Source organism: Pseudovibrio flavus (genome assembly GCF_009711345.1).
Lineage (GTDB): Bacteria > Pseudomonadota > Alphaproteobacteria > Rhizobiales > Stappiaceae > Pseudovibrio > Pseudovibrio flavus.
On the sequence record NZ_SMMA01000061.1, the window covers coordinates 1 to 186,360 of the forward strand.

Annotated in this window: 157 protein-coding genes, 4 tRNA genes and 1 pseudogene; 73 read left to right on the forward strand and 89 right to left on the reverse strand. The window is 51.9% G+C overall.

Going from position 1 to position 186,360, the window contains the following annotated elements:
• The first annotated feature begins 165 nt into the window (after window positions 1-165).
• Complete coding sequence (locus tag E1162_RS09250; RefSeq protein WP_155129880.1) at window positions 166-471, forward strand: ETC complex I subunit; 306 nt, start codon at window positions 166-168, stop codon at window positions 469-471.
• An 80-nt stretch (window positions 472-551) separates the two neighbouring features.
• A tRNA-Arg gene (locus tag E1162_RS09255) sits at window positions 552-628 on the forward strand.
• Between the two features lie 177 nt (window positions 629-805).
• Here E1162_RS09255 and E1162_RS19780 read toward each other — a convergent pair.
• From E1162_RS19780 to E1162_RS09270, 3 genes are all read right to left on the reverse strand, one after another.
• Entirely contained in the window at window positions 806-1,285 is a 480-nt protein-coding gene (locus E1162_RS19780; protein ID WP_155129883.1) for an RNase H family protein, read from the reverse strand.
• Window positions 1,286-1,316: 31 nt separating this feature from the next.
• On the reverse strand, window positions 1,317-2,591 hold the full coding sequence (locus E1162_RS09265; RefSeq protein WP_155129886.1) for a YonV family putative phage-derived protein: 1,275 nt from the start codon (window positions 2,589-2,591) through the stop codon (window positions 1,317-1,319).
• Between the two features lie 310 nt (window positions 2,592-2,901).
• Window positions 2,902-3,471 carry a recombinase family protein gene (locus tag E1162_RS09270; protein WP_155129889.1) on the reverse strand — a complete coding sequence of 190 codons (570 nt, stop codon included), beginning with the start codon at window positions 3,469-3,471 and terminating at the stop codon, window positions 2,902-2,904.
• A 425-nt stretch (window positions 3,472-3,896) separates the two neighbouring features.
• On the opposite strand from E1162_RS09270, the gene E1162_RS09275 reads away from it, so the two are divergent.
• The 7 genes from E1162_RS09275 to E1162_RS09305 all read left to right on the forward strand — a co-directional run bounded on the left by E1162_RS09275 (window position 3,897) and on the right by E1162_RS09305 (window position 12,625).
• A complete protein-coding gene (locus E1162_RS09275; RefSeq protein ID WP_155129892.1) occupies window positions 3,897-5,402 on the forward strand; it encodes a type I restriction-modification system subunit M in 1,506 nt (501 codons plus the stop codon).
• Window positions 5,392-6,585, forward strand: a complete 1,194-nt coding sequence (locus E1162_RS09280; protein ID WP_155129895.1) for a restriction endonuclease subunit S — start codon at window positions 5,392-5,394, stop codon at window positions 6,583-6,585. Before E1162_RS09275 ends, E1162_RS09280 begins: the two co-directional genes overlap by 11 nt.
• Window positions 6,585-6,848, forward strand: coding sequence for a hypothetical protein (locus tag E1162_RS09285; protein ID WP_155129898.1), 264 nt, complete (start codon window positions 6,585-6,587; stop codon window positions 6,846-6,848). The genes E1162_RS09280 and E1162_RS09285 overlap by 1 nt, the downstream gene beginning before the upstream one ends.
• Window positions 6,849-7,021: 173 nt before the next feature.
• Complete coding sequence (locus E1162_RS09290; RefSeq protein WP_155129901.1) at window positions 7,022-7,603, forward strand: hypothetical protein; 582 nt, start codon at window positions 7,022-7,024, stop codon at window positions 7,601-7,603.
• Between the two features lie 64 nt (window positions 7,604-7,667).
• A complete protein-coding gene (locus E1162_RS09295; RefSeq protein WP_155129904.1) occupies window positions 7,668-10,955 on the forward strand; it encodes a type I restriction endonuclease subunit R in 3,288 nt (1,095 codons plus the stop codon).
• Window positions 10,942-11,685 (forward strand): M48 family metallopeptidase, encoded by a 744-nt coding sequence (locus E1162_RS09300; RefSeq protein ID WP_371311876.1) that lies wholly within the window; start codon window positions 10,942-10,944, stop codon window positions 11,683-11,685. The genes E1162_RS09295 and E1162_RS09300 overlap by 14 nt, the downstream gene beginning before the upstream one ends.
• On the forward strand, window positions 11,678-12,625 hold the full coding sequence (locus E1162_RS09305) for a restriction endonuclease (protein WP_155129907.1): 948 nt from the start codon (window positions 11,678-11,680) through the stop codon (window positions 12,623-12,625). The genes E1162_RS09300 and E1162_RS09305 overlap by 8 nt, the downstream gene beginning before the upstream one ends.
• A 7-nt stretch (window positions 12,626-12,632) precedes the next feature.
• Here E1162_RS09305 and E1162_RS09310 read toward each other — a convergent pair whose 3' ends face one another.
• On the reverse strand, window positions 12,633-13,931 hold the full coding sequence (locus tag E1162_RS09310) for a DUF6538 domain-containing protein (protein WP_155129910.1): 1,299 nt from the start codon (window positions 13,929-13,931) through the stop codon (window positions 12,633-12,635).
• Between the two features lie 621 nt (window positions 13,932-14,552).
• Here E1162_RS09310 and E1162_RS09315 point away from each other — a divergent pair.
• Window positions 14,553-15,545 carry a linear amide C-N hydrolase gene (locus E1162_RS09315; RefSeq protein ID WP_155129913.1) on the forward strand — a complete coding sequence of 331 codons (993 nt, stop codon included), beginning with the start codon at window positions 14,553-14,555 and terminating at the stop codon, window positions 15,543-15,545.
• Between the two features lie 129 nt (window positions 15,546-15,674).
• Window positions 15,675-16,886 (forward strand): MFS transporter, encoded by a 1,212-nt coding sequence (locus tag E1162_RS09320; protein WP_155129916.1) that lies wholly within the window; start codon window positions 15,675-15,677, stop codon window positions 16,884-16,886.
• A 182-nt stretch (window positions 16,887-17,068) separates the two neighbouring features.
• Here the strand turns inward: E1162_RS09320 and E1162_RS09325 are convergent, their stop codons facing one another.
• Complete coding sequence (locus E1162_RS09325) at window positions 17,069-18,352, reverse strand: amino acid permease (protein WP_371311877.1); 1,284 nt, start codon at window positions 18,350-18,352, stop codon at window positions 17,069-17,071.
• Between the two features lie 456 nt (window positions 18,353-18,808).
• Between E1162_RS09325 and E1162_RS09330 the strand changes: the two genes are divergently transcribed.
• From E1162_RS09330 to E1162_RS09365, 8 genes and pseudogenes are all read left to right on the forward strand, one after another.
• Window positions 18,809-19,756, forward strand: a complete 948-nt coding sequence (locus E1162_RS09330) for a LysR family transcriptional regulator (RefSeq protein WP_155129922.1) — start codon at window positions 18,809-18,811, stop codon at window positions 19,754-19,756.
• Window positions 19,757-19,831: 75 nt separating this feature from the next.
• The gene (locus E1162_RS09335; protein WP_155129925.1) at window positions 19,832-21,442 is read left to right on the forward strand and encodes an ABC transporter substrate-binding protein; all 1,611 of its coding nucleotides are present in this window, start codon (window positions 19,832-19,834) and stop codon (window positions 21,440-21,442) included.
• Window positions 21,443-21,503: 61 nt separating this feature from the next.
• Window positions 21,504-22,481, forward strand: coding sequence for an ABC transporter permease (locus E1162_RS09340; RefSeq protein WP_155129928.1), 978 nt, complete (start codon window positions 21,504-21,506; stop codon window positions 22,479-22,481).
• Window positions 22,478-23,362, forward strand: a complete 885-nt coding sequence (locus tag E1162_RS09345) for an ABC transporter permease (RefSeq protein ID WP_155129931.1) — start codon at window positions 22,478-22,480, stop codon at window positions 23,360-23,362. Before E1162_RS09340 ends, E1162_RS09345 begins: the two co-directional genes overlap by 4 nt.
• Window positions 23,359-24,333, forward strand: a complete 975-nt coding sequence (locus E1162_RS09350) for an ABC transporter ATP-binding protein (protein ID WP_155129934.1) — start codon at window positions 23,359-23,361, stop codon at window positions 24,331-24,333. The genes E1162_RS09345 and E1162_RS09350 overlap by 4 nt, the downstream gene beginning before the upstream one ends.
• Window positions 24,333-25,356 (forward strand): annotated as a pseudogene (locus tag E1162_RS19785) (ABC transporter ATP-binding protein). Before E1162_RS09350 ends, E1162_RS19785 begins: the two are co-directional and overlap by 1 nt.
• 89 nt (window positions 25,357-25,445) lie before the next feature.
• A complete protein-coding gene (locus E1162_RS09360; protein ID WP_257098885.1) occupies window positions 25,446-27,080 on the forward strand; it encodes a gamma-glutamyltransferase in 1,635 nt (544 codons plus the stop codon).
• A gap of 26 nt (window positions 27,081-27,106) precedes the next feature.
• A complete protein-coding gene (locus E1162_RS09365; protein WP_155129940.1) occupies window positions 27,107-28,519 on the forward strand; it encodes a M20 family metallopeptidase in 1,413 nt (470 codons plus the stop codon).
• Between the two features lie 211 nt (window positions 28,520-28,730).
• On the opposite strand, the gene E1162_RS09370 is transcribed toward E1162_RS09365, so the two are convergent.
• The 8 genes from E1162_RS09370 to E1162_RS09405 form a co-directional block, all read right to left on the reverse strand.
• Window positions 28,731-29,552: a hormone-sensitive lipase gene (locus E1162_RS09370; protein ID WP_155129943.1), complete on the reverse strand. Its 822-nt coding sequence runs from the start codon at window positions 29,550-29,552 to the stop codon at window positions 28,731-28,733.
• 20 nt (window positions 29,553-29,572) lie between these two features.
• Complete coding sequence (locus tag E1162_RS09375; RefSeq protein ID WP_155129946.1) at window positions 29,573-30,373, reverse strand: MBL fold metallo-hydrolase; 801 nt, start codon at window positions 30,371-30,373, stop codon at window positions 29,573-29,575.
• A 9-nt stretch (window positions 30,374-30,382) separates the two neighbouring features.
• Window positions 30,383-31,180: a TatD family hydrolase gene (locus E1162_RS09380; protein ID WP_371311878.1), complete on the reverse strand. Its 798-nt coding sequence runs from the start codon at window positions 31,178-31,180 to the stop codon at window positions 30,383-30,385.
• Between the two features lie 150 nt (window positions 31,181-31,330).
• Window positions 31,331-32,881, reverse strand: a complete 1,551-nt coding sequence (gene metG / locus E1162_RS09385; RefSeq protein ID WP_155129952.1) for a methionine--tRNA ligase — start codon at window positions 32,879-32,881, stop codon at window positions 31,331-31,333.
• 65 nt (window positions 32,882-32,946) lie between these two features.
• Entirely contained in the window at window positions 32,947-34,032 is a 1,086-nt protein-coding gene (locus E1162_RS09390; protein ID WP_155129955.1) for a DNA polymerase III subunit delta', read from the reverse strand.
• A 3-nt stretch (window positions 34,033-34,035) separates the two neighbouring features.
• Window positions 34,036-34,704, reverse strand: coding sequence for a dTMP kinase (tmk, locus tag E1162_RS09395; RefSeq protein ID WP_371311879.1), 669 nt, complete (start codon window positions 34,702-34,704; stop codon window positions 34,036-34,038).
• A 43-nt stretch (window positions 34,705-34,747) separates the two neighbouring features.
• Window positions 34,748-35,899 (reverse strand): D-alanyl-D-alanine carboxypeptidase family protein, encoded by a 1,152-nt coding sequence (locus E1162_RS09400; protein ID WP_155129958.1) that lies wholly within the window; start codon window positions 35,897-35,899, stop codon window positions 34,748-34,750.
• 47 nt (window positions 35,900-35,946) lie between these two features.
• Entirely contained in the window at window positions 35,947-37,113 is a 1,167-nt protein-coding gene (locus E1162_RS09405) for a septal ring lytic transglycosylase RlpA family protein (protein WP_257098886.1), read from the reverse strand.
• Between the two features lie 287 nt (window positions 37,114-37,400).
• On the opposite strand from E1162_RS09405, the gene E1162_RS09410 reads away from it, so the two are divergent.
• Window positions 37,401-37,490, forward strand: a tRNA-Ser gene (locus tag E1162_RS09410).
• Between the two features lie 168 nt (window positions 37,491-37,658).
• Here E1162_RS09410 and E1162_RS09415 read toward each other — a convergent pair.
• Together E1162_RS09415 and E1162_RS09420 are read right to left on the reverse strand one after the other, a co-directional pair.
• Window positions 37,659-38,324, reverse strand: a complete 666-nt coding sequence (locus tag E1162_RS09415) for a HEPN domain-containing protein (RefSeq protein WP_257098887.1) — start codon at window positions 38,322-38,324, stop codon at window positions 37,659-37,661.
• 25 nt (window positions 38,325-38,349) lie between these two features.
• Window positions 38,350-39,333: a helix-turn-helix transcriptional regulator gene (locus tag E1162_RS09420; RefSeq protein ID WP_155129961.1), complete on the reverse strand. Its 984-nt coding sequence runs from the start codon at window positions 39,331-39,333 to the stop codon at window positions 38,350-38,352.
• 102 nt (window positions 39,334-39,435) lie between these two features.
• Between E1162_RS09420 and E1162_RS09425 the strand changes: the two genes are divergently transcribed.
• Genes E1162_RS09425 through E1162_RS09440 form a run of 4 tightly spaced genes read left to right on the forward strand, consistent with a single transcriptional unit; the run spans window position 39,436 to window position 46,801 of the window.
• A complete protein-coding gene (locus tag E1162_RS09425; protein WP_155129964.1) occupies window positions 39,436-39,696 on the forward strand; it encodes a hypothetical protein in 261 nt (86 codons plus the stop codon).
• 38 nt (window positions 39,697-39,734) lie between these two features.
• Window positions 39,735-43,010, forward strand: a complete 3,276-nt coding sequence (locus tag E1162_RS09430) for a TM0106 family RecB-like putative nuclease (RefSeq protein WP_371311880.1) — start codon at window positions 39,735-39,737, stop codon at window positions 43,008-43,010.
• A 3-nt stretch (window positions 43,011-43,013) separates the two neighbouring features.
• On the forward strand, window positions 43,014-45,500 hold the full coding sequence (locus tag E1162_RS09435; RefSeq protein WP_257098888.1) for a DUF4357 domain-containing protein: 2,487 nt from the start codon (window positions 43,014-43,016) through the stop codon (window positions 45,498-45,500).
• Window positions 45,500-46,801 (forward strand): McrC family protein, encoded by a 1,302-nt coding sequence (locus E1162_RS09440; protein ID WP_155129967.1) that lies wholly within the window; start codon window positions 45,500-45,502, stop codon window positions 46,799-46,801. Before E1162_RS09435 ends, E1162_RS09440 begins: the two co-directional genes overlap by 1 nt.
• 252 nt (window positions 46,802-47,053) lie before the next feature.
• On the opposite strand, the gene E1162_RS09445 is transcribed toward E1162_RS09440, so the two are convergent.
• From E1162_RS09445 to E1162_RS09460, 4 genes are read right to left on the reverse strand one after another with little or no spacing between them, the layout of a single operon-like run.
• Complete coding sequence (locus tag E1162_RS09445; RefSeq protein WP_155129970.1) at window positions 47,054-50,323, reverse strand: type I restriction endonuclease subunit R; 3,270 nt, start codon at window positions 50,321-50,323, stop codon at window positions 47,054-47,056.
• A 40-nt stretch (window positions 50,324-50,363) separates the two neighbouring features.
• Window positions 50,364-51,281 (reverse strand): GIY-YIG nuclease family protein, encoded by a 918-nt coding sequence (locus E1162_RS09450; protein WP_155129973.1) that lies wholly within the window; start codon window positions 51,279-51,281, stop codon window positions 50,364-50,366.
• Window positions 51,282-51,307: 26 nt separating this feature from the next.
• Complete coding sequence (locus tag E1162_RS09455) at window positions 51,308-52,687, reverse strand: restriction endonuclease subunit S (protein ID WP_155129976.1); 1,380 nt, start codon at window positions 52,685-52,687, stop codon at window positions 51,308-51,310.
• A complete protein-coding gene (locus tag E1162_RS09460; protein ID WP_371311881.1) occupies window positions 52,687-54,996 on the reverse strand; it encodes a type I restriction-modification system subunit M in 2,310 nt (769 codons plus the stop codon). The genes E1162_RS09455 and E1162_RS09460 overlap by 1 nt, the downstream gene beginning before the upstream one ends.
• Window positions 54,997-56,486: 1,490 nt before the next feature.
• Between E1162_RS09460 and E1162_RS09465 the strand changes: the two genes are divergently transcribed.
• Window positions 56,487-56,813: a hypothetical protein gene (locus E1162_RS09465; RefSeq protein ID WP_155129979.1), complete on the forward strand. Its 327-nt coding sequence runs from the start codon at window positions 56,487-56,489 to the stop codon at window positions 56,811-56,813.
• Window positions 56,814-57,635: 822 nt separating this feature from the next.
• Here the strand turns inward: E1162_RS09465 and E1162_RS19710 are convergent.
• The 7 genes from E1162_RS19710 to E1162_RS09500 all read right to left on the reverse strand — a co-directional run bounded on the left by E1162_RS19710 (window position 57,636) and on the right by E1162_RS09500 (window position 65,538).
• Entirely contained in the window at window positions 57,636-57,833 is a 198-nt protein-coding gene (locus E1162_RS19710; RefSeq protein WP_371311882.1) for a helix-turn-helix transcriptional regulator, read from the reverse strand.
• Window positions 57,834-58,021: 188 nt separating this feature from the next.
• Complete coding sequence (locus E1162_RS09475) at window positions 58,022-59,317, reverse strand: tyrosine-type recombinase/integrase (protein ID WP_155129985.1); 1,296 nt, start codon at window positions 59,315-59,317, stop codon at window positions 58,022-58,024.
• Window positions 59,318-59,670: 353 nt separating this feature from the next.
• The gene (locus E1162_RS09480) at window positions 59,671-60,933 is read right to left on the reverse strand and encodes a DUF4857 domain-containing protein (protein ID WP_155129988.1); all 1,263 of its coding nucleotides are present in this window, start codon (window positions 60,931-60,933) and stop codon (window positions 59,671-59,673) included.
• A 6-nt stretch (window positions 60,934-60,939) separates the two neighbouring features.
• Complete coding sequence (locus E1162_RS09485; RefSeq protein ID WP_155129991.1) at window positions 60,940-61,605, reverse strand: hypothetical protein; 666 nt, start codon at window positions 61,603-61,605, stop codon at window positions 60,940-60,942.
• 2 nt (window positions 61,606-61,607) lie between these two features.
• A complete protein-coding gene (locus E1162_RS09490) occupies window positions 61,608-62,546 on the reverse strand; it encodes an ABC transporter ATP-binding protein (protein WP_155129994.1) in 939 nt (312 codons plus the stop codon).
• A 208-nt stretch (window positions 62,547-62,754) separates the two neighbouring features.
• Window positions 62,755-65,271: a ferrous iron transport protein B gene (gene feoB, locus E1162_RS09495; RefSeq protein ID WP_155129997.1), complete on the reverse strand. Its 2,517-nt coding sequence runs from the start codon at window positions 65,269-65,271 to the stop codon at window positions 62,755-62,757.
• The gene (locus E1162_RS09500; RefSeq protein ID WP_155130000.1) at window positions 65,272-65,538 is read right to left on the reverse strand and encodes a FeoA family protein; all 267 of its coding nucleotides are present in this window, start codon (window positions 65,536-65,538) and stop codon (window positions 65,272-65,274) included.
• A 242-nt stretch (window positions 65,539-65,780) separates the two neighbouring features.
• Between E1162_RS09500 and E1162_RS09505 the strand changes: the two genes are divergently transcribed.
• The 3 genes from E1162_RS09505 to E1162_RS09515 all read left to right on the forward strand — a co-directional run bounded on the left by E1162_RS09505 (window position 65,781) and on the right by E1162_RS09515 (window position 67,382).
• Window positions 65,781-66,095 carry a hypothetical protein gene (locus E1162_RS09505; RefSeq protein ID WP_155130003.1) on the forward strand — a complete coding sequence of 105 codons (315 nt, stop codon included), beginning with the start codon at window positions 65,781-65,783 and terminating at the stop codon, window positions 66,093-66,095.
• 114 nt (window positions 66,096-66,209) lie between these two features.
• Window positions 66,210-66,995, forward strand: a complete 786-nt coding sequence (locus E1162_RS09510; protein ID WP_155130006.1) for a DUF4198 domain-containing protein — start codon at window positions 66,210-66,212, stop codon at window positions 66,993-66,995.
• A 93-nt stretch (window positions 66,996-67,088) separates the two neighbouring features.
• Window positions 67,089-67,382, forward strand: a complete 294-nt coding sequence (locus E1162_RS09515) for a HigA family addiction module antitoxin (RefSeq protein WP_155130009.1) — start codon at window positions 67,089-67,091, stop codon at window positions 67,380-67,382.
• Between the two features lie 9 nt (window positions 67,383-67,391).
• Here the strand turns inward: E1162_RS09515 and E1162_RS09520 are convergent, their stop codons facing one another.
• Window positions 67,392-68,096: a TetR/AcrR family transcriptional regulator gene (locus E1162_RS09520; protein ID WP_155130013.1), complete on the reverse strand. Its 705-nt coding sequence runs from the start codon at window positions 68,094-68,096 to the stop codon at window positions 67,392-67,394.
• A gap of 76 nt (window positions 68,097-68,172) precedes the next feature.
• Between E1162_RS09520 and E1162_RS09525 the strand changes: the two genes are divergently transcribed.
• From E1162_RS09525 to E1162_RS09550, 6 genes are all read left to right on the forward strand, one after another.
• On the forward strand, window positions 68,173-69,231 hold the full coding sequence (locus tag E1162_RS09525) for an ABC transporter ATP-binding protein (protein ID WP_371311883.1): 1,059 nt from the start codon (window positions 68,173-68,175) through the stop codon (window positions 69,229-69,231).
• 28 nt (window positions 69,232-69,259) lie between these two features.
• Complete coding sequence (locus tag E1162_RS09530) at window positions 69,260-70,312, forward strand: ABC transporter substrate-binding protein (RefSeq protein ID WP_155130016.1); 1,053 nt, start codon at window positions 69,260-69,262, stop codon at window positions 70,310-70,312.
• 71 nt (window positions 70,313-70,383) lie between these two features.
• The gene (locus tag E1162_RS09535; RefSeq protein WP_155130019.1) at window positions 70,384-71,205 is read left to right on the forward strand and encodes an ABC transporter permease; all 822 of its coding nucleotides are present in this window, start codon (window positions 70,384-70,386) and stop codon (window positions 71,203-71,205) included.
• Window positions 71,202-72,002 (forward strand): ABC transporter permease, encoded by an 801-nt coding sequence (locus E1162_RS09540; RefSeq protein ID WP_155130022.1) that lies wholly within the window; start codon window positions 71,202-71,204, stop codon window positions 72,000-72,002. The genes E1162_RS09535 and E1162_RS09540 overlap by 4 nt, the downstream gene beginning before the upstream one ends.
• 13 nt (window positions 72,003-72,015) lie before the next feature.
• Window positions 72,016-72,798, forward strand: coding sequence for an enoyl-CoA hydratase/isomerase family protein (locus tag E1162_RS09545; protein WP_155130025.1), 783 nt, complete (start codon window positions 72,016-72,018; stop codon window positions 72,796-72,798).
• Window positions 72,795-74,429, forward strand: a complete 1,635-nt coding sequence (locus tag E1162_RS09550) for a class I adenylate-forming enzyme family protein (protein ID WP_155130028.1) — start codon at window positions 72,795-72,797, stop codon at window positions 74,427-74,429. Before E1162_RS09545 ends, E1162_RS09550 begins: the two co-directional genes overlap by 4 nt.
• A 128-nt stretch (window positions 74,430-74,557) precedes the next feature.
• On the opposite strand, the gene E1162_RS09555 is transcribed toward E1162_RS09550, so the two are convergent.
• Window positions 74,558-77,218 carry an AsmA family protein gene (locus E1162_RS09555; protein ID WP_155130031.1) on the reverse strand — a complete coding sequence of 887 codons (2,661 nt, stop codon included), beginning with the start codon at window positions 77,216-77,218 and terminating at the stop codon, window positions 74,558-74,560.
• Window positions 77,219-77,394: 176 nt separating this feature from the next.
• On the opposite strand from E1162_RS09555, the gene E1162_RS09560 reads away from it, so the two are divergent.
• Window positions 77,395-79,035: an alkaline phosphatase family protein gene (locus E1162_RS09560; RefSeq protein WP_155130034.1), complete on the forward strand. Its 1,641-nt coding sequence runs from the start codon at window positions 77,395-77,397 to the stop codon at window positions 79,033-79,035.
• 81 nt (window positions 79,036-79,116) lie between these two features.
• On the opposite strand, the gene E1162_RS09565 is transcribed toward E1162_RS09560, so the two are convergent.
• The 5 genes from E1162_RS09565 to E1162_RS09585 form a co-directional block, all read right to left on the reverse strand.
• A complete protein-coding gene (locus E1162_RS09565; RefSeq protein WP_155130037.1) occupies window positions 79,117-79,857 on the reverse strand; it encodes an amino acid ABC transporter ATP-binding protein in 741 nt (246 codons plus the stop codon).
• Window positions 79,854-80,528, reverse strand: coding sequence for an amino acid ABC transporter permease (locus E1162_RS09570; protein ID WP_155130040.1), 675 nt, complete (start codon window positions 80,526-80,528; stop codon window positions 79,854-79,856). Before E1162_RS09570 ends, E1162_RS09565 begins: the two co-directional genes overlap by 4 nt.
• A 24-nt stretch (window positions 80,529-80,552) precedes the next feature.
• The gene (locus E1162_RS09575) at window positions 80,553-81,296 is read right to left on the reverse strand and encodes an amino acid ABC transporter substrate-binding protein (protein ID WP_155130043.1); all 744 of its coding nucleotides are present in this window, start codon (window positions 81,294-81,296) and stop codon (window positions 80,553-80,555) included.
• Between the two features lie 319 nt (window positions 81,297-81,615).
• Window positions 81,616-82,623: a helix-turn-helix domain-containing protein gene (locus tag E1162_RS09580; RefSeq protein WP_257098889.1), complete on the reverse strand. Its 1,008-nt coding sequence runs from the start codon at window positions 82,621-82,623 to the stop codon at window positions 81,616-81,618.
• A 111-nt stretch (window positions 82,624-82,734) separates the two neighbouring features.
• Entirely contained in the window at window positions 82,735-82,896 is a 162-nt protein-coding gene (locus E1162_RS09585; protein WP_155130046.1) for a hypothetical protein, read from the reverse strand.
• Between E1162_RS09585 and E1162_RS09590 the strand changes: the two genes are divergently transcribed.
• Window positions 82,895-83,197 carry a hypothetical protein gene (locus tag E1162_RS09590; RefSeq protein ID WP_155130049.1) on the forward strand — a complete coding sequence of 101 codons (303 nt, stop codon included), beginning with the start codon at window positions 82,895-82,897 and terminating at the stop codon, window positions 83,195-83,197. The genes E1162_RS09585 and E1162_RS09590 overlap by 2 nt on opposite strands.
• Window positions 83,194-84,408 (forward strand): HlyD family secretion protein, encoded by a 1,215-nt coding sequence (locus tag E1162_RS09595; protein WP_155130052.1) that lies wholly within the window; start codon window positions 83,194-83,196, stop codon window positions 84,406-84,408. Before E1162_RS09590 ends, E1162_RS09595 begins: the two co-directional genes overlap by 4 nt.
• A gap of 91 nt (window positions 84,409-84,499) precedes the next feature.
• Here the strand turns inward: E1162_RS09595 and E1162_RS09600 are convergent, their stop codons facing one another.
• From E1162_RS09600 to E1162_RS09655, 12 genes are all read right to left on the reverse strand, one after another.
• Window positions 84,500-85,882 (reverse strand): aspartate aminotransferase family protein, encoded by a 1,383-nt coding sequence (locus tag E1162_RS09600; RefSeq protein ID WP_155130055.1) that lies wholly within the window; start codon window positions 85,880-85,882, stop codon window positions 84,500-84,502.
• A gap of 33 nt (window positions 85,883-85,915) precedes the next feature.
• Window positions 85,916-87,403 (reverse strand): NAD-dependent succinate-semialdehyde dehydrogenase, encoded by a 1,488-nt coding sequence (locus E1162_RS09605; protein WP_155130058.1) that lies wholly within the window; start codon window positions 87,401-87,403, stop codon window positions 85,916-85,918.
• A 128-nt stretch (window positions 87,404-87,531) separates the two neighbouring features.
• Window positions 87,532-88,014, reverse strand: coding sequence for an Lrp/AsnC family transcriptional regulator (locus E1162_RS09610; protein ID WP_155130061.1), 483 nt, complete (start codon window positions 88,012-88,014; stop codon window positions 87,532-87,534).
• Between the two features lie 14 nt (window positions 88,015-88,028).
• The gene (argE, locus tag E1162_RS09615; RefSeq protein WP_155130064.1) at window positions 88,029-89,192 is read right to left on the reverse strand and encodes an acetylornithine deacetylase; all 1,164 of its coding nucleotides are present in this window, start codon (window positions 89,190-89,192) and stop codon (window positions 88,029-88,031) included.
• Window positions 89,193-89,212: 20 nt separating this feature from the next.
• Window positions 89,213-90,403, reverse strand: coding sequence for an ectoine hydrolase DoeA (gene doeA / locus E1162_RS09620; protein ID WP_155130067.1), 1,191 nt, complete (start codon window positions 90,401-90,403; stop codon window positions 89,213-89,215).
• A 113-nt stretch (window positions 90,404-90,516) separates the two neighbouring features.
• Window positions 90,517-91,299: an aspartate racemase/maleate isomerase family protein gene (locus E1162_RS09625; protein ID WP_155130070.1), complete on the reverse strand. Its 783-nt coding sequence runs from the start codon at window positions 91,297-91,299 to the stop codon at window positions 90,517-90,519.
• Between the two features lie 6 nt (window positions 91,300-91,305).
• Window positions 91,306-91,965, reverse strand: a complete 660-nt coding sequence (gene ehuD / locus E1162_RS09630; RefSeq protein ID WP_155130073.1) for an ectoine/hydroxyectoine ABC transporter permease subunit EhuD — start codon at window positions 91,963-91,965, stop codon at window positions 91,306-91,308.
• Between the two features lie 9 nt (window positions 91,966-91,974).
• Window positions 91,975-92,631: an ectoine/hydroxyectoine ABC transporter permease subunit EhuC gene (gene ehuC, locus E1162_RS09635; protein ID WP_155130076.1), complete on the reverse strand. Its 657-nt coding sequence runs from the start codon at window positions 92,629-92,631 to the stop codon at window positions 91,975-91,977.
• 82 nt (window positions 92,632-92,713) lie between these two features.
• Window positions 92,714-93,580 carry an ectoine/hydroxyectoine ABC transporter substrate-binding protein EhuB gene (ehuB, locus tag E1162_RS09640; protein WP_155130079.1) on the reverse strand — a complete coding sequence of 289 codons (867 nt, stop codon included), beginning with the start codon at window positions 93,578-93,580 and terminating at the stop codon, window positions 92,714-92,716.
• Window positions 93,581-93,601: 21 nt separating this feature from the next.
• On the reverse strand, window positions 93,602-94,411 hold the full coding sequence (ehuA, locus tag E1162_RS09645; RefSeq protein ID WP_155130083.1) for an ectoine/hydroxyectoine ABC transporter ATP-binding protein EhuA: 810 nt from the start codon (window positions 94,409-94,411) through the stop codon (window positions 93,602-93,604).
• 156 nt (window positions 94,412-94,567) lie between these two features.
• Window positions 94,568-95,971: a MocR-like ectoine utilization transcription factor EhuR gene (gene ehuR / locus E1162_RS09650; RefSeq protein WP_155130086.1), complete on the reverse strand. Its 1,404-nt coding sequence runs from the start codon at window positions 95,969-95,971 to the stop codon at window positions 94,568-94,570.
• Window positions 95,972-96,105: 134 nt separating this feature from the next.
• A complete protein-coding gene (locus tag E1162_RS09655) occupies window positions 96,106-96,699 on the reverse strand; it encodes a LuxR C-terminal-related transcriptional regulator (protein ID WP_371311884.1) in 594 nt (197 codons plus the stop codon).
• Window positions 96,700-96,812: 113 nt separating this feature from the next.
• Here E1162_RS09655 and E1162_RS09660 point away from each other — a divergent pair, with 113 nt between their 5' ends.
• The 7 genes from E1162_RS09660 (at window position 96,813) to E1162_RS09690 (ending at window position 103,808) form a co-directional block, all read left to right on the forward strand.
• On the forward strand, window positions 96,813-98,009 hold the full coding sequence (locus tag E1162_RS09660; RefSeq protein ID WP_155130093.1) for a substrate-binding domain-containing protein: 1,197 nt from the start codon (window positions 96,813-96,815) through the stop codon (window positions 98,007-98,009).
• A gap of 90 nt (window positions 98,010-98,099) precedes the next feature.
• Window positions 98,100-98,864, forward strand: coding sequence for an ABC transporter ATP-binding protein (locus E1162_RS09665; RefSeq protein ID WP_155130096.1), 765 nt, complete (start codon window positions 98,100-98,102; stop codon window positions 98,862-98,864).
• Window positions 98,861-99,562, forward strand: a complete 702-nt coding sequence (locus E1162_RS09670; protein ID WP_155130099.1) for an ABC transporter ATP-binding protein — start codon at window positions 98,861-98,863, stop codon at window positions 99,560-99,562. The genes E1162_RS09665 and E1162_RS09670 overlap by 4 nt, the downstream gene beginning before the upstream one ends.
• 24 nt (window positions 99,563-99,586) lie before the next feature.
• Window positions 99,587-100,573, forward strand: coding sequence for a branched-chain amino acid ABC transporter permease (locus E1162_RS09675; protein ID WP_155130102.1), 987 nt, complete (start codon window positions 99,587-99,589; stop codon window positions 100,571-100,573).
• A gap of 9 nt (window positions 100,574-100,582) precedes the next feature.
• Window positions 100,583-101,650, forward strand: a complete 1,068-nt coding sequence (locus tag E1162_RS09680) for a branched-chain amino acid ABC transporter permease (protein ID WP_155130105.1) — start codon at window positions 100,583-100,585, stop codon at window positions 101,648-101,650.
• Window positions 101,647-102,510, forward strand: coding sequence for an alpha/beta fold hydrolase (locus tag E1162_RS09685; protein WP_155130107.1), 864 nt, complete (start codon window positions 101,647-101,649; stop codon window positions 102,508-102,510). The genes E1162_RS09680 and E1162_RS09685 overlap by 4 nt, the downstream gene beginning before the upstream one ends.
• A 272-nt stretch (window positions 102,511-102,782) precedes the next feature.
• Entirely contained in the window at window positions 102,783-103,808 is a 1,026-nt protein-coding gene (locus E1162_RS09690) for a PQQ-dependent sugar dehydrogenase (protein ID WP_257098890.1), read from the forward strand.
• A gap of 90 nt (window positions 103,809-103,898) precedes the next feature.
• On the opposite strand, the gene E1162_RS09695 is transcribed toward E1162_RS09690, so the two are convergent.
• Entirely contained in the window at window positions 103,899-106,961 is a 3,063-nt protein-coding gene (locus tag E1162_RS09695) for an aminotransferase class III-fold pyridoxal phosphate-dependent enzyme (protein ID WP_155130400.1), read from the reverse strand.
• A 123-nt stretch (window positions 106,962-107,084) separates the two neighbouring features.
• On the opposite strand from E1162_RS09695, the gene E1162_RS09700 reads away from it, so the two are divergent.
• Complete coding sequence (locus E1162_RS09700) at window positions 107,085-107,516, forward strand: Lrp/AsnC family transcriptional regulator (protein ID WP_371311885.1); 432 nt, start codon at window positions 107,085-107,087, stop codon at window positions 107,514-107,516.
• A gap of 365 nt (window positions 107,517-107,881) precedes the next feature.
• On the opposite strand, the gene E1162_RS09705 is transcribed toward E1162_RS09700, so the two are convergent.
• Complete coding sequence (locus E1162_RS09705) at window positions 107,882-108,886, reverse strand: purine-nucleoside phosphorylase (RefSeq protein ID WP_155130117.1); 1,005 nt, start codon at window positions 108,884-108,886, stop codon at window positions 107,882-107,884.
• A 363-nt stretch (window positions 108,887-109,249) separates the two neighbouring features.
• Here E1162_RS09705 and E1162_RS09710 point away from each other — a divergent pair, with 363 nt between their 5' ends.
• Complete coding sequence (locus E1162_RS09710) at window positions 109,250-109,600, forward strand: NirD/YgiW/YdeI family stress tolerance protein (RefSeq protein ID WP_155130120.1); 351 nt, start codon at window positions 109,250-109,252, stop codon at window positions 109,598-109,600.
• Window positions 109,601-109,665: 65 nt separating this feature from the next.
• Here the strand turns inward: E1162_RS09710 and E1162_RS09715 are convergent, their stop codons facing one another.
• On the reverse strand, window positions 109,666-110,496 hold the full coding sequence (locus tag E1162_RS09715) for an MIP/aquaporin family protein (RefSeq protein WP_371311886.1): 831 nt from the start codon (window positions 110,494-110,496) through the stop codon (window positions 109,666-109,668).
• Window positions 110,497-110,752: 256 nt separating this feature from the next.
• Window positions 110,753-111,988 carry an MFS transporter gene (locus E1162_RS09720; RefSeq protein ID WP_155130123.1) on the reverse strand — a complete coding sequence of 412 codons (1,236 nt, stop codon included), beginning with the start codon at window positions 111,986-111,988 and terminating at the stop codon, window positions 110,753-110,755.
• Window positions 111,989-112,258: 270 nt separating this feature from the next.
• Here E1162_RS09720 and E1162_RS09725 point away from each other — a divergent pair, with 270 nt between their 5' ends.
• Complete coding sequence (locus E1162_RS09725) at window positions 112,259-113,944, forward strand: ATP-binding protein (protein ID WP_155130127.1); 1,686 nt, start codon at window positions 112,259-112,261, stop codon at window positions 113,942-113,944.
• 9 nt (window positions 113,945-113,953) lie between these two features.
• On the opposite strand, the gene E1162_RS09730 is transcribed toward E1162_RS09725, so the two are convergent.
• On the reverse strand, window positions 113,954-114,637 hold the full coding sequence (locus E1162_RS09730; RefSeq protein ID WP_155130131.1) for an IclR family transcriptional regulator: 684 nt from the start codon (window positions 114,635-114,637) through the stop codon (window positions 113,954-113,956).
• A 136-nt stretch (window positions 114,638-114,773) separates the two neighbouring features.
• Between E1162_RS09730 and acnA the strand changes: the two genes are divergently transcribed.
• From acnA to E1162_RS09780, 10 genes are all read left to right on the forward strand, one after another.
• Window positions 114,774-117,359: an aconitate hydratase AcnA gene (gene acnA, locus E1162_RS09735; RefSeq protein ID WP_155130134.1), complete on the forward strand. Its 2,586-nt coding sequence runs from the start codon at window positions 114,774-114,776 to the stop codon at window positions 117,357-117,359.
• Window positions 117,359-118,504, forward strand: coding sequence for a 2-methylaconitate cis-trans isomerase PrpF family protein (locus tag E1162_RS09740; protein ID WP_155130137.1), 1,146 nt, complete (start codon window positions 117,359-117,361; stop codon window positions 118,502-118,504). The genes acnA and E1162_RS09740 overlap by 1 nt, the downstream gene beginning before the upstream one ends.
• The gene (gene rraA, locus E1162_RS09745; RefSeq protein ID WP_155130140.1) at window positions 118,501-119,001 is read left to right on the forward strand and encodes a ribonuclease E activity regulator RraA; all 501 of its coding nucleotides are present in this window, start codon (window positions 118,501-118,503) and stop codon (window positions 118,999-119,001) included. The genes E1162_RS09740 and rraA overlap by 4 nt, the downstream gene beginning before the upstream one ends.
• 43 nt (window positions 119,002-119,044) lie before the next feature.
• The gene (locus E1162_RS09750; RefSeq protein WP_155130143.1) at window positions 119,045-120,028 is read left to right on the forward strand and encodes a tripartite tricarboxylate transporter substrate binding protein; all 984 of its coding nucleotides are present in this window, start codon (window positions 119,045-119,047) and stop codon (window positions 120,026-120,028) included.
• Window positions 120,029-120,131: 103 nt separating this feature from the next.
• Window positions 120,132-121,040 carry a methylisocitrate lyase gene (gene prpB / locus E1162_RS09755; protein ID WP_155130145.1) on the forward strand — a complete coding sequence of 303 codons (909 nt, stop codon included), beginning with the start codon at window positions 120,132-120,134 and terminating at the stop codon, window positions 121,038-121,040.
• Window positions 121,041-121,043: 3 nt separating this feature from the next.
• Window positions 121,044-121,523 carry a tripartite tricarboxylate transporter TctB family protein gene (locus E1162_RS09760; protein ID WP_155130149.1) on the forward strand — a complete coding sequence of 160 codons (480 nt, stop codon included), beginning with the start codon at window positions 121,044-121,046 and terminating at the stop codon, window positions 121,521-121,523.
• Between the two features lie 11 nt (window positions 121,524-121,534).
• Window positions 121,535-123,055: a tripartite tricarboxylate transporter permease gene (locus E1162_RS09765; protein WP_155130152.1), complete on the forward strand. Its 1,521-nt coding sequence runs from the start codon at window positions 121,535-121,537 to the stop codon at window positions 123,053-123,055.
• A gap of 66 nt (window positions 123,056-123,121) precedes the next feature.
• Complete coding sequence (locus E1162_RS09770) at window positions 123,122-124,162, forward strand: AbrB family transcriptional regulator (RefSeq protein ID WP_155130157.1); 1,041 nt, start codon at window positions 123,122-123,124, stop codon at window positions 124,160-124,162.
• Entirely contained in the window at window positions 124,159-125,349 is a 1,191-nt protein-coding gene (locus E1162_RS09775; protein WP_155130160.1) for a CaiB/BaiF CoA transferase family protein, read from the forward strand. The genes E1162_RS09770 and E1162_RS09775 overlap by 4 nt, the downstream gene beginning before the upstream one ends.
• Window positions 125,346-126,149 (forward strand): citryl-CoA lyase, encoded by an 804-nt coding sequence (locus E1162_RS09780; RefSeq protein ID WP_155130163.1) that lies wholly within the window; start codon window positions 125,346-125,348, stop codon window positions 126,147-126,149. Before E1162_RS09775 ends, E1162_RS09780 begins: the two co-directional genes overlap by 4 nt.
• Here E1162_RS09780 and E1162_RS09785 read toward each other — a convergent pair.
• The 17 genes from E1162_RS09785 to E1162_RS09865 all read right to left on the reverse strand — a co-directional run bounded on the left by E1162_RS09785 (window position 126,146) and on the right by E1162_RS09865 (window position 145,341).
• A complete protein-coding gene (locus tag E1162_RS09785; RefSeq protein ID WP_155130166.1) occupies window positions 126,146-126,931 on the reverse strand; it encodes a glycosyltransferase family 25 protein in 786 nt (261 codons plus the stop codon). The two genes, E1162_RS09780 and E1162_RS09785, sit on opposite strands and share 4 nt — an antisense overlap.
• Window positions 126,932-127,020: 89 nt before the next feature.
• Window positions 127,021-128,295, reverse strand: coding sequence for a Zn-dependent hydrolase (locus E1162_RS09790; protein ID WP_371311887.1), 1,275 nt, complete (start codon window positions 128,293-128,295; stop codon window positions 127,021-127,023).
• A 10-nt stretch (window positions 128,296-128,305) separates the two neighbouring features.
• Window positions 128,306-128,824 (reverse strand): 2-oxo-4-hydroxy-4-carboxy-5-ureidoimidazoline decarboxylase, encoded by a 519-nt coding sequence (uraD, locus tag E1162_RS09795; protein ID WP_371311888.1) that lies wholly within the window; start codon window positions 128,822-128,824, stop codon window positions 128,306-128,308.
• Window positions 128,825-128,837: 13 nt separating this feature from the next.
• Window positions 128,838-130,016, reverse strand: a complete 1,179-nt coding sequence (locus E1162_RS09800) for a urate hydroxylase PuuD (RefSeq protein WP_155130172.1) — start codon at window positions 130,014-130,016, stop codon at window positions 128,838-128,840.
• A 209-nt stretch (window positions 130,017-130,225) separates the two neighbouring features.
• Window positions 130,226-131,299, reverse strand: coding sequence for a BMP family ABC transporter substrate-binding protein (locus tag E1162_RS09805; protein ID WP_155130175.1), 1,074 nt, complete (start codon window positions 131,297-131,299; stop codon window positions 130,226-130,228).
• Between the two features lie 238 nt (window positions 131,300-131,537).
• A complete protein-coding gene (locus tag E1162_RS09810) occupies window positions 131,538-132,611 on the reverse strand; it encodes a BMP family ABC transporter substrate-binding protein (protein WP_155130178.1) in 1,074 nt (357 codons plus the stop codon).
• A 92-nt stretch (window positions 132,612-132,703) separates the two neighbouring features.
• Window positions 132,704-133,624 carry an ABC transporter permease gene (locus tag E1162_RS09815; protein ID WP_155130181.1) on the reverse strand — a complete coding sequence of 307 codons (921 nt, stop codon included), beginning with the start codon at window positions 133,622-133,624 and terminating at the stop codon, window positions 132,704-132,706.
• Window positions 133,611-134,702, reverse strand: a complete 1,092-nt coding sequence (locus E1162_RS09820; protein ID WP_155130184.1) for an ABC transporter permease — start codon at window positions 134,700-134,702, stop codon at window positions 133,611-133,613. The genes E1162_RS09815 and E1162_RS09820 overlap by 14 nt, the downstream gene beginning before the upstream one ends.
• Window positions 134,686-136,275 carry an ABC transporter ATP-binding protein gene (locus tag E1162_RS09825; protein ID WP_371311889.1) on the reverse strand — a complete coding sequence of 530 codons (1,590 nt, stop codon included), beginning with the start codon at window positions 136,273-136,275 and terminating at the stop codon, window positions 134,686-134,688. Before E1162_RS09825 ends, E1162_RS09820 begins: the two co-directional genes overlap by 17 nt.
• A gap of 31 nt (window positions 136,276-136,306) precedes the next feature.
• The gene (gene xdhC / locus E1162_RS09830) at window positions 136,307-137,293 is read right to left on the reverse strand and encodes a xanthine dehydrogenase accessory protein XdhC (protein ID WP_155130187.1); all 987 of its coding nucleotides are present in this window, start codon (window positions 137,291-137,293) and stop codon (window positions 136,307-136,309) included.
• Window positions 137,293-139,638, reverse strand: coding sequence for a xanthine dehydrogenase molybdopterin binding subunit (xdhB, locus tag E1162_RS09835; protein WP_155130408.1), 2,346 nt, complete (start codon window positions 139,636-139,638; stop codon window positions 137,293-137,295). Before xdhB ends, xdhC begins: the two co-directional genes overlap by 1 nt.
• Window positions 139,639-139,648: 10 nt before the next feature.
• Entirely contained in the window at window positions 139,649-141,130 is a 1,482-nt protein-coding gene (gene xdhA / locus E1162_RS09840; protein WP_155130190.1) for a xanthine dehydrogenase small subunit, read from the reverse strand.
• Window positions 141,131-141,133: 3 nt separating this feature from the next.
• Complete coding sequence (uraH, locus tag E1162_RS09845; protein WP_155130193.1) at window positions 141,134-141,487, reverse strand: hydroxyisourate hydrolase; 354 nt, start codon at window positions 141,485-141,487, stop codon at window positions 141,134-141,136.
• Window positions 141,488-141,597: 110 nt separating this feature from the next.
• A complete protein-coding gene (locus E1162_RS09850) occupies window positions 141,598-142,539 on the reverse strand; it encodes a LysR family transcriptional regulator (RefSeq protein WP_155130196.1) in 942 nt (313 codons plus the stop codon).
• 24 nt (window positions 142,540-142,563) lie between these two features.
• On the reverse strand, window positions 142,564-143,541 hold the full coding sequence (locus E1162_RS09855) for a quinone oxidoreductase family protein (RefSeq protein WP_155130199.1): 978 nt from the start codon (window positions 143,539-143,541) through the stop codon (window positions 142,564-142,566).
• A 157-nt stretch (window positions 143,542-143,698) separates the two neighbouring features.
• Window positions 143,699-144,385, reverse strand: coding sequence for a CDP-alcohol phosphatidyltransferase family protein (locus E1162_RS09860; RefSeq protein ID WP_155130410.1), 687 nt, complete (start codon window positions 144,383-144,385; stop codon window positions 143,699-143,701).
• 41 nt (window positions 144,386-144,426) lie between these two features.
• On the reverse strand, window positions 144,427-145,341 hold the full coding sequence (locus E1162_RS09865) for a DUF2182 domain-containing protein (RefSeq protein ID WP_155130201.1): 915 nt from the start codon (window positions 145,339-145,341) through the stop codon (window positions 144,427-144,429).
• A gap of 162 nt (window positions 145,342-145,503) precedes the next feature.
• Here E1162_RS09865 and E1162_RS09870 point away from each other — a divergent pair, with 162 nt between their 5' ends.
• Window positions 145,504-146,721 (forward strand): UbiH/UbiF family hydroxylase, encoded by a 1,218-nt coding sequence (locus tag E1162_RS09870; RefSeq protein WP_155130203.1) that lies wholly within the window; start codon window positions 145,504-145,506, stop codon window positions 146,719-146,721.
• Between the two features lie 11 nt (window positions 146,722-146,732).
• Here the strand turns inward: E1162_RS09870 and E1162_RS09875 are convergent, their stop codons facing one another.
• The gene (locus E1162_RS09875) at window positions 146,733-147,680 is read right to left on the reverse strand and encodes an AEC family transporter (protein ID WP_155130205.1); all 948 of its coding nucleotides are present in this window, start codon (window positions 147,678-147,680) and stop codon (window positions 146,733-146,735) included.
• A gap of 194 nt (window positions 147,681-147,874) precedes the next feature.
• Here E1162_RS09875 and E1162_RS09880 point away from each other — a divergent pair, with 194 nt between their 5' ends.
• The 3 genes from E1162_RS09880 to hspQ all read left to right on the forward strand — a co-directional run bounded on the left by E1162_RS09880 (window position 147,875) and on the right by hspQ (window position 150,339).
• Window positions 147,875-148,744: a lysophospholipid acyltransferase family protein gene (locus E1162_RS09880; protein WP_155130207.1), complete on the forward strand. Its 870-nt coding sequence runs from the start codon at window positions 147,875-147,877 to the stop codon at window positions 148,742-148,744.
• A 123-nt stretch (window positions 148,745-148,867) separates the two neighbouring features.
• Window positions 148,868-149,908 (forward strand): HpcH/HpaI aldolase/citrate lyase family protein, encoded by a 1,041-nt coding sequence (locus tag E1162_RS09885; protein WP_155130209.1) that lies wholly within the window; start codon window positions 148,868-148,870, stop codon window positions 149,906-149,908.
• A gap of 98 nt (window positions 149,909-150,006) precedes the next feature.
• Entirely contained in the window at window positions 150,007-150,339 is a 333-nt protein-coding gene (hspQ, locus tag E1162_RS09890) for a heat shock protein HspQ (RefSeq protein ID WP_155130211.1), read from the forward strand.
• Between the two features lie 111 nt (window positions 150,340-150,450).
• Here hspQ and E1162_RS09895 read toward each other — a convergent pair whose 3' ends face one another.
• Window positions 150,451-151,059 carry an invasion associated locus B family protein gene (locus E1162_RS09895; protein WP_155130213.1) on the reverse strand — a complete coding sequence of 203 codons (609 nt, stop codon included), beginning with the start codon at window positions 151,057-151,059 and terminating at the stop codon, window positions 150,451-150,453.
• A gap of 318 nt (window positions 151,060-151,377) precedes the next feature.
• Here E1162_RS09895 and E1162_RS09900 point away from each other — a divergent pair, with 318 nt between their 5' ends.
• The 3 genes from E1162_RS09900 to E1162_RS09910 all read left to right on the forward strand — a co-directional run bounded on the left by E1162_RS09900 (window position 151,378) and on the right by E1162_RS09910 (window position 155,681).
• Window positions 151,378-153,243 (forward strand): extracellular solute-binding protein, encoded by a 1,866-nt coding sequence (locus E1162_RS09900; protein ID WP_155130215.1) that lies wholly within the window; start codon window positions 151,378-151,380, stop codon window positions 153,241-153,243.
• Window positions 153,244-153,681: 438 nt separating this feature from the next.
• Window positions 153,682-154,920: a PleD family two-component system response regulator gene (locus E1162_RS09905; RefSeq protein WP_155130217.1), complete on the forward strand. Its 1,239-nt coding sequence runs from the start codon at window positions 153,682-153,684 to the stop codon at window positions 154,918-154,920.
• A gap of 104 nt (window positions 154,921-155,024) precedes the next feature.
• The gene (locus E1162_RS09910; protein WP_155130219.1) at window positions 155,025-155,681 is read left to right on the forward strand and encodes a DsbA family oxidoreductase; all 657 of its coding nucleotides are present in this window, start codon (window positions 155,025-155,027) and stop codon (window positions 155,679-155,681) included.
• Between the two features lie 85 nt (window positions 155,682-155,766).
• Here E1162_RS09910 and eno read toward each other — a convergent pair whose 3' ends face one another.
• The 5 genes from eno to cysQ form a co-directional block, all read right to left on the reverse strand.
• Window positions 155,767-157,044 carry a phosphopyruvate hydratase gene (eno, locus tag E1162_RS09915; protein WP_155130221.1) on the reverse strand — a complete coding sequence of 426 codons (1,278 nt, stop codon included), beginning with the start codon at window positions 157,042-157,044 and terminating at the stop codon, window positions 155,767-155,769.
• 187 nt (window positions 157,045-157,231) lie between these two features.
• The gene (gene kdsA / locus E1162_RS09920) at window positions 157,232-158,077 is read right to left on the reverse strand and encodes a 3-deoxy-8-phosphooctulonate synthase (protein WP_155130223.1); all 846 of its coding nucleotides are present in this window, start codon (window positions 158,075-158,077) and stop codon (window positions 157,232-157,234) included.
• A gap of 123 nt (window positions 158,078-158,200) precedes the next feature.
• Window positions 158,201-160,111: a sulfate adenylyltransferase subunit CysN gene (gene cysN, locus E1162_RS09925; protein ID WP_155130225.1), complete on the reverse strand. Its 1,911-nt coding sequence runs from the start codon at window positions 160,109-160,111 to the stop codon at window positions 158,201-158,203.
• The gene (cysD, locus tag E1162_RS09930) at window positions 160,111-161,019 is read right to left on the reverse strand and encodes a sulfate adenylyltransferase subunit CysD (protein WP_155130227.1); all 909 of its coding nucleotides are present in this window, start codon (window positions 161,017-161,019) and stop codon (window positions 160,111-160,113) included. Before cysD ends, cysN begins: the two co-directional genes overlap by 1 nt.
• A 71-nt stretch (window positions 161,020-161,090) precedes the next feature.
• Window positions 161,091-161,900, reverse strand: a complete 810-nt coding sequence (gene cysQ, locus E1162_RS09935) for a 3'(2'),5'-bisphosphate nucleotidase CysQ (RefSeq protein WP_155130229.1) — start codon at window positions 161,898-161,900, stop codon at window positions 161,091-161,093.
• Between the two features lie 224 nt (window positions 161,901-162,124).
• On the opposite strand from cysQ, the gene galU reads away from it, so the two are divergent.
• Both galU and E1162_RS09945 read left to right on the forward strand, forming a co-directional pair.
• Window positions 162,125-163,000 carry a UTP--glucose-1-phosphate uridylyltransferase GalU gene (galU, locus tag E1162_RS09940; RefSeq protein WP_155130231.1) on the forward strand — a complete coding sequence of 292 codons (876 nt, stop codon included), beginning with the start codon at window positions 162,125-162,127 and terminating at the stop codon, window positions 162,998-163,000.
• Between the two features lie 152 nt (window positions 163,001-163,152).
• Entirely contained in the window at window positions 163,153-164,445 is a 1,293-nt protein-coding gene (locus E1162_RS09945; RefSeq protein ID WP_155130233.1) for a nucleotide sugar dehydrogenase, read from the forward strand.
• 21 nt (window positions 164,446-164,466) lie between these two features.
• Here E1162_RS09945 and tgt read toward each other — a convergent pair whose 3' ends face one another.
• The 6 genes from tgt to gyrA all read right to left on the reverse strand — a co-directional run bounded on the left by tgt (window position 164,467) and on the right by gyrA (window position 171,610).
• Window positions 164,467-165,624, reverse strand: a complete 1,158-nt coding sequence (tgt, locus tag E1162_RS09950; RefSeq protein WP_155130235.1) for a tRNA guanosine(34) transglycosylase Tgt — start codon at window positions 165,622-165,624, stop codon at window positions 164,467-164,469.
• Window positions 165,624-166,709 (reverse strand): tRNA preQ1(34) S-adenosylmethionine ribosyltransferase-isomerase QueA, encoded by a 1,086-nt coding sequence (queA, locus tag E1162_RS09955; protein ID WP_155130237.1) that lies wholly within the window; start codon window positions 166,707-166,709, stop codon window positions 165,624-165,626. Before queA ends, tgt begins: the two co-directional genes overlap by 1 nt.
• Window positions 166,710-166,996: 287 nt before the next feature.
• A complete protein-coding gene (locus tag E1162_RS09960; RefSeq protein WP_371311890.1) occupies window positions 166,997-167,467 on the reverse strand; it encodes a peptidylprolyl isomerase in 471 nt (156 codons plus the stop codon).
• Between the two features lie 63 nt (window positions 167,468-167,530).
• Complete coding sequence (locus E1162_RS09965; RefSeq protein ID WP_155130414.1) at window positions 167,531-167,998, reverse strand: peptidylprolyl isomerase; 468 nt, start codon at window positions 167,996-167,998, stop codon at window positions 167,531-167,533.
• 204 nt (window positions 167,999-168,202) lie between these two features.
• Window positions 168,203-168,703 carry a pantetheine-phosphate adenylyltransferase gene (gene coaD / locus E1162_RS09970; RefSeq protein ID WP_155130239.1) on the reverse strand — a complete coding sequence of 167 codons (501 nt, stop codon included), beginning with the start codon at window positions 168,701-168,703 and terminating at the stop codon, window positions 168,203-168,205.
• Window positions 168,704-168,892: 189 nt separating this feature from the next.
• A complete protein-coding gene (gene gyrA / locus E1162_RS09975; RefSeq protein ID WP_371311895.1) occupies window positions 168,893-171,610 on the reverse strand; it encodes a DNA gyrase subunit A in 2,718 nt (905 codons plus the stop codon).
• Between the two features lie 335 nt (window positions 171,611-171,945).
• Here gyrA and E1162_RS09980 point away from each other — a divergent pair, with 335 nt between their 5' ends.
• From E1162_RS09980 to galE, 3 genes are all read left to right on the forward strand, one after another.
• A complete protein-coding gene (locus E1162_RS09980) occupies window positions 171,946-172,584 on the forward strand; it encodes a MarC family protein (RefSeq protein WP_155130243.1) in 639 nt (212 codons plus the stop codon).
• A 129-nt stretch (window positions 172,585-172,713) separates the two neighbouring features.
• Window positions 172,714-173,652 (forward strand): cation diffusion facilitator family transporter, encoded by a 939-nt coding sequence (locus E1162_RS09985; protein ID WP_155130245.1) that lies wholly within the window; start codon window positions 172,714-172,716, stop codon window positions 173,650-173,652.
• Window positions 173,653-173,690: 38 nt separating this feature from the next.
• A complete protein-coding gene (gene galE, locus E1162_RS09990) occupies window positions 173,691-174,680 on the forward strand; it encodes a UDP-glucose 4-epimerase GalE (RefSeq protein WP_155130247.1) in 990 nt (329 codons plus the stop codon).
• A 56-nt stretch (window positions 174,681-174,736) separates the two neighbouring features.
• Here the strand turns inward: galE and E1162_RS09995 are convergent, their stop codons facing one another.
• Together E1162_RS09995 and E1162_RS10000 are read right to left on the reverse strand one after the other, a co-directional pair.
• Window positions 174,737-175,183: a DUF192 domain-containing protein gene (locus E1162_RS09995; protein ID WP_155130249.1), complete on the reverse strand. Its 447-nt coding sequence runs from the start codon at window positions 175,181-175,183 to the stop codon at window positions 174,737-174,739.
• Window positions 175,184-175,264: 81 nt separating this feature from the next.
• Window positions 175,265-175,846, reverse strand: a complete 582-nt coding sequence (locus E1162_RS10000; protein ID WP_155130251.1) for a cold-shock protein — start codon at window positions 175,844-175,846, stop codon at window positions 175,265-175,267.
• A 417-nt stretch (window positions 175,847-176,263) separates the two neighbouring features.
• Here E1162_RS10000 and E1162_RS10005 point away from each other — a divergent pair, with 417 nt between their 5' ends.
• The 3 genes from E1162_RS10005 to E1162_RS10015 all read left to right on the forward strand — a co-directional run bounded on the left by E1162_RS10005 (window position 176,264) and on the right by E1162_RS10015 (window position 177,378).
• Window positions 176,264-176,704, forward strand: a complete 441-nt coding sequence (locus E1162_RS10005; protein WP_155130253.1) for a VOC family protein — start codon at window positions 176,264-176,266, stop codon at window positions 176,702-176,704.
• A gap of 185 nt (window positions 176,705-176,889) precedes the next feature.
• Window positions 176,890-176,964: transfer RNA gene (locus E1162_RS10010), tRNA-Glu, on the forward strand.
• A gap of 339 nt (window positions 176,965-177,303) precedes the next feature.
• Window positions 177,304-177,378: transfer RNA gene (locus E1162_RS10015), tRNA-Glu, on the forward strand.
• 150 nt (window positions 177,379-177,528) lie between these two features.
• Here the strand turns inward: E1162_RS10015 and E1162_RS10020 are convergent.
• From E1162_RS10020 to E1162_RS10050, 7 genes are all read right to left on the reverse strand, one after another.
• A complete protein-coding gene (locus E1162_RS10020) occupies window positions 177,529-178,674 on the reverse strand; it encodes an iron-containing alcohol dehydrogenase (RefSeq protein WP_155130255.1) in 1,146 nt (381 codons plus the stop codon).
• A 3-nt stretch (window positions 178,675-178,677) separates the two neighbouring features.
• Window positions 178,678-180,060, reverse strand: coding sequence for an aldehyde dehydrogenase family protein (locus tag E1162_RS10025; RefSeq protein WP_155130257.1), 1,383 nt, complete (start codon window positions 180,058-180,060; stop codon window positions 178,678-178,680).
• 63 nt (window positions 180,061-180,123) lie between these two features.
• On the reverse strand, window positions 180,124-181,491 hold the full coding sequence (locus tag E1162_RS10030) for a glutamine synthetase family protein (RefSeq protein WP_155130259.1): 1,368 nt from the start codon (window positions 181,489-181,491) through the stop codon (window positions 180,124-180,126).
• Window positions 181,492-181,645: 154 nt separating this feature from the next.
• Window positions 181,646-182,704 (reverse strand): TRAP transporter substrate-binding protein, encoded by a 1,059-nt coding sequence (locus tag E1162_RS10035; protein ID WP_155130261.1) that lies wholly within the window; start codon window positions 182,702-182,704, stop codon window positions 181,646-181,648.
• Between the two features lie 109 nt (window positions 182,705-182,813).
• A complete protein-coding gene (locus E1162_RS10040; RefSeq protein ID WP_155130263.1) occupies window positions 182,814-184,139 on the reverse strand; it encodes a TRAP transporter large permease in 1,326 nt (441 codons plus the stop codon).
• The gene (locus tag E1162_RS10045) at window positions 184,129-184,644 is read right to left on the reverse strand and encodes a TRAP transporter small permease subunit (RefSeq protein WP_155130265.1); all 516 of its coding nucleotides are present in this window, start codon (window positions 184,642-184,644) and stop codon (window positions 184,129-184,131) included. Before E1162_RS10045 ends, E1162_RS10040 begins: the two co-directional genes overlap by 11 nt.
• Before the next feature lie 3 nt (window positions 184,645-184,647).
• Window positions 184,648-185,406 (reverse strand): N-formylglutamate amidohydrolase, encoded by a 759-nt coding sequence (locus tag E1162_RS10050; protein ID WP_155130267.1) that lies wholly within the window; start codon window positions 185,404-185,406, stop codon window positions 184,648-184,650.
• 142 nt (window positions 185,407-185,548) lie between these two features.
• Between E1162_RS10050 and E1162_RS10055 the strand changes: the two genes are divergently transcribed.
• The coding region (locus E1162_RS10055) for a MurR/RpiR family transcriptional regulator (RefSeq protein WP_155130416.1) at window positions 185,549-186,360 on the forward strand (812 nt) is incomplete at its 3' end.

A 186,360-nucleotide genomic window follows, 5' to 3' on the forward strand; every position in this document is an offset into this window, starting at 1 on the left:
TCGCAGGTTCGAATCCTGCTGCTCCGACCACTCTCTTCAAAAACCTTAGATGTCTTTCACCAGTTCAGAGCTTTCTTGTTTGCTCGGCATTGACAGGTTCCTTCTCTTCCCCGAAAACATCAGCAGGAATTCTAAGGTTCAACCGCGTATTGAGGCGACCTATTCATGCTTGCAAAGATTTTTCGGCCTTCCAAAACCGCTATGCAATCTGGCAAAGCCAAGACCCAGAATTGGGTTCTGGAATATGAGCCGTCCGTCGCTAAGACCATCGACCCGTTGATGGGCTACACATCCTCCTCAGACATGCGTCAGCAGATCCGCCTCACGTTCGATACCAAGGAATTGGCAATCGATTACGCGCAGCGCCAGAAGATCCCTTTCCGCGTTGTAGAAGAGAAGGTGCGCACCAAGCCACGCCAGTCTTATGCGGATAACTTTCGCTTTGAGCGCACAACTCCGTGGACTCATTAAGATTTCGGATTGAGATTGATCCGTTCCTGCCTTAAGAAGGCACATGTTTTCGCCGCGCCATCAAGCCGCGCGGTTGATGCGGCCCCTTAGCTCAGCTGGATAGAGCACCGGCCTTCTAAGCCGACGGTCGCAGGTTCGAATCCTGCAGGGGTCGCCACTACTTTTTTGTCCCATTAAGCTATTGAAATATAAAGACTTTCTATTTTTCATGTAGAAGGTTTCGTAGCAGTACTTCGTAGCAGTAATTTGCTGTTGAAAAGGGTGCGTCCAAAAAAGAGGGTAGAACACACAGAAGGTGGATCCCTCAGAATGTTTCCTGAGAGATCCATGCCCGTTACTGGCGCGCCTTTCGTTCCCGATTGACTACTTTCTTTGCCATCTCATTTGCTTGCAGGAGCAATTTGCAAGGCTCACTTTTGTAGGGCTTACACCAGAAGATGTCTCTACGTTCCCCCATCCCATATAGGAGCTGCCACTCCTTTGGGTTTTTGACGTTTTTCCAGTGCCTCTGTGGCCAAGGACCTTTGCAGCTTTCGATACCTTCAACCACATAGCCGCTAGAGGTTAGGATGAGTGCAGGTTTGCCGTCGTCGGGCAGGTGTTTAGTAGCCTTTATCACTCCAATCAGTGCTGTGTGAGGCGCATTACTGTCTATGATGTGCCCTCCATAGAACTCCTGTTGCCCTTCAAAGTCAAAGATAGCGACATGACCACCTATGGAAGGTTTAGAATGAGTATCGCAAGAGTGTCCGCAATAGACTGTGTAGTAGGGCACGAACTTAAGATGAGCGGGATCGTTTGCACAGTGGTGCATTAATGTAGTCCTTAGAATGTTGAAGAGGTTTTTAGGCGGCTAAAGCCAATGAAGAGGCGTTGGAGGCAGAGAGCCAATCCTTGAAAAGACCTCGCATACGCTGAGAAGGAATGTAGACCTTGATGTCTTCCCCTTTGCGAATACGAGATCGCCAAATCCACTGTAGCATCTCCGAGAGTGCCCATTGGTCTGCATCAATGGAAACACCCTTGTCACTCCAGTAAGTTGCGATGACCGGATTTGGCAGCAGGTTAATCAGATAACAAACGAGACTGCGATCCGAGTAGTCGTTGGTTCCCTTGGCGTTGCACGCAACGAACCCCTTCGTGTAACCACGCCCTTTAAACGCGCTCTTGTACGGCTGGTAGCAAGTCCACATTAAATCTTGGGAGCGCACTTTTGCCCAATATGAACAAATCTGCGTCATGCTCTTTTTGAGTTCAGGAGCTAACGCTTTATGATTTTTCTTCAGCCAATTGCCAGACAGCGGATTACTGTTCTTTCTGGTAGCTACCGCAATGTTGTTATGCGGGCCTTCATAGACATCGATATGACGTTGCAGCCTGCGAATTCCCTCAGCATCACACCCCAGAAACCACGGTAACAATGCGCCTTGCGACAAAGACATATGCCTGTAGCCAATCCCTGATGCATTCATGTGCGCACATAACCATGAAGCATTGAACATATAGGTCATGATAAAGACCTCTTTGAAGGCCTCTAGGAACTCGGCAGGCCAACGCCAGAGTAAGGTATTGCGATGCCGGACGATGTTTCCATTGAGGCCCAAAGCTTTGAATTCATTAAATTTTCCGTTGTATGGAGCATCTTCAGGATCCTGCCAGAGGACATTTTTGGTTTCTGGGTCTACAGACACCAATCCATCATCCTGCAGCAAACGCCAATCACTTTTCTTTAGATCCTTGTAAATATCTACGCAGCTTAAGACCTCATCCAAGATCAAGGTGTACCCCTGCTGCTTCAATGTCTCCACGACATCTTTGGTGAGACGCAGGAAAAGCGAGTGTGTTGTTACAATGTTCCGTCCTTCTTCAATCAACTTAAGAAGGTGAAGACCCTTTCTTCCCTCAATAGGCTGAGGGTCTACAAAACGTAGGTTGGGGCATTGTGCTTTGTAGCGCTTCACTTCCTCAAGTAAGGGAACAACGACTAGGAATTTATGGTCTTCCAAAGAACCATGGAACCGACTGAGCAGATCGTCTTTGTAGGCTTTATTGATGTGGTTGATGGCATAGGTGGACTTTCCCTCTCCCATGAGGGCGTCAATGATTGTGATGTGAGACAAAATAGGTCTTTCGTGATACGCAAAGCCAAAGCGGAACTATAGTCTTCTTTTAAGGATCTAGTCCAAAAAGCCTTGATTTTGCTGGGTTTTAGGATGGTTTCGGACTTTTCTATGGTGATTAAGTCCGAACAGAATTCACCAAACACGATGCAGCTGCATTCCGGTTGGTGGTTAAGCACCACCGAGAACCTCCTAGGCGCATTTCACGCCCCCTAAGACCAGAACGTTAGACGTTCGGGTCCAATGAGCATTCCGTATGGTCCGACTGAGCTGCCGAGAAGTACCTATATGAAAACCCAATCACTTCCTCCTACGCCTTGCCTTCCTCCAGCTCCTTGGCAATGCGGATCACACTTGCTCTGTTAACCCCTAGCTCCCTCGCTACATGTGTCTTGTTCATGCCGCCTAAGAGCAACTCCTTGACCTTCTCGCGATCTATAGAAGGCTTTCGGCCCGTGTAGACACCTCTGGCCTTGGCTGCACTGATACCTTCCGCTTGTCTTTGTCTGATGATCGCTCGTTCAAACTGAGCCACAGCACCGAGGACACCCAACATCAGGCTGGCGAGAGGATCAGACTGCGGACCAAACGTCTGGCTTTCCTTCAGAAACCGAATGGTGACACCTTTGGATGTCATCTCGTCCACTAGTGAATGAAGGTCCGGCAGCGAGCGGGCCAAGCGGTCCATGGAGTGGACAGTCACGTCATCGCCATCCCTGAGCTTGATCAGCAGCTCCTTTAGCTTTGGTCTTTCCATCGTAGCGCCAGAACACTTGTCGATGAGTATGGCACTCGGTGGGATACCTGAGCCAACCAAGGCCTCTATCTGTCTGGCTTCATTCTGTTCTTTGGACGAGACACGGGCGTAACCGAACTTCATTGTAGTCTCCGCAAAGTGGTGCAATTGGGTCGTTGCTCAACAGTAGTGTTACAATTGAATCAAAGATCACCCAAATGCAACATGATTTTCGGCGGATCCTGCGAAGTTGCGGTTGTTACTTATGAGTATACTCAATTGCACCAGACAGGAGCGGGGTAGCCTATAGGAGAACAGCGCCACACGAGGGGCGCGGGGGATTCTTGATAGTCTCTCTATAGGAATACGCCCGCACAGTTTTTGCGAAAATCACCCCTGTGATAAGGGACTTAAGTGCTCATCGGTTGCACGGGCGCTTTTGCCTCTCGGGTCTGCCATCGTTATCCCCGTGAATACCTACAGAGCCACGCAGTAGCGCCTTTACAGCCCAGACACTTGCACTAAAGTTGGCCACCAGTTTCTAATCCTGAAGGGTTCCATTTTCAGCCATGCGCGTTTCACAAGCAGAGATCAACAAGGCCGCTTGGGGTGCCTGCGATACCTTCCGTGGTGTCGTGGACCCGTCCATTTATAAAGACTACGTCCTCACCATGCTGTTCCTCAAATACATCTCAGATGTGTGGAAGGACCACTATGACAAGTTCGTGGCGGAGCATGGCGACGAGCCGGACCTCATTGCAGCCCTCATGGAGAACGAGGCCTTTGTCCTTCCCGACGGAGCCAGCTTCTACGCCCTATATGAACAGCGCCACCAGCCAGCCAATGGCGAGCGTATCGACAAAGCCTTGAGCGCCATTGAAGAGGCGAACGGCGCCAAGCTACGCGATGTGTTCCAAGACATTTCTTTCAACTCTAACAAGCTGGGCGATGAGCAGCAGAAGAACGATATCCTGCGCCACCTGCTGGAGGACTTTGCCAAGGATGCCTTGAATCTGCGCCCATCTCGCGTGGGCAATCTGGATGTGATCGGCGGAGCCTACGAATACCTGATCTCCCGCTTTGCAGCCACCGCAGGCAAGAAGGCAGGCGAGTTCTATACCCCTGCAGAAGTTTCCGAACTCATGGCAGAACTGGTGGACCCGCAAGAGGGCGACGAGATCTGTGATCCCACCTGTGGCTCAGGCTCTTTGCTTATGAAGTGTGGTCGCCAGATCAGCCAGAAGATCGGCAAGAAGGCCTACGCCCTCTATGGTCAGGAGGCCATCGGCTCCACTTGGGCGCTTGCCAAGATGAACATGTTCCTGCACGGCGAAACCAACCACCAGATCGAATGGGGCGATACCATCCGCAACCCGAAACTGCGCACCAAGGAAGACACCTTGCGCAAGTTTGACGTGGTCGTCGCCAACCCGCCGTTCTCGCTGGAAAAGTGGGGCATTGAGCAGGCCGAGAAAGACCCGTTCAAACGCTTCAGTCGTGGTCTGCCACCAAAGACAAAGGGCGACTACGCCTTCATCACTCATATGGTTGAAACCCTGAAGGAAAACACTGGCCGCATGGCTGTAGTCGTGCCCCACGGCGTTCTCTTCCGTGGGTCTTCTGAAGGCAAGATCCGCACTGCACTGATTGAAGAGAACCTGCTGGATGCCGTCATAGGCCTACCGGAAAAGCTGTTCTTCGGAACGGGCATTCCTGCGGCAGTCCTCGTTTTCAAAAAGAACAAGGCAGATGATACGGTTCTGTTCATTGATGCCTCCCGCGAATACGTTGAGGGCACCAACCAGAACCAGCTCAGCGAAGCCCACATCGCCAAGATCGTGGCAGCCTACAAGGCACGAGAAACAGCAGACAAATACGCCTATGTTGCCAGCTTGGACGAAGTGAAGGAAAACGACTACAACCTCAACATCCCACGTTATGTGGACACCTTCGAGGAAGAAGAAGAGATCGACCTTATGACTGTTCGTCAGGAACGCGAGGAGCTGAAGGCCGAAATGTCAGAGCTGGAAGCCAAGATGGACGCATACCTGAAGGAGCTGGGCTATGGTTCCTGATGGGTGGGAGTTAGTGAAGTTAGGGCAAGTAGCTAAAGTGTCCTCTGGTGGTACACCAAGCAGGGCAAAGCCGGAATACTGGGGCGGCACCATTCCATGGGTCACAACCGCAGAAATTGATTACAAGGGCATCACGAACACATCTGAGTTCATCACTGAAGCTGGGCTAACGAACTCCTCGGCAAAGCTATTCCCGACTGGAACACTGCTCGTTGCGATGTATGGTCAGGGCAAAACGCGAGGGAAGGTTGGGTACCTCCAGATCAAGGCGACAACAAATCAAGCATGTGCAGCATTCCTTCCATCGAGCGGGTACAGCTCTCACTACCTTTTTCACGTGCTTAGCTCTAAGTATGGAGAACTTCGCAACCTCTCAAACGATGGTTCTCAAAAGAACTTAAGTGCATCCCTGCTAAAGGCATACGAAATTGCTCTCCCACCCCTCGCAGAACAGAAGAAGATCGCGGAGATTTTGGGGACTTGGGATCGGGCCATTGAGGTCGCCGAGAAGCAGCTGAAGAACGCGCAGTCCCAAAAACGCGCCCTCATGCAGCAACTCCTCACCGGCAAACGCCGCCTCAAGGGCTTCGAAAGCAGCGAGTGGACGGAACCTTGTATCGATGACTGCATAAAGTTCGAGGGTGGAAGCCAACCACCTAAGCAGGTGTTTTCGCCTATAAAACTAGATGGATATGTGCGTCTAATCCAAATCCGCGATTTCAAGACTGACAAATTTGCAACCTACATACCTAAAGAGTATGCAAAGAACAGTTTCTGTCCTGATGACATCATGATTGGACGCTATGGGCCACCTGTTTTTCAGGTCTTTAGAGGTCTCGCTGGTGCTTACAATGTTGCATTAATTAAGGCGATCCCAAAACCTCATGTTGATAAAGACTACGCTTACTACTTTCTCTGCACTGAGAACCTCTTTAGGCAGATTGATGCTTTGTCTAGAAGGTCTGCAGGGCAAACCGGCATTGAGATGGATTTTTTAAAAAACTACCCGATGCCATTGCCAAGCCTACCGGAACAGAAAGCAAACGCAGAGGTGCTAGTTCAAGCTGATCGTTCATTAGCATTGAGCAACGCTAACCTTGAAAATCTGAAAGCGCAAAAACGCGCCCTCATGCAGCAACTCTTGACGGGCAAGAAGCGGGTTAAGGTGGATGAGGCAGCGTAATGGTTAAGCCCAATGATCCGTGTTCCCAGTACCAACAGGTTCCTGTAGAAACCTACACAAGCGGCTCTGCGAGGAAGATCCACGTACGTCCAATTGAGGGCCAACCCTATCCGGTCACCATGAAGGTTGAGTGTTGCAAGGGGATGCGCCAGTCGTTTCCCCTCGGCACTAAGTTCCGCATCTACGCTAAAGAAACCAACCGCCTCGGAGGCAAACCCTTCCTCTACAGCCACCACAGCTGGCCCTATGAGGTGGTCCGTTAAACGTTAGTAGGCCCAAAAGTTCGCGTAATTCAAGTAAAGTCTCAGGGTGAAAACTAAGGGAGTGTAAGAGGTTAGGCCAGCCTAATAAGGTATAGACCTCAATATGATCGACAGTAGGAACGTTGATCTATTTGAGCTGAAAAGCACTTTATACCGAGGAGGCGAGTGTCACCATGGATGACGGTGGAGATGGCGTAGGTATATTTTTCGTGATCATCATCATCGCGTTAGCGATTTGGTTCTTCAGACATCACGAAAGGGTGCAACAACGGCAACGACAGGAAGAACAGGAACGGGTTCGTAAGAGGTCTGAGGCCTATGAGGAATATGACCAGTACGTATCCCAGAAAATACCAGCTTCCGTTGCTCGCTCTAACGGTGAGTTTCTGAGGGATAACCCGTTACCCTACGGCGAAGATTGGTATGGTGAAGATGTTTCCCCTCTGACCTTCTATGGGTACCGTGTCGGCAAAACCCGAGGGTTAAGACCCAACGAGCGCAGAGCAATCATTAGCTACGTGATGCGTGCTCGCCTCACTGAACCTTTGGCTCCAAGCTATCAGCGTGGTTGGGGTGCGCCTCTCAGTTTTCGACGCCGAGAAGCCATTGTCTCACATATTGACAGGCTTGCCGCTCAACGCGTTACACGGCCGGGCTACGAGGTTGCCGTCTCTGATTGGGAGGAAGATAGTCTGTGGGCAATTGATGCATTGGACGAAGAGATTTCCAAATGGGGACGCTACGACTTTGAGTAGCTGCTTCCTATGTGGGAATTTAGTTAGACAGCTGGCATTTTTATTTTGATTCGAGTGATTTACCATGACTACGGCAACAGCCACCCGCCCAGATACCCGTGAAGACGCAGCCTCCAAAATTCCAGCGCTGGCCTTGATGATAAACATGGGGTGGTCCTATGTCGGCCCAGAAGACTGCACTCGTCGCCGTGGTAGCCTTCGGGGTGTCCTCTTGGAAGATACGCTTCGCAATCGCTTGAATGCCTACCGTACAGACGACGGTCATGCTTTAAGTGATGGCGCAAAGGCGCAGGTACTGAAGGCCCTCAAGTCTCTTGGTCTCACCGAAGGCTTACTATCAGCCAACAAAGCACTCTATAACCACCTGATCTATGGCATCACGGTCAACGAGGTGCGAGAAGGCAAGAAGCTCAGCCTCACAGTTCCTCTGGTAAACTGGAGTGATACCACCGCCAATACCTTTGAAGTAACCACAGAGATGTCTGTGGAACGCGAAGCGTCCAGCGAGACCTATCGCCCTGACATTGTCGCGTTTCTCAATGGTATCCCTGTTGTTCTCATCGAGGCCAAGCGACCAATCGGTGCAAAAGAAGATAAGATGGTGGACGAGGGGATTAGTCAGCACCTGCGCAACCAGCAGCAGGACGGCATCCTGTCCCTCTACGCCTACAGCCAGCTGCTCCTGTCTATTTCAGATACCGCAGGCCGCTACGCTACCACCGGCACCCCAAAGAAGTTCTGGAGCGCATGGCGTGAAGACGGTTTTTCCGATGAGCAAATCTACCGCATCAAGAACGCTCCACTGCCAGAAGCAGACCGCGCTCGTCTTTTGAAAGACGCAGATACCAGAATGAAGCAGCACTTTGCCAATCTCTGGTCTGCTGATGTTTGCGTGAGCGAGCAAGATCGCCTACTCATGGGGCTTCTGGACAAAACCCGACTTTTGGACTTCCTGCGCTACTATATTCTGTTCGACAGCAAAGCGGGTAAGATTGCCGCCCGTTACCAGCAGGTGTTCGGCGTCAAAGCCATGTTGGACACGGTCAAGAGCCGCAAGCCGGAGGGCGGTCGTGAAGGTGGTGTCATCTGGCACACAACAGGCTCTGGCAAGTCCTATACAATGGTGCTTTTGTGCCGCGCCCTTCTGCTTAACCCTGAGACAGCGAACTGCCGTGTCATCGTAGTGACAGACCGAACAGACTTGGAAAAGCAGCTCTCCGCCACTTTCCTATCTGGCGGCGCTTTCGGCTCCGCTGTCGGGGCAAAAAAAGATGGAGCAAGGGCGGTGGCAGGATCTGGAAGAGAGCTTGCTCAGAAGATCGGCAAGGGAAACGAGCGTATCATGTTCACCCTGCTGCAAAAGTTCAACTCCGCCACCAAGCTCCCTGAGTGTAAGAACACCAGCGAAGATCTCATTGTTCTCGTGGATGAGGGGCACCGCAGTCAAGGTGGCGAGAATCACGAACGTATGCGTCAAGCATTGCCCAACGCTTCCTATATCGCCTTCACCGGAACACCGCTGCTCAAAGAGGACAAGACCCGCAACAAGTTCGGCAAGATCCTCCATGCCTACACAATGCAACGCGCCGTAGAGGACGAAACCGTCACCCCGCTGCTTTACGAAGAGCGTATGCCAGAGCTGGACATTAACGACGACGCCGTCGATAACCAGTTTGATGATGCCACCGAAGATATGACCGATGCCCAGAAGGCGGACTTCAAGCGCAAGTACGCCAGTAAAGGGCTGATCTATGGTTCCGAGCGGCGCATCGCGATGATCGCTAGGGACATCTCCAAGCACTTCACGCAGGGCTTCAAGGACATGGGTCTCAAGGCCCAGTTGGCAACCGACAGCAAGCTCTCAGCAATCCGCTACAAGAAGGAGCTGGACAAGATCGGAAAGGTGACCTCGGCAATCGTCATCTCCGCGCCGGACACCCGCGAGGGCCATGAAGACACCAACAGCGCAAACGCCCCAGAGGTACAGCAGTGGTGGAAAGAGAACGTGGGCAACGACGCAGAGGCCTATGAGAACAAGGTCATCGAGGACTTTGGCACCGAAGGCGCTCCAGACATCCTTATCGTTGTAGACAAGCTTCTGACAGGCTTTGATGAGCCGAAGAACACCGTGCTCTATATCGATAAAAACATCAAGGAACACAACCTTCTACAGGCAATTGCTCGCGTAAACCGTCTACACGAAGACAAGCAATTCGGCTATCTCGTCGACTACCGTGGTATCCTTGCTGAACTCGACACCTCGCTGAAGGACTACCAGAAGCTGGAGGCAGCTACTGTCAAGGGCTATGACCCTGAGGATCTGGAAGGCACCTACACTCGTGTAGACAACGAGTACAAGCGTTTACCTGAGCTTCATAAGGCCATCTGGGCAATCTTCTCCAGCGTCAAGAACAAGCAGGACCGACAAGCATTCCGGCAAATCCTCGTTCCGCGCATGGCGGATGATGAGGCAGGTGTCCCATATGACCAAGCCCAGAAGGTGCGGGAGGACTTCTATGAAGCCTTGGCAAACTTCGGCATGTGCCTGAAGGTGGCACTTTCCACGTCCTCCTTCTTCAAAGATCCGGCGTTCACCGAAGCGATGATCGACACCTACAAGAAGGACCTGAAGTTCTTCATGGAGATCCGCAAACAGGCAAAGCTGGATGCTCAGGAGACGGTGGACTTTTCGGTCTATGAAAAGCAGATCCGTGATCTAGTAGATCGTGAGGTCACTGGCGTGAAAGTCCATGATCCTGACGGCATCATCGATGTAAACAAGGTCGGCAAGACGGGCGACGACTCTGACGATCCGAAGGACTGGAGCGACGAGAAAGCCAAGAACGAGGCAGACACGATCCGCAGCCGTATACGCAAGAGCATTGAAGTCGATCTTGCAGAGGATCCTTACGCGCAGGCGGTATTCTCCGAGTTACTTAGGAAGGCCATTGAAGAGGCAGAGGCCAACTTCGATCACGGCCACCTACAATACGATTTGTTTGCAGACCTTGAAGGCACAGTGAGTACAGGTGCTGCACCAGACATCCCTGAGGCCATCAAAGACAACAAGCACCAACGAGCTTACTACGGTATCTTCAAGCTAGCCGTATCGGATGGAGGGCTTGAGGATCTGGGGGATGACCACTTTGTATCCGAAGCTCAACATGTGGACACGGTTGTCAATGAAGCTGTTGCCGCAAACACGCTATCGCAGGAAGCGATCTACCAGCAGATCAAACAACGGCTCCTGCCGCATTTCTTCAAGCAGTACGGCGGTCTCGATATGGCGAACAAGTTGATCGACTTGGTGAGTGAGAAAACACGCAAAGGGATCGCCCGTGACAGCTTCTGATGGTGCCCAGCGGATCCTAGTCTATGGCTCAGAGCGAATTCCCTATATCTTGCAGTCCGCTAAGAAGGGAAAGAGGAAACTTTCGATCCATGTGGAACCTGATGGTCGGGTGATTGTTGAAGTGCCTTCAGAGGCCTCTATTGAGTCCGCAGAGAGAGCCGTAAAAGCTAAAGCACGTTGGGTATACGAACACGTAAAAGCCTCCCAGCAGCGCCGAGAACACGTTACAGAGCGTGAGTACGTTAGCGGGGAGACTGCGTTCTATCTAGGGCGGCGCTACAAGCTAAAGATATCCGAAGTTCCGAAGGCAGAGTCAGGTGTAAAGCTCTCTGGCGGTGCCATTGAGGTGAAGGTGGCAACTAAGGATCCGCAGATCGTTAGAGGGAGACTTAGAGGCTGGTACAAAGAACGAGCACGAGTTTACTTAGGTAAGCGCTTAGAGGCGGTGGCTAGCGGATTGCCATGGGTTACACAGCGCCCGAAGTTTCACCTCATGGAGACCGAAAAGCGCTGGGGTGGCTGCGCTGCCGATGGAACTATCCAGCTCAATCCGTTCCTCGTGAAGGCTCCAAGGGACTGCATAGACTACGTTCTGCTGCATGAACTGTGTCACCATAAAGAACACAACCACAGCCCTGAGTTTTATGCTCTGCTGGACCAGTATGATCCGAAGTGGAAACTCACAAAGCGTAAACTGGATGATATGGCGGAGCTATTGCTGAATGAGTGAGACCTTGCGAGATACAATACCTTCTTATCAGGAACTGATGCTCCCCGTTCTTCAGCTTGCCTCTGAAGGGTGCAACCGGATGTCTGATCTCATCGCGCCGATTGCCGAAAAATATGGATTGTCCGATGAGGCTCTTGAAGAGGTTGTTGGAGATGGACGTACACGCTTGATCTACAATCGCCTGCAATGGGCCAAAACATATCTTTCAAAAGCTGGATTGCTTGCCTCTCCAGCGAGGGGGAGCTTTAAAATCACGGAAGAGGGGCAACGTATTTTGGCGACAAGCCCTACTAGCCTCACAAACGCAGATCTCAAGCGGTATGCTCAGTTTAGGGAGTTTACAGCCATAGGTAAGGGCAGTCTCACAACCGACGAGGAAACTGGGTCATTAAACCTTCCAGCTGAAGACGAAAGAACACCTGAAGAGCAAATCGAGGCGGCTTGGCGGCAGATACAATCCACGCTTCAAACTAGTGTGCTTGAACGGATCCAGCAGAACACCCCCTTGTTCTTTGAAAGGCTCATCATAGAGCTGGTTGTGGCAATGGGGTATGGCGGTTCGCACTCAGGTGCAGCACGACAGTTAGGTAGGTCAGGTGATGGTGGGATTGATGGGGTCATTGACGAAGATCGCCTTGGTCTAGATCGTATTTACCTTCAGGCAAAGCGCTATGCGCAAGAAAATACTGTTGGCCGCCCAGAGGTTCAGGGCTTTGTTGGTAGTCTTGTAGGTCTCGGGGCAACCAAAGGTATCTTCGTGACAACCTCTAGCTTCTCAAAGCAGGCCAGAGATTTCGTGGCCGGACTAAATCAGCGAGTTGTACTCATCGATGGGCAAACACTCACAAAATTGATGCTGGAGCATGGTGTTGGTGTCCGCACAAGTCGGATCATTGAGTTCCAAAGGCTCGATGAGGACTTCTTTTCGGAAGAGGGGTAAGGAGCGACTACTCGTCTACTTGGAGTGTAGGTAGTTGGATGGCTTGGGCACATGCAAGGAGTTGCTCATCACTCGATCTTTTTGAGTATCTGCCGAGACCTTCGCCTTCTCGTTTGTGACCAAAGTAGCTATCAGCAACCCAAGGCTCTATTCCGCCATGTTCCGCGAGCGTTCTAGCGCGGTGTCTCCAAGAGTGAGCAGCTACCACTTCCTTATCTTCGCATATCTGTCGAAGTTTTAGGTTCAACCGCTTTGAAAGGGCAGGCGACTGTTCACCCAAAGTGGGAAAGATGAACAGTTCAGGGTCTTTGCTAACCAGACGGTTATGGATCTCGGTGGAAACTTCTGCAGGTACGACTGGAATACTGCGAATGCCCGCTTTTGTTTTTGCCTCAGTGATGCTGACCCAAAGCACCCCATTCTTATCGACGCAGTCCTTAACCTTTAAGTTTGCAGCTTCGCTAAGGCGTAGTCCGGTTGCCGCCATTAACAATGATACGGCGAAGTCGTCAGGGTTTTTGTTGGTTACCTTTTTCAGGCTTAAAAGCAGTGCTGAGGCCTCTGCTTCAGACAAAGGTCGGCGTTCAACAGATACTACCTTGTTTCTCCCCGTACTCGGGCGCTGGTTTGTCCATGGATTGATTACATTTTCATTGATTAGGCCAAGGCGTTCTAGCCATTTCCAAAAACCCAAATACGCAGAAAGCTTTTTGTTGACGGTTTGGGCGCTTCTACCTACCTGAAGGACAGTGCGGACAAAATTGGCAGCTGATTTTCTATCAACTTGCTCTACAAAATCGAAATGCGATGTAAGGTCCTTTATTGCACGCTGGTATTCTGCAAGTGTCTTGGGTTTGACATCGATTTCTTCCAACCAAGTGGTAGCGTAGTCCGATATAGGAGTATAGGCACCTGTGGCGACCTTGTAATACCGCTGTGCTTCTTCAGTTGTTGTTGTCCGGTAGTCTCCATCTGGCATAGGCACGACCTTACCGCTATCTTCAATTTGAGACGCCCGATCTGCTGCGTATTCTTTACAGGCATCTACCAGTGCATAGTCTTCGGAGTTTTGTATTTTAGTCCGTAACCAACGGGCCTCAAACAATGCTGAGCTACTTCCTCGAGCTGCCTCTATTTCTAGCTTCCACTCACCTAACAATTGATAGGCACGAATTTCAGCAATCCGTTTATCTCGTGTTTTTAGAGATTGAATAAAGCTAGTTTTGCCGAGATGTTCCCGTAAGTTTTTCGGGATATCTAAGCGTGCATAGTAAACAGGGCCACGTAGGAAAATATGCTTTGTCATACCTGCTTCGTAGCAGTTTTTCGTAGCAGTTCCAGTTGTTAAACTACTGAAATAGCGGACTTTTCCTGTTTTTGGAGCCTCTACATTCCCTTCCTGTAGGGATCGCCATTTACTTTTATCTCTTTGAAATCTTTATTTTATTTTCGTGACCTTCCCCTAACAGTTGCGTTGTTAGGGGGGGGTGGCGTGTTGAGGGCGCATCGCGGCCACTCGATTAAAATTTCCTCCGCTCAAAGCCGAAATTTAACTTCTCACTACTATTGGGACTCACCCAAGAGCTAAGTCGACCGATAGCTCGGGAGGCTGCGCGTGCTCTTGCGCCCTAACCAGAGAGTACTGTCCGGCTACCGTGGCCGCGATCAAAATAATATATTATTTTGCATCTGTGGGATATCACATAGGCGTGTGCAGCAAATCGCACATGTGAAAAATGCCCAATATGTAGGCATTTTATGTAGCATTAGCAGTGAAAATTGAAATATGCACGCAATTATTCGTATAATGAGGGCGAATTTTATCCAAAAATGCCCTCAAGCCTAATTTAAGCTACGAATATACTGCGAAAGATAAGAATATATGATCCTCAACACGCGATAAGAAATATCAGCGTTGGAGGCAATTATGTGTACTAGAATTTTCCTGAACCATAAAGATGGTTCTATGCTCTGCTCCCGCAGCCTGGACTTTTTTTCCCCAGTAAACCCAAGCATTATGAAGCGCGTAAGAGGCGTTAAAGAAACCAGCTCCGAGGTGAATGGTTTTGAATGGACGTCCAAGTACGGCAGCGTGGTGGTATACGCTAACGGCGTGTTCCCAATGGACGGCATGAACGAAGTGGGCCTTGGCTGCCACACTTTGTACTACGACAACGGCTCTCAGATTACCAACAAGCCCGACCTGCCGATGCTCGACAGCTGCAAGTGGCTTGTTTACATCCTCGATAATTTTGAAACCGTCGCTGATGCAGTCTCCGACATTTCTGCAAAAATCAACCTTCGCGCAGCGCCGCTAGAGGTTGAATATGCAACTGATACAAAACACATCGCGATTGAAGATAAGACCGGCGATTCAGCGATCATCCAGATCGATGACGGTGAGATGAAAATCTATCATTGCCGCGAAAAAACGCGCATCCTTACAAACCCACCTGCTTACAGCAAGCATATGGAAGTGTTCGCCGCGATTGAAGAACCGTCTCTCAAAACCATTCCTTGGTCTTTGTCTTCAACCGACCGCTTCGTGCGTTCCAACATGCTGATTGATAATCTGCCTCCAGCAGAAAACAACGAGCAGCTTCGCGCATTCCTTATGTCCATCGCGTATCAGGTAGCCTATCCATTTGGCATGTTCACCGATCCGTTGGCAGCTGCGGTGACAGAGCGCTACATCAAGTACAATACAACGCCGGAACATATCAAAGGCCCAGGCACCTACTGGTACACGATGATCGATTTCGTAACCAACGAATACATCTTCAAATCAACCTTCAATTTCGACACATTGGTTGTGAAGCTCTCCGACCTTGATTTCGACGCTCCTGAGTGCAAGGTCCTCGATAATTCTCACGTTTATAGTGAAGATCGAGCCATCGATATCTCCCCAATCCTCAACTGATCTTGTTCCCCCGAGAAATCCTCCGGCGCTGCTGGTGCCGGAGGAACCCTCGCATTTTTCACTCGTCCTCGCCTGAGTACTACCAGTTAAATTCGTGGAAGCACACAGGCCAAATTTCTGGATACTATGATGAGTAACAAGAAGTGGATTATTGGCTTCATCGTCTGGCTTACATACGCGCTGTTTGGCGCATCGTGGATTGCCAGCACGATGATGACGATGAATATTCTCGATACATACAATGTTGAAGGGTATGCCGCTGCAAGCTGGATTACCAACGCGATCACCATTTCCAAGATCATTGGTAACCTTATGGCAGCATGGTTCCTTGTGAAGCTTGGTCCAAAGTGGGCCTTTGGTATCGCATCTGCATTGATTGTTTGCGGTGGTGCCGCAGCCTTTGCCAACAGCTACCCAATGTACTTCGTCTTCCGCCTGATTATGGGTTTCGGCGGCGCATTCATTATCGTTTACTTCAACCCGATCGTTGTTAATTACTTCACCCCAGCAGAACGTCCGATCATCAACGGCATCAACATGACGTCCTTCAACACAGGTAACCTTGTTGGCCTCGTGTTTACCGGTTCGCTGTTGTCCATGATGGGTACATGGCAAAACGTGCTTCTGCTGGTGTCGGCAGTTAGCGGTATTGCCCTAGTGCTGTGGTTCCTGTTTGCCGATGACTTTGAAGTGCAGGGCAAAACGCAAAGCGGCACAGTAGAAACCTATGGCCTATCTGATGGTCTGAAAGAGCCGGTGAATTGGTATCTGCCAATCTGTTTCTCCGGTATCTTGTTCTGCTACATCGCAGCAGCTTCCTTGTTCCCGCTTATCCCGACATTCGCAGTAAAAGCAAACTACCTGTCTGCAATGCTGCTGGGCTTTGGCGTTATCGGGTCGCTTGCTGGTATTCCGGTTGCTCTCAAGTTCCCACTACGCAAGCCGGTCATCCAAGTTTGCGGCATCCTGGCAACGTCGTTCGTCGCTCTCATGGTCTTCACACAGAATCCGGTTCTGGCATCCGTTTCCGCGTGCCTTGCTGGTCTGTTCATGTTCCTGCCATCAGCAGCAATCTTCTCCATGCCACACGAATATCCAAAAGTGTCTCCAGCGCGTGTGACTGTTGCTTTTGGTATGTTCTGGTCCATCTCCTACGCTGTTGTAGCAGTGATGATGTATGTAGCTGGCGCATTGGCAGACTACACCGGTGACATTGCCAATGCTGCAAAACTTGCAGTGGCAGCATCATCCTCACTGTTTATCTTGAGCTTTATCCTGCCAGAAACAGGCAAGCGTAAGCCAAATCTGGATATTGCAAAGGTGGCAGAGCCAGCAGAGTAAACGGGCAAACCATACATACAAAAAAGGATCGCTTTGGGGTTCCTCCAGAGCGATCCTATGCTGTTTTAGGAATACTTAATTCGAATACTTATCAGGATTGAAAATGCGAGGAAAAGCGTTGGCCCAGTGCCAACGCTTTTTTTAATTGCGCTGTGGGTGATGTTAAGCCCACCCCCAGAGCATTATCGGAAGATAGGCAGATTGCCGGTGATCTCGAAGATCGAGATAATGAAGATCAGAATACCGAAACCGAACACCATTGCCTGTCTGAGGTTTCCGCCAGCAACCTGATAGAGGTTCGGATTGCGTTTACGGCAGATGCGCACCATCACAATTGGGCTGAGAAGCGAAAAGATAACCAGCACTACGCCCGCATAACCAATCGCAGCGATAAAGCCGTGAGGGAACAAAATTGCAAGAATGATGGTTGGAACGAAGGCGATACAGACGGTCTTCGCCTTACCAATCACCGTGGTGGTGTCAAAGCTGAACAAATCAGCGATGTAATCGAACAGGCTTAGCGAAACACCCAGGAAGGATGTTGCCACTGCCATGTTCCCAAAGAGCTGCAGAGCAAGGGAAATGTGGGTTGAAACACCAGAGTTGCCGAGTGCAGCAAGGATGTCGCCAATGTTACCGCCCTTGGCAATAATTGCCGGAAAATCGGAGCGCGGCAGATTTCCAAATACAGCCAGCATCCAAAGGAAGTAGAAGGCACCAGCTAGCAGGATGGCTATTACAAGTGCCTTACCTGTGCGTTTTGGATCAAGACCAAGATAGTTCGTCACTGTAGGGACAACGATCTGCAGGCCAAAGCTGGCGACAAGAAAGCTGATTGTATAGAAGGCAAACGGCATACGCTCGCCAAGGGTGAGGGGCGGAAACAGGTTCTCTGGAGACGCATTGCCGATCAGTGCACTCAAACCCACCAAGAAGGTAATCAGCATACCGCCTGTAAAAACAGTGGTGACACGGTCTACCGTCTTCGTGCCGCACAGTACGATGGCTAGTAGAACGACAGCGAACACCAAGCTGGCAGTGCACGGCGACAAGCTGGCATCCCCAAACAACGAAAGAGAGTTTGTGATAATCGAGCTGCCGCCTGAAATGTAAGCATAGGTTAGAACGTAGCAAAGAAAAGCGACGGACAAGCCGTTAATAAGACGCCCGAAATTGCCAATCGTGCCCTTTGCAAGGCTGTCATAGTTAGAGCCTTCCGGAAAATGGAGCGTGACCTCCATAATGTACATAGAGGCGCTATGCATGATGTAGCCCACTACAATCATCAGCAGTAAGCACACGGTGAACCAAACGCCGCTATTTGCGACAGGCAAAGAAAACATGCCTGCACCTACGGCAGTGCCTGCTGCAATGACGCTGGCACCAAGAATGGTTCCCGTCTTTTTCGTGCCATGAGGGGTTGCGGGTTTCTCTGTCCCGACTTTTGCTTCCGCTGAAACGGTCACTCTTGGGCCTCCCAACTTATAACTTCTTATTACCGAGACCAATCTGGAGTGTGCATCGCTAAGCGAATGCGAGGCACCTGCGCACGAACTCCCATGAACGTGTCTCAAGGACTTCGCCTTCAATGCGACTTGGAGAAAGAGGATGAACGGTTTTCCATCCTCATTGGTCGGCTTGAATGTGCCGATGTAGCTGGTAGGCCAAAGAGAATCTACCAGTGAAGAAACGTAGTTCCTCTGTCCCAGTTTCGGTTTTGTGCCATGATTTAGGTAAGGAAACCCAGTCGCATGCCAGCATCTTGGTACCACTGAGCAAAGCATTAGTAAGCGATGGAATTAAATGCCATAAACCATGCAGCATTTGGCACATGATCCATTCAACTAACTATTTATACGGGCGTTTTTTCTTGTAGTTGAGAAAGATTGGGCTCATCTTCGCTAACAGGAGAGGGGCACACAATGCAAATTAAACGACTGGAAGTATTCGACGCGATTATGCGCTCGGGCACAGTTTCTGCCGCGGCCAGAGAGCTGGGCATGACGCAATCTGCTGTCAGCCGCATTCTTGCGCGTCTTGAGGAAGAGCTTGGTTTTCCATTGTTCTACCGCGAACGGGGCACACTCATACCAGCACCGCGTTCCTCTGATATGCTTTCCAGAGTTAGGTCTGTTCTCGATGCTGTATCTTCCATCCGCGAGCTACAGAACGAAAGCAACAACCCAATTCGCGGCAAACTGAATTTCGTAACAGTGCCAAGCCTTTCCTTTTCGTTTGTGCCGGAAGTGCTGAAAGCCTTCTACGAGCAAAAACCGGAAACACGCGTTCGCTATGATGTACGCACCACAAGCGCTTCCATTAACGCGGTGATCTCACAGGAGGCAGACTTTGCCCTGCTGACGCTTCCAGCCTCGCACCCGACGCTTATCGTTACGCCGCTGTTTAGAACCAAAAGCAGTGCGGTCATGCATAAAGATCATCCCCTTGCCAAAAAGGAAAGGATCACCGCAGCAGACCTTGCAGACGAGAATCTCATAGTCCTATCTGTCCGCCAGCCAACAAGAATTCAGCTTGATGAAGCGTTCAACAGAGCGGGGGTAAAACAGAAAATTGCCATTGAGACAGCAAGCGTTGTTTCCGCCTGCAAATGCGCTGAACAGCGAATAGGAGTCGCGGTCGTTAACTCTTTGATGGCCTGTTACGCTGAGGCAGATGATCTTTGCATTCGCCCGTTTGATAGTCTTATCCACCACACTCTTGCTCTGGTTGAACCTGCCGGAAAAAAACGAACGCCAGAAATGGATGTCTTTTTCTCTTGTTTTGTCAATAACATAGAAGAGGTATCCCAACGGCATGGTATTGAGATTGAGGTGTTGCATCCGGGGTATTCCGTATCGGAATACAACTAGATGATAATCTCATAATATTGCGCTTCGCGGTATCCATCTGTGTAACTACGTAAAAACAGCAGAGGGGGTATTCCATTGAAGCATATCTTTAGCGCGGCAGTTGCCGCATCCGTACTGGCAACTGCACCTGTTGCAGCCAATGCCAAAACCCTGACAGCGGGTTTTGCATCGGAGCCAACATCCATTGACCCGCTTTACCACAACCTTGGCCCTAACAATGCGCTTCGCAAGCACATGTTCGAGTCTCTCGTTGGTGAAGACGAAAACCTGAAGATCATTCCTGAGCTTGCTGAAAGCTGGGGCACAACTGATCCAACCACTTGGGTATTTAACCTTCGCAAGGGCGTTAAGTTCCACGATGGTTCCGAGTTTACCGTTCGCGACTTCCTTTACACCGCGTGCCGTATTCCAAACGTACCAAACAGCCCATCTTCCATGAACAGCTTCATCAAACGCGCTGAAACCATGGAAGCAGTAGATGACTACACCTTGAAGGTGACCACTGCATCTGCATACCCGCTGCTTCTGTCTGACTTTGCAAGCTTCGGTATTGTATCTGCAAGCGCGTCTGGTCACGACGGTCCTGTGACCTACAAGAAGGACGGCTGTGAAGGCATCGCAAGCTACCCAGCTTCCGAAGCTTACAACTCTGGCGAAGCTGCAATTGGTACCGGTCCATACAAGCTGGGCAACTACACCAAAGGTGAGCGCATTGTTCTGACCAAGAATGATGACTACTGGGGTGAAGCTGCACACTGGGATGAGATCCTCATCCGTCCGATCACCAACGATGGCGCACGCGTTGCAGCTCTGCTTGCAGGTGACGTAGACATCATCGAAAAGCCTCCGGTACAGGACCTTGACCGTCTGCGTGCAGACGACAAGACCAACGTAGTGCAGGGCGCTTCTTCCCGCGTGATCTACATCCACTTCGATCATGAATCCGAGCCATCCCCGGGCATTTCCGGTACTGACGGCAAGAACCCGCTTAAGGACCTTCGCGTTCGTAAGGCAATGTCTCTTGCAATCAACCGTGACCTGATCACCGACAAGATCATGGGCGGCCTTGCAGTACCGGCTCGCCAGCTGGTTCCAAGCTTCATGCGTGGCTACAACCACGACATTCCGATGGAAAAGTCCAACGTAGAAGAAGCAAAGCGTCTTCTTGCTGAAGCAGGTTACCCGAACGGCTTTAACCTCGTTCTCGGTACCCCGAACGATCGTTACATCAACGATGCAAAGATCGCTCAGGCTGTAGCACAGATGCTCTCCCGCGTTGGTATCAAAACCGAAGTTGATGCGATGACCAAGAGCGTCTTCTTCTCCCGTCGTAACAAGTACGAGTTCTCTGCATACCTTGCAGGCTGGGGCGCATCCGGTGCAGGCATGGCATCTCCACTGCGTGCTCTTGTAGCATCCCAGAACAAAGATAAGGGTCTGGGCGGCACCAACCGTGGCCGTTACTCCAACCCTGAACTCGATGCGATTGTTGAAGAAGCACTGGCAACTGTTGATACAGAAGCCCACGACGACCTGCTGCGCAAGGGCAGTGAAATCGCAGTGAACGACATGGCAATCATGCCGCTTCACTACGAAGTAACCCCTTGGGCTACCCGCGCTGGCCTCACCATTACGCCGCGCGCTGACCAGCAAACCGTGCTGACTACTGTTCGTCCTACCAACTAAGGCATCTAGAGTCCGGCGCGGAAAACACCTCCGCGCCGGAACCGCCTAGGATCTTTTCACTATGCTCGCATATCTCATTCGCCGACTGGGGCAGTCCGTCCTCGTCATGAGCGTTATGGCTACTATTGTCTTTTTCGGCCTGTATATGGTCGGAAACCCGGTCGATCTCCTGATCAACCCTGAAGACGATCTGGCTGCTCAAGAAGCCGCTATTGCCCGTCTTGGCCTCGACCAGCCAATCCTTGTCCAGTTCTGGCACTTCCTACAAGGTGTTGTGCAGGGCGACCTTGGCACATCCTTCGTTCATAACCAGCCTGCGCTTGAGCTTATTCTAAGCCGCCTTCCTGCAACGTTAGAACTTGCAGCCTTTGCAATGCTTCTTGCGGTCATCATTGGTATTCCGCTTGGCATGTTTGCAGGCCTTTACCCGAAGTCTCCGGTCAGTAAAGGTATTATGGCAGGCTCGATTTTGGGCTTTTCAACGCCAAACTTCTGGCAGGGCCTGATGCTCATCATGCTGTTTGCTGTGTTCTGGCGTGTCTTGCCAGCCGGTGGACGCGGTGAAACCGCCGAACTGTTCGGCATCCCATTCAGTTTCCTAACGCTTGATGGTCTGCAGCACTTGTTCCTGCCTGCATTGAACATCGCTATCTATAAAATTTCGCTTGTTATCCGCCTCTCCCAAGCCGGTACAGCCGAAGTTTCCCTTCAAGACTATGTGAAGTATGCCCGTGCACGCGGTCTTTCGACCCGCCGCATCGTTGGCACCCACATTCTGAAAAACATCCTTATTCCGATTGTTACGGTTCTTGGCCTTGAGCTGGGTAGCGTGTTGGCCTTTGCGGTTGTTACAGAAACCGTCTTCTCCTGGCCTGGTATGGGTAAGCTCCTCATCGACAGTATCGGTCTTCTCGATCGTCCGGTTGTTGTTGCCTACCTCATGCTCACCGTCTTCCTGTTCGTCGTCATCAACCTTGTAGTGGATCTGGTCTACTCGCTTCTTGATCCGCGTATCCGCACGAAAGGAAAAAATGCATGAGTGCGGCTGTTGAAACTCCTTTCCGCAGGCTCGTCTCCGAGTTCTCTACCAGTCCGGTAGCAGTAGGAGCGGGCATCGCTGTGGTACTTATTATTCTGGCAGCAACGTTTGCCGAATTCGTAGTGCCGCAAAATCCATATGACCTTGCAAGCCTAAACATTCTGGATGGCAGCTTGCCGCCAATGTCTGAAGGTTTTGAAGGCAACTACTATTTGCTGGGAACAGACGAGCAGGGCAGAGACATGTTCTCTGCCATGATCTACGGCCTTAGAACCTCTTTGCTGGTGAGTTTTATCGCTGTTACCTCTGCTGTGCTTATCGGCATGACCCTTGGTATGTTCGCTGCATGGCGCGGTGGTTGGGTTGAAAGCCTGATCATGCGTATCGTAGACATCCAGCTGTCTTTTCCGGCACTTCTTGTTGCGCTTATCCTACTGGCTATTCTTGGTAAGGGCGTTGATAAGGTGATCATCGCGCTCATCATGATCCAGTGGGCATACTTTGCCCGCACGACCCGCGGTGCAGCGCTTTCTGAAATCCGCAAAGACTATGTGATGGCAGCTCGCTGTACGGCCCTTGGCCAGATGCGCATCCTGTTCCGTCACGTTCTGCCAAACTGCTTGCCACCGGTTATCGTGATCGCCACCGTGCAGATCGCAAACGCAATTGCAATCGAAGCATCTCTTTCCTTCCTCGGGGTTGGTGTTCCTATCACCGAGCCATCACTGGGCCTGCTTATCTCTAACGGCTTTGGCTACCTGCTTTCCGGCCGTTACTGGATCAGCTTCTATCCGGGTATTGCTCTGCTTTTGACCCTGACCTGCATCAACCTTGTTGGTGACCAGATGCGCGATGTGCTTAACCCAAGGCTTCACAAATGACCCAGCCAGTCCTTTCCGTTCGCAATCTTACAACCGAGTTTCATACCAAAGCCGGTATTGTTCGGGCGGTTGACGGCATCTCTTTTGATGTCGGCCCGGGCGAGGTTATGGCGCTGGTGGGCGAATCCGGTTCCGGTAAAACCATCACCGGTTTCTCCATCATGGGCCTTATCGATGAGCCGGGAAAAGTCGTTGACGGTGAAATCCTGCTCAACGGCCAGAACCTGCGCGGTATGAGCGAGAAGAAACTTCAGGGCCTGCGCGGTGATCGCATTGCGATGATCTTTCAGGACCCGATGATGACGCTTAATCCGCTGCTGCGCATTGAAGAGCAGATGGTGGAAACCGTTCTCGCACACCGCGACGTTTCAAAGGCTCGTGCTCGTGAAATGGCAACCGAGGCGCTTGCTTTGGTTGGTATTCCTTCTCCTGCCGAGCGTCTTCGCAACTACCCGCATGAAATGTCGGGCGGTATGCGTCAGCGTGTGGTGATCGCCATCGCCCTGATGCTGGAGCCGGACCTCATCATTGCTGATGAGCCGACAACAGCTCTTGACGTGACCATCCAGTCCCAGATCCTTTCCGAAATGCAGAAGCTTATGGCGGAACGCAACACGGCGCTCATCTGGGTAACCCACGATTTGACCGTTGTGGCAGGCTTGGCGCACAAAGTGGCCGTTATGTATGCGGGCCGCATTGTTGAGTATGCCGACGTTGATCCATTGCTTGATCAGCCAATCCATCCTTACACAAGCGGGCTTATTTCCTCCATTCCATCCTCCGTTCCACGCGGTCAAACCTTGCGGCAAATTCCGGGCATGGCACCAAGCCTGCTTAACCTGCCAAAGGGCTGCTCGTTCCAGCCACGCTGCTTCGCTGCAAGCGAACAGTGCGGTGTAAGCCGGCCGGATGAAACCAATGTTGATGGTGTGCGTCGTTACCGCTGCCACAACCCGTTGGAGGTGGCGTAATGTCTGCACTTTTGAAGCTTGAAGACTTCTACAAAATCTACCGCAGCGAGCCGGACTTTGCCGAGAAAATCGCAAACGTTTTTGGCTCCAAATACGCAGCAACAGAAGTGCGCGCTGTAAACGGGGTGAACCTTGAGGTTCGTCCGGGCGAGGTGCTTGGCCTAGTTTGGTGAAAGTGGTTGCGGTAAATCTACCCTCGGCCGCATTGTGGCTGGGGTTGAAAACCCTTCCAAAGGCACGCTTTCCTACGACGGCGTTGCTCTAGATGAGATGACATCTGCGCAAAAGAAGGCCTACCAGCTGGAAGTGCAGATGATCTTTCAGGACCCGTTTGCCTCGCTAAACCCGCGCCTGCGTGTAGAGCAGATTGTAGGTGAAGCACCCGTTGCCCACGGCATTATCAAGCGCAGCCAGCGTGCAGAATATGTCGGCAACTTGCTGAACAAGGTTGGCCTTGATGCCCAGTATATGAGCCGCTATCCGCACCAGTTTTCTGGTGGTCAGCGTCAGCGTATTGGTATCGCACGCGCTCTTGCTTTGAAGCCAAAGCTCATTGTGTGTGACGAGGCAACATCTGCTCTGGACGTTTCCATTCAAGCACAGGTTCTGAACCTCTTCATGGAGCTGCGCAAAGAGCTGGACCTCACATATGTGTTCATCTCTCACGACCTTGGCGCGGTAGAGCACATCTCCGACCGCATCGCGATTATGTATCTGGGGCAGGTGGTTGAAATCGGCACGACCGAGGAAATCTTCAACAACCCTCGTCACCCATACACCAAAGCATTGCTTGAAGAAGCACCGCGGCTTGATAAGCGTGGACAGGATTTCCAGCCGATCACTGGCGAAATCCCGTCTCCGCTGAACCCACCGTCCGGTTGTACCTTCCATCCGCGTTGTCAGTTTGCAAAGGACATTTGTAAGGCTGACATTCCGGCTTTGAGATTGGGTAATGCTGATCGCCTTACTTCTTGCCATCTTGAGCATATGCCTCAGACAGAGGACCAGCTGGTAAGCGCATGATCACGCAAACAGAGAAATTGGCCGGTCTCCTGCTTAGCGGAGAATGCGCATCTGAGCTTCGGCCAATTCTCCTGAAAGAAATGCAAAGCATGAGTGAACCGCAACAATTGCAGGCGGTCCACTCGGCGCTCCAATCCAAACGCTCTCCAGATAATAAATTTGTCGATGAAGGGGAAGGGAACCTCGGTGCGGTTTCCAGTGGTAGCCCTTTTGCGAGTGATCTGGCTATGCAAGTTCTGGAGCAAGGTGGTAACGCTATTGATGCAGCGTTCACCTGCGCGCTCACCATGATGCTGACGGACCCTGCCAACTGCTCGTTAGCGGGGCGTTGTCAAATCCTCTTCCAGATGGAAGGTGAGGATGCAGCAGCCATAGATGGCGCAACAAAAGCACCAAAGACCTTTGCGCAGGAGGGGCGCGGGCCGGCGCGCGCAGTGCCAATCCCCGGCGCCCTAAGGGCTCTCTTGAAAATGCAAGGTGAGGCGGGCACCCTGCCCATAGAGGTGCTCGTTCGTCCTGTCATCAAATTGGCACGAGATGGATTTGCTGTACCCGCCGCTCTTGCGGAAGTTTGGCAGTGGCGAGAAGGCTCTTTTGCGGACGAGGATTTGAAACGTTTCTATCTTCCGCAAGGCCGCGCACCGAAGGAAGGCGAGATCTTTAAACATGAGGGAATCGCAACATTTCTGGAAGACCTTCTTGCACTGAAAAGTGACCCGTTTTCCGATAGCAAAACAGCGAATAACTTCGTTTCCACTCTGAAGACCAAAGGCTTACGGTGGACTGAACAGGACTTGTTATCCGCTGAACCTTTGGTGGGTGAGATAGTCTCTACAGGCGGCGAACACTGGAAGTTGACAACCATTGGCCAGCAGGGCTGGGGGCATACTCTATGCCAGATAGTCTCGTTTTATCAGCAAGTTAAACCACACATTGATACTGCAGATAAGCGCCAGCTTGCGCTCCTGCACGCAATCGCCCAAGGGTTTGAGGATAGGCCGCAGCATCTCAAAACGCTCGCTATGAAGGAAGATCCGATTGCATGGGATGAGCTAATCTCACGGGTCGAAGATGAAAACTGCGGTGCATGGAAGAAGCGTACAGAGGCTTTCCAAGAGGGTTCTTTAGCTGACATTCTTAAAGCCCTTCCACCAAAGAAAGGCGCATGGACAACAAAGGAAGTCGTCTCCGAGGAGCGGGATACAACGCATCTAGCTGTCATCGATCGACATGGGAATAAGGTATCCATCACCATGTCTATCGGTCCTCACTTCGGCGCCCGTATTGCCGACCCGACCTACGGTCTGCTTCTGGCACACTCCTATACAATGGAGTCGGAACCCATTGAAGGCGCTCGTGATGTTACCGAGCAATGCCCAAGTCTATTCTCGCTTGATGATATGCATTACGCGATTGGTGGAGCAGGGAGCGAGCGCATCCCCGGAGCTATTGCAGCGGTGATAACCGCTCTCATCGACGGGCATGATCTGGGTGCTGCAATGGCATATCCACGCGCTAACTGGGCTGGACAGGAAATCAGAATTCACTGTGACGCTACAAACAGTCTCGAGCTTCTTTTGGAAGAAGAGGGGCTGGGCGTAACGATCACAGACCGCGGTCCGAAGGACCATTTGGGTATCGTCCATGCTGTCGGGAGAGCCAGATCCGGCTCATCAATCGCAGCAGCGGACTATGCCTATGCTGGCGCTGCAATGGCGCGTTAGTTGAGTAATTTGAAAGAAAAGAGATCATGAGTAAGAATTCAGAGATAATTTGGGACCTGGTTGAGAAAAGAACGCAGCGGTACATCAAGCTCTCTGATGACGTGTTTGATAATCCGGAAATTGCATATACGGAGAAAGAATCCGCACGCCTTCACAAAGAAGCCCTTGAAGAAGAAGGCTTTCGCGTAACGACCGACCTTGCAGGCATTCCAACTGCTGTTATGGGCGAAGCTGGAAGTGAAGGTCCGGTGATCGCAATTCTGGGTGAATTCGATGCGCTGCCAGAACTCGGTCAGGCGTCAGGTTCTGCCGATTTCGCGCCGCTGGTAGAAGGTGGAGCAGGGCATGGATGCGGGCATAACCTTCTTGGTTCAGCAGCACTTTTGGCAGCTTCCGCTCTCAAGGATTATATTGAGGAAAACGGAATTAAAGCGCGCGTTCGCTACTACGGCTGCCCGGCAGAAGAAGGCGGCGCTGCGAAGGTATTCATGGTTCGTGAAGGCTGGTTTGACGACGTAGATGCCGCAATATCTTGGCATCCATCAACGTTCAATGCGGTAAATGAAGCGCGTTCGCTCGCAAACATGCGCATCGATTTCACGTTCCACGGTAAAGCCGCTCACGCAGCTGGTTCACCTGATCTTGGCAGAAGCGCTCTTGATGCAGTTGAACTTATGAACGTTGGCGTTAACTACATGCGTGAGCATATGCCTGATAGTGCACGTGTTCACTATGCATACCTCAATGCCGGTGGTGCAGCGCCAAACGTTGTGCAAGCGAAAGCTACTGTGCGCCAACTTATCCGCGCGACCAACTTGCAAGACCTTTTCCCACTTATCGAACGCGTGAAAAAGGTTGCTGAAGGCGCAGCGCTCATGACCGAAACCAGAGTTGAGCACAAAATCGTCAGTGCGGTGTCTAACTTGATGCCAAACCGTCCACTGGAAGAAATCATGCAGGCTAACTTAGAACGCCTCGATGTGCCTTCCTACGACGAAGATGATTTCGACTTTGCTCGCAAAATCCGTGAGACCTACACACGCGGCGACATTGATGGAACGTTCCGCCGAATTGGAAAAACAGTCGATCCAGAAATGCTTCTTTGCGATTTCGTAGCTCCGCTAGATCGTAACGCTGAAGGCGGTTGGGGTTCGACCGATGTTGGCGACGTAAGCTGGGCTGTACCAACCGTACAGGCTCGGATCGCGACTTGCGCCGTAGGTACGCCTTTTCACACATGGCAGTTGACCGCCCATGGCAAGACGGCAATCGCTCACAAAGGTATGATTTACGCTGCCAAAGTAATGGCAGGGACGGCGCTAGATGTTATCCGATCACCTGAGGTTCTATCCGCGGCAAAGAAAGTACATCAGCAGCAATTAGAAACAAGTCCATACACTTGTCCGATGCCGCCTGAAGTTAGTCCTCCAATTCCATAATCTACATTCTGTCACGACAAAATCCGCAGTGTTTGGCACTGCGGATTTTTTAATGAAACGACGATCAAAAGACTAACAAGACATACAGTCAGTATTCGTAGAATACGGGTAACTGATTGATACCACAAAACAATCGAGCATGCGCATGATTGACGGGGTTCTGGGTCAAAAAATCAATTTATCGGATAATGTAGATTATGGAACCTTTATACTAGCAGTGTAGAAGGCTACGTATAAGTGCTGACTGATTGTCTTCTAAATCCTCAATCACTGTGAAATGGTTCTTACCATTCGCTTCATGATACGAGATCGCGCAATCAAAACCCGCCCACACTGTGTACAGCGTTTTGTTCTGACGCCGGAACTCTGAGAGCTCATCAGCGCCAACCCAGCAAACTATCTCGGCGCCATCTCGTGGTTTTGAGAAAATCGGACTTTCCAGTTCGGCTTCTTTTTCTGTTAGCCGCAATGTGTCGTTCATTTCAGTTCGCAGCAACGGCCTAAGATCTACCAATGCGCTGATTGGAACACATCTCGTAATCCGACCAGAAACTGCAGCACTAAGAAGATCATCATCACACATCAAACGCGCTACCAAATGACCGCCAGCTGAATGACCAGTCAGATAGATCGGACCAGCAACCTTGGATGCAGCAACTTCAAGTGATTTCGCAATTTGCTTGGTAATGTCAGCTATGGATACATTTGGGCAAAGATCGTAGCTAGGCATAGCAACAGCATAACCAGCATCGACGGCTCCCTTAGCCAAGTGGCTAAAGTCTTTGCGATCAAATGCCTTCCAGTATCCACCATGTACAATCAGCACCAGGCCCTTTGGCGCTCTATCTGGAAAGAATAAATCGAGCTTTTGCTTATCGCTATCGCCATAGGTTATGTCTAGTTCGGAATTAGTATCCTCTCTAAATGCAGTTGCAGCACTTGGCCACCGTGAAAAGATGCTTTCAGCATTGGCAACAGAGCCTTGATTACTATAGGCTTTATCCCAATCTTTAATGCGAAGTGCAGTCTGCATGAGAGTAATTCCTCCCTAATCTATACAATTACTTTCATTTGATCATGCGCAGGTATGATACCAGCAGGCAACGATGCGGCAAGTTCATTATAATCGAGGTCGCTATGCATATTGGTCAATATGACTTTCGCTGGCTGCAACTTGTCAGCCCAACGCAATGCATCATCTAAACAAAAATGGCTTTGGTGCGGAGCGCGCCTTAAGGAATCTACAATCCAGACGTCTAGTCCTTTGAGCGCTTCTTCAGCTTGCGGCGGAATACCGTTTAAATCAGGCGTGTAAGCCAAATTGCCAAAACGGAAACCAAGCGCATCAATATCACCGTGGTTTAGCGTAAAGGGCAGCGCCTCAATTGCACCGCCCTCGCCGTCAATTGAGAACCAAACATCAGGCAGAATTCGATGTTCGTCCATGATCGGCGGATACTTGGATCCTTCAGGCGTTCTAAAGCAATAATCAAAAGCATGACGAACACGCGCTGATGTCGGTTCGTCCATGTATACCGGAATACGGCGACGTTCGATCATCGCGAAAAAACGAAGATCATCAATGCCATGGATGTGGTCTGCATGGGCATGCGTATAGAGGACGGCATCAATCGTCTTAACGCCTGCGCTCAAAAATTGCTCGCGAATATCCGGACCAGTATCAACGACAATGGTTGTCTTACCGGACTCAGATTTCTTTTCTACCAGAAGAGCGCAGCGCCGACGTCTATTCTTCGGTTCGTTGGGATCACAAGCACCCCAGTCGCCATTGATCCGAGGCACACCGGTTGAAGAACCGCACCCCAAAATCGTGAACTCCGTTTGAGACCCCATGCCCCCTCCTTAAAGACCTGCAGCGGACTTCGGTACTTTTTTGAATAGTCTAAAGAAGTTCTCGGTCGTCTGCTTTGCCATTTCCTCTTCGGAAACACCAAACACATCAGCCAGAACCTTGTTGGTTGCGGCAACGTAAGACGGTTCGTTGCGTTTACCGCGCCATGGCTGCGGAGCAAGGTAAGGCGCATCGGTTTCAACGAGCAGACGATCAATTGGAATACGCGCTGCAATCTGGCGCAGTTCTTCAGAGCGTTTGAAAGTCAAAATACCAGAGAAGGAAACATAAAGGCCCAGCTCAAGGCCAGCCATCGCCAGTTCCTCTCCGGAGGAAAAACAATGGAGCAACGCCGGAAACTCGCCCTTCTCCATTTCTTCACGAAGGATAGCGATCATATCCTCATCAGCATCGCGGGAGTGGATTGCGAGTGGAAGTCCTGTCTCGCGAGCAGCGGCAATATGCTCTCTAAAAGCTGCGCGCTGTTTTTCACGCGGGGACTTATCGTAGAAATAATCCAGCCCGCTTTCACCAATAGCAACAACCTTCGGATGCTTGGCAAGCTCAATGATTTCAGAAGCGAGGATCCCCTCCTCTTCCTCCGCATTGTGCGGATGAGTACCAACACTGCAGTAAACGCTTGGATAGTTTTCAGCAATTTCAAGAATTGTCGGAAAGCGGCGAATGCGCGTGCCAATCGTGACCATCAGCTTGACGCCAGCATCATGAGCGCGCTCGATAATCTGGTCTCTTTCCTCGGCAAAATCCGGAAACTCCAGATGGCAGTGGCTATCGACAAGTGTAATCACGGGGGGCAGACTTTCTTCAGTACTCTGGAATGCATTAGTGCTTTTATTGCAGGCACGTATCTATACTTATCATTAGCGTGCAAGCAAGGGGAATGAGCAAAAAGAATGGGGGCATGAGCCCCCACACTTAAATCACAACTGTAGCCGAGCTTATTCAGCTTCTGGTTCTACAAAGCGTGGGAACACGCCTTCCGGCTTGGAGATTTCAGTGCCGGAAGCAAGGCGATGTTCACCGCCAACAAAGGCAAAGCTACGTTCTTCCGCAGGAACTTCAAGCAGGTTGAGCAGTTTTTCAGCAGACGCCGGCATAACCGGCTGCGCCAGAATACCAACCTGACGAATGATTTCCGCAGTGTTGTAAAGCACAGTGTTCATGCGCTCCGGGTCGGTTTTCTTGAGAGCCCATGGCTCCTGCGTTGCAAAATACTGGTTTGCCTTGCCAACAACGTTCCAGATGGTGTTGAGAGCGTGGTGGATTTCCTGCTTTTCCATGAAACCGCGGCATGCTTCCAGCATTGCATCGGCCTGATCAAGGATCGCCTTATCCGCTTCGCTCAGTTCACCACAGGTTGGAATCTTAGCATCGCAGTTCTTGAAGATCATGGAGATCGAACGCTGTGCAAGGTTACCAAGGTCGTTTGCAAGGTCCGCGTTGATGCGGTTTACAACCTGATCGTGGCTGTAGTTGCCGTCCTGACCGAATGGAACTTCACGAAGGAAGAAGTAGCGGATCTGGTCCAGGCCATATGCATCGATAAGGTCTTTCGGCGCGATAACGTTGCCAAGAGACTTGGACATTTTCTCGCCGCTGTTGAACAGGAAGCCGTGTGCGTAAACGCGTTTTGGCAGAGGAACGCCAGCAGACATCAAGAACGCAGGCCAGTACACCGCGTGGAAACGGATAATATCCTTACCGATAACGTGAACGTTCGCAGGCCAGAACTTGGCCATGTCGCCGTCCATATCAGGGTAACCCAGAGCGGTGATGTAGTTGGTCAGCGCATCAACCCACACGTACATGACGTGCTTTTCATCACCAGGAACCGGAATGCCCCAGTCAAAGGTGGTGCGGGATACGGAAAGGTCACGCAGACCGCCCTTTACGAAGGATACAACTTCGTTGCGGCGGGTGTTTGGACCGATGAACTCAGGGTGGGACTCGTAGTGGTCCAGCAGCTTCTGCTCATAAGCGGAAAGGCGGAAGAAGTAGCTTTCCTCTTCAACCCACTCAACAGGCGTACCCTGCGGGCCATAACGAACGCCGTCTTCACGAACTTCGGTTTCGCCTTCCTGATAGTAGGCTTCATCGCGAACGGAGTACCAACCGGAGTAGCTGTCTTTGTAGATGTCGCCTGCAGCAACCATCTTTTCCCAGATCGCCTGACACGCCTTGTAGTGGCGCTCTTCATTGGTCTGGATGAAGTCATCGTTAGAACAGCCAAGCATCTCAACCATTTCACGGAAGTGCTGGGAGTTCATGTTTGCAAGATCAGACGGGGACATGCCTTCCTTGACGGCTGTCTGTAGCATCTTCTGGCCGTGTACGTCGGTACCGGTTAGAAAATGTACTTCACGGCCATCCAAACGTTGGAAGCGCGCCAGCACGTCAGTCGCGATTGCCTCGTAGGCGTGGCCGATGTGCGGACGCCCATTAGGATAGGAAATCGCGGTCGTAATAAAGAAAGGCGACTTGTCGGTCATAGTCTTAAAGTGACCTCGTGGGGTATCAGTTAATTCGGTTTGTCGGGAGACTACAAAGCTTTATCTCAGCTCTGTGCGGGAAACTGGCGGAACGCGTCTCTTATCTCAAAGAGAAACGTAAGAACGGCCTGCTTCCTATCCAGATTAAGAGCATCCGTCAGTGCAGCTGTTTGGCCAACCTTTTCCCACAAGTCAGCCCACCTGACAAGGTGCCCTGCATGGAGCGTTTTGTCTTTCCGTAGTTGTCCGCTGATATAGTTGCGCACAAGCTCAAGAAAACATGCCCAGTTATCATCAGCGCCGCGCATTGCAACGCGGTCAGCAAAGTCGTGGGCTGTGCGCATATCAATGTCAGCCGGGTTGCGGAGCATGGAAAAGAAGTCGCGTGACAGCGCCAGAGCCGGACCATCAGCTGTCAAAATAGCCTGCCGCAAGCTGCCGTCTGCCATCGCCATGAGTGCATCAACTTCTGCGCTATCGTGAGGCACTTGCACGTTGTAAGCGCCAAGCCCGCGCGTAATTTGTTGGTCGCTCAGTTTCCTTAGCTCCAAACGGCGGCAGCGAGAGCGAATGGTAGGTAACAAACGGCCCGGATTATGGGAAAGTACTAGGAAGCAGGAGTTCTGTGGAGGCTCTTCCAGCACCTTCAAAAGCGCATTCGCGGCACTAGCGTTCATGTCATCTGCAGCATCTACAATGCAGATACGCCAAGAACCACCTGCAGCGGTGGACCCAAAGAAGCTAACCGTGCGGCGCACCTCATCAACGGGAAGGTCGCGTTTGAAACGCTTGCCTTTTTCGTCCCAAGGACGACGTAAATGAAGAAGGTCAGCGTGGGAACCAGCCGCAACCATGCGGGCACTATGGCTCTCCATAGGCACGGATAGATCACGCGCACTCATGACCTGCGCGCCAAAACGGTCAGGATTGGCCAGCGCAAAACGGGCAAACCGAAACGCGAGGGTGGCTTTGCCAACGCCCTTGGGTCCGCCGATCAACCAAGCGTGATGGAAACGTTGAGAGCGATAGGCATTCAGCAGCTCCTGCTCTGCCTCTTCATGACCAAACAGTTCGCTTCGTTCTCGTGGCAAAGCAATATCATCAAGAGCGTCAACTTCCGGCGTAAACTCGATTTCCGTTGCCCGTGCCATCGCTTAGCTCAGCTCCTGTTGCTTACTAAATTCAAATTCGGGGAACTGCTCTCTAACCGCTGCAAAAATTTGCTCTGTAACGCCAGACTGGTCTTGCGAACCATCAATAACTTTAAAGCGCCAAGGCTCGTTCTTCGCCATCTCAAGAAAGAGTTCACGGCGCTTTCGATGGGTCTCTAAAGTGTCTTTTTCAAAGCGGTCCGGACCTTCATCACCATTGAAAACAGAGCGGCTACCAACGCGAGCCAAGCCAATTTCCGGTGGAACATCGATAAGAAGAGTAAGGTCTGGAATATGGCCGTTTACGGCAAGATCCTGAAGGTTATCTATCAGCCCCTTGCTGACACCAGCTTCGCCTTGATAGACGCGCGAGGAATCTGCAAACCGGTCACAAAGAACCCATTTTCCTTCAGCAAGAGCTGGGGCAATCAGGCTGTCAACGTGGTCTTGTCGGGCAGCGGCAAACAGCATCGCCTCCACAGCGGGGCCGTATTTTTGCGCCGCGCCGCTAAGCAACACCTCACGCAGGACTTCAGCACCTTTAGAGCCGCCGGGTTCGCGGGTGACGATTGCAGAAATTCCGCTGTTTTTGAGAAAGTCGAGTAATGCGCGGATCTGGGTAGATTTGCCAGCGCCCTCGCCGCCTTCAAAGGTTATGAACTTACCGCGCACGTGTCTTGCAGCCTTTTGGTTTAGGATGAAGCATCACCCTATCTTAAAACACTTTCCAGACCAGTTCACCAAGCGCATCCCACGAACGCTGCTTAAGCGAACCAGTTCCGACTGCCTCTCCTGTAACCAGCGGAGCGCGATAAATCACGTCATTTTTTGAAACAACTTCTAATTCGCCAACTTTTAAACCGGGTTTTACCGGCGCGTTGAGAGGGCCACGGTAGTTGATGCGAAGGCTGTAGTTCTTCTTTTCCGCCGGATTGAGCAAGGCGGAAATGGTATCAGGAGCAACAAGCGCGATTTGCTGTTCGTCGCCTCCATAAACTGCGGCGTAGCCAACTCTTTCGCCTTTTTCATAGAGCGGTACCACAGCATGAGTGGTAAATGCCTGAACGAGAAGAGTTTTCATATCCGCTTCCCGCTCTTCTATTGTCTGGGCCCCTGCGATTGCCGCGATGTAGCGCTTGTTACCGTGAATGAGCGTCGCGATAGCAGAAAAGCCATGTTCATCTGAATAACCAGCACCAAAACCATCAAGCCCCTCGATCTTGCGTAGAAGTGGGTTCTTGTTGCGCTGGGTGATTTTATTCCATTTGAACTTTTCTTCACCAAACAAAGCGAAAAGACCGGGTTCTTTGCGATAAATGTGGTTGGCGAGCAAAACCATATCCGCAACTGTGGTTCTGTTATACTTGTGCGGATAGCCTGTCGCATTGGCAAAGGTGGTATTATCCATCCCAATACGCTGCGCTGCTTGTGTCATGCGCGTAGCATAATTTGGCTCATCACCAGCAATACCTTCTGCCAGAGCGATAGCTGCATCATTAGCGCTATGCACCACCAAACCACGCACGAGATGCTGAACTTCTACATTGCTGCGAGGGTTTGCAAACATTGTCGTAACACGGGCAGGTGCGCCGCCCGTGCGCCACGCATGCTCACTAATTTTGAATGGAGTTGTTAAAGCGATCTCTTCATTGCGGATAGCTTCAACCGCAACCAGCGCGCTCATGAGTTTGGTAAGATTTGCAGGTGCAATAGGTGCCTCGGAATTCTTGGAATAGAGTACCCGATCCCCCTCCAGTTCATAAAGTACAGCGGAGGAGGAGTGCAGTTCGATAGCACCTGCTGGGAGCGACAGTAAGCCGAGCACCATGAAGCTGATTACGCGCTTAAATACTGATACTCGTTTCATGCCACAAACCCGTCATTCTTGAACTTGGGGCGTAAACCGCAAAGCAGTTAAAGGTCTCGCGACCGCTGCTTGGAATATGCCTCCAGAATTGTCTTCAGGCCCAAACCGCCTGAAATCGCCGCAAACGCACTATGGCCCTGCTCTACACGCTCAACCGGTGCGTATGAAAGTTCCGCATTGCCGCTAATCAGATTAGGCGTGTTTGCACTTGCTGGCAAATACCCAAGGGTACCTGGAGGCAATATACCTGACGGAGCGTTTACAGGCTGTTGAACATTTGCAGGTGCAGCAGCGGGTTGAGCAGACAGAACAGAGTTGATCTGGCTGTTAAAGTCTTGGTTTGAAGCCAGACGAACCGGATTTCTCTGCGGTGTGTAAACTGTTGCCGGATCGAGACTACCGGCGGCATCAGCCATCATACGGTAGTTGTCATAGGCATAAGGGCGCTTTGTAGGCACAGGCACATTGCCAAATCCGATAGGCGCGGGAGATTTCTGCGGTGCGTTATAGGCAAGCATTGTGCCCGGCTGCGTAGCTCCCGGAACAATCGCGTCTTTGTTATTCAGCGATGCTAGAAGGTACTTCTCATCCTTGCCATGCAAAGGCGCGCGGCCAACGTACTCCACTTTTACCTTTGCAACACCGGCCTGCTTGGTACCAAGCATGTCTGCAACACGCTCGGAAAGGTCAATTACACGGTTATCGTGGAAAGGACCGCGATCATTCACACGTACGATCATCGAGCGACCGTTATTGACGTTTGTTACACGCGCATAACTCGGTAGCGGGAATGTAGTATGTGCGGCTGTGAGCGCATAGCGATCGAAAATCTCGCCGTTTGCAGTCATACGGCCATGGAACGTAGGACCATACCAAGAAGCGTATCCGGTCTTTTTGTAGTTCGGATCATCCTTGGGATAGTACCACTTACCTGCAACCTTATAAGGCTTACCGACGACAGAGCGTCCACCACCTTTCGGCACAGATGCTGAAGACTTCACCATCCGAGGGCTTGCCTTCACGCCGTAGTCTTTCTCGCTGAACTTTACCTTTTTGCTATCTCCTCCGCAGGCAGCCAATAGCAGGCAAAGAGCAAGACCAGCGCCAATTTTCACAGCACGCCCAGTCTTGTTATCTTTCATGTTTGCGCCGGAATACGCGCAATCAGAGCTGATTGCATCATAAGAGCGGACGTTCCATGTGTCAGACGTCATTACGGTTTACTCAATACTAAAAACACCGAATTCCCGAAGGAGTTGAGAGCAAAAAGGGATATCTGGCAGCCCGTTTCGCGCAGCAAAGCCCACCTCGCTCGCGCTGGAGGATACAACACAAATCATTAAGCAATCACAAATCAGCGTTAATCAATTCGCATATCTGCAGGGTAATTTTGGAGCAATCTAGAAACTTCTCCATAGGCCTAACTGCAAATTGTGGACTGCGACATCAATGGCTTGACTTTAATACGCAATTCGCTGAAAAGGTCTCCACCACAAAGGCCGGAGAGGTGGCAGAGTGGTTGAATGCAGCGGTCTTGAAAACCGCCGGGCGTGGAAGCGTCTCGTGGGTTCGAATCCCACCCTCTCCGCCACTTTACCTTATAAGGTATTGTGATTTATGAACTTTATTTCATATACTGCCACCTACCCATCATTAGACCCATCAAAAAGAAATGTTCTTAGGTCAGTTCGTTTCCTGACAATCAAGACTACGGATCCCTTACATAGGGACATAATGCTGGTTTGGTGATTTTACTCAATTAATCGACAACGGGATAAAACGGCTTACCCCAGTTTTCATCTGGGTTATTCATCATAATGTCGATGAATACAGGCATCAGAAAGCCGAGAATTGCAGCGCCGTCCCGAACCTGAGAACGATTTACACCACTGTTCCATGTCGCCCCGCCGTGAATGAGTTGATTGCGCAGGACGTACAACCGGTCAAACACAAAGCTCAAAACGCGGGCGCTGTCACCTTCTTGGAAAGATCGTGCAAAAGAGCGAGAAGAGGCTTGGAAGCGCACTTCCCAGTTCTCGAACCCATCTATTCCATTGTGATATTGCCAGAATGGTTTGTAAACATAACGGTTTTCCATGAGTAGCCTGACCGGCCCGGAAAACCGCAGCCACAAGGCATTGTAAATGCGCTGGTCTCCATCTAAAGCCACGAGCCGATCGAAGTAGTCGGAAAATGCAGTTCGCTCGCGTGGGATCACCACTTGAAATTCCTGTTCACCTGCATAGGCAGCGTTGAAAGCGACCCAGAGGAAAATGAAACGTGCATCCTCATCCTTACCGCAATCCTCAGCGCGGCCGACCCAACTGATCGCGCGGTGGGCGCGTAGTCCCATGGTTTCGGGGAAGCTATCGCGAACGGCACGTTGTTTTGTTTTCAATGCTGTATGGTCGAGAGCATCTTTCATCGTTAAATCCCCTTCAAAAATGTCGTCACGGCAGAGAGTTGAAATCTGACCGCCGGTGCCCTGCAATAAGTTTCCGTAAGCCTGCAGGTTCCAAAACTTGAACCTTGTCACCCCATTGATAAAGGTGCCATGCCATTTCCAGCCAGCCTGCTGCCTTGAATCTGACGATTAGGCTTCCATCGTCCTGAGGCTCGATAACCTGAGTTGGGTGAAACCGAAATTCGGCGGCGCGCTCCGCGGCTTCAGGTGAAAATCGCCAAACAACTTCACCGTATTGTTCTGGATCTTGATAGACGCCAAACGCCATCGCTGCATAGCTTTCCAGGTTGAACCCCTCGGCCAGCTGAAAACTCTCGTTCAGAACCTGCGCATCGTAAATCCGATCCATACGGAAGTTAAGAATTTCGTTTCCACGCGCGGGCTGCCTTGCCACAAGATAGCTGCGATAGCCCAATAGTAGACCATGTGGCTCGATCACACGTGGAGCAGAGCCCAGAGCCCCGTAGTAAAGGTTTAACCGGAACGGGCCACGTAGCGCTTCAATGATAGAGTCAGTTATCGCTGGCTTCAGCGATACGGTGGGACCGGGTCTCGTGATCTGGCCCAATCCAGCCAAAACTGCCTCCGCATCGGCTTCCGACCGACGGGCGTCCCCTGGTTTCAAACGCGCTAACAACCCGTCGAGAAGATCTTCCAATGCACGATAGTGCCGGAGCCGCCCTTCATCGCGCGCTGTACGAGCGGCAAATTCAAGAGCCTCGATTGCCGTCTCCTGCCTTGGTTGAAGTTGGCTCGCCAACGGCGTATCTAACCGCCAGAACCGTCGTCTATCCGCATCGTCTCTAGTTGAAACACTTGCGAAAGCTGTTTCGAGTGCCTCTGTCATTCGCTGAGAGGTGCGGCGCGATACCCCAAATTCGGTACAGATGTCATCAAGGCTGACACCGCCCCGACGTGATGCAGCCATCTGGGCCAGTCGAAGCAGGTCCTGTGCTTTGGCAAAAGACATCAGACCTCCATGTCAGAAATTGACACCCTTGCAAGGTATAGTTGTAGTTACAGTAAATCTAAGTGATTCTTAAAGAGTAATTTGAACTGGAAGGATAAATGTATGACCGAAACGGTAATTCGGATTGAGCGTATTGAGCCTCGTGGCGATGTCTCCGAGGAACCGACCTATGGAACGAAAGGCTACTGTCTTGGGAATCCAAAATTCGGTCCAACTAAGCATCATGTCAAAAATGCAGTATATGTAAAAACCTTTGAGGAGGTGGCAGAACTTGTTTCTGCAGGATTCTCTCTGCGAATGACCGGCAAGGGCAAACGGCCATCATTGGTGTCGCCGAAAGGTCTACGCATCGTTCGCGGTTAGTTCAGAAAATTTCAATTCAATAGTTTTGGTTTACAATTGTGAAGGCCATAGGCACAAATTTTTTATTGTCTGCGTCCGACCTTATGCGCTTCATGGGGTGCGCACATGCGACCACCCTTGATCTGGCACATATGCGCGGAACGGGCCCGACGCCGGGTGAAGACACAGAGGACGCAGCGCTTTTGCAAAAGCAGGGCGATGCGCACGAGACAGCGCATCTGGTCTGCCTGAAAGACTCTGGGCGTGAGGTAATCGAAATCGAGCCTGGCAAGCTTGATGAAAACGCCGGGGCCACGGGCGCGGCGCTCGCCGCTGGTCCGGATGTTGTGTTTCAGGGCGCGTTTCTGTCGGGGAACTGGGGTGGCTGGTCCGACTTCCTGGAGCGTGTTGAGACCCCCTCGGCGCTTGGACCGTTCAGCTACGAGGTGGCCGACACCAAGCTGAAACGTCGGGCCGATCCCAAACATGTGCTTCAACTGGTGCTGTATTCCGATCTGTTGGCGGAAATTCAGGGGGTGGAGCCCGAGTTCGCGCATGTCGAATTGGGGGACGGCACCCGAGCGACGCTGCGCCTGGCGGACTACTCTGCCTATGCACGGATGGCGCGCGCGCGGCTGCAAGCCTTCGTCGCTGATCCGCAGCCGACACGCCCGGTGCCATGTCCGGATTGCAGTCTTTGCCGCTGGGCTGATCATTGCAACAGTGTCTGGCAGGTCGAAGACAGCTTGTTCAATGTCGCCAACATCAGTCGCGGTCAGGTGAAAAAGCTAGAAGCCGCGGGTGTTCACACATTGGAGGCTCTCTCGACGTTGGATCAACCAGTGCGCGGAATGGCCGAAAACACCCAGGCCCGTTTAGTCACGCAGGCCCGCCTGCAGCAGGCCCGCAAAACCGGAGAGCCAGATTTCGAACTGCGTGCACTGGAGCCCGGCAAAGGATTCGACCTCCTGCCGGAACCCCAGCCCGGCGACCTGTTCTACGACATTGAAGGCGATCCACACTACGAGGGCGGCCTCGAATACCTGCACGGCATCTGGTTCGACGGGGCGTTCAAGGCGTTCTGGGCCCATGACCACGACGCAGAAGCGCGGGCATTGTCCGAATTGCTGGCGTTTTTTCGCGCGCGGATTTCACTGTACCCCTCTGCCCGCATTTATCACTACGCGCCCTACGAGATCACAGCGCTCAAACGCCTTACCACGAAATATGGGATCGGAGAGGCTTTCCTTGACCGGTTGCTACGGGAACGGCGCTTCGTCGATCTGTTTGCCGTGGTCCGCGGCGGGCTGATCGGATCGGAACCGAACTATTCCATCAAATCGATGGAGGCTTTTTACGACCGCAAGCGCGACGGTGAGGTCAAGACGGCCGGTGGCTCGGTCGTGGCCTATGAGCGCTGGCGCGAAGCGCAGGACCAGCAGATTCTGGACGAGATCGAGGATTACAACCGCGTCGACTGTATCTCGATCGAGGAATTGCGCGACTGGCTGGTCGGAATCCGGCCTGCTGGCCCTTGGCCGACACTTGCCCCGGATGCAGGTGATAAAGAGGTCGAAGAGGACGCCGATACGCAAGCTCTGCGCAACCTGCTGGCAGCATCAGGTTTGCCAGAGGTGCGGCAGGATATGTTGTTCAACCTCGGCGTTTTTCACAGCCGCGAGGTGAAGCCCGCGCAATGGGCCGTATTCGATAGCGCTGCGAAGGACGAAGATGATCTGCTCGACGATCTCGATGCGCTTGGCGGGCTTGAGGCAGCGGGCCCTGTCGAACCCGTCAAGCGATCCTTTGCGCGCCGATACACCTATCCCGAACAGGAAACGAAACTGCGGAGCGGTAAGAAGGCGACGGTTCCGGTGTTCGACAGTCCCCCGACAACGGTCGGAATCGAGACCATGGATCGCCGCGCCCGCCAGATCACGGTCAAAGCAGGCCCGGGCAAGGCCGACCTACTGACGGAACAGCTGACGCTGCATCCGGACTGGCCGATCCAGACAGGTGTCATTGCCGGTGCTCTGCGCGATGTGATCGCCGATCAGTGCGGTGCGCGCCGGTACACGGCGGTGGTTGACTTGCTGTCGCGCTCAGCGCCACGCCTCCGCTCCGGCCCAAGGGGTGATCTTTTGGGCGGGGCAGACCCCGTAGCGGGCACCATTTCCGCAGTGAATGATATGGATGGAACGGTCCTGCCGATCCAGGGGCCACCCGGCACCGGCAAGACCTATGTCAGCGCCCGCGCGATCCTGTCCCTTGTCCGCCAAGGGTTCCGCGTTGGAGTCGCTTCGAATAGTCACGAGGCGATCAGGAATGTGCTGATGGGCTGTCTTTCAGCATTGGAAGACGAAGACCAGCCGATTAATCTCGAACTCATCCACAAAGTTTCTGGCAGCGAGGATGGTTATCCCGAAGGCTGCGCTGTTCATCGTACGACCGACAACGCAGAGGCCGCCAATGGCGGGCATGTCGTGGGCGGCACCGCGTGGTTCTTCTCGCGCAACGAAAATGTTCAGGCCTTTGATTGGTTGTTCGTGGACGAGGCAGGTCAGGTCGGACTTGCCAACATGGCTGCCATGGGTCGTGCCGCGCGAAACATCGTACTTGTGGGCGACCCACGCCAGTTGCCTCAGGTTATCCAGGGTGCACATCCCGAGCCTGCGAACCTGTCGTGCCTGGATTGGATGCTCGGTGAGCATGCGACGGTTCCAACCGACCGTGGCATCTTCCTTCCCACATCCCGGCGCATGCACCCGAAGGTCTCTCGGTTCATCTCGGAGCAGGTCTATGAAGGTCGATTGAGCAGTCATCCTGATACGGCTCACCAGTGCGTGACAGGCACTGCCCTCCCCGAAGTCGGAGCTTTCTGGGTGCCGGTCCCCCATGAGGGGAATGCACAGATCGCACAGGAAGAAGTCGCCGCTATTGGCAAAACCGTCACTGACCTTCTTGACGGCAGCTGGACGGAGAAGGACGGCAGCACGCGGCCGATGCGCGAGACCGACATCATTGTCGTCGCCCCGTATAACGCTCAGGTAAACGCTCTGCGAGATGTCCTTCCGTTGGGTGTTCGTGTCGGAACCGTGGACAAGTTTCAGGGACAAGAGGCACCGGTCTGCCTGGTTTCCATGACAGCTTCGTCTGCCGAAGAAACCTCGCGCGGGATGGAGTTTCTGTTTTCGCTGAACCGCATCAATGTCGCGGTGTCACGCGCCAAGGGCCTCGCATTGGTGTTTGGAGCGCCACGATTGCGTGAGGCGAAGTGCAATACTGTTGAGCAAATGCAGCTGGTCAATACGCTCTGCGCATTGTCGGCAATTTGATATATGGAATTAGCAAGTATGGATAATATGGCAGACGAAAGCGGCTGGCTTGTCATCCGCAAAGAGCAGGCGGAAGCCTACGGAAAGAAATTGTCCGAGGCGGAATTCTTGGTCAGGGCTGGCTCAACCGCAATGCGGGTAGGATCCCCAAATAAGAAACGCAACAGGCCCGAACGAGACCATTTGGTTGAACAGGGTATTCTCGTCCCCGATGAGAATACGGCACTTTTTCGTTTCAGCGTCGATCATATTTTCAACAGTCCGAGCCGTGCAGCGGGAGTAGTTATCGACGGAAATAGCAATGGTAGTCATTGGCGACCTGCAACGATGAACCTTCCCACACAGGTCGAAACGCCAGCCCCTTTTACGAGGCGAGAGATCGAAGAGGCGATTGATGCCTTTGATCGCTACAGTAAGAACGGCGAGGAAAGCGAAATATTCCGCCACTTCGATGATCCGCGGGACTACTGGGTGCGATCGAGCCGCGACCGCGAGAATAGCGTCTTCCCCAGCAAGCCGATCGTGGGATACCTTCTGAACAAGACAGAGCTAAACGGCGCTTGGGGACAGAAGTCGGATGCTACCGCGCGTCTTCACAACGCTGGTTTCATTATCGTTGACCAAAACGATCAGCCGATCGAGCGACCAGAACGCTACCAGCACCTGATGGAAGGCGCTGATCGGATCAGACTCTGCGCCCTGAACTATTTCATCGAACCTGCCCGGGAAAATGCAGCCAGGCAGGTCTCCATCCGCGCGGGCGACCTTGCAGCAGCTATGGGGCTCAAGGACGCCTTTCCGAACATCTGTCGGGCCCTTGGCGGTGAAAAGTTCCAGAATCTTGCGCAAGTACCGCCGCCCACGAGTACCGAACCGAACCCAAGCAGCTCGACCGTTTTCACATACACGCTCAATTCCCAACCGGAGGCGGACACCGTGACCGACACAAACAATGCGCCCTCTCCATCCGCCGTAAACTTGATCCTCTATGGCCCTCCGGGCACCGGCAAGACGTATCAGACGGCATGGGAAGCCGTGCGGCTCTGTGTCGGAGCCGAGGCCGCTGCGGAGCTCAAAGATGATAGAGACGCATTAACTGCTGAGTATCGGCGTCTCGCAAATGAGGGGCGGATTGAATTCGTGACCTTTCACCAATCCATGTCCTACGAAGAATTCATCGAAGGCTTACAGCCGAGTACGGGTGAAGATCACACTGAGGGGGGGCCGGAGACGGAGAGAACTGCAGGATTCAGTTTAAAGTGCCACCAAGGCATCTTTAAACAGATAAGCGAACGGGCAAGACTGGACCCAGGCAAAAACAGCAGTACGAAGCGACTTGACCGCAATCAGGGGCTCTTCAAGCTCAGCCTGATTGGCGAAGATTGGAAGGATCAGCTTTCTGCGGCAATTCGTAATAATAAGATTTCGTGGGGATTAGGCTCAGGGATCGATTGGTCTGGGCCAGAGTATATAGATTTTCAAGCAGTCAAATCTCGGTGGCTCGAACGCAACCCTGGCATTGACGGACGTGCAGCGGATATAACTGGCACATGGTACTTCCGAAGTGCTGTTGAGCCAGAAAGTTACGTTTTACTGACTGTAGGCAAAAACGTGTTAGTCGCTTTGGGGCGGGTCGTTGGGGACTATGAATTCGACCCGACGTCGACCGGCGCACAGCACAGTCGCAGCGTAGAATGGATTTGGAGCAACGAACAAGGAGCAAGACGCTCCGACTTTTATCCCAATACTTTTAGCGCCTTCCAGCCGATGTACCAACTAGCAGCAGACAAGGTCGACTGGGACGCACTTGAAAAGATCACTTTCGACGAAGGCACACCGCACGTCGGAGGTACGGGGCGGAACCACGTCCTGATAATCGATGAAATCAACCGTGCCAATATTTCAAAGGTCTTCGGCGAATTAATCACTCTTCTTGAACAAGACAAGCGTTTAGGGGCACAGAACGAGCTCTATATCACGCTCCCTTACTCCAAGAAGCGTTTCGGTGTGCCATCCAACTTGCACATCGTGGGTACGATGAACACAGCGGATCGCTCCATCGCACTGCTCGACACAGCGTTGCGCCGCCGTTTCACGTTTCAGGAGTTGATGCCCGACCCGACAGTTCTTTCTGAGGATGTCGGCGGCATCAACCTTCGCGCCCTTCTGTCAACGATCAATGAGCGCATCGAATATCTGTTTGATCGCGAACATCAGATAGGACATGCCTATTTTACCAGCTGCCACAGTCGGGCGGACGTAGAAGACGTAATGCGCCACAAGGTAATCCCTTTGTTGGCTGAGTACTTCTATGAGGATTGGGCCAAGGTCGCTGCGGTGTTGGGTGACGGACCGGGAATGGCCACGGAGCATTTCCTTCAAGCTGTCAGGATTGCGCCTCCGAAGGGAATGCCCGAAGATGATATTAACGGTGACAAATTCCGTTGGAATGTGAAGAAAAACTTCGACTTTTCGGAGTTTGAGGCCTGATGCAATCCTATACCATTCGCGAATGGGAGAATCTCGCCTACGGTGATGGTGAAGGGCAAATCCCCGCACACTACGCGGATAAACTTGCGGCTTTGGCTGTGCGCTCACCCTTCGCTGGAAAGGGTGGCAGCGGGGTTCTCGAGCATGGACGGCATGCTTTGCGCGCAAGAGGCGTCGTCGGAATTCTAGCCGCTGCGGATTGTAGTCTCGAGATCCTGCCTAAGATTGACGTGGGGACGACAGGAAATGTTGAACAGCAGAATGCGGCGATTAGGAAGCGGCTGATCCACATGCTTGCCGTCGCTCTGAAGCTGAAACTCGATCTTGGATCGATAACAGATTTGGCGTGGCAACGAGAAACCTTGCTTGAAATTCTGATCCGGGTCTTTTGTGACAAACTCACCGAGGCCGTCCGGAAAGGAATGCCTCGCCGCTATGTCGAGCAAGAGGACGATCTTTCTGCCTTGCGCGGCAGACTGGACGTAGCACGACAGTGTACCCGACATGCAGTTAATCCGTCCCGTCTCGCATGCCGATTTGATATCTTGTCGGAAGATACGTCGTTGAACCGGATCATGAAAGCCGCCTTGGTACACCTTTCTCGGATGTCTCGGAGTTCGGGAAATCAACAACGGCTGCGAGAACTGGCTTTTGTATATGCGGAGATCGCGGATATTTCGCCCTCGGCATTGCGGTGGGATGACGTGGTGATTGACCGCACCAATCGCCGCTGGCGGGAGCTTCTGAGCATGGCCCGTCTCTTCCTGGAGGGCCGATATCAGACGACGACTGGTGGCGTGGGTCAGGGAACAGCGCTGCTGTTTGAGATGAACACACTGTTCGAGGAGTATGTCGGGCGTCTGATTTCTCGGACGCTGGCTGGGACGGACCTGACGGTTTCCCTTCAGGGCGGGCGTCTGTTCTGCCTGTCCGCAGAATCGACCGAGCGAGGGCTTTTCCAAACTAAGCCAGATATCCTGATCCGCCGTGCTGGCACCGTAACTCATGTAATTGACACCAAGTGGAAGAGGATCTCTTCCCGGATCGACGATCCAAAACAGGGCGTCTCACAAGGCGATGTCTACCAGATGATGGCCTATGCGCAGCTTTACCGCGCGCCGCGTCTTACCCTTCTGTATCCGCATCATCCGGGGCTGGGTGCAACAGAGCTTGTTCACGCTCGACACCGAATAACCGGTCACGAGACAATCCTGGAGACTGCAAGCATTGATGTGGCAAATGGTGTAAGCGTACTTGACCGACTGCGAAGTCTACTTCTCGGGGATGAGACTGCACCCTAGCTATTGAGGAAATAGAACGGCTAGCGTGCGCAATGCCTTAAATGGCAGAGGAGGATCTAAACGAGCGCCCGCCCCACCACGTTACGTACTAAGGAATTGTGAAATGTGAAACCAATTTCATAGTTTGCAGTCTACCTATCATCGAACCTATTAAAATCTTACGCCTTAGAAATCGCTGAGGATGACTTTGTGGTTGCGAGCGTATACGTAATTGCTGACCAACAATCCACCCGAAGACGTTAACCCCCTCACCTACTCTACTTGGCTGACACTCTTCTCCTCGTAGAGCATATCAAGAAGCAAGTGGGTGATCTGCTCCATCTTTTTCGGATTGGACAATAAGTGCAGCATCATCTTCTGGTGAACCTCGCTGCTTGTCAGGATTGCGTCATCAACCGCGTTCTTGAAGCCGCCCAGTATTGCCTGCTCTTTGGTGTTGTTCTCGATCTGCGTCATGACCTCTTGGTTCTCGGAGATCTTGTCTTTTAGAACCTTGACGTAGTTGACCTTGTCCTGCTCGGTTAAGCCATCTTCGGCAAACAGGTCATTCACCCGTTCAATGATGCGGGAGAGCAGCTCTTCCTTTCGGTCTTTTGCCTTACCACTGCCCATGTCTGCTGCCGGATCGAGTCCCTCGGCGCCATCATCGACAAGAATTATGCTCTGCTGTTTGATCTTCGACAGGCGGTAGTGACTAAGCTCCACATTCTCAAGATCAACAATATCGTCTTCGATAGCTGCCTCCCGCAGCATGGGGCGAAGGTTGCGAGCGTAAAGAGACAGCTTTTCCAGATCCTTGTTGTCATAGTCCACGATCTGGGAAATGAACTCATAGAACCGCACATAACTGCCCAGATCCTTCTTGAACAGCTCCAGCCCATCCTTCTCTTGTTTGCACTCTTTGAAGGTCATATCAGCGTTGGCAATGAGCACGGCATCGCCTGTCTTTTTGGCTCGTGCAAGCATGTCCTGTGCTTGCTTGTAGGCGGCGACAGCGCTCTTGTAGCGGTTCGTCCAGCGCTCCACTGCGGGCTTGCAGATATTGGCGATAGCCGCGCTGCTCTTGTTCTTCTGGAGGTATGCTTTGCAGAACTGCTCCACCTCGGCCCAAAGGAAAATCTGCGCCGCACAGAGCTTGTCAAACAGCTCGAAAACAAGATTGGGGTTGGAAACGTCCGTAAGGGCTGCTGTCTGGTAATACTGCTGGAACGGGGCGAGGATTTCTTCCGGTTCATTAAAGAAGTCCAGAACGAATGTGCCGGACTGCGCCTTGCCCGGATAGGTGCGGTTTAGCCGTGAAAGAGTCTGTACGCACTCAACGCCCGCCAGTTTCTTATCCACGTACATGGCGCAGAGCTTGGGTTGGTCGAACCCGGTCTGGAACTTGTTTGCTACGATCATCACCTGATACTCATCTGTATCAAAGGCCTTGCGCATGTCCCGCCCCTTGAGGCCGGGGTTCATGTTGATCTCGGTGAACTTCTCGCCAATCAAGCCATCGGAGTTCGGGTCTTTGTCCGTAAACTCCACCTCACCGGAAAACGCTGCCATAGCATGGATCTTGTCGTACTTCTTGGCGCGGATGTATTTGTCAAAAGCAAGCTTGAAGCGTACCGCCTCCTTGCGTGAACTGGTGACAACCATCGCCTTGGCTTGCCCGCCAAGCAGGCCCATCACGTTGTCCTTGAAGTGCTCGACAATCACCTGAACCTTTTGGGAGATGTTGTAGTCGTGCAGGCGAACCCACTGGTTCAATTTTACCTTTGCCTTCTTGCTTTCGACCTCGTCGTCTTTCTCCTGCATTTTCAGAGCAAGGTTATAGGCGACCCTGTAGTTGGTGTAGTTCTTCAGGACATCGAGAATGAAGCCCTCCTCGATGGCCTGCCGCATGGAGTAAATATGGTAAGCCATCGGCTTGTTTCGCACAGACGGGACTTCATCCGGCTTTGGTAAACGCCCGAACAGCTCTAGTGTCTTTGCCTTGGGGGTTGCCGTGAAGGCGAAGTAACTGAGGTTCTGTGAGGCACGGCGCGAAGCGACAGCCGCATCCAGAATGTCTTCGGAGGACAGCTCTTCATCGCCCTCTGAAGCGTCCTTCATCAGAACCTCTTTCATCTGCCGAGCTGTGGAGCCGGTCTGCGATGAATGTGCCTCATCGGCGATAATGGCGTAGCTACGTTCTTTCAGGCTAGTGCTGTTCTCAATGGCCTTGAGTACGAACGGGAAGGTCTGAATGGTTACGATGATAATCGGCTGGGAGGCTTCCAGCGCCTTTGCCAGTTTTTCCGATTTTGAGCCGTCGCCCTCGGCGTTGTTGATACGACCGACTACCCCATCAACATGTTCGAACTGGTAGATGGTGTCCTGAAGCTGGGCATCCAGAACCGTTCTATCGGTCACGATGATAACGGAGTTGAACAGCTTCTCGCCTCTATCATCATAGAGAGAGGATAGCTGGTGGGCTGTCCATGCGATGGAATTGGATTTTCCAGAGCCTGCACTGTGCTGGATGAGGTACTTCTGCCCTGCCCCTTCAACCTTTGCCGCGCCAACCAGTTTGGTTACCACGTCCCACTGGTGATATCGCGGGAAGATCATGGTTTCTTTTTTGGAGCGCTTGCCCTGCCAGTCTTCCTTGTCTTCAATCTGTAAGTGAATGAAACGGGCAAGGATATTTAGCAGGTTATCGGGCTGCAGCACCTCACGCCACAGATAGGCAGTGGCGTATTCACCCACATCTTCCGGCACATCATTGCCCGCTGCGCCTTCCTTGGTGCCCTTGTTGAACGGCAGGAAGAACGTGTCCTTGCCCGCCAGTTTCGTGGCCATATAGACCTCATACTGACTCACGGCAAAGTGCACCAAAGCCCCGCGCTTGAAGGTAAGCAGCGGCTCTTCTTTCTTGGTTGCAGGGTCAACTGGTAGACGGGTGGTCTTGTATTGATAGATGGCGCTTTCTACTGCCTGCTTGAACTCTGATTTCAGCTCAAGGGTGGCGATGGGCAGACCGTTTACAAACAGCACAAGATCGATACGCCAGCTCTTGGCCTTCGCGCCCGTCTGCACCATGTGCTCTGCTGTTGCCCAAGGGCTGTAGACCAGTTCCGGCACCACGCGCAGGCGGTTCAGTTCATAGCGCGCCAACGTGTCCGGATTCAGGTCATGATCCGGTCTGAACTGGCAGAGAGAGAAGCGGGCGTTCCTATCACGCAGGCCGTGGCGTAAAATACCAAGGGTGCCGTACTGGCGCATCTGGGTGTTAGCCGCACGCGGGTCAGCCTTGGCGAGCTGAGCGGCTACGCGCTCCAGAAACTTTGAGTCCGTATCATGCGGGTAGTTCTTGGCAAACTTCTGCCACTCTGCGTCCTGCGTGTCTTTGATGAAGCCGAGCAGGTCTTCCTCGTAAATAGCAAGAGAGCGGTTATAGCCCTGCGGAGAGCCAAGCTTCCAACCGGAGGAAACAAGCTCTGCAATAATATCATTTTGGAACTGCAGCTCCGCTGCCTTGTCGCTCCCCGCCATAATCAAATTCCTAAATAATAAAAAATAAATCAGAGCGCCATTACGCTGGCTCGAGCTCGTTGGCGCCTTCGGCTAGTTGTTCGGACTCCCAATCTTTATAGGTCTTGCTAGTACCCTCCAGTTGCCATTCAAGTGGGCCTGCTGCAGGGCGACCACGCACTACTGCAGCAGCTGGGCTAGGACTGGAGAACGCGTAGTCCGCAGTGAACTTACAGACACCGTCCTCGCTTCGAATGATGCCAGACCGAAACAGCTCCTCTCGTAGACTTGCGTAGCTATGGTTAACAGTCTTCGCTCCAACCCATTTATCCCTCACTTGCGAGCCCGAGAGGATAATGAACTCGCCATCTTCTAACCGTGCTTGCGCTTTCAGCCTGTCTTTTCGCTCAACCAGTTCAAATATGGTTGGAACCTGCAAATCCCTCGTTTTGGTAGGGAGCTTATCTTTAGTCTTGCGCACGCTCTCAACGAATAGATCAATCCCAATTGCTGGCAAGATCATACGGAGGTTTTCTAAGAACCCCTCCATATTCGCCGCAATAGCTTCCGAAACTTGAGGAATTTGCGGAGCCTGTGAATTCTCAAGAATAACACGGCCGACAGAGTTGGCCCTCTCGTAGCTACGCGCCTCCAAATAACGAACGTGTGCCTTGTTGAGCTTGTTGTCAGCGGTGGTGACGAACACAGCCTTGGTCCACCAATCTCGCTGACTGTCATGCGTCCGGATTCTCTTGCCGATGTCTTCGCTCTCTCCTATGTATGAAGTAGGCTCTCCATCTTTATCTCCCAGAAGGATATATATGCCAGTGCGTGAAGTTTCTTCACGTTCCAGCGCATTCTTTAACTGGGTGCGTGGAACAAGCAATACATGGCCCGTCCAGTTAAACAGCTCTGCCACCAGCAGGCCGTCCGGCCTGCCATCAACAAAAAACAACTCCAGAGAGCGCCCTTTGGTCATTTGTCTTTTCTCCCCGCACCGCGCGTCTACGCGACTTCCTGCGCCAGACTTTCAGATTCGTCAGGGGCATGCCAATCACGCACATCAATCTTGCCTGTCACAGCCGCTGAAATCAGCGCGGTACGGCGTTCTTTGAGAAGGACTTTTGCCTGCAACGCATTCGCGGTCAGCTTCCGGAATTTTGAATGCATGCCGGTGAGGTGGTCCAGTATTGATTGTTGCTCGTCGATGGGCGGCACTAAACAAGGAAGGTTTCCTACTTCACCGACTCTCAAATGCCCAACCGTACTACCCTTGCTTTTCTGTTCGATCTGATCCCGGACTAATGGCCCATAAATCGTATAGAGCAAGAATTTTGATGTCATAATTTGTGAATCTGGACGCAGTGCCATAGTCCTCTGCCCAAGGCAGAAGTCCAAATTGGCCGGAGCCAGACAAGCCTCCCCGGTTGGGGCCTCCCTAGTGAATAGGATATCACCTATCTTAGGAACCCCCCGCTGTGTCCATTCTTCAAAGCTGGCGTAATCGGTTTGATAGCCACCCTCTTTGTGAAACTCACCATCTCTAATGGAAGACGTTCTCACGACATAGTAAGCGCCGTTTGGTACCTCGTCTGGAGTTCTGTTCTTACAATCTATAATCTTAGAGCAAATATTTTTGATCTTATTCACCTCCCAATGCGCGGGGATGTCACCAAGCCAGTCGATGCCAGAGTGGCGCATGGGGGCGCCTGGGTTGAGGCCCTTGGTGACGGCGTGGGAGATGACCGCCTGCCGCTTTTCCTCCAGCAACGCAATCAGCTTTTCCTGCCGCTCAATCAACCGATCAATCTTCGCGGTCTCATGATCCAGAAACTTGGCGATCTGGCGTTGTTCTGGGAGCGGTGGTGCCGCGAAGTGATAGTTTGCAACAAAGGAGTCCGCTACCCGCTTTTGTCCTCCTGCACCATACATCGAGCCTTCTGCTTGTTCTTTAAAAGGTGAGCAGGTAATCAGGTAGTATAGGAACTCTGCGGTGCTCGTGGTTCGGCACCGGAGTGGAATAACTTCTGTGGTGGCAAAAGCGATTCCATTTACCAGCCCCCGCATGATCGCGGCTTTTCCGTTTTCAAAGCAGGGTGTTATCTTGGCGAGGCACACATCTCCTTCGCCAAGATAAGTGTATCCATTGATGACTTCACGAATTGGTTTAATTCGTGAACAGTCTATAGAGCCTGTTTCACCAATGGCCTCCATCGGAAGAAATGTGATATCGGTATGCGCGGCAATACTTTGAAGCTCCGACTTTGAAGGATTCAGTTCCGCAGTATTTTTAATTCTCTTGACTTCCCATCCACTCGGAACTTCCCCCAGCCATTCAACATCGCTCGGCTTGTATTCTGGATACGCCCTGTACTTACCAACCATCAGGAATGCACCTCCTGCAGCAGGGCCATAATCTCGGCGCTTACAGCGTCCAGTTCTGCGTCAATCTCTTCTAGTGCCCTCGGCGGCTGATAGACATAGAAATGGCGGTTGAATGGAATTTCATAGCCGACGATGCCGACCTCTCCATCCAGCGCGTCTCGCTTGCTGCCATCAATCCAAGCGTCTGGCACATGGGGTGCAACTTCGCGGGCGAAATAGGCTTCGTTCACCGCGTTTACCGTCTGGCTTGGGTCTAGCGGCACATTCTCATTATCGCGCAGGTCTCCATCAGGTGAATATTCCACAGTCTGGCCGTTCACATCAAACAGGCCGTAGGTGGGGTTCGGCGCGGTGCTTTTATGCACCTTCTTGATGACCTTTTCAGCATCAGGGTTCTTCCAGCTTACCGCCGCTACAATCTGCTTTTTACTGGTGGCGTCCAGCTTGGCTCCGCTGCCTTTTATAATGGCGTCGTACTGGTTCATATCATCATGTTGCTCTACCCCGATGACCGCTTGCAGGCCCTTTGCTGTGCGCAGGATCTCCTTTTGCTCTGCCCATACCTTCGCGGAGAGCGCGTCTTTGATGGTCTTCTCTTTCAGTTCAGGGAAGTTTGTTTTGATGTGGGCGCGGATCTCTGCCTCATAGTCTCCCAAAACGCCATAGAGCGGGCAAGACGGCGCGTCTGACCAGTTCTTCCCGTAGGTCTCATAAATCCACTGCATGACGCCTGTAAGCGGCTTAGGCGCAAAGCGTAACGACTCCAGCCGTTCATCGGAGAACTGGAAGCTTTCACGCAGCGGGCGTTCAATCGTCAAGCGGCGGTAGCCGAATTCATGACTCTCAAAGATTTTCGAGGCGAAGGTTTTGGGCGTTTCCTTCTTGCCGTTCTCTGCTTTGCGCCCGCGTGTACTGGCGGCTTCCTGTGGCTTGTCCTGCTCCCGTGCATCTACCACCTCAAACGCGCCAAAGCATTGGGTGATGGTGCGGATATCAGCATCACTCATCATGTTGCGCTTGGAGCCAAGGGACTTGCGCATCTTGGAAGAGAGGTTCGCGCCGTTGATGAGCTGAACCTTGCCGCGCCGCTCCTCGCTCTTCTTGTTGCTCAGCACCCACACATAGGTTGCTATGCCTGTGTTGTAGAACATATCCGTAGGCAGTGCGATGATGGCTTCCAGCAGGTCCGCTTCCAAGATGTAACGGCGGATCTCGCTTTCGCCAGAGCCTGCGCCACCTGTAAACAGGGGCGAGCCGTTGAGGATGATGCCGATGCGTCCGCCGCCTTCCTGCGCGTCCCGCAGTTTGGAAATGAGGTGCATGAGGAACAGAAGCGAGCCATCTGACACACGCGGAAGGCCGGGACCGAAGCGTCCGTCATGGCCCTTCAAGGTGTGCTCGTCCTTGATGGTGGTTTCGATCTTCTTCCAGTCCACACCGAAGGGCGGGTTGGAGAGCATGTAGTCGAACCTGTCAGCATAGAGCTGGTCATCACTCAGGGTGTTGCCTTGCTTGATGTTGTCTACTTCCTGCCCCTTGATGAGCATATCCGCCTTACAGATGGCGTAGCTTTCCGGGTTCAGCTCCTGCCCGAAGGCACGCATGACAGCACGTGGGTTCAGCTCGTGTACATACTCCATGCCCGATGAAAGAAAGCCGCCTGTACCTGCTGTCGGGTCGTAGATGGTGCGGATAATGCCTTCCTTGGTGAGGGCTTCATCATCTTCAAGAAACACAAGCGCAGTGGTGAGGCGCACTATATCGCGCGGAGTGAAGTGTTCACCCGCTGTCTCGTTAGAGCTTTCCGCAAAGCGGCGGATCAACTCTTCAAACACAAGGCCCATCTCACGGTTTGAAATCTTGGTTGGCGAAAGGTCTGCCTCTCGGACCCTCTGTACAATCTTGTAGAGCAGGTTTGCATCTGCCAACTGGGCGATGAACTCACCAAAGTTGAAATACTCGAAGATCTCGCGTGCGTTCGTTGAAAAGCCCTGAATATAGCTTTCTAGATTGTCTTTGATACCGTTCTCACCCAGCTTCGCCATATCCATCTTGGATGTATTGTAGAACGACAGGCCGCAGGCGCGCAGCAGCATCTTTTCCCGCGCTTCTTCTGGCAGGTTCATGGGGTGGAGCTTTTCCGCCTGTTCCAACACGGTTGCCTTGCTCGGGGCCAGCACACACTCAAGACGGCGCAGAAGCGTAAACGGTAGGATGATGCGGCCATACTGGCTTTGCTTGAAGTCTCCACGCAGCAAGTCGGCAAGAGACCAGATGTAGGCGGCAAGGTTATTGGTTTGTTGAGACACGGGAGGCTTCCGAAATGGTTTGAACTCGAATTAGCCAAGCTTAGTAGCAGACCCAGTTCCTTTGCAAAGGTGGAATCCCGTCTATCCAATGATGAGAAGTCGCGGAGGTATGGGTTTGTGGGGAGGTGCTTTGGGGAAGAATTTGACAACTTCAAGTTGGTTGCAATTGATCCTTTAAGCCAGGGAGTAAAACTCTGTGCCGGTTGATGGTGAATTAATGGTGAAAATAAGCTAATAAAAACAGTTTTCTACAGGAAGGGCGTTGCCCGCCCGTACGGGGTGAACAGGAGAGAGTGGTTGAAAAAGCATTGTAGCAGAGGCCGTCGTAGGGCCTCTAGGTAAAGTCCGCCGGACTCTTAAATCGAAGAGATATTCCGGCTAAAAAGACATGCTAAAGCTACAAAGAGCTAGAGATTGCTGGCCTAACATCGAACTCGAGAACACCCATAGTCAGTAATCTTTGATCCAGCCTCTTCGTAATATGCTTGCCACAGGTGACCAATCCCGAGTTGCGCTGCATCTTGCGAAATGTCCCACCCCGGGAATTCGACCCATCTGTAACGATCAGGCAGTGCTCCCTCGTCATCTTCGAAAGCACCATTGGAAAGATGCTTCGACCAAGCACGAAGACACCACTTCCACCCTCACCCGTACTGTCGCGACGATAGAAAAAGACATCTATATGAGGGACTTCCTTCAATGCGTCGCGAATATCCTTCCGCCAAAATATCCTGGTCGGACCTACATTACCTATTGCCGGGTCGTCACAAAGAGCTGGGCTCTTGTCACAAAAAATGATCTCATCGACCAAACCCGCAAGAGCTGTCGATGGATCACGAATATCGTGTGCGCAGCAAGGATAAAAGCCAATCCGCCTCAAATCAGGCAACCCGGTCGAGCTGCTGAAGCGCCCTGTTACTTGATTTCAGCAGAAGCTCGCACCAATCGTTCCAGAAAGCACCCAGAGCGTCGAGCCCGAATTCCATCACGATCCACCCAAGAACAACTTCGCCACGGGCACCTGTCGTCCACTTCGAAACGAAGTAAACCCTGTCGATTTGATCTGAATGTTTCGCGAGACTTAGGCCTACGGGATCCGATTTGCAGCGTCTTTGCCCAGCTTGACCAGGTGACATGGGCAGTCCCCCTCCGTGAGCGAACGAGTTTCGGAGCGCCCTCATGACCCCATCGAGGCTCAAGTCGTCAATCGGTCTTACCTCGGCTCTTTTTAGCGAGGAGACAATGTTTCGTTCAGAGAGTCGACCTCTGAGGCTATCCTTTGGTACGCATAAATAGGTCCAATCGTTGTACGTGCGGAACTCCTCGAAGAAAACCTTACCATCAATTTGTACAGGGTTTGCGAGCTTGCTCGTGCAAGCTTTCCGCACCTTTTTCCAAGGGTCTTCTATTCTGAGCCCTTTGTCATTAGAGACGTCCCAGTCTCGTATACGATCCCGCACCAAAGCAAACCCGGTATTTATGAGAAGCAGGTGCCGCGTGACATTCAGATCATCGTGCGCTTCATTCTTGAGAAGATCTTGACTTCGTTTGATAAGTGTCGAGACGAATCCATTATATTCCATGAAGCAGAAGTCTCCACCTATTCAGATATAGCCATTCCGTTTTTCTGGAATGGCATCTATGTGGAGGTTATCCGTTTTAAAATTGGCTTTGCATCACCAAAAAAGCACGGTGTCTGTCATCAGCACCTGGCGAACAAGTTTACGGATTTGAAGAGCGGAGTGTTTGGGCCCATGATCAGGACGATAGGGGGAAGTAATGGAGCAAAACACAAGGACCGCCAACACTGCAGTTGAGAAGACGGGCAAGGATATTCCATTTTGATGGGCTTGATGATGGATATTTACTCGCAAACAAAATCCATATTTTACAACACCTACTAAGCAAAGGCTGTGCTCGGGTTGATGTCGGTATTGCTGTGATGATGAGTAGTGATTGGGTTGCTTCTTATGTCTAAGGAACCTCCGCGTAGCGGGGGTGGCAGTCTTGATTGGAAGTTGCGGGAAACACTGTTAGTCGTTCCATTAAAACGCGAATCAGAATTGCCAAAATTAGTCTTCGAAAAACAGTCATATTCTGCGCTGCGCCACACCCGCGGCGGGGTGCTTCACAAGGAACCTAAGCCGGGGAGAGTAGAGCATGCGTCCCTAGCTCATCAGTTAATGGCCCACTCCTCAGTCCCATGTGAGTCTGTGCCATGTCCCTTGAGGCAGGCTCTGCCTAAACTCTCTACCTCTGCTCTTGTCTGTTGGTGAAGGGTTGTTGTTTTTGGGTATAGAACGACTTAGCCCCGTGTCCGGGGATCAGTCTCCATACCCTTGGTGGTCTTGTCCGATGGAGCCGGGCCGCCGCCTAGGGTCCCAACGGTCAATACCAGTGCCGAGGGTTGCTCCCTACTTTAACATGAGAACTGGTTTTCTCATGGCCGCACCCCTCGGAGCTTTAGAACCGGGGTTTCTGTTTGCGGCGCCCCACAGTACAGAAGGACGTGTCAAGCACGCGAACAGCGCTGCCGTCATTGTACGTTTCGTACAAGCCTTAACCGACCACTGTTCTAGAGTTGGTAGGTTCTCGCACTAGATTGCGCGAGGAACCAATCCAGATACTATTTTCTAAAATTAATAAAGATCCGCGCCGCGGGCCTTCTCCCATTCCTCCACTTCAGGGAGGCGCCAGCGCGTGCAGCGTGGCGAGAGTTTAACTGGTTTAGGAAAAGTAGGGTCGCTTTCAATCCAGCGCCAAATGGTTTGCCGGGAGACGGACCAACGTTCGGCCAATTGTTTGTCGGAAACGTACACATTGCTCAAATTTATCACCCTTAATGTCGATGGGAGAAAACAGGGTGACCGCAATGTTACGTAGTGTCTACTGCAGCAAAGACTGCGTTCCTGTACAATGTTTATCAGGGATGAAAGAAACGTAGTTCGATAAAATTATTCCTTGAATTGCCATACTATGATGGCGTCTAGCAAAATAATTCGCTGAAGACGGGATTTTCTAGAAACTAATTTTCACAAATAGTTATGGGGATAACGTTTCCTGCACGTAATCCAGAGAGGTGCAGAGCCCAGTCAGATATCATATGGCGACGACGCTCCAAGAGATCTGTTCGCATGTATGCCCGCTCTACCTCGGTTCCAACTTTGTGCGCTAACGCAATCTCTGCCATCTCCCATGGGTAACCAGTCTCGGCAGCCCAGTTTCTGAATGTGGAGCGTAAACCGTGCGGCACCGCTGGGCGTTTACTTTGTGGATCTAGCCATCCCTCTCCGCCAGTCTCAGTCGAACGAGCATGCATTCGTCTCATTACGCCGCTGATGCTCATATCAGACAGGACCTTGCCCCGTGGCCCGGCGAAGAGAAATGGAGAGCTCAGCTGTTTCGGCAGGGACTCTACAAGTGCAACAGCAGCTTGCGAAAGAGGGACACGATGCTTCCTCTTCATCTTGGTTCTCTGTGCTGGAACGGTCCAGATACCAGACTTAAGGTCTAGCTCATCCCAAGTTGCAAACCTCACCTCGCCAGAGCGAGAGGCGCATAGCACAGCAAACTCAAGCGCTCGAGCGGCTATACCCGGTTGCGATTTCAGGCAATCGAACCAGTCCGCAACCTCATCAACGGCAACTGCTGGCCAATTGCGCTTCTGTGCTAATTTGTTTGGCGCTGGCAGTAGCTCTTTAAGATTACCTTTCCACCGAGCTGGATTTTCACCTGACCTTCGGCCGCTGACCGTCGCCCAGGAAAGGACAGCCTCAATCCTTCCCCGTAGGCGTGAGGCCGTCTCAGTTTTCTCCTGCCATATCGGTTGTAGCACACGTAGAATATCTTGAGTTGTAATCTCGTGGACGTAAAGACTGCCAATGTGAGGGACTGCATAAGTGCGTAGGGTACTTGTCCATTGCGCCTTGTGTTTCGGATTGGAGAGTTCCTGCTCCTTGATATCCATATATAATTCGATGGCTTTCTCGAACGTCAACCCTCGCCGTTGCACAGCGGCAAGTTCAGCCTTTTGTCTTTTTCGTGTTTCGACCGGATCATTGCCTGACGCGATCAGCTCTTTCTGGTCACGAGCGATTTGACGAGCTTGCGCCAGGGGCACGTCTGGATATCCCCCTAGTCCGATGTCACGGCGCTTCTCTCCGATTTTAACACGAAGTATCCAAGACTTCGCACCAGTCTTCGATACTTGCAATGCCAACCCAGATACACCACCCACGAAATAGAGCGTATTGTGTTGATTGCCCTTATATTGAAGCCGTTTGACCTCTAATGCTGATAGCTCTTTAGCTTTGCGCGGCATACCCTACCCATCATCCTACCCATCATAAATAAAGTGATATCATGTTACGCTATATTACGTAGCTGAACAATGGATTATAATAAGCCTATGATAAGTATAGGTTTAATGTACGTCCTGTGACGCTACATGACGAGATGATGGCGGCCACCCTCTCCGCCATTTGTTATCTTATTGATAACAAAGAAAAACAACTCGCTGCAAGGCGGGTTTTTCTTTGCCCAATGGCCTAGTTGGCAATTAAAAAACACCTAATGGGTGGAGCTGCTTCTTGCTGCAGGACCAACCACTTTGGCATTAAAAAAGACCCTGAATTACTTCAGGGCCTCAGATCTGTTTTCATACATATTGAAAGTTCACAGGACCTTTTGCTCTCTATTCAAGCTTGGCCACAACCAGCAGGCGACCAGTCCATAGACGCCGCCAAGGGCGATAAATAGCAGCTCCCCATAGCTCGGTGCGAAATCTCGAACGCGCCACTTTTTCATTGCAAGAACGAAGCCCAAGACCAGAAGGTTACCGACTAGAAAAGCTTGCATATTGATGACGGGATTTAGCTGAATGTAACGGGTATTATCCGCAGACATCTGAAGCTCAAAGGGAACCAGAAAGTGCCAAACCTCGTCCACAAGGCGTGGCTCCGCTATTGCCATCGTCCGCTGATAAGTGGCAATGCTAGTGAAATCGCGGTCCATTGCTACTGAGTAAATGCGCTCATTGTCTGAGTAAATTGCGGTTCTGTAGAGTGGATCAAAAATAACCTTTAGTTCCATGCTGTCAGCATCAAAATCAGGAAGCTGCAGCGGAATAAGGTCAAAGTTCCCTTCTGTCAGCAGATACACTTCATCTTCAGTACCAATCACGATTCCGAGAATTTCTCTCTGTTTGCTTTCGGTGATGGCTACGTGCCGCACTTCAAGGCCCGATGGTAGCTCGATGCGATTAATAACAGCCTCTCCATCACGCTTTTTAAGCTTAAACAGTGCTCCGTTGCTGTCTTGAAGCAAGAACCCAGAATCGTAAGCCTTCAAAATCGATACGCGGCCAAAGACTTGGCTAACAGGGAACTCGAAGCCGGCACCGGCCAGTGCCTGTGTGAACTGATCGGTCAATGCCGGGTCGAAGGCATTAAGATCACTGTCTACGAATTCCAATTGATCAGATGGCCTGAAGACATTCGTTGGGAAGCTTAAGCGAACACGCCCGGGATTAGATTCCAGCAAGGGAAAGAGTTGTACACGCGGCGAGTTGCCAGCGAGGTCTCGAGGTTTGATTTCTACCACCATTCGCTCGCTGCGGATCGCCTGCTTGTCATAGGTATTCCCATCTATCACCAATGGAAGATGGCCCCACATCTCCATATTTTTGTAATAGATGAACGGGTTGAGGAACTCGAATTCCTTGCGCGAGTAATCGTTTCCTTTGGCGTCACGGTAAGCCAACTGGTGCCCCTCGCCCACTAGCTCTTTGTAGACAAACTCTTTGATCGTAGGGCTGTAAAACAAATGGGTTTTCCCGAACCGCTCTTCAAAGAGCATGGTGTGGAGCATCGGAAGCCAAATAGCCAAAAGCAAGGTGGTAAGCATCATCAAGCTGATGCGTGCAATACGGGTAGACATCGCGGCTCAGCTCCGATGACGGTATCGATAGGCGGGATAAATGACGCTTGCAGGAAACAGCATAGCGGCGGCAATAAGCACAGGCAGGATCTGATCATATTCCTGATAACCCCGCTCATTATAAAGCAGGCCAAGAAATGCACATCCCAGAAGCGCATAGGCTACTCTTTTAACAGGCTGCGGTTCGAGCATCACAAGCGCAACCGAGAAATAAGCAACCCAACCTGCAAGTAACCATGGAGCAGCAGTAAGTACCGCACTTACACCAGCCTCAAACGGAAACCACAGGGTGACGATGCAAAACAGACCAATCGCGATGATAAAAGCGATTACAGCACCCAGTGCCGCCCCAATACCAACCCAAGACCAAACCTGAATATCGGCACGAACGGGCAAATGGAACGACAGCCGGAAACGATTGTTGACCATCTCAGGCAAAAACTGTGCCGCAGCAATTGCGCCGCCACTAAGCACCGCGAGATATTTGACATCGCCATATAAAATACGCCGAAGTTCGAAGCTCCAGTACCAGATCATCTCCGAATGCTCGTTATGAAACTGGTGGCGCATGCCCAAATAGAGATAGAGGAGAGCTGCAAGATTAAGGGCAAGAATGAGAAACCAGACTTTGCGAACCTTAATCCACTCTTTTAGAAACAACGCTTGCAACATGCCTAGTATTTCCCGGTCAGGCCAATGAAGGCATCTTCTAGGCTCATATCAATCTGCTCACCGATGGCCACATTAGGGTAAAGGTGGGCCATATGCGCGCGCACCTGCTCGCGGTCACCGAAGCTAAAGAGCTTTGGAGATTGTCCAACCAGATCGACATTCCTGATAACATTGTCTTTTTGAAACTGAACGCCTGCGACATTCTTTATTTCAAAACATCTGAAGTTCGAAGAAAAACAGGAGAGCGGCATCTGGATCAATTCACCACCTCGCTGCAAGAAAATCACATCATCAACGAGCTTTTCCATGTCCTGAATGACATGGGATGTAACGAAGACAGTCTTGTTTCCTTCAGCCAGAAAGTCTCGCAGAAAATCCAAAAAGAGATGACGGTAGCCGGGGTCAAGACCCATAGAGTAGTCATCAAGGATCATCAACTCTGGATCTTGAGCAAAGATCAGGCCCAAAACCACCTGAGATCGCTGGCCGCAAGACATGTTTCCAATGACATGGCTGTGGGGCAAGCCCAGTCGGTCAACCAGATCATAAAAAATTTCACGTCGCCACTTTGGGTAAAATGGCGCATAAAACTTCTCGATTTGGCTGATTGTCATGAACTCGTAGGCAAGATGTCCTTCAAACAGCAGCCCAATTCGTGCCCTCGTAGCAGCACTAAGCAAATGAGACTGTTCGCCCAGAACCTCGCACCGACCACCTACCGGTTTCAAGAACCCCATTAGGATCTTGATCAGGGTCGTTTTGCCAACACCATTCTTACCAAGAAGAGCAACAACGCGCCCTTTCGGGACACTGAAATTTAGGTTTTCGTAGATTGTTCTCTTGCCATACCGATGGGTTAATCCCTTCACCGAGATAGCCGCCTCGTGGGAGCAGCAGCAGGATTTAACCTGCTGCGCCTTACCGGTATTTTGCGAAACCATCAGTGATCTCGCATTTCAGGCTTACCATCGCTGCTTGCCTCAGGCGCGCATCCGGAACAGCAGGATTTCTCTTGCGAACAAGAGCCGCAGGACCCGCGCTTAAGCCATAGCTTTCTATAGAGATAGACAATCGCGATTAGAGTAATACCAATGAAGACAAGGTAGTCTGTCCACGCATTGGCACTCGAGGCTAAAAGGCTTGTTTCACTCATAAGGAAACCTCGCTGGAGTGCCTATTGTTGATTAGTGTTCCTGAATTCGTCCGCTCACTCTTGAGGCCAATCGCGATTACAAGCGCCAAAGCGGCAAAGTAGACTATAGACATGGCCTCGATACCTGTAAGGGAGAAGTACGTACCAGCAGTGAACACGATGCTGGACACGGTGAGCCCGAGGAACGTCGGGAACAGGATAGAAAAGACCATCCATAGGTAAGAGCCGGTCTGTACGCGCACCATGACCGTTGTTGCCAGACACGGAGGGTAAAGCGCAAAGAACAGGATCATCGAAACTGCCAAAAGCGCGGTAGCACCACCTGCCTTTGTTTCATCGCCCATACGTTCCTCAAGAGAGGCATTTTCGCTATCGCTTTGCTGGAACAAAACACCGAGGGTCGCTACGCTGCTTTCGCGAGCAGCGAAGGAAGACAGGAGCGCAATATTAATTTTCCAGTCGAAACCGGCATACTGCGTGACCGGCTCCATAGAGCGTCCAATAGCACCAAGGAGCGAGCTGGAAAGACGCTCTTCTTTGAGGTCTCGGCGCAAAGAGTTACGCTCTTTGATTAGCTTACGCAGTGCGCGGCTAGCAGCCTTCGCATCCTTGTCGCCTTTAGGAGGCTTAACAACGGCATAAAACTCCGCATTACGAGCCTTAAAGTCCTTCGCCACTTTGCGGGATGCTGCAGCGCCTTTGGCGTTTAGCTTGGCACGGCGGTAATCGTTGTAGAAGTTTACCAGCCCGACAACCTCGGCTTCGCTTGCGAGATTTTCATAGGCACTGCCTGCGACTTTGCTCTGGAACTTATCGAGAGCAACAACTGCCTGCGCCTCATAGTGCTGCATTCTGTCCTCTGGCAACCCCGGAAACTGGAGCAGCGTGAACACAACGACGGCGACAGCAACGACGATGGTACCAACCTTCTTGATATAAACCCATGTGCGCTCAATTGAGCGACGCAGAACGCCGCCAATCGTCGGCACGTGGTAACTAGGCAGCTCCATCACGAATGGAGAAGTCTCCTGCCCCTTCAAAACCGTTTTGGTCAAAAGTTTGGAAACCAGCAGCGCGAAAATGACCGTCATCGTTGAGATGTAGAAGGTCATCAAGGATTTATCTTCAACGAAGAAAATACCCAGCAACAGTGTGTAGAGCGGAACCTTCGCAAGGCAGTTCATGAACGGCACGGCGAAAATGGTTGCCATTCTGGCGCGGTTATCTGGAATGCCTTTTGTCGCCATAATCGCTGGCACAGCGCAACCACCGGCAAACACACCACCCAAGATAAGAGGTAGGGTACTTTGCCCATGTAGACCGAAGCGATTGAGAATGCGGTCAAGAATGAAGGCGATACGCGCCATATATCCGGAGTCTTCCAAGATTGCGATAAGCGCGAACAAAATCAGAAAGATCGGCACATAGTTCAAAAGCGTATTTGCAGAATCGATAAGCCATAGACCCAGTGCACGGGTGTAAGGGTCTTCGATAAAACCGGCAGCAGGCAAGAAGCCAGACAAAATTTCACGGGTCTTGGCCAAGTACGGCCATGTGTAATTTGTTAGTTCGTAGCCCCAGACAATCGATGCCTGATAGATAAGATAAACCGTCAGGATCAGGAAGATTGGCGCACCGATACGATTGAGGACAACGCTGTCGATTTTCTTGGAAACAGATCCGCGCCCCGTGCCTTTTGTGGTCAATGCATCGGAAATAATTGAGCGAATAATAGCGTTGCGAACATTAATGACGTGGTCGCTTATGTCTGCTCCGTACTGATCGAAGAAACAACGATTTGCCTCAGAAACCTTCTGCTCCAACTCTGTGACTACCGAGGCCTCGCAAAGTTTGGTGATCAACTGTGTTGCGTACTGGTCTTGCTCCAAAAGCTTGATTGCAAACCAACGAGAAGAGGCAGGAAGGCTAACATTCGTGCCAACAAGCATTGCCTCAATATCTTTAATCGAACCTTCAAGTGGCCCGTAGTCGATTTCATAGGCAGAGGAATTTGTAAGTTGCTCGACTGCTGAAATCTCTTCCTTAAGGTTTTTACAGCCCTGCCCTTTACTGCCTACTGTCTCCACAACCGGAATACCGAGCCTGCTCGACAATTGATCTACCGATATCGTAATGCCGCGGCGGGTTGCAACGTCTAGCATGTTGAGCGCCAGAACCACGTTCTGACCCATCTCCAACAACTGCATTGTCAGGTTCAAGGACCGGCGCAAGTTTGCGGCATCGACAACGTTCACACAAACCTGCGGCTTTTGCGTCAAAAGAAACTCTTGAGTTACACGTTCTTCTGGCGAAAACGACGTCAGGCTGTAAGTACCGGGAAGATCGACAACAAGGGTACTTTGGCCATTGAAAGAGTAGCGACCGGACTTTTTCTCGACAGTGACACCCGGATAGTTCGCAACATACTGCCGCGCTCCGGTTAGAGCATTGAAAAGCGTTGTTTTGCCAGCATTCTGCTGACCCAGCAGCGCAATGGTTGCCTCTTGTCTCATCTAGTTGATCTCCACGACTTCAATTGTCGCGGCTTCAGCGCGGCGCAATGCAACGTTGTAGGTGTCTAGCTGGATCTGGATAGGATCTTTCAGCGGCGCGGTACGAACCACGTCCACAGGCGTGTCTGCAAGCAATCCAAGATCCATAAGCCGCTGACGGATTGCCCCGGCTGAATGGTGCTTTTTCACCAACACTCGTTGACCGGGCAACACATCGTTGAGGAACAACGCCACTCCGGCGGAGCGTTGTTTTCGATCGTCTGACATAGAATATTCCGAAGTTATACTTATCGCGTATTTATTGGCTGGAAATAATTCATATACGTATGCTTACAACTTGAAAATGCGAATGATTACTATTTACAACATTACCATCTTAAATGGCGAAGCGGCTCATGCAATTTTTGCAACCAGAAAAGCAAAACTAAACATATTACTTAGTAATCAGCACCTACACGTGCAGTTTGCTAGAGGCTTTTTGGTAAGAGCCCAATTGGGTGGAAAGAAAAATGAAACTACTCGGCATTGCTGCTGTACTGGGTTTTGCGGTGGCCTCAACCTCTGCGTTTGCTCACACACCTCTTTGTTCCTGCTATGACAACGGCGATGGTACCGTTCTGTGCGAAGGCGGTTTTTCTGACGGTTCTTCTGCTTCTGGCGTGGGCGTGCTCGTTATGGATGCCAACGGCAACACCTTGCTTGAAGGCAAGATGAGCGAAGACAGCGAATTCGAATTCGACAAGCCGGATGGGGACTACAAAGTTGTATTTGACGCAGGCCCAGGCCACGCAGTTGAAATCAACGGCTCCGACATCGTCGAATAAATAGAATTTGGCGCACTAGCGCCGCCAAATACAAACAAGTTGAAGTTTAACGCAGATTGCAACGCATTCTGTGAGCGATCTTCTATTACCTAACTTACAAAGCTTGGTTCACAAATGAAAAAGATCCTCTTGGGCGCAGCCCTCATCTCCGCAGTTGCTATGGGCTCTGCACAGGCACACTTCCAGCTTCTCTACACTCCAGAAGTTATGCTAGACGCACCTGCAGAAATCGATCTGAAGCTCGTATTCGGTCACCCAATGGAAAACGGTCACGTTATGGACATGGGCGAGCCAGAAGCATTCAACGTGTTCTTCAAAGGCAAGTCCAAAGACCTACTTTCCACCCTGAAGCCGATCACCTGGAAAGGCCCACACAACGACGCGAAAGCTTATGAAGCAAGCTACAAAGTGAAGCGCAACGGCGACTACATCTTCACATTCACCCCTGCTCCATACCTTGAAGAAGGTGAAGGCGTTTACATCCAGCAGATCACCAAGAGCTTTGTAAACAAGGCTGGCCTTCCAACCGGTTGGAATGAGCCTGTTGGCCTCGTCACCGAAATCGTTCCACTGAACAAGCCATACCAGAACTATGTTGGCGGCACCTTCACCGGTCAGGTTCTGAGCGAAGGCAAACCAGCAGCTGGCGTTGAATGTGAAATCGAGTACATCAACCCACTCGTTGAAATGGACGCAAACGCATTCGGTAAAGAAGCAGGTCCAAAGCCAGCTACCGCAATGGTCGCGATCACAGATGCAAACGGCATGTTCACTTTCGGTATTCCACGCGCAGGCAACTGGGGCTTCGCATGCCTTGGTTCCGGCCCAGCTAAAGAATTCAACGGCAAAGAACTCTCTCAGGATGCAGTTCTCTGGATCAACGCAACCGAATTCAAATAAGCTACTTACGTAAGTGGTAACAGGTTCCCGAGCACCCGTTCGGGAACCTTTTTCTTAGCCTGACTGTAATCGATAAGGCCGAGGCAACCGAATATGATCGCACATAGCCCCTTGTGCCCCGGAAACATCATCAAAGAGCAGTATCTACAACCGCTCAAGCTGACGCCCTATACCCTCGCCAAGCGAATGGGTATTTCACGCCGTAGACTCGAACGTGTTCTAAGAGGCGAAAGCAGAATTACCGTCGACACTGCAGCGCGCCTTGCAAAGTACTTCGGTACAAGCGTAGAGCACTGGCTCCATTTGCAGCTGAACTTTGATGCGATGAAAGCAACCAGCATTCCTAACGACGAGCTAAGCTACATTCGCCCGCACTGTGATTGGTAAAAAGCTGGATTAGCTGGTTTTCATAAAAAGCGACCGAAACCAGAGATCGTCCATTACACGGATAACAAGATCAAGGTTGGGTGGCTGTTCACTTGCATCCCATTTTGCCATTCGGTGAACGTCGGCAAGAAGAGCGTCCGACATATGGATGACTGCACGTACCTTCATTCGCAGGAAGGCCAGATCAGCCTCGTCATCATGCACCCGTTCCCGCCTAGCTAAATCACGCACAATTCGCTCTGCCCATACCCTATTAATGGACTCCATACGCTGAAAGATCTGCTGGTCTTCTCGCAGTAAAATCTCACGCGCTTCAAGCAGTCCGGGATTAAGCGCAGCGAGCATAACCGTATAAGAATTGGCGCGGTGTATGGATTCTCTGAGGCCAAGCCCGCCGCCTCGTGGACGATGAATGCGCATCAAGGCCCAGTATTTCCAAAGAACAGCTTTTATGATGTCAGCACGGCTGTTGAAGTAGAGATAAAAAGTCCCTCTCACCATGCCTGCGGCAGAGACCAGATGGTCAATAGTCAGCGAATCGTACCCTACCTTTTCAATCTCACGCGCTGCCACGGCGAGTAATTTCGCCCGCGTACGCACTCGTTTCTTGCGCTTGGATAGCGAATTTGCCCGCGCCTCCAAAAGTTCGGCAACGTTAAAACCCTCTGAAGGGGGACTTTTTTCGAGATACGGACTAATACTCACAAAATGCATGAATAATTATTGACAGAGTGTCTAATTTTGGTCAACGTTTAAAAAATAGATACAGCGTCTAAAAATGGAGTAAGTGGTGCGAGGGTCCCGCATTCGTTTCGAAAACGTCAGCAAATCATTCGGTGCTACCGTGGCCCTGAGCGAATTCAATCTGGATATAGAGCCGGGTGAATTTGTTACGCTTCTGGGCGCATCTGGCTCTGGTAAGTCCACAGCCCTCAATATTCTCGCAGGGTTCTCGGAGGCAACTTCAGGCGACGTTTACATCGACAACCGGCCGTTAAATGGGGTGGCTCCAGAGCACCGTAACATCGGCATGGTGTTTCAAAACTTTGCCCTTTTTCCGCATAAGACCGTTGCTGAAAATGTTGCGTTTCCATTGCGTATGAGAAAAGTTCCAAAGGAAGAGATTGCCCGCAAAGTCAAAGAGGCTTTGGCCATGGTGCGTCTTGAGGGATACGCTGAACGCAAACCTCAAGAGCTCTCGGGCGGTCAGCGTCAAAGGGTTGCCCTAGCCCGCGCCGTTGTGTTTGAGCCTCCGGTGCTGCTGATGGATGAATGTCTGTCAGCATTGGACCCGAAACTTCGTGAAGAGCTACAAGAGGAAATCCGCAGCATTCACAAAAGCATCAACACAACGGTTCTGTTCGTAACCCATGACCAGTCCGAGGCGCTTACTCTTTCCGACCGTATCGCGATCCTGCAAGGCGGAAAGATTGTGCAAGTCGATACTCCGGTATCCCTTTACGACCGGCCAAAGACCCGTTTTGTGGCGGATTTTATAGGACAGTCAAATATCTTCGATCTCTCCGTTATCACGAATGGACGGGCCGACATTCCTGAAATGTCGCTTGATATTCCTATGGCAAACCCGGAGGCCACAGCAATTAGCTTGAGGCCGGAATGCATATCCTTTGCGAAGGGGCATGAAGGTGACGATCAAACAACATTTGAAGGAACAGTGCACGACGAAGTGTTCTTCGGGCCAGTGCTTTCACAATCAGTGCGCCTGAATACCGGTCGCATTATCGAGGTTCGTTGTCCGCGGTCTACCCGCGAAGAACGCCCTCGCGTTGGAGAGACGGTGAAACTTGCATTCAATAACGAAGATGCAGTGCCGCTGCTCGCAGATTAACCAGCTCAACGTTCTTGGGGAGGGAACTATGGTTATAAGACAACTATTCGTTGGATTCACTTGTGCAATTGCAGTTGGAACGAGTTCGGCTGCTGCAAATGAGTCTATTACATATGCAGGTGCTGGTGGCGGACTAGCACAGGTGATGAAGACCGTCTTTGACGACCCGTTTGCAGAACAGACCGGCGTTGCGGTCAATGCCTTGGCAACGAGCGATCGCGTATCCGCGCTTAAAGCCATGCAGGTAGCTGGCCGAGTTACTTGGGATGTAAGTGAACTCAACCCCATAGAATATGCAACTGCGTCGCTTTCCGGTTGGCTTCAGCCACTTGACTGGGCAGTTATCGATCCGCTTGGCGTGCTTCCACCTGAAGCAAAACTGCCAGATGCCGGAATTGCAGCTACATTTTCTACCGTTCTGGCCATTCGTACGGATAAGCTTCCAGAAGGCAAGACAATGAATTCGTGGGCCGACTTTTGGGATGTAGAGACATTCCCAGGTGGCCGGGCACTTCAAAATCAGCCAATTGATAACCTTGAGTTTGCCCTTATCGCAGACGGCGTCGCGCCCGCAGACGTCTACTCGGTGCTTTCAACCGAGGAGGGGCAAGACCGGGCATTCGCCAAACTTGATGAGATCAAGCCCCATATCACGGCATGGTGGACCGCTGGTGCACAACCCGTTCAGCTGCTCTCTGACGGCGAAGTAGATTATTCGTCAGCGTGGAACGGGCGCATAACCAAGTTGGCTGAACAGGGTATCCCTGTCGAAATCAACTGGAATGGCGGCGGCATCAAAGGGTCTTATGTTGCGATCATCAAAGGCTCCCAAAAGATAAAAGCCAGTCAGGACTACATTTCATTCTTGATGACTGATGCGCGCCGATCTGCAAAGTTTGCATCCATGGTGCCTTATCCGGGCATGGTCAACGGCCTCTATGAGCATTTGGAGGCCGATACGGGCTCAAATCTACCTACCCACCCAGACAACGTTACCGCACAGTTCGTGACCGACGCGGTTTTCTGGGGCAAGAACCTCAGCGCACTCAAAGAGCGTTGGGAAGACTGGATTTTGGAATAACCCTACCCTTCACTATTTCTGGCCGCCGGAAGTATCCGGTGGCCTAATCCCTAACGCTATGGAGTTACCGGATGAGCAAGCGTATTGCGCTGCTGCCAGGCCTCGCCATTATTTGCGTGATGTTTCTGGTGCCTGTGGGGTTTGTTTTCCAGCACGGCCTTTTTGATCCTTCATTTACGACAGAGCACTTCACCCGATTTATTAATCGAGGTGCCTATATGCGGATCTTTTGGACTACCTTGCAGGTCTCCTCGGTCGTAGCTCTTGCATGTTTGATAATCGGGTATCCGATAGCCTATTTCATCGTCCGTCAACCTAGTCGCCGTCGGCCAATGTTAATTTTCCTTGTGCTGGTTCCAATGTGGATGTCCATCCTTTCAAGAACCTACGCTTGGATGGTTGTGCTGGGCAAAGAAGGCATCATCAATCAAACTCTCCTTTGGGTCGGATTGATTGACGAACCCTTGAAGCTCCTCTTCACGACCGGAGCGGTCTACGTCAGCATGATCCAGATCATGCTTCCGATATTGATCGTAACTTGTTTTTCTTCCATGACAGAAATTGATCAATCGCTTATGCGCTCGGCCCGAATTTTCGGAGCATCCCCCTTCAAAGCATTTAGGGAAGTGTTTCTCCCGCTTTCTCTTGAGGGTGCCATTACAGGAACACTCATCGTCTTCATTTTGTCTATGGGGTTCTTCATCGTGCCCGCGCTGGTGGGCGGGCGTAAGGACACTATGCTGGCGAATATCATAAGCAGTCAGGTTTCTACCGGAAACTGGGGTTTTGCAGCTGCTCTTTCAATTGTTCTGCTAACGGCAACGCTACTTGTAATGTTTGCTGTGCGGCTCTTTTCATCCCGCTTTGTCCATCACCAAGGAGAAACGTCATGATGGATAAAGCAATGCGCCCACTCACGCTCTTCTACATTCTGATCGTGTTGTTTCTATTCTTTCCGATTTTGATCGTTGTTCCGATTTCGTTTTCTAACGGTCGTTTTTTAAGCTTTCCACCCGAAGAGTTCGGTCTTCGGTGGTACCGAGAGTACTTTCAGGACCCGATCTGGATATCGGCAACACTGCGCTCGGTACGCGTTGCGATTAGCTCCAGTCTTGCGGCCGTCTTTGTTGGTACACTTGTTGTGATTGGCTTGGGGCGTCGCAGAACCCGTAAATCCGGCGCGCTCACATCCTTGTTTTTGGCGCCTGCAATCGTGCCCAACATCATTGTTGCTCTAGGCGTTTTTATTCTGGCGATTAAAGTGGGGCTACCTGATAACGAGCTAACTCTGATTGCAGCCCATACAGCCATTTGCCTGCCATTCGTTATTCTGATCGTCGGATCTGCTTACAGACAAATCGACCCCACCTTGGAAAAAGCGGCGAGAATTATGGGTGCAGGGCCAGTACGCGCATTCATGGCAGCAACGTTCCCTGCCCTAGCTCCCTCATTCATTGCCGCATCGATCTTTGCGTTCTTCATTAGCTTTGACGAGCTGATCATTTCACTGTTCGTCATGTCCAGTGCAGAGACCTTGCCCATGCGCATCTGGAACGATTTGCGCTTTGAAATTAACCCGACAATTGCAGCGATCAGCGTCTTTTTCGTGGTGATCACCACTGCGACTATGACGTTTGCCGAACTGCTTCGCCGCAAGGCGGAGCGCCGAAACAGAGTACCATCTACTTGATGGCGGAGAGACCATGCTGAACTATGAAAAAATCGATGACATTGCGATCATCACCATCGACAATCCGCCAGTGAACGTGTTTACACCTGCGATGCATCGCCAGCTTTTCGACATCCTGCAGGACTTCAACGCGGATCGAAATATCAGGTGCGGAGTCCTCACAGGAGCTGGATCGCGTTCTTTCTGTGCCGGCGACGACATCAAGTCGGAAAGACCGGCAAGAACACGGGAAGAAGTGGTCGAACGTCATCTTCAACCATCCCGCTCCTTCGATAGCGAGGAGTACCCGGGATGGGAACATGAAGTAATGACAATGGCGCGTTATAAACCCATCGTTTCAGCGGTAAACGGGCACTGCTTTGGTCAGGGTTTCATTTACTTCTGCCTACTGTCGGATATCCGCTACGCAAGCCCTAACGCTCAGTTTGGTATGCCTGAAATTGCCTATGGAATGGCAGGTGCAGGTGCAGGCCTGTCGTTGGGTAAGGCGATACCGCACACGGCCGCAATGGAACTCTTGCTTTTGGGCGAGAAAATTGATGCGAACAAGGCTCAGCGCCTCTTTTTGATCAATGACATTGTTGAGGCCGATGCTCTCATGGACACTGCGATGGCCGCAGCCCGTAAAATCGCTTCTCATCCACCTCTCGGTGTACGGATAGAGATGGAAAGTTATCAGCGCAGCCTCGATATGAGCCGCAGCGACAGCATGGCGATGGCAGGGCATATGTACCGTCTGGCCCGCTCCGTTCAGTCTACGACCCCACCTCTTGCCAAAAGTGAGAGCAAAGCATGACACAGCACCCCGGCCAAATTGAAATTGAAGCTTTAAAAGAAGCCCTTGAGCAAAAGGGCTTTCCAGAGAGTATTCCCTCATTTTGCGCCGAGCAGGCAGCGCGCTATGGTGATGCGATTGCAGCTGACTATTTTCAGGACGGAATTCGGCTGACTTATAAAGCCCTGCACGAGCGTTCAAATAGAATTGCCCAGAACTTATTGGATAGAGGTCTCCGCAAAGGCGCACATATCGCCGTCATGTTGCCTAACGGTTCTGGTTCAACGCTTCTATGGTTTGCCATTATGAAGCTGGGCGCGGTTATCGTTCCAATTAATACCGCTTACCGCGGCAAGGAACTTGATTACATCGTAAACCAGTCCGATGCGCAGGCGCTTATTATCGCAGAACAGTTTCTAAGTGCCGTAGGCGAGATGGAACATCTCCCAGAGGAGATTATGAGCCCTATCGTTGTTCAGGATAACGACTTGGGCCTGCTGGAAACAGGCGGCAACCTGGAAGAATTTGACCCGGGGTATCCCGTGGTCGCCACCGACTTGGCCAGCTTACAATACACCAGTGGAACCACCGGCTTTCCAAAGGGCTGTATGCTAAGTCAGGACTATTGGCTTGTGCTTTCCCACTCGATTGCGCAGGTGCATCGCCACTACGGCAATAGCAGGCTCTTTTTCTGGGCTCCCTTTTTCTACATGGATGGTCAATGGTCGTTTCTCTCATCCATGGCGATTGGCGGAACCGCTATAATCGCGAAAAAAATGAGCCTTACCAAATTTCTAGACTGGATACGGGAAAACAACGCCCATTACTGCGTGCTGCCTGAACCGTTGTTAAAGGCTGTTCCTCCGTCTGAAGGCGATAGGGATATACCTCTGAAGTTCGTCCACTGCTTCGGCTGGCGTCCAGCAACCCGAGCAGCTGCAGAAGAGCGCTTCAACCTTGTTGCGCGCGATAGCTTCGGCATGACGGAGGTTGGTCCGGCAATTATTTGCCCACACAATTCAGCTGAAAAACTGGAGCTCAACACCTGCGGGATCGCAGCCCCTTACAGGCAAACGCGAGTAGTCAACGATGCTGGTATTGAATGCGCCAGCGGCGAAGTAGGCGAACTACAAATACGCGGGCGTGCGATCATGCAGGGCTACTACAAAAAGCCAGAGGCAAACGCTTCAGCATTCGATGGCGACTGGTTCAATACGGGCGACCTTTTTACCAAAGATGCTGATGGCTATCACAGGATCGTTGGGCGCAAGAAAGAGATGATCAAGCGGGCCGGAGAAAACATTTCGGCTAAGGAAGTAGAGGCCACGATAGCTCAAGCTGCCGAAATAGCGGAGGTAGCAGCGATCGCTGTTCCCGATGAGATGCGACGGGAAGAAGTTATGGTTCTGGTGAAAATGACCGATGGCAACGGACCGGACCAGTTACCGCCGGAGCAGGTAAAAGCGCAGGCAGAGAGCTTGGCGCCTTTTAAAAGGCCGCGATACATTGCTTACGTGGACGAATTTCCCCGCACTGCGACGAACAAGATTGCCAAGGCCAAGATAACTCAAGACGACCTTTCAGGCCCTGCATTTGACTGTCAATCAATGCAACCGGTTACAGATAGCGAACTAGAAAAACTGCTAAGCTAACTTACGAGGCATCTATCGTTTAAAATCCAGCGTGTCGGAAAATACAGTTTCAGGTCACGCCGGAATAACGCTCCGCTAAATCGATCTATGTCATGACCAGACGGATCTGCTTCCAGTTAGATACATTTTCACTTCGCGCCGCGTGACTTTATGATGGAGCAAGGCCGGTGTTTGTTTGCGCCGCCCTTCTCTTTGCTACCAAAGATAACTCCCAGCAGATTGAGCGGTGTCGTCAAAACTTCGCCAACAACACGCCCTGCACTGCTGTCTTTCGTTTTAAAGCGCGGGTGTTTGATCGGACCAACAACTGTAAAGTCCGACGCCATATCAACCACATCAGGCGCCAAAGCACGGGGGGCAAATTTCAGCTCCAACTTATCGTCTCTCAGATCAACCTTCCCACCACCGACCACTTGGACGTTTTCTGTCTCGACAACAGCGTTTTTGAGTTGCCCTCGCCCAGCCTTAAGCGTGAGCGGAAAAACTGCACAGACTAGCTTGGCTTGATCCTCCTTCGATGTGTTGGAGAACATCCATCGCACCAAACTTTGCCCGGCAAGATCAATCAGTCTCGTACCAATGGTGCCGCCCCAAAGGGAAGCGACAAGCTTGCCACTTGCTGAACGTCGGAAGCTTTCAAAGTTTGAACCAGTACCGGTAAGGTTATAGCTCATGCTTAAAGAGCCACTGACAAGACGCGGAATGCCCAGTTCCTTTAAAACTGTTCCCATCTTTAATTTATCAATGCGTCCGTCTGCGGTTATCTTGGCGGGCTTGGAATGAGTATCGACATGAACCGTAGCGTTGGCTTTACCGCCAAGGTAAGTCAAGCGGATTGGATTGAACTTAAGCACCTTGCGGGCATACAAAAGCTTCGCGCTCATATTGCTTGCTGTCTTACCGCCGCCAGCAATACTCTTTGCAGCAAAATCAACGGACGCGGTGAAAGGCGCGGTAAACACCTCTTCAATTGCAACGGCTTTGTTCCGCTCCCCTTCGATAAAGCGGTAAACCTTAATGAGGCTCTCCACATCAGCGAGATAAAGCTTGGGCGTATTGAGGTCTCCCGTCAGCTTCAGGCTATCTTCCAAAACAGCCAAACTCAGATTTCCCGCTAGATTGGTCTGCCCAACCAGACCGGCGCCTTTCAGCGCAACACTGTTTTCCTGATAGGTTGCCGTCCCTTTGTAAGCGACCTTTTTCACCGTGCTGCCTTTGAGACCCAGCCTTTTCTGAAGCGCGTTGAAATCAGGCACCTTCACGTCAATCTCAAAGACTGGAAACCGGCCCGTCTCCGGTTTGGCGTTATCACTTGGTCCGATCTTAGAAACGGATAAATCAACGAGCTTGGAATTTCGGGTTCGCCCGTCAAATTGCTCCAACTCCAGAATTCCGGAGGCATCGGAGATGAAGAGAGTTCCTGCAAAACTTCCCGCATCAATTTTTGCTTTTGGAGCATTTGGCGCAATGAACTGGCCAAGACCAAAGTCAAAAGAGCCCCCAATACGAATGCCGGAAAACTTGAGAAGATTGGTGATGGAGCCTTTCAGATCCAGAACAGGATCATCGGCTGGACCGCTCAAGATATTCAGCCCAAGAAAACCGACATTGCCCTTTGTATCTCTAACGATCCGGTCCACCCAGATAGGGCCAATCTCTTTTAGTTCGCCCTCTATTGCGTTTGTAAGCAGCTTGAAGTTTTTCAGATAGAGGCGACGCTCATCACCCAATATCTGACCAGTAAGCCCAGTCAAGGTAATCTCGGAGGGGTCCTTGGGTTTGGCAGGGTCACGCCCTTCGGGAAAACGGCGACTATCAAACAAAAGATCGATGCCAGTGCCTTTGGGCAGGTTTCCTACAGTTCCCGTGAGCTTCATGCTGGATCCACTAACCAGCTTTACGTCCAGCTTAATGTTATCGAGCCCCAACGCGTTTAAGGGGCCAGCAAGAGCCATTTCTAAACGCCCGTCGCCCTCAACCACGCGGTTGATATCAAACAAGCTCTGAATATCCCCCAGGCTTGAAATAGGAGCGTTGAGTTTTGCAGTTATCTCAGCGGTAGGCTCTTTCAAGTCTAAGCTGCCAGAAACGTAAATTGCGAGACCTTCAGTAGTCACTGCAATGTTTAGCGGACCCTTTGGCTTGCGGTTGGGATCAGGAAATGTCGCCTGCACAGCAAAAGGTTTCTGGTTCAAGCTGCCTTGGACAGCCATCACAATGGTATTCTCATCAGACTTGGCCTCAGAAGACCATCGCTCGATTTCAAAAACCGCCTCCCAGCCGTTTCCCCTGTCAGGATAGGAGAGTGTCAGGTCCTCCAAAACAAAATCGCGAGCAAGTGGGTCTTTTAGGAAATTTCCAGTGAACTCGGCAACGTCGCTATAGTCCCAATGCCGTTGCTTCAGTGGTTCATCTTTTCCTCGTTGCTCAATAAAGGCCTTAGCACCCTTTAGGCGAACACGGCTTATATGCGGCTCTCCAAACAGCAACGAGGTGTAGGGCAGCGAAAGCGACCCGCTACCAACACTATGCCAGCGGGTTTCCTGCCGCGTGTCACTAACACGGGCAAGCCGAATAGAACTCGCAGTGATCGTAAGTTCATCGCCAAACTGCAGCTTCGCGTCACCGTCAATCTCAACATGACGGTCCAGTACGCGGCTAAGCACCCGTTCAAGCAGCACAGTTCGTGTCGCCTGCGAATAGGGCGAAACGAGATAGGCGATGCTCAGGCCAAACAACAAAACAAGGGCCATTAGAACACCGGCAAGAAGTCGCTTTATCTTGCGCAAACGGGGCCTCTTTTTGGGCTAGTATAGCCGACTTTAATCCGCAACCACGCGGTAATTGTCTAATGGTTACCGGCGGCCCCTCAAGCGACAAAGAGCTCATCAATCCAATTGCTAGTGCACGTACCCTTGCGTTTGCCAGTCATGTCTATTGTTATTCCCCCAACGGAGGAATCGGGATGGCTCAAGAAAAACGCAATGTACTTTGGATCATGTGTGACCAGCTAAGGTTTGATTATCTGAGTTGCTACGGCCACCCGCACCTTCACACGCCAAACATCGGCCGGCTTGCTTCAAGGGGCGTTAAGTTCAATAGAGCTTACGTGCAGTCTCCAATCTGCGGGCCATCACGAATGAGCTTCTATACCGGCAGATACGTTCGCTCTCACGGCAGTACATGGAACGGAATTCCGCTTAGAGTTGGTGAACCGACACTGGGCGACCACTTGCAGGAAATCGGCGTTAGGAACGTCCTGATCGGCAAGACACATATGAGGGCCGATAGCGAAGGAATGGAGCGTCTAGGCATCCAGATGGATAGCTACATTGGCGCCCGCGTTTCCGAATGCGGCTTTGAAGTATTTGAAAGGGATGACGGCCTTCATCCAGACGGCCCTTACTCGCCAAACCCTGTCTATGACAGCTATCTGGAAGAACAGGGATATGAAGGCCCCAACCAATGGGAACGCTGGGCGAACTCTGCTGAAGGAGAGGATGGAGAAATCCTTTCTGGCTGGCTGCTAGGCCATGCGGATAAACCTGCTCGTGTGAAGGCGGAACACTCTGAAACGCCCTACATGATCAAGCGTTTCAAAGACTTCGTTGAAACCGCCGACGAACGGCCTTGGTGCGTGCATCTGTCACTCATCAAGCCGCACTGGCCCTATATAGTTCCAGCGCCCTATCACAACATGTACGGGCCAGAACACGTTGCAGCCCCTGTTAGAAGTGAAGCAGAGCGCCAAGCTCCCCACCCAGTTTTTTCGGCATTTATGAACGAGCGCGTAAGCAAGGCGTTTAGTAATGATGAAACGCGGGAAAAGGTTATTCCTGCTTACATGGGGCTAATCAAACAGATCGATGATGAAATCGGCGACCTTTTAGCCTTTATGGAAGAAAAACAACTGCTCGGTAATACGATGATCGTGTTTACTTCCGACCATGGCGACTATCTGGGCGACCATTGGCTTGGAGAAAAAGAGCTGTTCCATGAGCCATCGGTCAAGGTTCCGCTAATTATTGTAGACCCACGCAGCGAAGCTGATGCATCACGCGGTAGCTCTTGTGACGAGCTCATAGAAGGTATCGACCTTGCCCCAACCTTCGTGGAGTTTTTTGGCGGCACGGTTAAACCAAATGTGCTGGAAGGGCGCTCACTACTTCCGCTTTTGGAAGCGTCCGAACAGGTAAAGTGGCGTGAGTTCGTTATCAGCGAGTACGACTATTCCATGCGCCGCGCCCGCTTGGACCTTGATCTACCTGTCAGCGATTGCCGCCTAGCCATGATCATGGACAAGCGCTGGAAATACGTTCACGCGGAAGGGTTCCGCCCAATGCTCTTCGATCTTCAAGAGGATCCGGATGAGCTGACAGACCTTGGTGACCATCCAGATTATGCAGGCGAAAGAGAGCGGATGAACAACGCGTTGTTTGCATGGTATCGCCGCCACCATACCCGCGTAACCATGACGGATGAACAGATCATAGCGGCATCAGGCAAAGAGCTACACGCCGGTGTTTTGATCGGCTACACGGATGAGGAAGAAGTGGCTCAGGCACGACGAGAAGTCGGCCTTGATAGAGATACAGAGCCAGCCTAACGCGACTTTGGAGCAGCGGGGTGCTCTATCTATGCAGCGACCCGCTATTACTCTTTTCGAACGAAACGATTTCGCCTCGTTTCACATTGTTCCGAGTGTTTTTCGCAGGAAATGACGCGTGCGCGGGTCTACGGGGCTCGTAAACATCTGCTCTGGTGGCCCCTGCTCTACAATCTTCCCGCCTTCCATAAAAACAACTTTATCGGCGATCTGACGGGCAAATGACATCTCGTGGGTCACGACCAGCATGGTTCGGTTTTCATCTGCTATGCGCTTGAGCAGTTGGAGAACTTCATCCACCCATTCAGGGTCCAAAGCAGAGGTTGGCTCGTCAATAAGCATAAGCTGCGTGTCAGCCGCAATAGCCCGCCCGATACCAACGCGTTGCTGCTGCCCGCCGGACAGAGAAACCGGATAGGCGTCACCTTTGTCGCCTAGGCCAATCATCTGCAAAAGGTCATCTGCACGCTTGTTCGCTTCCGCTTTCGACCACCCACGAACAACCATAAGCCCTTCAGCAATGTTTGCACGTGCAGTTTTGTTGGCAAACAAGGCGTAGTTCTGGAAAATGAAGCTGGTTGCAAGGCGTAGAGCCTTAATCTGCTTCGGCGTTGCTGTTGAAACATCAACGCTTAAAGACCCTATGGAAATAGTCCCTTCATCTGCATGATCAAGGAAGTTGATGCAGCGAAGCAAGGTCGATTTTCCTGTGCCGGATGGCCCAATGATTACGACATGCTGTCCGGCCTCAATATCCAGATCAATTCCGTCGAGAACGGGCACCCCGCCATAGAACTTTCTAAGCCCGCGAATTTTGATCATCGTGCAACAGCTTTCGATAAGCGGGCTTCCAGCGCCTGCTGAACAAAGGAAAGAACCTCGACAATCACCCAGTAGAAGATGGCAACGACGATAAAGGTCTCGAAATAGAGAAAGCTGCTCGCAGCTTCTTTCTGGGCTGCCCCCATAAGCTCGGTAACACCAAGAGTGAAGGCAAGAGAGGTGCTTTTGATAAGGTCGATGAAGTAGTTGACCAGCGTAGGCGCGGCCACTCTAGCAGCTTGCGGTAGAATAATACGGCGCATCATCTGGGCCGTTGTCATGCCGATAGACTGAGCAGCTTCCCATTGGCTTCGATCAACCCCTATTATTGCAGCACGGATGCTCTCTGCCATATAGGCTGAGAAATGCAGCGTAAGGCCGATGATTGCGGCAGTAACACCTGTCATTGCCGTGAGTGATGGAAAGAGCTGCGGCAGGCCGTAGTAAAACAAGAACAGTTGTACCAGCAGCGGCGTGCCGCGAAAGAAGCTGATGAACAGCTTGGTGAACTGGTTCAATACCGGTACACGAACAACACGAACCACAGCAAGCAAGCACGCAAGGACCAGAGCCAGTGCCATTGAGACACTGGCCATACCCAAGGTTAAAGGCACGTACTTAAGAAGGACAGGAACAAGCCCGACCATATATCCCAGATCGAAGACGCTCATAGGTCTAGCTTATCGCCCGCTACGTTAGTTTTTCGTTGTAATGTCGGTTCCGAACCACTTTTGGGAAATTTCAGCAAGCTTTCCGCTCTCTTTGAGTTCCGTCAAAGCTGTATCGACCTTCGCGGCCATCGCTTTTCCCTCAGCATCAGAACGAAACGGTAGTGCATTGCGAATTTCCGAAAACGGCTTACCGGACAAGGCAAGTGGTAGCGGCGTTTCTTTAATCAACTGCGCTGCACTCACACGGTCCATCACAAACGCATCGGCACGGCCAAGGGCGGTTTCCTGTTCAATATTGCTGTCATAGGTCTTGATTGTAATCTCGTCCGCAAATGGAAGCTCGCGCAGCAATTGCTCAAAGTTGGAACCAAGATTAACCGCGACTGTGCGATCCTTAAGGCCCTCAACGCCGTTGATCTCAGCCTCATTGCCTTTCTTCGTTACCACCTGCGCCCCATCGTAAACGTAGGGCTGCGTAAAGGTAAACTGTGCTTCACGCTCCGGTGTCACGGTAATCTGGTTTGCAATCGTGTCGATGCGCCCCGCCTCCAGCGATCCGATAAGGCCGGAAAAGCTCATGGTCACGAACTCGATATCATCACCGGTCTGTTCACCAATTGCATTCATCAGGTCAACTTCAAACCCCTGAAGCTTGTCGGACTTCACAAAGGTGAACGGGAAATAGCTACCGGACATCCCGACGCGGATGGTTTCAGCTTTAACGGGAAGCGCGGCAACAAGGGCCGCCGCTAGAACAAGAGCACGCATGATCTGACCTCGGCTAGAGACTGTTTTTCTTAAGCACTATGTAGCCGAAATAGATTTATTTTCCCATATTCGGAGAAGTAGACGGTAAAGATAAGAGAAATAAGCTCCATATTGAGCCTCGATTAGAAACTCATTCTACAATACCAAAACCCGCCAAAATAGGCGCACTAAAATCGAAGGTTAGTTTCCCTATTTGATTGTGTGTCTAAAACCGTACAATCGAAATATTTTATAATATCAAATACCTACTTGCGGGGGTGGCCGTCAATTATCTGACGAGAACACCAGTCTTTGCACATTCAGGCGCATCTCTTAAGCATTAGCTTTTGTTCCGCTTAAAGCTTGCTGGGGTCGTACCGGTCCATCGCTTGAATGCAACTGTAAAGGCTGCCTGATCTGCAAAACCCAAAGCATAAGCAACCTGCGCAGGCCTATCCCCGCGAAGGAGCAGGCGCTTTGCCAAATCACACCGAGCAAGCTCAACGAGCCCTTTGAAGCTCGTACCTTCAGAGGACAAACGACGAGAGAGCGTTCTTCTCGTCATGCAAAGTACGTCAGCCACTTCATCCCCATTGGGCAGAGTACCAGGAAGCTGCGCCCTTACAATTTTGAGCACTTTTTCTGAAAGCCCCTCTTCTACCTTCGGCATCTGGCGTAAACGCTCCTCACCATGCTCAAGAAGGTGGCCAAGCAGTGCCCCGTCAGAAGTTGGAATTGGATAATCCAAAGCATCTTTTGGAAGCAAAAGGCCGCTGTATGGCTGGCCACATTCGATAGAGAACCCCAATAGCTTGGAAAGCTGATTGCAATGACCTTCATCGCGGGTCTCAAGGAATAATTTGAAAGGCTGAAGGTCTGGCCCAGCAATTTGTCTTGTTCGCTGGTAAAGCCCGAACAGCAGAAACTCACGGTGACGAGCATATTTGTGTGCGCTAACGGCATCACTGCCCAGTTCGATAAAGGGCTGACCATCGTAATCGCGAACACTGAATGTCATATCAGGGTCTTCCAGTGCATAAAACCGCTGGGCGAATTCAACGACCTGTCCCAGTGTACCGCTCGCGCTCGCAAGGTACGCCATTAGCGTCTTGGAGCCCGGCGCGAGCAGACCAGCACGCGCACCAAACGTTTTGTCGCCAAGCACTTCACAACAAAGCTCCAGAACTGTCGCCTCGGCTAGCAGCGGAATACGCGCGTCTTCACCCTCCAATATATCTTCAGACAGCCCCGCTTCTTCTAGAAGCTGCGAGAACGGCATGGCTGCGCCCTTCTCTGCCTCGTAGATCTTGGCGACGTGCTTCAAACGGTAGGCGCTTATTCTAGACATCGCTTCGCGCTGACCTCCCTTTCCGGCCACTATAAATACGTATCGATACGTATTTGTCCAAAACCAAAAAACAGATGGCCAGAAGCATAAAGAACGACCTTTGCCGATCGCTTAATTCTCCTGCCAAGCAAAAACGCCGCGAACCGGCACCCAAAACACGATGCAAAAAAGGACATAAGCTGTGAAGCCCATCGCTATCGCCGGCTCCATACTTCTTGGAGTTCTATCGACATCAGCAAACGCCAGCCAAGCCATTCCCAGCTGGTGGGTCATGCCCGGAGAATCCGATTGGTATTCAATCGTCGGCTTGATCGTCTTCTTTCTCGCTCTTCTGCTGGTCATGCATCTTTATGCCCGTTTTGACCACTTTGCAGAACGCAGAGCAAAGGGAACGCCGCTACGCACCACTATTCCCATGATGCTAACGGTTGCTCTTGCCTACGAGATTATGCCTGCGCTTAGCCACTTCAGCATCTTGCTGCCAGCTGCGCTCATACTCACAGCTATTGCGAGGGATTTCATGTTGTGGTGGCGCCCTGAAGCCAATGAAAAAACGCTGGAGGCATACAAATGATCGAGATTCTGGTAACGTCTTTCCCGTTCGTCCTACGCGTTATGTATCTGCGCTGGAAAGGGCTTCCCATAACTCTCTATTCGGTGCACCAAGCACTGTTCCTATGGCTCGTTCTCGCGCTCATCTTGTTCTTCGCGGTGTTTTATTATTACCCGAAGTCCTTTAGCGGGCTCGTTCCGTTCAAGACGGTTCCGGTTGTTGCAGAAAATGGCGGCACTGTAACTGAGGTGTTCGTAAAAGGCGGCGATACAGTCAAAGTCGGCGACCCGCTGTTTTCAGTCGAGAACTCAGCTGAGCTTGCCAAGGTCGAGGTAGCCAGAATGAAAGTCGCTGAAATTAAAAGCGCCATAACAGCGGCCGAGCATGAAGTAGACATGGCGCAGGCTCAGCTTGCAGCAGCAGGCACGAACCTTAAGCAGGCCGAGCTGACACTTGCAGATCATGAGGACCTAAAAGGAAGGCAGTCTGTTGCCTTTCAGCCTAACCAGTTGGAACGTGCATCGACCCGCAAAGAAACAAGCGAAGCCGACTGTCAGTCAGCGCAAGCCAAATTGGAAGCTGCTAAGGTTCAGGCAGAAAAAGTTCTACCTGCACAGCTCTCCAGTGCGATTGCCAACCTAAAACAGGCAGAAGTCGAACTTGGCAAAACACGGGTTGTTAGTTTAGTAGATGGAACCGTTGAGCAAATGACACTTCATGTCGGCTCCCGTGCTGGACAGGCAGCGATGACACCGGCAATGCTAATCATACCGGTGCGAAACGAAGAAGAGAGTTCGCGTATCGTTGCTGGCTTCTCTCAAGTGTCCAGAACCGAACTTTACGAAGGAATGGCGGCTGAAGTCGCATGTGAAAGTAACTTCAACATAGGCATGATGAATACAGTTTTGCCAGCGCGCATCACCCGAATTCAAGAGCCGATTTCGGCCGGCCAGATGGGACCAAACGGCCGCCTTATGGAGCCGAACGAAAAGGCGAAACGCGGACAGGTTGTTGCCCACCTTGATCTGGTTCACCCAGAACACAAAAAGCTTCTGGTTCCAGGTAGCGGCTGTATTGTGCAGACCTATACAACCGACCTGAAAGGCTCAATGCAAGGTTCCATGACTGCTCATGTAGTCGCTGCGATGGGTATTATCAAAGCCGTTGGTCTCCGGATTAAAGCATGGTTGGGCCTCGCATCTGGCATCGGCCTTACAGGGTCAGCCCACTAAACCAGCGGAACATTTCGTTAAATACGAGAGAGGCGATCAGATCACCTGACCGCCTCTTTCCTCAATTAATTCAATTTTCTATATAATTTATCTAAACAAGACTCTTAGCGACATGTTGTACCGCATCATGAGCTGCCTCTACGATTTTATCAGCTTCTGAACGTGTCATACATAGCGGCGGAGCAAAGCCGAGAATATCGCCTTGAGGCATCGCACGGCCAATTACACTTGAGCGCTCCATTAGTGCCGCAGCGATTTGTGGACCCACTTTTTGTGAAGCATCAAAGAACACACGATCATCCTTATCCTTCACGAACTCGACGGCTGCTAAGATACCTTCACCGCGTACTTCACCAACGATAGGTGAAGTCGACAGCACCTCTTTGAGCTGATGGTTGAAGTATGCGCCGGTGTCACGGGCGTTGGAGACGAGGTCCAGCTTATCGATCAACTGAAGGTTGGCAACGCCAGCTGCAGCACCGATTGGATGGGCTGAGTACGTCCAGCCGTGGCCGATTGGTCCAAGCTCATCTGTACCCTTCTCCAGAACCTTCCAAACCTTATCCGATACGATAGATCCGGACAGTGGTGCGTAAGCGGAAGTTAGGCCTTTAGCGATGGTGATGATGTCAGGCTCGATACCGTAGTGCTGGGAACCGAACATAGAGCCGAGACGACCGAAACCGGTTACCACTTCATCAGCAATCAGAAGAATATCGTGCTTCTTCAGAACTGCCTGAATAGCTTCCCAGTAGCCCGCTGGCGGAGGCACAATACCGCCAGTTCCCAGCACTGGCTCGCCGATAAAGGCTGCAATAGTATCTGCGCCTTCCTTTTCAATCAGCGCTTCAAGGCTTGCGGCGCACTGGGCAACAAACTCTTCTTCGCTTTGGGAAAGGTCATCCCTGCGGAAATAGTAGGGCGCGTCAGTATGGATCACCTGCTCTAATGGCAAATCGAACTTCTTGTGAAAGAGCTCAAGACCAGTAAGAGAGCCGGTCATCAATCCAGAACCGTGATAACCGCGCCAACGAGAGATAATTTTCTTCTTCTGCGGGCGGCCAAGCACGTTGTTGTAGTACCAGACGAGCTTGATGTTGGTCTCGTTAGCATCCGACCCGGAAAGGCCGAAATACACCTTGGACATGTTGTCCGGCGCACGATCAAGGATCATCTTTGCAAGGGTGATGGATGCTTCGGTGCCATGCCCCACATAGGCGTGATAGTAAGCAAGCTCACGCGCCTGCTCAGCAATCGCTTCGGCCACTTCTGAACGGCCATAACCAATGTTTACGCAGTAAAGACCAGCAAAAGCATCCAGCATCCGGTTGCCATCCTGATCTTCGATGTAAACACCCTCACCCGTTTTGATAACACGGTTGCTGAGCTCCCCACGAGCGAACTGGGCAAGGTGGGTAGATGGATGGAAAAAGTTTTCGCGATCCCAATCAGCCAACTGATCGTTTCTAAGCATTCTAGTATTCCTTTAGGTCTGAATTTCAATGAACTAGGAGTAATCGCGGCACACGTATTTAATGTCTGTGAAAGCCTCCAGACCTTGGCGGGCGCCTTCGCGCCCAAGGCCGGATTGCTTCATGCCGCCAAAGGGAATTGGGGCGCCGGTCACTTTGGTTCTGTTGACCGCGACCATGCCGTATTGAAGCTCACGCGTAGCGCGGTAAATGCGTCTGGCATTGGTCGTATGAATGTAGGCAACCAACCCGTACTCACTCTCGTTCGCCATCGCGATAACATCATCATCACTGTCAAACGGCGTGAGAGCTGCTACAGGGCCGAAAGTCTCTTCGGTATTGATAAGCGCATCTTTTGGAGTATGCCCAAGCACCGTTGGCTCAAAAAACAGCGGACCAGCGCGGTGTACATTGCCGCCGCACAAAAGCTGCGCACCCTGCGCGACCGCATCGCGCACCTGCGCGTTTTGCTTGTCGATAGCCGCTTGGTTCACCAGTGGCCCGATATCAGGATCATCAAGCCCACAGCCGACGCTTAACTCCTTCACCGCCGTAACAAAACGCTCAGCGAACACATCATAAATGGACCGCTCAATAAAGAAGCGGTTAGCAGCTAGGCAGTCCTGCCCCGATGTCGCGAACTTTGCAGAGATTGCGCAGGTCACTGCTTTCTCAAGATCAGCATCTGCATGAACGATAAATGGGGCATGCCCGCCAAGTTCAAGCACAAGCCTTTTCACTGTCTCTGCGGAACTACGATAAAGAAGCCGCCCGATTTCCGTGGAACCCGTAAAGGACAAGGCTCTCACGCGATTATCTTCAGTCCATGGGTTCACAATTGTCTGCGGTTGACCCGTTACGACATTGAAAACGCCAGCCGGAATGCCTGCTCGTTCGGCAAGCTCGGCAAGCGCAGTTGCTGAAAACGGCGTTTCTTTTGAAGGATGCACGACACAAGTACAGCCCGCTGCCATGGCTGCAGCAGCTTTTCGGGTAATCATCGCGCAAGGAAAGTTCCAAGGCGTAATAAGAGCTGCAACACCAACCGGTTCACGCCAAACTTCCACTTCGCCGTCTGCCAAGTGAGAGGTTACACCCTCAATATTGGGACGCTTGGTCTCCTCTGCATAGAACTCAACGAAGCTCGCTGCATAGTCGATCTCGCCCCGTGCTTCCGAAAGGGGCTTCCCTTGTTCCAGCACCATAAGAAGCGCAAGGTCTTCGCTGTTCTCGCAAATAAGACGGTACCAGTTTCTAAGTAACCCTGCCCGCTCTTGCGGCAGCATACCGGCCCAATTCTGAAACGCACTTTGGGCAGCCTCAACTGCTCTTACACTGTCATAGGCACTAAGTGCCGGCACCGTCCCCAAAAACGAACCATCGCTTGGGTCACAAACTTCAATTGAAGCACCATCTCCGGCGGCGCACCACTCCCCGCCAATGTAACTAAACTCTTTAAAAAGTTTGGGATCTGTAAGTTTGGAGAGCGCGCTACTGCGCGGCCTTTCAAGCGTTATACCCATACCTTTGCCCTCTTGGTTGTATGGGTTAGTTCTGCCCGAAACAGAGCAAAAGGTGCTTTCGAATTACCGACTACGGACTAGCCATTTCTTTGGAAATTGATCGGCTAAACAGAAGGTTTCAAGGCCTTCTATACAAGAGCATCAAGCGGAACCTTGCTTTCGGATTTAACCTGCTTGGTCACCACGTAGGTGTAATAGCGGCGAAGCCCGATATCAGCGTCCAGCATCCGATCGATAAAGCGCTGATAGCTATCAATATCTTTTGAAAAAACCTTCAGAACGTAGTCAATTCCGCCGCCAACGGCCCAGCATTCCAATATCTCGGGATAGTCATGGACGGCGCGCTCAAAACGTTCAAAGTCGGCCGTCTTGTGGCTATCTAACTCCACCTCCACCAAAACCATAGTCAGCGGTGAAAGAAGGCTCAGCGACAGCTTGGCCTCGTATCCAACGATAACCCCTGCCTTCTCCAGCCGCTTGAGGCGCTCCCAACACGGCGCAGCAGAAAGGTTGACCCGCTCTGCCAACGCTGCCTTGGTGATCCGCCCTTCTTCCTGAAGGATCTTGAGGATTGCAAGATCCCGATCATCGAGCTTGATGCCTGTCTTCAAAGCGTCATTCCCGCTTACATCGCTTGATACCGCGCAACGCTGCGCATGAATTCAAGGCATCTTTGAAGTTCAGAGGTCTCGATGAACTCGTCCGGCTTGTGTGCCTGCTCGATACTGCCCGGACCATAAACCACAGTTGGAATGCCCACGCGCTGAAAGTAACCGGCATCGGTTGCAAAGGAAACGTTCTCGCTCGTATTCGCACCGGTGATTGCCCGCACCAGTTCCATCGCGTCGCTACGTTCGTCAAACTTCAGTGCAGGAACATCGGCGATAATGGTAGTTCTGATGTCAGCGCTGGAAGACACAGATTTCATCTGCGGAAGTAGCTCTTCGCGGGCGAAGGCAAGAATTTCTTCGATAATCGCCATCCCGTCGGTACCGGGTATCGGACGGATCTCCCAATCAAAAGAGCAATAGCCAGCAGTGATATTGCGAGCAACACCACCGCCTATCTGGCCAACATTAACGGTCGTGAATGGTGGAGCGAACTGACTATCAGGAACCTCAATTTCTCTTTGCTTATCAGAGTACTCTAGAATCTTGTTAATGTACTTTGTCGCAAACTCAATGGCATTAACGCCCTTGCTTGGGTCTGACGCATGAACTTCAAACCCAAAGATTTCAGTTCGCAGTTCATAGCCACCTTTATGACCGGTCACGAGGCGCATGGCCGTAGGCTCGCCAACGACAGCCAACGCAGGCTTCACCTGTCTAGAGGCAAGATCCTGCGCTAGGATGGATGCTCCATAGCCCCCGATTTCCTCATCAAAGCAGACTGAGAGCTGAACCGGACGCTGCAAGCTTTGCTGCTTCAACTCCGGCACTATTGCCAGCATGCAGGCGATGAACCCCTTCATGTCCACTGCGCCGCGGCCATATAGCTTGCCAGCTTGTTCCGTCAGCTCAAATGGATCATTCGTCCATTGCTGACCGAACGTTGGCACCACATCACTGTGGCCGTTGAACATGATGCCGCCTTCAATCTCTGGCCCAATGACAGCGTAAAGGTTCGCCCTTGCTCCGCTCTCATCATAAGTTAGCGAGCATTCGATGCCGTACTCTTCAAGAAACTGCTGAATGTAGGCAATCATCTCCAGATTGCTCTCACCGGACAGTGTTGGAAACGAAACCAGACCTGCCAGCAAGTCCTTCGTAAGCGCCAATGTGTTTTCCATTGCCCTAGCGCCCTCTATAGCTAATCGACGACGAAGAGGTGCCGCGGCACATCGGAAAGGCACTCAGGCCCGCTTTCGCCAATGGCGATGCTCTCGGTAATCTCAAGACCCCAGTCATCACGCCACAGCCCAGTCATGAAGTGGAACGTCATACCTGCTTCAAGAACAGTCTTATCACCGCTGCGCAAGCTCATGGTCCGCTCGCCCCAATCCGGCGGATAAGAAAGCCCAATCGGGTAGCCGGTACGGCTATCTTTGTGAATGCCGTGCTTTTTCAAAACAGCGAAGAATGCATGGGCGATATCTTCACAAAGGTTCCCGACCTGAGCCACCTCAAGCCCAGCCTCAATACCCTCCAGAACCGCTTTTTCGGCATCAATGAAATGCTGAGGCGGCCTGCCGAAGTAAATCGTACGCGACAATGGGCAGTGATAGCGGCGGTAACAGCCTGACAGCTCGAAGAACGTACCTTCGTTGGCACGCATGGGTTTATCATCCCATGTTAGGTGAGATGCCGCAGCATCCTTGCCTGACGGAAGCAAGGGTACAATTGCAGGATAATCGCCGCCATGCTCGGCCGTGCCGCGCAGGCCAACCTCATAGATCTCCGCGACGAGATCGTTCTTGCGCATTCCCGGACGCGCGACGTTCAACACGTGCTCATGCATCTTTGTCGTAATTTGCCCGGCGATGCGCATATATTCCAGCTCACGAGGAGACTTTACTGCACGCTGCCAGTTCACCAGTCCGTTCACATCCTTAAAACGTGCATTGGGTAGATGCGCCAAGAGCGAAGTATAGGCTTTGGCGGAGAAGTAATAGTTGTCCATCTCCAAGCCGATCACCGAGTTTTCCCACCCCTTGTCTGCAAGAGTGCTGGCGAGGTGATCCATAGGATGACGCTCAGTAGACTGAACGTAGTGATCTTCATAACCAAGGATGTTGTCGTGGCTCAGGTACGTTGTACGCTTTGCGCCGGCTGAATCCATTTTACGGCCGTACCAGATCGGCTCACCTTCCATGCCAACGATAACGCATTGATGAACGTAGAAGGACCAACCGTCATAACCGGTTAGCCACGCCATGTTGGAAGGATCTGATACAACTATACAGTCTACGCCAGCCCGCTCCATAGCGCGGCGGGTCTTGGCAAGACGGGCATCATATTCGGCCCTATCAAATGCAAGTACAGGTGCTTCTAACACTGTCATAAAGACCTCCTATGAAAACTTTCTCTAAAAGCTGGGCGGAGCACCGCTCCAACACATCAACAACAATGAAATTTGGAAAATAAACGTCCTGCTTTTCAGCCTTTAAAATATGGCTAGGCAGTAAGCGCCAAGTGCCTTTCGCTGGCAGAACGAACGGCCCGTTGAGCCATTACAGCGTCATCAAATGGTAACCCCAAGCCATGCCACGCAGACCAAATGGCAGCATGATTGCTGGTAACCACCCGTTTGCCAGTAAGGTGCTCTAGCTCTGGAATGAGAGCAGCAACGGGTAGCGCTGTGCAGGAGATGAACAGAACGTCTGACTGAGGATCAACCGCCATTTGCGCTGCATTGAGCAATGTTTCACGGTCAAGACGGGCCATCACCCGATCATCTGCAATTCCCAAGCATGTATGCTTGCAAACCTTGTAGCCCTCTATTTCCAGAAATGCCTCAATCGGAGCACTGGTTTCAGGCAAGTAAGGTGTCAGCAAACTGATCTTCTTAGCACTCAAGGTCTGCAGTGCCTCCAAGAGCGCACTTACAGGCGTAATAACCTTGGCTTCAGGCTTTGCTTCTACAAGCAGTCTGCGCACCTGCTCATCGCCCAAAACGACGGACGCAGAAGTGCAGCTGTAGTAGAGAACGTCGAGCTTTTCCTCCGGCAAAATCAGCTCTGCGGCTTCTTTAATGCGCGGAAGCATTTTGCCAAGGTTCGCAGGCGTTGTCGGGTTCTCATAGGCAACGCGATTTGCATATATCCCAACCCTGTCGAGGGGAAATGCTCTGGCGAAATCCAGTTCGCTCATATGATCTGTCGCGAGCAGAACCAAGCCGATACGCTTTTCGACAGGTTCTGCGACAAAGGAATGCGGAAGATCGAGTTTTGTAATCATGCAGTACTACTTGTAGTGCGGGCTGTATTTACGCTCTAAACGGCGAAGAAAATAAACCGATGGGATACTTATAAGCAAAAAGAACACGCCAACCAAAGTCATCGGTTCCAGATAACGGTAATGGAAGTTGGAAATGCTTCGCGCCTGATTCATCAACTCCAATACCGTAATGGCGCTAAGGAGCGGTGTCTCCTTAAACATTGCGATAATATAGTTGGCTAATGCCGGTATCATCGGCGGAATAGCTTGCGGCAAGATGATGTGTTGCCAAGTTTGCGGTGCAGTCAGATTCACTGCCTTGGACGCCTCCCACTGGCCCCGTGGAATATTGTCGATACCAGCGCGGTAAACCTCTGCAGTATAGGTTGCGTAGTGCAGCCCCAGCCCGATCACACCAGCGACAAGCGGCGATAGCAAAATCCCGACATCAGGCAGAATGAAGAAGAGGAAATAAAGCTGCACAAGCAGCGGTGTACCTCGAATAAACTCAAGGAAAAAACTGGTTGGCCGAGAAACAAGCTTGTTTTGCGAGCGCCGCATGAGCGCAAACACAAGACCCAACGCCAACGCTAGAACAGAGCCAAGCACGGTTGCTTGAATTGTAACAAGAACACCCTCTCCCAACACGGGCAATGTCTTGATAGCAAAGTTCCAATCCCACTCCATAATAGCCTCCTACTTGGTCACGTCGAGGCCATCGGAAAGGTGCCTTTCAAGGGCACGAATTCCCCTTGAAATGACCATGGCCATCATGAAGTACAAAATCAAAATTGTAAGAAACGGTATTGCGGTGCTGCCTGTTTGCGCTCTCACCACCTGAGACTGGAACGTCATATCCGCTAGCGAAATAAGCGATACGACAGCAGTACCCTTTAAAAGCTCAATGGCGTTGTTGCCAAAGGTCGGCAGCATAATAACAAACGCCTGCGGGAGTATAACGTGGCGCATGCGTTGGTAAGGCGTAAGGTTCAATGCAAGAGCCGCTTCGCTCTGCCCCTTATCGATAGACTGGACTGCCCCGCGAACCACCTCGGCGCCGTATGCGCCTACATTGAGACCAAGCGCCAGTACACCTGCAAGGAACGGCGAAACCGGAATACCAACAAGCGGCAATACGAAGTACGCCCAAAATAGCTGAACGAAAATAGAGGTGCCGCGGAAGAACTCGATATAGCACGTCGCAGCAATGGAGATGGCCTTCACCTTGGACATGCGAGCAAGCCCGGCGATGATAGCCATGAAAAGCGCAAGGGCACAGCCAAGTACGGTCAACTGTGCCGTAAGCAATGCGCCTTCGAAGATAAGTTGCAGATAACCGAACCAGTGCTGCATGCAAAACGCTCTTAAAATAAATGAGAGAAATCCGAATACTCAGGACGGGAAAGGGGCCCCGCCCTGAGAAGCTGTAATGACCTTAGTTTGGACCACCACAGAGTTTTTCACGGCTTGTCAGGTTCGGCGCTTCGCCAGGGAAACCAAAGGAGGAAACAAGCTCGGAAAATTCACCGCTTGCCTTCATTTCGGCAAGAGCAACGTCATAAGCATCACGCAAAGAGGTATCCTGTTTACGGAAGGCTGCACCAGCGCAATAAACCGGAGTGCCTTTAATTGGCGTAATCAGTTCAAGCCCCTCGTCCTGCGCCTTGCCAAGCAAGTCGACAAGAGAAAGCGTTGGCAGCGCGTATACATCGATACGGCCATCCTGCAGCATCTTGATACCGGACTGTCCGTCTGGAACGACAACCACACGGTCACGCGGAACACCTGCTTCAAGAGCCAAACGCTCTTCAGTACCACCACCAGGCGCGCCGACCTTTGCGCTCGCATGAGCAGCAAGCTCAGCATACGTCGTTAGGCCAAGCGGGTTACCTTTTTTGACAGCAAAAGCCTCAGCATCACACAGATCCGGCTCAGAGAAGACAACTGCATTACAGCGCTCTGGCTTGATGAAAAGACCAGCAGCAACAAGGTCAAAACGTCCGGCCTGCAGACCCGGGATCATGGCGCCGTATTCGGAAACAGAAGCCACAACCTCTTTAATGCCCAAGCGCTTGAGAACGGCACGGGCTACTTCAGGTGCTGCACCGGTTACTTCACCGCCCGCGGTTACTTCAGTCCATGGCGGCTCGTTAGCAATTGCGATACGTGCAAAGCCCTGTGCACGCAGTTTCTCTAAAGTGTCTTCAGCGTTCGCCTTGCCTACCACTCCGTGAGAAAAGCCGGTTACAGCTACAGCGGTTACTGCAAGAGCTGTTTTCTTGAAAAGTCCCTTCAAATTCATAAATTACCCCTCCGTTTAAAATTATATGGCAACCGCAGCGCTTTCAGCGCGGGACACTCCGGCCGAGAGAACTTTTCTCAAGAACGTGCGCGTTCTTTCTTCCTGCGGATCGGTGAAAATCTGTTCTGGTGGCCCGCTTTCAATGATGCGGCCCTTATCGAAAAAGAGAACCCTGTCAGCGAAATCACGGGCAAAGCCCATCTCGTGGGTCACAAGCAACATAGTCATGTCCGTCTCCTCTCCCAGGCGACGCATGACGTTTAAAACTTCGTCGACAAGTTCAGGATCGAGCGCTGATGTCACTTCATCAAAGAGCATGATCTTGGGTTCAAGCGCCAAGGCTCTGGCAATCGCTACGCGCTGCTTCTGACCACCGGACAACGAGGCCGGCTTTTGATCACGCTTGTCGGCAAGGCCAACCAGATCAAGTAGCTCCAGAGCGCGTTCATCTGCCTGCTTCTTTGCGACACCGCGTACAAGTCGAAGGGCGAGAGTGACGTTTTCTAAAACCGTTTTGTGCGGAAATAAATTGAAGTGTTGGAACACCATGCCAATGCTGTTTCGCATCTTGTGCAGATGGGTTTCATCAGCATCAACCAGCTTGCCGCCCCGCTCCATGTGCCAGAGTTGCTCGTCTTCAATCAGCACATGGCCGGAAGTGAGCGTCTCCAAAGTCATGAGAACGCGCAAAATTGTGGTCTTACCAGAACCGGAAGGACCAATAAGCGCAAGCTTTTCACCCGGCGCCACCTGAAAAGACAGGTTGTCCAGCACCGTAAGGTCACCAAAGCATTTTGAAATGGATTGTATGTCAATAATTGGCTGCACCATCGCCCCCTCGACTTGCAATGCAAGGAGACTTAAACAGAGACAATTACCCGTCAATATTTATATTAAATCAGTACAATTTAGACATTTATATCTTGTCAGAATGACAAAATTATACAGAGATTAGATCTCCAAAACTCAAAGCTATGGAAAATAGAATTAGAAAATTGGCAATGGTTTCTCTGCGTCAGACAGAATCAGATTCGCCAAAATACCAAGGGCGTATTCAAGTCTGCGCTCGTCAACAGAGCCGACTGCAACGCGAATAGCGTTGTGGCGTCCGGGCGCGCCAGTACTATACTCTTCCGCCATTACGAACGGGAGACTGCCTGCCACAGCAATGTTTGAACGTCTTGCTTGATTGATCAGCTCAGCCTCTTCAACCCCACTGGGTAACGGCACCCATATATGGGTACTATTAGGATGCCCAGTGTAGGTGACATTGACGAGTGCTTCCTTGGCAATTGAATGCCGCCGCTCCAATGCATTGGTTTGCCAGTTGATTAGTTCATCAGCTTTTCCGTTTTCCATCCAGCGACTTAAGATATCGACCATCAATGGATTTGCCATCCAGCTCGTTACTAAATGACGGTTTGCAGCCGCGACAGCTGCGCTCATTGGCGATAGCAAAATTCCTATCCGCATACCCGGAATTATCTGCTTGCTAAAAGCGGTAATGTAGAAAACCTGGGCCGGATCAAGCGCTTTGAACGTGGGCGGAACGCCCCGTACTGTTGCGCCCATAATGTCGTTTTCAATAATGAAAACATCATACTTACGGGCGATCTCCAAAATCTCAAGCCGCCGCTCCAAGCCCATAACCAACGACTTAGGGTTAGCAACACTAGGCGATAGCAGTACAGCCCTCACCTTGTCTCTTATACAGCTTTGCTCAAACCCTCTTGGCGTTAAACCCTGCTCATCCATCTCAGCGATGCTGAGACGAACGCCTAGATAACCAGCAAGCGGCTTCACGCTGTGAAAGCTCACCTCCTCCACACACAAAGCGCAGGCAGGCGGCGTCGCTGTCATCAATGCAGTGGCGACCGCTGATGTTGCACCGTTGGTAAATAAAAACTCAGAAGGTCTTGCCGGAATGCCCTTATCCTGCAGCCAGTTACAAGCAACATGTGTTTGTTGCTTAAACACAGCCTCAGGCCGAAAAGACTGCAGCAGGTTAGGCGTCAGCTGGCCTGAAAGGTCCTGAAGCGCTTCTTGCAGCGCTACGTGATGCAAGCTGTCAGTCACCGGTTTCAGCATCGAAAGATCGATCAGCTCATGATCCCTCATCGGTAAAAACGGCATAGACATATCCGCTGGCGTAGAGCGTACAAACGTCCCCCGCCCCACTTCGCCGCTTAGGTACCCAAGATCCCGCAGGGCCTCATAGGCCCTCGTGACGGTCTGAACGGATATGTCGAGAGAAAATGCCAAATCACGATGGGTCGGCAATCGCTCACCGGGAAGCAAGCTGCCTGACTCTATCGCTTTTATGATGAGTTTTTGTAGAGACTTATAAACCGGTCGGGTTAATTGATCTCTTTCTGGCTGCCACATTGTCATGATTTCTTTTAGCAGCTACACGAATTCATAACAACATAACTATCATAAGTTGTTATTGCAGTTCCAAATGCTGATCATTCAAATCGTTTTCTAATGAAATGGAAGGCCCAACCCGCTGAAAACCCAAGCCCATTTCAGCGATGCACAACGTGGTCACCGAAAATCTCGCCAAGGGACATCAGCAGAGCACTGGTATTGTTTACACCAAACTTTTTCAGCAATTTGGCGCGGTAGACTTCAATGGTTCGGTAAGACAGGTCAAGTTCAATTGCGACCTCTTTGCTCGTCAACCCATTTGCCAGTAACCCAACCACCTGCTTTTCGCGGCGTGTCAAAGCCACATAAGGACGTTGATCGGAAAGGTCTGCAAACGTCCACACGGCACGCGCTAGCGGCTCATCAGGAGTGAAGGAGTTTCCTCTCACTCTGCACCAGAACAATTCTCCGCTACGACGAGCCATAATCCGCTCATCCCAATAGGCATTTTGTTTTTTGAGATCATCAACTCCGCGATTACGAACATTGATGAACTCTTCCTTCGTTGGATAGAGCATTGCAAAGAGTTGGTTCTGTAGGTCTTGCCGCTCGTAATCGAACATTTTCGCAAAAGCTAGGTTACAATCCCTAATCACTCTGTTTTCGGTAACAACAATACCGATAGGAGCGTGAACAAACGCCACCTCATAAAAGTCGCCTTCTGTATAGGCTTGCTCTATACGTGTTTCCACAGTATTGCCCCTCAACTTCCCGACACCCTACCCTTTAGGCGAGTAAATTGCGCATCAACAAAGACTTTTGCGTGCATGCTTTAGTTAGCGCTGTTTGCCTTGGGAGGGAAATAATGAAATCGTTTATGAAGAAAGCGGGCCTTGGGCTGGCCACGCTTGCTATTTCTACGTCAGCATGGTCTGCTGATCCTATCAAAATCGCGCTTATTCATGGCCTTTCAGGAAGTACCTTTGAGGTATTTTCCAAACAGACCCATACAGGATTTGAAATGGGGTTGGAGTACGCTACGGGCGGCACCAATATGATCAAGGGTCATCCGATTGAGATCATCAAAAAGGATACTCAGTTCAAACCGGATATTGCCCGCGCAATGCTGGCAGAAGCCTACGGCGATGATGAAGTTCTTCTCGCTATCGGCGGCACTTCTTCCGGCGTAACAAAGGGTATGTTGCCTATCGCTGAGGAATACGAGCGTATCCTGCTTGTAGAACCTGCGGTGGCGGACTCCCTCACAGGGCCAGACTCCAACCGCTATGTGTTCAAGACCAGCCGCAATTCCTCAATGGATATGCAAGCACAAGCGCTGGCGCTGAAGCCGGACGATAACCTATATGTGGCAACCCTTGCCGAAGACTATGCCTTTGGGCGTGACGGCATCGCAGCATTCAAATCTGCATTGGAAGGTACAGGTGCAAACCTCGTGACTGAGGAATATGTACCGCTGAAAACCACTGACTTTACAGCAGCAGCAGAACGTATGTTCAACGCGCTGAAAGAAAAGCCGGGTCGTAAGGTTATTTTGATCTACGTTGCAGGTGGCGGCGATGCCATGGGCAAAATCAAAGCTATGGAACCACAGCGCTACGGTATTGAAATCTCTACAGGCGGCCACATCCTTCCGGTTCTGCCAACCTATAAGCGTGTACCGGGCATGGAAGGCGCTATCTATTACTACTACGAGAGCCCGAACAACGAGATCAACGACTGGCTCGTTGAGGAGCATGAAAAGCGTCACGGCTCCCCGCCTGACTTCTTCACTGCTGGCGGTATGGCGGCAGCGCTCGCTGTTGTTAAGGCTATCGAGACTGCCGAAGAGCTGGAAACCGAAGCAATCATTGCCGCGATGGAAGGAATGAGCTGGGAGACGCCGAAGGGTACCATGACTTTCCGTCCTGAAGACCATCAGGCGCTCCAGTCTATGTACCACTTCAAAATCCAGGTGGACGACGAAGTGAAGTGGGCTATTCCGCAGCTTGTTCGCGAAATCAAGCCGGAAGAAATGAACATCCCGCTGGGTCGCACAAACTAAGCCCCAAGCAAACCCTGACACATCGACCATATTTTGTGCTCTGGCGACCCATAAGTTGCCAGAGCCTGTCTCTAATAGTGTCACAGGACAATGCGAGCACCTTCACTTTCCACGAAAGACCTCACCATCAATTTTGGAGGCCATGTCGCGGTTGATCATGTGAGCTGTGATTTTTATTCCGGCGAACTGACCGTAATCGTAGGCCCAAATGGCGCAGGCAAGACAACCTATTTCAATCTCATCTCCGGTCAGCTGAAAGCGTCCTCCGGCACTGTCATTAAGGATGGCGAAGACATCACAGCAACAGCTCCCTCTACAAGAGCCAAGAAAGGTGTAGGCCGAGCATTCCAGCTTACCAACCTTTTCCCGCAGCTTACTGTTTTGGAAAACATCCGCTTGGCGGTGCAGGCGCAAACAGGTGATGGATGGCGAGCCTTTACCCCAACAAACAAACTGACAGCCCTTGCCGACAAAGCAGAGCTTTATCTGGAAGCAACGGGACTTGAGGGGGTAGCCAAACAAAGAGCAGCCGCCCTCTCCCACGGGAACCAACGCAAGCTGGAAGTCGCCCTTTTGATGGCGATGGAGCCAGACATCTACATGTTCGATGAACCAACTGCGGGTATGTCCATGGACGATGCACCAGAAGTGCTTGAGCTCATCAGCAAGCTAAAAGCAGACACCCGTAAAACAATCCTACTGGTAGAGCACAAGATGAATGTTGTTCGCTCACTGGCAGATCGCATCGTCGTACTGCACAACGGCGCTTTGGTTGCAGATGGCTCACCTGAGCAGACCATGAACTCTGAGGTTGTTCGCGAGGTATACCTTGGCAACGCGGGGGTTATGGCATGAGCCTATTAAGCCTAACCAACATGCAAACGCAGATCGGTGAGTATCACGTTCTGCATGATGTCTCCTTCGACGTCTCGGAAGGTGGAGTATTCGTTCTCCTTGGGCGCAATGGCGCTGGAAAGACCACAACCTTGCGGTCCATCATGAATATGTGGACCCCGTCAAAAGGCTCGGTCAAATTTCGCGGTAAAGACATCTCGCAAATGCACACCAGCGATATCGCTCGAATGGGAGTGGCATTTGTGCCGGAGGATATGGGTATCTTTGGCGGTCTGACAGTAGAAGAGAACCTCGTGCTGGCAACAGCGTCAGGCTCCTTTGATCCTCAGAGGCTGGAGCGGATACTGGAGCTATTCCCCGCTCTTAAGATCTTCTGGAACAAACAGGCGATGAAACTCTCAGGTGGGCAAAAGCAAATGCTCTCTGTCGCCCGCGCAATTATCGAACCGCGTGACCTCATTCTCATTGATGAGCCGACCAAGGGCCTTGCACCTGCAATCATCTCGGGAATGCGCGATGCGTTTGCCGAGATTGCCCAGAACACGACCATCCTGCTTGTTGAGCAGAACCTACCGTTCGCACTCTCGCTTGGACGAGACATGGCAGTAATTGATGACGGTCATGTGGTTCACACCGGAAGCATGAAGGCGTTCGCCGAAGACAATGAATTGCAAAACACCCTGCTGGGCCTTGCTTAAGGCAGCATGGAGGGAGCTTTCACTATGATTTCTAAAAGAATTGAGCAGCTTGGCGGGGTATTTCTGTTACCTGTCGCTATTGCCGCCCTCGCCTTTGTGCTGATTGGAGCCCCAGCAAGTTGGGTAACCCTGACCATTGCTGGCCTTTCCATGGGCATGATGATTTTCCTTATGGCCTCCGGCCTCTCGCTTGTTTTCGGCCTTATGGACGTGCTCAATTTCGGGCATTCCGCTTTTGTTAGTTTCGGCGCGTTTATCGCCGCCAGTGTACTTACATGGAGTGCGGGTTGGCTTACGTCCGATAGTATCGCGCTGAATGTGCTTGCTCTGATGCTGGCAATAATGGCTGCTATCAGCTTCGGCCTTCTGGCGGGCTGGTTTTTCGAGGTCGTAATTATCAAGCCGGTCTATCATGACCACCTGCGCCAGATCCTCATTACAATGGGCGCGCTGATTATCTCCGAGCAGCTCATTCTCGCCATTTGGGGTGGCACACCGCTTTCTGTACCCCGTCCTGAATTTCTGGAAGGTGCGGTCATCTGGGGCGATGTCTCCATTGAGATTTACCGCGTCTTTGCGTTTCTCGTAGGCGCGGTGATCTACGCTGGGCTCTACTTCCTCTTCAAACGCACTCGGATCGGCCTTTTGATCCGTGCAGGCGTAGAAAATCGTGAGATGGTGGAAGCGCTTGGATACCGCATCAACCGCCTGTTCCTTGGCGTCTTTGTGCTAGGCTCGGCCCTCGCCGCGCTGGGTGGCACCATGTGGGCAGGCTACGAGACACTTATCTCACCGGCGCTGGGCTCGGAAATGATGATCGTTGTCTTTATCGTCGTCATCATTGGCGGATTGGGCTCCATTGAAGGCACTCTGCTAGGCGCGCTCATTGTTGGCCTCATGGGCAACTACGTTGGCTATCTTGCGCCCAAGCTCGCACTCGCATCCAATATGCTTATCATGATGGCAATTCTCATGTGGCGCCCTAGCGGCCTCAAGCCAGCAGTGAAGTAGGAGGCCGCAATGGAAAAAACCAACGGAAACCTTCTCGTCAAAGGCACTGTTTTCCTCGTCTGGGCCATCCTACTTTTCGCACCATTCCTATTTCAGGATGTGCGTTCAACAGAAGTAGCAGCCCGCATTCTTGTCTTCATCGTGCTTGTCTCAAGCTATGACCTGCTCATCGGCTACACAGGCATTGTATCCTTCGCCCACACCATGTTCTTCGGCCTTGGTGCATATGGAACCGCGATTGCGTTAAAGACCATGGGGCCAAGCTGGAGCGCCGTTATATTGGGCGCGCTTATCGGCCTTGGAATCTCGCTCGTAATCGCACTTGCTGTGGGGCTATTATCGCTGCGCGTGAAGGCAATCTTCTTTGCGATGATTACGCTCGCAGTTGCCTCAGTTGCACTCGTCATGGCCTCCCAGCTCTCCGGCCTTACGGGCGGCGAAGACGGCATTACCTACCGCCCTCCGTCTATCTTCAAGCCAGCTGCTAAGCTGCTCACCGATGAGAATGGCAAAGTGCTGCGCATTTTCGGCGTGAAGATGAACGGTAAGATCGCAGCCTACTACTTCGTCTTCTTTAGCTCGCTAATACTGTTCTGCGTTATGCTCCGGCTGGTCGTCTCGCCAATCGGATCGGTCCTGAAAGCCATCCGTGAAAACGAAGCGCGAGCTGAGGCTATTGGCTACCGCGTCGTGGCTTATCGCACGCTTGTTTTCTGCGCAGCAGCTGCCTTTGCCTCACTCATTGGCTCGGTTTACGCAGTTTGGCTCAAGTACACCGGGCCGGATACTGTCCTGTCCTTTGCCATCATGATCGATATCCTACTGATGGTCGTTATCGGCGGCATGGGCACCATGTGGGGCGCGGTAATCGGCGTAGTGATGATGACACTGGCACAATACTACCTGCGCGATCTTATGGGCGTTGTTGCTGACGCCACCCATAATCTGCCTATCGTACCGGAGCTATTTGATCCAGATCGCTGGCTTTTGTGGCTCGGCCTCTGCTTCATCCTTCTCGTTTACTTCTTCCCAACGGGCATAGCCGGACGCCTTATGGCAAAAGGAGAACCAGCATGACACAGCCACGTTTTTCCTTCGTGCCGGTTATGGACCACATGCTGCACGTCACCGAGTGGGGTGATCCTAAAAACCCCGCAATTGTTATGTGGCATGGCCTTGCTAGAACCGGACGCGATTTCGACGAGTTAGCTGCGGCCTTGAGCGACAAATATTTCGTCCTGTGCCCGGATACCATCGGACGCGGCCTTTCCAGTTGGGCCACAAATCCGGAGGCCGAATACAGCATCGAGTATTTCACGGGCCTCGCCTCGGATATGCTGGAGCATTACGGTATTGAACAATGTGCGTGGATCGGTACGTCCATGGGCGGTTTGATCGGCATGCGCATGGCATCCGGCCCGCTGAGAGACCGGATTTCGCAGCTCGTTATCAACGATATTGGGCCGGAAATCCCTCAGGAAGCCATAGACCGTATCCTGACCTATGCAGGCAAACTTCCCCATTTTGAAGACATTCAAGAAGCGGAAACTTGGCTGCGGCAGGTGTATACGCCCTTCGGCCCTGCGGACGACCAGTTCTGGAAGCGTATGGCGCATTCCTCGGTTCGGCGAATGGAAAGCGGCAAGCTGACGATCCACTATGATCCGCGTATCATCGTTATGTTCTCCGCCTCCAGAGAGGAAATGACGACTTGGGATCGTTATGAAAAGATCCGCGTTCCAACAACGGTCATCTGGGGCAGAACATCTGATATTCTCACCGAAGAAATTACAGGGAAGATGGCAGCCCTCGGACCCAAGGCAAAGGTTCTAGCGATAGAAGATTGTGGCCATGCCCCTACTCTATCAAGGCCAGATGACATCGCATTGCTAAGAGGTATTCTGGAAGAGCAAGCAGAGCAGTATTCTCTAGCCTAACTTCGCAGACAAAACTCAAAGCACATTCCGTGAACTATTATGGAAGCGGCCTCCTATAAAACCAGTTAGTCTAGCACCTCTGGATTTATGGGAGGCTTTTTGTGTTCAGGTTTACAGCAAGCTCTTTATTTGTCGCTTCAGCGTTTTTCTTAGTACCCACTGCATCTGCTCAAAACAATTTCAACGCGTCTCCTCCGAACGCAGACTGGCAGAAACCGGCATTTCCCGGTCAGACCCGAGCCCCCATTATTGAAGATGACATTGATTTGTCATTGGAAACGATTGTTGACGGCCTTCAACGACCTTGGGGCATGGCGCAACTTCCAGATGGTAGCTGGCTAATTACCGAAAAACGCGGACGTTTACGTTTGGTATCAAAGGAAGGAAACATCTCCGCCCCGATTTCAGGCCTACCCTCTGTCGATAGCAGCGGACAAGGTGGCCTTCTAGACGTTGCAGTACAAGATGATTTCGACAATACGGGCCGTTTGTGGTGGAGCTTCTCTGAACCTCGGTCCCGAGGAAGATCTTCTACGTCTGTGGCGACAGGCGTTCTATCAAAAGATCGCACCACAATCTCAGATGCCACTGTGATTTTCCGCCAAAATCCGGCGTGGGCGTCCTCCCGCCACTTTGGTTCCCGTCTCGTCTTTGATAAGTCGGGCGCCCTGTTCATTACAACGGGAGACCGAGGAACGCCAAGAACCAGCCAGATGGCGCAGGACCCCAAAACGCATATTGGCAAGGTATTGCGCATCGACCCGCTGACCGGTGAGCCCAAAGGCGCCACCGACAATAAAGGGTTTGCTCCAGAGGTGTGGTCTTACGGGCATAGAAACATGCAAAGCGCGACACTCGGGCCCGATGGTAACCTCTGGACAATTGAGCACGGGCCACGCGGCGGCGACGAGCTAAACAGGCCGCAAATGGGAAAAAACTACGGCTGGCCGGTTATCACTTACGGCGAGACCTACAGCGGCCGTCCAGTTGGCAAAGGCCAAACACAAATGAAAGGCATGGAACAGCCTCTCTACTACTGGGACCCTGTGATAGCACCAAGTGGCATGGCCTTTTCCGACCCGAAAGTTTTTCCAGAATGGAAAACAAGCATTCTCGTGGGCGGTCTTGCAAGCCAGTCTCTAATCCGGCTGGAAATGGACAGAGCCAAAGTAAAAGGTGAAAACCGCTACCTTGAAGGGATGGCTCGTATTCGTGACGTCGCAACCGGCAACGACGGTGCCCTTTATATCCTCACAGATTCCAACAATGGTGCTCTGATCCGCATCACACCTAAATAGTGACGCCTGCTTTTGGGAAAGAGATGAGAGGAACCTTCGTCGGCTTATAGCTGAACGACGGTTCCTCCCTGTGCTTTATCAAATATGGCTTTACGCTGGTTCAAGCTCCGCCATGACCTCAGCAAACGCCTGATCAAGAACGCCTAGTAAAAGGTCAGCATTCTTCTTTGAAAACACCATTGGAGGACGCATTTTGAGCACGTTATCGTAAGGTCCTTCCGTTCCCATCAGAACGCCAAGCTCCTTGGCTCGGTTTGTGATCTTTCTGGCAGCAGCAGTGGCTGGCTCCTTCGTTTTCCTATCCAGCACCAACTCGATACCGAGGAACAGCCCCATTCCGCGAACATCACCGATGATCTCGTAGTTTTCTGCCAGCCTATTAAAGCCAGAGATCAGATAGTCTCCAGTAACTTCGGCATTTTCACGCAAGCCTTCGTTTTCAATTGTATTGAGAACGGCCAAGCCAACAGCGCAGGAAACAGGGTTTCCGCCGAAGGTGTTGAAGTACTCCATACCGTTATTGAACTTGTCTGCGGTTTCCTTTGTCGTTACGAGCGCTGCCATTGGGTGACCATTGCCAATCGGCTTACCCATTGTAACGATATCGGGTGTCACGCCTTGGGATTCAAACGCCCACCAATGACGTCCCACTCGGCCGAAACCAACCTGCACTTCATCAGCCACGCAAAGTCCGCCAGCCTCACGCACCAAACGATAGACTTCCTGCAAATACCCGTCCGGCATAAACACCTGACCAGCAACGCTTGGAATGGACTCGGCAATAAAGAACGAAGGTGAAGTGCCCCTTTTCGCCATATCGCGGATTTGCTGCTCCACGCTTTCAATGTAGCGGGCGACTATCTCTTCCTGCGGCCAGTCAGCTGGTGCACGGTAAACGTCAGGAATTGCAGCCTCATACACATGATCAGCGCGCCCATTACCACCCTTTCTTTTGTATTTATATGGACTTAGATCGATCAGTTCCGGTGTCGTCCCATGGTAAGCCCAGTCTAGAACGATGGCGTCACGCCGTCCGGTAACGGTCTGGGCCATTCTAATCATCAGGCTATTGGCTTCACTGCCGCTACACACAAACGATGCAACTGACAGACCTTCCGGCAAGGTTTCTGTTAGACGCTCTGAGTATTCTGCAATGTTATCATGAAGGTAGCGTGTATTCGTGTTGAGCTTGGCGGCCTGATTTGCAAGGGCCTCAACCACTGCAGGGTGCGCATGTCCCAGATGACAAACGTTATTAAAGCAGTCCAGATACGCCCGCCCTTTATGATCGATAAGAAAAGCCCCATCACCGCGCACGAACTTGATCGGCTCCTCGTAGGACATGGAAAGGTTTGGCAGGAGGCGCGCTTTTCTTACGCTAATGATCTCTTCAGGCGTACGCCCTTCGCTGCCATACGTTTCAGGCGGAAGCCCTGCAAAGTCTGAAGCATCTGGGAATAGGTCTGCCCAAACATCCATGTACTCGGCTTCACCCACGCCCAGAATTTCCGGCGCAGAAAGTTCAGCATCCGCGCTAAGCTGGAGGTGAAGATGAGGTGCCCAGCCCCCGTTTTCGCTCGGGTTCCCCAAGTAACCGACAAGATCACCAGCAGCCAAGGTATCACCAACAGATAAGCGCTCGGCGGCCTCATGAGCCATGTGCCCCCAAAGACTCACAAACGGCACGCCGTTATCTGTCTGATGTTCAAGGGCGATCATGCAGCCATAGCCAAGCGGATCAACTTCCACCTCGACGCTACGAACAACAGCGGGCATAGGCGAGAAGACTTTGGTTCCTGCCCCTAAAAACAGATCCACACCTAGATGATGCGTACGGCGTTGGCCTTGGATGAACTTGCTTTCAAAGATACTGGAGGAATAGACGGACCGCTTTTCTCCCCATGGGCCGATACCAAGTTCAACGCCCTTTTCCTTTGCATATGCTTCCCACCACGCTTGCGCAACATCCGGCTGCCGGTTTCGGCTGGAAAGCGTCATGACATGCTCAGGGTCTATAAACGGCACAATATCCTTAGCCATCATCGCTGGATGACGTTCAAACACAGAGGCGAAGCTATCTCTGTTCTTGCTGCAAAAGCGGCGGATTTCATCCGCACCGCGAACAGCTTCAAAGCCACAAGCCCTGCGGAATATTGCAGTAGCAAATGCTGGTTTGATCGCAGCAAGCTTTTCTAGCAAGTCCCAAGCTGGCTGCTCGCTTACTGCAAGGTATGGATTATCTTCAGTTTCATCTCTCCGCAGCGCTGAAAGGCTTACGCTTGTGACCAAGCGCATGGCGATAAGATCGAAGAGAAGATCAACTTCCTCTTCTTCGAGCGGGTATTCAGCATGGTACGCTGCAGCTAGATCAGCCGCGACACCAATCGGGTCTTTGGTATCCATGATGGAATAAGCACCAGCGATTGCCACCTCGGCAATAACTGGTGTGTGAAGGCTATCACCAAAGTCAATCAAACCGCAGACATGGCTCGGATCATTTTCATCAACCAGAACGTTCCAATCGTTAGCATCGTTATGGATAACAGCGGCTCTCAGACCGGCAAACTTCGGCTCAACATGCCTTTCAAAGCGATCAAGGAAGTAGGAAACAATCTCACGCTGTTTGTCATTGGCAAGAGCATCGAGACGGGAACGCGCATGGCCTGCGCTGCGGATGTCCCAATCGAACGTGCGCAGAGCGCCGGGGTGCACGAAACCGCGGAGGGCTTTGTCCAACCGGCCAAGAAGAGAACCAAGGCTTGATATGACAGCTCGAGAGCGTTCGCTTTGGGCTAAAGGCACACCCGCAACCCACGAGACGACGCGCATGGAATGCACCGTCCCTTCCGCACTATCAACTTTCTGAGTTGCCATGCCCTGCTTTGTCTTTTGCAGGCGTGGCATGGGAAGCTCTGGGGCACTAGTAGCCAAGTGCTCCAGCATCGCTGTTTGAAAATCGGTTTCAGCAGCAGGTTCGCTAGCGTTGACAATTTTTACAGTAAACCGCTCACCGGATGCTGTTTGCAGGCAGTGGTTCTGGTCTCTTTCACTTTCAAGCGGTGTAAGTGCCCCTTCAAGTCCCCAATGAATGAAAAGAAACTCTGCAATATGCTTGGTATCGAACGCTGGCGCTGGATGCGTGATGTCGGTCATGGTTTCCTCCGTTACATCCAGCATACCGACCACTACGTATTTCGCTTCCGACCAAAGGACGGTTGCACCGACATAACGTCGGAACTAATAAGTATTTTACCGGCATAAAGTTTGGAGCGCTCAGTGGACCTCGACAGCAAAGATAGAGAGATAATTGGCATACTGGCGAAGGATGCCCGCATATCAATCAAAGCTCTGGCTGCAAAAATCGATCTGAGCCGCAGCGCCACAAGTGAAAGACTTTCAAAACTAGAAAGAAGCGGCGTCATTCGAGGCTATCGCGCCGATATCGCCTCTCAAGACCCTGCCCTGATTTCGGCCTTCCTCCTAATTCGCCTTGAACGAACTCCCATGCATTCATTGCTGGATACGCTCGCTGCATTTCCGGCGGTTAAGCGGGTTAGCTCGGTCAGCGGAGAACTGGATCTTATCGTTGAGGTCGAAGCACAAACCATGGAAGCGCTGAACACCGTGCGAGATAGAATTGCAGTAAGCGGTGGTGTTTGCGACCTTACTACCTCAATCATTTTGAGAGATGAAATCCAACGCGCTTGACGGTTTGCGCCCTCTCTGCAAGGCCAAGTGAATGGGCTTATCAACGGTACGATTGAGGCTGGTAATATCTTTATTTAGACGATTGTAATCGCTCAATATTATTATGGAATAATATTACATTATGTAGGTATGGATGATTTGCAGCTATCTAAAATTTAGAGATCAACTTATCGATGGAACCACCCTCCCAATGACGAAATAACCGCCGCAAAGCCTATGCGGCTAGTTCCGACGATATCACCTGCCCTCACCTTGAAAGCCATGCAACGTCCTCGAAACGAAAAAGGGGCTCGCGGCATTTCTGCTCGCGAGCCCCTCGTCTATTCGAATTGTTTAGGTTCTAAGTTCAGGGAGAATGCCCCCTCTTACTCACCCAACCCTTTGGAATACTTATCCCAGTTACCAATGATTTCCTGCGCGAATTTGTTACCAACGCGGAACGCATTTTCTTTTGCAGGAGGGAAGCCGCCGGAGTTTGCTTTCAAAGACTCGATCGCGGTCTGATTATCGTTCTGACGATCAAAATTGGAAGCGGTGCGTAGAACAGCGATACGCTCGAAATCAAGCTTACCTGCATCCGCAGCGCGGCGCAGTGCTGTAAGGGTCGCGTTGTCTTCCATCTGGCTGGTGCAGTAGTCGCCTTTGCCTTCAGTCAGCGTCGCAACGTGTCCAGCTACTTCTTCAGCCGTGATCTTGCCGTGCCAATAGGTATCAGTAGATGCGGTAGAGCAAACCATTACATTTGGCGCACCCTTTGCAGCATCCTGCGAATACGCAGCACGGTACGCTTTTGCGATATCACTATCAGCCAGCTCTACGTCTTTGGTGGTTTCGTAAGCGAGCTTTACGAGCGCCGGGTTCAGCTTGAACACCTCGTTACCAGCGCCCCAAGTTGCCTTCTCACCCGGCCCTTTAGTGCCAAGACCGATGATCTGGCTGTTCCATTCTGCTGGCGCTTCGCGGTCATCAATACGGTGGAACAAACCAACGTCCACAACGTAGTCAGCCCAAGTCGCAGCGCTCAAAGTGCCGTTGTTAGGATCGATGCCCGCAATACCGGCAATAAGGAAGTAAGTCTGGCTGAAGTCAAACTTATCAGAAAGCGTCAGCGCAAGAGTCGTACTCGCTGCATTTGCAAAACCCATTGTGGTTGTTGCCACGCAAAGGTCATCATTGCACGCAACGTCTTTGTTAGACGCTGGCAGGCCCGGTACTTCAATCTTGTTGGAGAGGTCCAGATTGGTCAGCCATGGCTTCGTTTCACCATCAAACATAGTGATAACCATAACTTTAGGCGCGACAGGTTGAGCCTGCGCAACAACTGGTAGAGCCAGTGTAGCCAAGCACAGAGCAAGTGATCGCAAGTTCATTTGAACTTTTTCCTTTTTGGGAAGGGACAGTTTGTCTAGAGCCTCCCATTAATGGAAGTGCAAAATGTATTCATTGAGCAAACTAGACTAGTCCACTGCTTTGCACAGGTATCTCAGTATCAAGATGTGCGCAGTTTTAAGAGCTGCAGTGGCGTATCAATCTCGCGAAAACGAGCTAATTGCGACCCTGCCCTTTCCAAATAGGAACTAACTCATTGTTATTTATAACGAATATACAAAGTTAGCCACAGCATGCACCACTCGTGCGCGGGTATATTTCCACTTAACCATTAAACGTCAAAGTTTCGTCCAGATGTGGGCCTAGCAATTTACGTGTTCGCACATAACAAAAGGAACAAGCGAATGAAAAAGCTCCTATCTGCTGCACTGGCACTTTCTTTGGTTTGCTCTAGTGGTCTGGCATACGCTGCAAGCCCAGCTCAGACAGGCACACACGCTGAAGCAACAGCAAAAGCTGCAACAGCTGAAAAAGATGGCGCTAAGGTGAAGCTCAAAGGGAACATCGACAAGAAACTGGGTGATGACAAATACCAGTTCTCAGATGACTCCGGCATCATCATCGTAGAAATTGACGAGGAACTCGCTGTGCCAGATAAACTGGCCGCAGATACCCCTGTGTTGATCTTCGGTGAAATTGATCAGGACGCTCAGGGTAATATCATCGAAGTTGAAGCAATCGAATTCCTCAACTAAGATCAGAAATAACGCGATGCACCTCCCCTTTCCTTTAGGAGAGGTGCTTCCCCTAAAGAAAAGCTTTAGGCCGTTTTGCCAGCTACAATCTCTGCCGCACTTGCGCCGACGCGCACCTGCCCGCGCATGAACCTATAAAGCAGCGCACCAGTTAAGGCACCAGCTATAGGTGCTACAATAGGTACCCAGAGATAAAGCGAACCTGCACCATCATAGAAAACCTGCGCACCCCAGCCGTTCAATGCCATAAATAGTTTGGGCCCGAAATCACGCGCGGGGTTCATTGCAAAGCCGGTCAGCGGGCCTGTTGCTGCGCCGATCACGGCTACCACTACGCCAATGAGAAGCGGTGCCAAAGCCCCCTTCGCGGCGCCATTGCGTTCATCTGTAATGGCGAGGATCATACCCATCAAAATACAGGTAATCAGGAACTCGACAATAAAAGCGCCTGAAACACTAAGGCTTTTATGGGGGAAGGTTCCGAACAAAGCCGCACTTGCCATTGCTTCAGGGTTGCTCCGCACGACACCGTTCTGCAGTTCCCATTCAAGAAACAATCCTTGGTAAATGGCGTAGACAATGGCAGCGCCAAAAAGCGCGCCAAGCAGCTGAGATGCGATGTACGGTAACACCTTGTGACGCTGGAACCCGCCGAAAGTGAATAAGGCGATCGTAACAGCAGGGTTCAGGTGCGCGCCGGAAGTTCCCGAGGTCAAATAGATCGCAATCGTTACCGCCAGACCCCAGATCAGCGCTACTTCCCAGTGACTAAGCTGAACACCTGCAAGAAACGATGCGCAGAGTGCGCCAATACCCAGAAATAGGAACAGTGCCGTTCCAATAAACTCTGCAAGACAGGCTTGTGTTAGGTTTTTGAGTTTTTCTCGATTAGGCACGACGACAGCTTTCTAACTATCTTGTTATTTTTGGGCTGCTCCACCTGATCGCTTGGTAGCGAAAACGTTGTCAGCCATTTTGTGCCTGCTCATACCAAAACATGACTTCTTTACAAGACTAATCTGTAACACTTCACCCAAAAACCTAGGTATATCAGTGTAATACATCAAACATATTCCGCTAAGGGAGATATGACAGATAGTACCGGATATCACAGGTCGATAACCCTAAGAGTTAAAGAACCACCCTGTCACATTATTGTTTGTCTGAGGTCTCTTCTTCTCGCGCAATGCGCAGTTCTCGCCTGTAGATCAGCATTGCAGCTGTAAGAAGCAAAATGCCCGCAAGAACATAAAACAGGGTGTGAAACGCTTCTGGTGGATGCTGTCCCGAAGCTGTGCGCGGATAAAGATCAATGACGAAACCGGAGAGCGCCTGTAACGCGAACATACCAAGCGAAAACGTAAGCGAGGATACTGCGAGCGTTCTAACAAGTTGTTCCGGCGCGACTGCGCTGCGCATTTCCGTTACCAGAACCATTGCCGGTGAAAGCACAAGCCCAAGGATCAGAAGAGCTGGGAAAATTAGAACCTCAGACACCTGGAAGTAGGCAATTGCGACAAGGAAAAAGGCCGCAACAATTGTAAAAACCGGAACCGTTCTTGTACCCAGATACTGGGCAATCTCAGCTGCAAATAATGAGCCGCCAGCATAGCCAATCGCCATGACACCAAGCGCTATACCCTGCTCATGGGTAGACATAGCGTATTCGCTGTGCAGCCACGGCGCTCCCCAAAGCGCAAGAATGGTTCCATTCACGCCAACGATCGTGGTGATCGCCAACATTCTGGAAAGAAGAAACCCGTTTAAAAGAAAGCGCCAGCCGTGCGCCTGTGCAACACTGTCGGCAGCAGGCTCCCTGCCCTTGGCACCAATCACGGCCAGAAATGTTGCAATAGCGCAAACCACAGCAAGGCTGAACATCGCGCCGCGCCAAGTAAGGGCCACCACTAATAGCGCAAGCGGGGCAGTCGCGAACAGCGCACCCAAACGGCCCACAAAACTCGTTTCACTAGAAAGGAAGCGGAACTTGTTGTCGGACGCACCAGACTGGAGCACATAAAGGCCAGCGGTGGAAAGCGGTCCTGAACCAACCCCCATCAAGAAGCGCGCAAGAAATAGCTCGGTCAAACTATCGGCCATAGAAAAGGCGGCTGTTCCAAGAGCCATAAGCAGCCCGAAACATAGGAAGACAAACCTTGGCCCAAAACGACTTACCAGCGCAGCACCCGGCAGTAGCGAGAAACAAGCACCAAGCGAAAAAGCACTAGCCAGAGAGCCAATGGTTTTCGCATTCATAGAAAACTCCCGTTCAAGAGAAACGGCTATGAGCGCAGTGCTGTTTCGCAGAATTTGCGCGACAAATGGATCGAGAGCCAAAATCAGAACAAGAGCCTGAAGAGATAGAATTGCCTTGGTATCGCTTTTCATTACACATGCCAGTCATAGGAACCTTTGAAGACTAGCGGACGAACCATGAGGAATTATGTCCATTCTAGGTAGAAAATGCGGGCACCCCCAAACATGGTAAAAGCAACGTGGTTCAAGTCCCGCGCCCGTACACCATTTCCATAAAATACCCTTCGATTTTTACCTCCAGACCTAACAGAACAACCATAGAAGCTGCCTAAACTCGCTCTGTTGCGCAAAAAAAGAAAATGGACCGCGCAACCATTTGACTGGTGTGAGGAGCGTTAGGATATGAGTTCGAAAAAGGAAGATGGCCTTCAATTTGAACCAACTCTGGAGCAGCTGGGTATCGTCAACTCCCAACCCGAGCAGTGTTTCGATACCATCACTAGCCTGACCTCACAGGTTCTCGGCGTTCCTGTTTCGCTCGTCTCTATTGTCCAGCCAGAAGAAGACAGACAATACTTCAAAAGCGCTCTGGGCTTGGGAGAGCCTTGGGCAAGCAGAAGACAAACGCCTCTATCCCATAGCTTTTGTAAGTTGGTTTGCGCCACAGATGAGCTACTTAATGTTTCAAACGCCCCTGAGGATGACCGTGTAAAGAACAATCTGGCAGTCTCAGAACTGGGTGTAGTGGCGTACCTTGGTGCTCCGATCCGCATTGGTCAAAGCTCTCCTATCGGCGCACTATGCGCTATCGATGGCAATATTCGGGAGTGGTCCAAAGCGGATGAAGATACACTGAAGACCCTTGCCCGCGCAGTCACAGATCAATTTACTCTGCGCCGATTACTGGCAACCTCAAACGATGAGCTAGACCAAGCCAAAAGCAGCCGCCTGACACACGATCAATTCATCGCCACCCTTTGTCATGAAATTCGCAATCCCTTGCAGGCAATCACAGGCTCTATGGAGATGCTGCGCAAAACACCGTTAGATCCTGAGCAAACGCGCTATGTAGACGTGACAATATCAAGTGCCCAGACGCTTCAGGGGCACGCTGATGATATTTTGGAAATCAAACGGGCAGACGAAGGGATCATCAAGCTACAAAAACACCCGTTTTCTTTCCAGTCTCTCCTGTCGGAAGTGCAGTTTAGCTGCGGCCATAATATGAAAGAAAACAACAACATATTTCATATCACCACGAAGTTGAATGCCCTTGATTATAACGGCGACAGACGGCGGATTTTCCAAATAATCTCCAACCTCGTGAACAACGCCTCCAAGTTTACCAAGGACGGCAACGTGGAGCTGTCGATTACCTCCGAGAGCCTACGAGAAGGAGAAGATACCCTCGTAATTTCAGTGTCGGACAACGGCTGCGGTATCTCGCCAGAGCAATGTGAGCGGATATTCGAAAAATACTATGTGGGTGACGCCTCAAATACTGCTGCCCAGCCCAGCACAGGTATTGGTCTATCGGTTTGCAAATCACTTATTGAGGCAATGAACGGCCAGATTGGCGTAAGTAGCGAACTCGGTAAGGGAACGAGCTTTGAGGTTCGTATCCCAATGGAACGCGCTGCACCGGAGCCTGCAAACCGTATCACGGTACCAGAACCTGAAATCGAATCTGGTCCCAACCTTCTAGCACTCGTCGCAGACGATAATGATCTCAATCGCCAACTCACGAGCGCGATCTTGAAAACTGCTGGCTACACAGTAGACACCGCTGCCACAGGTCTAGAAGCACTCGGAAAGGCCGAGCAATCTGAATATGCGATCATCCTCACTGATATCGGAATGCCGGACCTAGACGGAATTGAGTTTACAAAACAGCTTCGCAGTTCCACCTCGCCAAGTGCCAACAGCCCAATCTGGGCTGTCACCGGTAACGTGATGGAGGAAAAGGCGAACGAGTATCTGGCTGCAGGCATGCAAGGCTATCTGCCTAAGCCAATCAACCTCGATAAGCTCAACACCCTTTTGAAATCACTGGGCACTAATCAGAGCCAACTGAAAAAGCACGGATGACCAACCGCGCTAAAGCGGTTGGCGCCTCAGCTCTTCTGCCGCGGTTTCAACAAGCATGACATAGCGCTCTTTCAAGCTCGGATCGAAGCGCGTCTTGGGTCCGGATATAGTGAGAGCACCTGCAAACTCTCCGCTCGGCGTAAACACCGGTGTCGCAATAGACGCGATATTCGGATTACGCACGCCGTCCATACACACGGTAAAGCGGGAGTTGAACAGCTCTCTTTGCTCGTCCGACACCGCTCCTCCTGAAAACTGACGAAGCACTAAACCGGAAGCGCCGGTATCAAGGCTCATACGCACGCCTTCATCAACGCCATAGACTTCAAGCTCACTGCTGTTTTCGCGGTAAAGGCAAACGCGGTCGTTTCCTGCACGAACATAAAACGAAGCAGTCTCACCGGTATTGCGGACAAGCATCTTCAAAAACGGACGGATGTTTTTGCCTTGGTTGAACTCGTCCCTGAAAACAAGACCCAACTGCCAAACACTGGCCCCCAGTGAAAACTGGCCGTCCAGATCTCTATTGAGAAAACCATAGAGCTGTAACGAACGGGTTAGCCGTAGCAATGTTGTTTTGTGAAGTTCGGTTTCGCGGGATAGTTCGGTAAGGGTCAATCTCGTCTTTCGCTTCGAAAAAGACTGGAGGACGGACAGCGCTCTTTCCACCGACTCATTACGTTGAGCAGGCATTTGTTTCTCCTAGTGCAACTGACCCCACTTGAATATTGCTCCCAACGGATTTCCCTGTCTAGTATTCACTTACGGATATACACGTATCACTAGACCAAAGACTGAACAAAAGGTCTGGTGAAGGGGAATTTGGGACGTGAAAAGAACAAAAATCGCTGGAACTGACTACTACGGTATTGATTACAAGCGCGAGATCTCATCTGGATTCGGCGCTCTACCCTACTCTTTGCGCGTTCTTGCAGAAAACGTAAGCCGTCAGAACGATGGCAAGGCCGACATCCAAAAGGTCGTTGCCCGTCAGGCTGGCGCTGTTTCTTTCCGTCCATCCCGTCTTCTTCTTCAAGACATGCTGGGTCTTGCCCTTCTTGTAGATGTCATGGCCATGCGCACGAAAATCGCGCAGGAAGGCGGAGACCCTACCCGTGTAGATATGACCCTGCCCGTTGATCTGGTGATCGACCATTCCATGACGATCAACCATTGGGCAGACAGACTTGCCCTCTCGCGCAATCAGCAGCGGGAATTTGAAGTCAACAAAGAACGCTTTTCATTCATCAAGGCCTGTGAAGCACGCTTCCCGAACCTGCGGGTTATTCCGCCGGGTGGCGGCATCATGCATCAGGTCAACATCGAATACCTGGCAACTGTGGTTTCCAAGAGCGCAGCTGATGAGATGCTGCTCACGCCTGATACCAATCTGGGTACTGATAGCCATACAACCATGGTCAACGGCCTTGGTGTATTGGGCTGGGGTATCGGTGGCCTTGAGGCAGAAGCCATCATGTTTGGCGAAGCCACATCGGTTAACGTGCCGAAAGTCATTGGGCTTGAGCTGAAAGGCTCACTTGATAACTCCGTTACAGCGACCGACCTTGCACTACACGTGGCTGAAAAGCTCCGCGCTCTGGGCGTCGTAGATTGTTTCGTTGAGCTGTTTGGTTCTGGGTACAGCTCATTGAGCGTTGCGGACCGCGCAACGGTTACCAACATGTCGCCGGAATACGGTTCAACCTCCGTCTTCTGCCCATGTGACAGCAATACCATCCGTTATCTGCGTGAGACCGGCCGCAACCAAACAAATACCTTCCTCGTAGAGGCCTATAATCGCCAGCAAGGGCTTTGGTTTGGCGAGAACAATCGCTCTATCGAGTTTGAAAACACCGTAGAAATTGATCTCGGTTCCATTGGCAGAAGCGTAGCAGGACCAAGCCGCCCGGAACAGCGCATCGATCTGGCCAAGGCAACATCGACGCTGACCTCGGCAGAGGAAAAGACCGCGCAGCGTTTCCCGATTGGTGACAGTGAAGACACCATTGGCGATGGCGACGTTATCATTGCAGCTATCACCAGCTGCACCAACACTGCAAACCCGCGCAATATGCTGCTTTCCGGTTTGCTGGCCCGCAACGCCGTTGAAAAGGGCCTGAAGGTCAAACCTCAGGTGAAGACTTCGCTTTCACCGGGTTCGCGTGTTGTAGCTGCCTACCTTGAAAAGAGCGGGCTGCAAACTTCGCTTAACGCTCTTGGCTTTCACATTGCTGCATTCTCATGCTCCACCTGCAACGGCATGTCTGGCCCGCTCTCACCAGAACTGGATGAGACAATCCGCAAGAACGATGTCAAAGGCATCGCCGTTCTATCGGGGAACCGGAACTTTGCAGGCCGCATTCATCCACTGGCCAGCCGCAATATGATCGCCTCACCACCACTTGTGGTCGCTTACGCTCTGCTTGGAACCGTAACGAAGGACATCAGCAGCGAGCCCCTTGGTCATGATCTGGAAGGTCAGGCAGTGTTCCTGCAAGATATCTGGCCGGATGAGAATGAAGTGAACGCTATGCTATCCGAGTGCCTCACGCCTCAGGATTACAGCGAGAACTATGCAGAAATATCCAAGGTAAACCCGCGCTGGAATGATCTGTCCGTCGATGATGGAACATATGACTGGCAGCCATCTACCTACGTCACCTACCCTTCCTTTGTGGGCGGATTGACACGCGAGACAACGCCTCTTGCACCATTGGAGGGTCTGCGCCCACTGGCTATTCTGGGTGACAGCATTACAACGGACCACATCTCGCCGTCCGGTGCCATTACGCCGACTTCCGATGCAGGAAAGTTCTTGCTGTCCAAGGGAATTCCGGAAACAGATTTCAACTCTTACGGTACGCGGCGCGGCTCGATGGATATCGTTGTCCGTTCCACCTTCTCCAATACCCGCCTTCTCAACGAGATGGTGCCAGGCGAAGAAGGCGCCAAGACCGCTCTTCAGCCTGATAGCAAAACCGTTTCTATGTATGAGGCCATTGAAGCCTATCAGGAACGCGGACAGTCACTCATCGTCATCGGCGGCAAAGAGTACGGCTGCGGCTCCTCAAGAGACACAGCAGCAAAAGCGCCGTGGCTTGCTGGGGTTCGCGCAGTCGTCGTGGAGAGCTTCGAGCGCATTCACCGCTCCAACCTTGTCAACATGGGTATTGCGCCTCTGTGCTTCCCAAGTGGGGTTACACGCAAGACTCTGGGCCTCACTGGTGAAGAGGTCTTCGATATTTACTTCACGCATGACCTGAAGTCCGCAAAGATGGTCATCTACCGCGATCAAGAAGAGCCAGAAGCGATTTCACTCAAACTGATGCTTTACAACGACGCTGAGCGGAACACTTTCCGTCATGGCGGCCTTCTTGCCCGTTCCTTCCGCAGCTTTCTTGGGGAGGAAACCTGATGGCCTCCAAGATTAAAGCAGTCTTTGCCCGAGGCGGCACTTCCAAGGCGGTGGTGTTCAACAAAGCAGATTTACCAAAGGACCGACGCGAGTGGGATCACATTTTCCTCTCCGTACTCGGCAGCCCGGATCCCTATGGCCGGCAGCTTGATGGTATGGGTGGCGGGATCTCCTCACTCTCGAAAGTCGTTATCGTAGAGCCGTCTATGCGGGAAGACGCTGATATCGACTACACATTCGTACAAATCGCTGTAGGCGAACCTGTAGCGGATTACGGTGCCATGTGCGGGAATATGGCCTCTTGCGTCGGTCCATTCGCAGTTGAAGAGAAAATCGTACCTTGTGAAGACGGCCTAGTGAGCCTTCGGATTCACAACACCAACACCAGCAAAACGTTCTCCGCTCATTTTGAGGTCCGCGATGGCAACGTTATTGAGGAAGGTGATTTCACAATACCGGGCGTTACAGGTAGCGGAGCAGAAATCCGTTTGGATTTCCATGATCCGGGCGGTGCGAAAACCGGAAAGCTTCTGCCAACCGGAAACGCCAAGGACACCCTAGAGGTTGCTGGCATGGGCTCGGTGGAAGCGTCCATGGTGGATGCATCCAATCCGGTCGTGTTTGTCAAAGCTTCCGATCTTGGTGCGGACTGCCGAGCCCTGCCCCAAGTATTGGACGCAGATACTATCTTGATGGACAAGCTGGAGCGCATTCGCAAAGCCGCATCAGTAGCCATGGGCATCTCCAATACCGAGGAGGACGCGCTGCTTTCCAACCCGAAGGTAGCAATTGTTTCCCAGCCCGAGGACTTCACTGCTCTTGATGGATCTGGTCAGCACGCGCAGGACTTTGATGTAGCAGTTCGCCTCGTTTCAATGGGCAACTTCCACCGGGCAATCACCCTTACCGGAGCAATGTGCGTTGCTGTAGCTGCAAAGGTCAATGGAACGCTACTGGCAGATATTGCCGGTAACACTGATCAGCTACGCATCGGCAATCCATCCGGCATTCTGCCCGTTTCAGCGCTTGTAAGCGAGAACGAGGGCAAACCGTATGCAGTGAGCGCCACCACCTACCGGACCCAGCGCCGGTTGATGGAAGGCCATGTACTCGTTCCCCAGACGAAACTGGTGGAGTGCGCATGACCTACGCTCTTACCCCCTATCCGACAACAGACCTTAACGACGCTCACCCTGAAAAGGTGAAGCAGGTCATGCTCGATTTTAAAGATTTCGGCGCCCAGCGCATGTTTGCAGGCCGGATTAAGACGGCTGTGACCATGGAAGACACCAAGCTGGTACAGGAAGCGCTTTTCAAAACACCGGGCGATGGCGGCGTCATCGTTCTGGATGGTGGCGGCTCTTTCAGGAGCGCCATGTTGGGAGATTTGAATGCAGAACTGCTCAGAAAGAACGGCTGGGCAGGCATTGTAATAAACGGCGTGGTTCGCGACAGCGCACGCCTAGCAAACATAGACATTGGCATTAAAGCCCTTGGCACCACGTTTGTCCGCTCCGGCAAAACCGGAATTGGCGCACTCGACGTGCCGGTCGCCTTCGGCAATGTCTATTTCGAACCGGGCCAGTGCGTCTACTGCGATGAGGACGGCGTACTGGTATCGCAAGATCCGCTTACACCCTAAGCGGCCGGATTTTACTGAAAGCTTGTCATAAGGGAGGAGAAATATGACAGTTTTTAACATGACCCGCAAAACCGCCCTTGCTGTATTTGCAGCATCCGCACTTAGCTTTGCAGCGCCACTTCAGGCAGCAGAGCAGGTTCTGGAAAAGGTACACTTCCTTATTCCAGGCGGCGCTGGTGGTGGCTGGGACGGTACAGCCCGCGGTACCGGTGAAGCACTCACAGGTTCTGGCCTTGCAGGTCAGGCTTCCTATGAAAACATGTCCGGCGGTGGCGGCGGTAAGGCGATCGGTTACCTGATCGAAAACGCTGAAAGCAACCACGACACAATGATGGTTAACTCTACACCAATCATCATTCGTTCCCTCACCGGTGTGTTCCCGCAGAACTTCCGTGACCTGACACTTGTGTCTTCCACCATTGGTGACTACGCAGCAGTTGTTGTTGGTAAAGACAGCCCGCTGAACTCCATGTCCGATCTGGTTGAAGCTTACAAGGCTGATCCAAACGGTACAGCAATCGGTGGCGGTTCTGTTCCAGGTGGTATGGATCACCTCGTTGCAGCAATGGTAATGGAAGGCGCAGGCGCTGACCCTGTAGCTGTCAAGTACCTTGCATACGATGGTGGCGGCAAGGCAATGGCTGCTCTGCTCTCCGGTGAGATCAAAGCCCTTTCTACCGGTTTTGGTGAAGCAATCGAACTTGCAAACGCTGGCGAAGTTAAAATCCTCGGCGTAACGGCTGATGAGCGTCAGGATGTATACGACGCCCCGACCATGAAAGAACAGGGTATCCCTGTATCCTTCGTTAACTGGCGTGGTTTCTTTGCAGCTCCAGGTCTTCCTGAAGACAAGCTTGCACAGTTCCAGAAAGCAATTGCTGAAATGTACGACACCCCTGAGTGGGAAGCTGTACGTGCACGCAACGGCTGGGCAAACATCCACAACTCCGGCGATGACTTCAAGGTGTTCCTCGAAAATCAGGAACAGGCTATCGGCGACCTGATGAAGAAGCTGGGCTTCCTCTAAGCTAGTGAAAAATAGGTCGGTCCTACGGGGCCGGCCTTTTCCTTTTTCTTGCAATAAGAACGCGACCTCTCAAGAGGCACCGATTTACTCAAAGGGCAACTTTATGCTGCGTCAAAAACGAAACCCGCACGAAAAACGCAAGCAGCTTAGAAAGGCGATTGCGTCTCAATCTATTGTTCGCGCTCCCGGAGCGTTTTCTCCGCTTGTGGCAATGGAAATTGAAAGACAGGGCTTCGAAGCACTTTACATCTCCGGTGCAGTGATCTCTGCCGACCTCGGTCTACCGGATATTGCGCTAACAACTTTGAGCGAAGTAGCAGATCGCGCCGAACAAATTGCGCAAGCAACCAATCTCCCAACCATCGTCGATTGTGACACAGGCTTTGGCGAGCCCATGAATGCAGCCCGCACAATGCACATCATGGAAAGCCGCGGTCAGTCAGCATTGCAGCTGGAAGACCAGCTTGCGCCCAAGCGCTGCGGACAACTCGACGGTAAAACCCTTGTTTCGACCGAAGAAATGATCCAGCGGATCAAGGCTTCAGTCGATGCCCGCCAAGATCCCGAAACGGTTATAATTGCCAGAACTGATGCCTTCGCAACCGAAGGCATGGATGGGGCAATGGCCCGCGCAGCGGCCTATGTAAAAGCTGGTGCTGATGTTATCTTTGTAGAGGCATTGAAAACACCAGCTGAATGGCAAGAAGCAGCAGAGCGTACACCTGCTCCTATCCTTGCTAATATGACCGAGTTCGGAAAATCGGAGCTTCTTTCTGCCGCGGAACTGGAAAAGCTAGGCGCTTCCATTGTGATTTATCCAGTCACGTTGCTTCGGCTCGCAATGAAAGCCGCAGTTCAGGGTCTTTCTGAAATTGCAGAAAACGGAACACAAAAGGCTATACTTGATCAAATGCAAACCCGTGAAGAGCTCTACGGCCTTCTGGGATATGCTGATTACAATCAGCTTGATCAATCAATATTCAATTTCAAAATTACTTCCGGAGGGACTTAAGATATGGCCCTTGACCGATGGATCGCTTTATTCATCCTGATGATCTGCATAGCCTATGGTTATGCAGCATGGTTCACAATGGATGAGCTGTTGCCACCGATCATGCGACGCAATCCCGTCTGGCCTTCCAGCTTCCCGAAAATCCTTTCCATCCTTGGCATTGCGCTCAGCCTTGTCGTGGTTCTTGGTCTGGAGAAAGCTGAACAGACGAAAGCACCCGAAATTAATTACATGCGCTTGCTGGACTATAAAATCTTCCACGCAATCGCTCTTCTGGCCTTTATGGTCATCTATGCGCTGACTTTGAGACCTGCAGGGTTTCTCCTGTCCACGTTCCTGTTTCTTTCTGTAAGCAGTTTGATGCTCGGAGAGCGGCGTTATCTCGTCGTTATTTTGGTATCTGCCATTGCAGCAGGGTCCATTTGGTATCTGGTGGAGCAGATCCTTGGAATTTACCTTCGCCCGTTTCCTAGTTTTGTGTGAGGAGGCGCACGATGCTTGAAGGATTATTAATCGGCCTGTCTACGGCCTTTTCCATCTCCAATCTCCTGATGGTTATTGGTGGGTGTCTTATTGGTACCTTTATCGGCATGCTACCGGGTCTTGGCCCTATGTCGATTATCGCGATTATGATCCCAGTCGCGATTTCTATTGGTGACCCTTCCGCTGCGATTATTCTATTGGCTGGCGTTTACTATGGAGCGATTTTCGGCGGGTCCACGTCGTCAATTCTCATTAACGCGCCAGGTGTTGCCTCAACCGTGGCAACAAGCTTTGATGGTTATCCGCTTACCCGTCAGGGTAAAGCAGGTAAGGCTCTAACCGTTGCAGCGATCTCATCCTTTGCTGGTGGTACAATCGGCGCAATTCTCCTAATGGGTTTTGCTCCTGCACTTGCGTCTGTTGCTCTTTTGTTCCATTCGGCAGAATACTTTGCTCTCATGGTTGTTGGCCTTTCCGCCATTGCAGCGTTCGCAGGTACCGGTCAGGTTTCCAAAGCGCTTCTCATGACGGTTTTAGGACTGGTAATGGCAACCGTGGGCGAAGGCGTTCTGTTTAACATGCCGCGCTTCACCATGGGCATTATGGATCTACAGTCTGGCTTCGGGTTCATTACGCTGGCCATGGCAATGTTTGCGCTGCCTGAGGCTCTCTATCTCGTGCTTGATCCGACCCGTTCTGGACGTTCGTCCGGTCAAGGTAACGAGATCAAAGACTTGCGCATCACCAAGGAAGAAGCAAAGTCTATCGCACCTGTTATCGGCCGTCAGTCTATTCAGGGCTTCCTGATCGGCGTACTTCCGGGCGCAGGCGCAACAATTGCCTCGTTCCTCGGTTACGCTGTGGAGCGAAACATTGCTCCGCGTGAAGAGCAGGAAAAGTTCGGCAAAGGCTCTGTTAAAGGTCTTGCTGCACCAGAGAGTGCAAACAACGCTGCATGTACCGGTTCCTTTGTGCCATTGCTCACACTTGGCATTCCCGGCTCTGGTACCACGGCCATTCTGCTTGGAGCCTTGATCGCTCTTAACGTTTCACCAGGCCCCCGCCTTATGGTGGATCAGCCGCAGATCTTCTGGTCTGTTATCATCTCGATGTATATCGGTAACGTGGTGCTTCTCATCCTAAACCTGCCACTCATCCCTTACATTGCTAAGGTACTGGCCGTTCCGCGCACGTTCCTCATTCCGTTCATCCTGTTCTTCACCTTGATGGGCGCATATATTGGGCAGAACAACGCAACAGAACTGCTAATTTTGGTAGGTCTTGGTGTATCGGCAACCATCTTGCGCTTTGGGGATTATCCTCTCGCGCCGCTGCTGATCGGCTTTATTCTGGGCCCAATGCTGGAGGACAACTTCTCCCGCGCGATGCAGCTTTATGACGGTATTGGCTTTATCTGGGAACGCCCAATGACATTGGGCCTTCTGGCTCTGGCTCTGGCTCTCATATTCCTGCCAAGCTACCGCGCATCCCGTGCAAGACTGAAAGCACAAGGTGTTGCAGAGGGCGACTAACCGCCCGACGAATAACGGCTGGCTGCTACGGCAGCCAGTCCATCCTCCCAAGCCTGCGATAATCCCATGACCGCTTATTCTAAACTATTCACTCTGGGCCTGTCGGTTCCGGGCGTGATCGCATTTTATCTTCTGGACCTTCCGCTTCCCTTCCTTCTTGGGCCAATGTTCGCCTGCCTTTTGGGTGCTCTTGCTGGCCTTCCACTGGCTGGCATGGGTCAAGTTGGCACTGCTTTCCGTACTATTCTCGGTGTCGCTGCCGGTTCTGCTCTCGGCCCAAGTGTCGTTGCAAGACTTCCAGACCTTGCCGCCTCTCTTGCCTTTGTTCCGCTGTTTGTGGCTGTTGTTTTTTGCCTTGCCTATCCTTTGCTAAGACGCGGTTTCGGGTTTGACCCCATTACCAGTTACTATTCAGCCATGCCCGGAGGTTTGCAGGATCAAGCTGTTTATGGAGAAGAAGCTGGTGCAGATATGCGCACGCTCTCTCTTATCCACGCCACAAGAGTGTTGTTTATCGTCAGCATCGCGCCGTTTTTTATGCAGCACTATTGGCAGGTGGACTTAACCCAGCAACCGGGAGCATCCAGCGCAGACGTTCCACTGGAACAAATCCTCATTCTAATTGCATCGGGACTGATCGGTTGGAAAATCGCCGCCTATTTTAAAGTGTTCGGCTCCTCTATCCTCGGCCCGCTTGTTCTCACCGCGATACTTACTCTCTCGGGCATAATCACAATCCGCCCGCCTGCGGAAATGATATGGGCTGCACAGCTGTTCATCGGATTGTCAGTTGGTGCCAAATATACAGGCATCACCTTCAACGAGCTTCGCCACTTTGTCTTAGCAGGGGTAACCAATGCCATCCTGCTCGCAGCAGTCAGCGCTCTTTTTATTGCAGCTATAAGCTACCTTGGCATCGCTCCGGCACTAGATGCTTTCCTTGCATTCCTGCCGGGTGGTCAGGGCGAAATGTTGGTGATCGCTCTCATAGCAGGCGCTGATGTAACCTACGTTTTGCTGCACCACATTTTCAGGCTCGCAATTGTCGTGACATGCGCTCCGATCCTGTTTCGCATTGGCAAATTCAAAAGGAATGAAAACCAATGAAGCCGCTAGAAGGTATCCGCGTACTGGACCTAACAAATGTTCTTGCAGGTCCCTTTTGTTGCCATCAGCTGGTCCATCTTGGAGCTGAGGTGATCAAAGTTGAAGCACACAAAAAGGGAGATCTTGCCAGAGAACTTGGTGCTGACCCTGAACTAAGCGCCAAACTGATGGGTGTATCGTTTCTCGCGCAGAACGCGGGCAAAAAATCCATCACGGTGAACCTGAAGACAGAAGCTGGCAAAACCCTGCTGAAAAAGCTCGTTAGGACCGCAGATGTGCTCGTAGAAAACTTCAGGCCCGGTGTTATGCAGCGACTTGGTGTTTCCTATGATGTTCTGACTGAAGAAAACCCGAACCTCATCTACTGCGCTATCTCCGGTTTCGGTCAGGATGGACCATGGGTTTCGCGGCCAGCCTATGACCAGATTATACAAGGCGCTTCAGGCATTATGTCGGTGACGGGTGACGAAGAGAGCGCCCCACTGCGCGTCGGTTACCCGATAGCGGATACTGTTGGCGGCCTAACCGCTGCTATGGCAATCAGCGCCGCGCTCAATGCGCCAAAACGCGGAACATTCATAGACGTATCCATGCTGGAAGCAACGCTCGCCACTATGGGCTGGGCTGTCTCCAACTATCTCATCGCCGGAGTTCAGCCAACTGCCAACGGTAACGAAAACCTGACGTCCGCTCCCTCTGGCACATTTCAAACGCGCGACGGCCTTATGAACATCGCCGCAAATAAGCAGGAACAATGGGAGCTTCTAGCAAAGCACCTTGGGGTTTCTCACCTGCTGGAAGATGAACGCTTCAAAACCCGCGAAGCGCGTAAGAAACACCGCTTTGCCTTAAAAGGTGAGCTGGAACAGGCGCTTTCATTCAAACCTGCCAGTGTCTGGGAAGAAGAACTCAACGCTATTGGCATTCCATCAGGCGCGGTTCTCTCAGTACCGGAAATTCTACAGCACCCTCAAATTACCGAGCGCGGCATACTGGAGACCTTCGAAAAACCAAAAGGCGTGGGACGTGACATCTCGCTCCTTAAAACTGGGATCAAATTGGATGGCGAAGCACCCTCGGTCGATAGCCCGCCCCCCTTACTTGGTGCCGACACCAACGAGATTCTTACAGAGCTAGGCTACTCACCTCAGCAGATTGAAACACTTCGAAAGGAAGGTGCCATATGAGCGACGTATCTGACTGGTGGCGCACCTCAATCATAGACATGGAACCGGGCCGTATCGCTTTTAGAGGCCATCCAATCGAGCAGCTTATTGGCTCTGTTTCATTTCCGCAGATGATTTGGTTGATGCTTCGCGGCAACCTTCCAACAGAAGCAGAGGCGGCATTGTTGGAAGCGGCTCTCGTCGCGGCGGTGGATCACGGCCCGCAAGCCCCTTCCATTGCCGCTGCACGTATGTCGGTCACCTGCGGCCTTGCGCTGAACGGAGCCATGGCAACCGCCGTCAACATGCTAGACGACGTGCACGGCGGCGCTGGCGAGCAAGCGGTAGAACTTTACCGTGAAATCCAACGAAATATGCAGGATGGAACCTCACTCGACAATGCAGTTGAAGCAGCATGCCAAAGATGGAGAGAAGAGCGCGGCAAGTATATTCCGGGCTTCGGTCACCGCTTTCACAAACCCGTTGACCCTCGCTCACCACGTTTGATGCAACTCGTCCGCGATACAGCAGAGGCTGGTCACGTTTCTGGAGACTTCGCCAAAATTGGAGAGGCTGTCGAGCGTCATCTTTCCCAAAGCAAGCCCGTGCCAATGAACATTGATGGCGCAACAGCCGTTATCTATGCAGAGCTTGGCTTTGCCCCGCCTCTAGCTCGCGGACTGTTTTGTCTTTCACGTTCCGTCGGTGCCCTCGCCCACGGCTGGGAACAGATGGAAGAAGGCGGGCGCAACAAAGGCCCAACACCACCACGCTACCGTTGGACCTACGAGGACCAGAGCGAGCCGGTGGACCATAGCTAGGCCGCCAACGCCTGCATTTTAAGGCGCCCATAGTAGCGGAGCGCCTGCGAAGCACGGTACCACTTGGTAAGGCGGTAGAAGCTTTTAGCGTAGCTGGAGCTTTGGCTATGATCAGACTGTGTGGAAGACGGACATTCTCGCCCCGGAATAGTCGTAGGCAGAGCTGCATCAATTAACGCGCTGTCCCGCATCTCCAGCGTGTTGAGGTGAGCTGTTCCATAAACAAACAGCTCATCATCAAGGGGTAGCCGTATATGCGTACAACTCAGCGCATTCAAAGCCTTTCGCGCCCCGTCACGGGTAACAATGTAGCCTTGCGCGCCGAAGGTACCAAACGGACGAATGCCGACGGCATTGCTACCTACATTGGCCATAGACCAAAACGGTCCTTTTCGCCTTGTAAACAGGCTCTGTAATTTCAAAAATTCGAAGTGCGCTCGGTTGGCCATAGCAAAACGGACAATTTCAAATATCGACTGCGAAAGCCCCATATCGTCTTCGAGGATGATTGCCAGTTCATGTTGCTCCTGTACGACCTTTTCTAATGTTCGGTAGTGAGAAAGGTAACAACCGACTTCGCCGCCTGTTAGGCTGCGGCCTTCCCGCATGTGATATGCCTGTTCGATGCCATAATCATCGAACCTGTCCAAACGGCGTAAGTCGAGCGCATCCAGCCATCGAAAATTAAGCGCCAGGGTATCAAACGCCTGCTGGACGCGAGTGCGCCTTTCCGTGGCAGTTTTGAGTGAGATCACATAGCAAGGCGGAAAGCCTTCAGCCATAGTCAGGCTCCAATGCTGGCAACGTCTCCTTTGCCTAGCACTGCGTTTTATTCCTGCATAACCTTCAAATCCCGATAGCTAGATTTTGCCTAACTTTCGCTACTGTGATGGGAGCCTAGCTTTTCAAGCCAGCGAACCAAAGCCTCAACAGCATATCCCATATCTTCAGTACTGCAATGTTCGAGAGGGTTATGGCTGATACCACCCTTGCAGCGCACGAACAGCATACCAAGATCGCAAAGCTGCGCCATCACTTGCCCGTCGTGACCAGCACCGGACATCAAACGAAAATCAGGAAGCCCCATATCCTGCAGGACCTCACCCGCCAGCGTCTGAAGCCGCTTTGAGCAGTGCACGGTATCAATGGCCGTATAATCGATGATTTCGACAGGGGTATTGTTTTCAGAAGCGATCCTATTTGCAGCAGCAACAATCGCCGCCTCCGCCTGCTGACGACATTCATCGTCCTCGCAGCGGACATCGAGGGACAGCATAGCCTCATCAGCGATGACATTAACCGCTCCCGGTTTGATGCGAACGTCCCCAACGGTCGCCACGAGGGAGAACTGCTCTTCCGCCTTGGCTACCTTGTCTATCTCGCAGATGAGCTGCGCAGCACTTACCGCTGCATCTTTGCGCAAGCCCATCGGCACTGTGCCAGCATGTCCTGCCACGCCTTTGTAGGTAAAACTGAAACGACGCGCACCGGCAATTGCCGTAACAACTCCCAGTGGCAGGTCTTTACTTTCTAGAACCGGCCCCTGCTCGATATGCACTTCAAGATAGGCAAGCGTTTCATCGCGGCTGTAGGCTAAAGCAGAGGCAGAATCGGCATCACCACCCAATGCCTTCAGCGCATCGCGAACGCTAATCCCGTCAGCGTCGCTTAAATCGAATTCGGAAGGGTCCAGCACGCCAGCAATCGCAGACGCGGAAAGCAAGGTGGTCGGAAACCGAACGCCTTCCTCATCGCCAAATGCCAGCACCTCAACGTCGAAGGGCAATTTAATCCCGCGCTTCCGAATTTCCTCCAGTGCGAGAATTCCTACGACAACGCCCAGATTGCCGTCATAGGAGCCGCCATTACGGACTGTATCAATGTGGGAGCCGATCAGAACACGCTTTGATGGGTTGCCCTCGGAGGCCTTCAGCAGCCCATGAACGGTGCCTAGCGCATCTATGGAGGCAGTCAGACCTACCGTTTCCATGGCCGCGCATACATAAGCGCAAGCCTCTTTGTGTTCTTTGGAAAGGTATAGACGGGTGAGTCCGTCCTCTTGGCTGGAAAAAGCATTTAGCCCTTCAATAAGGCTGGAGGCCCGCTCGCCCAAGGCTTTTATCGCTAACCCGTCCAGAGTGATCACGCTGCTATCCTTATTCGTCAGGCAGAACAGCGTCCTCTAACCGAAAACGGAAAATCCGTGCGATCTGGGTGAGCGCTTCTGCAAATTCTTCTTGAGCGCTGTTTTGCAACCGTTTTTCGAATGCCTCAAGAATAATGTGCTTGGTCGCGCCTTTTACTGCCAGAATAAACGGGAAACCGAACCGAGCCTTGTATGCATCGTTCAGTTCCGTAAATCGCTGGAATTCTTCGTCCGTGAGCTGATCAAGCCCTGCACCTGCCTGCTCATTGCGAGAAGCCTCTGCCACTTGCCCAGCTCGCGCAGCTTTACCGGCGAGATCTGGGTGAGCGCGGATCAGCGCCAATTGCGCACCTTCATCCGCACCGTTCATGCCCTTGGCAAATGAATCAATCACATCGCCTCGGCTAGCGTAAGGGCGATAAGCTGCTGCCTTCTCTGCCACCCATGGGGAGTGCTCGGCGATATCGCCGAACACATCCACAAATTCGTCTTGAGAAAGTGCGTTGACTGCCTCTAGTGAATACGCCACACGAACCTCCCCGCTAGTGACCTGCCAACCAGGCGCCAAGCTCCTGACGCTCTTGCTCGCTCATATTGCTCATATTGCCAAGCGGCATAGCATCGGACTGAACAGCCTGCGCATAGACCTGATCGCTATAGCGTTTCAATTCGGCAAGCGTTTCAAGGCGAATGTCCTTTGGTGCCTCATCAAACCCATTAGCCGTTGGCACAGCAGCATGACAAGTGGCGCAATGCTTCTGGGTAATTTCAAGCGCATCCATGTCTGATATCCGCGCAACGCCCTCGATCTTCTGTGGCGCGGTAATGATGAGCGCTGCCATAAGACCAACGGCTGCAGAAGGCAACGCCCACCAGTAATTGCCGAAATTATCATGCGCATCGTGCCGGTTCAGGAAGTGACGCACCATTCCGCCAATAACGAGGATCAGCGCTACCAAGAGCCACGAGTGACTATGCCCTGTAAGCAGAGGATAGTGGTTAGACACCATCATCAGCAAAACAGGAAGCGTGAGGTAGTTGTTATGCATGGAGCGCTGCTTACCGATCTGCCCCAGTTTCGGGTCAGGTTCACGGCCCGCCAACAAGGCATCAGCAATCTTGCGCTGGTTTGGAATGATCACACGGAAGACGTTGAACGCCATGATCGTACCAACAAGCGCGCCCACATGGATCAATGCACCACGACCTGAAAAGACGTGAGAGAAGCCATAGGCAGCGCCAATAATTAGCGCGAAAAGAACGACCGCAAGCAGCGGAAGGTTTCTTCCGATTGGCGACTTACAGATCTGGTCATAGATGACCCAGCCACCAAAAAGCGACGCGACAGAAATGAATATCGCTTCTGACGGCATCAACTTTAGTACTTGCGGATCAATAAGATAGGCAGAAGCATTAAAGTAATACTGCAGAACAAGAAGAGCAAAACCCGTCACCCAAGTGAGGTAGGCCTCCCACTTGTACCAGATCAAATCATCCGGCAGTTCCTTGGGTGCAACGCTGTATTTCTCGACGTGGTAAAATCCACCGCCGTGCACTTCCCAAGCCGTTCCCATCACACCGGGTTTCATGTTCGCCCGTTTTTTGAGGGAAAGATCAAGGGCGATAAAGTAGAACGATGTCCCAATCCAGCCAACACCTACGATCAGGTGCGCCCAACGGAAAAGCAGATTGAGCCAATCGACGAGAAATGTAGCCGTCATGGTCTCAGCATTCTATTTTAAAAGCGTAGTCCCGAAAAGCTAAAGCACCTGACGGGCAAAGATACGCGAGAAAACAAAGATCTAAGGCTCCGCAAAAACCGGATTAAAGCCGAAACACCCTAGATAAATTCAAAGGAAAATTGAAAGGAGCCGGAATGGGACAAAGTTGGCCCCACTCCGAAAAGTATTAGAAAAGCGTACCACGCAAATTACTGCGGCAGCTTGTCGTCAATGCCTTCAACGTAGAAGTTCATGCCAAGCAGCGCACCATCATCAGCCACTTCGCCTTCTTTCAACCATGCAGAACCGTCCTGCTTGTTGATTGGGCCAGTGAAAGGATGCAGGTCGCCGGAGCGGATTGCTGCTTCGGTCTTTGCAGCATCAGCAGCAACGTCTTCAGGCAGGTTGGTGTATGGCGCCATGTGGACCATTTCTTTGTCCAGACCACCCCAGGTGTCGCCACCCTTCCAGGTGCCGTCCAGAACTGCCTGTACACGCTCGATGTAGTATGGACCCCAGTCATCAACGATCGCGGTCAGCTGTGCTTCAGGAGCGAACTTGATCATGTCAGATGCCTGACCAAAGCCCTTGATGCCGCGCTCTTGAGCAACCTGCAAAGGAGCTGGAGAGTCTGTGTGCTGCAACATGATATCAACGCCCTGATCAACCAGAGCCTTTGCAGCGTCGGCTTCTTTGCCTGGGTCGTACCAGCTGTTTACCCATACGGTCTTCACTTTGAAGTCAGGGTTTACAGACTGAGCACCCAGCATGAAGGAGTTGATGCCGCGAACAACTTCAGGGATCGGGAAGGAACCGATGTAACCTGCAACGCCTTTTTCGGAGGTTTTAGCAGCGATCTGACCGAGGATGTAACGACCCTCGTAGAAACGGCCGCCATAAGTGGCAACGTTGTCTGCCTGCTTGTAGCCGGTCGCATGCTCAAACTTCACATCCGGATACTTCTTCGCAACCTTGATGGTTGGGTTCATGTAACCGAAGGAGGTGGTGAAGATCAGGTCATGACCGGAGCGAGCGAGGCGCTCAATTGCGCGCTCGGCGTCAGGGCCTTCAGAAACGCTTTCAATGTAGGTGGTTTCGACCTTGTCACCGAAGTGCTTTTCGATCGCCTGACGGCCCTGATCGTGCTGGTAGGACCAGCCATGGTCAGAAATCGGACCAACGTAGATGAAACCCACTTTAAGCGGGTCTTCAGCCAGTGAAGTACCGGCGGAAAGGCCGAGAGCGAGGGCAGCGGTGGCTGCCAGGCCAAAAATCTTGCGCATAATGCGCCTCCCCTTGTCATGCAGTCCGAGTGGTAGAGGGCTCCTCAATGCCAATGGACTGCATCACCGGCGCAAGGAGAAGAAAGGCCCTCGTTATCCCGGCAAGACACCCCCAACAGATGCCAAAGCCAAGATTATCTTGGTGTTTCCTATCCATCGGAAGCGGGGGCAAGCCCCCACTTCGTCTAGCATGCCTTGATGGCTTATTATTTTTAAATCGCTTAAGGCTTTTGGCCTCTTAGTTCGGCAAGGAGTCCGTGAAGCCCTTGACGTAGAAGTTCATGCCAAGAAGGGTGCCGTCATCAGCGGTTTCACCTTCTTTGAGCCATTCAGAACCATCCTGCTTCATGACAGGACCGGTGAATGGGTGGAACTCACCAGCTTCAAGCTTAGCAACGGTTTCGTTTGCCAGCTTGATGGTTTCTTCAGAAACGTTTGCGTATGGAGCCATGCGAACCATTTCAGCTTTGAAACCACCCCAAGTGTCGGAGGATTCCCAAGTGTCGTTCATGACAGCTTCGACGCGGTTTTTGTAGTAGCTCTTCCAGTCGTTAACCAGAGCAGAAGCCTGTGCTTCTGGAGCAAACTTGATCATGTCGGAAGCCTGACCAAAAGTCAGAACGCCGCGTTCCTGTGCGATCTGCAAAGGAGCTGGGGAGTCAGTGTGCTGTACGATAACGTCTGCACCCTGGTCGATCAGCGCTTTAGCAGCGTCAGCTTCACGGCCCGGATCGTACCAGCTGTTTGCCCAGATGATCTTGATTTTGAAGTCAGGGTTTACGGACTGAGCGCCCAGCATGAAGGAGTTCATACCACGAACAACTTCAGGGATCGGGAACGCAGCAACGTAACCTGCAACGCCGGTTTTGGATTCAGATGCAGCGATCTGACCCATTACGTAGCGTGCTTCATAGAAACGTGCGGAGTAAGTGGAAACGTTCTTAGCGCGCTTATAGCCGGTTGCGTGTTCAAATTTCACGTCCGGGAAACGCTTTGCCACTTTCAGGGTCGGGTTCATAAAACCGAAAGAAGTGGTGAAGATCAGCTCGTGACCGCTACGAGCAAGACGCTCGATTGCGCGCTCAGCGTCAGCTGGCTCAGTAACGTTTTCGATGTAGGTGGTTTCGATCTTATCGCCGAATTCTTTTTCAAGATACTGACGAGCCTGATCATGCTGGTAGGAGTAACCGAAATCGGAAACTGGACCAACATAAAGGAAACCAACCTTCAATGGGTCTTCAGCAAGGGCTGGGCCGGCAGCAACACCCATAGCCAAAGAAACAGCAGCAGCGATTTTAGATAGTTTGCGCATTAAAGCACGTTCCTATTTTATAAGGTAGTAGTCCTGTTTTGCTTTAGCCACCGGCGATGCAGGACTACCCTCACCGCTGGCGGCGAAGTCGTTTAGCGGTCTGGCACGAAAGCCTTGCCAAGACACGCTGGCGTATTGGTTTTCGTCAGCGTTACGTTTCTGGAGATGATGATCAGAACGATGATCGTCGCCAGATACGGCATCGCAGACATCAGCTGCGACGGTACACCGATACCGGCAGCCTGCGCGTGGAACTGCAAGATGGATACTGCACCGAACAGGTAAGCACCAATCAACACGCGGTTTGGACGCCAAGAAGCAAACACCACCAGAGCAAGAGCAATCCAGCCGCGACCGGCGGTCATACCCTCAACCCACTGCGGGGTGTAAGCCAGAGAAAGATAAGCACCAGCAAGACCTGCACATGCGCCGCCAAACATCACTGCAAGGAAACGAACCTTGATTACGGAATAACCAAGAGCGTGCGCAGAGGTGTGGTTGTCGCCAACAGCGCGCAGGATCAGACCAGAGCGTGTGCGGAACAGGAAGTGATAGGTGCCGATTACAAGCGCGATGGACGCGTAAACCAGAATGTCCTGAGAGAACACGATGGAGCCAACCAGCGGCAGATCGGAAAGCACAGGAATGTGCAAAGCAGCAAGACGCTGACCCGGTTCACCGATAAAGCCTTCACCGATCATGCCGGAAAGGCCAAGACCGAGGATGGTAAGCGCAAGACCTGTCGCCACCTGATTTGCCATCAGGTTAAGTGTCAGAACGCCAAAGAGCACAGACATTGCAACGCCAGCAAAAAGCGCAGCAACAACGCCCAGCAAAGGAGAGCCGGTGACGTGGGCAACGCCGAACGCGGCAACTGCACCCACAATCATCATGCCTTCAACGCCAAGGTTCAGAACACCGGAGCGTTCCACAACGAGTTCACCGATAGCAGCCAGAAGCAGCGGAGTAGAAGCGGTGATGATCGTTAGAACAAGAGCCTCAAACCCGTTCATGGGCGCCTCCAGCAGTTGGCTGCGGCTTTACGAGCCGAACCTTGTAAAGAATGAGCGTGTCACATGCCAGAACGAAGAACAGCAGCATGCCTTGGAACACGCTTGTAGTCTTGTCTGTCATGCCAAGGGTCACCTGAGCAGCTTCACCGCCGATGTAAGACAGACCGAGCAGAAGACCTGCGAACAAAATGCCAATCGGGTTCAGACGGCCAAGGAAGGCCACGATAATTGCGGTAAAGCCGTAGCCCGGAGAGATAACAGGGGTCAGCTGACCAATGGTACCGGATACTTCAACAATGCCCGCAATACCGGCAAACGCGCCAGAGATCAGGAAGCTGAACCAAACGATACCCTTGCGGGAGAAGCCAGCGAACTGACCTGCACGCGGGGTCTGGCCCATAACCTTGATTTCAAAGCCCTTGATGGTCTTGGTCAGCATGAACCAGACTGCAATCACTGCAACAAGTGCGAAGATCGCGCCAAAGTGCATACGGCCATCGCCAAGCATCCACATGGTGTGGTCAGCTTCATAAAGACGGCTTTCAGGGAAGTTGAAGCCATCTGGATCACGCCATGGACCACGCACGAGGTAGTCCAGAATATACTGCGCAATGTATACCAGCATGAGGCTGGTCAGAATTTCGTTGGTACCGAAGCGGGTCTTCAAGAACGCCGGAATAGACGCCCAGAACATACCACCCAGTGCACCCATGATAATCATCGCAGGCAGTGCCAACGGACCAGTAAATCCGTGGAACAATACCGGAATGATGGAGCCGAAAATGGCGCCCATGGTGAACTGGCCCTCTGCACCAATGTTCCAGTTGTTGGAAAGGAAGCAGACAGAAAGACCAACGGCGATCAATACAAGCGGAGCGGACTTAACGACCAGCTCTTCCAAAGACCATGTGGAGGTCAGTGGCTCGATAAAGAAGGCGTAGATAGCCTCGGCCGGATTAACGCCGATCATGACGAACATGATGCTACCGGCAATCAGGGAAAGGCCAATCGCGAGCAAAGGCGACACGACTGTCATCAGCCGCGAATGCTCAGCGCGTTTTTCAAGCACCAGTCGCATCGTGCTGTACCTCTTGCTGATTGGAATTTGCTTCACCCATACCGGCCATAAGCATACCGATGCGCTCACGGGTCATGTTCTGGGCAGGTTCAGGAGCGGAAAGCTCACCGCGCGAAAGCACTGCAATGCGGTCTGCAACCTCATAAATCTCGTCAAGGTCCTGAGAGATAACAACGATTGCCGCGCCGTTGCGTGCAAGGTTAATGAGCGCCTGACGGATAAGAGCGGCAGCGCCAGCATCAACGCCCCAAGTCGGCTGGTTGATAACCATCACTTTTGGGTTTCGGTCAAGCTCGCGGCCCACAACGAATTTCTGCAGGTTACCGCCAGAAAGCGAGCGAGCCTCAGGGTTATCGTGTGACATGCGAACGTCGTAGGAAACCTTGATGCGCTTTTCCATATTCTCAGCGCCACTCTTGTTGACCACAGTCTTTTTAATCAAGTGGTCGCCCGTGCTGTGACGGGTAAGAACGACGTTGTCGGAAAGCACAAGACCCGGTACCGCACCGTGACCAAGACGCTCTTCAGGAACAAACGCAGCGCCAAGACGGCGGCGTTCGTTGATCTTCATGCGGCCAGCTTCAGAGCCAAGCAGCTGAATGGATTTGTTTTCGTGAACGAGGCGTTCACCGGAAATAACATCAAACAGCTCGCTCTGGCCGTTTGCTGCAATACCAGCAATACCAACAACTTCACCTGCGTGAACATCAAGGCTGATGTTCTTGAGCGCCACACCAAAGGTGCTGTCTGCTTCAAGGCTAACATTGTCGAGATGAATAAGAACATCGCCAACTGCGCCGGTGTGATCAGACTTCACGGCGTGAACGTCTTCACCAACCATCATACGTGCCAGAGTTGCTGGCGTTTCTTTGGTTGGGTCACATTCGGAAACAACACGGCCATGACGCATGATTGTTGCGTGATGACAGATGCGTTTCACTTCTTCCAGACGGTGGGAAATGTAGAGGATCGCACAGCCTTCATCAGCAAGCCGGAACAGCGTTTTGAACAGCTCGTCCGCTTCCTGTGGGGTCAGAACCGAAGTCGGCTCGTCCATGATGAGAAGGCTAGGTTCCTGAAGAAGACAGCGCACGATCTCGATACGCTGACGGATACCAACCGGCAAATCCGCAACAAGCGCTTTAGGATCAAGCGGCAAACCGTAGCGGTTGGAAACTTCCACGATGCGCTCGGCCAGATCGGCCATCTTCTCGCCTTTTGGCAGCGCAAGCGCGATATTTTCAACCACGGTCAATGCTTCAAAAAGGGAGAAGTGCTGGAACACCATGCCGATGCCGAGCTTACGCGCAGCAGCCGGATTGGAGATGGATACTTCTTTACCCTTCCAGGCAATCGTACCGGAGGTCTGTTCCAATGCACCGTAGAGAATTTTTACGAGCGTAGATTTACCCGCGCCGTTCTCACCAAGAAGGGCATGAATTTCCCCTTCTCTGATGGTCAGGTCCACACCATCGTTCGCCAAGATCTCACCAAATCGCTTGGTGATGCCTGACGCCCGAATTAGCTCAGGGCGAGCTTTTGCCCCAATTACATTTTGCGAGTGCACATCCACGCCAAAACCTCTCCTCGAAAGCGCCCTGTTATCAAACGGCCTGAGCCCGCTCTGCAAGTTCAAATATTGATCGCCCCTTGCCGCTTATTTGTTCAGAAACAACAAGCAGTTCTGCTGCAACAGAAACGGCAATATGCGCCGGCACCTTACTTTCGATTGGTGCGACGCCGATGGGACAAACAAGATTTTCTAACTGACCGTTCGTTACGCCGCTCTGCAGCAGGCGTTTTCGAATTCTATTCCGTTTTGTTTTGCTTCCAATAAGGCCAACATAAGCCATTTCTGGCCTGCGCAGCGCGGCATCAGTTATGCGTTGATCAAGCCCATGATCATGGGTCATTATCACAACGAAGTCCCTGGGTCGCAGTTCACAAGTTGCCTTTTCAGGCTCCTTTAGATGAATGCACTTCACATTGGAAGGGGTGTATTGCGGAAATTGTGATTTTCTACTGTCAATCCAAAAGACAGTGAAGGGCAACGGGGCCAAAGCTAGTACCAAAGCCTTACCAACATGGCCTGCCCCAAACAAAAACAGCCGGTGCCGATGCTCGCCGAATTCCTCGCGTAACACATTTCCACATAAGCTGATTTTGCTATCAAGGGTCGATTCGACGACATCGCGCATTACGCCCTTGCCATCAACCAGCTCAGCTATGGTTTCAAACGGTCCTTCTTGCTCTTTTGCCGCGAGGTGCGACACCATTTCCAACTGCTCTTTGACGAGAACCTCAATTCCAACCTGAACAGAACCGCCACAGCATTGCCCAAGATCAGGACCAAGCGCGAAGGTGCGAAGCGTAAAGCCAGCAGTCGGCTCCTTTAGCAAGTGGCCAGAAAGCTCGATAAGGTCATACTCTAGGCGGCCACCGCCAATGGTTCCGGAAAAGCGGTTTTCCGTTCTAACCACCATTCGCGCACCGGCTTCGCGCGGGCTAGAGCCCTTAATGCCAACAAGGGTAACGAGGACGCAGGCTTCATCTTGCGTCAGCGCACTATGAATATCCTGCCAAATGCCCATTATGCACCCTGCCCTTTCTTGATCATGTGCACTGCATGTAAAATGGCTTCAGCCGTTGCAGGTGCCCTTAATTGAGGCAATAAACCGGGGCGCAAGCTGGAAATCGCGTCATTGATTGCGCAAAAGACGGAGATTGGCAGCATGAGCGGCGGCTCACCTACCGCCTTACTCCGGTAAATTGTCTTTTCTGGGTTACCTTTAGAAGCATAGAGATCAACGCGGAAATCTGCAGGCACATCTGATGCCGTTGGAATTTTGTAGGTGGACGGTGCGTGCGTGCGCAACCGGCCTTCATCATCCCAAACCAGTTCTTCAGTCGTCAGCCAGCCCATGCCCTGCACAAAGCCGCCCTCAATCTGACCGCGATCAAGCGCAGGGTTCAGAGAATGTCCGACATCGTGGAGGACATCGACCCGCTCAACCTTCATCTCACCTGTCAGCGTATCAATCAGCACTTCTGAGCAAGATGCACCATAGGCAAAATAAAGGAACGGACGCCCTGTGGCGTTTTCCCTATCCCAGTCGATCTTTGGCGTTGCATAAAAACCGGTGCTAGAAAGCGAAATACGGGCAAGATAAGCGCGCTGAACCAGATCGCGGAACGACATAGCCCGCTCGTCACCGTAATAAACCACGTTATCGCTCACGCGAATGCTCTCAATCGCAACACCATCTTGGTCGGCGGCAAATTTCAGCAGCCGGTCCTTGATGATGTTGCAGGCATTGGCCACCGCCATGCCATTGAGATCCGCACCAGAGGACGCTGCCGTCGGCGAAGTGTTGGGCACCTTGGCAGTATTGGTCGCGGTTATCTTTACCTTATCAAGGCTAACCCCAAGCTCTTGCGCAGCGACCTGCGCTACCTTCTGGAACAGACCCTGCCCCATTTCGGTACCGCCATGGTTTAGCTGCACAGACCCGTCTTTGTAGACGTGTACCAGTGCGCCGGCCTGATTAAGGTGAAGTAGCGTGAAAGATATGCCGAACTTGACCGGAGTGAGTGCCAAACCCTTCTTCAAGATCGGGCTGTTGGCGTTAAAGGCCTCAACCTCTTTCCGGCGTTCGCGGTAGTTGCTTGATTTCTCCAGCGTCGTGATAATGTCGAGAAGAACGTCCCCTTCTTCGACAGGCATACCGAACGGCGTTACGCCTTTATCGCCTTCATAAAGGTTTGCAAGGCGTACATCCAACGGATCAAGGCCAGTCTTGCAAGCAATCGCATCCATCAACCGCTCGGCCGCCAGCATGCCTTGCGGACCGCCAAAGCCTCTGAACGCGGTATTGGAAACCGTATTGGTCTTGAAACGACGGGAGCGGATCAAACTCTCTGGATACTGGTAGGCGTTATCGGAGTGGAACATTGCCCGGTCGTTGATACCGAGCGAAAGATCAGCCGAACAACCGCAGCGGCTATCCAGATCCATCACGACAGCGTTCAGCTTACCATTAGCCTCAAACGACGCGCTCAGCTCTGTCAGGAAATCATGCCGCTTGCCGGTCATGATCATATCGTCATCACGGTCCAACCGGCATTTACACGGACGACCTGTTACATGGGCGCCAAGCGCTGCAAGCGTTGCCCATTGAGACGCTTGAGATTCCTTTCCGCCGAAGGCTCCGCCCATACGGCGAATTTCTACGGTAACGGCCGCTTCATCCAGATCAAGCGCTTTGGCGACGTTGTGTTGAACCTCGCTCGGATGCTGGGTAGAGCAATGCACATAAAGCTCGCCATCTTCACCCGGAAGAGCCATAGAGATCTGACCTTCAAGGTAAAAATGCTCCTGCCCACCAATTTCAAAACTTGTAGTGACGCTTGAAGAACTATCTTTAACAGACTGCTCTGCCTCACCTTTTTTAAATAGATAATCTGGAAGCACCGTTATTCCAGCGTCACGCGCCTGCGCAACATTCAGAACCGGTTCGCTGGCTTCAACTTCAATCTTGGCAAGCTGACAAGCACGGCGCGCAGCATCCCGATCTGTCGCTACGACAGCAAAAACCACCTGCCCGTGGAAGACGATTTCATCCTCGGCAAAGACAGGATCATCGCCCATTGCAGGCGAGCAGTCGTTGATACCCGGAATGTCTTTGGCAGAAAGAACAGCAACAACGCCTTCCGCAGATCGCACCGCATCCAAGTCCATGGAGAGGATTTTTCCCCTCGCAGCACCGCGATACCAACCGGGGTAAACATGCAAAAGACCATCGGGTTCAGGGATATCGTCAATGTAACGCGCTTCACCCGTCACATGCTTATCCGCACTGTCATGCTTGGTTGAGCGGGAAGCAACGCGCTGTTCCATCTGCTCTACACGCTTATCATCGCTTGCCGGGCTATCCATCACGAGTCCATCAGGCTGCATGGGTCACTCCTTCCGGACGCTGGCCCACAACGCGGGTCTTACTAGTGGACGTTCCGGCAGCCTCAACGAGAGCCTTGGTCAAAAGCGCTTGCGCAATGTCACGGCGATAAGCGCTGCTCGCCCGCATATCGGTAATAGGTGAATAATCCTGTTTGATGGCGTTCTGCGCGGTCGTCCAAGTTGATGGGTCATCAAGGCTCACACCGATGAGCGCAGTCTCCGCGCCGGCTGCCCGCTTGGGTGTTGCCGCCATACCGCCAAAGGCGATCCGGGCTTCCGTTATGCGGTTCTCGACAAGAGTAAACCGGAACGCCGCCATCACTGCGGATATGTCCTGATCAAACCTCTTGGAAATCTTGTAGGCGCGGAACACCTGATTGGCATCCAGACGGGGGACAAATATTTCCTCTACAAACTCGGCGTTGCCCCTGTCCTGCTTGCCATAGTCGATGAAGAAATCTTCCAGCGGCAATTCGCGGCTTACGTCTCCCTTACGCAGCTTCAAAGTGGCATCCAGCGCAATAAGCACTGGCGGGCTGTCACCAATCGGCGAGCCATTGGCAATATTGCCGCCAATCGTACCGGATGCCCTGATCTGCTTGGAACCGATACGGCTGATAACCTCGCCGATATCAGGATCAAACGCTGCAAGAGACTCCTGCGCCTGTGCGTAGGTCACACCAGCGCCGATATGAAGGCCCGTTGTCGTTTCCGCCAGCTTCTGGAGATCAGCAACTCTATTGAGACTAATAATTTTAGGAAGCACTCGCATCTGCTTGGTAAGCCAAAGACCAACATCTGTTGCGCCAGCCACCAAAGTTGCGTCGGTATGCTTTGCATAGAGCTCGGCAAGAGACGACGCACTTGCAGGAGACGCGAAAAAGCTGTCCTCGCTACCACTTAGCACGTCCGCACCGTCGTTGATGGAGGCAAGCATGCGCATTGTCTCAGCAGCGCGAGCACTAAACACATCGTTTGCAGCTCCCGCGCAAGCCTCAAGAGCTGCGTCCACGATTGGACGATATCCGGTACACCGACAGAGGTTACCGCTTAGCCAATGCGTAATGTCGGAATGGGAAAGCCCCTCTTTGCTCTGGTGGTAGAGCGTAAAGAGGTTCATGACAAAGCCGGGAGTACAGAACCCACATTGGGAACCATGGTGATCAGCAAGCGCCTGCTGAACGGGGTGCATGACACCCTCGCTCACCAAGTCCTCAACCGTGACAAGCTCACACCCGTCAATCTGACCAAGCAATAGAATGCAGCTATTCACCGGCTCATAAACCAGCTCACCATCTCTCAACCGACCAAGCGCAACAGTGCATGCGCCGCAATCCCCCTCCCGACAACCTTCCTTGGTGCCGGTTTTCTTTTCAGAAAGGCGAATGTAGTCGAGCAGCGTTTGTGTAGGATTAGTCAACTCCAGTGAGACAACTTTGCCGCTTCTTAGGAAAGAGATGGCAGAGCGCATAACTTAGCTCCCCCGATAGGTTGAATAGCCAAATGGCGAGAGCAAAAGCGGCACATGATAATGGCTTTGAACGTCACTAATGCTGAAACGAAGGGGTATCACATCAAGAAACAGGGGGCGCGCGCCGGCCTGCGCAGTCTCGAGCAAATAATCACCTGCATGAAACACCAGCTCATAGGTGCCCAACGCGAAGTCATCACCCTGCATGAGCGGCGCATCCACGCGTCCATCACTGTTGGTCGTGTACTTGCCCAAAAGAACACGCTGCTCGCCATCGAGCCGATAAAGGTCGATTGCAAGTTTGGCTGCAGGAATACCGCGTGCTGTATCCAGCACGTGTGTGGTCAACGCCCCCATGAAAACTCCCAGTGCGAATGTTAAAAGGTGTTTAAAAAATAGACACCGATTAATATATCGCCAAAGCGTGCACGAATAAATACTTACTCGATAGCACTTATTTCTGAGCGCTATGATGCCAAAACGGCATCACCATGCGGAAGAAGGTCTTTCATTGTTGCTATTGAGTGATCAAAGAAGATAGCAGGAGCCAAAGCAAGGCTGCGCATGGCCGATGTAACAATGGTGAATTGATCAGGCCGAAGCCCGCTATCCATAAGGGGCCTGAAAATCAGCTCACCCTCTTCCTGCTCCCGCTCGGTACCAATTTGTGTTTGGAAAGCGATACTTAGCTTGTCAGCAATCATCTTCTTCATAAAGCGAAGAGAATTGGCCTCTAGGCACATATTCGCGCGAACATCAGCAGGATCAAGCACTGCGTTGAGCTGAGTGCGCAAGGAGAGATCCTCGCTAGGCAGAGCGATGGGGTAAGACATGCAGCGAGCAACAGTTATCTCCGGCTCGTTAGCCAGCGGATGCTCAGGGTGCATAATCGCGCCGATCTGTAGCTCTCGGCGGAATGCGATATTTAGTGATGTGCTGGAGGCGGCGTTGAAGGTGAAGCCGACATCCACCTCTGCCTGCTCAACCGCCTGCAGCACTTGAGCGGAGCCAGCTACCTGCACCCGAATGTGAATACCGGCATACTGACGCTGAAAACTCTGGATGATTTGCGGCAGCAGCGCTTCACTAACACTTTCAACGGCAGCAATAGAAACATGGCCGCGCCGAACGCCTTTCAAGGCATCCAGCTCGTCTATCGTTCCGCTGAAATCAGAAAGCGTGCGCTTGATATGAGCAAGAAGAATTTCTCCGGCGGGTGACAGGCGAATACGCCTGCCAACGCGGTCGAAGAGTTGCAGGTCCAACTGGGCTTCTAATGTGAGGATTTGCCGGTTTACAGCAGAAGACGCAACATTGAGCTTACGGGCAGCTGCACGTATGGAGCCCTCTTCCGCCGCTAGAGCAAAATACCGCAGCGACGGCGCGTATAAAAATCTGGACCTGTCCATTCCCCCGCCCCTGAACTCTCCTGCTTATGGCAGCAACAGTGTTGTGCCGACAGTTTTGCGCTCTTCAAGGTCGCGGTGAGCCTGCTCGGCATCCTTCAAAGCATAACGCTGGTTGATATGGATTTTCACGTCGCCGCGAAGCACCACCTCAAACAGATCGTTTGCAGTGGTTTCCAAACGCTCACGGGTGCCGATGTAGGTAAACAGCGTCGGACGGGTCGCGAATAAAGAACCCTTTTGCGCCAGAAGACCCATATCGACCGGAGGCAGAGCGCCAGAAGACTGACCAAAACTCACCCACATTCCCATTGGGCGGATACAGTCGAGAGAGCCGGGATATGTATCCTTGCCAACGCCGTCGTAAACCACGTCACAGCCGCGACCTTCGGTGATCTCCTTCACGCGGGCTACCCAATCTTCTGTGCGGTAGTTGATAACGTGCTGGAAGCCGTTTTCACGGGCAAGATTGCCCTTTTCATCAGAACCAACAGTGCCGATGACTGTGGCACCGAGACTTGCAGCCCACTGACCGAGAATAAGACCAACACCACCGGCAGCAGCGTGGTAAAGCAGCGTGGTGTTTTCATCCACGTTTACGATTTGGCGAATAAGGTACTGCGCGGTCATGCCTTTAAGCATCATCGCCGCTGCAACCTGATCAGAAATACCTTCTGGAATTTTTAGAAGATTAACTGCTGGAATGACGCGCTTTTCAGCGTAGGCACCAATTGGCCCCACGTAGCAAACGCGGTCACCAACATCAAAGCCCTCAACATCGTCCCCAAGCGCTTCAATGATGCCAGCACCTTCGTTGCCTGGAGAAAATGGAAGACCAACAGGGCTCGGGTAAAGACCGGAGCGGAAATAGGTATCAATGTAATTGAGGCCAATCGCTGTATGGCGCACCAGAACCTCACCCGGACCGGGCACCGGCTCGCCAACTTCTTCCCATTTCAGGACTTCAGGTCCACCGGTTTGCGATACGCGAATTGCAAAGGCCATTTTCTATCTCCAGATTGGCGCTCTAACGTAGAAATGCTGAACAGCAGTTGTGGCGCAGTTTTTTTCACCTGACAAGAGCGCCATAAAATAAGGGCCCCAGTTTGCACCGGAGCCCCTAATGGCAAATTAAGAAACCGTGGGAACGCTCTGGCGGTTCCTACACCTTACGAAGAATTTGCTGCACAAATCCGGCAAGGAAAAGGTATGCACTGGTAATTCCGATTGTAATGCTTACCCACAATGGCTGCGCGAAGGCTTCCACGATGGACCAACCAAGCGCCGCAGACCAAACAGCAAGCATGGTGAGCGTTAGAACGCGCCACTTAACGGTTCTTACCGGATGGACGAAATCTACCGGCACAAAGGTCAAAACGCAGCACAGCGCGACCATTGCAAGAATAAGCGGCTCGCTTGCCTGCAGCGCAACAAGCACCACGATGACCATATTCCATACACCCGGAAAACCGCTAAAGCCGCCGTTTTCCGTCTTCATATTGTTGTCAGCGAAATAGATCGCGCCAGTGAAGACGATGAGCGCACCGCTCACAAGGCCCCAGAATTCGGAAAGAAGTCCGCTCTGGTAAAGGGCAAATGCTGGCAGGAATGTATAGGTCGCATAGTCGATCACAAGATCAAGAATTGTGCCGTTCCAGCGAGGCAGACGCTCTTTCACCTTAAAGTGACGCGCCATAGGACCATCAAGACCATCAACAACCAGCGCGACCCAAAGCCAGAAGAACATAAGTGGGAGGTCGTTCTGAGCACCTGCAATCATAGCCAATAGTGCTATAGGCGCACCAAGGGCCGTAAGAATGTGGATCAGAAACAGCCGTGTCTGCGTCATGGTTGGCAAAAGACTTGTCCTTAATTCTCAGTCAAACCGGGTTAACGGGCAACAAACAGGGCACTCAGCGCATCCATAATAGGCAGCGAACCTAGCATAAAGTAAAGGTTCGCCATGCCCCATAAGAGTAGAGCAATGCCGATGCCATAGGTAAACCAGTTTGATCGCGTTGTTTTTTCCAGTGCCATAACAAGACCGAGCAGCGCGATCCAGAGAATATTCATGATTCCAACTGCAAACATCAGCGTCATAAGCGCCCAGCAGCATCCAAGGCAGTTAAGCCCCTCTTCCACACCAAAGCGAAACGGTGAAACGCCGCGTTCAGCAGCAAGGCCCGCCTTCTCCACTTTCGGGTTGCGGCAGCGGTCAAGGCAAGCAAGCTTGAACGGCGTAAACTGGTAAAGACCGGCCGCTAGAATGATGGAGACGGTCAGCCCCTGAAATGCAGGCACCATCATCGTCGTCAGGCTACCGGCGGCATGCATTGCAAGCTGCAAGCCACTGGCGATCGCGCTAAACAGCGTCCAGACAGCCAGATAACCAAGCGCAACCACCAGAACCGAGTTTCCTTTGCGAACAGCACTAAAGCGCGAGAGCATAGGCGCAGCACTTGGCAACATCATCGCCAGCACCATCATGATCCACATCAGGAAGATCCAGAGGAAATCCTGAAAGTTGTAGGATGAAAGCTCGGGCATGCCGAATGTAGCTGCTGCCATCGGCACACACAGCGCCGCAAGCTGAGCTCGAACTGGCGCAGATAGCCCTTCAAAGATGGTGGACTGGTTGAACACCTCCATCCCCGGCCCCATCGCACCCATGTCCATGGAGCCCATCATATCGACAACCATGTACCCCAGATAAACCCAGCCAATAACAACGGCTAAGGACAAAATGGCAAAAGGAACGAGCTGCTCGAAACGGAAAAATGAGGATGGAGCTTTAGGCTGCGACATTGGCTAAAACCGAATTAATGGCAAATCAGGCAAAAACTACTGAAACTTCCTTGTAAAAACAATGGATTTCCAACGCTGTTCGATCCTGCGCGCTTGCATTGACGTATGTATATAGATTTTTATGTAAACCTGCGTAGAAGAGCAATCAATTAAGGACCTCAAATGGCGGAAATAACCGAAAAGCAATACGCCCCATGCGCAATCGTTGGCACCGGCCCTGCTGGAATGATAGCTGCGCTGTCGCTTTCTGCCATGAACATTCCTTGTAAGTTGATTGGGCCACCTGCCAATTTGGAAGACATGCGCACAACTGCGCTAATGGATGCCTCTGTCGCTTTTCTGCAAAATATGGGGCTATGGCAACATCTCGCCATGGACTTTACCCCCTTGCGCCGAATGCGCTTGATTGATGCAACTGGCCGCTTGATCAGAGCTCCTGAAACAACATTTGACGCCAGAGAACTAGACCTAGAGGCGTTCGGTTATAACATTAAAAACAATAGCTTGAATGAAACTCTTTGGAGTTTGGTTCAATCAAGTGAGTACATCGAGCATATCAACGGCTCGCTAAAAACCATCAGCACGAACGATCTTTCTGCGCGCCTTATCCTCACTGATGGCAGCGCGATTGATGCGGGCGTTGTAATCGGTGCCGACGGAAGAAACTCACCAACAAGAGAAGCGGCAGGCATTGAAACAACACGCTGGTCCTACCCGCAATCCGCCCTTGTATTGAACGTTAGCCACTCCCTGCCGCACAACTTCACTTCTACCGAGTTTCATCAGGCAACTGGCCCGCTCACATTTGTGCCGCTACCGGGCAACGACTCGTCCGTTGTCTGTGTCGTAAAGCCAGAGGAAGGCGAAGCCCTCTTCAATCTCAGCAAAGAAGATCTCGCCCTTGAATTGGAACGGCGGGCCTCCTCAGTTCTTGGCGCTTTTGAAGTTATCAGCACCGCCCAGCTCTATCCGATGTCGGGTCTCAGGGCCTTGAAGATGTCTGGCAACCGCTCAATGCTGGTGGGTGAAGCGGCCCATGCATTCCCACCGATCGGCGCGCAGGGCCTGAACCTTTCGCTTCGTGATATCGCTGTAGCGGTGGACCTGATTGTAAAGGCGGGGGCCAAAGGCGAGCGCGTGGGCGATGCCCAGATGATTGAGGCCTACCACAATCAGAGAAGTGCAGATGTTATCACCCGCACCAACGCGGTGGATCTGTTGAACCGCTCGCTTCTTTCTGCACACCTTCCGGTACAGATGGTGCGTGCTGTCGGTCTTTACGGCGCTGCCAATCTTCCGTTTTTGAGAAAGCTGCTCATGCGCGAAGGCATTGCCCCAAGCTGGAACATGCCGCGCCTGATGATAAGAAAAGGGGCGTAACCGCCCCTCTTTTATCCCAGATACCCTGACTTGATGAGGTAGATGGCAATTGGAACGGTGAACACCGATCCGATTGTACCAACGAGCACAGCCGTAGACGCGCGCTCGATATAGACCTGATATTGCTGGGCCAGAACGTAAACGTTCGCCGCTGGCGGCAAACTGGCCATAAGCACAGCCGCAAATACCCAAAGCGGATCGATACCGCCGATCATGGTAAGCAGGCCATACGCCAACACAGGGTGCAGAATAAGCTTCACGATAAGTAGGAATGGAAGCTCCTCAGGGAAGCGGCGCGCCGGCTGAAGCGCAATCGTAACACCCATTGCAAACAGCGCACACGGCGCAGCAGCCGAGCGCAAGAATGTGAGCAGCGTGTCAATCATCACTGGTGGCTTGAATTCCACTGCCGCAGCCAGAATACCAGCAGCCACCGCGATAATGAACGGGTGACGGGCAATGGAGATAAGGATCAGCCAGAGGGTTTTTGAAATAGGCTGATCTTCGCGCCCGCCAATCTGCATAAGCAGCGGCACGAGAATAAACAGCAAGATTGTATCAAAGCACAGGATAAGGGCTGTAGGCACAGCAGCCGCTTGGCCCAAAACGGCAAGCGTTACGCCTGGCCCCATGTAACCAACGTTTGAATAAGAGCCAACAAGTGCTTGAACTGTCGAGACTTTTATTACTCCGCCGTTACGCAGCCAGCCGATACCAAATGCCAGAATAAAAGCGATAAAGGTGGCTGTGGTTGTGGCGAAAACGAAGTCGAACTCCGCCAATTCCTCAAAAGGAGTCTCGGACAGAAGCTGGAAAAACAACGCTGGAAGAGCCAGATACAGGATGAAAAAGTTCATCCATGTCAAACCTTCCGTCGATATTTTGGTCACTCGGCCTGATGCGTAGCCGAGGAAAATCAACAGGAAGAACGGCATGGCCAGATTGAGTACACCGAGCATCAGTATTCCGATCTGTTCGTATTGCGTTTGAACAAGTTAGCCATCACGCAAGCTGCTGGTTGCCTTTAGCCCCTTAATTGGCTAATCACCCTCTAGCTCCGAAAACGGCCTCTTGGTTTCTTAATTTTGAAACCGTTGCTTATTCGGAATTCGATGCAGAAACAACAGAAATAACAAAACGGGTTTGCCTCTTTATGAAGACTGCAAAGTCCATTGCACATACTCTGGAATATGCAGCCCTTGTTTCTGCAAGTGCGCTTCTACATCTGTTACCCCTTGATACCGCTGCAGGTTTCATGGGTCGTGCATGGCGTTTTATCGCCCCGCGTACAAAAAGACACCCTCGCGCACGGGCCCATCTAATGGCCGCCTATCCACAAATGACGATGGGTGAAGCCGACGCTATCCTCTATCGCATGTGGGACAATCTGGGACGTGTGTCTGCTGAGACGCTTCTACTAGACCGTTTCATCAAAGACCCTGCCCGCGTTCAGTTGCGCAACGGAGCAGAACTCGAAGAAATGCTAAACGGCGCGAACGCTGTTCTCGTCACTATGCACGGCGGCAACTGGGAACTGGTGAGCGTACCCGCTGCCCGCGTGGGCATTGAGCTAGCAGGCGTTTATCAAGCCCTCGCCAATCCTAAGTCTGACGAGTTCCTCGCAAAAGAGCGCGAACCGCTCTACAAGCGCGGCCTGTTTAAAAAAGGCCACAGCACCGGCAAAAAGCTCATCAATGTGCTTCGCACCGGTGGTTCTCCCTGTTTCGTGGGGGATGTGAGAGACAAGCGCGGCGTAGAGATCGAATTTTTCGGTCAGAAAGCCTCCGCAACCCATATTCCAGCACTTCTTGCCCGCAACGCTGGCGTTCCGCTTATCGCGATCCGCGCAGTGCGCACGCATCGCTCGAATTTCGAGATTGAAGCCGCGCCGGTTACCTACCCTGTAACCGATGACAAGCGCGCCGATGCGATTGCTGGAACACAGGCTCTGCACAGCACCTTTGAAAAGTGGATCAGACAGGACCCTGCCCAGTGGATGTGGATCATCCGCAAGTGGGACTAAGCCAGCACGCCTGCCAATAAGGCCTACCAAATCCTAGGCCATTGGAACTATTTTGCACCGCACAATTCGCGCTATACTACTCCTACGTAACGAGAGATTCCCGTAGGAGGCACAGAGCGCACCATGAAGTCCCCAAAGGCGTTTTTTAAACCATTAGCCCTTGGAGCACCCGCTCCACTTAAAGAAACGCCTGTGGCTCTGGAGCGCATGATCCACTTCGTCCCACCTCATATCGAGAAGGTGCGCGCGAAAATCCCTCAGCTCATCAATCAAGTGGATGTCATTCTGGGTAATCTGGAGGATGCAATTCCAGCAGACAAGAAGCTGGAAGCGCGAGCTGGGTTTATTGAGATGGCCAAAGAGAACGACTTTGGCAAAACTGGTCTGTGGGTTCGCATCAACGCACTTGAAAGCCCGTGGGCGCTGGACGACATTTGCGAACTCGTCGCCAACTGCGGCGATCAGCTAGACGTTATCATGGTGCCAAAAGTCAATGGTCCTTGGGACATTCACTATATGGACCAACTCCTTGCCCAGCTTGAGGCACGAAACAATATTCAACGCCCTATCTTGCTGCACGCCATCTTGGAAACGGCGGAAGGCGTCAATAACGTCGAGGCGATCGCCGCAGCCAGCCCGCGCATGCACGGCATGAGCCTTGGTCCCGCAGACCTTGCAGCCTCTCGCGGCATGAAAACCACACGCGTTGGCGGTGGCCATCCAGATTATAAGGTTCTTGCAGACAGCATGTCTGAAGGCACCCGCTTCGGATACCAGCAAGACCTATGGCACTACACTATCGCCAAGATGGTAGATGCCTGCATGGCCAATGGCATTAAAGCCTTCTACGGCCCATTTGGAGATTTTTCCGACCCTGAGGCCTGCGAAAGTCAGTTCCGCAATGCGTTCCTCATGGGCTGCTTGGGCACTTGGACACTCCATCCAAGCCAGATCGATATTGCAAAGACTGTGTTTTCGCCTGATCCAGAAGAAGTTCTCTTCGCCCGCCGTATTCTGGAAGCAATGCCAGATGGCTCTGGCGCAGTCATGATTGATGGCAAAATGCAGGACGATGCGACATGGAAACAAGCGAAGGTAATAAACGACCTTGCCGAACTGGTTTGCACCAAAGACCCTGACCTTGCGGCCCGTTATTCTAATTGATTTGAAAGGTTCAATTGCAACAGAGGCCAGCCTAGCATATATAGCTGCCATCAATGCGCACCGAGGGAGCCGAACAGGCTCCGGATTGTGAGATTTAGATGGATAAGATCAGGAAGGCCAAGTTCAACATTGGCCAAGTGGTCCGACACCGAGTCTATCCATTTCGGGGCGTCATCTACGATGTGGACCCAACCTACGACAACACTGAGGAGTGGTGGGAAGCCATACCGGAGGACGTAAGACCAGAACGGGATCAGCCGTTCTATCATCTGCTTGCAGAAAACGATGAGACAGAATACGTCGCCTACGTTTCCGAGCAGAATCTGGTTACTGACGAGAGCGGGGATCCCCTTCGCAACTCGCAGGTAGATGAAGTTTTTGACGAGGACGAGAACGGCCAATTCGTGGCACGTGATATTGATCTTCACTAGGACACGCCACTAGGCTCGGCATGGAATAAAAAAACGCCGCCTTTCTTGGGAAAGGCGGCGTTTTTTGTATCAAGTGATGAAGCAGAACAGGTTCTGCTCCATCCAAAATGATTAGTTAGCTTTGCGCTGCTGCTCGATCAGGCGCTGACGTGCTTCGTCTGCGCGCTTCTGCAGTTCGCTCTGCAGCTGTTCCTGCTTTGCCTGCAGTTCTTCCGGCTTGATAGGCGCACCGTCATAAACGCGGGTAAAGCCGGTCAAAGTCATGTCAAATGGACGTGCTTTGCCCTGCTGGTTCAATGTAGTGATAACCAGCTTACCGCCTTTTTTCAGGCTACCGATAAACTCGTCGTCAATTACCAATTCTGCAATACAAGCGTTCGGGAAGCAGATGGTGTACTTCGCTTCTTTCTGCTGTGCTGCATCAACCTGTACGCGAAGGCCCGGCTGAATGAGCATTCCCGGAGGAACAGCAATGTGCAGAAGCTTGCGGGATTCACCGGTTACTTCACGAATAACAGCCTGAGCGAGGAACTGACCGGTGTCGGTGCGAAGTTCCTGAGTGATCAGGCAATATTCTTTTTTGGTTTTCGGATCGGTATTGCAAACTTTTACCCAAGCATCCTCAGGAGCAGCCTGTGCAAGAGCCGCGCCGGAAAACCCGATGCCAGCCATAGCTGCAACCGCTCCACCGATGAGCATGCGCTTCAAAATATTGGCCATTCCAAATTCCTTCAGTTGTGGACCCCGTAGGCGGTTGGAGCGCCCTCTTTTGACCCGTTAAATATTGGTGAGAATTATTATCGGACGTAAGACGACCTTCAAGCGGCCGCAATGTTTTTTTACAGTCCGCGTCCAATTACCCCTAGGATAAAACCTCACCCAATGGATTATGCCAGTTGTGACTTGTTTAAACAGGTATGAAGAAAATATCTAGCTGTAGAATTAGAAGGGCGCAGGAATTTTCCAAAGCAACGTTTACTGCCCCCCGCGAGAATCGTATTAATGGAATCGGCGTTGGGTGCCCTAGGAGAATTTCTAATGTATTTATTACCTAAAGAGACTTTTATTTTGCGCAAAAGACTCGTTTCGACACTAACGGTACTTGCTTCAATAACCGCTTCCATACCCGCAGTAATTGCAGATGATAGTGTGCCGTGGAAACACGGTATTGCCATGCACGGGGAGCCGCAGCTTCCTGCTGATTTTGCTCACCTGCCCTATGCCAACCCCGAGGCACCGAAGGGCGGTCGCCTGAGTCTTGGCGTTCAAGGTACATACGACAGCCTTAACCAGTTCATTTTGAAGGGTGCTTGGACCTCCGCGCGCGGCATGAAAGAGCGCGTTATGGGCAGCAATATCTTCGAGAGCCTTCTCCTGCGCTCGAATGATGAAGCCTTTACCCTCTACGCCCATCTTGCCGAAGCTGTCCGCATGCCGGACGAGCGTAACTGGATCGAATTCCGCCTGAACCCGGCTGCCAAGTTCTCCGATGGCACGCCCGTAACCGTTGAAGACATTATCTTTTCTCTGGAAACGATCCGCGACAAAGGCCGCCCGCCCTATGCCCGTTGGTACGGCAAAATCACAGAATTCGAGCGCACCGGCGACCGTTCTTTGAAGCTCCACTTCAAAGATGGTAGCGACCGTGAACTTCCGCTGCTCATTTCTCTGGCACCAATCCTGTCAAAAGCAGCAACAAACGTTGAAACCTTTGACCAAAGCACGCTCACACCGCCGCTTGGCACAGGGCCTTACACCTTCTCTGAAATCGATCCGGGCCGCCGCGTTATCTATAAGCGCAACCCAGATTACTGGGGTAAAGACCTTCCTGTAAAAGTCGGTTTCGATAACTTTGACGAAATCTCCATCGACTATTTCCGCGATCAGAACGCTCTACAGGAAGCTTTCAAGAAAGGTGACGTGGAAGCGCTTCAGTTCGGCAATCCGGCTCGCTGGGAAACCGGCTTCGATTTTCCTGCATTCAATGAAGGTAAGGTCATTAAGGACGAGTTCGTTAAGGGCACCCCTGCGCCGATGCTTGGCATCGCCTTTAACACCCGCAAGGACCAGTTCGAAGACAAGCGGGTGCGTAAAGCTCTCGGCATGCTGCTGGACTTTGACTTCGTAAACCGCACCCTATTCCGCGGTCTCTACACCCGCACGGCAGGATACTGGGACAACTCTGAGCTCTCTTCCATTGGCAAGCCTGCCAGTGAAAAGGAAAAAGCCCTGCTTGCTCCATTTGAAGGCGTTGTGGATGCTGACGTAATGGACGGCACTTGGCGTCCTTCCGCGGCAGACGGCTCCGGCAGAGATCGTAAGGCGCTTCGGGGTGCACTGGATCTGCTGAAACAGGCAGGCTACGAACTGCGCGACCGTCAGCTGATCAACACGGAAACCGGCGAACAACTTTCATTCGAGCTTCTCGTACGCACGCAGGATGAAGAACGCGTCGCCCTTGCTCTACAGCGCACCACCGAACTCGTTGGCATTAACATGTCGGTGCGCAACGTGGATGCCTCTCAGTTTGAAGAGCGCCGCTTCAAATTCGACTTCGACGCATTGTTCAACAGCTGGTACGCTTCTCTCTCCCCTGGAGGAGAACAGTATGCTCGCTGGTCTATGAGCGCTGCTGACAAGGAAGGCTCCCGCAACATCGTTGGTGCGAAAGAACCTGCTATCGATGCCTTGATCGATGCAATGGTGGGCGCACGGTCTAGAGAGGACTTTGTTGCTGCAGTTCGTGCCTTTGATCGCGTGCTCATTTCCGGCGCCTATGCGATTCCGCTCTACCATGTGTCAAATGAGTGGGTTGGACGTTGGAACACAGTCTCCCACCCTGAAAAGTCCCCAGTATACGGGCACCAATTTGACGCTTGGTGGGATAGCAGCTTGAAAAACTAAACGGTTTTAAGGGTATCCTTAATAGAGAAGTACCGCTGATCTCATTTGGTCAGCGGTATTTTTTCATCTATCACCCTCTAAGAAATTTCCGCACCCAATACTTTTCCACCACTAATATCTTACATTGGAACTCTAATATATCTAAAAATAATCGATTATTTCCCACGCAGAACCAATCGATAAACCCTATATACTTCAGTCACCTAACAGAATTTACATAGATTACGCTATGTAACTTCCTTGCAGATACCTTCGTTTTTTCCCACCAAGTTATCCCTAGGCAGCCACTGCAAGGCAGTAAAACGGGAGGAAATATGCGCCAAACAAAGCCCAAGGGTTGTCTGCGAAGGGAATTTGCACCTACATGGTGAAATAGTCAGCACGAACGCATGTGCTTTCTAAATCGCTTAAAAAATAATCGCAGCCCAGCAAGGACCAATGACCAGCGCATTCCAACCAGAAAGCGACCTGCAACTGCAAAGCACCTACGGCAAAATTTTGCTGCTCTCCCCTATGAATGGGGCAGTTCATGATTTGCTTGCGCCATTGGCTGAGCTTTCTGATCGTCTGGTTATTATCAAGAGCGAAGAACAGTTTCATCAGGAAGTATCAATCTCTGATGTTCTGCCGGTCTGTCTTATTTTGCCATGGCAACCGGTAAATCCGCCTGAGCTTGTGGGCCTGCTAGATGCTGTACAAAACTATCGCCGCAGCGCTGCCGGTGAAATTCCGCTACTGGTTGTGACCAGCGGCAACGTTCCAGTTCCGTTGCATCTCAAGCCAAGCGCAACCGTTTCCGACAGCATTCCGCCCGACGTACTCATTCCGCGCCTTGCGAGCCTGCGCCGATTGGCCAACCGTTCGGAAGAAGCACGAGTACGCCGTAAGCTCTTCGGGCCTCTTCCTGACTATAAGGAAGCAATGCACCCGATCCAAACATCAGGCCTGCTAGTGGCTGGTCTTGGTCGGTACTTTGCCAAGGTGCAAGACATCTCATCCATGCCGGTGGACATTATCGGCGCGTTTACGCCGGAAATGGTCGAAAGCTATTTGGCGGAGCGCAGCTTCGAGGCAATTCTTCTCGATTACCCTGTGTGGGACGCTCAAGACCAGTTACTTCGCCTTCGCGCAGACCCGCGCTATTTCAATGTTCCGATTATCGCACACGCTCAAACACCAGAAGATGCAGCAGTGCTTTATGGCGCTGGGGCAACAGACGTACTTATGGGCGAGGTAAGCGAAAAAGCGCTATCCGGTCATCTTCTTTCCGCCCTACGTGCAGGTCGTCGCCAACGGCTGACGGATGTCATTCTCACAGTTTCAAGTCGCTGGCTTTCCCGCAATAACACCGGCGGCCTTGTTCCTGAGGAAGTGTTCAGCCACTACATGCGCCTGCTGGAAGAATCCACCACAGCCCGCGGTGAGGCCATATACCGGCTTGACCTTCTGGAGTTGATTTCACGCTTTACCGGAAACAACGCCGAGATCCTGAAAGCCAACAAAGACGCATGGTCGGGAACCGTGCTTTCCATCGCAATGGCGGTTTGCAGGGATGAAGACTTTGTTGCCGATGTAGAAGGCCATGGGCCCGTTGCCATATTGCGCAGCAAAAAGGGTCTGGAACAGCTTTCAAACCGCATCATGGTTATGGTTCGCACAACTGGGCTTGGAACGTAAAAGCACCTTTTCCGCCCTTAAGGTCTTCCACAACAACTGGATTATGCAGATCGCCTCTCCTATTGTACTGGCTTAATTGAGAGTGCGTTTATTGCAAGGCCAAGATGTCCAAACCTGAACCAATTGAAGTTGCAGTCATTTCCGATGTTATGTGCCCTTGGTGTTTCATCGGTGAGAAAAACCTGAAAGCTGCCTTAAACCTTCTTCCCAGCATACCTGTGCGCGTAAAATGGCTTCCCTTTCAGCTTGATGGAACGCTGCCACCGGAAGGTAAAGACCGTCAGCAGTATCTGGAAGATAAGTTTGGAGGCGCAGAAGCGGCACAAAGCGTTTATGCCAACATTAAGAAAGCAGGTTTAAGCGCAGGCATCGATTTTGCCTTCGACAAGATCACTCGTTCACCAAACACATTGAACATCCACCGCGTTATAAAGTGGGCTGAAGAGCTGGGCTTACAAAGCGCTGTCGTTGAAGCGTTCTTCAAGGCCTACTTTTTGGAAGGCAAAGACCTCACGAAGCTGGAAGTGATTGCCGAGACCGCCGCATCCGGTGGAATGAACCAGCGCATCGTTGCTGATCGCCTCAATACTGATGAAGATATTCAAACCGTCAAACAGATGATCAATGAAGCCCACAATATGGGCGTTTCAGGCGTACCGTTCTTCGTGATCGATCAGCGTTTTGCTCTTTCAGGCGCACAGCCGGCGGAAACACTTGCAGCTGCAATCCAGCACGCTGACACAACACGCGCGGCAAGCTAGAGCCAGCAAGAATAGCTAGCTCTTAATACAAAAAAGCCCGGTCAATGACCGGGCTTTTCCGTTAAGCTCAAAGAGCTTGAATTGCTTACTTAGCGCGCAGGATAGAACGGCCTGCGAAGATGCCCTGGGAACCCAGTTCTTCTTCAATGCGGATAAGCTGGTTGTACTTCGCCATACGGTCGGAACGAGACAGGGAACCGGTCTTGATCTGGCCGCAGTTGAACGCAACAGCAAGGTCAGCAATGGTGTTGTCTTCGGTTTCACCAGAACGGTGAGACATAACGGAGGTGTAGCCTGCACGGTGTGCCATTTCTACAGCTTCCATGGTCTCGGTCAGGGAACCGATCTGGTTTACTTTAACCAGGATGGAGTTTGCAGTGTCTGCAGCGATACCACGAGCAAGACGCTCGGAGTTGGTTACGAACAGATCGTCGCCAACCAGCTGACACTTGTTGCCGATAGCCTGGGTAAGAGCTTTCCAGCCATCCCAGTCTTCCTCAGCCATACCATCTTCGATGGAGAATACTGGGTACTTGTTTACCAGGTCTTCGAGGTAGCGAACCATCTCGTCGGAACCAAGGATTTTGCCTTCGCCCTTCAGGTTGTACTTACCGTCCTTGTAGAACTCGGTAGATGCAGCGTCGAACGCCAGCATTACGTCGTCACCTGGGGTGTAGCCAGCTTTTTCGATAGACTTCAGAACGAAACCGATAGCTTCGTCAGTAGAACCGATACCAGGAGCAAAACCACCTTCGTCACCAACGTTGGTGTTGTGGCCAGCAGCAGAAAGTTCTTTCTTCAGAGTGTGGAAGATTTCTGCGCCCATGCGTACGGATTCGCGCATAGAAGATGCGCCAACCGGCATGATCATGAATTCCTGGAAGTCGATTGGGTTGTCTGCGTGCTCACCACCGTTGATGATGTTCATCATTGGAACTGGCAGGGTGCGTGCACCAAAACCGCCAACGTAGCGGTAGAGTGGCAGACCGGAAGTTTCAGCAGCTGCTTTTGCAACAGCAAGGGAAACACCGAGAATAGCGTTTGCGCCGAGACGGTTTTTGTTGTTTGTGCCGTCCAGCTCAATCATTGCGCGGTCGATCTTGATCTGATCTTCAGCGTCCATGCCGCCAATGGCGTCAAAGATTTCACCATTAACAGCTTCTACAGCGTCCTCAACACCTTTGCCGAGGTAGCGCTCGCCGCCATCGCGACGTTCAACAGCTTCAAAAGCGCCAGTAGAGGCGCCGGACGGGACTGCAGCCCGGCCGAAAGAGCCGTCTTCCAGAAGTACGTCAACTTCAACAGTTGGGTTACCGCGGCTGTCGAGAATCTCGCGGCCGACAATATCGATGATAGCAGTCATCTGTTTCTCCAGAGTACCTGTGGCGTTAGGAATTTGGCTCGTTTGGGTGTCTAGCCGACACTATGCAAAAGTGGAAGAGGCATAGGTTCTATCTCTTGTTGGTTACACCTCTTCAACGATGCTTTTTTGTCGCACCCGACTATAATCTGATTGGTTCTACTTACCTAAGGCAAATAGCATTTACAGTTTATAGCGTGAACGTTGTCGATTTTGCGACACGATCAAACTCTTGCAACCACTGAAGCAGTTCCTTCAAGCGGTGAAGAGGAATCATATTAGGTCCGTCAGACGGGGATTTGTCAGGATCGTTGTGGGTTTCAATGAAAAGACCACCAATACCAACAGCAATTGCAGCACGCGCAAGTACAGCTACAAACTCACGCTGACCGCCGGAGGAACCGCCCTGACCACCCGGCTGCTGAACGGAGTGGGTTGCATCAAACACAACCGGGGCGCCCATGGCTGCCATTGTCGGAAGCGCACGCATGTCAGACACCAAAGTGTTGTAACCAAAGCTTGCGCCACGCTCGCACAGCAGCACATTCGGGTTGCCGCTCTGCACGATCTTGTTCAGAACGTTCTGCATGTCCCATGGCGCAAGGAACTGGCCCTTCTTCACGTTTATTGTACGGCCAGTTTTGGCAGCAGCGATTAGAAGGTCTGTCTGACGGCAGAGGTATGCAGGAATTTGAAGAATATCGACGGTTTCAGCAACCGGAGCGCACTGGTGCGGCTCATGCACATCGGTGATGACCGGAAGGCCGTACTTTTCTTTAATTTCAGCAAAGACCGGCATTGCGCCATCAAAACCGATACCGCGACCGCCGCCAAGGCTGGTACGGTTTGCCTTATCAAAGGAAGCTTTGAATACGTATCCAATGCCCAGTTCATCGGTAATTTCTTTTACCGCATGAGCCATCTCCAGCGCATGATCGCGGGATTCCATCTGACATGGACCGGCAATCAGGGAAAATGGCTTACTATTCGAAAAGACAGCTTTGCCTACAGTGACTTCTGCATTTGGCTTGGACATAGATTAGAACCCGTTCGTGAGCGGTTTGTTTCGACTATGGAAATAGGCCGTTAGACTAAAAAAAACAAGGGGCAGCCTAGGCCGCCCCTTAAATGAAGGAGGAGTTCCGTCCACACCCTTGCCCTAGATAGCCGACAAGACACCGTCCTGTTGCAAACGTTCCAAGATCCTCTCAGCCAGTGCGTCTGGCGTAGCATCTTGGGTCGATATCGTGATCTCAGGTGCTTCAGGGGGCTCATAGGGGCTATCGAGACCGGTGAAGTTCTTGATCTCGCCAGCTAGTGCACGGGCATAAAGCCCCTTGGGGTCTCGCTTGGCGCAATCGTCAAAGGGCGTATCGACATAAACCTCGTAGAACTCGCCCTCTTCCATTAGCTCACGAGCCATCTGTCGCTCTGCTTTAAATGGAGAGATGAAAGACACGAGAGTTATGACACCTGCATCAACGAAGAGCTTAGCCGTTTCAGCAACACGGCGGATGTTCTCCACGCGGTCAGCCTCTGTAAAGCCAAGGTCACGGTTCAAACCATGGCGAACGTTGTCACCATCCAGAATGTAGGTTTTCTTGCCAAGATCATGAAGCTTCTGTTCCAGAGCATTGGCAATGGTGGATTTACCGGAACCTGAAAGGCCGGTGAACCATAGAACCACAGGCTTTTGCCCCATCAACTGCGCACGGGCAGTTTTGTCTATGTTTAGAGCCTGTCGGTGCACATTGGTTGCGCGGCGAAGGCCAAACCAGATCAAGCCCGCTGCAACGGTCTCATTTGTCATACGGTCAATGAGAATAAAGCTGCCGGTGTCTTTGTTTGCCTCATAGGGGTCAAAGGCAATCGGCTGCGCGGTAGAGAGGTTACAAAAGGCAATCTCGTTCAGGTCCAACTGCTTGCCTGAGAGGTGTTCAAAGCTGTTGACGTCAATCTTGTGCTTTATCTCTGTCACGCTTGCCGTAACAGTGCGCCCTCCAATCTTGAGAATATACGGACGCCCAGCGTAGAGCGGCGTTTCAGACATCCAGATCAGATGGCTGGCAAATTGATCGCTCACCTCAGGACGGTTGTTTGCAGAGCCGAGTACATCGCCACGAGAGATGTCCAGCTCGTCCTTTAGAGTAACAGTGACCGCTTGCCCCGGATGCGCTTCTTCCAGCTCCCCATCATAAGTCACAAGGCGCTCAACGATCGAAGTCTTGCCGGATGATGCGACCGCCAGCTGATCTCCTTTGCGGAGAATACCGCCCGATACGGTACCACTATATCCACGGAAGGTGTGGTCAGGCCGGTTCACCCACTGTACTGGAAACCTGATTGGGCCATTCATAGCCGCATCTTCGAAATCGACAGTTTCCAGATGCTCCATCAAGGTTGGTCCATCAAACCAACCAAGATTCAGACTTCGCGCTGATACGTTATCGCCAAAGCGCGCTGAAATCGGGATAGCGATGGAACTATCAAATTCAAAGGAAGCGATGAAAGCCTCAAACTCAGCTTTGATCTCCTCGAAGCGAGCCTGATCGTAACCTGCAAGATCAATTTTATTCACGGCCAGCACAACATGCCGAACCCCAAGCAGGGAGGCTATAAACGCATGCCTGCGTGTTTGCGTCAGCATACCTTTGCGAGCGTCAACCAGCAGAACAGCAAGGTCGGCTGTTGAAGCACCCGTTGCCATATTGCGCGTGTACTGTTCGTGACCCGGTGTGTCCGCAACAATGAACTTACGTTTGTCCGTTGCAAAGAAGCGATAGGCCACGTCAATGGTAATGCCCTGCTCTCGCTCGGCTTCCAAACCATCCACCAGTAGAGCCAGATCGATATCTTCGCCAACAGTGCCGTGCTTTTTACTATCACGTTCAAGCGCTGAGAGCTGGTCTTCAAAAATCAGCTTGCTGTCATACAGCAGTCGTCCAATCAGTGTGGACTTGCCGTCATCGACACTGCCACAGGTAAGAAAACGCAGGAGGCCTTTGTTCTCCTGGGAGGCGATATAGCTACTAAATACCTCGCGGCCCTGAATACTCTCTACAAAACCCATTAGAAGTACCCTTCCCGCTTTTTCTTCTCCATGGAAGCTGCATCATCGTGGTCGATCAACCGGCCCTGACGCTCGGAGGTTTTGGCAAGTAGCATCTCGCCGACAACGTCGTTTAGCTCTGTAGCATCAGACTCGATGGCTCCAGTTAGCGGGTAGCAACCAAGAGTACGGAAACGAACCATCTTCTTTTGCGGGCTCTCCCCTTCAAGCAGCGGGAAGCGCTCATCATCGACCATGAGCAACGTGCCCGAGCGCTGAACTACAGGCCGTTCTGCAGCAAGATAGAGGGGAACAATGTCGATGCCTTCAGCGAGGATATATTGCCAAATATCCAGCTCGGTCCAATTGGATAGAGGAAACGCTCTAATGGACTCACCTTTTGAGACACGCGAGTTATAGATGCTCCAAAGTTCCGGGCGCTGTTTCTTTGGGTCCCATGCATGAGAGGAGTTTCTGAAGGAAAAGACTCTCTCCTTAGCGCGAGACTTCTCTTCGTCTCGGCGGGCCCCACCGAAAGCAGCATCAAACCCGTATTTGTCGAGAGCCTGCTTCAAAGCCTCTGTTTTCATCACATGCGTATAGTTGGATGAACCATGATCGAAGGGGTTGATACCTCTTTCGACGCCCTCGGAATTACTATGAACGATGAGATCAAGGCCAAGCTTGCGAACTGTTTCATCACGAAACTTGATCATCTCCTTAAACTTCCATGTTGTATCAACATGAAGAAGAGGAAATGGAGGTTTAGAGGGGTAAAACGCCTTAAGTGCTAAATGTAGCATGACTGCAGAGTCTTTACCGATCGAGTAAAGCATAACCGGATTGTTAAACTCTGCCGCCACTTCTCGTATAATGTGGATGCTTTCATTTTCCAGTCGCTTAAGGTGCGACAGTTGACCAGCCTCCATTGGAACACTCCAGATCTAGAAATACTTGTAGTTGCCTAGACACTACTTTTTTTCCGCTGGAATTCCGAAGTTCACCAGTTCGAGCTTAAGCCGTAACGGGAAATAATTTCCTCATCTGCCACAGCAACAAAGGAAGGGTTTGCATAGGCACTCCTATCGCCCTCCTCGCACTTGCCGTAGGTTAGCGGCTCACCACCTTCCACGATGACTGTTCCGCCTGCTGCCAACAAAATTGCATGCCCTGCCGCAGTATCCCACTCCATAGTAGGCCCCACGCGGGGATAAAAATCAGCAACACCTTCTGCCAGACGGCAAAACTTTAGCGATGAGCCCGCAGCAATCAATTCGGCTCCGCTACAACGATTGACGAGTTCAAGCGTTTCTTCGCTCATATGAGAGCGACTGCCAAGAACCTTGGGTGCAGTCATCGTTTTCCGGCAGGAGATTTCTTGCGGGGCACCAATTACACCGTCCTCAACGGTTGCTTTATAAGCCCCTTTCCCCGCTTCGCCCCAAAATAGCTCACCCAGAGCAGGCGCGTAGATCACCCCTGCGGTTGGAGTACCATTCTCAATGAGCGCGATATTGACGGTGAACTCGCCATTTCTTTTGATGAACTCACGCGTACCGTCCAGCGGATCAACGAGAATGAACCGCTCGGAGGTATCTGGAATATTCCCCGCGCTTGATGCTTCTTCAGCAACAACAGGAATTGGAGGAAGGTTGGCCTGCAAGTGAGAGAGAATAACCTCTTCTGCCGCCTGATCAGCTATTGTTACCGGTGTTCCATCTTTTTTAAGAGCGACACCCATATCGCCCTCGTAAATATCCATTATCTTTTTGCCGCCAAGCACAGCGGCCTCAATGAAGCATTCAATCATCTATAGTATCCGTAGGCCAAAACGCGGCCTCAAACCTATTGTTTTTAATGTTCGGACGCAAAAGCATTTTTTTAAACGATTGGCTTTTATCATACGCCACCGGTTCTCCAAGGATTGCCTTTTACAATTTATCAACGACAATTCTTTGAAGACGTAAGATCAGCCTTACACTTTAGAATTACAGCCTATATTGATAGGCAAAAGTTTTAATAGGGATACCAGAGATGACAAAGAGAATTCGCAAGGCGGTACTCCCGGTTGCAGGGCTTGGTACCCGTTTCCTGCCTGCCACAAAAGCCGTACCAAAAGAAATGCTAACGGTTGTCGATAGACCGATTATTCAGTACGTCGTTGATGAAGCTCGTGCCGCTGGCATTGAGCACATCGTCTTCGTGACTGGCCGCAACAAGCACGTCATCGAAGATCATTTCGATATTGCCTACGAGCTGGAAGAAACGCTCAACACTCGTGGCAAAGAAGAAGCTCTCGGGCTTTTGGAGAAATTCCGCCCTGAAGCTGGCACCACCAGCTTTACCCGTCAGCAGGCACCGCTAGGCCTTGGCCACGCAGTCTGGTGCGCCCGTGATTTGATCGGAAATGAGCCATTTGCTGTTCTTCTCCCAGATATGGTGATGAAATCCGAGCCGGGTTGTCTTGCGCAGATGGTGCAGACTTATGAAGCCCACGGCGGCAACGTGATTTCGGTAGAAGAAGTGCCTTGGGACCAGACCCACAAATACGGCGTTGTAGTCAAAGGCGATACCTTTGCAGATGGCAGCTTTCCTATTACCGGCATGGTAGAGAAACCTGCACAGGGTACAGCACCATCCAATCTGTACATCAATGGCCGATACATTCTGCAGCCTGAAATCTTTGATCTTCTTGAAAAGCAGGAAAAAGGCGCAGGTGGCGAGATCCAGCTGACCGATGCCATGCTTTCGCTCATGCAGCAGCAGAACTTCTTCGGCGTCGAGTTCAAAGGTGATACCTATGACTGCGGCTCCAAAGCAGGCTTCCTCATGGCAAACATTGCCTTTGCCCTTGAAAATGAAGAGTTGTCGGAAGAAATCCGCCCGCTTCTTCAAAAACTGCTCGGCTAAATTAGGCCCAATACCTCATTTAAAAGCCGGCGACTACGTCGGCTTTTTCGTATCCTCTCCCTTTAGCCACCCTAAATTTGAGAAGTTTAAGCAGTCGCTTGTTGTCAGTAGCATGAGCCTACCATTTGCAAAGTTGATCAGGCTCTTCATAAATGTCCGCAAAAAAGGTTCTATCAGTAACAGGTCTTGGCTATGTAGGGCTGCCTGTCGCCGTCAGCTTTGCAAATGCAGGCTTTAAAACAATAGCCTTTGACAGCAACCCAAACCGGATAGCCGCACTTGCAAACGCTGTAGACATCACGGGAAGCGCAAGTAAGGAAGAACTGTCTCGAGACAACCTGCTGCTAACAAATTCAGCCGAAGACCTTGGCTCTGCCAGCATTCATATCGTTGCAGTTCCCACACCGGTGACGGATGCAAAAACTCCCGATCTCACGGCGCTTCAGTCGGCACTAACCACAATCGGTGAGCGGCTCAAGAAGGGCGATACCGTGGTGATTGAGTCCACTGTCTATCCCGGCCTATGTGACGAGTTCGCTCTCCCCATTTTGGAGCAAAACGCTGGCCTGGTGTGTAATCGCGACTTTTCGATTGGTTATTCCCCAGAACGTATTAATCCGGGAGATGGAACTCACACATTTGCATCCATCACGAAGATAGTTTCTGCAAGCAATTCCGCCGCATTGGAAGAGCTGGCAGAACTTTACGGCAAGGTTGTTAACGCAGGCATTTTCAGGGCTCCCTCCATAAAAGCTGCAGAAGCCGCCAAAGCGATTGAGAACACGCAAAGGGATCTCAATATTGCGCTGATGAACGAGCTATCAGTCCTGTTTCATGCAATGGACCTTGATACGCGCGATGTATTGGAAGCTGCGGGAACCAAATGGAATTTCCTTCCCTTTTCTCCCGGATTGGTAGGAGGCCACTGCATCGGCGTTGACCCCTACTACCTAACGCACAAAGCTCATGAGCTTGGCATTACGCCACAAGTGATAACAGCGGGTCGCGGTACGAATGAAGCGATGCCAGCCTTTATAGCGGTGCAAATCATTCAAGGTTGCGTAAAACTTGCCCGCCCTATGCCGCCGCATATCGCCGTATTGGGCATCACCTACAAGGCAGACGTTCCAGATATCCGAAATTCAAAGGCCTTGGATCTTGTGTCAGAGCTTCAAAAATTCGGCGCGACCGTTGATGTGTTTGACCCCTTAGTGAAGCAAGCGGGCATTAGACTACCCGATAGTGTGGAAGAGCCGGAAAAGCCTCGCGCTGAGGCATATGACGCAGTCGTTCTGGCTGTGCCTCATAAGGTGTTTCTTACCGCAGGAGATATGTGGGAGGCTGTCCTTCCGCTTTTGGGCAACGGAACGACTTTCGTTGCCGATATTCCGGCTGCTTTGGATAGAAAAAAGGCGCCAGAGGATATCGTCCTCTGGCGCCTCTAAATTCAGCACTAAAAAGGGAAGTTACGACCAAACGTATGGCGCGACATCGCCGCGTGCCCAATCTTCCTTGGTTTTAGCGCGGAATTCTTCAAAACGGTGCTCTTCAATCGCTTGACGAATTTCACGCATCAAGGTCTGGTAGTACGCAAGGTTGTTCCAAGTCAGCAACATGCCAGCAAGGCCTTCGTTCACGCGAACGAGGTGATGGAGGTACGCACGGGAGTAATCGCGGGTCGCAGGACAATCTGCGGTCTCGTCCAGCGGACGCGGGTCTTCAGAGTGACGAGCGTTTTTCAGGTTCACTTTGCCATATCGGGTATAGGCAAGACCGTGACGGCCAGCGCGGGTTGGCATAACACAGTCGAACTGGTCGATACCACGTGCAACACTTTCCAGCATATCTTCAGGAGTGCCAACACCCATGAGGTAACGAGGCTTGTCCTTTGGCATCACAGGCGTCGTGACTTCCAGCATCTTCAGCATAACAGCCTGCGGCTCACCAACGGCTAGACCACCAACGGAATAACCCTCAAACGGCATTTTGCCCAGCTCTTCAGCGGACTGAATACGAAGATCAGGCACATCGCCGCCCTGAACAATACCGTAAAGGCCCTGCCCGCGTTCGACGCCGCCCATTTTTTCGAACTGCTTGCGAGAACGCTCAGCCCAACGAAGGGAAAGCTGCATAGCGCGTTCTACTTCCTCGCGCTCTGCCGGCAGGCCGATACATTCGTCAAGCTGCATCTGGATATCGGAACCAAGCAACTGCTGGATTTCGATAGAGCGCTCTGGCGACATGTGATGGCGCGAACCGTCGTGGTGCGACTGGAAGGTAACGCCTTCTTCATCCAGCTTGCGAAGCTGGGCAAGAGACATAACCTGAAAACCGCCGGAATCGGTCAAAATAGTATGCGGCCAGTTCATGAATTTGTGCAGACCGCCCAGCTTGGCAACGCGCTCTGCAGTCGGGCGCAGCATCAGGTGATAGGTGTTGCCAAGAACAACATCAGCACCCAGCTCACGAACCTGACCCGGATACATAGCCTTCACGGTCGCCTGCGTACCAACCGGCATAAAGGCCGGTGTCTGTACAGTGCCATGAGGCGTGGTGATTTCACCGCGACGAGCCATGCCATCGGTGGTTTTCAGCTCAAAGGAAAATGGTTTCTTTTCGCTCATTATTCAGCATCCTTTGGGAACAGCAGCGAACTGTCGCCGTAACTGTAAAAACGGTAACCGGTTTCAATGGCGTATGAATAAGCCTGTTTCATCTCTTCCATACCAGCAAACGCGCTCACAAGCATAAAGAGCGTCGATTTTGGCAGGTGGAAGTTTGTCATCAAGGCATCAACAGCGCGGAATTTATAACCCGGTGTAATGAAGATATCGGTAGATTTGGAGATCGGATGAATGATGCGATCTTCACTCGCCGATGTTTCAAGAATTCTCAAAGAGGTCGTACCAACGCTGACAACCTTGTTGCCGCGTGCACGAACAGCGTTCAGCGCTGCGGCTGTTTCTTCGCTGATCTCACCCCACTCATGGTGCATCTTGTGGTCATCAGTATTGTCTGCCTTCACTGGCAGGAAGGTACCAGCGCCAACGTGAAGCGTTACGAAGTGCTTCTCGATGCCTCGTTCTTCCAGCGCCTTGAACAAACGATCTGTAAAATGAAGGCCTGCTGTCGGCGCAGCCACCGCCCCTTTATGGCGAGCATAGATGGTCTGATAATCGGCGCGGTCCTGCTCGTCTTCAGCACGCTTGGAAGCGATGTAAGGCGGTAGCGGAATATGGCCGACTTCCGCAATAGCGGTATCAAGCTCGTTTGCAGTCTTGTTGAAACGGAAGAGAACGTCGCCGTCCTCGGTCTTTTCTTCAACCAGCGCTGAGAGTGTCGCGCTCTCAACTTCTTCAGCGCTAAAGCAGAAGCGAACGGTATCGCCAACTTTCAGCTTCTTGGCCGGACGCACAAACGCGCGCCACGCATCTGCCTCAACACGCTGATGCAGCGTCACGCCTACTTTGGCGGTCACATCATCGCGTGTTCTAAAACCCAAAAGCTGGGCAGGAATAACCTTGGTATCATTGAAAACCAGCGCGTCGCCCGGCTCCAGCAAATCGGCAAGGTCCATAACCCCCTTGTCGCTTAGCAGTTCATCACCATTCGGGCGCACCACCAGCATTCGCGCACTATCACGCGGTGCTACGGGCCGTAGGGCAATGTTTTCCGTAGGCAGATTAAAATTAAATTCCTCGACGCGCATGAAAAGCCTTCAATCTCAAAGCCTAGCAGCGGCAGACAGCTCGCGCTTAGTAGCTTTTTCTTTTCCAGAATTGCCACCGGATCAATCGCAAATCAGGGGCAACGGGGTCTTAACTTTGGATTGGCCCCTCGTCAACACCTAGAAGATTTTCAGCGGTATTTGAGGCACCCGTCTAACCAGCAATCAATAAGCCCAGCCTCTTAAGTTCCATCGAAAAGCTATGGGCATCCAAAATAAAAGAGGGCCCGAACGGACCCTCTTTCAATGCATTGGAATGCAATGACCGATTAGAGGTCAGCAGCAATCTTTGCAGACACGATGTGATCAGGGTTAGCCACTGGCTCACCGCGTTTGATCTTGTCTACGTTTTCCATGCCGGAAATCACTTTACCCCAAACGGTGTACTGACCGTCGAGCCAAGAGCAATCTGCAAAGCAGATGAAGAACTGGCTGTCACCGGAGTTAGGGTCCATAGAGCGAGCCATGGAGCAAGTGCCGCGGGTGTGTGGCTCTGCGTTGAACTCAGCCTTCAGCTTCTTGCCAGAACCGCCGGTGCCGGTGCCGTGTGGGCAGCCGGTCTGCGCCATGAAGCCATCGATTACGCGGTGGAACACGATGCCGTTGTAGAAACCTTCACGAACCAGTTCCTTGATGCGGGCAACGTGGTTAGGTGCCAGATCAGGACGCATTTCGATGACAACTTCGCCCTTGGTGGTTTCAAGAACGATGGTGTTTTCAGGGTCTTTGTAGTCAGCCACAGGCTTTCCCCTAGGTTAGAGTTTGTTTTCTTGCTCAGTCGCCAGCTTTACCGCTTTTGAAACTTACTTCGCAAGCCACATCTTTACGATCTTGTCCGGATTTTGAACAGGTTCGCCGCGTTTGATGTTGTCTACGTGCTCCATGCCGGAAACCACTTCACCAAATACGGTGTACTGGCCGTTCAGCCATGGACCATCATTGAACATGATAAAGAACTGGGAGTTTGCGCTGTCAGGGTGTGCAGCACGTGCCATACCCAGTGTACCGCGCTTGAAGGTCTCGTTAGAGAACTCGGCCTTCACGTTGCCAAGGTCAGAACCACCACGGCCAGTTCCGGTCGGGTCACCGGTCTGCGCCATAAAGCCGTCGATTACGCGGTGGAACACGATGCCATCATAAAAGCCCTGCTTGGTCAGGGTCTTGATACGCTCAACATGCTGAGGCGCAAGATCAGGACGCAGCTGAATTTCAACCACACCGTCTTTAAGCTCCATGTAAAGGGTATTTTCGTCAGCTGCTTGCGCACTCATGCCAAACAACAGGCTGCCGACCAGAAGAAGCGCTGCACTAAATGTCCGAAGCACTGCTCGTTTCCTTATATTAAATGAGTAAGTGGGAAGGCAGTCACCTTCCCGGCGAAACTTTCATCTTCAGAGCGCTAGGAGGTAACAACCTGCCGAACCGCTCTCATTCCTTAGTTCCCAGAGTCTTTTTTGCCTCTATGGGAATATCCGTTAGCTTGCCAAGCGTTTATCGAGCGCCTTCTTCACGCAATCCGGCACGAACAGGTCATATTGACCGCCCATCTTGGCAATCTGTCGAACAAGTGTTGCAGTAATAGGGCGAGTTTCAGGAGATGCTGGCAGGAACACAGTTTTGATATCGGGCGCCATTGCACCGTTCATTCCCGCCATCTGCATTTCGTAGTTCAAATCGGTGCTGTCACGCAGGCCGCGGATCAATACATTCGCGCCAAGATCTCGTGCAGCATCCACCACAAGGCCATCAAAGGCGACTGTGCGAACGCGGCCAGCAGCTTCTGCGCCAAGCTCTTCGGTCACCGCTTGGTCAATCAACTCAACACGCTCTTCAAACGTGAAAAGCGGCACCTTTCCCGGGTGAATGCCAATGGCAACAACTACTTCATCGGCCAGCGCCAGCGCCTGCTCTAGAATGTCGATATGGCCGTTGGTCACCGGATCAAATGAACCGGGATAAACTGCAATACGCTTCATCAATGCACCTTTGATCCCTCAAAAAACGTTCTGATCTATGGATAAAGGGGCATTGAAACAGGTGCAATGCCTATCTGCCACAACTGACAAGCAATCGCAGGGTTTAGCTCCCACACTCGCCCGGCCAAAACGCAAAAATGCCAGCCCGAAGGCTGGCATTCTCAATCTCAAAATCGTGCTTGAAGCAGCTTATGCTTCGCTGTCATCGGCACCAGCGTCAGGGGTAGCCTGATCGCCAGAGCTTTCGCCGCTAGCTTCTGCGCTACCTATTCCACCTTCAGCAAGCAGCGCTTCGCCCTGCTCTTCTTCCGGATCGCTGATGCGCTCTACCGCAACAACATGCTCGTCCGCAGAGGTATTGAACACAATCACACCCTGAGTAGAGCGACCCGCGATACGGATACCAGTCACCGGACAACGGATCAGCTGACCACCATCGGTCACCAGCATGATCTGGTCGCCTTCATCACAGCGGAAGGAAGACACCAGAGCGCCGTTACGCTTGTTAACGGCCATTGCAGTGATACCCTTACCGCCACGACCGGTGGTGCGATACTCAAAGGACGAGGTACGCTTGCCGTAGCCGTTTTCGGAAATGGTCAAAATGGTTTCTTCAGCAGCGCTCATTTCAATATAGCGTTCCTGAGAGATGCCCTCACCAGTGGATGCCTCGCCTGCTTCTTCCGCTTCGCCGCGCATCAAACGAGACTGCTTGATGTAAGCAGTGCGCTCGTCGGAGTTACACTCGAAGTGGCGCAGAATGGACATGGAGATAACGTTGTCGCCATCAGCAAGGTTGATACCGCGAACACCAACAGAGTTACGGCCAGTGAAGACGCGAACCTCGGTTGTCTGGAAGCGGATACACTGACCATCCTTGGTGGTGAGCAGTACGTCATCATCCTCGGTACAGGTCAGAACGTTTACGATGCCATCGCCCTCTTCGAGCTTCATGGCGATCTTGCCGTTCTTGTTGATCTGTACGAAGTCGGAGAGCTTGTTACGACGTACGGTACCGCGAGTTGTCGCGAACATTACGTCCAGATCTGCCCAAGTCGCTTCATCTTCAGGAAGAGGAAGAATACTGGTGATCTGCTCGCCCGGCTCCAGAGGCAACATATTAATGAGTGCCTTACCACGGCCCTGCGGAGAAGACAGTGGCAAGCGCCATACCTTCATCTTGTAGGCAATACCGCGGGAGGAGAAGAACAGTACCGGCGTATGGGTGTTGGCAACAAACAGACGGGTAACGAAATCTTCGTCCTTCGTCTGCATGCCAGAACGGCCCTTACCACCACGGCGCTGCGCACGGTAGGTATCAAGAGGCACGCGCTTGATGTAACCGGTGTGCGATACGGTCACCACCATATCTTCGCGCTGGATGAGGTCTTCATCATCCAGATCCCCGCCACCTTCTGTAATTTCAGTGCGGCGCGGCGTTGCGAATTCGGCTTTGATCTCTTCAAGCTCGGTGCGGATGATCTGCATTACGCGTTCACGTGAGCGCAGAATTTCCAGATACTCGTTGATTTCCTTAGCGAGTTTATCGAGTTCTTCCTCGATCTCGTCGCGGCCCATAGCGGTAAGACGCTGCAAGCGCAGTTCAAGAATTGCACGAGCCTGCTCTTCGGAGAGCTTGAAGGTGCCATCTTCCTGCACCGCGTAGCGCGGATCGTCGATAAGCTGCAACAGAGGCAGAATGTCTTCAGCAGGCCAGTTACGTTCCATCAAACGAGCGCGAGCGGTCGCAGGGTCCGGCGCAGTGCGGATCAACTGGATCACTTCGTCGATGTTGGAAACTGCAACAGCCAGACCAACGAGGATATGGGCGCGATCACGAGCCTTACCAAGCAGATAACGGGTACGGCGGTTGACCACTTCTTCACGGAACGCAATGAACGCACGCAGCATATCCTGCAGGTTCATCTGTTCTGGACGGCCACCATTCAGTGCAACAATGTTAGCGCCGAAGGACTGCTGTAGCTGTGAGAAACGGTAAAGCTGGTTCAGGACAACTTCAGGAACAGTGTCACGTTTCAGCTCGATAACAACGCGCATACCGCGGCGGTCAGACTCGTCGCGAATATCGGAGATGCCCTCGATGCGCTTTTCACGCACCAACTCGGCAATCTTCTCGATCATCGCAGCTTTGTTAACCTGATACGGGATCTCGGAGATAATCAGAGCTTCACGGCCAGCGCGGATCTCTTCAACATCCACCTTGCCGCGCATCACGACAGAGCCGCGGCCGGTTTCAAATGCGGATTTGATGCCAGCACGGCCGAGAATCAAACCACCGGTCGGGAAATCCGGGCCCGGGATAATCTCCATTAGCTCTGGCAGAGTGATTTCCGGACGCTCCATCATAGCGATGGTGCCGTCGATCACTTCACCCAGATTGTGAGGCGGAATATTGGTTGCCATACCAACGGCAATACCACCCGCACCATTCACCAGAAGGTTTGGATAGCGGGCAGGAAGAACGATTGGCTCCTGCTCGGACCCATCATAGTTTTCCTGAAAATCAACGGTGTTCTTATCGATGTCCGACAGCTGGGTATGCGCAACCTTCTCCAAACGGCACTCGGTATAACGCATTGCAGCAGCAGGGTCGCCATCGACCGAACCGAAGTTACCCTGCCCATCTACCAGCGGCAGACGCATTGAGAAGTCCTGCGCCATACGAACCAGAGCGTCATAGATCGCACTGTCGCCATGGGGATGGTATTTACCCATCACATCGCCGACTACACGGGCAGATTTGCGGTATGGCTTATTCCACTCATAACCGTTCTCGTACATAGAATACAAAATACGACGATGAACGGGTTTCAAACCGTCACGAACATCCGGCAAAGCACGGCTAACGATAACGCTCATGGCGTAGTCGAGATAGCTGCGCTTCATTTCATCGGTGATCGAGACCGGACGAATGTCACTTGGAAGCCCACCAGAAGGGGTGCCAGTATCCTGCTCTGTCAAGGATTTATTCTCATTAATCTCGTTTAGAATTCAAACTGTTATATACGATTCAAAGCGGAATTCCAAATTTATAACTTCCGCTAGGCCCTTCAAAACTCAAAGAGATTTACCCACCGCAATTTATCCACTTCTTTGTAAGCGCTCTTCCCGACCGTTTCAAAGGAAACAAACGCAAGGCAGTGACCCGCCTTGCTCTCAACCGGCAGTTCTGTTAGCCCCTAGTTCCAACCGACCCTCTTTCGATTTTGTGAGACTTCCCAATGCTGACCGACTTTGTGGCCAACGCGTTCGCTATGCTTTTTGTCACCATCGATCCGATCGGTCTTGCACCGATGTTTCTGGCTGTAACCGCTGGCGCGGCAGGCCCTCAGCGCTTGCGCATTGCTATCAAGGCGATTGCTATCTCGGCTGGTATTTTGCTGGCGTTCCTCATCGCTGGCGGAAAGCTGCTTGCGGTTATGGGCATTTCCCAACCAGCCTTTCAGGTAGGCGGCGGCTTGCTGCTCTTCATCATTGCAGTTGAAATGGTTTTCGAGCTTCGCCAGAAGCGTAAAGCGGAGAATGCAGAGAAGGTCGCAGACAGCACCGACGACCTATCCCACGTCGCAGTCTTTCCTCTGGCAATCCCACTTATCTCTGGCCCCGCAACCATCAGTGCGTTGATCTTGCTACAACAGCAAGCACCAGGCGCAGCTGGTATCACCGCCCTGCTCCTCGTACTTTTTGCAGTGCTTCTGTGTTGCTTTATTGTTTTTCTGGCAGCAGATCGCATCGAGAAAGTTATGGGACAGACAGCTCAGATGATCGTAACCCGCCTCTTCGGCGTCTTGCTTGCAGCTCTTTCCGTACAGTTTGTTGCAGACGGTATATTCCAACTCATCAAGCTCAACGCAGCTTAATAGCAACCTGAAATATAAATACTGCAAATTGTTGCAACCATAAAAAACTTACGCTAGGTCCTATCATCATACGATTGTTGATAGGGCCTATTTTTATGCCCTGCGCGCTAACATTGCATGAGGGGTACGATGGCAGCACACGGTTCCAAAAAAGTCATTCTGGCAGCTCTGGCAGGAAACGGACTTATCGCGATTACAAAGTTTGCTGCCGCAGCCTACACCGGCTCCGCCGCAATGCTTTCAGAAGGCATCCACTCCCTCGTCGATACCGGCAATCAGGGCCTCTTGCTTCATGGCATGAAGCGGGCATCGAAACCAGCTGATGACCGCCACCCCTTTGGCTATGGCGCTGAAATCTATTTCTGGGCGTTCGTCGTTGCAATTCTGATTTTTGCTGTTGGTGCGGGCATTTCCATCTATGAAGGCATTCAAAAGATCCTTCACCCCCACCCGCTGGAAAGCGCCTATATCGCCTACATCGTGCTTGGTTTCGCCATGGTGTTCGAAGCATGGGCGTGGATGGTCGCCTACCGTGAATTCATGCGCCAGAAAGGCAGACGGTCATTTGTAAGCGCTGTACGAGATTCCAAAGACCCCACTGTTTTTACAGTGCTTTTTGAAGATACCGCTGCCATGCTCGGCCTAATTGTTGCGTTCGCGGGCCTTTTAGGCGTCCAGTACCTTGGACTGCCATGGCTGGACGGCGCAGCATCCGTTCTCATCGGTGTTATTCTTGCCTTAACTGCGGTCGCGCTAGCTTACGAGACCAAAGGTCTTTTGATTGGAGAGTCCGCCTCTCCAGAGTTGGTAGAGCAGCTCAAAAAGGTACTGGCAGCCCCTTCAGTGGTCGCAAACGTCAATGAAGTGCGCACACTTCACATTGGCCCCAACGACATTCTTGTGGCTGTTTCCCTTGACTTTGAGGACGCATTGACAGCCGGAGCGGTGGAAGAAACCATCTTTTCCCTTGAATCCATCATCAAGGATAAGCATCCCCTTGTTAAAAGGGTCTTCATCGAGGCTCAGTCGGTAAAACAGCACTCGAATCTGGCAAAAGACGAAAATTAAACAAGCCCACGCAGGCTTCACTGGGAAAGAGACGAGTTATGGCGGTTCTGGTAACAGGTGGTGCAGGATACATTGGCAGTCACATGTGCTGGCTTTTGGAAGAAGCTGGCGAAGACCTTTTGGTCATCGACGACTTCAGCACTGGCTTCCAATGGGCACTTCCTGACAGCGCAAAAGTTTACGAAGGCGATGTTGGCGATCAGGAACTTCTGGCGCAGATTTTCAAAGAAAACGATGTGGATGCAGTCATTCACTTCGCTGGCTCCATCATCGTGCCAGAGTCCGTCGAAAACCCACTCAAGTACTATCTCAACAACACTGCCAAGTCGCGCAGCCTCATTGAGGCGTGCGTTACCGCAGGCGTTGACAAGTTCATCTTCTCGTCTACCGCAGCCGTTTATGGCGATCCTGAAGTTGTACCGGTAGACGAAAATGCGCCGCTCAAACCACTGTCTCCGTATGGCACATCCAAGCTGATGACAGAGTTGATGCTTTCGGACGTCTCCAACGCCCATAACTTCCGCTACACAGCTTTGCGTTATTTCAACGTGGCTGGCGCGGACCCGAAGGGCAGAACAGGCCAGTCCACCAAGAACGCAACGCACCTCATCAAGGTCGCCTGTGAAGCAGCACTTGGTAAGCGCGGTCACCTTGGCATCTTTGGTACCGACTTTGACACACCGGACGGAACCGGCCTGCGCGACTACATCCACGTTTGGGACCTAGCAAGCGCTCACTACCTCGCTCTAAAACGTCTGCGCACCGGTGCTGGTAGCATTGTCATGAACGCTGGCTACAGCGATGGATACTCCGTTCGTCAGGTAATCGACGCTGTTAAAGCGGTCTCTGGCGTTGATTTTGAGGTCCGCGAAGAGCCTCGCCGTGCCGGTGACAGCCCTAAGGTTGTAGCGCAAAACACGCGCATTCTCGCGGAGCTGGACTGGAAGCCTGAATACAACAATCTGCCTAAGATCGTTGAACATGCGCTAAACTGGGAAAAGAAACTCTCTCTGCGCAATTCGCTTTAACAGCGGCAAGGCACAGTTAAACGGCAAGAGCGTGTGGAGCATCTGCGCGCTCTTTTTTATCGGCGGATCGTAACACTGTCGCCTTTTGATATACCAAGCTTTTCAGCAGTTCCGCCAAGCACTTCCAGCACATAAAGCGCCTTACCGTGAGACGGGATAGCGTCAAGAGAAAACGGCGTAGTGTTCTCCGCGATATGAATGATACGCTGGTCTTTAGAGATAAAAATAATGTCCAAAGAAAGCGGCGTATTCTTCATCCAGAAGACCTGCTCGGAAGGCAAATCAAACACGAACAGCATCCCGTGATCAGCGGCCATCTCTTCGCGGTGCATTAGGCCTTGGGCGCGGCTATCGCGATCTTCCGCAATCTCGACTGTGAAGGAAGAGGTCCCGCCACTGCGCTGAATATCGACATGTCCGATGGGTAAAGTATCCGCAACAGCAAAATACTGCGGCAATAAGCCAACTGCTAAAATGGCCAGTAGACCGAGCACATACCGCATCTCACATTTCCCGTTCCCTAACTCAACGGGAAGAACCCTACACAGGTTCTTCAAAACTGCAAGATGTGGCCCACAGTCTTTCTAGTGGGAGGAAGGGATATGAGTACCACCACCGAGCGGGCGCACCTCTGCAGCCATTTTCCCTTTAGGACCATTGCCAAAGCGAACCATAACCCGCTGGCCAGGGCGTAGCTCGGTAATGCCAAAGCGACGCAAAGTCTCCATATGGATGAAAATGTCTTCAGTGCCTTCACCGCGCGTCAGGAACCCGAAGCCTTTAACACGGTTGAACCACTTTACTTCTGCCTCTTCAAAGCCACCTTCAGGAACGACCTGCACATGGGTGCGCGATGGCGGAAGCTGGGAAGGATGAACGGCGCTGGACTCGTCCATCGAGAGAATGCGGAGCGCCTGTAAGCCCCTTGGTCTGTTCAAAACCTCACAGACAACCCGAGCCCCCTCATAGGCCGTCTGATAGCCGTCCCTGCGAAGGCACGTAACATGCAAAAGCACGTCTGGCATGCCATTTTCAGGTTCGATGAAGCCAAAGCCCTTGCCGATGTCAAACCATTTGATCGTTCCCGCAATTTCGAGAACGTCCATAGAAACGTCATCTGCCAGATCCTCAACAGGAAACAGCTCTGGCGCCGTTTTAACAACCATGAGAAATGCCCCGTATTCACTCGCCGCTTAGAAACCGCTGAAGTTCTGACCTCACAAAACTTTCAATTGATTCCGTAAAAGCAGAATATCAGGACCCCACTCGCCCTCCAGTTGAAACTTAAAAAAATCTTAATTCATCCCCCACTCATTTCCTTCACGGCACTATTAAAGACGCAACATCCAGTATGTTTTAAGATCTCCAAACAACAATATAAGCACTTTGAACCCTCTCCATCTTTACTAGGGTGACCTTACGTCTCCAATTATCCAGCATCATGACGCCCAAACGTCAGGCGAAGCAGGACAACATGCAGTTGTATCGTTTGTCGTAAAAAGAGCTGGCAGGCCACTTGCGGCCAAGGGCAATTCAAGAAAAGATGCGCCCCTGTTTTATTGTTAAATGCCGGAGGAGGCCCCATGCGATATCTCCACACAATGGTTCGCGTTAAAGATCTTGATGAATCCCTCGATTTCTATTGCAACAAATTTGGCCTGCAGGAAGTGCGCCGCCATGAGAGTGAGCAAGGCCGCTTTACGCTCGTATTCCTTGCAGCTGCTGAGGACGTAGAAGCTGTAAAGGCAGGCTCCGCCCCTGCTCTGGAACTCACCTATAACTGGGATCCAGAAGACTATGAGGGCGGCCGTAACTTTGGTCACCTCGCCTATGAGGTAGACGACATCTACGGTCTGTGTGAGAGCCTTCAGAACGCAGGCGTTGTCATCAACCGCCCGCCGCGCTGCGGCCGCATGGCTTTTGTTCGCTCCCCTGATGGCATCTCTATCGAACTGCTCCAAAAAGGCGGCGCAAAGGAACCTCAGGAGCCTTGGGCTTCCATGCCAAACACTGGCAGCTGGTAACAACAATCGGGTGTGGAGTGACCATTTTCTCCACACCCGAACCGCTAAAAATGGCCCGTAAAGTTTGGAGCTGTTAAAATTCTTAAAATTCCTCTTGCGCGGTTTCAAGAATGCCCATATAAGCCGCTTCACCGAGGCGCTGACGGCGACTAAGTCGCTGAAAGATCATAGCCTTGGAACAATGCGCGCCCATCGTCTAGCGGTTAGGACGCCGCCCTTTCACGGCGGAAACAGGGGTTCGATTCCCCTTGGGCGTGCCATTCTCTTCTTCAAAAATTGCACGCTTCGACAAACGCATCCTAACGGATAGCGTTATTTTTTGCGTTTAAGCTCCTGCTTCAGTCAGCATTGCGGACGAGAGAAACGTAGCCGAGGCAAGCCTCGAAACCACTTTGCTGCGGACAACATTCTTCCCCTATCGTCCAGCGCCTAACTGCCCGATTTTCCAGCGACTTCCATGCATTTTTGAAAAAAGTTCCGCGGCGCTGTGAAAAATGCATTTTCCCTATTGCACGGTTTCAAGAATGCCCCTATAAGCCGCTTCACCGAGGCGCTGACGGCGACTAAGTCGCTGAAAGATCATAGCCTTGGAACAATGCGCGCCCATCGTCTAGCGGTTAGGACGCCGCCCTTTCACGGCGGAAACAGGGGTTCGATTCCCCTTGGGCGTGCCATTCTCTTCTTCAAAAATTGCACGCTTCGACAAACGCATCCTAACGGATAGCGTTATTTTTTGCGTTTGGCCTCGTTCTTACAAAAAAATAAATGAAAAATGGCGAGCCGAAGCCCGCCATCTTAAGAACGCATCACTGAACTGCCAGAAACTAGATGGTTTCCAGATAGAGAGCTTTTGCAGCCTCTACAGTTAGCTCAACTGGGTTACCGCCTGCGGATGGGTCTTCAACAGCCATCTGGGCAAGCTGATCCACCTTCTCCGTATCCACGCCAAGCGCACTCAGCTTTTCAGGAACACCCAGTTCCTTGCAAAGGCCGGTCACCGCTGCGTAGAAGCCATCAAAACCGCCTTCGATACCGAGATAGGCAGAGAGCTTCTCGATGCGCTCCTCAATAGCTGCGCGGTTGAAGCGAAGTACAGCAGGCATAACAACAGCGTTCGTCATACCGTGGTGGGTGTTATAAACGGCACCGACCGGATGAGAGAGCGCATGCATACCGCCAAGACCTTTCTGGAAAGCCACAGCACCCATCGCTGCTGCACTCATCATATGACCGCGCGCTTCAATGTCGTTCGGGTTCGCAACAACCTTTGGAAGGTTTTCGAGCACCAAGCGCATGCCCTCAATCGCAATACCCTGAGACATCGGGTGATAGAACGGCGAGCAGTAAGCCTCTAGCGAGTGAATGAACGCATCGAGACCAGTGCCAACCGTAATCATCTGCGGCATACCCACAGTGAGTTCAGGATCACAAATGACCTGAGAAGGAAGCATCTTCGGATGGAAGATGATCTTCTTAACGTGGGTCTCGGAGTTGGTGAGAACACCTGCACGGCCTACTTCAGAACCAGTACCAGCTGTGGTCGGCACCGCAATGTTAGGACAGATCGCATCAGCGTTGGCGCGGGTCCACCAGTCGCCAATATCCTCGAAATCCCATACAGGGCGGGTTTGACCGGCTTGGAAGGCAATCAGCTTAGCAAGGTCGAGACCTGAGCCGCCGCCAAATGCAATCACACCATCATGGTCACCTGCTTTAAAAGCAGCAACACCAGCGTCAAGATTAACGTCAGTTGGGTTAGGATCAACCTCGCAGAACATTGCGCGGCCAAGGCCAGCAGCTTCAAGAATGTCCAGCGTCTGCTGGGTTACCGGCAGTGGACCAAGGCCACGATCTGTCACCAGCAGCGGGCGCTTAATGCCCGCAGCCGCACACGCTTCCGGCAGCTCCTTAATGCGACCTGCGCCAAAGCGGATCGGTGTCGGATAGCTCCAGTTTGCAGTAGTCGTCATTTCTTATGCTTTCTTGAAGTGGAAGGACTGCGGACGGGTCAGGTTATGGAAACCGATGACAGAAAGAGCGCCGCCGCGGCCTGTGTCTTTGCAGCCGGTCCAGCACAGAGCCGGATCAAGGTAGTCAGCACGGTTCATAAACACGGTGCCGGTTTCAATCTGCTCTCCCACACGAGCAGCACGCTCTGGGTCTTTGGTCCACAAAGATGCAGTCAAACCAAACACACTGTCGTTCATCAACTCGATAGCTTCCTCGTCGCTATCAACCGGAATGATACCGAAGATCGGACCAAAGCTCTCATCCTGCATAACGCGCATGTCATGCGTTACATTGGTGAGGATCTGCGGCATCACATAGGTGCCGCCATTGTCCGCTGGGAACAGCGCAGGGTCGATAAGCGCAGTTGCGCCCTGCTCTACTGCCTCTGCCACCTGTGCACGAACTTCATCTGCAAAGCGTTGGTTCGCCATAGGGCCGATGGTGGTTTCTTCATCAAGCGGGTTACCCAGCTTGTAACCGGAAACGATAGCAACAGCCTTTTCGACAAACGCATCATAAACAGAGCGGTGAACGTAAACGCGCTCAATACCGCAGCAGCACTGGCCGGAGTTGAACATAGCGCCGTCAACGAGTGTATCGGCAGCCGCATCAACGTCAGCGTCTTCCATCACGTAGCCAGGGTCTTTACCGCCAAGCTCAAGACCCACGCCTGTGAAAGTACCAGCAGCCGCACGCTCAATAGCGCGGCCACCACCAACAGAACCGGTGAAGTTCACGAAGTCGAAGTTGTTGCCTTCAATCAGAGCGGATGTAGTCTGATGGTCAAGGAAGAGGTTCTGGAAGATTTCTTCAGGAACGCCAGCTTCAACAAACGCTTTCACCATGCGCTCGCCAACAACGAGTGTCTGGGTAGCGTGCTTGATGATTACCGCATTACCGGCAATCAGCGCAGGCGCAACAGTGTTGATCGCAGTCATGTACGGGTAGTTCCATGGCGCAATAACCAGAACCAGACCGTGAGGAACGCGGTGGATGCGGCGCTCGAAGGCATCGCTGTTTTCAACGACGAACGGAGCAAGGGACTCTTCAGCGATAGACGCCATGTAATCCGCACGCTGTTTAAAGCCGCCAAACTCGCCGCCATAGCGGACAGGACGGCCCATCATGCGGGCGATTTCAGGAACGATATCGTCGTTCATCGCGCCAACGCGCTCAACGCCAGCCTGAACAAGCTCGATACGTTCGGCAAGTGGGCGTCGTGCCCATGCCTTTTGTGCAGCGCGTGCCTTTTTAACGGCAGCCTTAGCCTCTTCCATCGATGCAACGGTGCGCTCTGCAAAAACGCTGCCGTCGATCGGCGAAATACACTTCAAAACACTACTCATAGTTTCACCTGAAAAAGGAGAGGACCTGCGGCGCAGGCCCTATTGGGAATAGAGATTTTCTTCTTATGAACGCTCGAAACCGCGACGACGCTCCCAGTCGGTCACGGCTCGGTCGTATTCAGACTGCTCGAAGTTGGCAGCATGAACGTAATGCTCAACCACATCATCACCCATTGCAGAGCGCAGCATGGAAGAGCGATCTAGCAAGCGAGCGGCAGAGCGAAGGGTGTTAGGCACTTCGCGAATGTCGCCGCCGCCATAAGCATCACCCACAAACTCGTCTTCAAGGGTTAGCTCACGCTCGATACCGTCGATGCCGGCTGCAAGAAGTGCTGCCATTGCAAGGTATGGGTTGAGGTCAGCGCCGCCAACGCGGCACTCGACACGAACGGCCTTTGTGCGGTCACCACAAACGCGGTAACCGGCCGTGCGATTATCCTTGGACCAGATCGCCTTGGTTGGCGCAAAGGTGCCTTCCGCAAAACGCTTGTAAGAATTGATGTTTGGCGCAAGGAAGTAGGTGATGTCGCTCGCGTGGGTCAAAAGACCGGCCATGTAGTGCTTCATGAGCTTGGACATGCCATAGCGATCATCGGCATCGTAAAACAGCGGCTCACCACTGCCTGACCACAGCGACTGATGGATGTGGGAGGAACTCCCGGCAGCGCGATCACTCCACTTTGCCATGAAGCTTGCTGCATAGCCCTTCTGCCACGCAATCTCTTTGGTCGCGTTTTTGATAATGACGTGATTATCCGCCATTGTCAGCGCGTCAGAATAACGAACGTTGATTTCTTCCTGACCAGCGTCGGCCTCACCCTTGGAGTTCTCGACGGTGATACCTGCACCCTGCAAACCGTTGCGCAGCGCGCGCATAACCACTTCTTCCTTGGTTGTCTGGAAGATGTGGTAATCCTCGTTATAGGCAGAAACCGGAGACAGGTTGTTGTGCGCCTGTGCCTGCGCCTGCTCATAGCTCTCCTTGAAAAGGAAGAACTCAAGCTCGCTGGCCATAAACGGTTTCATGCCCATTGCTTCAAGGCGGGCGATCTGGCGCTTCAACACAGCACGCGGCGAATGGGCAACAGCTTCGTGAGTACTGTGATCTTCAACATCACAAAGAACAAGAGCTGTACCTTCAAGCCAAGGAACTCTGCGCATGGTGCTAAGGTCTGGCTTCATGGTGTAATCACCATAACCGGAAGACCAGCTGGTCGCCTTGTAGCCATCTACAGTCGACATCTCCATATCGGTCGCCTGAAGGTAGTTACAGCTATGGGTCTCCTCCCACGCGCTTTCTACAAAGTACTCTGCCTGAAAGCGCTTGCCCATCAAACGGCCCTGCATATCAACCTGAGCAGCAATGACTGTGTCAATCTCGCCCGTTGCAACCGCCTGCCTTAGCTCGTCAAAGGTCAACTTACCCGCCATGTTGAACCGTCTTCTTTCTTTAGTTTCTTGAGGGCTTACGCCCTGCCCCAACAAATTCTTAGATCAAGGAAGGAGGGCATGAGCGCCCTCCTCTTTTTTGTAGAAACACGTATTTTTGCAGCACCACGAACGGGTGCGCAATTGTCCGAATTTCTTAGCCGTAGCGGTAAGGAGCACCAGCGTTCTTCATTGTCTGCTGGTAGTCGCGAAGGATTTTGACTACGCGTGCGTTACGCTCGCCTTTTTCCGCGATCTCGTCCCAGAACTCGTTGGCCGCTTTTTCGATGGTTGCCCACTCCTGCTCAGGAATAGTGGTCAGTTCCAGCTTGCCACCGGAGGTACGGTAGTGCGCCTCACCCCACCAGTACCAGTGCTGGCGGTAGTAGTGGGACTGGTCGATGCAGAGCTTGTAGAGGGTCTGCAGGTGCTCAGGCAGCTCGTTCCAACGCTCTTCGTTCACGAAGTAGGAACCAGCCCATGCGCCGGAGATGTTGTTGGTGAGGTAGTAGTTGGTCACATCTGCCCAACCAACGGTGTAACCCTCAGTCGCACCAGCCCATGCAATACCGTCCAGCTCGCCGGTCTGGATAGCAACTTCAATGTCTTCCCAAGGCAGGGTGACAGGCACAACGCCAAAGCGTGCAAGGAACTTACCAGCAGTCGGGAAGGTAAAGATACGCTTGCCCTTAAGGTCCGCAAGAGAGCGGATCGGGTCAACAGTCACAAAGTTACAAGGATCCCAAGAACCAGCGGAGAGCCACTTAACGTTCTCGACTTCGTCGTATGCTTCTTCCCAGATTTCGCGCAGGCCGTAGTGCTCGAACAAGACAGGCACGTCGAGGCTGTAGCGGGAAGCAAACGGGAAGTAGCCGCCGAATACGGAAACGTCTACTGGAGCTGCGATGGAGTCATCGTCAGACTGAACCGCATCGATGGTGCCGCGCTGCATTGCACGGAACAACTCACCGGTTGGAACCAGCTGGTCAGCGTAGTACAGCTCGATTTCCATCTCGCCGTTTGCTGCCTTGTTGAACATGTCGATAGATGGCTTGATCACATGCGCTGCCAGTGGAGCACCAGCATATGTCTGCAAACGCCACTTGATTGGACGACCGGCTGCGTGAACAGCAGGAGCGGCCAGAGTGGTAGCGCCAGCTGCTGCAACGGTTGTTACACCAGCCTTCTTGAGAAACTCACGTCTCGTCTTAATCATTTAAAACATCCCCTAATGAAAGGTTTGAAATAGTCCCTCCCGGCGGGATTGTTCGGGACACCGATTTTTATGGTTTCCCAGCCGGTATTCAGGTTGGCGCCCGCTGCAATTAGCGGGCGTAGTAAAGCTCAGGTAGCCAGAGCGCGATCTGCGGGAACGCAGTCACAAGGCCAAGACCAAACACCATCAGCATCACAAACGGCCAGATGGAGCGGTAAATGTCTTTCAAAGACACTTCCGGCGGAGCCATGGCGCGCATGAGGAAGAGGTTGTAGCCGAACGGCGGTGTCATGTAGGCGATCTGACAGGTGATCGTGTAAAGGACGCCGTACCAGACAAGGTCAAAGCCAAGCACCTTCACCAGCGGCACATAAAGCGGTGCCACAATCACCAGCATTGCGGTGTCATCAAGGAACATGCCCATGATGATGTAGGTGAGCTGCATGAGAAGCAGAATTTCCCAAGGGCTAAGGCCAAGATCCTGAACGAATAGACCTTCAATCGCACGCACTGCGCCAAGACCATCAAACACCGCACCAAAGCAAAGCGCTGCAAGGATGATCCACATGAACATGCAGGAGATCGTCAGCGTTTTTTCCGCAGTCGTATGAATGAGCTTGAAGTTCAGGCGTCCTTTGATCGCCGCAGCAATGGTGGCGGCAAGAGCACCAACGGCCGAACTTTCCACCAAGCTGGTTACACCCATCAGGAACAAGCCAGTCATGGAAAAGAAGATCAGTAGCGGCAGAATGCCAGCTCTAAGAAGGCTTATCTTCTCGGCCCACGTAATTTCTTCGCGCTCTTCCTCGGAAAGGGACGGCCCCATTTGAGGCTGCAAGCGACAGCGAATAACGATGTAGGCAATGAACAAACCAGCCAGCAAAAGGCCCGGAAACACACCCGCAAGCCATAGCTTGCCAACCGGCTGGCGAGCGATCATGCCGTAAAGCACCAGAACCACACTTGGCGGCACCAGAATACCAAGGGAACTACCGGCCTGAATGACGCCTGTGACCATCACTTTGTCATAGCCACGGCGCAACAGTTCCGGCAGTGCAATGGTGGCACCAATCGCCATACCTGCAACGCTGAGACCGTTCATGGCGGAAACCATTACCATAAGGCCTACCGTGCCTATGGCCAAACCTCCATTTAGCCCGCCCATCCAGACGTGGAACATACGGTATAGGTCTTCCGCAATACCGGATTCCGAGAGCATGTAGCCCATGAAGATAAACAGAGGCAGCGTGAGAAGCGGATACCACTTCATTAGTTTCATGGCCGCACTAAAGGCCATTTCAGAGCCGCCCTCGCCCCACATAAACAGCGCTGCGATAACCGCAACACCACCAATGGCGGCAAAAACCCGTTGTCCCGTCAACAACATCAACATCATTGACGAGAACATAAGAACAGCGATCAGCTCATAGCTCATGGGCTGGCTCCCCAAAGGCGGCATAAATATTTTTGAAGAAAGTGGCGAGGGTTTGCAGCAGCATCAAAACAATGCCGATGCACATAATGATCTTGATCGGAGCCATTTTCGGTGCCCATGCCGAATAGCTCTCCTCACCGTATTTCAGCGCGTATTCAACGCTTGAAATACCGCCCACCAGCAACATAACGAGATAGAAGAACAGCAGCAGAATTGTGAAGCTATCGACAATCGCTTTCGTGCGCGGTCGCCATTCTCCATAGAACAAATCCATCCGTACATGGCCATTCTGCTGCATGGAGTACGGCCCGCCGAGCAGGTAGTAGGCAGTCATAAAGAACTGCGCCATTTCCAAAGACCAAAGCGGCGGAAGGAAGAACGCCTTGTTAAATGAGGCGTAGAGCAAAATGCCCATCATCGCGAAGATGAGATACATGGCCAGATACCCAACCATGCGGTTGATCCAGTCCACGCCATTTACAAATTTCCTGATTGCTGAAGGCATGCCCTATCCCTCCGCAGGTGAAACGGCCAAAGCCGCTTTAATGTTTTCAGCCAAGAACTGCGCCGCCCGTTCCACCCCGCCCTCATCCGCGATGAGGTCGTTACGAACCTCAATCATCACGTTGAGAAGCCCAAAAGGAAGCGCATGCGCTTTTAGCGTATGAGTCACGCCGTGCTGGGGACCGTAAGGCTCGTTTCGCTGAACATCGTAATCAGGTGTTCCTTCAGCCAACTCCAACATCCGATCAGCCAAGCGGCTATCGCGATCATGCAGCACACCAACCTCGACACTGCGTGGCTCACCTTTGTAAACCGGTGTAAAGCTATGGATGGTCACGATGATTGGCGTACGGCTATCTGCCAAACGCCCGCGAACGAGTTGGCGCAGCCCATCACGGAACGGCTCATAAAAATGCGTAACACGTTCAGCCCGAGCCTCTTCACTTAACTCCGCATTTCCGGGAACCGCGAAGATTTCACTAGTGGCAGGCACTGCAGTTGCGTCTTCAGGCGGACGGTTGCAGTCGTACAAAAGGCGTGAGGCCTCCTGCGTTATCAACGTCGCATCAAGTAGCGCACTCAAGCGCTCAGCAAGAAGCCGCGCGCCCGGATCCCAAGCGATGTGACTTAGCCGCGCTTCGCTGCCTAGGCCCAAATCTTTGTATTCCGGCGGTATGTGCGAAGATGCATGCTCACACACCAGAACAATTTCTGACTGTCCTTCAGGATTCGTAATCCCGACAGTCGCCCCCTCAAATTCCATCAGGTTTTATGCCAGCAAAAACGCGGGCGCCCCTCTAATTGCTCGTTATAATCCGCATTGCCCGTTTCTGTAATTTTTATTAGTGACAATCATATTCTGTAACGGATATTACACAAAGAGCAAAATCTAGGCAATTACCCTTATGGAGATTCTAAAGGTGAACGAGCGTCAGTCGGAACAGCCCCGCGTACAAGAACGCTTGAAGGCACAGTTTGACGCCCTCACCCGAGCCGAGCGACAACTGGCTAATTCATTGTTGGAAAACTACCCAATGAGCGGATTGGGAACGATTGCCGAGGTCGCAACTGCCTCAGGGGTATCAACGCCTACTGTAGTACGCCTTGCTCGCAAACTCGGCTTCACCGGTTTTTCGCAGATGCAAGCAGCGCTACGAGCCGAGTTGGAAGAGACCATCTCTAACCCAATCACCAAGCGGGATAAATGGGCCGCAGATGCGCCGCCGACGCACATTCTCAATCGCTTCGCCGCCTCTGCAATGGACAACCTTCAACAGACTTTAGGACAAGTTGATCCGCACGGATTTGATGAAGCGCTCATAATTTTGGCAGCCACTGACCGTCCTCTGCACATTATGGGCGGACGTATTACACGCGCTTTGGCTGACTACTTCTTCACCCATATGCAGGTCATTCGTGGCAACGTAACAGCCATAGCATCCAATGCAAACACATGGCCTCACTATCTTCTGAATATGAAAGCTGGCGACACGCTGGTGATCTTCGATATCCGCAGATACGAGCACGACATTTTGAAATTTGCAGAGCTTGCGAGTGAAAAGGATGTCGAGATCATTCTGCTGACTGACGAATGGGGATCGCCTGCATCGCGTTACGCCAAACACACCTTCCGCGCCTATATCGAATCCCAAACCGCATGGGATTCATCCATCGCTCTTATGTTTTTGGTTGAAGCTTTGATTGAAGGAACGCAGTC

Excerpts from the sequence above, each read along its gene's own strand:
- E1162_RS09375 (WP_155129946.1), bottom strand. The coding sequence starts at position 30,373 with ATGGGGTCTCAAACGGAGTTCACGATTTTGGGGTGCGGTTCTTCAACC.
- E1162_RS10005 (WP_155130253.1), top strand. The coding sequence starts at position 176,264 with ATGCGATATCTCCACACAATGGTTCGCGTTAAAGATCTTGATGAATCC.
- E1162_RS09770 (WP_155130157.1), top strand. The coding sequence starts at position 123,122 with ATGACCGCTTATTCTAAACTATTCACTCTGGGCCTGTCGGTTCCGGGC.
- E1162_RS09785 (WP_155130166.1), bottom strand. The coding sequence starts at position 126,931 with ATGGCTGAAGGCTTTCCGCCTTGCTATGTGATCTCACTCAAAACTGCC.
- E1162_RS10035 (WP_155130261.1), bottom strand. The coding sequence starts at position 182,704 with ATGATTAAGACGAGACGTGAGTTTCTCAAGAAGGCTGGTGTAACAACC.
- E1162_RS09330 (WP_155129922.1), top strand. The coding sequence starts at position 18,809 with ATGCAAATTAAACGACTGGAAGTATTCGACGCGATTATGCGCTCGGGC.
- E1162_RS09580 (WP_257098889.1), bottom strand. The coding sequence starts at position 82,623 with ATGTCTAGAATAAGCGCCTACCGTTTGAAGCACGTCGCCAAGATCTAC.
- E1162_RS09275 (WP_155129892.1), top strand. The coding sequence starts at position 3,897 with ATGCGCGTTTCACAAGCAGAGATCAACAAGGCCGCTTGGGGTGCCTGC.
- cysD (WP_155130227.1), bottom strand. The coding sequence starts at position 161,019 with ATGGAGGCTGGTCAACTGTCGCACCTTAAGCGACTGGAAAATGAAAGC.
- E1162_RS09250 (WP_155129880.1), top strand. The coding sequence starts at position 166 with ATGCTTGCAAAGATTTTTCGGCCTTCCAAAACCGCTATGCAATCTGGC.
- E1162_RS09360 (WP_257098885.1), top strand. The coding sequence starts at position 25,446 with ATGAGTGAACCGCAACAATTGCAGGCGGTCCACTCGGCGCTCCAATCC.
- eno (WP_155130221.1), bottom strand. The coding sequence starts at position 157,044 with ATGACTGCTATCATCGATATTGTCGGCCGCGAGATTCTCGACAGCCGC.
- E1162_RS09475 (WP_155129985.1), bottom strand. The coding sequence starts at position 59,317 with ATGCCGCGCAAAGCTAAAGAGCTATCAGCATTAGAGGTCAAACGGCTT.
- E1162_RS09705 (WP_155130117.1), bottom strand. The coding sequence starts at position 108,886 with ATGAACTTGCGATCACTTGCTCTGTGCTTGGCTACACTGGCTCTACCA.
- uraH (WP_155130193.1), bottom strand. The coding sequence starts at position 141,487 with ATGGGGGCGTTGACCACACACGTGCTGGATACAGCACGCGGTATTCCT.
- E1162_RS09595 (WP_155130052.1), top strand. The coding sequence starts at position 83,194 with ATGATCGAGATTCTGGTAACGTCTTTCCCGTTCGTCCTACGCGTTATG.
- E1162_RS09445 (WP_155129970.1), bottom strand. The coding sequence starts at position 50,323 with ATGGCGGGGAGCGACAAGGCAGCGGAGCTGCAGTTCCAAAATGATATT.
- galU (WP_155130231.1), top strand. The coding sequence starts at position 162,125 with ATGACAAAGAGAATTCGCAAGGCGGTACTCCCGGTTGCAGGGCTTGGT.
- E1162_RS10050 (WP_155130267.1), bottom strand. The coding sequence starts at position 185,406 with ATGGAATTTGAGGGGGCGACTGTCGGGATTACGAATCCTGAAGGACAG.
- E1162_RS09440 (WP_155129967.1), top strand. The coding sequence starts at position 45,500 with ATGCAATCCTATACCATTCGCGAATGGGAGAATCTCGCCTACGGTGAT.
- E1162_RS09885 (WP_155130209.1), top strand. The coding sequence starts at position 148,868 with ATGAAGTCCCCAAAGGCGTTTTTTAAACCATTAGCCCTTGGAGCACCC.
- tgt (WP_155130235.1), bottom strand. The coding sequence starts at position 165,624 with ATGAGCGAAAAGAAACCATTTTCCTTTGAGCTGAAAACCACCGATGGC.
- E1162_RS09350 (WP_155129934.1), top strand. The coding sequence starts at position 23,359 with ATGACCCAGCCAGTCCTTTCCGTTCGCAATCTTACAACCGAGTTTCAT.
- E1162_RS09315 (WP_155129913.1), top strand. The coding sequence starts at position 14,553 with ATGTGTACTAGAATTTTCCTGAACCATAAAGATGGTTCTATGCTCTGC.
- E1162_RS09425 (WP_155129964.1), top strand. The coding sequence starts at position 39,436 with ATGACCGAAACGGTAATTCGGATTGAGCGTATTGAGCCTCGTGGCGAT.
- ehuB (WP_155130079.1), bottom strand. The coding sequence starts at position 93,580 with ATGAATTTGAAGGGACTTTTCAAGAAAACAGCTCTTGCAGTAACCGCT.
- kdsA (WP_155130223.1), bottom strand. The coding sequence starts at position 158,077 with ATGTCCAAGCCAAATGCAGAAGTCACTGTAGGCAAAGCTGTCTTTTCG.
- ehuR (WP_155130086.1), bottom strand. The coding sequence starts at position 95,971 with ATGACAATGTGGCAGCCAGAAAGAGATCAATTAACCCGACCGGTTTAT.
- doeA (WP_155130067.1), bottom strand. The coding sequence starts at position 90,403 with ATGACAGTGTTAGAAGCACCTGTACTTGCATTTGATAGGGCCGAATAT.
- metG (WP_155129952.1), bottom strand. The coding sequence starts at position 32,881 with ATGACCGACAAGTCGCCTTTCTTTATTACGACCGCGATTTCCTATCCT.
- E1162_RS09545 (WP_155130025.1), top strand. The coding sequence starts at position 72,016 with ATGCTGAACTATGAAAAAATCGATGACATTGCGATCATCACCATCGAC.
- E1162_RS09550 (WP_155130028.1), top strand. The coding sequence starts at position 72,795 with ATGACACAGCACCCCGGCCAAATTGAAATTGAAGCTTTAAAAGAAGCC.
- E1162_RS09420 (WP_155129961.1), bottom strand. The coding sequence starts at position 39,333 with ATGTCTTTTGCCAAAGCACAGGACCTGCTTCGACTGGCCCAGATGGCT.
- E1162_RS09765 (WP_155130152.1), top strand. The coding sequence starts at position 121,535 with ATGCTTGAAGGATTATTAATCGGCCTGTCTACGGCCTTTTCCATCTCC.
- E1162_RS09625 (WP_155130070.1), bottom strand. The coding sequence starts at position 91,299 with ATGATTACAAAACTCGATCTTCCGCATTCCTTTGTCGCAGAACCTGTC.
- gyrA (WP_371311895.1), bottom strand. The coding sequence starts at position 171,610 with ATGAAGCGCAGCTATCTCGACTACGCCATGAGCGTTATCGTTAGCCGT.
- E1162_RS09450 (WP_155129973.1), bottom strand. The coding sequence starts at position 51,281 with ATGACCAAAGGGCGCTCTCTGGAGTTGTTTTTTGTTGATGGCAGGCCG.
- queA (WP_155130237.1), bottom strand. The coding sequence starts at position 166,709 with ATGCGCGTCGAGGAATTTAATTTTAATCTGCCTACGGAAAACATTGCC.
- E1162_RS09995 (WP_155130249.1), bottom strand. The coding sequence starts at position 175,183 with ATGCGGTATGTGCTCGGTCTACTGGCCATTTTAGCAGTTGGCTTATTG.
- E1162_RS09480 (WP_155129988.1), bottom strand. The coding sequence starts at position 60,933 with ATGTCTACCCGTATTGCACGCATCAGCTTGATGATGCTTACCACCTTG.
- E1162_RS09805 (WP_155130175.1), bottom strand. The coding sequence starts at position 131,299 with ATGCGCAAGATTTTTGGCCTGGCAGCCACCGCTGCCCTCGCTCTCGGC.
- E1162_RS09695 (WP_155130400.1), bottom strand. The coding sequence starts at position 106,961 with ATGACCGACATCACGCATCCAGCGCCAGCGTTCGATACCAAGCATATT.
- E1162_RS09540 (WP_155130022.1), top strand. The coding sequence starts at position 71,202 with ATGATGGATAAAGCAATGCGCCCACTCACGCTCTTCTACATTCTGATC.
- E1162_RS09280 (WP_155129895.1), top strand. The coding sequence starts at position 5,392 with ATGGTTCCTGATGGGTGGGAGTTAGTGAAGTTAGGGCAAGTAGCTAAA.
- E1162_RS09390 (WP_155129955.1), bottom strand. The coding sequence starts at position 34,032 with ATGGCACGGGCAACGGAAATCGAGTTTACGCCGGAAGTTGACGCTCTT.
- E1162_RS09510 (WP_155130006.1), top strand. The coding sequence starts at position 66,210 with ATGAAAAAGATCCTCTTGGGCGCAGCCCTCATCTCCGCAGTTGCTATG.
- E1162_RS09585 (WP_155130046.1), bottom strand. The coding sequence starts at position 82,896 with ATGACCCACCAGCTGGGAATGGCTTGGCTGGCGTTTGCTGATGTCGAT.
- E1162_RS09405 (WP_257098886.1), bottom strand. The coding sequence starts at position 37,113 with ATGACGTCTGACACATGGAACGTCCGCTCTTATGATGCAATCAGCTCT.
- E1162_RS10045 (WP_155130265.1), bottom strand. The coding sequence starts at position 184,644 with ATGCCTTCAGCAATCAGGAAATTTGTAAATGGCGTGGACTGGATCAAC.
- E1162_RS09285 (WP_155129898.1), top strand. The coding sequence starts at position 6,585 with ATGGTTAAGCCCAATGATCCGTGTTCCCAGTACCAACAGGTTCCTGTA.
- E1162_RS09865 (WP_155130201.1), bottom strand. The coding sequence starts at position 145,341 with ATGTCGCAGCCTAAAGCTCCATCCTCATTTTTCCGTTTCGAGCAGCTC.
- E1162_RS09295 (WP_155129904.1), top strand. The coding sequence starts at position 7,668 with ATGACTACGGCAACAGCCACCCGCCCAGATACCCGTGAAGACGCAGCC.
- xdhB (WP_155130408.1), bottom strand. The coding sequence starts at position 139,638 with ATGGATAGCCCGGCAAGCGATGATAAGCGTGTAGAGCAGATGGAACAG.
- E1162_RS09850 (WP_155130196.1), bottom strand. The coding sequence starts at position 142,539 with ATGGACAGGTCCAGATTTTTATACGCGCCGTCGCTGCGGTATTTTGCT.
- E1162_RS09455 (WP_155129976.1), bottom strand. The coding sequence starts at position 52,687 with ATGGTTGGTAAGTACAGGGCGTATCCAGAATACAAGCCGAGCGATGTT.
- E1162_RS09810 (WP_155130178.1), bottom strand. The coding sequence starts at position 132,611 with ATGCGCAAACTATCTAAAATCGCTGCTGCTGTTTCTTTGGCTATGGGT.
- E1162_RS09860 (WP_155130410.1), bottom strand. The coding sequence starts at position 144,385 with ATGACGCAGACACGGCTGTTTCTGATCCACATTCTTACGGCCCTTGGT.
- E1162_RS09875 (WP_155130205.1), bottom strand. The coding sequence starts at position 147,680 with ATGCTCGGTGTACTCAATCTGGCCATGCCGTTCTTCCTGTTGATTTTC.
- E1162_RS09775 (WP_155130160.1), top strand. The coding sequence starts at position 124,159 with ATGAAGCCGCTAGAAGGTATCCGCGTACTGGACCTAACAAATGTTCTT.
- E1162_RS09815 (WP_155130181.1), bottom strand. The coding sequence starts at position 133,624 with ATGAACGGGTTTGAGGCTCTTGTTCTAACGATCATCACCGCTTCTACT.
- E1162_RS09870 (WP_155130203.1), top strand. The coding sequence starts at position 145,504 with ATGGCGGAAATAACCGAAAAGCAATACGCCCCATGCGCAATCGTTGGC.
- E1162_RS09800 (WP_155130172.1), bottom strand. The coding sequence starts at position 130,016 with ATGACGGCTACATTTCTCGTCGATTGGCTCAATCTGCTTTTCCGTTGG.
- E1162_RS09750 (WP_155130143.1), top strand. The coding sequence starts at position 119,045 with ATGACAGTTTTTAACATGACCCGCAAAACCGCCCTTGCTGTATTTGCA.
- E1162_RS09400 (WP_155129958.1), bottom strand. The coding sequence starts at position 35,899 with ATGAAACGAGTATCAGTATTTAAGCGCGTAATCAGCTTCATGGTGCTC.
- rraA (WP_155130140.1), top strand. The coding sequence starts at position 118,501 with ATGACCTACGCTCTTACCCCCTATCCGACAACAGACCTTAACGACGCT.
- ehuA (WP_155130083.1), bottom strand. The coding sequence starts at position 94,411 with ATGGTGCAGCCAATTATTGACATACAATCCATTTCAAAATGCTTTGGT.
- E1162_RS09605 (WP_155130058.1), bottom strand. The coding sequence starts at position 87,403 with ATGGGTATAACGCTTGAAAGGCCGCGCAGTAGCGCGCTCTCCAAACTT.
- E1162_RS09535 (WP_155130019.1), top strand. The coding sequence starts at position 70,384 with ATGAGCAAGCGTATTGCGCTGCTGCCAGGCCTCGCCATTATTTGCGTG.
- E1162_RS09345 (WP_155129931.1), top strand. The coding sequence starts at position 22,478 with ATGAGTGCGGCTGTTGAAACTCCTTTCCGCAGGCTCGTCTCCGAGTTC.
- E1162_RS09590 (WP_155130049.1), top strand. The coding sequence starts at position 82,895 with ATGCCCGGAGAATCCGATTGGTATTCAATCGTCGGCTTGATCGTCTTC.
- E1162_RS09560 (WP_155130034.1), top strand. The coding sequence starts at position 77,395 with ATGGCTCAAGAAAAACGCAATGTACTTTGGATCATGTGTGACCAGCTA.
- E1162_RS09710 (WP_155130120.1), top strand. The coding sequence starts at position 109,250 with ATGAAAAAGCTCCTATCTGCTGCACTGGCACTTTCTTTGGTTTGCTCT.
- E1162_RS09985 (WP_155130245.1), top strand. The coding sequence starts at position 172,714 with ATGGCAGCACACGGTTCCAAAAAAGTCATTCTGGCAGCTCTGGCAGGA.
- E1162_RS09565 (WP_155130037.1), bottom strand. The coding sequence starts at position 79,857 with ATGATCAAAATTCGCGGGCTTAGAAAGTTCTATGGCGGGGTGCCCGTT.
- E1162_RS09600 (WP_155130055.1), bottom strand. The coding sequence starts at position 85,882 with ATGCTTAGAAACGATCAGTTGGCTGATTGGGATCGCGAAAACTTTTTC.
- E1162_RS09305 (WP_155129907.1), top strand. The coding sequence starts at position 11,678 with ATGAGTGAGACCTTGCGAGATACAATACCTTCTTATCAGGAACTGATG.
- E1162_RS09520 (WP_155130013.1), bottom strand. The coding sequence starts at position 68,096 with ATGCATTTTGTGAGTATTAGTCCGTATCTCGAAAAAAGTCCCCCTTCA.
- E1162_RS09900 (WP_155130215.1), top strand. The coding sequence starts at position 151,378 with ATGTATTTATTACCTAAAGAGACTTTTATTTTGCGCAAAAGACTCGTT.
- E1162_RS19780 (WP_155129883.1), bottom strand. The coding sequence starts at position 1,285 with ATGCACCACTGTGCAAACGATCCCGCTCATCTTAAGTTCGTGCCCTAC.
- ehuD (WP_155130073.1), bottom strand. The coding sequence starts at position 91,965 with ATGGAGTGGGATTGGAACTTTGCTATCAAGACATTGCCCGTGTTGGGA.
- E1162_RS09945 (WP_155130233.1), top strand. The coding sequence starts at position 163,153 with ATGTCCGCAAAAAAGGTTCTATCAGTAACAGGTCTTGGCTATGTAGGG.
- E1162_RS09365 (WP_155129940.1), top strand. The coding sequence starts at position 27,107 with ATGAGTAAGAATTCAGAGATAATTTGGGACCTGGTTGAGAAAAGAACG.
- hspQ (WP_155130211.1), top strand. The coding sequence starts at position 150,007 with ATGGATAAGATCAGGAAGGCCAAGTTCAACATTGGCCAAGTGGTCCGA.
- E1162_RS09290 (WP_155129901.1), top strand. The coding sequence starts at position 7,022 with ATGGATGACGGTGGAGATGGCGTAGGTATATTTTTCGTGATCATCATC.
- E1162_RS09725 (WP_155130127.1), top strand. The coding sequence starts at position 112,259 with ATGAGTTCGAAAAAGGAAGATGGCCTTCAATTTGAACCAACTCTGGAG.
- E1162_RS09855 (WP_155130199.1), bottom strand. The coding sequence starts at position 143,541 with ATGGCCTTTGCAATTCGCGTATCGCAAACCGGTGGACCTGAAGTCCTG.
- E1162_RS09485 (WP_155129991.1), bottom strand. The coding sequence starts at position 61,605 with ATGTTGCAAGCGTTGTTTCTAAAAGAGTGGATTAAGGTTCGCAAAGTC.
- E1162_RS10025 (WP_155130257.1), bottom strand. The coding sequence starts at position 180,060 with ATGAGTAGTGTTTTGAAGTGTATTTCGCCGATCGACGGCAGCGTTTTT.
- E1162_RS09880 (WP_155130207.1), top strand. The coding sequence starts at position 147,875 with ATGAAGACTGCAAAGTCCATTGCACATACTCTGGAATATGCAGCCCTT.
- E1162_RS09720 (WP_155130123.1), bottom strand. The coding sequence starts at position 111,988 with ATGAAAAGCGATACCAAGGCAATTCTATCTCTTCAGGCTCTTGTTCTG.
- E1162_RS09680 (WP_155130105.1), top strand. The coding sequence starts at position 100,583 with ATGGAAAAAACCAACGGAAACCTTCTCGTCAAAGGCACTGTTTTCCTC.
- E1162_RS09895 (WP_155130213.1), bottom strand. The coding sequence starts at position 151,059 with ATGGCCAATATTTTGAAGCGCATGCTCATCGGTGGAGCGGTTGCAGCT.
- E1162_RS09370 (WP_155129943.1), bottom strand. The coding sequence starts at position 29,552 with ATGCAGACTGCACTTCGCATTAAAGATTGGGATAAAGCCTATAGTAAT.
- E1162_RS09530 (WP_155130016.1), top strand. The coding sequence starts at position 69,260 with ATGGTTATAAGACAACTATTCGTTGGATTCACTTGTGCAATTGCAGTT.
- E1162_RS09965 (WP_155130414.1), bottom strand. The coding sequence starts at position 167,998 with ATGAGTGCGCAAGCAGCTGACGAAAATACCCTTTACATGGAGCTTAAA.
- argE (WP_155130064.1), bottom strand. The coding sequence starts at position 89,192 with ATGGAAAACACATTGGCGCTTACGAAGGACTTGCTGGCAGGTCTGGTT.
- E1162_RS09320 (WP_155129916.1), top strand. The coding sequence starts at position 15,675 with ATGAGTAACAAGAAGTGGATTATTGGCTTCATCGTCTGGCTTACATAC.
- xdhA (WP_155130190.1), bottom strand. The coding sequence starts at position 141,130 with ATGCGCTCTGCCATCTCTTTCCTAAGAAGCGGCAAAGTTGTCTCACTG.
- E1162_RS09575 (WP_155130043.1), bottom strand. The coding sequence starts at position 81,296 with ATGCGTGCTCTTGTTCTAGCGGCGGCCCTTGTTGCCGCGCTTCCCGTT.
- xdhC (WP_155130187.1), bottom strand. The coding sequence starts at position 137,293 with ATGGGCATTTGGCAGGATATTCATAGTGCGCTGACGCAAGATGAAGCC.
- galE (WP_155130247.1), top strand. The coding sequence starts at position 173,691 with ATGGCGGTTCTGGTAACAGGTGGTGCAGGATACATTGGCAGTCACATG.
- E1162_RS10000 (WP_155130251.1), bottom strand. The coding sequence starts at position 175,846 with ATGGTTGTTAAAACGGCGCCAGAGCTGTTTCCTGTTGAGGATCTGGCA.
- E1162_RS10020 (WP_155130255.1), bottom strand. The coding sequence starts at position 178,674 with ATGACGACTACTGCAAACTGGAGCTATCCGACACCGATCCGCTTTGGC.
- E1162_RS09675 (WP_155130102.1), top strand. The coding sequence starts at position 99,587 with ATGATTTCTAAAAGAATTGAGCAGCTTGGCGGGGTATTTCTGTTACCT.
- ehuC (WP_155130076.1), bottom strand. The coding sequence starts at position 92,631 with ATGCAGCACTGGTTCGGTTATCTGCAACTTATCTTCGAAGGCGCATTG.
- E1162_RS09660 (WP_155130093.1), top strand. The coding sequence starts at position 96,813 with ATGAAATCGTTTATGAAGAAAGCGGGCCTTGGGCTGGCCACGCTTGCT.
- E1162_RS09820 (WP_155130184.1), bottom strand. The coding sequence starts at position 134,702 with ATGCGACTGGTGCTTGAAAAACGCGCTGAGCATTCGCGGCTGATGACA.
- E1162_RS09760 (WP_155130149.1), top strand. The coding sequence starts at position 121,044 with ATGGCCCTTGACCGATGGATCGCTTTATTCATCCTGATGATCTGCATA.
- E1162_RS10040 (WP_155130263.1), bottom strand. The coding sequence starts at position 184,139 with ATGAGCTATGAGCTGATCGCTGTTCTTATGTTCTCGTCAATGATGTTG.
- E1162_RS09730 (WP_155130131.1), bottom strand. The coding sequence starts at position 114,637 with ATGCCTGCTCAACGTAATGAGTCGGTGGAAAGAGCGCTGTCCGTCCTC.
- E1162_RS09570 (WP_155130040.1), bottom strand. The coding sequence starts at position 80,528 with ATGAGCGTCTTCGATCTGGGATATATGGTCGGGCTTGTTCCTGTCCTT.
- E1162_RS09505 (WP_155130003.1), top strand. The coding sequence starts at position 65,781 with ATGAAACTACTCGGCATTGCTGCTGTACTGGGTTTTGCGGTGGCCTCA.
- E1162_RS09415 (WP_257098887.1), bottom strand. The coding sequence starts at position 38,324 with ATGAAAGATGCTCTCGACCATACAGCATTGAAAACAAAACAACGTGCC.
- E1162_RS09340 (WP_155129928.1), top strand. The coding sequence starts at position 21,504 with ATGCTCGCATATCTCATTCGCCGACTGGGGCAGTCCGTCCTCGTCATG.
- cysN (WP_155130225.1), bottom strand. The coding sequence starts at position 160,111 with ATGGGTTTTGTAGAGAGTATTCAGGGCCGCGAGGTATTTAGTAGCTAT.
- E1162_RS09910 (WP_155130219.1), top strand. The coding sequence starts at position 155,025 with ATGTCCAAACCTGAACCAATTGAAGTTGCAGTCATTTCCGATGTTATG.
- E1162_RS09780 (WP_155130163.1), top strand. The coding sequence starts at position 125,346 with ATGAGCGACGTATCTGACTGGTGGCGCACCTCAATCATAGACATGGAA.
- E1162_RS09435 (WP_257098888.1), top strand. The coding sequence starts at position 43,014 with ATGGAATTAGCAAGTATGGATAATATGGCAGACGAAAGCGGCTGGCTT.
- E1162_RS09980 (WP_155130243.1), top strand. The coding sequence starts at position 171,946 with ATGCTGACCGACTTTGTGGCCAACGCGTTCGCTATGCTTTTTGTCACC.
- cysQ (WP_155130229.1), bottom strand. The coding sequence starts at position 161,900 with ATGATTGAATGCTTCATTGAGGCCGCTGTGCTTGGCGGCAAAAAGATA.
- E1162_RS09905 (WP_155130217.1), top strand. The coding sequence starts at position 153,682 with ATGACCAGCGCATTCCAACCAGAAAGCGACCTGCAACTGCAAAGCACC.
- E1162_RS09310 (WP_155129910.1), bottom strand. The coding sequence starts at position 13,931 with ATGACAAAGCATATTTTCCTACGTGGCCCTGTTTACTATGCACGCTTA.
- E1162_RS09740 (WP_155130137.1), top strand. The coding sequence starts at position 117,359 with ATGGCCTCCAAGATTAAAGCAGTCTTTGCCCGAGGCGGCACTTCCAAG.
- E1162_RS09670 (WP_155130099.1), top strand. The coding sequence starts at position 98,861 with ATGAGCCTATTAAGCCTAACCAACATGCAAACGCAGATCGGTGAGTAT.
- E1162_RS09500 (WP_155130000.1), bottom strand. The coding sequence starts at position 65,538 with ATGTCAGACGATCGAAAACAACGCTCCGCCGGAGTGGCGTTGTTCCTC.
- E1162_RS09665 (WP_155130096.1), top strand. The coding sequence starts at position 98,100 with ATGCGAGCACCTTCACTTTCCACGAAAGACCTCACCATCAATTTTGGA.
- prpB (WP_155130145.1), top strand. The coding sequence starts at position 120,132 with ATGCTGCGTCAAAAACGAAACCCGCACGAAAAACGCAAGCAGCTTAGA.
- coaD (WP_155130239.1), bottom strand. The coding sequence starts at position 168,703 with ATGAAGCGTATTGCAGTTTATCCCGGTTCATTTGATCCGGTGACCAAC.
- E1162_RS10030 (WP_155130259.1), bottom strand. The coding sequence starts at position 181,491 with ATGGCGGGTAAGTTGACCTTTGACGAGCTAAGGCAGGCGGTTGCAACG.
- E1162_RS09515 (WP_155130009.1), top strand. The coding sequence starts at position 67,089 with ATGATCGCACATAGCCCCTTGTGCCCCGGAAACATCATCAAAGAGCAG.
- E1162_RS09270 (WP_155129889.1), bottom strand. The coding sequence starts at position 3,471 with ATGAAGTTCGGTTACGCCCGTGTCTCGTCCAAAGAACAGAATGAAGCC.
- E1162_RS09685 (WP_155130107.1), top strand. The coding sequence starts at position 101,647 with ATGACACAGCCACGTTTTTCCTTCGTGCCGGTTATGGACCACATGCTG.
- E1162_RS09490 (WP_155129994.1), bottom strand. The coding sequence starts at position 62,546 with ATGGTTTCGCAAAATACCGGTAAGGCGCAGCAGGTTAAATCCTGCTGC.
- feoB (WP_155129997.1), bottom strand. The coding sequence starts at position 65,271 with ATGAGACAAGAGGCAACCATTGCGCTGCTGGGTCAGCAGAATGCTGGC.